Raw genomic sequence first — 185,992 nt, 5'->3', positions numbered from 1 at the left:
TGGCGCAGCTCCGGCAGGGGGCCGCAAGGCCCCGCCGGAGGCGCGCGATGGCGCGCGCAAGGGAAGCGCGCCTACACCGCCTCCCCCGCCGCCAAAGGCGCAGGGGGAGGGCAAAGACCGGCCCGAGGATACCGGGCCGGCACCGGAAGGAGGCTCCTCTATGGATCGCCTCCTGAAAGCCAAAAAACGCGGCACTCGATAAAGTGCCGCCACAACCAAGCTTCGGTCCAGCATGTCGATTACGCTGGACCGAAGCATTTTTTATATCCATGACGTAACTTTTTCCATGGGATCAGCTTGATTTATCTCGTTTAACATTGGCTGAATTCGGTTATAACCGGACTATTAAGGGAAATAATGCTGGGGGGATGTAATTGCCACAGGGTGACTTTTACACAACAATGACAATTACGTTATGGAAATGAAACACGTCTGGTGATACAATAAGAGTCAAAATGATATTCTCAACATTCCTAACTGCTCTGTTTCCTTGATAATTGGGGCTGGAGGAACGGAAGAAGCCTCATTTTTGAAGCTTACTATGGAAAAGATTTGAGGAGGACGAATCATGACAACTGAACATAACCAAACGATCGACAACCTGTCTATCGCAACCATCCGGACACTGGCGATCGACGCGATCGAGAAGGCCAATTCCGGTCATCCGGGCATGCCGATGGGCTCTGCGCCTATGGGATACCAGCTGTTCGCGAAGACGATGAATCATAACCCGGACCAGCCGGCGTGGATTAACCGCGACCGTTTTGTCTTGTCTGCAGGCCATGGCTCCATGCTGCTCTATAGTCTGCTCCACCTGAGCGGTTATGACTTGTCCATTGAAGATCTGAAGCAGTTCCGTCAATGGGGAAGCAAAACTCCGGGACATCCGGAATTTGGCCACACGGCCGGTGTCGATGCAACGACGGGTCCTTTGGGACAAGGCGTGGCGATGGCTGTAGGTATGGCAATGGCTGAGGCCCACTTGGGTGCGACTTACAATAAAGACGATTTCAACGTAGTTGATCATTATACCTATGCGATTTGCGGCGACGGCGACATGATGGAGGGCGTTGCTTCCGAGGCAGCTTCTCTGGCAGGTCATTTGAAGCTTGGCAAATTGATCATGCTGTACGATTCCAACGATATCTCCCTTGATGGCGAGCTGAGCCTGGCATTCTCCGAGAACGTAGCGAAGCGTTTTGATGCTTATGGCTGGCAAGTACTGCGCGTTGAAGACGGCAATGATCTCCCTGCGATCCAAAAAGCGATTGAGGAAGCACAAGCTGATACAAACCGCCCAACGTTGATCGAAGTGAAAACGGTGATCGGTTACGGCAGCCCGAACAAACAAGGCAAAGGCGGTCACGGCGGTACGCACGGTTCCCCGCTTGGAGCAGATGAGGCGAAGCTGACCAAGGAATTTTATGAATGGGTTTATGAAGAGGATTTCTACGTACCTGATGAAGTGCGCGAGCACTTTGGCAAAGTGAAAGAACGCGGCATTGCTGCATATCAAGCTTGGGTTGATCAATTCGCGAAATACAAAGAGGCTTACCCGGAACTGGCAGCGCAATTCGAGCGCGGTGAATCCGGTGAACTGGCTTCAGGATGGGACAAAAACCTTCCGAAATACAGCGCAGACGACAAAGCGGTTTCCACACGTGTAGCTTCCGGTAAAGCGCTGAACGGTTTGACGGCAGGTGTACCGCAGCTGCTTGGCGGATCGGCTGACCTGGAAAGCTCCACCATGACTCACCTGAACGATCTGGCATCTTTCACAGCAAACAGCTATGAAGGCCGTAATGTATACTATGGCGTTCGTGAATTTGCAATGGCTGGCGCTATGAACGGGATTGCGCTTCATGGCGGACTGAAAATTTTCGGAGGTACGTTCTTCGTATTTACCGATTACCTGCGTCCGGCTGTTCGTCTGGCTGCAATTATGAAACTGCCGGTTACGTATGTACTGACTCATGACAGTATCGCTGTTGGTGAAGACGGTCCTACGCATGAACCGATCGAACAATTGGCTTCCCTGCGTATTATCCCGGGTCTGACCGTGATTCGTCCTGCGGATGCCAATGAAACTTCCGCGGCATGGGCTTATGCGGTTGAGAACACAGACCGTCCGGTTGCGCTGGTGCTGACTCGTCAGAACCTGCCGATCCTTGCAGGCGCAGTAGATAATGCACGTGAAGGCATCAAACGCGGGGCTTATGTTGTTGCTGACGCGAAAGATGGCAACGTACAGGCTCAAATCATTGCAACGGGTTCCGAGGTTCAGCTTGCTGTTAAAGCGCAAGCGGCATTGGCTGAAGAAGGCATCGCCGTTCGTGTCATCAGCATGCCAAGCTGGGATCTGTTCGACAGCCAGGATCAGGCATACAAAGATTCCGTGCTGCTTCCTGACGTAAAAGCCCGTCTTGCCATTGAAATGGCTCATCCGTTCGGCTGGGAGCGTTATGTTGGCGATAAAGGCGATATTCTCGGCATCAACACGTTTGGCGCTTCCGCTCCTGGCGACCGCGTCATTGCCGAATACGGCTTTACCGTTGAGAACGTAGTCAGCCGTGTAAAAGCTTTGCTGTAAAACATCCAAAACACCCGTGATGTAACTCCATATTGATTTTCCGGCACCCGTATCATACGGGTGCCGTCCATATATCAAGACATGCCTATCTTGGAGGAGGAGAGTTTGTCGATGTCACAATTTAAGAATGCTACCGTCACGAAAGCAGCCAATGTTTACTATGAGGGGAAGGTAACCAGCCGTACGGTGCTGCTGGAGAATGGCGAGAAGGTAACACTGGGGATCATGCTTCCGGGGAGTTATGAATTCGGCACAGATGGTCCTGAAATTATGGAAATCCTGTCCGGCGATTTGCGTGTCCTGCTGCCTGGAGAGCAGGAGTGGTTAGAGATTCAAGGGTCTGCGACCTTTAACGTGCCGGGCAATTCAAGCTTTAAGCTGGAAATCCGCACCGTCACCGATTATTGCTGCTCTTATCCGACCATGTAGCAGGACAAGCGGCGACGGAGCATTCATATTCGCGAATATGCCAAAAAGGCTCAAGCCGATGGCTCTGAGCCTTTACTGTCAATGCCGGATGTCAACGCAGGCCTTTATCGGCGGTTGATATAATGGACTTATTCCTCCGGGATGGTCACGATCTCGCCTTTATATCCGGGAGCCCGGTTGTCAAGCTCTACGTATCCTTCGCCCCATTCCTGGCCGCGATCCAGCAGGCGATAGCTGGTAACGCCGGAAGGGTAGCGGAATACGAATTTGGCGATCGTCCAATTTTGGGTGTTCGGCTGATTACCGATCTCAGCTTTCAGTGCAGGCAGGAAGAACAGGTTTTGGTTTGCCGATGCTTTAGCGCCATAGTCCAGCTTGCCTTGCCATTTTAAGTATTTGACGCCGCCATGGATATCGAAATAGCTGGCGATATCGTTGTCTACCAGGAAGAATGAATTGGATTTACCTTTAGGAAAATAATAATTCACGCCCTGCATTTCCACGGGGAGCATCTCCAGTTCAGGCTTCTTCAGTTCGGATGAATAGGGAAGCTTGGCTGCAGCATTCCGGGCGGTGGCCAGATCGGTGCTTTTTAAGTCGGCGATGATACCCGGATCTGCCTTATTGATATAAGCTGTTTTTAAAGCGTCATTCCAGTAGACGTTGGCATCAAATGCTTGGGCAACAGCCCTTAAGGGAATCATGGTCTTGCCGTTATGCAGCAGTGGGGCTGAAGGCAGCGCCTTTTTAACTCCATCCACTTCCATGCTGGTATTTCCTGCTGTTAGGATCACCTTTCGGTTATCGCCTTGGATGGTCACCTGCTTTTTGCTGTTGTCGTATCTCAAGATGTAGTTACCCAGAGGTTTGAGATCGGTGAGGGTAACATAGGTGGAGCCCTGCCTGATCAGCACTTCACCGCTGGCGGTTACGTTGTTGATGGCAGCGGCTGGTTTGGCTGCTGCAGAAGCTGGTGAACTGGCTAATGCAGGAGACAGAACAGTGGTTAGTATGGCAGCGGCTGTCATCGCTTTTAATGTTATGGTCCATTTCATGTTGCAATTCCTCCCTTTGCATTGTAAACGGAGGAAATAACAGAAAAGTTTCTTTCGGAGAGGGAAATGGTGGAAAAGCTCAAAAAAAGGCCCCTTCCTCCTGGTCCGGATGACCCGGAACCAGCATGAAGGAGCCAGTAATGACAAGGCATAATCTGTCTGGTTATTGCGGCTGTTCGCCGATTTTTTGGCCGATCCAGGCTTCATAGCATTTCACGACAGCGGATAGATCCTCTTCGCCATAGCCTTCGCTGGCACCGGCTTGAAACAGGCTCTTGGCCAGATTCAGCATAGGGGAAGGCATGCCGATGCCATCGGTTAGTGAGGAGGCCAGCTTCAGGTCTTTGAGCATGAGTGCAAGCGAGAACTGGTTGCTGAAATCGCCGTCGATAATTTTGCGTCCCTTCAGTTCGGCCGCTTTGCTGCCAGCAGATCCGAGCTGTACGAGTTCCAGAAAGTTGTCGGCGGGAATGCCTGATTTTGCAGCGATGGCAAAACCTTCGGCCAGCGCCAGGTTGTTAATGCCCACAATGGTATTGTGCGCAAGCTTGGCGACGGCACCGCTTCCGTTTGGTCCCATGTGAATGACCTTTTTGCCCAGGGTGTCAAACACGTCGGCATGGGCCTCGATCACAGCTGCTTCGCCGCCGACCATGAAGACCAGGGTTCCATCAATGGCCGCAGGCTTGCTGCCGGTTACCGGGGCATCCAGGAAGGATGCGCCAAGCCCAGTTACGACAGATGCGATTTCCTTGACAAGGCTCTCGGAGATCGTGCTGCAGTCGATGACGGTCATCCCGCCGGTCAGGGAGCCGAGCAGACCGTTCTCTCCATAGAACACTTCCCGGATGGAATGGTCGTTGCTCACCATCGTAATGACAAGATCCTGTCCTTCGGCAGCCTCGCGAGGCGTGTCCGCGATGGAAGCTCCCTGTTCGGCCAGCGGACGGCATTTTTCATGGGTGCGGTTATACACGGTCACGTCGTAATCCTGCTTAAGCAGATTGGAGGCCATAGGAGCGCCCATGGTGCCCAGTCCGATAAATCCGATTTTTTTCATAGCTATATCACCTTCGATTATGGATTCCTGATCCACTCTATCTTAGCATGGGTTCTGGAAACGAAGCCAGCGTTTGTGGGGGATTGGAGATTGAAGGGTGTCCAGCATGAAGAATACATGACGGTTAGCCCGTGCAACTTGCGGTCTTTATTAAATTAAAGTATCCTATTTCTAAATTCACAGGAGGTTTAAGGCATGTCTAAAAAAATCAAGTTTGATTACAGTAAAGCACTGACTTTTGTCAATCAGCACGAAGTTGACTATTTTGCAGAGCCGATCCGCACAGCCCATGAACAGCTACATAACGGTACAGGTGCCGGTTCTGATTATCTGGGCTGGATCGACCTGCCAACGCAGTACGATAAAGAAGAATTCTCACGCATCCAGAAAGCGGCTGCCAAAATTCAGAGTGACTCTGACGTTCTGATTGTTATCGGTATCGGAGGTTCCTACCTGGGAGCGCGTGCCGCGATCGAAATGCTGTCGCATTCGTTCTATAACGAGCTGTCGAAGGACCAGCGCAAGACGCCGGAAATTTATTTTGCAGGAAACAACATCAGCTCCACCTATGTAACGCATCTGCTTCAACTGATAGAAGGCAAGGACTTCTCGGTGAATGTCATTTCCAAATCCGGTACAACCACGGAGCCGGCTATCGCATTCCGTATTTTCCGTGCGGAGCTGGAGAAGAAATACGGCAAGGAAGAAGCTCGCAAACGCATTTACGCTACGACCGATCAGGAGAAGGGCGCACTCAAGAAGCTGGCAACCGAAGAAGGCTACGAGTCCTTTATCATTCCTGACGATGTCGGCGGACGTTATTCCGTGCTGACGGCAGTCGGTCTTCTTCCGATTGCAACGGCTGGAATCAACATTGAAGAGATGATGCAAGGCGCCGCTGACGCATCCAAGGAATACAGCAGCCCGAACGTAGCCGAGAACGAAGCATACCAATACGCGGCGGTTCGCAACGCTCTTTACCGTAAAGGCAAGGGCATCGAGATCCTTGTAAACTACGAGCCCTCTCTGCATTTTGTATCGGAATGGTGGAAGCAGCTGTACGGCGAGAGCGAAGGCAAGGATTACAAAGGCATCTATCCTGCTTCCGTAGACTTCTCTACTGATCTGCACTCCATGGGTCAATTTATCCAGGAAGGCAGCCGCAACATCTTCGAAACGGTCATTCAGGTTGAGAATGTATCCGAGCATATTACGATTGAATCGGATCCGGACGATCTGGACGGATTGAACTTCCTGACCGGGAAAACATTGGATTTTGTCAACAAAAAGGCCTTCCAAGGCACGATGCTGGCCCATACCGACGGACAAGTTCCGAATTTGATTGTGACAATTCCAGATTTCACTCCCTATTCGTTCGGATATCTGGTATACTTTTTCGAAAAGGCCTGCGGTATCAGCGGCTATCTGTTGGGTGTCAACCCGTTTGACCAACCGGGCGTAGAGGCGTACAAGAAAAATATGTTCGCGCTGCTCGGCAAACCAGGGTATGAGAAAGAGAAGGCCGAACTGGAAGCTAGACTTTCCGAATAAACCTGACACTTTCATTGGATTAGACGTAAGACGCTGAAGGAAGCAGTCCGCTGGCAGATTATTGCCGTGGACTGCTTTCTTGGCAATATAGGGGTGGTTGTTGTTTCATGCTGGATCGTTACAAAACGGTACGTCAGGCGGGCTCCAAGGAGATTGTCATTAAGAAATCGCGATTCATCGGCCATGTGATGCCGGTCGAATCCGAAGAGGAAGCCGTCGCTTTTATTGAAGAAATCAAGAAGAAGCATTGGAATGCTACGCACAATTGTTCCGCTTATATGATTGGCGAGCGGGATGAGATTCAGAAGCAATCGGATGATGGGGAACCGAGCGGAACGGCCGGCAAGCCGATTCTCGAAGTGATCCGAAATCAGGGGCGGAAGAATGTAGCCATTGTTGTCACACGTTATTTTGGCGGTATCATGCTTGGCGCAGGCGGACTGATCCGGGCTTACACAGACGGAGCCGTGGCTGCTATAGAATCAGGCGAACCGATTACAAGGGTTCTTCACCGGGAGATTTTAGTGGAGCTGGATTATACCTGGCTGGGTAAGGTGGAGAACGAGCTTCGAAATCGGGGCGTACGTATGGGAGAGACCAACTTTGCCGACACGGTGACCTTGACCTGCTTGCCGCTCGATGGTGATGCGGAGAGCTTTATGACTCGGATGGTAGATTTGACACAGGGGCAGTCTTTGATCACGGAGGGAGAGCGGCTTTATTTTATTGAAGGGGAATAAAATAATATGGCAAGAAGAGCAGTAGAACGCGAGTTGTCGAGAGAGCGGATACTGGAAGCAGCGAGGCATTTGTTTATAACCAAAGGATATCGAGCCATTTCGATGCGAAGCATCGGGCAGCATTTGGGTTATAGCCACGGCTCCTTGTATTATCATTTTAAGGAAAAGGCGGAGCTTTTCTACGCCATTGTCATGAAGGACTTTAATGATCTAAATGATTTGCTGTTGGAAGTATCGGGAAAGCCTCCCTGTGACGGGGTATCGAAGCTGGAGCAGCTGATGCTGGAATTTGTTCGTTTCGGACTGGATAATCCTTACCAGTACGAGATCATGTTCATGATTCGGGACGAAGAGCTGCTGTCCTACTGTCGCTCTGAGCAGGGACGCTGTTTTGAAATGTTTGCTATGCTTGTCCGTCAGTATTTGCTTGATGAGAATTACAGTGAGGAAGAGCGGCGAACCGTTCCGCTGACCTTGTTTTTGTCGCTGCATGGATTTATATCCTATTATATTCAGGACCGAATTGGCTTTGATGAGATCAAACCAGCCGCTCTTACCCATGTCAAAGTGTTATGCCGGAGTTTGTACAGCAGGGTCTAACTTCTGATTATTGCCACGACGTGTGACTTGATACTTCAACCCATTACAACGACCTAGCGTTGAAACGTCAATCATCTAATGAAATAAAACAGACAGGTCCACGCCCCCTAGCATGTGCCTGTCTGCTTTTTGTGCTTTTTAACTGTCTTTCCCGTGCCTGTATCCCTTTTTGGCATCAGCCCTCCATGATTTTCACGTGATACTGACGCTGCCTCGGTCCATCGAATTCGCAAAAATAAATGCCCTGCCACCTTCCAAGAAGCAGATGACCGTTCTGAATAATGACGGTCTGCGAAGGACCGCAGGTGATCGATTTAAGGTGGGAAGCGGTATTTCCCTCCGCATGACGATATTTGGGATGATTCCATGGAAATACTTCATCCAAAGACATCAGCACGTCCCGTTTCACATCGGGGTCCGCGTTCTCATTAATGGCAATTCCGGCGGTGGTATGCGGACAATAGATCAGCACGGTGCCTTGCTGAACCCCGCTTTGCTTCACGTGAGCAGCGATCTCCCTCGTGATATCCCTCATCTCGTCACGCCCTTGCGTGTTTAGTTCACCGGTATACAGCATGCAAATAACCTCCTCTATTTTTTCCATTTCTATTATTTTACCCGATAAAGTGCAAAAGATGGATTGACGATCGGATTCAGCATTTGGTAAAGTATGTGTAAAGTAAAACCAAGTATACAAATAGGAAATATAAAGATGGTTTGTGGAGAAGTCGACCGGAATACCATCCGGAGGCAGGAGGGATACGATATGACCACATGGATTCGTCATAAAGGTTGGACTTGGGGATTTCGAAGTACCGTGCTGCTTTATTTTCTTGCCTTGATCGTGCTGCCGATCTTTGGGGTGTACGTGCAGTCATTCTCTGCAGGATGGAGCCATTTTACAGAGAGCATATTGGATCCGATTGCCTGGAAGGCCGTGCTGCTTACAATCAAACTGGGCATAATCTCTACGTTCATCAACGTGCTTGTCGGAACGATGATTGCTTGGGTGCTCGTCAGGTATCGTTTTCCGGGAAGGACGCTGCTGAACAGTTTGGTGGATCTGCCCTTTGCGCTGCCGACGGCGGTAGGGGGACTGATGATATTGCTGCTGCTGGGACCGGGGAGTTTACTTGGCGGCCTGGCGGAGAAGCTTGGTTTCGAAATCGTGTTTCACCAGCCTGCTATCGTTATAGCCATGCTGTTTGTCACGTTTCCGTTCGTGATCCGGGCGGTGCAGCCGCTGCTGGAAGAGCTGGATCCGCTGGAGGAAGAGGCGGCTTATACGATGGGCGCTTCGAGGACGAGAGCTTTCTTCAAGGTCATTCTTCCCTCGATGCTGCCGGGTATCATCAGCGGGGGAATGCTCGCTTTCTCAAGAGCGCTGGCTGAATTTGGTGCCGTTGTGCTGGTTGCGGGCAATATTCCCGGAAGGACGCTGATTGCTTCGGTCTTTATTTTTGGCGAGGTTGAGAGCGACAACCCGGCTGGTGCAGCGGCGGTATCCGTTCTGCTCCTTACCCTCTCCTTCCTCATCCTCTGGGTGATTAATGCCGTACAGCAGAGGGGGAGACGAGCTTGAGACGATTGTGGATCGGACTAACGTATGCCGTATTTATCATTCTGCTAATCATCCCCTTATCCCGGATTGCAATCGGAGCGTTTGATAAAGGGCTGGATGGGTTTGCGGAGGGCCTGCTCAGACCTGAAGCCCTGCATGCTCTTATGATGACGGGTCTTATCGTTGTATTCGTTACGGTGTTAAATGCGCTGTTTGGCATCATGATGGCGTTGTATCTGGTTCGGGCGAATTGGCTTAGCCGGAAGATCAAAGGCATTCTGAACAGCATTGTCGATTTGCCGTACGCGGTTTCGCCGGTCATTGGCGGCCTGATGATTGTACTGCTGCTTGGACCGGACAGCATCATTGGCGGTTTTTTTGAAGGGATCGGGTTTAAGGTCGTATATGCGTTTCCAGGCATGGTGATTGCTACGCTCTTCGTCACGTTTCCGCTGATGGTCCGTGAGGTCATGCCCGTCCTGCAGGAGATCGGGAATGATCAGGAGCAAGCGGCAGCAACGCTGGGAGCTTATGGCTGGACAACGTTCCGAAAAGTAACATGGCCCTCCATTCGGTGGGCTGTGGTGTACGGTCTGGTGCTAACTGTCGCCCGCTCGCTGGGGGAATTCGGCGCCGTACTGGTGGTGTCCGGTAACATCATGAACAAGACGCAGACAGCAACGACGCTTGTGTATCAGGATGTAGAGAATTTTAATGTGGCTGCTGCCAATGGTGTCGCATTGGTGCTGGCAGCCTTCTCCGTTGGTCTCCTGCTGCTGATGGAATGGGCCAAAAAAAGAAAGGATGTGCATTGATATGCATGTGGAAGTTCGCGATCTGAACAAGCACTTCGGTACGTTTCATGCCGTAAAGAATGTCAGCTTTGAGATTGAGAAGGGACATCTGATTGGACTGCTGGGACCCAGCGGCGGTGGTAAAACGTCCATTCTGCGCATGCTGGCCGGGCTTGAGAATCCCGACTCCGGGCAAATTTCCTTTCATGGTCAGGTGGTCAATGATCTGCCGCCCCAAGAGCGTGGAATAGGCTTTGTATTTCAGAACTATGCCTTGTTTAAGCATATGACCGTATTTGACAACATCGCGTTTGGCTTGAAGGTGAAGAAGGCATCCAAGGCCCAAATTAAAGACAGGGTAACGGAATTGGTGGAGCTGACCGGGCTAAAAGGTTTCGAGAGCCGCTATCCGCACCAGTTATCAGGCGGTCAGCGCCAGCGTGTGGCCTTTGCCAGAGCGCTTGCACCGGAGCCGCAGCTGCTATTATTGGACGAACCGTTTGCCGCGATTGATGCAAAAATCCGTCAAGAGCTGCGTTCCTGGCTTCGCGAGCTGATCGAGCGGGTCGGCATTACGTCGATTTTTGTGACCCATGACCAGGATGAGGCGATTGAAGTAGCGGATGAGATTATGATTATTAATCAGGGGAGAGTTGAGCAGAAGGGTACGCCCTGGGATATTTATAAGGAACCGAAAACTCCGTTTGTCGCTTCATTCATTGGCGAATCTACGGTCATATCGAGTGCTGCCGAGCTGAAGGGATTTGAGGCAGCAGCTAATAAGAATGCAACGCGCGCACTTATTCGTCCGGAATATATCGAGATTGGGAGCGAGCATGACTTCAGCGTGCTGTCGGCAACCGAGACGGGCGTTGTCCGTCATCTGCATTTTCGCGGCAGTGAATGGCTGGTGGAGGTGGAGGTTAAAGGACATAAGCTGATCACCTACCGTTCCCTGGAAAAGGAGACGCTGCAGCCGGGCCAGGAGGTTCGTGTCCTCGTTCACCGGGCTTATCTTTTCAATGACGACCACAGCTGGATTGAGGAGAACCGTCTGAAGGTTGATCCGATGCCGATTATGATCTGATTGTTTAATACTCCGAAGGGAAGTGGATTCATGCGGATCTTAAATATAAAACGCACCTCATTCCTGCTGGCTGGCATGGCGCTTCTCTTCAGTCTTCTCGTAGCAGGATGCGCCAGTGACGATCCGGCTGGTGAAGAAGTGACATCACCGTCAGGTGAGAGAACGCTGGTGCTTGGTGCTTACAGCGTCGTTAGAGATGCCATGTCCGAGATCATTCCCGCTTTTCAGGCGGAATGGAAGGAACAGACGGGCGAAATCATTAACTTTCAGGAATCATACGAAGCCTCCGGAACGCAGGCTCGTGCCATCACAGGCGGATTTGAAGCAGACGTTACGCTGCTCGCCATGGAAGGGGATGTAGACAAGCTGGTCAGGTCAGGGCTTGTGGACCCGGAATGGAAGTCTCAGCCTTACAGCGGAATGGTGACACGCTCCATTGTTGTTCTGGGCACCCGTGAGGGGAATCCAAAAGGGATACAGGATTTTGACGACCTGACGAGATCAGACGTGAAGGTGCTGTATCCGAATCCGAAAACCTCCGGCGGCGCACAGTGGGACATTAACGCAATCTATGGCGCAGGCTTGAAGCAATCGGAAGAGAACGGAAAGCGCGATCCTGCTCAAGCGAAGGCTTTTCTTGAAGCGGTGCACCGCAATGTGGAATCGCTGGATAAAAGCGGGCGCGCGTCCATGGCGGCGTTTGAATATGGGGTTGGGGATGTTATCGTTACGTATGAGAACGAGCTGCTTGCCCGAATCGCCCAAGGCGTCCAGTACGACATCGTTGTGCCGGAGCATACGATGCTGATTGAGAATCCCGCTGCAGTTGTGGAGCGATTCGCTGATAAGCACGGCAACCAGGATGTGGCGGCTGCCTTCGTGGATTACCTGCGTACTCCGGAGGCCCAGAACATATTCGTCAAATATGGCTTCCGCCCGGTTGAGGAGTCGGTGCTTGCACAGACCAAGCATCAGTTTGCTAACCCGCCGGGGTTATTCGACATTGAGTACCTGGGCGGATGGGATCAGGTACGAGAGACGCTTTATTCGAGGCGGGGCGTCTGGTATCAGGTGCTGGCGGGATTGTAATGCCAGTTGACATGGAATTCATGGGATACGTTGAATAAACAGATCCGCCATGATCATGTTTGAGTTTGCAGCGCCTATGAACATACCTTTATAAAAAAAACGAGCTGTCCCGGGAGACCCTGGGACAGCTCGTTTCATTTGTATGCTAATCCAAGGTGCGGATAATCGTCTGGCTGTGTCCCTATTCAGCATGTACTCCCGAAGTTTTTGTAGATGGGTCATTCGATGCGGTTACACAAGCTACCTTTTGTGCTTCCCATTCCTCTCGCAGAATGCCCATACGAATGGAATCGTAGTAGACGCCTGCGTAATATCGGCACTTCCGCATGCGGCCTTCAAGCTGCATGCCAACCTTCTCTGCGCAGCGCATCATTCTCGGATTGCCGGACCACGTCGTAATACCGACCCGGGCAATGTTGAGATGCTGGAATAAACATTCAATCCACAGCGACAGTGCCTCCGTACCATATCCGCCGCTCCAATGGCTCGGATCGTAGATCAGGATGCCTGCTTCCAGCCAGCGCGAGGCTTCATGCTCCCAATAGAAGGTGACAATGCCAATCGTTTGTCCATTAGCTTCAATGAGCAGATCACCCGGGAATTGATCTGTCTCGAAATCCGCGTTCCATTGGGTTTCAAAAATCTCGTAGGAAATCTTCTTTAATGGAAAGTAGGGAGCGTCGAATTTTTTCCATTCCGGATTTTCCGTGCCATAGATCAGATTATATAGAACCGGTGTATCATCGGGCTTTCTGGATCGGAGCGTAACTTTATTGCCTTCAAGACGAATTTTTTGCATATGTAGAAGCTCCTTTCGTTCTGGCTGTCTTGGTTAATGATGGAGGATCCCATCTCTTTATTGTATCGGTGATGAAGTGGATTGCAACTAAATTTGGATAAATGAACCTTTATATGAAACATTAGGTGTATGGGTCCCGTCAATAGCAGATAGACAAAGAATATAATATTGAAGGGGGACAAGGATATGCGAAAAAGGCAGGTATTAATAGGTCTATGCTTGCTTCTCGGGCTTACGGCTTGCGCTCAGGATAGTGGGTTACAGCAAGGGGAACCCCAAGGGAGCGCGCCACAGCAGCCCAAAGCGAAGGAATTGTCGGTCAATGAACGCAAAGAGGTATTAGGCAAGGTAGATACCGGCATGATGAACGCGCAAAATGCTTTTGGTTTACGATTGCACCAGGCGTTATCGGATAATCCTGAGTATACGAGTGATAATCTAATTATCTCTCCATACAGCATTACGCAAGCCTTGGCACTTGCCTATAATGGCACAGCCGGTGATACAGCAGCCGAGATGTCTGACATGCTTGGCTGGAAGGGCATGAAGACGGCTGATATCAACGAAGGGAACCGCCAGCTGCGGTCATTGCTGGAGAACGGGGGCGGCGTCGAGCTGAACGTGGCCAACTCCGTCTGGCACCGGCCAGGCCTCAAGTTGAAGGAAGCCTATTTGAAAGCCGTAAAGGACGGTTATGGTGCGGAGGTTGTGGAGACGGATCTGAAAAGCGGTGATGCGCTGAAGGCGATAAACAAGTGGGTATATGATAAAACCGGCGGTATGATTCCTGCCATCTATGAGGATCCACCAGGCGGTGTTGCGGTCTTGATCAATGCTATTTATTTTAACGGTGGATGGATGGATGAATTTGACCCTGCGCATACGGTGGATGAAGCATTCACGCTTGCTGACGGCAGCATTCAAAAAGTTCCGATGATGAAGCGGGAAGGACAGTATAGTTACAAAGAAGGAGAGTCCTGGCAGGCTGTTCGCATTCCTTACGGAGACGGCCGTATGCATATGCTGGTCATCCTTCCGAAGGTGTCCTCCTCCATGGATGAGCTGCATCAGCTGCTGTGGAAGGATACGTCCGTCTGGAAGGACGATTACTCGTTTGAGACCGTTCGACTTGACCTGCCCAAATTCAAGCTGGAACAGAGCTTCGAACTTCCGGATGCACTAAGAGGACTGGGAATGGTCAAGGCATTTGATGCAGGCGAAGCTGATTTTAGCAATATGGCTGAAGAAGGTGATGGATTTTGGATCGATCATGTCCAGCACAAAATCATTGTGGATGTAAGTGAAAAAGGGACAAAGGCCGCAGCGGTTACGGCGGTGGGAATAACGGAAAGTGCCGAGCCGCCTGCCCAGCCGGTCGTGATGAAGATCAACCGCCCTTTTTTCTTTGCCATTGAAGATCGGGACACAGGCACATGGTTATTTATGGGGTCTGTTTTGCGACCTTAGCATATAATGTACCAACATGCGCCTGCCATTATTTTCACCCAAATATAGGCAACTTTGTTATAATGGTCGAATAAGACTAAAATGTATAACAAAGGGAGAATAGGATGTGCCTATGACCATACCGAAGCCGAATTTATTCATAGGTTCTTCCAGAGAGGCCATCAAGTATGCAAGGGCGATCCACGAACAGATCAAGCGATCCGCGCAAGTGACACCTTGGTACGGCGGTACGTTCGGGGCGAATATGTATACGATGGAAGCTTTGGAGAAGCAGCTTGCGTCCAGTGATTTTGGTGTGTTCGTCTTTTCTCCGGATGATGTGGCACTCATTCGAGGCAAACATGTATTTGTGACCCGTGACAACACGTTGTTCGAGATGGGACTGTACTGGGGAAGGCTTGGGCGACGAAGGGTGTACTGCATCATTCCGGATCAGGTGGAGCCAGACAGCATGTCTGTTCAGGATGTTATTGTTAAGGATTATCATCTTCTTTCCGACCTCCAGGGTATTACGCTGCTTGAGTATGAATTGCGAAGCGATGACGATTACAAATCAGCCGTTGACGTTGCATGCGGACATATTCTAAATGCCATAGAAACCGAAGGATTCTACAACAACCCGAGCACCGTGATTGAGCAGAAGGATGCAGAGCTTCGGCGCAAGCAAAGCGTGCTGCATTTTTTCTGGGAATATAATCGAAATGTGCATGTGATCGATGAAGCTGAAAAATATCATGCACTGAGTGAAGCCGTCCGAAACTCCTTACTCCCGCCGGCTGCAGGGGACTTTAGGGTGACCGGTGCCGCTTTTTGGGGACGCAGAGATGAAGGCATTGCCCAAATTGGGGGTAATGTAGGTAGAGGAAGGTATTTCCCGTTCGACGGGAAAGAGGAACGCTCGCCAAGTAACCAGTCTATTTACGTGATTGATGTCTATAATAGTGGAAAATGGGCATTTTATCACGAAGAGGAAGTTGCGCAGGTGTATGTGTTCTGCTATCCTTTAGGAGTAAATCATGTATTGTCCGTTCATTTCACGGGACATGAGATTCTTTCGGATGAAGATCTCGCGGAGGTTGTCGAACAGAATCGTGAGCTGCTTCGTACCATCAGGCATTTAGTTGGAGGGGATTCGTCGTGAGCAGGAATGAGAAGAAGAGAACGTCAGGTCATCCGCAGGGGTCCACCAATGGCAGCTGGGTGGTTCGGGGACCGGTACCGATGATGAGTACGCTGAAATCAAGGAAGCGCTCGGTAAGGCGCCAGAGCAAGAACAGTGTATATGTGGGTCCTTCTGTGGAAGGTGTAGATAAGAAATACGTCAAGGTCATCAGCGGAGCTGTTGACGATAATAAGCCCTCATTTGCTTAATGAATTGCTATTCTTAGCGACATTATAGGATTGGGAATGACAAGTGACCGCTCGGATATGATCCGGGCGGTCTTTGTTTTTTCTCCTTGCACTTATACAATAAGGGGACCGGGTTTCTTAACAAGATGCCTCTAGCTTGTTTAAGGAATCTAACGAGGAATCAGGCTGTAAAATGCAGGTCGAGGAGAATCCTAATGCGGGTTCCTACTGCTAGAATCGGACTGGTCCCCTAGCGCTTGTTCAATCATGCTGATTTCAATCGAACTGGTTCGTCCTGCTGCTTCAGCATGCGTAGTTAATCTAATATGCTGCTTATCGTGATGAACCAGTGCCAGCCAGTCATACTGAAGAATGACCAGGTTTGATACCGATATGGGATTTCAATAAAAGAAAGTGGGGAATGCGTGTGAGCGGGGATACGTTAACTTTTTTGGGAACCGGGGATGCAATGGGCGTTCCACGGGTATATTGCGACTGCGAGGTATGCACGGAAGCACGGAATACGGGTGTGAATCGGCGTCTTCGCTCCTCGGTGATGGTGGAGTGTGGCGAAGCGTCTTTTATGATTGATTGCGGTCCGGACTGGCGCTTTATGATGGAAAGGCTCGGCAAGCGGAAGATGAGGGATATGCTGATTACCCACGCTCACTTTGATCACATCGGCGGTCTGCCGGAATGGAGCGATGCCTGCAGATGGCTGGGGGAGAAAGGTCGGTTATATGCTCCTGCCGACGTGCTTGAACAGATTGTGCGGCAGTATCCATGGCTTCCGCGGCAGATGGAGATGACAGCTGTGGATGACGGCATCACATTGGGCGGTTGGGAGATTTCCTGCTGGAAGGTGAATCATGGCAAGAACGGTTACTCCTACGCATACCGGCTCCAGAAAGGCGAGTATACATGGGTGTACAATTCGGATTCGATTAATCTGAGCCCGGCGGAAAAGGAGCCTTTAAAAGGCCTTGACCTGCTTGTCCTCGGGACAAGTTTTGTTCATGAAACCGCGATATTCGAGTCGCGCTCCGTTTATGATATGAAGGAAGCGGCACAGCTGCTGTCCGAGGTGAACCCGCGCCAAACGATATATACGCATATGTCGCATGATGTGGATGTCCGAAAAGAGCTGCCTCTGCCTGAAAGGGTAAGCGTGGCGATGACGGGGATGACTGTAGACTTGAGTAAATGAAAAAATGCTGATGATGACTCCGGGATGGAGTAAAATATATTCTTTGCTCTTTGGAGACTCTTGAGTTATGTGTACGTTCATCATGATCATCCTCCCGTTGTGTTCGAATAGAGTCAATTCATCTCTGTACCCACCAATATACAACATTGATGCAAGTGAGAAGATGTTAAGCACCAAACCCAAGCGATCCCGAGGAGTTCAATTCATAACCTTTCCGAGGTACTTCAACCTTTTAATTAAAGGTTTGCCAATGGCTTGCGATTCTGGTAAAGTAGGCTCTCAATCCCAATCGAGGAGGGAACGCCATGCATTACCTCAAGCCAAAAGATATTGCGAAGGAGCTGCAAATCAGTACCAGTGCTTTACGGCATTATGAATCTTGGGGAGTGGTGCCCTCTCCTGAACGTAGCGAGAACGGATATCGTTTATATACGCAGACTCATCTGGCCTACTTTCGGTGTCTGCGTGCCATGTTCCCCGGTTTCGGTTTTGCGGTGACTTATGAGGTGCTTCGCCACATCCAGAAACAAGAGATGGATGAAGCCTTCTGGCTTGCAAACGGGGAGCAGGTCAGGCTGCAGCAGGAGAAGAATATTGCCGATGAAACGCTTGCTCTGCTTGAGAATCCCGACCTTAATCTCATCCAGGAGAAAAAGCTCAAAGCCCACATGACGATCGGCGAAGCTGCCGAACTGACCAATGTGGAATCGTCTGCCATACGGCATTGGGAGAGAGAAGGGCTGTTAACCCCGGATCGAAATCCCGAGAATGGCTACCGGCTCTATACTCCATCGCATGTCCGGCAGATTTTGCTGATTCGTTCGCTTCGGAGAACCGTGTACTATCTGGAGCGAATTAAAGAAATTATCCAAGCCGTAGAACATCAGAGTATCGATCAGGCCAGGAAATTGGTGCGTGAAGCGCTGTCCATCATTCATCAGCGGAATCGCCAGCAATTCAACGGAATTCATAAGTTGATGGAGCTGTGTATCGAGGTGGGGCTGTTGAAATACAACGAAGCATCACTCCTGAAGCCGATTCTTACATTTGATACGGACCGAAAATGATACAGCGGAACTTGCTGCAAGCTTGCTATGCTCCAAGCGAATGTAATTGACCGCGTACAAAGGACTAGATATGAACAAGTACAAGCCCCCATGGATCACCATGGAGGCTTGTTACCGTTTGTTTATTTTTTTCGTATGTTAACCGTTATTCAGCACGAATTTATCAATGACATGTTTCACGCCGTCCTCGTTGTTGCCAAGCGTAACGTAATCCGCAATCGCCTTAAGCGGCTCGATGGCATTGCCCATCGCGACGCCAAGTCCGGCTGCTTCCAGCATTTCGTGATCATTCCAGGAATCGCCGACAGCGATGGTTTCCTTCAGATCACAGCCAAAATGATCGGCCAGGAAGGTGAGGGCGTGTCCTTTGGTTCCTTCCTTATGCATGAACTCCAGAAAGTGCGGCTTGGATTTGGTAATATGCATTTCATCGCCAAGCAGCTCGCGGAACACAGGAATCAGCTCATCCAGATAGTCAGGATCGTCGATGATGAGCATTTTTGGAGTCGGCTTCTGAACCATGGTCATAAAATCAGGCTCAATATAATATGGCGTACGATTCAGGGCACAGTAATCAATAAGCTTCTGATTCTCTTCACGGGCATAGAGCTTGTCATCAATGTAGGTTTGCAGATGAAGATTGTGCTCCACACAGTATTCAAACAGCTTCACGGCAGCATCAATGGGAACGAAGCGTTCGTAGAGAACCTTCTCATCGAGCAGATTTTTAATCAAGGCACCTTGGTAGGTGATAATGGGAACGTTGAGTCCGGTCTGACGGGCAATGGCCTGGGCTGACGCATAGGCACGTCCGGTAGCCAGTGTCACAACGACACCGTGGGCGACCGCTTGCTCCAGCGCCTGCTGGACACCGGGGGTTACTTCCTTATCGTCATTGATCAGGGTATCGTCAATGTCGATGGCCATCAATTTGTAAGTTGTCATGGTTATCTCTCCTTTGAATCTATCTCTGTCTTATCTCTATTGTACCTTCTGTGGCGCAGACTTCAATTCCGCAATCATCATTCCTACCAAAATACATAAACAACCGATGCCTCCGATGATTGTAAGCCGCTCCCCGGCAAACAGGATTCCGGTTAGCGCAGCGAATACGGGCTCAGTTGCGTAGATGATGGCTACACGGGAAGGCGTTGTATATTTTTGACAGACGGTTTGAATCCAGAAGGCGAAGGCGCTGGTGGGTCCGATGGATACAGCCAGTGCCCACAGGACGTTCGGCTGGGTCAACTTCTCCACGAGGTCGGACGTATTCCCGACATGTTCAGTCACCACGGAAGCGATCAAGCTGCATATTCCGACAACAGCCATCTGAAGCGCAGCCAGGAGCAAAGAAGGATAACGCCCGGCATAAATGCCCGTGTAGCCGATATGAAGCGCAAAACCAATGGCACATACCAGCACCAGCAAGTCCCCTTGATTCAGACGTATTCCCGATCCGGTGAAGGTCAGCAGATACAGGCCTGCTGCCGCAAGCAAGGCGCTGATCCAAGTGAATTTGGAGATGGCATGCTTTAATAAGGCGTAGGATATGAAGGGTACCAGCACAACGGACAAACCTGTGATAAATCCTGTATTGGATGTGGTCGTGTACAGCAGGCCGGCGGTTTGAAACGCATAGCCTATAAATAAAAAAAGACCCAGCAGACAAGCATGAACAAGCATTTTTCCGGAAATTTGCTTCCACTGGCTCCGATAAAACACCGTAATGATGAATGCCAGAAGCAAGGCCGCTCCCAGAAAACGGACAGAATTAAAAGCCATCGGCGGGAGCACGCGTACCGCATGCTGGACGATGAGAAAGGTAGATCCCCACATCATAGCCACCACGAGCAGGCTGAGATCGGCGATTCGTGAGCGTTTCACTTATGTAGTCATCCTTTCCGAAAATGAGAAACTCCAACTCCTGATGAGAGTCCGTACAGTTGTCCCCGGCAGAAATCCGGGGCAAGTGATCAAATTGTATCCCATATCAGAGGATAGGACAACCATTTTTAACCCTAGCAAAAGTGGAAGGGCTAGACAAAAAGAGGATGATTTTGCTATACTTATGAACCGAACGTATATTCTCATGACCCTGGGCTTATCGGACGAAAGACCGGCATCTATCCCATAGTCAACACAGAGCTTTAGAAAGGAAGATTGTCATCATGATGGGGAGAGCTCATTTGATTATTAGCACAGGGGTTACTTTATCCGTAATGGGCATGAGCGGGGTGCCTGTCACATTGCCTGCTGCGGCTGTGGCCCTGGTTAGCGCGCTGCTTCCCGACATTGACGAACCCAACTCCCTGCTGGTCCGCAAAGCCATTCCTTCAGGCATGCTGAGGATACTTCAGCTCGCCATGATTGGCGCCGCTATATTCGTTGCATTCTATGGCAAGGAGTATGCGCCATGGAACATCGCCCTGGCCGGACTGATCGGGGTCGTGTCATACCTGCCAAGCCGGACGCTGCGTCATATCGTGATGTTTCTGATCGGTCTTGGACTGATATCCTTCGGGCAAAGCTTCAGCCCATGGAACACGATTGCAGGCAGCGTGCTGATTGCAGGTTCATTGGTGACCCATCGCGGGTTAACCCATACCGTCTATGCTGCCGTTGGATGGACAGGTCTGCTCTATTTTGCATCGCAGGGCAAGATCGGCGGGGAAAGTCTATGGTTTGCCGGAGGTCTGTCCTATTCCATTCATTTGCTTGCAGATGCCTTGACCAACCGCGGCATCCGGCCGCTGCCGCCGTTCAAATGGAGAATTAAATTTAAAATTATGAGCACGGGAAGCAAGTGGGGGCGTACAGTAGAGAATGTATGCATACTGTTGACGCTTATCCTGGTGTGGTATGTGTTTATGGCCTCGTGATGAATAGCTGTTATTATCGACGAAAAAAGCCTCGCACCCTTATGTGTTTTTTACCGCACGGGGTGCGAGGCTTATTTAAATTTGGGCCGGAATCCAGTGACAGGATGCCTCAGACCTTCTATTCCTCAAGAAAGATGAGGCTGATCAGATCATCAAACTCCAGGTTGCCAAAATAGTGTTTGACGTTGATGTCTGACAGTGCGGTGCGAACGGCATGCTCTTCGTAACGTTTGCCGCGGAGCAGGTTTTCGATGTCAGCGACATCGCCTACACCGAAGAAGTCGCCGTAAATTTTAATCTCTCCAATATGTCCTTCACGGATATCCATGCGGATATCGATAATGCCCACTGGGAATTTCTTGGCATGCTTCACGTTGCTCTCAGGGGACAGTCCGTAGTTCCAATCCCAGTTCCGGTAACGCTCCTTCGAGATTTGGTTGATGATTTCCCAGTCCTTCTCCTGAAGCACATACTGCGGCACTTGGTCAGGCTCCATGCCAAAAATCGAGCGGAGCAGTTCAGCGCGGAACTGTTCAATGGTCATGTCGGTGCCGAGCAGCTCCTTGATGTTTGCAACGCGGCTGCGGACGGACTTGGTGCTCTTGGATTTGAATTTTTCCGGATTGGCATTCAGCGATGCCTGTACGTCATCCAGGTTCAGATCAAACATGAGTGTGCCGTGGCTGAACATGCGTCCCCGCGTCGAGAACTGGGCGTTCCCTGAAATTTTCTTCTCGCCGACCTGGAGGTCATTTCGGCCGCTGAGCTCAGCGGGCACGCCCATCTTTTGCAGGAAGTCGATGACCGGCTGGGTGAACTTCAGGAAGTTGTGGAAGGACTGCCCGTCATCCTTTGTAATAAAGCTGAAATTCAGGTTTCCGAGATCATGGTATACTGCGCCGCCGCCGGACAGCCGGCGTACAATCTGAATGTTGTTGTCACGAACGTATTCCTGGTTGATCTCTTCAATCGTATTCTGATGCTTTCCGATGATGATGGAAGGCTTATTAATATAAAAGAGAAGGTAGCTCTCGTCCATCGACAAGTGCTTCAAGACATATTCTTCAATCGCTAGGTTAATGGATGGATCATGGATCCCCTGATTATCGATAAATAGCATAGTATCCTCCGTCGTCACAATTCAAAATGTGGTGCCACAAAGACTATTGTAAACCAATTTTAAGGCAGAGACAAAGCATTCCATGTTGACGAGTCAAGGAATGTAGCGACATAATGGTGGCATTACATAACGGCAGGGCTTGCAAGCGCTGTGGAATGGAACTGGAGGAGCCCGTATGAGTGATAAAAGACAACCCTTGATCGAGGTATACGGACATGGCGGGGATGTGGAGACGGCTGCTTCGACGTTTGGACAGCCGATTTCGGCTTTTCTGGATTACAGCGCCAACATTAACCCGCTTGGACCGCCTCAAGGGGTCATAACAGCATTGCAAGAAGGACTGGGCGCAGTTATTCGTTACCCGGATCCCGGGCATCGCAGCTTCAAGGGAATGCTCGCTGAGGAATTGCGCACCGATGCCCAGCGAATTCTTGTCGGCAATGGGGCGGCAGAATGCATGGCATTGCTGCTGATGGGCCTTCAGCCGCGAACGGTTGGAGTGGTCGATCCCTGTTTTTCCGAATATCGGGAGCTGTCTGTCAAGTTCGGATCGGATATCCGATCCGTTTGCGGTCGCCCGGAACGGGACTGGCGTGCGGACAAGGCGGATATTGTGGCGTTGCTTGCCCGCACGGATTTAGTATTCTTGGGGCAGCCCAACAATCCGAACGGGGTTCAATACAGCCTCGAGGATATCCGCGATATGGCGTCTGCTGCAGAGCAAGAAGGGACTTGGCTGGTGCTGGATGAGGCCTTTATTGATTTCATTCCGCTGGAAGACAGGCAGACCTTGATGCCAGAGCTCCATCAATATCCTCGGACGGTAATCGTAAGATCGATGACCAAATTCTATGCGATTCCGGGTCTGCGGCTCGGGTATACTGCTGCGCATCCCGATGTCATACAGGCGATGGCTGGCAAGCAGGTCACATGGAGTGTCAATGGGCTGGCATTGCTTGCAGGAGAAGTGTGTTTAGGGAGCGGAAGGGATTATGAACAGAATACGCTGCAGCTGATTCACGAAGAGCGTGTCAAGCTGATGCAGGGACTGCAAGCGCTGGGGCTCGATGTTACGCCAGGGGAAGCCAATTTTCTGCTGATGGAGCTTCCGCAGCATATGGACGCAGAAAGTTTTCAACGGGAAATGGGCAGACGCGGCGTGCTTGTCCGCAGCTGCGCCATGTACCCGGGTCTGGGTGAGCGCCATATCCGGCTAGCCGTTAAAGATGCCCAGTCCAACGACAGGATGCTTGCCATGGCGGCGGAGGTTCTTTTGAAATCTTCTGGATGACGTGCCTTAGGGATTGTCAGAACGGCAGTTACATGGGCAGCGCACTTGGTGGGGAGTTAACAAGATCATGGAGCAGGGAGAGAGAAACGTGGCCGTACCTTTTCTAACAAGCAAGAGTCACCTTTACCGTTCGGAAGCGTGGCCGGGAACGACAGTGTTCCTGGAAGCGGAGCAGGATTACCCGCATATTCGGATATCGCTGCCGGATCAGGCCGTTTCCTTAAGTAGTGCCATATATGGCGGCGGATTTGGGCGTGTGGATCATCTGGTGAACCGCTATGTGAACAGGCATTACGATTGCAGTGATCCCGTAAACGATATGTTTAGCTTTATCGAGGAACACGGGTATCCGGCTGGCTCTACGGCGGGATTGATGACAGCGGTAAAACTGAAATATGCATCCATATGGGAAGAGCGTGGGGAACAAGCCTCCCTGCTATGCTGCGCCACCGCTGGTGTGGGCAATGCTGCGCGTGCAGGATCAAGCCGTACGACCTTTGCCGCTTATCAGCCGGGCACGATTAATATCATGCTGTTGATCGACGGGATGATGACGCCTGCTTGTATGGTGAATGCCGTCCTGACGGCAACGGAAGCAAAGGCCGCAGCACTTCATGATCTGGGCGTGAAGGATCATGAAACGGGAGCCATGGCGACCGGAACGACAACCGATGCCATCGTCTTGGGGGTTAGCGGAAATCCCGCTTACGGCGTGAATCATCATTATGCCGGAACTGCAACCGATATGGGCGGTATGATTGGCCAACTCGTTTACCGCAGTGTTACGGAGAGCATTGTCTCTGAGAGAGAGGACCGGATATGACAGCCATATGGGTCATCTGGGCAGCCGTGCTGCTGGACTTGCTGATCGGGGATCCGAGATGGCTGCCCCATCCTGTCATCGGCATGGGGAAGGTCATTCGCCGGGTGGAAGGATGGATACGCCATCGTGCGACTACGGCTCAAGGCCTGAAGCGTGCGGGCATTCTGCTGCCGGTGATTGTGGCCGGCGGCTCCTTTGTGCTGACATGGCTTCTGCTGCTGTTATGTGCGGCGATTCATCCTTGGCTTGCCTGGGGAGCGGAGATCGTGCTCATAGCCACTACGATTGCTGTAAAAGGGCTGCGTGATGCCGGACTGGAAGTATACAGCCATCTTTGTTCCGGGAATCTCGCCAAAGCGAGATACTCCCTTAGCATGGTGGTCGGCAGAGACACCGACCATCTGGATGAGCCGGAGGTTGTACGCGGAACGGTGGAGACGGTGGCGGAAAATATCGTGGATGCGGTGATCGCCCCGCTGTTGTTTGCCCTGATCGGCGGAGCGCCGCTTGCAATGGCCTACCGTGCGGTGAATACACTCGATTCCATGGTCGGTTATAAAAACGAGAAATACGAGTCCCTAGGCTGGGCTTCCGCCCGTTTGGACGATATCGCCAATTGGATACCAGCGCGCCTGACCGCAGGCCTGTTAACCGTGGTGGCTGCGATGTTCTCATTGCAGTGGAAGCAAGCGATTGCGATGGTCAAAAGAGATGCGCGGAAGCATCCAAGCCCGAACAGCGGCTTCCCGGAATCCGCGGTTGCCGGTGCCTTGGGCATTCGCCTGGGAGGTGAGAATTCCTATCAAGGCGTGATCTCGTTCCGGGCTTACATGGGCGATCCCGAACGTGCGCTTCATGCAGAGCATATTCGGGTGACAACCCGGCTTCTGCTGGGCGTATCCATTCTGTTCACGGTACTCGGCACAGCGGTGCTGGGGCTGATTACAGCAGCCGGAGGTGCGTTATGGCTGTAAGACTGAACCTGCATCTTGTTCGTCATGGCCGTACGCAGTGGAATGAGGAACGCCGTTACCTGGGTCACGAGGATCAGGGGGCTCTGATGGAAGGGCTGGAACAGCTGCTTCCGCTGCGGGAGGAGTTTCGCTCCAGGCATTTTGCCAAGGTCTATTGCAGTGATCTCCTTCGTTGTAGACAAACACTGAACTGCATCCTGTCGGATTTACATATGCCCGGCATTACAAATGAGGTCGAGCTTGGCAGCGTTATTCCCGGTGTCTGTTATGACAGGAAGCTGCGGGAGCTTGATTTTGGCGATTGGGAAGGAAAAACCTACGAGGATTTGAAGGAAAATGCGGCTTATCGGCGCTGGATCGACAACCCGGGAACGGTTACGCCGCCGAGCGGGGAGAGTTGGCCATCTTTTTGTTCCCGAATTGAGGTTTTTCTGGCCGAAATGTATCAGGATATGAAGGGGTTATTGTCGATGCAGGAAGGCCCGGCTATTCTCTTGGAGTCAGAGTCAGAGTCAGAATCAGCGGGCCACGATACCGAGACTCAGCCGGGGGTGCTCGATATGGACGTGCTTGTAGTCACCCACGGGGGCGTCATCCGGCAGATTGCAGCGGCAACCCTCCCGGATACAGAATTCTGGGCTACGTCGGTATCGCCGGGCGAGGTGCTCCAGCTGCAGTTGGCCTGGGACGGAGCACGCTGGCGAGGCGTACGGGTAAACGAATAAATGAAATCGTACGATTTTGGTGCGGAATGAACAATAACGGGAAAAACCAATATCGTTAAACCCTTGAAACGAGCGAAACTTCCAGTTGTAAGGCGATGGTTTATCGCCTATAATCTTGTGCAGAGAAACCATGCTTGGCCTATTATAAATAAATTCATATTGTTTGCGAGGGTCCCGGACAGAAGAGGTTATTCATGTCTTCTGCCGGGTTAATAGGGAAGCCGGTGCAAGTCCGGCACGGTCCCGCCACTGTGAAGCAGGGACTTCTCCACATGCCACTGAGCGTCAGCGCTTGGGAAGGCGGGGAAGTCGTTACAGCCTGTAAGTCAGGAGACCTGCCCTTAGCGAATGAATGACGGTCCTTCGAGGAGAGGATTACGTTTTGCAGTCCCGTGCGGACGGCAGTTTAAGGCGCTATCTGTGAACGGTTATCCAGGTGTCCTTATGTTAAAACGTAATCCCTGAGTCCTTATTTACGAGGAATCAGGGATTTTTGCTTCTTTGGAGTATGACGATTGACGTTTTTCTTCCTGCTCAGGGGATCGGTTGAAGGAATTTAGACGTACAGCGCCAGGTTCTCAATTATGTTTAGGGGGATTTGAAGAGATGAAAGCAATAAACAAAACATGGTCCGTACTTCTAGTAGCCATACTGATGGCTCTGGCCTTGATCGGCTGTGGCGGGGAAGAAGCGGCACCGAAAGAAACCACGCCGCAAGCTGCACAGGAGCAAGGGCAGACCAACGAAGCGCCAGCCGACTCCGGTGAGGAGCTTAAGACCACGTATCCATTAACGGTTAAGGATTCAACCGGGGTTGAAATGACGTTTGATAAAGCGCCGGCTAAGATTGCATCCTTGACTCCGTCCGAGACGGAAAAGCTGTTTGCTCTGGGTCTGGATGAGGAAATCGTAGGCGTATCGGATAATGACGATTATCCGGAAGCTGCGAAATCCAAGCCCAAATTGGGCGGATTCCAAGTGAATGAAGAGGCTATTATTGCAGCTGATGCCGATGTGGTGTTTGCCGCTTCGATGAATGCACAGAATGCCGAGAAACTGCGTGAGCTTGGCGTAACCCTGTTTGTCAATGATCCGAAAACCATCGATGCCGTGATGGAGAACATTGAGCTGATCGGACAAATTACGGATCGTCAAGCTGATGCCAAAGCGGTCGTAGATCAGATGAAGCAGGAACTGGCATCCGTTACGGAAGCTGTGAAATCCGTGAAGGATGAAGACAAGAAGAAGGTGTACGTCGAGTTCTCCCCGGGATGGACTGTAGGCAAAGGCGAATTTATGGATGAGATCATCACTGCAGCCGGCGGTGTTAATGCAGCTGGCGATACGGAAGGCTGGTTCGAAATCAGCGAAGAAAAGATTATCGCTGCGAACCCGGATGTCATTCTGTACACGGACGATGTGGTTGATGAAGCGACCAAAAAAACACTGGATCAACTCATTAAAGAGCGCGGAGGCTGGGATCAGATCGAAGCCATCAAGAACGATCAGGTCATTGCCGTAGATGCCAACCTGCTGAGCCGTCCGGGTCCCCGCGTTACGCAAGGACTGATTGAAGTGGCGAAGGCCGTTTACCCGGAACTGATGAATCCATGAGTAAAAAACTTGCAGGATTCGGTGCGGCCGGCGTTATCCTATTGCTGCTAACCTTGGTTGTCAGTCTCGGAATCGGATCCGTTCACCTACCTGTGAGAGAGATTGGGGCGATGCTGCTGCACCGGCTGCCGGGGATCGGCGATTCCATCCTCCCGAGCTGGGAAGCTTCATCCGAACAAATTCTGATGAAGGTGAGGTTACCGCGGATTTTGCTGGGGATGCTTGTTGGAGCTTCCCTGGCGGTAGCCGGGGCTGCCTTTCAGGGCGTATTGCGTAATCCGCTGGCGGATCCGTTCACGCTCGGTGTATCCTCGGGTGCTGCGCTTGGCGCAGCATCCCTGATTTTTTTCGGGATGGAATACTCCTTTGCTGGAGGTTACACCCTGCCGCTTGTAGCATTTCTGACCGGAGCAGGTACATTGTGGGTTGTGCTGCTGTTGGCAAGGGATCAAGGAAAGCTGCCGATTCACGGACTGATCCTGTCCGGGGTGGTCATGCAGTCGTTTCTGGGCGCTGTGGTTTCGTTTCTGACGGTGATGTCCAAAGATACGGTAAACCAAATCCTGTACTGGACGATGGGGAGCCTGAGCATGCGCGGATGGTCGTATACGGCCATCCTTTTCCCGTATTTTATCGTGGGATTCGCGTATTTATGGAGCCGGTCGCGAGCGCTTAATATTTTGTCGCTTGGGGAACGGCAGGCCGCTCATATGGGATTGAATGTGGATCGCCTGAAGACAAGCGTACTGATCGTAGCTACCCTCCTTGCCGCCGCTGCCGTATCGGTCTCCGGCGTCATTGGCTTCGTGGGGCTTGTGGTTCCGCATATGATACGCCTTATCACAGGCTCCGATTACCGTACCATTGTCCCTTTGTCGGCTCTGGGCGGTGCGATTTTTATGGTCTGGTGTGATACGGCTGCACGTTCCGTGCTGGCTCCAACGGAAATACCGCTCGGGGTGGTCACTGCATTCATAGGCGCTCCTTTCTTTGCGTACCTGCTGTACCGGAACAAAAAACGGCGTAGGGAGGGGTTAGCATGATTAGAGCCCAGGGTCTTGGCAAGGCATATGGCCAGGTGCCGATACTTGCAGGTGTAGATCTGCACATAACGGAAGGTGAATGGTGGGGAATCATCGGTCCGAATGGAAGCGGCAAATCCACCCTGATGCAGCTGTTATCCGGTGTGGAGAGTCCTACGGCAGGGAGCGTCTCGCTCCGGGGCAGGGAGCTTTCGAGTTATAACAGAAAAGCGCTGGCACGAATCGCAGCCGTCCTTCAGCAGGAAGGTCTCGATCCGACGGATTTTACCGTGCGGGAAGTGCTGGAAATGGGACGCTTCCCGTTTCTGAATTGGCTTGGTCGAGAGGATAAAGATGCGACCCCGCTCATTGATGCCATTATTCGGAAGCTGGATCTTGGCGGTTTCGAGGAACGTCGGCTTACCGAGTTAAGCGGGGGTCAGCGTCAACGAGTTGCCCTTGGTAAGGTGATGGTCCAGGAGCCGTCCTTGCTGATGCTGGACGAACCGACAACCTATCTGGATATTCGCTATCAGCTTCAATTCATGGATATGGTGGCAGAATGGCGGAACTCATCCGGCATTACGGTGATCAGCGTACTGCATGATCTGAACCTGGCGGCTCAATTTTGCGATAAGCTGCTGGTTCTGGATCAGGGAAAGGTCGCAGGGGTCGGGAAGCCGGAGGAAGTGCTGACAGCAGAATATATTCGCCAAATATTCAGGGTAGAGCCCTCCATTGTCACCCATCCCGAGAACGGAGCTCCACAGGTGCTGTTAACGGCGAACAGCACATGGTCCTGACAGCTCTTGCTCCGGCTTCTGCTGGCGATGTAAGATTTAGGAGCAAGAAAGAAGGAGGAAGTTTGAATTGAGTAAATCCTTGACGGATCATTTGAACGATATAACGGCTAACATCAAACCTCTGAATGCCGAAGTGCAGGCCGCGACCGCAGCCTATTTGGACACCTTGACGAAACCTCCGGGGAGCCTTGGCAAGCTCGAGTCGCTTGCAATTCAATTAGCCGGGATCACAGGCGACATCAAGCCGTCGTTTACAAAAAAATCTGTCGTTGTCATGGCCGGGGACCATGGAGTGTGTGAGGAAGGCATCAGCGCATTTCCGGCAGAGGTGACGCCTCAGATGGTTATGAACTTCCTGAATGGAGGCGCAGCTGTTAACGTGCTGGCGCGCCAGGCAGGGGCCGACGTTCATTGTGTTGACATCGGCGTCGGGACAGAGCTGAACCATGAGAAGCTCCTCTCCAGGAACATTGGCAGAGGAACCGCCAATATGGCTAAAGGACCGGCCATGACCAGAGAGGAAGCGCTGCAATCCATCATAACCGGAGCAGAGATAGCGGCAGAGCTGGCTTCCCAGGGGACGCAGATGTTCGTGACCGGTGAGATGGGCATTGGGAATACAACGCCAAGCGCCGCGATCTTCTCGGTTCTGTCAGGCAAACAACCCTCTGAGGTTGTGGGACGAGGAACTGGCGTAACCGATGAGCGGCTGATACATAAGATTAACGTCGTGGAGCAGGCTATACAAGTCAATCAACCGCATGCGCATGATCCTCTGGATGTGCTCTCCAAAGTCGGGGGTTATGAAATCGGCGGATTGACGGGGCTGATTCTCGGTGCAGCTGCACACGGATGCCCTGTTATCATCGACGGTTTTATTTCCAGTGCGGCGGCTTTGATTGCAAAATCGATTTGTCCGGAAGCCCTCGCTTATATGATTGCCTCTCATGCTTCGCATGAGCAGGCGCATGTTCTTCTGCTCGAAGAACTGGGACTCCACCCGATGCTGCAAATGGACATGCGTCTTGGAGAAGGAACCGGCGGCGTGCTGTGCCTGCATCTGGTGGAAGCGGCTTGCAGGATCATGCAGGAGATGGCGACGTTTGAAAGCGCCGGAATCAGCGGGGGATCGGTATGAGCCAACAAGGAAGCGTGCTGGTCACGGGAGGGGCAAGAAGCGGGAAGAGTTCATTCGCGGAGAAGCTGTGCATGAAGCGGGCTGAATCCGGAATGTATGTGGCGACTGCGCAGGCTTATGACGATGAGATGCAAGCACGCATCCGCATCCATCAAGACCGGCGGCATGATTCCGCTTATGGGTGGCAGACGGTGGAGGAGCCAATTGCCTTGCCAGAGCTGCTGGACACGCTTGGCGAAACGGTTTCAGATGCTCCGGCCGTAGTGGTGGACTGCCTTACGCTGTGGCTTACGAATGTACTGCTCCAGGCTGAGCCTGAAGGAACAGCCGTGATGGAAGAGCGTCTGGGCCTTTCGATCTGCAGGCTGGCAAGAGCGGTTCAGGTCTATCCGGGCCTGGTCATTTTGGTGACAAACGAAGTGGGGTCGGGCATTGTGCCCGAATATCCGCTGGGCAGGATATACCGCGACTGGGCCGGGATTATGAATCAGAGTCTGGCCCGGGTCTGTGACGAAGTATTTCTGGTGACCGCGGGAATTCCGGTGGAAATCAAGAGCAAGGAGTACCTCATATGAGCAAGATGATACAGGCGGCTGCGGCCGCTTTTCAATTTTTATCGAGGCTTCCGGTTCGGCGCGAGATTCCCTTTACGCCAGAGGTTCAGCAGCGGAGCGTTGTTTTTTATCCATGGGTAGGCGCTGTTATCGGTCTGATTGTGGTCGGTTTGGGAATCGGCTTGAGCTTTGTGCTGCCTTCATTTCCTGCTGCTGTCATCCTGCTGATCGTATGGGTAGCGCTGACGGGCGGGCTTCATCTGGACGGCTGGATGGATAGTGCGGACGCCCTGCTTAGTCATCGGTCACGCGAACGGATGCTGGAGATTATGAAGGACAGCCGCGTAGGTGCGATGGGGGTCATGGCGTGTATGCTGCTTCTCCTGCTGAAGGCTGCCTTGATTATGTCCGTATGGGATTTATCGGAGGGGGCCTGGAAGCAGGAAGCTTGGCTTCTGGTGCTTGCTCCGGTCTGGAGCCGATGGTTCATGGTTCATGCCATGTATCGCTGGCCGATGGCGCGGGGAAGTGAGGGGCTTGCGGCTTTGTTTCACGGACTGACCGCTGGAAGAAGAAGGATGGCGGGCTCCATGGCTGCGTTGTTAACAGTTGTCATCATAGGTCTCCAATGGGTCATGGCAGATACCGCTGATTATTGGCTGCTGGGCATCGGGGGACTCTTTTTCATACCGTTCATTTCATGGGCAATCGGAACGGTAACGGCGGAAAGGATGAGCCAAAGACTTGGCGGACTGACGGGAGATACTTACGGGGCGCTGAATGAACTGATCGAAGCGGTTGTGTTAATATTTGTGGTTCTGCTCTTGAAACTTACATGATAAGATAGAAGAGGCATAGCAGTGGTAATCCGATCAACATAATCAACATCAGGTGAAAAACAACGATTTCGATAGGAAATCTACGGGAATGGGTAATATTATGTTTAGAGTGGGCCGTGAGATGGAAATGAATACATACTAGCGCACTTATGACATGAGGATGATACAACATATCCTTATACAAGAATGGGAGGAATGATTAGGATGGAAACGCTTTGGGTTATCATCAATGTCCTTGTTCTGATTCTGCTGGTCGGCATTTTGTACTGGATGCAGAAAAAGCATTACTCGTTTACCAAACGAGTGTTTGCAGGACTTGGCTTGGGTGTGTTGTTCGGAGTGGCACTGCAGCTCATCTACACTTCGACTTCCGATGTGGTGGTGAAATCCACCGACTGGTTTAATCTGATTGGATACGGGTATGTTCGGCTGCTGCAAATGATGGTTATTCCGCTTATCATGGTATCGATCATATCGGCTATCATGAAGCTGAAGGGAGGCCGGAATGTTGGCAAAATGAGCGGCCTCATCATCACGGTGCTCCTGCTAACGACGGCGGTTGCTGCAGCAGTTGGAATTACAACCGCTCTGGCATTTGATTTGTCTGCCGTGAATATTCAAGGCGGTGCTGCCGAAGAGCAGCAAGGCGCACTTCTGCAAGAGCGGCTCGGAGATGTTGAGGGCCGGACTCTGCCCCAGCAGATCCTTGATTTCATTCCGAGCAATCCGTTTGCCGACATGACCGGAGCGCGAAGAACCTCGACGATTGCGGTCGTCATTTTCTCCGCATTCATCGGGATAGCGGTTCTCGGTTTGGACAGGAAAAACAAGGAGCAGGCGGAAACCTTCCGCAATATGATCTCGGCAGTCTATGGCGTCGTAATGCGTATCGTGACCCTTGTGCTTCGTCTGACGCCTTACGGGATTCTTGCATTGATGGCCAAAACGATTGCCACAACGGATCTGCAGGTCATCATGAATCTGATCGATTTCGTGCTGGCTTCTTATGTGGCATTGATTGTTATGTTCATTATCCATCTGGTGCTGCTTGCGATATTCGGGTTCAATCCGCTCAAATATGTGAAGAAGGTGTTCCCTACCCTGACCTTCGCCTTTACGTCACGCTCCAGCGCGGCCACCATCCCGCTGAACGTACAGACGCAGAACAAAAAGCTAGGTGTCTCCGAAGGCATTGCGAACCTGTCGGCATCGTTTGGTGCCACGATTGGGCAGAACGGCTGCGCAGGCATTTATCCTGCCATGCTGGCCGTTATGATCGCGCCGACAGCCGGTGTGGACCCAACCTCCTGGTCGTTTATCCTTACCTTGATCGTGGTTGTTATGATCAGTTCCTTCGGCGTGGCGGGTGTTGGAGGCGGAGCAACCTTCGCTTCACTCATCGTGCTGTCGACGATGAACCTCCCGGTAGCCCTGGCGGGTCTGTTAATATCCGTAGAGCCGCTCATTGATATGGGCCGTACAGCTCTGAATGTGAATGATTCCATGACAGCCGGCGTGATTACAGGGAAAGTCATGAATGAAGTGGATAAAGACGTGTTTAATGATGACAACATTGAACTGGACTTGGTTCAGGGATAAGCGAAATAAGCGAATTGAGTTCCTGCATGGAGGGCCATCTTGACGGCAGAGGTTGTGCCGGCAGGATGGCTTTTTCGCCTCGGGTGCGTACAAGGATAGCATGGATCAGAGACAGCAAATAGGCCGTTGTAAACAGAGAAAGCCCGAATACCGTTGCAATAACGGCATTCGGGCTTACTGCTGTGATGAAAACAACGTTAACCGATGATGGTCAGCTCTTTCGGGAAGGAGGTTAGCACTTCTACGCCATTCTCGGTTACGATGACATCATCCTCAATCCGTACGCCGCCTACTCCATGCAGGTAAACGCCAGGCTCGATTGTAAATACTGCACCGGGCCGCAAGAGTTCTTGGTTCATGCCGTGGATCGATGGATATTCGTGAACATCCATGCCAAGCCCGTGTCCTAAACGGTGTACAAAAGCATGGCCGTATCCTGCATCGTCAATCACCATACGAGCCGCCTGGTCAATCGAACCATAGGTTACGCCTGGCTTGACGGCTTTAATACCGGCCAGGTTCGCAGCGAGGACCGTCTCATAGACGTGTACGGCTTCAGGCTTCGGTTCGCCTACGGCAAAGGTACGGGTAATATCCGACGCATAACCTCCGGCATATACGCCCAGATCAAACATGAGCAGATCCCCGGCTTGAATACGGCGTGTTCCAGGGACCCCATGCGGTAGCGCTGTGTTGGGACCTGATAATACCATCGTGGCGAAGGAGGGGGCATCCGCGCCCAGCTTCTTCATCAAGTATTCCAGCTCTGCTACAAGCTCAATCTCGCTGATGCCGATTTTTACCTGGGCCAGTCCTTGAGTAAGAACCTCTTCAACCAGCCGGACTGCATGCTTGATGATCTTCACTTCATCTGCGGACTTCCGGATTCGCAGTTCCCGGAGAACAACACCGACATCATCGATGCGGTCAGCGTTCACATGCTGCTGGAGCTGCTCATAACGGGAGACGGTAAGCTGTTCCTTCTCCACGGCCCATGTCCCCGCTGCCCCATGAATTTGCCGTTTAAGCAAAAGATACGGGTTCTCGGTATCCTGATGAGTGACAATATTCTTAACCGTTGAAGCAGCCCCGGCCGCATCTGCATCCAGAGCCGGCACGATAAGCACCGGTTCATTCGCAGTGGAGAGGAGCAGGCCGAGAAAGCGTTCATGAGGATCGCTCGCAAAGCCGGTCAAATAATAGACATGCTTGGGGTCTGTCACCAGCACATGATCCCAGCCGTGTGTATTCATGGATTGCTGCAAACTTTGCAGTCGTTCGTTCATTTGCATTCATTCCTTTCTTATTCGAGAAACGGTCGTTATGCCTTTAATGTTAGGGTATCGTGTTCCATAGCGTAAGTAAAGTTTTCCTTGGGCCATACATTCGTGAATGATCTCCTCCTAAGAAAATAGAAGCGTTTTTCCGCTGCCTCTTGTACAATAGATCTCATATGGAGCAAGGCATCTTTCACTCATTATGAGACTTTATTACGCATCTATTCGGAGGTAGAACATGATGACGCATCAATACCGTATCGATTACGCCGTCAAAGAGGATTTGCCGGCCATTGTGGACATCTACAATTCAACGATTTCAGGCAGAAAAGTAACCGCCGACCTGGAGCCTGTTACGGTGGAGAGCCGTATTCGCTGGTTCGAAGAGCACAGCAGCGATTTTCGGCCGCTGTGGGTCATGCGGTCTGATGATGGAATGGTTGCATGGATGAGCTTTCAATCCTTTTACGGGCGACCAGCCTATAATGGAACTGCTGAGATCAGCATATATGTAAACGAGAAATATCGCGGTACCGGTGCCGGCAGTATACTGATTGAGAAGGCAATTGAGGAGAGTCCGCGCCTTAAGGTCAGCAATTTGGTAGGGTTTGTATTTGGTCATAACGAACCGAGTCTGAAGCTGCTGAAGAAGTATGGTTTTGACCAGTGGGGGCTGCTCCCCGGGGTTGCGGAGCTTGACGGGATCAAGCGGGATCTGGTCATCGTAGGCCGTTCTGTGTAACCACCGCCGCGAGAAGAATACAATATCTGTCTGGCGTTGCCGACGCATTGCATACCAAATGAACAGAAGGCTGTTCCCTGCTTCAATCTAAGGGGGCAGCCTTTTGTGGTGAAAATATGCAGCATACTTCATTCCGCAATCAGTATGGCCTGCTGCCGACGTCAAAATGCTTTCCTAGATACGCGGGTCACCCAGCCAGCAGTCAGCCAGCAGCTTAATGCCTGCTTCAATCTCATCTTCCCTCAGTCCACCGAAACCGAGAATGAACTCTCGATGCTCCGGTTCCTTGGGATGATCAGGGTTAGCCATTCGTGTATAGGAAGCGGAGTTTACGCGGATTCCCCGATCCTCGGCTATCGTCTGCAGCTCCTCCTCGGACAGGGGATGCCTCAGGCCGAGCATGAGGTGAAACCCGGAGCCGGTACCTGATATATGAGCGCGATCTCCAAAGTGATACCTAATGGCGTTGATCAGGCGATCATGCTTTCTGCGGAGTTTCATTCTCATTTTGCGCAGATGCCGTTCGACATGGCCTTCCCGCATAAAGCGCTCCAGTGTGATCTGATTCAGCTTAGAGGCCGTACAGTCCAGAAATAGTTGGAACTTTAATTGATGGTAATCCGGCAGCAGTGCGTTCGGCAAAATCATATATTGGATGCCTAGCGCGGGGGACAGCACCTGCGAGAACCCTCCCAGGTAGATGACGCGGCTGTCGGGCAGCAGCCCCTGAAGGCTCGGGATCGGTCTTCCCTCATATCTAAACTCACCATCAGAATCATCCTCGATAATGAAACCACCGGTCTCATCTGCCCATTGCAGCAGCGACAGCCTGCGGGAGATGGGCATGATGACCCCCGTCGGGAACTGGTGGGAGGGGGAGACGGATACGAAGGATGCTCTGCTGCTGTGCAGTTCCTGCTGATGGATCCCATCCTGAAGCACGGGGATGGGAATGACATCGTAGCCCTTCTGCCGGAAAACCTCCGGGTGCTGCGGGTAACAGGGGTCTTCTACCGCGATAGTCTGTCCGTAAGGAAGCAGCAATCGGCTGACCAGATCCAGAAGAGGGAACGGGTCCGAGCCGATAATCACCTGCTCAGGTGTACAGGATACCCCGCGAAAACTCCTGGCGTAGTTTGCAATCTGGTAACGGAGCCCTTCCTCGCCTTGAGGGTCACCGTAGAACAGCATGTCAGTGGTGGCATTTTCCTGCAAACAACGGTTATAGGTTTTTCTCCATTCCGTCAGCGGGAAATATTGATATTCATTCTTCGACATGTGGAAGTCGTATGGGAAGTAGCGGTGGCGCTTAAGCATCGGCCCTTTTGGTAAAGACGTTTGTATAGGAGGCGAAAAGGGAGGATCGGCTGCCATCTGAACATAGTATCCGCTGCGGGGTTTGCTGGCAATGAACCCTTCCGCCAGCAGCTGCTGATACGCCATTTCAATCGGCGTGGTGCTGACATTAAGCAGCTCCGCAAGCTTGCGCACGGAAGGAAGACGGGCTGAATGAGGCCACTGACCGCCTGAAATCTCCTGTTTGATATATTGATATAATCCCACATACAGAGGGATAGAGGAATCATCAAGCGCTGATGTAATCTCTGTTTGATTAAGGGGAACCTGTTTCATAGAATCTGTCCTTTATAATTATTGGAATCTGCATATATGGATATGGTCAATGTATTGATATAGTATAAGGGATTTCAAGTTCCAGAGGAAACAGGAGGTTACAACGGCAATGAGTTCAACCATATGGAATCCGAAACCGGTACGGTTTCTGGAAGGCGAGCGGATCTACTTGAGACCCGTCGGACAAGAAGACACAGAAGGATATTTCCAGATGCTGTTCAATCCGGAAATGCGGAGGCTGACGGGGACAAAACAGGCTTTTACGATGGAAGGCGTTCGTCGATATATTGAGGCTAAATCTGTTGGCGGCGATACCGTTCTGCTCCTGATTGCTTTATCGGATAACGATCAGGTCATTGGTGACGTAGCTCTGCAGGACATCGATCATATAAACCGGAATGCTAATATTCGCATTGCTATCGATTCCGCTGAGCATCTAGGTAAGGGATATGGACCGGAAGCGATCAGGCTTTTGTTGGAATATGCCTTTGGACTTCTTAATCTTCACCGGATCGAGCTGCAGGTGTTTGATTATAACGAACGGGCGATTAAGGCCTACGAGAAGGTAGGGTTTAAACGGGAAGGGGTCCAGCGTGATGCGCTGTACTACAATCACCGTTACCATGACTCCATTATGATGAGTATCCTGGAGGATGAATACAGGGCGTTATATCATCAAGCGTAATAGCGGATATCGGGATGGCTAAATAGGGTTATCCATGCAAACAATTCATTGAAATCTGCATTCTAAACACCTGCATGTCCCCAGTACACTAGAATTAACGATGGACAAAAAGGATGTGGGATGTTTGAAGGCGGAGATTTATGTATATCGAGCAGAATTGCAGGATCTGGGCAAGGCAGCCGGTTTATTCAATCAGTATCGGCAATTTTACAAGCGGGATGATGACTTGTCCGGGGCAGAGCAATATATCCGGGAGAGACTCACTCAAGGGGATTCAGTTATTTATTTAGCAGTCTCTAAGACGGCAGATACCCTGGTTCCGGCAGGTTATGTACAGCTATATCCATCCTTATCATCGCTCTCGATGTCCCGCATATGGATTCTGAATGATCTGTTTGTGGATTCGGATTACCGGGGGCATGGCATCGGCAGAAAATTGCTTGATCAAGCGAAAATGCATGCTGTTCAAACCGGTGCCAAGGGGCTGACTTTGTCCACGCAGCTGCATAACCTGAAAGCGCAGCGGTTGTATGAATCCGCGGGGTACGCGAGGGATGATGAGTTTGTGTATTATAACCTGAATGTATAATTATAGAGAGCGGTATCCTCATCTATAAAACAAAGACGATTCTTCCAGCTGAAGAATCGTCTTTGTTTTATAGATATATCGAGCGTATTTTTCGGAACACCTCAACCCGCGCAATTTTAAGCCTCCACATCTGATCCAGCAGCTCGCGCTGCATGTCTTCATCATCCGTTGCCTTCAGATCATTGTACAGGACAAGCATGCGGTCATTGATTTGATCCACGCATTGCCACAGCTCCTGCTCGGTGCACTCGTCCTTTTTCATGTGCGGTTTGGACTGCGGCTCCTGCATTTGCTGGAGCGTGGCCATAATATCTGCCTGCCACTTCGTATCTCCCAAGCGAATGGCCAGATTCAGAAGATCGAGATAATCATCAAGGGACAAAGATGCCGGTTCTTTATCGTGATTCTCCAAGTTGAAGGCCCCCTTAGCAAACTCTTTCTCAGTTTTATACCAAGTATTATACTTGGAATTATAAGTTTTTCAAGAGAAAAAATAATGAGTATATTGTCATAATTGCGATATCGATTGTTGCAACAATGCGCAGGAATCAATATAGTTAAATATGACCGTATTTTTCCAATCCAAGGAGTAATATGAATGAAGGTAATTCTCGTAGATGACGAACCGTTGGCCTTGAAGTATTTAGAACGGCAGCTGTTAAAACTGGATACCATTTCTATAGATGTAATAGGCGCGTACACGAATCCCTTTGAAGGGAGAAAAGAAATTCTATCACGTGATGTGGATATCGTTTTTTTGGATATCAGCTTACCCGAATTAAACGGAATTGAGCTGGCCGAGCAGCTTCTGGAACAAAAGCCCCATCTGTGCATTGTTTTTGTGACGGGTTATCACGAGTATGCCGTTACTGCATTTGAATTGAATGCGGTCGATTACATTGTGAAACCCGTGCAGATCGACAGAGTGGCCAAAACGATGGAGCGCTTGCGAAGCCGCATTGCTGCAAGGCCGGAAGAGGTTATGGAGCCCAACCGCAAAATTCGGATGACAATGTTTCGTCAAGTGATGGTCGAGCAGCCGAATGATCCAGGGCAATTTGCCATGCTCCATTGGCGGACAACCCGGGCCCAGGAGATATTCATCTATATGCTGCAGCATAGGGGGCAGCTTGTTCGAAAGTCGGCATTGATCGATATGCTGTGGCCGGAGTTTGATATGGACAAGGCATATCCGCAGCTGTATACCGCCATTTATCACATCCGAAAGACCCTGGAGCCTTACGACACTAGGTTTCAGATTACCAACACGACGGAAGGCTACGTGCTGAATATAGAGGACGTACAGCTGGACATCGAGGAATGGGAGAACTGGTTCTCGTCAAACCCTTCCGTGTCGGCCGCTTCGATTGATCGGCATATTGAAATGATGAAGCTGTACACAGGCGATTACCTGCAGGAATATGATTATTGGTGGGCAGAGGGGGAACGGCAGCGCTTGAAGGAGTTATGGCTTACTTCTTCTTTATGCATGGCGGACTGGTATGTGGAGCAGGAGCGTATGGATGAGGCCATATTGTGTTACTCCTCGATCCAGAGGCAGCATCCCATGGAGGAGAAGGCCTATTTTTCACTCATGAAATTATATGTGATGCAGGATAATCCGGCACAAGTGCACCGACAATTCGCTCTTCTGTCTCAATTATTAAGGGATGAGATGGGTGAGGAGCCGAGTCCTTACATAAAAAAGTGGTACGACGAATGGAACCACGGAGCTCATACTGAGAGCCTGAACTAGAATAACACTTATATTGCGCGTAATCACCGGATATGCATTCGGTGATTTTTTTTATATTGTTCGAAGAAGGAAGACCTGCATTCTGGTGCCCTGTTCAGAAATTGTAGAGGATGGCCGCCTATACTCTGGAGAGAATCATAAGAATCAGGAGGTACATCATTCGGTTATGAAATTTATTCGGAGATTTAAGGATTCTTCGCTGCATAAGGCTGTGGGGCTGGAGCTTGGATCGTTTCGGGAGCTTGAGCTGGATGCGGGGAAGGATGTCCAGTATTGCAGAGGCTTCTATGTTCATTTCAACACCAAGCTGATCGGCATCGTAGCGACAGACGAGGGGCCTGTATTCATATGTGACCAGGAGAAGTTTTTGCTGGATGAGCAAACACTTCATTTTTTATTGCAAAAAAATGCGGAGGTCAACACGTTTATTTTCATGTGGGAGGGCAAAGTGAAACTCCAAATCCCTTATCTGCGGTCGCTCGTTGAATACAACGGAAAATGGGTGGATGATTCGATATTCGATTTTTTCTCGTGGCTGTATGAGGCGTCGGGAAGGAAAAGATTTTATTCTTATTATAGGTTAAAACATGTTTCTGCCGCAGAATTATTTCCATACCGGCCGCTGCAGCGTGAAGGGAAGGCGGTTGTGTAAGGGGTGTGCCTGACAGTAGGTTAAGCTGAAACTTTGTCGAAATTCAAAGACAGCGGTCCTGTAACGATGTAAAATAATGGACAGATATGAATATAGGGTTCATTATTATAAGGTAAAGGACTGTTATGGTTGTCGACCCATTCCAACACTGAATCCAAACCGATCTCCGGCAGAAGATTGCTGGGGATTACTTTATTATTTATCGTGATATTACTCTTCATACGATTCGTATGGTTTAAGTTCATCATGGTACCCGAACAAGTCTCGTTCCAGCAGGGGGTGTTAGATCTGCGGGGGTGGCAGGCGGATGACCGAAATATGGTTGCTCTTAATGGGGAATGGATCTTTTATCCGAATCAATGGAGGGGCCCTGAACGGCTGCATCATCAAGGAGCACAGACGGCCTCCGATTCATGCTGCCTGCAGGTTCCCGGCCCTTGGAAGAGTTTGAACGAGAACGGAAGCGAGATCGGATACGGAACCTATCGTCTCAAGGTGCTCGTACCGAAACAGAGCGCAATTTATGGCATCTGGATCACGGATATCCGTACGGCCTATCGTTTGTACGTCAATGGCGATTTAGTGCACGAATTAGGCCATCCGTCTGATACGCCAGACACTCATGTCGCCAGGAATGTGCCTCATGTCGCAATCTTTCCACCGGGCATTGGAAATGAGCTGGATATCACCCTGGAAGTGAGCAATTATCAATATCCGGATTCCGGCGGAATCCGGCTGCCCATCAAATTTGGAACGGCTGAAGCGGTCATGAAGGGGAAAGCATTCTCGGAAAACATGCAGCTGCTGGTGTGCATCGTGTTACTGCTTCATGTCTTGTATGTGTTTATTTTGTATCTGATCGGCTATCGGAGCAAAGGCCTATACTATTTTGCCGGTCTCATTCTTGTCACTCTCCTTGCCACGCTGGTTGACGATGATAAGCTGCTTCTTGCCTGGCTTCCTGCCATTAATTTTGAATGGACGGTGAAGCTCAGGGTTATCAGTTATGTGGCGATTTCTCTATGCTTGATTCTGTGCACCAAGCATCTGCTTCAGCCCAGAATCAAGGAGGTCTTTTATCGGGTCTACGTGATTCTGGCAGTTTCCTATGCAGTGGTTTATTTGATTCTGCCGTTTCATCTTATGGTGTATCTCACTAAATTTTTGTCCGTGGTATTAATAGGTGCCGTGTTGTTTCTGCCCTCAATGGCCAGAAAGGCGGTCAATGAGCGGACGGAGGCCGCGATATTCATATTGCTGTCGGCCGTTGCCGTGTCCTGCAATATTATGCTAAGCGGAATTCTTAGATTTTGGTATTTCAAAGAGCTTCCGTATTATCCGGTTGATCTGATCATCGCATTTCTCGGTTTCGCCTCCTTCTGGTTCATCCGCTTTACGAGAAACGCTGTCGTTCTGAAGGAACAGGCTGAGCGGCTGAAGCGTGCAGACAAGATGAAGGATGAATTTCTCGCGAATACGTCTCATGAACTGCGGAACCCGCTGCACGGCATGATTAATATCGCACAAACGCTGCTGGATCGGGATAAGAAACAAGAAGCACCAGCGAAAGAGGATCAAAGACAGCTTGAGCTGATAACCGGAATTGGCCGGCGGATGTCGCTGCTGCTGGATGATTTGCTGGATGTTTCATTGCTGAAGGACAACCGAATGCGGCTTAACATTCAGCCTGTTCATCTTCAGGGTGCAGCCCAGGGTGTGCTGGATATGCTCCGGCCGATGGCGGAAGGCAGACCCATCGAGTTGGTATGTAAGATCGCAGATGACTTTCCTAAGGTACGCGCTGACGAAAGCCGTTTGGTCCAGATTTTGTTTAATTTGATCCATAATGCGTTGAAGTACACCGAGCATGGCCGAATTGAGCTAGCTGCGGATGCGGATCAGGCAACCGCTCGCGTCCATGTTCGTGATACGGGGATCGGCATGGAGAAAGAGACGCTGGGACGTATATTCCACCCATATGAGCAGGGTGATTCCCGTTTGACTGCTGCAAGAGGCGGCTTGGGGCTTGGGCTGAGCATCTGTAAACAGCTGGTCGAGCTGCATGGAGGGAATCTTTCCGTGTCATCTGTTCCCGGACAGGGAACTTCATTTACGTTCACCTTGAAACTGAACGAGATTACGGCACAGGAGAAGCTGCAGACTCAGGAATTGATCGCAGCGGCCGCTTCATCCTCAACTTCATTACAAGAGACGGGGGCCGCATTTGATAAGATGGATGTGTCCGATAAGGAAAGGACCGAAGCGGTGGAGGTTAAGCCGTTTTCGGATCAAGACGTCTTCAGATTGCTCGTCGTAGATGATGATCCGGTTAACCTGAAGGTTATCCGTGGATTGCTCTCTGGCGAAGGGTATTGGATTACTGTCGTGACCCAGGCAGAGGAGGCCCTCCGATTACTGGAGCAGGCCGAGTGGGATCTGATCATTTCGGATGTGATGATGCCCCAGATGTCAGGATATGAGCTGTCCAGACGTATTCGGCAGAGATATATGCTCGCCGAGCTTCCGATCCTGCTGCTGACCGCCCGAAGCCAGCCCGAGGATATCCATATGGGGTTCATGTCCGGAGCCAACGATTATCTGATTAAGCCGGTGGATCATCTGGAACTAAAAACGAGGGTACGCGCACTGCTGGAACTGAAGCGGTCCATTCAGGAACGGCTGCATATGGAAGCGGCTTGGCTCCAGGCACAAATCCAGCCGCATTTTCTGCACAATACATTAAATTCGATCGCTTCATTAGGCGAGCTCGACCCTTCCCGGATGATTATGCTGATTGAGGAATTCAGCCATTATCTGAGAACAAGCTATGATGTCAGCAACTTGCAGCGACTTATACCGCTGGAGCAGGAACTGGGCCTGGTTCGTTCATATCTGTATATCGAGGGTGAACGGTATGGTAACCGGCTCCGCGTCCATTGGAATATTGCGGACGAAATTCCTGTTCAGGAATTGGAGCTGCCTCCATTGGCCATGCAGACGATTGTGGAGAATGCAGTTGTTCATGGAATATTGGTACGGGCTGAGGGGGGAACCGTGAGCATCAGCATTGCAAGTGAAGCGGAAATCGTGAAGATTATTATCGCGGATGATGGTGTCGGGATGGATGAGAAGCACCTCAGCCGCATGCTGGAGCAAGATCAGCGAAACCACAAACACCTCAAGGGAGTCGGCATGATCAACACAGACCGCCGCTTGAAGCAAATATACGGGCAAGGCTTGGAGATCAACAGCTCGCGGGGCAATGGAACCGTCGTTTCCTTTGTGATCAGGAGGCTTACATAATGAATACCTATTAGACCTATAGTCTTTGAATCTTGGACGAATGCTTTAGGGATGGGGTAGGATGTAGAGAACGTGATATTTTAATTTGTTTAAGGGTGAACTCCATGATCTCTTCTTTCTTAGCTACGATTTATAGCGTATTCCTGCCCATATCTCTGCCTGTCATCGGTGGAGCGCTGCTCAAACGCTTTAAGGGAATCGAAACCAAGGCGCTCTCGGCCTTGTCTTTGTATGTGTTAAGCCCGGCCCTCATCTTCGAGACGCTGGAGAAGGCTTCTATAACCTCGAACGAGGTCACGGTCACGGTTGCGTTTTGTCTTCTGAACGTGATGGTCCTGTGGGCACTCAGTGCCTTCGCTGGGAAAATGCTGGGTCTGTCCCAAACGGAAAAATCCGGGCTTGCCTTGACCACCATCTTCACCAACAGCGTGAATTATGGACTTCCGCTCGTGCTGCTGGCTTTCGGGCAGGCAGGGCTGGATAAAGCCTCCGTCTATGTCATTGTACAAATTATCATTATGAATACATTAGGCGTGTATCTGGCAGCAAGATCACATTTTTCGGCAGCCAAAGCGATCCGATCGGTATTCACGCTTCCCTCGGTCTACGCAGCGGCGCTCGCCGTGCTCTTCCGCGTGACGGATTTCCAGCTCCCGCAAGGGTTGGAAACCGGCGTATCCATGCTGTCCGCAGCTTATGCGCCACTGGCCCTTGTGATTCTGGGCGCTCAGATGGTAGGCGTACGGGAAGCTGGAACGTCTTTATCCGTCACAAGGCGCGGATTCTGGTCGGGGATGGCGATGCGAATGCTGATCGGCCCGTTAGTGGCTTGGGGCTTGCTCGCGATACTATCCATTAAGGGAACATTATTCTCGGTTATTCTGATTCTGTCCGCCATGCCTGCGGCGGTAAACGCCGTGATCCTTGCGGAAGAGTATGACGCCGCACCGAAGCTTGTATCCAGGTGCATCCTGTGGACCACACTGGCTTCCTTCATCGTGCTGCCTGCCATGATTGGCTTTCTTTAAATAACAAGGCCTGCTAAGGTACTATCAATTACTCCAGTCTCCCTTGCAGAATGGTTCAATCTCTTGATGAGTGTGTAAAGAGTAGTAAGCTTCAAGAGATTACCATCATCTGCACTACAGAATCGGATGGAGGTGGAGACTATGAGCAGGCAGCGCCAGGACCATGACGTGGAGATTGAGACTCGGAACATCGAGGAGCGCAGCGACTCCAGCAGGGTGGCTTCTACTTTAATCAAGTACGTTGCATATCTGATCATCTTTTTTGGTTTCTTGTATTTCCTTATCAAATACGTATTCCCGATGTTCTAAATCCAGCGGATCCTAAACGTGAAAAGCCTCTCTCAGCCATATGGGACTGACCCATAGCGTGAAAGAGGCTTTTTTTCATGAAGGGATGAGCTTTATTTCGCAGGCGGGATCATCAGATTCTCCAGTGTGGTCTCTTCATCAGACCAGTTGGCGAGCAGCTCCTGAATATATCGGATATCCGAATCGTAAAATTACATATGAGGGACCGTGTTCCTTGGATTGATATAGCGCACTTCGTGCTCTTGGCGGGGCTTGATCGTTGACTTTGCGGTGTAATGTAACTATGATGGTTACATGCTAGTTATTTGAAGATTAGGACCGTCAGGAGGGATCACATGAATATAAGCAGCCGATTTGCAGTGGCTATCCATATTCTTTCCGTGCTGGAGATGAATAAGGCTGGGATCAGCACCTCAGATTATATTGCAGAGAGTGTGAATACGAATCCGGTGGTCATACGGCGTATTGTCGGCATGCTGAGTAAAGCGGGCCTTGTTGAGGTTAAACCTGGAGTTGCAGGCGCGAAGCTGGCGAAGCATCCAGCCGAGATTACGCTTCTGGATATTTATCATGCTGTTCACGTCGTGCAGGAGGATTCCCTGTTCAGCATTCACGAGAATTCGGACGCGAAATGTCCTGTGGGCAAACATATACAAACGGCCATTGTACCGGTCTTCTCTGCCGCTCAGAAGGCGATGGAGAATACGCTGCATGAGGTGAGTTTGGAAGAGATCATCAGGAATATCTACGCTTCAGCTAATGGAACATTAAACGAAAATTAGTGATGATCAACGCTCTGTCCTAGTGTGGGAAGGGCGTTTTCTTTTTGTTAGCGGTAGTAGTGCAAATAGTTGAAATGTTAATTACTGTATTTGACAAAAGTCACGTCCTGTAACTATAATGATTACAAGTTAGATGTAACTGATTTGATTACAAGTTGTCCTTATAGAACAGATGAATATATTTTCTGGAATACAAACAACATTTAAGGAGTGAGAACATGACAGCCATACTACATCCATCCACAAATCTCGGACCGGTTTCTCTGCGCATCAGCAATCTGGCACAATCCGTACGCTTTTATACGGAGGTCGTTGGTTTGAAAATGCTTCGCCAACACGGCAGAGTGGCCGAGCTGACGGCGGACGGCAAGCAGCCGCTGCTGATTGTAGAGGAGGTTCAGGATCTGGTCAGACCCCAGACCCGAACGGCGGGTCTATACCATTTTGCAATTCTCGTTCCGGACCGGGAATCATTGGGGCTCGCACTTGCGAATTTAATTGCTCATAATATTCCGGTTGGTCAAGGCGACCATCTGGTCAGCGAAGCATTGTATATTAATGATCCCGATGGAAATGGCATCGAGATTTATGCCGACCGCCCGCAGGATACCTGGAAGCGGGATGCCAAGGGTGAATACGTGATGACCACCGATCCTGTCGATGTGGAGGGTCTGCTCGCTTTATCCAAGGATAAGGAATGGTATGGACTTCCGGAAGGCACCGTGATCGGGCATGTGCATTTCCATGTGTCCAGCCTGCAGGATGCACGGGCGTTTTATTGCGACGTGCTGGGTTTTGAGGTGACGGCCCATTACGGAGATGCTGCGCTGTTTATATCTGCTGGTGGATATCATCACCATATCGGACTGAATGTATGGGCTGGACGCGGTATTCCGAACACCCCGCGGAGCGCTGCGGGAATCGAGGATTATAGCATTGTGCTTCCAAGCCATGAGGAGCTTGAGGCCGTCACCGGGCGTATCCGTGAGGCCGGCTTGCAGCTGGAGCAGCGGGATGGCGTCTGGGCAGTCCAGGATCCATCGGATATCTGGATCCGATTGGTGGTTGCATAAGAATATAGCAGAAGAGCCCGACCTCTATTTAATGATAGGGTGGGCTCTTTCTTTTTATGAGATAGCTGCCTATGGAGTAACTCAGCATGATGATACCGGCAAGTCCTAGTATAAAATGTGCAATTAGAAAGGTATCGTCTTTCACCAAGCGGATCAACCAAGTTATGCCGAAAATCATCGTTAATCCGATCCCAGCAGACAGAATGAACCGTTTCACTAGAACTCACTCCTCTCTAATTCTTGTACACTATAGAGCCCCTTGCTAGTTACATCCGGTTTAATTCCCCCAGCGTACGAAGCATAAACTCGATCATGTTCTGGATATCCCCCATCTGTTCTTCGTTAATTTTGCGGGGAAAGCGAAGCTCAATGGTGTTGTGTAATTGAGGCGAATCGTTGCCGTAGGTGTAACTTATCGTTTGCACCGGACGAAGCTCGGGCTTCCATATCTCCTCCACGATCTGCGAAATGACCGGACATTCCCTGGAAACATCTGCGATATGTTTATAGAAGCGGAGCTTCAGCTCACAGCCAGGCTGTCCCTCCGAAATTTCCAAAATCTCAGTGGCAAGATCACGCAGTCCCGTCTCCAGAATAATCTCAGCCGAAGTCATGGGCTGCTGAACTAACTCGAATCGAAGGCTGAAGCTTCTGGACATAACGGCCATATCCAGCAGGTCTGCCCTGCCGATTACATGAATAACTTCATCCAGATTGTCAAGGTCATAGACGACATTCTCAATGCCAACCTTTAAATTATCAAATATATTGGGATCAAACATAAGGCACATCCTTCGAAAATCATAATGACATAAATACGATGAGGCTACTATATCACAATTCGGTCATAGAAGGGGAACATGCCGACTATAGGATAACAGGATTGACTGTGGATAGTTGACATGTTAGGATGATACACGACCAACAGTAAAATTAATTTTACCGGTAAAGTATAGAGAGGTGTTAAATTGGAAATTACGGGTGTCTATAAAATTAAAACCCATGAGCAGCTGAAGGCGATTGCCGATCCGCTCCGCACGAAAATACTGATGAAACTCGTAAAGGATGCCCATACGGGACAGCAATTGGCAGAGATGCTGGATATAACGCGAAACAATATTTATTTTCACTTGAAAGAGCTGGAGAAACACGGGGTTATTCAGATCGTCCGCAAGGAAGAGAAGAACGGGATCGTTCAGAAATATTATCGCGCTGTCGCGAGCCGTTTTATTCCGGAAGATCACTTGCTCCCCAGCCTCGATTTGGTGGAAACCTCGCGGCAGGTCTTTATGGAGACGCTGGATATTACCCGGACGAAGATTGAGCATGCACCGGCAGCTTCTTTTGCCTTGAGCAGCGCGAATGAGCATCACCGGAAAAATCTGGCCTCGACCTATCGTTTCCATGCTACACAGGAGAGCTTTCATGCTTTTATAGAGGAGTTCAAATTGCTTATGGACAAGCACTTCAGGATGGAGCCGCCCCCAGCAGGTGGGACATCTCTGACCGCAGAAGAGAAAAGTTATTATATGTCTTTGATTGTATTTCAGGATAATCGTAAGGACATAAACGGCTAAATAAAGCTGAATGAGGGGGACATACATATGGAGCATAAACCATATCAAGTCGTGATCGATGATGTCTGGTTTACCGTATCCAAGCTTGACGACACTACGTTTGTGATCAGTGAATACGGTCATTGGGAGAAGGTGCACTCGTTTTTGTTAATTGGCGACGAGCGGGCGGCATTGATTGATACGGGACTCGGCATCGACAACATGAAGCGGATGACGGATCAGCTGACGGATTTACCCATCATGGTACTGACCACGCATGTTCACGCGGACCATATCGGCAGTCACGGGCAATATGAAGATATTTATGTGCATGAGGCTGAGGAGGACTGGCTTGTCAGCGGTATTAAGAAGCTCTCTGTTGAACAGATTCGCAAGGATATATCACGCGATATCACAAGACCCGTACCGGCCTCCTTTGATCCCGCAGCGTACACCCCTTACCAAGGGCAGCCGACCGGTCTCCTCCGGGATGGAGATATCATCGAGCTTGGCGGGCGAAATCTAGTCATCTACCACACACCGGGTCATTCTCCCGGTCATATCGCATTGTTTGATCCGAGCCGGGGATATTTGTTCACGGGGGATTTGCTGTATGACGAGACGCCGGTCTACGCATTTTACCCTACGACAAGCCCGGAGGATCTGGTGAACTCGCTGGAGCGGATAGCGGATATCGACGGGGTGAAGCGGATTTACGGTGCGCATAATACGATCGGGCTGGACCCGGTCCTGCTGGACGAGGTTCGAGCAGCGGTGCAAGCACTGCGGAAGCAGGACCTGGTCCGATTTGGGACGGGAATTCACCGGTTTGACGGATTTTCGGTTCAATTCTAATACACGGTTTATAGGTTAAAGCCGTTAAAGCCGCCTGCACTGCCAATATAGAAATTGGAGTGGGGCGGCTTTATTAGGGTGTGATACTACTGAGGGATCATGCTACTTCCACAAGCCCATGAGGGCATGGGCTTGGTAAGACAGATTCAACCGTGCTTTATTCGATATCGTTCCCGGTTTCTTCATCTCCTCAAGCTGAGCAATAAATGTATTCATGAATTTGAGCGCTTGCCCCCTGGAGCCTTTGCTCATGTGAAACTTCGCCTGCTTCAGGGAATGGGTGAGCCGGGAGTGCAGCGGATTTGTCAGTTCGCCCGAGAGGGCATATTCGCTCACCCGGTTTTCCAGCAAATCCAGCATGCCCGGTGATTGATAGTAAGGAACGGGAACAGCTGAAAAGTCCGTATCGGATGCAAAATAAAAGCTGGTGTAAGAAGGCTGGTTATACGTTGTATTCTGCCGGGCAACCTCTACCCGGTACTGCGGAACATGCATTAACGTATAGAGTTTTCGGTCGGTGACCTCGGTACTCAGATAGATCCGAAGTGCGGAGCTGTCCGTAGTGCGCACCACCAGCTCTTCTCTCCAGTCTCCGAAGATATCGGCAACGAGCGCCGGATTTCCCTTCGTACCGTTATTGGTGCGTGTGCCTTCTGCGGTGAGCAGTGTTCCATGGCGCCAGCGCTCAATGGAAGGCGTCAGATCTGAATTTCCGTTAATGATCTGGGTTGTCATGTCGGCGGACCATTTGATGTTCATGTTTGTGCCCGGCATGGCGGTGGAAAGCTGCTTCCCGTCTGCAGTCCACGTCCCGACAGCTCAGGTTTCAAGTCCCCGCTGATCGGGATCGATATCCCCAATCATGCCGCGGCCGGTGTCTTTTCCGGTATAACCACCGTACAGCAGCTCGCCTGTTGCAGCGTCACGGAGGGAATAACCGTAAGGGGCATAAGTGCCGCCTTCATGAACCATGAAGATTTCGAGACCCGGTCGATCCGGATCGATATCGGTCACATGCATCGCATCCCCGTGCCCAAGGCGAGCCACCGTACCGGGATCTGCGTTCTGGGGCGGAAGCACGTCCATGGAGCTGTACAGCAGCGTGCCGTCATGGTCAATCGTTGCGGAGCCGTATACGATTTCCTGTTTGCCGTCTCCATCGACGTCGGCCGCACTCAGAGAGTGTGCCCCTTGCGTTGTCAACGTACCGAAGACGGCATCGGTTCCGTCCCGGCCATGCGGGCTGTCGTTGAAAGGATTGGTCATGGGCGTCCAGCCGCTGTCCACGTACCAATGCTCCTTTAAATGCTTCCCGTCCCATTGATAGGAGACCAGCGTGGATCGGGTGTAATATCCCCTAGCGAATACGGCATAGGGCTGTACTCCATCAAGATAAGCGACAGCAGCAAGGAAGCGGTCCACGCGATTCCCTGGCTCAATTCGGGCCATCGCATAATCGCCCCACATCAGACCGTCGTCATGTCTGCCGGGTTTGTAACGGATGGTTTCCAGCTCTTTGCCGGTTGCGCCTTCGAATACACTGAGATATTCCGGACCCTCCACGATAAACCCTTCGAAGGCCCGGAGATTATTGCGGGCGCTTCGCTGCGGCGCATAACGATCCATGAAATCATCGACCAGACTTTCGGCATCGGTGCGGGAGAGCGGATAGCTGTATTTTTTCTCCATCCCGAAGCTTTCTTCCAGTGTAGCCGGCCAATGGCCGCTTGCGACCTCTTCATGCTGATGCCAATTCATGAACAAACTCACCATATGCTCGTAATAGCCGTCTTTACTCAGCCGGTAATCGTCCTGATTGGAGTAACCAGCCTTCACATCCTCGGGCAGCAGCGTAATGTATCTCTGGGAGGTCATGTTGCCCGCAGGGTCATAGCGCAGAATTTTGGTGCCGGGTGCTGTCTTGAGCATCATTTCCGCTTTGCCGTCACCGTCAAAGTCGTAGACCATGAACTGCGTATAGTGTGCGCCTGAACGAATGTTTACACCGAGGTCGATCCGATACAGCAGGGTACCCTCCAGTGTGTAACAGTCAATGTAAGTGTTGCCGGTGTATCCTATCTGGGAAACGTCTTTGGAGTTGGAGGGGTCCCATTTGACAAAAAACTCATACTGCCCGTCGCCGTCGACATCCCCGATGCTGGCGTCATTCGCGGAATACGTATACGGCTCTCCGGCAGGCGTCATGCCAGCCGCCGGTTTCTGGAGCTTCAAGTCGTAGTAAGGGGAGGACCAGGGGGCAGAGTCTGCACTTTGATCCACTTCTTTGCCGTCGATAACGGCGGATACGTAATAGGTCGATGAACTTGTACCTGATGGGTCCAGATAGTTGGTGCTGTTCTCCACAACGGCAATTTTGGCGCCGTCCCGGTATACATGGAAGATCGGACCGGTCAGTCCTTTGCCGCTATAGCCGGTCACTTCATCAGCAAGCAAACGCCAGCTCAGGAAGATACCTTCCGATGTGGGGGCCGATACGATCCCCCTGTCCAAATATTCCAGCTGGATGCGGCTGGCTTTCGCATTTGCTTCCTGCGGACTGCCCTCCAGGTCATGTGATTCCGCCGCAAACAATGGGCTGCTACCGCCAATCATAAGCGGAATGATAAGGGCTGCTGCCAGCAGCTTGCGGTAAAAGCCGATGATTATTCCTTTCTTCATGTTCAGCCACCTTTCCATGGTTGGTGTGGATGCTGATATACAGCCATCCGTATGCGCTTTCATTTACGGGGTGTGGAAATCCTCCTTCCCTTATGGAATGGCAAGTTATTGGAAAATCACTTTCATTGTATGGAACATTGGGGATTGGCAACATACAAAAAACAGGCCATTTGATTTAAAAAACAGAGTTTATTTCCTTGTTGGATATAAAGGGGAATATCAATAAGTCCTGCAGCGAGGGGTGCAGAACTTATTGATCCATGATTTATTTCAAGGCTATCGGGAGGGCGTAGTAGTTAAAAGCCTTGTCCAGCAGCGCACAGGCTTCTTGACGAAGGAGCAGCTGCTTGGAACGAAAGTGGACCGAGCCGTCTTGTTGGACGCGGGTGTCCGGGCCCACGACACCATTTCCGACAAGCGCTTGAACGGCTTCTACCGCCCAGGCATCTGTCGAACCGGATAAGGTAACCTTGGTATCCACGTTCAGCTGTCTTAGATTCTGGATCATGACAGCGGCAACTTGCCTTGTAATAGGCTTCGAGCGATGATAACCGGGAATGCCTTGGATCTGCTGTTGATTGGCTTTGGCCGCGCCAGGGAATATATTCCAGCCGTGGGCCGGGATCAGCAGGTCTGCGAATTGTCCCTGCGTCATCGTTCCTTTGGGATCAAAGCGATTTCCCCCTATGCCCTGGATTAAGCCCAAAGTCTGCAAATGATCGATGTGGGTTCTAAACTTGCTGTTTGACGGCACATCTGCAAAAGGAGGTTTAGACTCCATTTTTTGAGATTCCGCTACGACACCCAGACCGACTGGGCTGGTGTAGTAAAAATATTGGATTTGTCCGGCTGCTCCTTTTTTGAAGCTGACTTTGTTTCCCAGCTCATCCTGGAACAGCAGGGCATTGATTTTCTGAAGCGTATGTTTACCCGTTGTGGAATCTTCCATGGTAAGATGGCCGTTCTCGTAAGTGAATTGAGTCCGAATGCTGAAAGCCCGGGTGTTTTGATAAATTCCGGTATATGGCTTGGCTTCCTCTTTGCTTAATTCTACGAATGCAGGCTGCGGACTTGCTTCCGTTTCCGGGAAGTAGTGATCCATGAACGCCTCGTAGATCTCCAAGCTCATGTTGGTGTCGTTATTATAGGACATGTAAAAGCCCGTATTATGCTCCGGAATCAATACCATTAAGGAGGAATGTCCCGGCATATTGCCGCCTTTCAGGACGACATGGTGTCCATTCATTAGTTCTTTGTAGTAGCCTTCGAAGCCAACGGTGGCGATGGGGATCGAGGCTTCTGCGAAGGTTTGGTAAGTGTGCATCTGCTTCAAGCTTTGCGGGCTTACCAGCTGTTTATCGCCAGCTCTGCCATTTTGCAGCTGCATCAGAAGATATTGCGCCATGTCTTCCCCCGTGGATAAGATGCTTCCCTGAGGTCCATCAGTTGGAGCGTGACCAGACAGCGGCTGGAACTCCCCGGCCGGGCTGTAGTGGGAGGCCAGCCGAGCAAGCAGCTCCGGTGTGAATCGCACACTTGTGGATTTCATTCCCAAAGGCTCGAAAATATTCTTCTTCATATATTGGTCATAACGCATGCCGCTCATATTCTCCACTGCGTAACCGGCGAGCAGAAAGGCAAAGTTGTCGTACGTATAAGCTTCTCCTGGCGGACGGACCACGGTAGGCATATGCTTCTCCAAAAATTCTCTGGTCGGAATGTCCTGCTTCACGTATTCCGGTGAGACGTAGGTGGTAATGTCAGGCTTATCCACGCCGCTGGTGTACGTCAGCAAGTCGAACATGGTGAGCGGCTTCCCTGTCTTGTTCGGAATCTTCAATCCGGCCAAATATTCTTCTATGTTATGGTCCAACTGGATTTTGCCCTGATCCACGAGCTGCATCGCTGCCAAGGCCGTGAACGTCTTGCTAATGGAAGCAATCTGAAATACGGTCTGAGAATCTACGGGAATTTGCTTCTTTTTATCGGCATACCCATAACCCTTGCTGACAAGCACTTTGCCATCTTTGACAACCACAAAATTGGATCCGGCGACATTGAATTTTTTCATTTTGTCGGCAAACAGCGGATCAGCGAATGTTAACAACTCCTGTACATCCTCAGGTCCGTTACGGACCGGGGCGGATAATCCCGCCGGAGAGGTAATCGTATTCGTTGTCGTATTCGAGGCTACGGTTATAAGAGGTCCATTCCCCAATAGTGCAACCGCTGCAAGAGCTCCGGTCGTTACAAGTAAACATGCCTTTTTCAGTTTCGGGTTGTTCCATTTCATTGATATCATACTCCTTCAGTTATGAGATTGGATAAGGCTGGTCCGATGGCTCCGATCCTGCATTTCATCATCTTGGGGCTTGGACGGCTTGATATCCCACAGTATGGTAAACGGGTTGTCATATCGGCCAGTAACAAGCTGTCATCTCTTTGATGCAGCAGTGTCATATGACACTTTGACACTGTCCGATATGACAATGGGTGAAGTAGGATACAGGAAATCGAGGTCGCCAAGACCTGAAGGGAGCTCTGATAAGTATGAAGAAATGGCTGAGGGAATATCTGTTGAACTTTTGTTTTTTGATGTTGACTTTTGGAACCGGGGTATTTTATTTTTGCTATTATCTCGTGGGCCTGGTGTTTGGCTTGAGTATGTGTTTTACCATCGTGGGAATACCGATCCTTACGTATCTTCTGCGAACGACCCGGACCTTCATGAATTATGACCGGATCCAGACGAAGTTCTATACGGATATTACGATTGAGCCTGTTATAAAGAGGAAGGCGCACTCTGGGTCTTCCTGGACTCAGGCCAAGGAAGAGCTTGCGAACGTACGAAATTGGAAAGCGGTGTCGATGTTAATGCTGAAGTTTATCGTTGGCATCATTAGTTTATTCTGTGGCGTTATATTTTGTATTGTCCCTGTCTTGTGGATATTGGCACCATGGACCAGTTCGGTTGTGGATGTGAATTTAGGGAACCTTCGCATTGATACGTTGCCGAAGTCCCTGCTTGTGATGGTGGCTGGCATTCTTTTTGCTTACGTCGGGTCGTGGGCAGCTAAGGGGGCAGCCAGACTGACAGGCCGCTACACGCAATGGATGTTCTCCGTTTGGCAGTAGACACATGCTGGGAGCCATGTCATATTAATGAGGTATCGTGAGAGGGAATACAAGGAGTGGTAGCTTTGTTTGACATCGTGAAGCAATGGAAGTGGTACGACTGGGCGATGCTCCTGCTCCGCATGGGGGCCTGCATCTCTCTGATCTTAACGTTCATTGAGCTTCGAGATCAGTTTACTCTGGCGTTGTGGGTTGTCGTCTTGTGGGAATTGGCGGCTTTCTCTGTACCGTGGCTGTGCCTGCTGTTGAATCATAAAGCATATTGGGTTACGGAAACCGTCATATCGGGCGGTATCTCTATATATTTGACCTCCATATTTCCGGCTGCCTATCTGTCATTTATTGTACCGGCTTTTCTGATGGCTACGAATAGCTCGGGCATTGCGTATCGATGGACGGGGCCTGTTACCATAGTGCTGATACCGCTGCTAATCAAGCTGTATGCGCCATCAACGAATTTGATCCTGATGATGGTTCATGTCGCGCTTGCGTTTGCATTTGGATTTGCTTTTCATCTGTTAATGGTCAATCATCGCCAGAATGAAATCATTCGAACGCAAAATACAGTGTTGGAGCAGTATTTGTCTCAGGTTGAGCGGGTCACGCTGCTCGAAGAGCGCGAACGCTTGTCCAAGGAGCTGCATGATACGATGGGTCATACGTATACCGCTGTCATTATGGGGCTGGAAAGCCTTCGCTCCACGGCAGCTGATGCAGCTGCACAGCATAAGCTGTCTGATCTGCTGGAATTGACACGGACAAGTCTGGATGAGATCAGAGGGTATCTGCATGAGATGGATTCTCCACAGGAGCAGATTCCGTTGGTACAGTCACTCCAAGAGGCAGCAGAGGAGTTTGGGCGGAACGCCGGGGTTAAGGTAGGGCTCAGAGTACTTGGGGATGAGTATCAGATATCGCGGCAGGCGAAAATGACCTTCTACCGCTGTTTGCAAGAATCTTTGACCAACAGCGTGCGTCACGGCCATGCCACGAGGATGGATGTTTTGCTTCAATTTGAGCTGCAGCAGACCCGGCTTGAGATACAAGATAACGGCAGAGGAACTGCCCGGATCCAGGAAGGCTTCGGCTTAAGCGCGATGAGAGAAAGAGCCAGCCGCCTTCAAGGCCAGGTATCGATCCACTCGGATTCCGAAGAAGGCACGGTTGTGACCTGCAGCCTGCCCAGGGCGCTGAAGCCGGCAGACGATGTCATAAAGCTAATGCTGGTGGATAATGAACCCTTTGTCAGGGATAGTCTCGGAATGATTCTGGAATCGGAGAGGGATTTCGAGGTGGTTGGGCGTGCAGAACATGGTCTGGATGCCGTGAACATGTGCGAGGAACTCCAACCTCACCTCATTCTGATGGATCTGGAAATGCCCGTGATGGATGGCATTACAGCGACTCAGAGTATCAAACAGCGCTGGCCCTTCATCAAGGTGCTCATCCTGACCACGTTTGAGCAGAAGGACAAGGCCGTCCAGGCTATGAGAAGCGGGGCTGACGGTTATTTACTGAAGACGATGGAGCCCCGTGAACTTGCCGAACATATCCGAATCGTTATTCGAGGCGGAACGCTGATGGATCCTTCCATTTCCGCGAAGCTGTTCGAAGGGGACGCGAGTGATTTTCTTGAGGAAAAGACGGCCATTGCTCCCCTGGGTATTAGTGCTCCGGAGTCATCTCCGCTCAGGGTTTTATATGATCTGACGCCGAGGGAGATGGAGATTCTGCAGCATCTCTCCAAAGGCATGCGGTACAAATCGATTGCGATGAAATTGTATCTGTCCGATGGCACCGTAAGGAATTACGCTTCAGCCCTGTATGCCAAAATGGGCGTCCGTAACCGGGAAGAAGCCATAGAAGCGGCAAACAAGGCCGGGCTCATATGAGAGCCCAGCCTTGTTTAATATATCCGAATCGTCAATAACTTCGGTCCATGTTCTTACCGTAATAGATCTCATCCATCTCCAGCTTGATACGCTCTGTTATCTCCTGCTGCTCGCCTTCTGCCAGCTTGTCCTTGGTGTAACCGAACAAATAGTTGTCCAGGTCAAACTGCTTCAGCTTGCACTTGGTGTGGAAGATGTTTTCCTTGTAAACATTGACGTCAATCATATCGAACAATTCCTTGGCTTCGTCGGGAATGTAGTTCTGAATGGAACTGATTTCGTGGTCGATGAACAGCTTGTGACCGTGAATATCCCGGGTAAATCCACGGATTCTATAGTCTATTGTCATAATATCCGTATCAAACGAGTGGATCAGGTAGTTCAGGGCTTTGAGCGGCGAGATTTCCCCGCAGGTCGACACATCGATATCTGCACGGAAGGTGCTGATGCCTTCGTCCGGATGGAATTCCGGATACGTGTGGACGGTGATATGGCTCTTGTCGAGCTGCAGCACAACGTTGCCCGGCAGTGGTCCCGGCGACTCGTCATAGGATTCCTCCGGAACCTCAACGACAGGCCCTTCGGATACGAGCACCGTAACGCTGGCTCCTTGAGGGATGTAATCCTGCTTAGCAATATTCAGCACATGGGCTCCGATAATTTCGGCCACGTGGCTTAATATGTTGGTAAGCCGGTCCGCATTGTACTGCTCGTCAATATACTCAAGATAGGCTTCCCGTTCTTCTCGGGTCTTGGTGTAGCAGACATCGTACATATTAAAACTGAGCGATTTCGTCAGGTTGTTGAACCCATGCAGGGTGACACGTTGTTCCGGTGTAATATCCATATGAATTTCTCCTTGTGTAGTTAGTGTATCAGTTCGAGTACCTATTATTTCCGAAACCGGTAATTCCTAATCTATCGATGCTTTTGACTCCAGAGGTTTGCAACAATATGTTCTTACCCGTATCAGGTTAAACCTTAACAGAGGGTTCTAAGGAAAGCACAGGGTCAAGCATCCGCTGCATAAAAAAAGGACACCCTGCTACACGCAGCGTATCCTTTGGGTTTCGTACGTTTACTCCGTAAACTCAAGCAGTTCTATTACGTTGCCAAACGGGTCCCGAATCGCACTGTACAGACCGGGAGGGCAAGGCTGCGGCGTATCAAAGATCACCTCAACGCCCTGCGATTTGTAATTCGATATGGCAGCGCTCACATCAGCGGTTTCGATTCCGATAATCACCTGCGCCTCATGCGGGTAATCCGTTTTTGTAATGCGGTCGCATTTCTGCAGAACAAGAGAGAGGCCCTCGTTTTCCAAACTGATGATCTCTTCACTGTATACCTTGGAAATTTGAAATCCCAGAATGTCGCAATAAAATTGCTTGGCTTGATCCATGTTACTTACATTAATCGACAGAACGCATAGATTGGGCATAGTTATTCACTCCTCTAGTTTAATTGGTTTACTCGCAGCATAGAATGCCATCTCCTGATTCGAAGTTCGATTTCAGGCTGGCTAACATGTCTTCCCAGGCATTCACATCCCATTCTCTGGCTTTCAGCCATTCTTGCGAATCCTTCCAGCCTGTATGCTCCAAGGTAACTCGGGTGCCGCTTCGATCCGGGTTTCTTGAATTATGGTCATGTCTTTTGCCTCCATCATCTAACGATCAAGCGTTCAGATTGCTTATTCTATAAATTCAGTATAGAGGGACAGGCTATTCCAAAATTCTTCTACTTTGCGCTGTTGCCCCGATCCTTCTCGAACAATAGCAGAGGCAGGTTGACCACGATCGGAGGGTCATAGGGCAGCGGCTCCCGCAGGGTAATCTTGACCGACAGATCGGTAGTCTCGTCAATATGAACGGGATTATCGAGCTTGCCGCGCAAGGAGTTGTTCAGCAGATAGTAATCCCGAGGATTCAGGCTCCAGGGGATGCCGGCAGCCAGCACATAGTACGTGCCGGCTGGAATGCGGGTCAATATACAGGACCGGTTTCTAAGATTGACAGCTGTACCGCTTATAGGCTTCTGGTCGGGAACGGACCTCGGGAACAGCCCGACATAGATCATGCCGCGGAAATTCTCCGGAGCTTCAATCTGGCAATGGATCCGGGGTAAGTCATTGAGTTCTTCCTCAGCCCAACTTAACGGTTTGTTCTCATACTGATTCACGTACTGATGCAGGGATTCGGATGTGGACCGGAATCGCTTCGGGGACAGACCGACAAACTGCTTAAAACGGGTATTGAAGGTGCCCGGACTGGATAAACCGATAGTCATCCCGATTTTAACGAGCAGGGAGGGTCTTTTGAGGAGTTCAGTTTTGCCGGATTCGACTCTTAGCGCTGACAGGTATTGCCTGACCGAGATGCCGGTTACGCGCTTGAATACTCTGGAGAAGTGGAAGGAGCTGTATCGTGCGAGATCGGCGAGCTGCTGTGTTGTCATAGGCTCATCGAGATGCTCCTTCATATATTGAATGACCTGCTGTACGGCTCCGGTATGTTCATCATTCACTAGGGATCACCAACTTTGGGTGTTTATTTTTTGACTATAAACGGAAGGCATTTTGTTTCCATGATTATCAAGTTCTCGTTATCAAATGCAATTTCCTTCTTGGATTCGGTTGCCCATTCACGGAAAGGCCGTTAAACTTAAAGGATGAGCGTTTCCAAAACGGAAAACCAAGGTGAAATAAGGAGTTTTTATCCATGAATGTGGAAACAAATGATAGAGAATCAACCAACATGAATACAGCGCGGGATTATCTGCAGAAATATTACGGTTATCCTGATTTTCGGGATGGTCAGAAGAAAATTGTTGCCAGTCTTCTGGAAGGCCAGGACACGCTGGGAATCATGCCGACCGGTGGAGGCAAATCCATCTGTTATCAGATTCCGGCACTGCTGTATCCCGGTCTGACGTTGGTTGTATCCCCCTTGATCTCTTTAATGAAGGATCAGGTGGATGCACTCACGACGGCGGGCGTTGCGGCTGCTTATATCAACAGCACGCTCAGCGGCAAAGAAGTGAACGAGCGCATACGCGCAGCGAAACGGGGAGACCTGAAGCTGTTGTATGTTGCCCCGGAGCGGCTTGAGCTGGATTGGTTCCGGGAGGAGATGGCAGGACTCGATATTTCGATTGTTGCCGTCGATGAAGCTCACTGCGTATCCCAGTGGGGTCATGACTTCCGGACAAGTTATCTCTCGGTGGCGCCTTTCGTTAAAGGATTGCCTAAGCGGCCGATTGTAGCCGCATTTACGGCAACGGCGACACCTGAGGTTATGGAGGACATGCAGCGTCTGCTTCGTCTGGAGCAGCCGCAAGTATTCGTAACGGGACTTGGGCGGGATAATCTGGAGATGTCGGTTCTGCGCGGTGAGAACAAGCGCGAGTTTGTGCTCGACTACGCGGCTTCGCATACCCACCAGCCGGGCATTATCTATGCTGCAACCCGCAAAGAGGTGGATGATCTGTCTCAGAGGCTGCAGGCTCAAGGGCTTCTTGCCGGCCGATATCATGCCGGAATGAGTGATTCGGAGCGAGCAGACAGCCAGGAGGCCTTCCTGTATGACGACATCCGGGTCATTGTGGCAACGAATGCATTTGGGATGGGGATCGATAAATCCAATGTTCGGTATGTCATTCATTACAATATGCCGAAAAACATGGAGTCCTACGTTCAGGAGGCTGGCCGTGCAGGGCGGGACGGCGAGCCGAGCCAGTGCATACTGCTGTTCAGCGCCCAGGACATCATGACGCAGAAATTCTTAATTGAACAGAATCCGCAGGAAGGCGAGCGCAAACAGAATGATTACCGGAAGCTGCAGCAGATGATTGATTACTGTTACACGACCCGCTGTCTGCGAAGCGCGATGCTGGATTATTTCGGGGAAGAGCATGAGGACAAGCCTTGCGGCACGTGCAGCTCCTGCACCGATGACCGTGAGCTTGTGGACATCACGGTGGATGCGCAGAAAATCTTCTCCTGCATTCACCGGATGCGTGAACGTTTTGGTGTGTCCATGATCGCCTCCGTGCTGAAGGGATCACGTGCCAAAAAGGTGCTGGAATACGGTTTTGACCGGCTTCCGACCTATGGTGTGATGTCCAATCGGACGGAGAAGGAGATTTCCGAGACCATCAATGTGCTGATTTCGGAAGGGTTTCTGGCGTTGACCGAAGGCCAGTATCCTGTCGTGAAACTTCAAAGCGAGGCGGCAGACGTGTTAAAAGGGCAGCGCGAAGTCATGCAGCGCGTTCCGCGACCTTCAAAAGCAGCAGGCAGCCAGCGAAGCAGCGGCCGTCGCGATTACTCGCCGTCCGCTGTGAATGAAACGGTATTCGAACAGCTTCGCCTGATTCGGCGTGAGCTGGCAAGCAAAGAGCATGTGCCTTCTTACATCATTTTTAATGATGCAACGCTGCGTGAGATGAGTGTGGCCTGCCCGCAGAGTGAGGATGAGATGCTGAATGTCAAAGGGGTCGGGGAAGTGAAATTCCGCAAATATGGCCGCCCGTTCCTGGATTTTTTCCTGAACGGACCGGGCGCATCGCCTGACAGTGACAACCTGTACGACTATGAATAACGAGCTGCCGCAGGTCAGAAGCACGGAATATATTATTTAGAAGGAAAGTGGACACTACCATGAAAGTCATACTAACAACCCTGAATGCCAAGTACATCCATACCTCTTTGGCGATTCGCTGCCTGAAGGCATATAGCGAGAAGGATTTCGATATTGAATTAACGGAGTATACGATCAAGGACCCGGTGATGAATATTGTCTCCGACCTGTTCCAGCGCAAGCCGGATGTGATCGGATTCTCGTGTTACATATGGAATATCGAAGAGACGATTAAAGTGATCGACATCGTGAAGAAGATTATGCCGGAAGTCACGATCATACTGGGCGGACCCGAGGTTTCCTACGATACGGACTACTGGATGAAACGGCTGCATAATGTCGACTTTATCGTGATGGGGGAAGGCGAGGAAACGTTCCACCATCTGCTGCAAACGATAGAAGGCGACCGGAAATTTCATTTTGTGTATGGCGTGGCCTACCGTAAACAGGGCGAAGTGATCGTGAATCCGGGAAGACCCAAAAGCATTCTGGCAGAGCTGCCTTCGCCGCATCGTTTTCCGGAGGATATACCGCATCTCGGGAAGCGGGTCGTATATTTTGAGACCAGCCGGGGGTGCCCTTTCAGCTGTCAGTTCTGCTTGTCGAGCATTGAGGTGGGTGTTCGCTACTACGACATCGAACGGACCAAGAAGGATATTCTCTATCTGATTGAGAACGGTGCGAAGCTGATCAAATTTGTGGACCGGACATTTAACATTAAGCGGGATTATGCGCTTGACATGTTCGAGTTTTTGATTGAGAATCATGGCGGCTGCGTATTCCAGTTTGAGATAACGGCGGATATCATGCGTCCCGAGGTTCTGGATTACTTGGCGAAAAATGCCCCTCCCGGCATTTTTCGATTTGAGATCGGGGTACAGTCTACCAACGATCCAACGAATGAGCTGGTGAAAAGGCGCCAGAATTTTACCAAGCTGTCCCGCACGGTGACCATGATCAAGGACAGCCGCAAGATCGACCAGCATTTGGATTTGATTGCAGGGCTTCCTGAAGAGGACTACGATACCTTCCGCAAAACGTTCAATGATGTATTTGCCCTCGGACCGGAGGAGCTGCAGTTAGGCTTTCTGAAGATGCTTCGGGGAACCGGACTGCGGATTGATGCGGAGAAGTATAATTACACGTATATGGATCATGCTCCATATGAGATTTTAGGCAGTGACGTGCTTCCATTCTCGGATATCGTTCGATTGAAGAGGCTGGAGGACGTGCTTGAGAAGTATTGGAACGCGCACCGAATGGACCATACCGTGAATTATCTGATGAAGCATGAATTTACATCCCCGTTTGATTTCTTCCAGGAGTTCGGCGACTATTGGGAAGGACAGGGCTGGCAGAAAATCGGCCATCAGCTGGAGGATCTGTTTACGCGCTTGACCGCATTTCTTCAGCATCGAAAAACGCGACATATGGAGGTCATTCTGGGTCTTATGAAATTTGATTATTTCCTGGGCCATAAGTACAAGCCGCGTAAAATTTGGTGGGATCATACACAGGATAAAGCCCAGTGGACCGCCCATGTTCGTCATATTGTTGAGAAGCCTGCGGCACTGTCCGGCGATTTCGCCGATCTGGGAATCACCGAGCGCGATCTGCAGAAACATGCGATGATCGAGATGCTGCCTTTTGACCTGAATGATGTCATTCAGGGAGGAACCGGCCTGCCGGCGAGCGGCGGCGAAGGTGAGGCGGCAACGATGCTGCTGGTATTGTACCAGCAGAATGAAACCGGGCAACCGCAGTACTACACGGTGCCTGTGTAACAAGGGCAGCTCCCGCTCGGAATAAAACTTCCCGGGTATCGGTATTCTAATCGCATCAACCTATATGAGGAGGCGATGTTTGGTGAACGGGAATCAGAAGGAGCGAGCGCCGCATTCGCATGATGAACCGACGATTGCGCCCGGGATGGAAACCAACGATGATTTGCGTATAGAGGCAGCAGAAGACGAAGTGGAGCGCGGGGATTATACCGAGGTCACACAATTGATCATTGACCGCACACCGAGCGACGAAGAATAAGCGGCTTGTTTGTTCAACGCTGACAATTAATGATAAACAGAAAAAGGATGCCCAGGTTTACAACCCTGAGGCATCCTTTTCTATGATTGAGACATTAATAAGCATGTTTACATGATCTGTTCCGGCTTCCGGGTCGTATCACCTGATCCAGTTGTATGCCGCTCCAGCCAATCGAGGACATGGGCTGCTACTTCATCTCGATTGATCTCGTGCAGCATCTCATGACGGCCGCCAGGATACAAACGGTACTCCAGATCTTCAATGCCATACTTCTGGTACAGTTCAATCAACCGCCGCACGCCTTTGCCACGTTGTCCGACGGGATCTTCCTCACCCGAGAAGATATAAATCGGTTTATCCTTGAGCAGGCATTCCATCAATTCCGGCTTATGGATTTCGGACAGCAGCTTGAAGAAATCACGGAAGAACTGTGCACTGCACACCTGACCACAGTAGGGATCGTTCACATATTTATCGACTTCCGCTTCATCCCGGGACAACCAATCAAACGGCGTTCGGATGGTGCCGAAGCCTCTGTTGTATGGGCCGAACACGAGGGCGTTCAGCATCACGCTTCGGTGTGTGTTACCCTGGAAGCGCATCTGCAGTGCGGCCAGCTTGAGGCCAAACAGAAGCATTCCCTGGGGACCGTTTGAGCCGGAAAGGATGAAGCCATCGAATGCTTCCCCGTTCGAACACATGATTTTCTGTGTCAAAAAGGACCCCATGCTGTGTCCCATCAAGTAATGAGGAACAGCGGAATGCCGCTTGCGCAGCTCGGAAGCAAGAAGCAATTGATCCTCGATCATTCCTTCAAACCCGTTCTCCCCGGCATCGCCGAGAAACTCAAGCCCGGCCGTTTGTCCATGACCTCGATGATCATTGCAGTACACGGCATAACCATGTCCTGTAAGCAATTCAGCAAGCTCCTCGTACCGTTTGCCGGTTTCGCACATGCCGTGAGCAATTTGCACGACTGCACGGGTGGGAGTATCCGGGTCAGGAAGCCATTGATATACAAAAACATACATGCCCTGCGTATTCAGTATCGTAAACGTGTCGGTCTGCATTTTTGGGCTTTACACCTCCACAAAAACGAATGGATTACAGCATGTTACATAAGCTTATTAAGGAAGATAAGAACGAAGAACCGTCGACTGCCCATCCAGTGTATAGGCGCCCAGATTAGCGGGCAGCAAGAAGCATTGTCCCGATGTATAGCCGATGGAGCCATTATCCCAGCTTAGCGTTCCTTGACCGTCGCATACTACGATGATGGTGAAGCTCTCCGGGGAAGTGGACTGTGCCCAAGCTCCGTTGACAACACCTTTTTCCACTACAAAATACGGAGACTTGGCAAGCTCCAGCCATTCTCCAGGTGCCGTGCCATCCGTGCTCATGGTAGTAGCGCCTGACCCTTCGTAAGCAGTGACATTCAGGGAATCCTCGATGTGCAGCTCACGCGGCTTGCCGTCAAGGCCCGGGCGATTATAATCGAAAATCCGGTACGTGGTATCGGAGTTCTGCTGGATCTCTGCCACAACAACGCCGGCACAAAGTGCATGAACCGTACCAGCAGGTATGTAGAACGTATCTCCGGCTTTTACGGATACTTCCCGAAGCTGCTCCATAACGGTCCCATTTTCCATGGCTTCCTTCAGGGTTTCACGGCTAACCTGATCTTTCAGACCGTAAATGATCTTGGCGTCAGGCTTCGCATCCAGCACATACCACATTTCAGTCTTGCCCAATTCGCCTTTCGGGAGTCCTTCGTAGTCATCGGTCGGGTGGACCTGAACCGAGAGGTTGTCATTACAGTCAAGCAGCTTGATCAGCAATGGAAAACGTCCGTTAACTTCGGAGAATCCTTTGCTTCCGAACCATTCCCGGCCGAATTGCTCCCGAACCTGATCCAGGCCGCGGCCAGCCAGCTCGCCGTTGACAATGCTGGTAGTGCCGTTCGGATGGTCAGCGATCATCCAGCCTTCTCCGATATGTCCTTCCGGAATATCCAGGCCGAATTGCTCGAGGGCGCGGCCTCCCCATACGCGTTCTTTGAATTCAGGTTGAAATAACAGTGGATATGGTTGTGTCATTGTACATCAACTACCTTTCGTCATGTTTGAAATTCTATGGCTGCTTTAACTTTGGGTTGCTTTAAGAACTTATATCATAAGGGCTTCTTGCGTTCCAGTGCAATGAGATATGGTGCATCTGCACGCTGAAGGCCTCGATATAATATCGTTTGCACCGCGTGCTGCGGAAGCCGCTCCGCCCATGCCTGCACAGCGGCTGCTTCGGCGTCGCCGCCTTTGTGGCCCGGATAGAGCACGACCGTGATAATGCCTCCCGGCCGGAGAAGCTCGATTGCGGCTTCCAGAGCCGTTAGCGTGCTGGCGGTTTCCGTCATGATCCGTTTATCCGACGAATCAGCCGGTAGGTAGCCGAGATTGAACATAACCGCGCCAACTTGGCCGTGATCGCGATCCGAAACGCAGCTCTTCATGAGCGCATGGCTCTGCTGATGAAGGGAGATTGCGGGAAGCGAATCCGGCGGTTCCTTGGCGAGCCTTTCGCGGGTTAGCTGCAGCGCCTGCTCCTGAATATCAAAAGCATACACCTTGCCTCTTGAGCCTATGCATTTGGCTAGATAGAGCGTATCGGCCCCGGTGCCTGCTGTGGCATCCAGCGCGATGTCTCCTTGCCGGAGCCTCTCAGCCACCAGTTTGTGGGCAAAACTCAACACCGAGAGGAAGCCCATCAGGATTCCCTCCACAATTTGCCCTGCCATGTATTCCGGCGTTTGAGTTCGGCATCAATGCCATTGAGGACCTCCCATTTTTTCAAACTCCACATCGGTCCGATCAACAGATCCCGGGGAGCGTCTCCGGTGAGGCGATGGACAATCATTTCCGGGGGCAGCAGCTCCAGACTGTCCACGATCAGCTTGATGTATTCGTCTTGCTCCAGGAAGCGCAGCAGTCCGGCTTCATACTGCTTCACCATAGGCGTCTTCCGCATCAGGTGCAGCAGGTGGATCTTAATGCCCTGCACATCCATCTTGGCTACGGCTCTGCACGTTTCCAGCATCATTTCATGGTCTTCTTGCGGGAGACCGTATATGATGTGGGTGCAGACACGAATGTTATGCTTGCGCAGCTTCTCGACGGCCTCCAGGTAACATTCCGTGTCATGGGCACGATTGATGAGCTCAGAGGTTGAATCGTGGATCGTCTGCAGACCCATTTCCACCCACAGATAGGTTCGTTCATTCAGCTCCGCCAAGTATTCCACGACATCGTCAGGCAGACAGTCGGGGCGCGTAGCGATCGACAGGCCGACAACACCTGGCTGCTGCAGTATTACTTCGTAGTATTCCCGAAGTTCTTCAACAGGAGCGTAGGTATTGGTATAGGCTTGGAAATACCCGATATATTTGGCGTTTGGCCACTTCAGGTGCTGTCTGTCCCGGATGGTATTGAACTGGGTAACGAGATCATCCCGCCTGCGTCCTGCAAAATCACCGGAGCCGCGTGCGCTGCAGAAGGTGCATCCGCCCTTGGCTATCGTGCCGTCACGGTTCGGACAAGTAAACCCGGCGTCCAGCATGACTTTGAACACCTTGTTCTGGAATTGGTTGTGCATTTCGTAATTCCAGGTATGAAATCGTTTCTCGCCCCATAGCTCTGGAGCGGGTATAAGTGGCGTATTCATGTGTTCTCCCTTTGTAGCTGTATAGGTTGAATTGAGATGTGCATCTTGAAGCTTCTAAGCATGCCGTTATTTGGCATTTGTTTATCAAACAGATACGTCTATTGTAACAAAAAATCCGGCTTTACGTCATATGCAGGTCTTCCTGCCTAATTAAGACGTTGTTACTTGAACGGACTACATATAATTGGTATATTTAAAGTAGAAAAATAAATATATGATTCAAGCAATTTTGGCATGGGTATATATCGGATAGGATTCATATTTGTGTGACGTCATGGATACAATAATACCGTGAGGTGATTACGAATGAATTCATCAACAGTAAAGCATGATCGTAGTGACAAAATCGCTGTGGAGCTTACCCCGAATGAAGCTTTAGCCCTTACAGGAGTAGAGTTTAACTCCAACCAAGATGTGAAGGCTTCAGCACGTCGCAAGATTCGGGCCGCCTTTGAGAAGACATTTGATTTTAAGGCAGATGAAAGGTAGACTATTCACAGTTTAACCATCGCGGAACCCCAATTCCAAATATAAGAAAAAGGAACCTAAAACCTTTGCGTTAAGCAGAGAATAGGTTCCTTTTTCTATGGGACTCTTTACATTTGGGGTTAACTTCGTCACAATAATGCAGTATCGGGATATAATTCTAAATCTTACTTGGACAAGTTTCGGAGGTATGACATGCGTTTACGCGGAAGAAAAGGTATACGGGAAAATCTGGAGCAGCAGGAAGACCTGGTCGTTTTGGACCCCGGTCAATATAGAGGGAAATGGGCTTCATTATTTGGCAATGATCTTCCGATTCATGTCGAATTCGGCATGGGCAAGGGTCAATTTATCAGCCAGATGAGTTATAAGCACCAGCAAGTGAATTTTATCGGGGTGGACATGTACGATGAGTTGATTCGCCGCGCCAGTGAGAAGGGGCGCAACGTGTGGGCCCAGGAAGGTGTGGATACTCCGCCGAATTTGAAACTGGCGTTGTTTAACATCGAGAGTGTCGAACAGGTTTTTGAGCCTGGCGAAATTGAACGGTTGTATTTGAACTTCAGCGATCCGTGGCCAAAATCAAAACATGCACGCCGTCGTTTGACGCATCCGCGTTTTCTGGACAAATACTCCCAGATACTGAACGATCGCGGGGAGATACATTTCAAGACCGATTCGGTGACACTGTTTGAATTCTCGCTGAATTCCTTTGCTGATTATGGGCTGCAAATGACCAACATTTCACTTGATCTGCATCGTGAAGGATTGAACGAAGAGCATGTAATGACAGAATACGAGACTAAATTCGTTGGTCAAGGCATGCAGATTCATCGCTGCGAGGCCATTGTGGGCAAGGAAGCGCTTGATGCCTATCGCAAGAACCGTCTTGAAAAATACGGAAAATAGTGTGTATGCACGATAATTTCGTCTATGATAACGTTTACAACTATTATAATAGAAGAAAATCTATCAATCGGTGACATATTCACCGAAAAAACGCATAAAAAAGGTGTGCTCCGCTTTTAAAATGTACCCTATAAGATGACCTTTTCCAAAGTGTCTGTCTTATGGGGTACATTTTATTTTAGGAGTACACCTTTTCATTTTCGAGCATATCGATGATGCTGCGCGCGCTTTGCATCGGATGGAAGCGCTCGATATTTCGCAAGTTTTTCGCTCGCTGCAATTGGATCAGATCATAATGCTGGAGCAGTTTATTCATCCATTTACCAATAACCTCCAGCGAAGTGATGGGTTCTCCCAAGCCCTGGGCTGTAAAGTATTGGCAGTTCTCCTCTTCCTGTCCTGGAAGAGGCTGGTGAAACAGCATCGGGATTCCCTTCGCCAGGCCTTCGGTGCATGTCATGCCCCCGGGCTTCGTGACGAGCAGATCCGATACCTCCATCAGCTTGTCAATCTCGCGTGTAAAGCCCAATATCCGGATGTTGGGATGCTGGAACCGCGGATTGCTCTCCATTTCTTCGCGTCCCTTATCGTTATTGCCAAGACAAAATATGATCTGGACTTCGCCCCGCCATCTTGTCAAGAATTCATGGACAACCTCGTCATTCATGATTCCCCAGCCTCCGCCCATGACAAGCACGGTCGGCATATCGGACAACTGAAATCGTTCCCTGATCTCCTCTTTGCCCGGATGAGTCCAGAAGTCAGGATGAATGGGAATGCCGGTAACCTGAATTTTAGCTTGAGACACCCCGCGGTTGAGCAGCTTTCGCTTAACCTCCGGCGTGGATACGAAATAGCGGTCGACTTCAGGGCTAATCCATGTATCATGAGCATCATAATCGGTTATAACGGTACACAGAGGCACATCGGTGCCGAGCCGTTTCAAACGCGAGATCACAGCACTTGGAATGAAATGGGTGCACACGATGATATCGGGTCTGAGTTGTCTGACCACGTTCTTGGTGCTTGTATAGAACATTCGGTGAAGCGCCAATGCGGTGAACCGATTGAAGGATTTTTGATGACGATACATATACCCGACCAATCTCGGGCGAGTTGTGATCGTCTTCCTGTAGGCCGAAATGATCAGTGGAGCGATTTTCGGGTTCAAGAAGCTTCCAAGCTCAAGAACCTTGGTCTGTACGCTAGGCGACAATTGGCGCAGGCTGCTGGAAAGTGCGTGAGCAGCCTGCGTATGGCCTGCACCGAACCCTTCCGATAACAGCAAGACTCTTTTTTTAGCCACTACTTTTCACCCGTTCTGCAGCGTTATTCTTTAACTTTAACATATCGACTTTGGGAATAGAAATCAACCACTTCCAGCCTGTGCTCACGGGACTTTGGTCCCGGGAGAGCAAGCTTTTCTCGGCGAGGTTCTTGCCGGAGCCTTGTTACTAAAGGAGTTAGTCGCCAGCGCGCATTTTGTAGAAAATCAGGGTCCGTGGACTTTTGACTTGAGTATAAGTTGCCGCTACAATGATTCAAACGGGCGTCAAAAAGTTTATTTAGAGAAAGAGTGTTGAAAAACTAAAACTTTTTGGGTGTCTGTTACGTTTATTTATTGGCGGACAAGATTAAAAAATAAAAAATGGGCAGCCAAAGAAATAAAAAGTAAGAAAACAGATGAAAATAAGAACTAAAGCCGTTTGAAACGAAGCTTGCTGGCAAACTGGATCGCAAGCTGCGCTCTTTTACGAAGTTTTTCCGTAAATTAGAGCATTCCACGGTTTTGACAAAAGATTCAAAAGTGTGGAAAATCGTGTATGACGTGCGAAGTTGCCCCGCGGCACCGAGGCTACTATGAAGAAACAGACACAGGTCACAGGGTCATGCAACAACAAAAAAAAGCAAAAAACTTAGAGAGAAAAAATAACAAAACATTCTCGGGTTATAAAAAGGGGGTAACGGAGAATCATGACAGACGCCATCTTTATCGCGCTCCAACTATTTTTGGCCGCGGTGGGTGTGTACCAGTTCGTATTCTCTTTGTTTGGTCTGATCAAGAGAAAAAAGAAGCAGCATTTTGAACCGAATAAATCATTTGCAGTGTTAGTTGCTGCACACAACGAAGAACAGGTTGTCGGAGCTCTGATGGAGAACCTGAAACAGCTTAACTATCCAAAAGATCTGTACGATGTATTTGTCATATGTGACAACTGTACAGACCGTACTGCTGAGATCGTCCGTGCCCACGGGATGAACGCATGCGTGCGTACGAACCAGAATCTGCGAGGCAAAGGCTATGCCATCGAATGGATGCTCAAAGAGCTCTGGGCAATGCCGCGCCAGTATGATGCGGTCGTCATGTTTGATGCAGATAATCTGGCAGATCCGAATTTCCTGATCGAAATGAATAATGATCTTAGCTCTGGAGCGAGAGTTATCCAGGGATACATCGATACCAAGAACCCTGAGGATTCTTGGATCACCGCCTCTTACGGGGTGTCCTATTGGTACATCAACCGTCTGTGGCAGCTTTCCCGCAGCAATCTGAACATGGCCAACTTCCTTGGCGGTACAGGAATGTGCTTCGAGACGAATCTCTTGAAGGAGATGGGTTGGGGCGCAACCAGTCTGGTTGAGGATTTGGAGTTCACCATGCGCAGCGTTATGCGCGGCGTGTACCCGAAATTCAACTATGATGCCAAGGTATTTGACGAAAAGCCGCTTACGTTCAAGGCTTCTGCCAGACAGCGTCTGCGCTGGATGCAGGGTCACTTTACGGTTGCCCGCCGTTATTTTTTCCCGCTGCTGTGGCGTGCCATTAAAGAACGCAGCCTCGTGAAGCTGGACTTGGCTCTGTACGGAGTTAACGTCTACATCGTGCTGCTGACTTTCTTGTTGACGGCCGTCATTTGGATTGACAACTCGTTCTTCGATGGTCCGAATATCGCAAATCTGTATGGATATCTGCCGCTGTGGCTAAGCTTTACCGCGATTGCGGCTAACGTGTTCACGTTCATGATTGCGATGCTGCTTGAGAAGGTCAAATACAAGAAGGTTTACTTGTATCTGGTGCTGTTCCCGATTTACCTGCTGTCGTGGTATCCTATCACGGTGTATGCGTTCTTCACGCAGAACAACAAGCAGTGGAGTCATACGGAGCATACCCGGGTTGTGCGCCTTGAAGAAGTGCAGAGCAAACAAGGGTAATAAAGTTTATGTTATATCTGTGTTGACACAGGCTGGTGGGACCTGTTATACTATCCTAGTCTGTTAAACAGAATATCTGATTGCAAGCAGAAGCGCCGCTTCTCACCTGACTGACATACGTTGGCTGGTTTGATCACGAAATCAATGAATGGATTCAACTTCATTTGTGAGATGAGTATCAAATAGGGATGTCGGTGATTAACCCGTCATCCCTTTATTTTTTTTGCAAACAGGAACAACAAGTAATTTGGAGGTGGAGGACTATCAGTAAGGAACATATGATCAATGACGAGATTCGGGCCAAGGAAGTACGTTTGGTTGGTGCCGAAGGTGAGCAAATCGGGATCAAGCCGATTCGTGAAGCACTGCAAATGGCAATTGATCTCAATCTGGATCTGGTGAACGTGGCCCCTCAGGCGAAACCGCCGGTATGCCGCATCATGGACTACGGTAAATTCCGCTATGAGCAGCAGAAGAAAGAGAAGGAAGCACGTAAGAACCAGAAAATTGTGGATATTAAAGAAGTATGGTTCCGAGCCAACATTGAGGAGCATGATTATCAAACCAAGCTCCGCAATGTCGTTAAGTTTTTGAAAGAAGGCGACAAAGTGAAATGCTCCGTGCGTTTCCGTGGTCGTGAAATCACCCATGCCAACATCGGGCAGAAAATTTTGGAGCGCGTGAAGGTGGAAGTAGCAGATCTCTGCGTCATTGAGCGTCAACCAAAACTGGAAGGCCGCAGCATGATTATGATTTTGGCACCAAAAGCCTAAGAGAAATTAGAGGAGGAAGTACTACAATGCCCAAAATGAAAACACATAGCAGCCTGAAAGGCCGCTTCAAAATTACAGGTACTGGTAAAGTAAAACGTTATAAAGCTTACAAAAACCACTTGCTTTCCCACAAATCCAAGCGTGCGAAGCGCGTATTGTCCAACAGCCCTGTAATGGCGCCTGGAGATGTTAAACGTTTGAAGCAAGGTCTGGCTAACTTGAAATAGTAAACAACAATTATTGGGAGGTCTTTTGATATGGCACGAGTTAAAGGCGGATTTGTCGTTCGTCGTCGACATAAAAAAGTATTGAAGCTTGCGAAAGGTTATTTCGGTTCCAAACACCGCATTTTTAAAACGGCTAACGAGCAGGTAATGAAATCCCTCGTTTATGCATACCGGGATCGTCGCAATACGAAGCGTAATTTCCGCAAATTGTGGATCGTTCGTATCAACGCGGCTGCTCGTCAAAATGGTCTGTCTTACAGCAAATTGATGCATGGTCTGAAACTTGCTGGCGTTGACATTAACCGTAAAATGCTGGCTGATCTGGCTGTTAATGATCTGAACGCGTTCAATTCCTTGGCTACTGTAGCTAAAGAAAAAGTGAACGCTTAATTATACGTGTATGAAAAAACCGCCGTAATATTACGGCGGTTTTTTCGTTTTTGAGGTCTTGTTGCATCCCCCGGATATATAATGCAGCCGAAGCCATGCTTTTTGCAGAATTATGCCTATCTTTTGCCCGATAAGGGCCATTAAACAAGCAAAGGATATCCTTCCTGAATAGATTGAAATGTATATTACCTGAGGAGGGATCTTATGCACAAGCCTGTCAGTAAGGCAAAAGTGAAATCATATGTGGGCAAAGAGATCGTAGCGTATAAGAAAGACGGGACTGTGGTGACAGGCAAGCTGGTACGTGTCTCCGGCAGCCGCCTTTTTGTGGTACCTGCAACAAAGGGCAAAAAAGTAAAGACCAAGGCGATTGTTCCGCTCGCATTGTTTGATCTTCTTGCCATTGGTACGGCTCCATACGCATTCGGCGGCGGTTTTGGCGGCTATCCGGGAGGATACCCTGGAGGATACGGAGGATTTGGACCTGGTTATGGCGGCTACGGCCCAGGTTTCGGACCTGGCTTTGGCGGGGGCTTTTTCTGGTAATTAAGCATACCAGATCTTCTCCAGTTCATAGCATTGGCTTGGTTCAATGATTCTGGTAACCGTATAACCGAGTTTGCGGTAAAAGTTAAGACCAGTTTGGTTGCCGATGTCTACCATGACCTTGGCGCGTTTGCATCCGCGGGATACAGCGAAACGTTCGGCATGTTCCATCAATCGGATACCCCACCGTTTTCGCTGTGCGGTGGGTGCTACGGCCAGCATGTCGATATAGAGCAGTTCGCCGTGCATCATAAAATGGATAAAGGCAATGACTTTTTCGTGATCTGAATTTGAGGCAACGAGAGTCACGCCGCGTCGCAATCGAGAGGGAATATCCTTGCGGATGGTATCCAACTCTTTTTTTGTCATATGGGAAAGCGGGACGAGTTGGGACTCAATCAGCTGTTGAATCATGGGATCATCCTGCCCAGGTTTTCGATAGCGGATCATCGTGTTATTCCCTCCCTTCACCGCTATTCAGTTAGCTCCATTTATCATATGTAGCAGGGTTTAATAGGGTGTTTTACATCAGAAAAGCGAAGGATTAACTCGAATTGCGAATGAAAACCTTTCATCGGAAGTAAAATAAATGTGTTGACTTCTGGAATGAATGAATCATATAATGTTTCTAAACATTTTAACGAATATATCCAATCGGCAATGATGAGGACGAAGTTTAAAGGGCTCTTTTGTTCAGAGAGTGGATGGATCAGCTGAAACCACCACCAAAACCCCTTTTATACGAGCTCACCTCGGAGCTGTTTTCCTGAAAGATGTTACGCTATGACTTTATCGCATTAAGTCGTAACAGCGTTTATTAGGGAAAATCGTCTTAGTCCACGTTACGGACTGCAGATATTGAAGATCTGTGTTTCATGTTCTTCATACCTGCTGAGGCTTTACACTGCGAAGTGTAGGGCAAACATGGGTGGTACCACGGAAGCTAAACCTTTCGTCCCTCACACGGAGATACTCCGGGTGTGGCGACGGAAGGTTTTTTTGTTGCTTGGATGATTGAATGAATGAGTGCCAATATTTGAGAGGAGGATGACTGATGAGCGCGCAAACTCCAGAAGTGCGGTCTACAGAACAATTACGAGAGAAATGGTTGAAGCCTGAAGTGATTACCGGATCGGAAATCTTGCTTCGGAGTCTTCTGCTCGAAGGTGTCGAGTGCGTCTTCGGATATCCGGGTGGAGCGGTCCTGTATATCTACGATGCAATGTATGGTTTTGAGGATTTCAACCATGTCTTGACCCGTCACGAACAAGGCGCAATTCATGCGGCTGACGGCTATGCCCGCGCAAGCGGCAAGGTCGGTGTATGTATAGCGACTTCGGGACCGGGGGCCACAAACCTTGTGACCGGTATTGCAACAGCCTACATGGACTCCGTTCCGCTTGTTGTCATTACCGGAAACGTAGCAACAACCCTGATTGGTACAGATGCTTTCCAGGAAGCGGACATTACGGGCATCACGATGCCGATTACGAAACACAGCTATTTGGTAAGAGATGTGAAAGACCTGCCGCGGGTGATTCACGAAGCCTTCCACATTGCTTCAACAGGACGCAAAGGTCCGGTATTGATCGATGTGCCTAAGGATGTATCGGCAGCAACCACGCTGTTCCAGCCGGATGATCGAATTCAGCTGAGAGGATACAATCCTCGGACCGTGCCAAACAAACTTCAACTGGATAAATTGGCCCGGGCGATCGAGGAAGCGGAACGTCCGATGATTCTTGCAGGCGGCGGCGTGATCTACTCGGGTGCTCATGAAGGACTTTACGAATTCGTGAATAAATCCGGTATTCCGATCACAACCACGCTTCTCGGCTTGGGCGCCTTCCCAAGCGGTCATGACCTGTGGACGGGAATGCCGGGTATGCACGGTACCTACACATCGAACCATGGCATTCAGCAATCGGACCTGCTGATCAACATCGGGGCAAGGTTTGACGACAGGGTTACAGGAAAGCTTGACGGTTTCGCTCCGCATGCGAAGATCGTCCATATCGACATTGACCCGGCTGAGATCGGCAAGAATGTGCCAACGGATATTCCGATTGTCGGGGACGTGAAGACCGTGCTTGAAATGCTGAATCCGATCGTTCCTTATGCGGCGAAGGCAGACGCTTGGAGAGATCAGATCAGCAAATGGAAAGCCGAGTATCCATTCCGTTATGTTGATTCCGAGACGGTGCTGAAGCCGCAGTGGGTTATTGAAATGCTGAATGATACAACGAAGGGTGAAGCGATTGTAACGACGGATGTTGGTCAGCATCAAATGTGGGCTGCTCAGTATTACAAGTTCAACCAGCCTCGTTCATGGATCACCTCCGGTGGACTTGGAACGATGGGCTTCGGATTCCCGTCAGCGATCGGCGCTCAAATGGCACATCCGGATCGGCTGGTTATTTCGATCAACGGGGATGGCGGCATGCAGATGTGTTCGCAGGAGCTTGCCATCTGTGCCATCAACAACATTCCGGTAAAAATCGTTGTTATCAACAACCAGGTGCTCGGCATGGTTCGCCAATGGCAAGAACTGATCTACGATAACCGGTACAGCCACATCGACCTGGCAGGAAGCCCTGATTTCGTTAAGCTGGCAGAAGCCTATGGAGTCAAGGGACTTCGTGCCACTACGAAAGAAGAAGCACAGCGTGCATGGGCTGAAGCGCTGGAAACACCGGGACCAGTCCTCGTCGAATTCGTTGTTGAGAAAGGCGAGAACGTGTATCCGATGGTGACGCAAGGGTCGACAATCGATCAAATGCTGATGGGGGATGCGTAAGATGAGTACAAAACATACCATTGCCGTACTAGTGAACGACCAGCCGGGTGTTCTGCAGCGTGTATCGGGATTATTCGGACGCAGAGGTTTTAACATCGAGAGCATTACGGTGGGCCAGTCGGAGGAAGCCGGATTATCCCGGATGGTTATCGTAACCACCGGTGATGAAACGACATTGGAGCAGGTTGAGAAGCAGCTTTACAAGCTGATCGATGTCATCAAAGTTATCAACCTGAGCTCGAAACCGATGGTGGCCAGAGAGCTTGCCCTGATTAAGGTGAAGGCAGAGCCTTCAGCCAGACCGGAGATTATGGGCGTTGTTGAGACCTTCCGTGCATCGGTTGTGGATATCGGCACAGCAAACATGATGGTTCAGGTCGTAGGCGACACAGTCAAAATCGATGCCATGATCGAGCTGCTTAAGCCGTACGGCATTCAGGAGCTTTCCCGTACCGGGGTTACTGCGATGATTCGCGGTAACGCGTAATGATTCTATACGATGATCAATTACCCGAGATTACAAAGTTTACAGCTAATATAAAGCGATAGACGCCCGCATCGCATGAGCGGGTGTCTCAGCGGATCGGTGATTGGGAATAAAGTCGGTCTATTGAGATACCCGCTCATCATGAAGGGTCTTTAAAATCAAAGGAGGACTTATACAAATGGCAATTACTACTTATTATGAACAAGATGCAGAACTCAGCGTGTTGAAAGACAAAACAATCGCGGTTATCGGTTATGGCAGCCAAGGTCATGCCCAGGCACAAAACCTGCGTGACAGCGGATTGCAGGTCGTGATCGGTCTTCGCGAAGGTAAATCTTTTGATAAAGCGAAAAACGATGGCTTTGAAGTGCTTCCTGTAGCAGAGGCTGTTAGCCGTGCTGACGTGGTACAAATCCTGATGCCGGACGAAACGCAAGCATCCGTGTACAAAAACGATATCGAGCCAAACCTGAAAAAAGGCGCTGCCTTGATGTTCTCCCACGGATTTAACGTTCACTTCGGTCAAATCGTAGCTCCTAAAGACAACGATGTCCTTCTGGTTGCACCTAAATCCCCGGGCCACATGGTTCGCCGTACGTATGTTGAAGGCTTTGGCGTACCTGGATTGATCGCAATCGAGAAAGATGCGACTGGACAAGCTAAGGCGATCGGCCTTGCTTACGCAAAAGGCATTGGCTGTACTCGTGCAGGCGTTATCGAGACTTCCTTCCGCGAAGAAACCGAAACCGATTTGTTCGGTGAGCAAGCGGTATTATGCGGCGGTGTATCCGCATTGGTCAAAGCCGGTTTCGAAACATTGACGGAAGCTGGATATGCGCCGGAGATGGCATACTTTGAGTGTCTGCATGAATTGAAGCTTATTGTAGATATGATCTATGAAGGCGGCCTTGCAAGCATGCGCGACTCCATCAGCAACACGGCTGAATATGGCGACTATGTAACAGGACCGCGCGTTGTAACTGAAGATACGAAGAAGGCGATGAAAGAAGTGCTGTCCGATATTCAACAAGGTAAATTCGCACGCGACTTTATCCTTGAGAACCAATCCGGACGTGCATTCCTGACAGCTACTCGCCGCAACGAATCCGAGCATCCGATTGAAGTGGTCGGTGCCGAGCTTCGTGAAATGATGCATTGGATCAAAAAATAAGAATATATAGAATTCATAAGGAATTCTTCAGGAATGGGGCAGTCAAGCATCAGTTCAATGGTGCTGCTGCCCGTACCCTGTAAATCAAGCAGCCGGCGGCAGGGTATAGGATGAACCTGCCGCCGGATGTTTAACGTCATGCGATAAAACTTCAAGGAGGTGCCGACATGCGAAAGATTTATGTCTTTGATACAACGCTGAGGGATGGAGAGCAGTCTCCTGGCGTGAACTTGAACACTCGGGAAAAGGTGGAAATTGCCCTTCAACTCGAAAAGTTGAAAATCGACCGCATGGAAGCAGGTTTTCCGGCTGCGTCACCTGGTGATCTTGCAGCTGTGAATGCAGTGGCACGCGCGGTCAAGGACGTTACGGTCATTGGACTGTCACGCTCCAGAGAGAACGACATCGATGCGGTTAGGGAAGCCCTGCAAGGAGCACAGGATCCGTGCATTCACGTGTTCCTGGCTACATCGCCGATTCACCGCAAGTTCAAGCTGCGGATGGAGAAGCAGCAGGTGCTGGAAACGGCACAAGCTTCGATTCGTTATGCCAAGAAGTATTTCTCCAAAGTGGAATTTTCCCTGGAGGATGCTGGCCGGACAGAGCTGGATTTCATGGCGGAAGTGGTCGGCATGGCCGTGCGGGAAGGCGCGAACGTTGTGAATATTCCGGATACGGTAGGTTATTTGAATCCTTCGGAGTATGGAGCCATATTTAAATACCTGAAGGAAAATGTTCCGGATATCGAGAAGGTTCAACTGAGTGCGCACTGTCATAACGATCTGGGAATGGCTACGGCAAACACGCTTGCTGCCATCCTGAACGGGGCTGATCAGATTGAGGGAACAATTAATGGTATCGGCGAACGCGCAGGAAATACGGCAATCGAAGAGATTGCGATGGCGCTGGCGACCCGCGAGGAATTTTTCGAAGCGAAGACCGGACTTGTGCTGACCGAGATTGCCCGCACAAGCCGCCTTGTGAGCAAGCTTACGGGAATGGTAGTGCCAGGAAACAAAGCTATTGTAGGGGCAAATGCATTCGCTCATGAATCCGGCATTCATCAGGACGGGATGCTGAAGGAAAAAACGACATACGAGATCATGACGCCAGAGTCGATCGGCCTTAAAGAAAGCAAACTCGTACTAGGCAAGCATTCCGGTCGTCATGCCTTCCGCGAGAAATTGCTGGATCTGGGTTATGAGTTAAGCGAAGAGCAGGTGAATGACGCCTTCGCTAAATTCAAGGTGCTGGCTGATAAGAAGAAGGAAGTATCCGATGAGGATCTGCTGGCTTTGCTGGAGGAGAAACTGATTGATACGCCGGAAGTATTCAAGCTGGAAACAATCTTTGTTGCTTATGGCAATGAATCCACGCCGACGGCCAGGGTTCGCATTGCAACAGCAGAACAGACTATTGAGGAAGAAGCCGAGGGCAACGGTTCCGTTGATGCAATCTATAATGCGATCGACAAGGTGACCGGGGAAGAGGTAACACTCGCGGACTATTCCATTAAATCGGTTACCCACGGGAAGGATGCTCAAGGCGAAGTGCATGTAGTCCTGTCACAAAATGATGTGGCTGCACAGGGACGCGGCTTGAGTACCGACATTCTTGAAGCTAGCGCAAGAGCTTACGTGGATGCGGTTAACGTTCTGATTGAGAAACGCAAAACCTTTAGCCGGCGCGAGCGGGCTACACTATAAATACTTAATGCGAAGGGTAACTCTGTTTCCCGAGTGGTAGCAGTGGAGATATCCAATGAAAAAGAGGGGCCGCCTGTTGAAGCGGTCCCTCTTTTTTGGTCACTGCGATATATATAGCTTACCTGCTGTTATCCGTACGATGACGCTCGAATTAATCAGGCTTGAAGTAACCGTCGAGACGCTGCAAGTATTTACCAGGCGTAAGCTTGTGGAGCGGCTCCTCCCGGACCCGGGAAGATTTCATCGAGACGCTTCATCACCGACTCATCGAGCTCAACCTCAAGCGAACGAAGAGAACTTTCGAATTGCTCCAAGGTGCGTGGACCGATAATTGGTCCTGTAACAGCCGGATTCTTGAGCACCCAGGCCAGGGCTACATTATCCTGCGGTTCCCCAAGCTCTTGGCAGAGAGCAGCGAACTGTTCCAGCTGTGGGCGATATTTTTCCACACGCTCCGCATTTCCGCCACTGCGTGAGCCCTCCATTTTCTTGAGCGCATTGCGTCCGAGTAATCCGCCATCCAGCGGGCTCCAGGGAATCACACCGAGTCCAAGCTTCTGCGAAGCAGGAAGCACTTCGAGTTCTGGCAGCCTGCAGGTCAGGCTGTATTTATGCTGCTCGGAGACCAGGCCGAGGAAATGCCGATTCTGCGCAGCAGCTTGAGCAACTGCAATCTGCCAGCCAGCAAAGTTGCTGGATCCAACATATCCGATCTTCCCTTGCTGAACCGCAACTTCAAAAGCTCCCCACAGCTCGTCCCATGTAACGGATAAATCAATATGATGCATTTGATACAGCTCGATATGATCGGTTTGTAAACGCTTTAGCGATGCTTCGAGATGACGGCGAAGTTTATAGCTGGACAGTCCGGCTTCATTGTTGGGGCCATCCAGCGGATCACTCATGGAACCGTAGAATTTGGTAGCCAAAACGACTTTCTCACGACGGCCTCCGCCCTGGTTGAACCAGCGTCCAATGATGGTTTCGGTCAGCCCGGAGTTCTCGCCCCAACCGTAGACATTAGCCGTGTCGAAGAAGTTAACGCCTGCATCGAGCGCTGCATCCATAATACGGAAGGCTTCTTTTTCATCCGTAGATGGACCAAAGTTCATAGTTCCGAGACAAAGACGACTTACTTTCATACCCGATTTACCGAGTGTGGTGTACTGCATCATTGTTGATCACTCCTTGGTCGTGTAGGATATAAGACAAATTCATCCCTATTGTAGCGTATTGGAGGAAAATTGTAACTAATGGCATTCAGTAACGTTAATATTAATAAAGACAGAGTTTATGAGGAGGGATAGGATGAATCGAAGAATCCCTATGAAGAATCTTTTCTTACTAGTGTCATTAATTTCCATGCTGCTGATTAGCGCTTGTAACCAAGCGCAATCTGACACGTTTGGCTCCGCTGAGTCCAAGGAATCGATTGATAATCTGCCAAGTCTTCAGTCCGTATCATTGTCGGAGAATAACAAGCAGGTGATTCGAGAAACCTTTGATTCCGTGAAGGAACTTCAAGATAGAATCCGAAGTGGTCCAAATCCGGATTGGGTCGTAAAGGATGAAAAGGTTAATATATCGCTGAGCGATTATGTATTAGCCAAGAAAAACAGGGATTTAATCTATGCCTTGAATCAAGTGGTAGAGATTCCTTCAGACGAAGCACTCCTACAGGATATGGTCACCAAGCAGTTAACCGTGAATTATGCCAAACAGTCAGGTATTGTGGTAACACCCGAAGAAGTCAGCGAGGCAGTCCATTTTCAAAAAGCAGCGCTGGATGAAGCTGATCCGAATGATGAGAACCACCAGTTGATCCGTTATATGATGGAGAACCGCATCCGCATTACCGGTATGACTACAGAAGAGTTTTGGAACAGTGATGAGGTATACGAAGCCTACGAAACCTCGCTATACATCAGTAAATTCCTCCAGAGCATCCTGACAGACGAGAGCATGAAGGGCATGGACAGTTATCAGCAGCTCCAGGAAAAGCTCTTCGACGATTTCCAGAAGGCGCATCCCATTAAGGTGCCGGACTTTGACGTGTTGTTCCAAGAAGTCGACCTGTAATAAAGCAAGAAGTAGTAGCCAAAAGCCAAACTATTATTAACCAAGTATCCCTTCATGACTTCATGAGATTACCTTCAAGCCGCCGTCCGATGCCTTTTGCAAGGGCGGCTTTTTGTCCCCCTTCTAACCCTTGTGATCAGGGGGATTCGCATCCGCTGGGACGCTATTTCGCTCTGCTTCGAAGCAGCGGAGAGGACGAATCGATTCCGGAAAAGCGAAGCGGTCGCCTTTGGAGCCGAATTTTAACCATTAAAACATAATCCAAGAAATTCGGCGACAACAGCGATTGGAGGAACGATACGTACTCGGAGCCCCCCATAAACACTTCGAAGCTCTGGCATAAACTCTTCGGAGCCTCCACATAACCCCTTCGAAGCTCTCGCATAAACTCCCCGAAACACTCGCTTAAACTCCTCGAAGCCCCACGCTCATTCGCACACGCCACCATCTCCCTGATCACATCCCCCTCTACTTATAGGCAAAACGAATTAAGTTCATAGTTTCTATATCTTGGTCAATCGAGGGGGAAGTATGTTACAACAGTAACTAGATGATTAAAACGACCAGTGCATTTATAAATAAGGAGTGACGAAGGATGGCTGAAACGAAGAAAATCGCCGTAATTGCCGGAGACGGTATCGGTCCTGAAGTAGTAGCGGAAGCGGAAAAAATTATTAAACGTACCGAAGAGGTGTTTGGATATTCTTTTACAGCAGAGCATGCGCTGTTTGGCGGCATTGCCATTGACGAGAAAGGAACGCCTTTGCCAGAAGAAACGTTGAGCGTGTGCAAAAGCGCCGATGCGGTGCTGCTTGGTGCGGTAGGCGGACCGAAATGGGATAACAATTCGAAGGAGCTTCGTCCTGAAACCGGTTTGCTTGGCATTCGTAAAGAGCTCGGCTTGTTCTCCAACCTGCGTCCGGCCGTCATTTTTGATTGCTTGAAAGACGCTTCCACATTGAAGCCTGAAGTTCTGGAAGGCACGGACCTGATGGTCGTTCGCGAGCTGACGGGAGGTATTTACTTCGGTGAGAAGTTCAGACGCGAAGGTGCTGGCGGCGAAGAAGCGGTGGATACTTGCGTGTACAACACAGCAGAGATTGAGCGCATTGTGCATCAAGCTTTTGAGATCGCTCAGAAGCGCCGGAAGAAGCTTGCTTCCGTTGATAAAGCAAACGTTCTTGAAACCTCCCGTCTATGGCGCGAAACGGTAAACCGCATCGCTCCTGAATATCCGGATGTGGAGTTGGAGCATGTACTTGTGGACAACTGCGCGATGCAGCTCCTGCGCCGGCCGTCCAGCTTCGATGTTATTGTAACCGAGAATATGTTCGGTGACATTCTGAGCGATGAAGCAGCTATGCTGACAGGTTCCATCGGCATGCTGGCATCAGCATCCATGGGTGAAGGCGCCTTCGGATTGTATGAGCCCGTGCACGGTTCCGCACCTGACATTGCGGGTCAAGGCTTGGCGAATCCAATCGCAACCATTTTATCCGTAGCTCTGATGTACCGTCTTACCTTCGGTTATGAAGATGCCGCGGACGCGATCGAGCGTGCAGTTGCCGAGGTGCTTGATGCCGGACATCGCACAGCGGACATCGCCGTGGATAAGAGCAAGGCGCTCAGCACGACCGAGATGGGCGATCTGATCGCCGCAGCTATCCGTTAATACAGGAAGCAGCTGTTCGAGAAAACTTCTTATTTATAATAATTATAATAAAGTAACCTTTATAATCTTGACTTTGATTAGCCTCGATGATAACATTTCTATTAAATGTTCATAGGAACATAGAATGTAGGAAGTAATCATTTTTCTTACATATGTTAAGGAGGAATTCAATCATGGCAGAACGTTTGGTTGGTAAAGCGGCTCCTGATTTTACAATGGAAACCGTATCAGGAGACGGGAAAGATTTTGGAAAAGTTAGCCTGTCCGACTACCGCGGCAAATGGCTCGTATTCTTCTTCTATCCGCTTGATTTCACTTTTGTATGCCCGACTGAAATCACGGCATTGAGCGATGCTTACGATCAATTCAAAGCATTGGATACTGAAATTCTGGGTGTGAGTGTTGACTCTATCCACAGCCACAAAGCTTGGATCAACACTTCCAAAGAAGCTAATGGTCTGGGAACATTGAATTTCCCACTGGCTTCCGACATCACCAAAAACGTAGCTAAAGACTACGGCGTTCTGATCGAAGAAGAAGGCGTTGCACTTCGCGGCCTCTACATCATCGATCCTGAAGGCGAATTGAAATATCAAGTTGTTAACCATAACGACGTAGGCCGCAGTGTTGAGGAAACCCTTCGTGTTCTCCAGGCACTTCAATCCGGCGGATTGTGCGCTATGAACTGGAAGCCAGGCGACAACAACCTGTAATTCCATTTCGTTAAAGTTAGGACAACCCTCATTATCTGACATTATGTGCAGGTAGTGGGGGTTTTTTCTCACTGATTTTATTGGATGATTTAGGGGAAGACTCTTGTTTAGAGAACCGCGCTTGCGTTGATATATAATTAAAGATATAGGCTGACAGACTTACGGTTAGGGAATATGGCCCAAATTTTTAATCAAGGTTTTTTTCATGAAGGAATTAGCGTGAGTGAAAGCGAATACAATATTTTGAAACGGTGGAGAATCCATGGAGGAGGGTGAACGATATGAGTTTTTGCTGTGGGGCTAGTATGATGGGTACAAAGGGTACACTGAAGCATTATCGCACTCAAGTACATAATGTTCCCCTGCTGTTTTGTCCGGTCTGCCATCGCGTAGAGGTACATCATCGGGTGGAGAATGAGTATGAAATATTAGCCGAATACGCCCATGGTGACGGAGCATCCCAGGTGGATTTTCAGGATTATGTGATGGAAGATGAGGATGCGATATTTGAGAATGTTGTCAACCGCGAGTCGGAGGATCCCCTTACGGTTGTTCAGAGTCAGATTGATATGTCGTTAGATCTCTTGGTGGTTGCCAAATGGATGGAGGATGAGAAGTGGCAGGGCGAACTGAAAAGACGGCTTGCTGTAATGAGTCAGCGCAGGCTCCGGCTCCAGAAGCAACCTTAATTCAGGAATTAATTAAGCCTCGTTAATACCCGGGGCTTTTTTAATGTTTCAATTTCAAACCCATTGGTTAATGATTTATGTTATTTGTTAGGAATGAGGGTCCTATCCTTTACATATACGTAAATGCATAAGCTGAGATTATGGTATTTACAAGTAATTTTCCATTTTTCGACAGGATTTCTGATTGACGTTTCTTTGTCTCGATGACTATCATGGAAGGAAGCAGATTCGGGCTGCTTCTGATTCAAAGACGGACAAGCTGATTTTTCTTGCATGAATTTTTTGTCGGTTTGGTGAGTTCAACTTTTCAAGAAAAGGGGGAGCCATCTTGTTGAGTCAAATCCGTGAATCTGAGCTGCAGGCTATTCGTTCTTTTCATTCCAGCCAGCTTATAAGGAACAAGTATGAAAACATACTGGAGAATCTCGACAGCGGGATCATCCTCTTTGATAGTGACGGAGTCTTGGCATTTGTGAATGTACAGATGGCTAAACTGCTAGGTGTATCCCGTAAATCGCTAACTGGCTGTACATTGACCCAGCTGGTGCGTCATCCCCAGCTCTCCAGATTCAAGAAGAGAAAAGTACTGCGCATTTTTCGGGAGACGGTGTTTCATCGAAAAAGATTCCATGAACTGGTAGACGAATATGGCAGATCGTGGTTGATCACTATGACCTATGGGGATCAGATGGAAGGCGATTTTCTGATCAGTGTAAAGGATGTATCCGACTTCAAGCGAATAGAGCAAAGCGCTTATCAGAATGACAAGCTGGCCATGCTGGGAAAGATCTCAGCATCCATTGCCCATGAAATACGCAATCCGCTGACATCCATCCGTGGCTTCATACAACTGCTTCGTCCGCATCTTGTAAGTTTAGGGAAGGACGAGTACGCCAGAATTATACTAACGGAGATTGATCGCGCGAATGATATTATATATGAATTTCTGAATTCCTCCAAGCCCTCGGCACCAGAGACCAAGATTGTGTCCGTATCCTCCTTATTGAAGGAAGTAGTTCTTCTAACAGAGAGCGAAGCACTCATGAAGGGATGCCAGATCAATCTGCATACCGATGAGACCCCGCCTGCGTACATTTCCGTGGATGTGAAGCAGATCAAACAGGTAATTCTGAATATTATCAAGAATGCGCTGGATGCCATTAATGAACACCATGACGAGAACATTACAGGCATGATCGATATTTCAGCCCGCGATAACGGAAAGCATATCAAAATCTGTATTTCCGATAACGGGGGCGGCATGGATCAGAACACCTTAAATCATCTGTTCAATCCGTTCTTCACAACGAAGGAGAGTGGAACGGGTCTTGGACTATCCGTGAGTTACAGCATTATTAGAAATCATGGTGGTTCGATCGCAGTGGATAGCCAGGTCGGCGCCGGAACGGAGTTTGTGATTACTTTTCCCAAGCTGGAGGTTTCGGAAGTTTAAAGTTAGTTGCACCTAGAACAATCTTAAATGAATACGAGAGCAGCTGTTCCGATGGAATGGCTTTTTCTTTTTGGGAGGATCCATGATGAAATGGACAATAGAGAGTGGCCTAACCCCTGAACATATTCATTGTGATGCCATATTTGTTCCCGTTACAAAAACACAAACAGTGGAGGGCGGTATTTCTGAATTTTGGGATCCGCTGCTGAAGGACTTGGAGGATAGTCGTTTGTTTGACGGTACTCCTCATCGGACATTCGTATGGCCGGAAAGTTTCCGTGGCAGAACGCGACTGCTCCTGTTTATAGGGTGTCCCGAAGGCATCCTGACAGCTGAACAGCTGCGGTTAGTAGCGGCTCAAGCGGCGAAGATCGGCACTAAATCAGGTATACGCAGTGCTGCGATTCAAATTCCGCGAACGATGGTCAGCAGCATGGCTGAACAGACGCCTCGGGATGCTGCGCAGGCATTAACGGAAGGTTTTATCCTCGGAAGCTATCGAAAGTCTCAGTATAAGCGTGATGCTTCTGAACGAACGGAGATTGATGAAATCGTCTATTATATGAAGGAAAAAATGGACGCAGCATTTGAAGCACATTGGGCAGAAGGTGTGTCTCGAGGCGTAGCGGTTGGGGAAGGAACCTGCCTGGCACGTGATTTAACGAATCTGCCTGGCAATATGCTCGTACCGGATGATCTAGCCGGAAAAGCCCTTCAGCTTGCCGAGAGGTACGGTATGGAAGCTCAGATATTGGACGAGCAGGAACTCGAGGAGAAGGGCATGGGCGGGCTACTGGCCGTAGGTAAGGGCAGCATCCATCCCCCGCGCATGATCGTGATTCGTTATCAGGGGCTGAATACGTGGAATGATGTGATCGGCCTGATTGGCAAGGGGGTCACGTTTGATACGGGTGGTGTGTCTCTGAAGCGGGCGTCCGGGATGGAGGATATGATTAGCGATATGGGCGGAGCAGCTACGGTGCTGGGCGTAATGGAAGCGCTGGGACGGATTCGCCCGAAGGCCAATGTGGTGATGGTGATCCCGTCTGCCGAGAATGTGATGAGCGGCAGCGCTTATAAACCCGGAGATATCATTACTACGCTGAGCGGACGTACTATCGAAGTGCTCAATACGGATGCAGAGGGCCGTATTGTTCTTGCGGATGGAGTAACGTATGCCAAGGAGCTTGGTGCGACGCGCTTGATCGATGTTGCCACATTGACCGGGGCGGTTGTTTCGACGCTTGGAGACGTAGCTACAGGGGCAGTTACCAATGATGAGGCCTTTCTGGAGGAGCTGATTGCCTCTTCCCGGAGGGCAGGTGAGAAAATTTGGCCGCTGCCGTCTTATCCCGAATTCTGGGATAAATTGAAGAGCGAGGTAGCGGATATACGAAATCAAGCCGGTCGCGACGCCGGAACGATAACGGGTGGTCTTTTTGTGGGCACATTCGCTGATGGACTGCCATGGGTGCATTTCGATATTGCAGGAACAGCGTACTTGTCCAAGGAGAGGGGAGTCGATCCCAGAGGGGGGACCGGCGTGCTCGTTCGTACCATCACCGACTGGATATGCAGGCAGTCGTGATTTCCTTTACAAAAACGTGCGCCCTGGAGGACAGTTGTGCTTTACTTTTCAACCGGCATTCAAGTATGATGAAGAGAAAATTGCCGAGAGGAGTTTAGCTTAGAATGATTAAGAGCAGCCAGACAAAAATTGTAGACTGTACCATTCGCGACGGCGGACTGGTGAACAATTGGGATTTTAGTGTGGAATTCGTACAAAATTTATATGCAGGCCTGAATGAGGCTGGCGTGGACTATATGGAAATAGGATATAAAAATTCTCCTAAGCTCTTGAAGGGCGCGGATCAAGCCGGTCCTTGGCGTTTTCTGGATGATGAGTTCCTGAGAGAAGTCATTCCTCATAAAGGCAAAACCAAACTGTCTGCCCTTGTGGATATCGGCCGTGTGGACGAAGACGATATTTTGCCGCGCGAGGAAAGTCTGCTGGATCTGATCCGCGTAGCTTGTTACATTAAAGATGTGGATAAAGCGCTGGCGCTGGTTCAGACCTTCCACGATCGGGGTTATGAGACTACGCTTAACATTATGGCGCTTTCCAATGTGATGGAGAATGAGCTGCTGGAAGCTTTTGAGATGATCAGGGAAAGCGTCGTGGATGTGGTATACATCGTTGATTCTTACGGAAGCCTTGATCATAAGGACATGGAATACCTGGTTAATAAATTTAAGACACATCTGCCGAATAAGCGCCTTGGCGTTCATACCCATAACAACATGCAGCTGGCATTCTCCAATACTCTGGTTGCTGCCGACCTTGGGGTTGAGCTGCTGGATGCGTCCGTGTACGGAATGGGACGTGCGGCTGGCAACTGTCCGACCGAGCTGCTGGTTACCCATCTGAAAGGGACCAAGTACGAGCTGCGTCCGGTTTTGGATATTATCGAGCGTTACATGATTCCTCTGCGCGAGAAAGAGGAGTGGGGCTACATTATGCCCTACATGATCACAGGTACGCTGGACGAACACCCACGCTCCGCTATGGCTCTTCGCGCTTCGGATGATAAGGATAAAATCGTGGATTTTTATGATAAATTGACGACGCCGGAAGTAACTTTCGACAAGAACAAATAAGGATGCTCCTGGCATCACGTTATGTTCTCACGATTAAAACAAGGCAGCATCTTTCCCTCGCGGAAGGATGCTGTTTGTTTGCTGTCGTTGTTCATATTAATTTCCATAAAATACATGTTGAAATTATACTTTCAGCGTGGTATATTTATTTTTGTCTTCAAAAGACAACATCATCATCGGGACGTAGCTCAGCTTGGTAGAGCACCTGGTTTGGGACCAGGGGGTCGCATGTTCAAATCGTGTCGTCCCGATTCGCTTACGTTTTAGGACCTCGCAAAAGTAATCAGAATATGCCCCGAAGCATAGCGTCACTTTTGTAGGTTAATATGCGGGTGTAGTTCAATGGTAGAACTCCAGCCTTCCAAGCTGGTAGCGTGGGTTCGATTCCCATCACCCGCTTAGCTTTAAGAAATGCTTGAAACCCTTGTGCCACAAGGGTTTTTTGTTTGCCCTTTTTTCGACATACGACAGACGACTTTCTATATAAGGGGGCAGATTAGGGGGCAAGTTTGATCCATTTTGGATTCAGCTCCTTTAACTGGTCAGCTGCAGACCGACTAATGGCTTCAGATCTATGTATATAAATGTTGGCCCTCGTGTCCATCTTCGTATGCTGCAATCTCTCCTGTATGGTTTTGAGATCCATGCCGCACTCTCGCAGCAGCATCTGTCTTGACGTCACCCTCGATCTTATTTCCTTCTTCGTCCAGCGTGATTTGTTTCACGATCCATATCGCAGACCTCTCATGATCAACGTCAGGCCATTCTACTGCCAACAATTCCCCCGCCTAAAGCCTCCAAGGATTGCCCCGGTAAAAATACAGCCGCCAGTAAGCAGGGAGGGTATAGAGGGCTGTCAGGAGCTTCACTTCCTCTTGTTTTGTATAGGCGTGTTTTCTTGATTGAATCAGTATCCGGATCTAATCTCTGAGATATAGCTCTTTCCTTGAAATTAGGATCAAAAAACTCCAATTGTTTTTTCTTGAGAAATATCAGTAGTAGTAATGTTGGTCTCCGGAGATGAAGTAGAAGGTTGATGAGCTCAGTTAAGAATGGGCTCAAGGAAGTAATTCTGATCGGAAAATTGGATTGGGGCAGTTGTGAGTAGGGGCGCTGATTCTTAGAGTCATTTCTTAGGTATAACGAACTGGGATCCCCCTAATAAACGCCTAATTTTTATCTCGGAATGGTTCCGGTTTGTTTGATACAAGTTATTCGTCCACCCCCAAAATGTGCATTTGACATATAGATATGATCATACACACAGTCATGAAGTCTAAGGGAAGGAGGCGTAAATGAAGGATGGCAGCTAAACGTAAGTACAAATGTTTAAAGGCAAAAAGAAAATACAAATATACCAAAAGAATTAAAAAAATAGTTTTTCGTAAGAAACCCCTTTGTAAGAGGCGGTTATCAATGTGGTGTTTATTAAATAGAAGAAAGCAAAATCTTCAAGCTGCAATTGATCAGCAAGCCTTACAAGCTGCAATACAGGAAGTTAAATCCGAAATGAAGGCTGAGTTAGATAAATGGTGTGAAATGCAGAGATCCCTAAGCCAGCCAGGTATTCAAGGGATTTCAGGTCCGCAAGGGATACAAGGTATTCCGGGAGCTCGAGGAGAACGAGGGATTGATGGATCTGAGGGCCCCCCAGGAATACAAGGAGAGATAGGTCCTCAAGGAATACAAGGAGAGATAGGTCCTCGAGGAATACAAGGAGAGATAGGTCCTCAAGGCCCTCCTGGACCTGTAGTAATTCCTGAAGTTACCGTCTCGCCTGCGACAAACCGTTATTTTTATCAACCGGAAACAGATTTGGATTTAACCATGTCGGTTACAATTCCAGCCAGTTTTTTCACCAACGATTTGGGGGCTCCAGTTGCGGATTTCTCAGCACTCGACCCCAATAGTTTTAACAATCTTTATATAAATGGAATTCTTCAGCCGGGTAATTCGTATGATGTAAACCCTACCAGCTTATTATTTCCGGCACAAAGCACCATAATCTATGCGGGAACCCCTATCGTTTTAGAAGCAGTACAGCTAACGGCGAATGTTACTGTCTAGTAATTTTTAGAAGAATGCCCTCACTTCTCCCGAACCCTCTGCATTTATTGTACAAGAGGATCAGGCATGTTTTCTAAGTTTTTGCTTGAAAATCTGTATGAGTCTCAAGAATGAAGGGAGGCGATGAAAATGCCAATAGTACCACCGTATCAAAACAGTAGAAGATTCACTGCTACAGCGGGTGCTGGAACGGGAACAGGAACAACATTCGCGATTGCAGCAACAGCGTTTATCAATGATGCAGGAACAGCTGCCACGGTATTTCCGAGTACGTTCAACTATTACAACCTTTATGTGAATGGTATAATGCAAACGGCTGACGTTTCTTCTGTTACAACAACGACGATTACCATCCCTGATGGCGACACGTTAGATCCTGGAACTCCACTTATAGTTCAATTCGTTGTCTCTTAATTCATGCTGGTTTTCAAAGAAAGACCTGCTCTGATCCTTTCCGGATGACGTTGTCGGTACTACTAAATCAATGGATAACGAACATCGAACCCTGACCATAAGGCTGTTTGATGAATATGAAAATACGGAGTTAACAGGGATTGTCGTTCTGATCCATACGTTTAGACGAGAGATCAAATTGTCCATGGCTGAAGGTGAATGGCATTGGATTAAGATCGATGAAATTGAAAATAAATTACGAAGGCCCCACCTTCATTTTGAAGTGCCCCCTTTTTGTGGACCGTTTGTCGCCTTTGACAGAAGAACAAGCTTTGAATTATTTGAAAAGCAGCACATAATGAGGTTTGGGCAACCTCTCAAAATGATGCTAAAGATCTTGCAATGAGAGCTGGACAAAGTTTCTTTACTGGACCTGAAAGTCATCGTGCAAACGGATATAATGAGACCTACTACTATTACCATTACCATGGAGGAAAAGATACTAGTCGCCAGATTGGTCATATCTTTTACGGAACAGCAGGTAGCTTGGGGCTTCAAAAAAGAAAACAAGTTAATCTACAAAGGATAAGTTCTTACTCTAGTACCTTCTTAATATTATTCAAAACACGGATTCATTAATTCTAAATAATAAGAGGTTTATAAAATGCAAATAGATATCCAAAAACTTTATGATAAGTATATGACTTTAGACATTCCCAACCCTTTTAATTTAGAACAGATCGATCAGATTCTAAAAGATAAATATTTTGCTGTAGAAACGGATCTTGAAAATTTTTCAGGACTAAGATTTGACCCTTACGAGAATTTTGATGAAGCAGTTAAAGCATATAGTTTTAGAGATAAAAGGGGTATTAAGGAACTTTTTAAACTTAATTCGGAAGAATATGATGAATCTTTAGTCCCTAATGGAATTAACTTAACTGTGAATTCAAAAGATAATATGTATATTTCAGGTGGAACCGAGATAGGTGGCTCTAATTTGTTATCTATTGAAACAGCAATTTTTTTTGGAATTGATAAGGAAGAAATGACACTGGGCAATGAGCGATTCGAGGACTATTTGGTTGCTCTATATTTGGCTGGATATATACAATTCGAAAATGATACAATATTAGAAGATGTTTACAAGCGATATAGGGATAGCTACTTGTTAGAATATTATGGTCCTTCAAGTGGTCGTGGAGGAGAGAAATTGTATTAAAGCAATGTTAACCCATGGATATGTACAAAATTGTAGGATAGCCGATTCAAGTCAATTCAGATAATTGATTCGCGTTCATTCTTTTATTGACATAAATGCCTTTAGGTATTTGTATCTTGGTCTTTGATTACTTCTATTTCTGCTTTCATGCATCGAAGATGTCGTAACTCAGCGTTGGTTATCACACCAATAATTATGGTACCCCCGATAATGATTCCAATAAAGGTAAACATTATGCCCTATGAATAAGATCGAACAACTCGATCATTATTCTTCACCGTCTTTACCTTTTTGCCTAAGTAAGTGTACCCAAATGGAACGAAGTAACCAATTGCCACTAATGTCTTTCGCAGATGCCCCTTTTACATCCTAGGATTATCTGTTATAATGGCGATAATTTCATTCCAAGAATGCGAGGTAACCCAGTCCAATGAAGTAAGACACCCTTTTCTCTAAACAACTGCATGTGGTTTTGCAGGCGTTTCTCTACGGCGGTAGAGGAGAGATTTGGTGTGTCTGAAAAATGTGACCGGGGTACCTCTTTTTGTTGTGTAGAAACGGTGCTCTTATGTAATACAATCACATATACGGAACGAACTTACAGCTTCCGCTAACGGCCCAAGTTATCGAGTTTATCTCCATAACCGTCAAGGCTGGCTTGGAATGAACAGCCGAACGTTAGTGGCTGCTTGCTGTAGATCGTCCCGTCTTCAGCTCCATCAACCTCTTTAAACATCCGCTGCAGGCTATCGCTTGCGGTTTTTTTATGTTTTCCAAGAGAGAGGATGAGGTTATATGACCATGATTTTAAAAGCAAAAGATATAAGTATGGAACTGCAAGGAAGGCCGCTGTTTGAAGGAATTCAGTTTGAGGTTGCGGAAGGCGAACGGATCGCGCTGTACGGACGGAATGGTACTGGTAAAACGACGCTGTTCTCCATCTTGGCAGGCGAGCTCGAACCGACCTCGGGCGTAGTGGAGACGATTCTGCCGAGGGAGCGCTGGGGCTGGCTCAGGCAGCAGGATGAGCCGGATGAGGGAAGCATGAGTGCAATCGATACGGTGCGAAGCCGCAGTCATGCTTCGCTATGGGAGTTAAAGCTTGGGCTTGCCGGTGTAGAGCGGCTGATGAATAGCGGGAACAATGAGAGCATGGAACAACTGCTGGAGCAGTACGGAAATCTGCTGGAGCGCTTCGAGTCCCAGAACGGGTTCCAATGGGAAACCGAGGTGGAGAAAGCTATGACGATGCTGGGAATCGGGCCAGAGGTGTGGCCTGTTCCCTACCGCGAACTCAGCGGAGGACAGAAGACGAAGGTTATGCTGTCGGCCCTGATGGTATCCGCTCCGAAATTTCTCCTGCTCGACGAGCCGACGAACCATTTGGATAATGAAAGCCTGGTCTGGCTGGAGCAGTGGCTGGTATCGTCCTATAAGGGAACCGTGTTATTTGTGTCTCACGACAGGGAGTTTATCGACCGGGTGGCAACCTCCGTATGCGAGTTGACACCAGACGAACTCAGGCGTTACCGGGGAGGTTATACGGATTACCGCCGGGAAAAAGAACGGGAGCTGCGCGAGCAGGAGACGCTTTATCGCAAGCAGGAGCTGGCGCGCAAGGCGCTGGAGGATTCGATCCGCAGGTACGAGGAGTGGTTCCATAAAGCGCATGATGCGGCCGGGGACGTCAGTGACGTCAAGATAACCGCCAGCTTCTACAAAGCGAAGGCGAAGAAAAACATCTCGCGATATCACGCCAAGGAGAAGGCACTGGAACGGCTTGAAGCCGAACGGGTAGATAAGCCGCGCAGCGGTCCCAAGCTGAACATGGAGCTGGAGGGGGAAGCTTTTGGTGGTCGCACGCTTCTCCAGGTGAAGGATATAGGTTTTGGATATGGGGAAACCCGTCTTTTTGATAAGCTGACCTTCTATTTAAACCGAGGCGACCGGTTGGCCGTAAGGGGACCTAACGGAAGCGGCAAAACGACGCTGCTCAAGCTGCTGCTGGGAGAGATCGATCCGCAGGAGGGACGGATCACACAGAATCCTTCAATCCGGATCGGCTATTTCTCACAGGAGCTTGAAGGGCTTGAGTCCGAAACCACACTGCTGGACAGCCTGCTTGTCATACCGGGCATGACGGAAAGCCGTGCACGCACGCTGCTCGGTTCGTTCCTTTTCCGAAGGGACGATGTATTTAAGAAGATGGGGCAGCTGAGCATGGGGGAGAAGTGCAGAACGGCTTTTCTCAAGTTATATTTCAGCGGAGCCCATCTGCTTGTTCTGGATGAACCCTCGAATTACTTGGATGTGGATACCCGCGAGGTAATTGAACAGGTGCTCGTGAACTTTCCGGGTGCGATTGCGCTTGTATCCCATGACCGGTATCTGGTGCGCCAAATCGCCAACCGGCTGCTGACACTGAAGCCTGGTGAAGCTCCGGTATGGTTTGAGGGGAGCGTGGACGAGGAGGAAGAGCAGGCCTCTCGCATTAGTGTCATCAAGGGGGACACAGAGAAAGATAACCGCCGTATGGCGCTTGAATACCGGGTTCAGGAATTGCTGGGCCTATCAACGGACGAGATAGAAGCGAGGGAAGAGGCGAACTGGCTTGCTGAAATCAGAGCACTTCGGGCTGAGCTTGCCAATCTTCAAGCGGATAAATAAGCGTTGTTGACTAAAATCGAGCCGATAGGGTAAAAATGGGGGAAATGAAACTTGCCATATCCCGCAAGGTTGCATATAATAAACCCTATATATTTGTATAAGACAAAATGCGTCGATGGAGAAAAGTAGCTAGTGCCTCTTTACAGGGAAGAGATACCATGGATTGAGAGTGTCTCTCAAAGAATCAGGCTGGCGAAGTTCGCTCCGGAGCAGTTCCTTGAACACGGCATGCTGCCGGTCAGTAGGGGATAACGGGTCCGATTCGTTACGTCGGTCAAGTGAGCATGATAAGCCATATCCAATCCAAGGGTACAATGGTCTTGGCAAGGATAGGATGGCATGTTAACAAGGGTGGTACCACGGTCTCTTCGTCCCTTTTCGGGAGGAGAGGCCTTTTTTGTTTTCAGTACAATGATGGAGTTTACAAAGGGGTGTGCGAATAGCCATGAAGGAAAAATTAGAAGCATTGAAGCAGGAAGCATTGGCGCAATTGCAGGATGTCAACGATCCGCAGCAGTTGAACGATTTACGGGTGAAATACCTTGGCAAAAAAGGTGCCCTGACTGAAATACTGCGCGGAATGGGCGCGCTGAGCGCAGAGGAGCGTCCTGTCATTGGCCAGGTGGCCAACGATGTGCGCGGTGCGATTGAGGAAGTCATCTCCAGCAAGCAGGAGGCCTTCCAGGAGCAGGAAACCGAAGAGCGTCTGCGTGCGGAGAAGGTGGATGTAACCCTTCCGGGACGCAAGCTCACCCAAGGCGCGGTTCATCCGCTCAGCAAGGTCATTCAGGATATCGAAGATATTTTCATCGGCATGGGCTACCGCGTAGCGGAAGGTCCGGAGGTGGAGACGGACTACTTCAACTTCGAGGCATTGAATCTGCCGAAGAATCATCCGGCGCGCGACATGCAGGATTCCTTCTATTTGACGGAGGATTTGCTGATGCGTACGCAGACATCCCCGGTGCAAGCCCGGACGATGCTGTCAATGCAAGGGAAGGCGCCTGTCAAAATCATCTGCCCGGGACGCGTATTCCGCCGGGACGACGATGACGCGACCCATTCATTCCAGTTCCATCAAATCGAGGGACTGGTGATCGGTGAGAACATTCGCATGAGTGACTTGAAAGGAACGCTGCTGCAATTCGTGCAGGAGATGTTCGGCGATAACACGCAGATTCGACTGCGTCCAAGCTTCTTTCCTTTCACCGAGCCGAGCGCGGAAGTGGATGTATCCTGCGTGAAATGCGGGGGCAGCGGCTGTCGCGTATGCAAGCAAACGGGCTGGCTTGAGATTTTAGGCTGCGGAATGGTTCATCCAAAGGTGCTTGAGATGGGCGGCTATGACTCTGAGAAGTACAGCGGATTTGCATTCGGTATGGGCGTTGAGCGGATTGCCATGCTGAAATACGGTGTGGATGATATCCGTCATTTCTTCAACAACGATGCAGCATTCTTGAATCAATTCACGCGGATTTAATTTAAACGATAAAGGGAAGTGAACAGACAATGAGAGTATCAACCGATTGGTTGTCCGATTATATTTCGCTCGAAGGTGTAACCTCGGAGGATTTAGCGAGCCGTATTACATCAGCCGGTATTGAAATCGATGTGATCGAGAAACGGAATCAGGGCATTAACAAAGTTGTCGTAGGCTACGTCAAGAGTAAGGAGAAGCATCCTGATGCAGATAAGCTGAATGTGTGCATCGTGGATGCCGGTCAGGAGGAAGATATCCAGATCGTTTGCGGAGCAAAGAATGTGGATGCCGGCCAGAAAGTGCCCGTAGCGCTTGTAGGCGCGAAGCTTCCCGGCGGCATGGATATCAAGAAAGCCAAGCTGCGCGGTGTTCTTTCCCAAGGTATGATCTGTTCGGCCAAGGAGCTTGGCATGAACGACAAGCTGCTGCCCAAGGAGCTGCAGGAAGGGATTCTCGTTCTTCCGGCTGAAACCGAGATCGGTAAGCCGATAGTGGACGTGCTGGGTCTGAACGATGAGATTCTGGAGCTGGATCTGACGCCGAACCGTTCCGATTGTCTGAGTATGCTGGGCGCAGCATATGAAGTGAGTGCTATTCTGGGACGTGAACTGAGCCTTCCAAACCCTGAGAAAGAAGTGATGGAAGTTCATGATACAGCTGCGGATCATATCTCGGTTACAATCGGTGCAGCTGAGCAGTGCAGCCATTATGCTGCGCGCTATATTACCGGAGTAAGAATCGCGCCTTCCCCACTGTGGATGCAGAACCGATTGATGGCAGCGGGCGTGCGGCCGATTAACAATATCGTGGATATTACAAACTATGTCATGCTTGAATATGGCCAGCCGCTGCATGCTTTTGATGCGGACCACTTGAAGGACGGCGCGGTTCATGTACGAATGGCTGAAGCCGGTGAAACGATGGTAACGCTGGACGGAGCAGAGCGTCGTCTGGAGCCGCATATGCTGGTTATTACAGCCGGTGGAAAACCTGTAGCTCTGGCAGGCGTTATGGGCGGCCTGGACTCCGAAGTAACGGACGGCACGGTGAATATTCTCCTCGAATCGGCTAAATTCGATGGCGGTACCGTTCGCAAAACATCCCGTCAGCTCGGCTTGCGTTCGGAAGCAAGCTCGCGCTTCGAGAAGGAAGTGGATCCAGCGGCAGTCATTCCTGCGCTGAACCGTGCAGCGGCGTTGATGGCGAAATATGCCGACGGTGCCGTACATCAGGGGATTGTCGAGGCAGGCAGCGCTCATGCCGAGCCGACCGTTATCACGTTGTCGCTGGAGAAGCTCAACCGTTATCTGGGCACGGAGCTGTCTCTGCTTGAGGTAAAAACCATTTTCTCGAGATTGCATTTCCCGAGCGGTGATGCAGGCCAAGGATTGGTGGATGTTCAGGTGCCGTCCCGCCGCGGCGATATCGTGCTGGATGTGGACTTGATTGAAGAGGTTGCCCGCTTGTATGGATACGACAACATTCCGACAACGGCGATTGAAGGTCCGACAACACCGGGCTCCTTGACAAAAGCGCAGGCTATTCGCCGCTCGCTTCGCCGGCTGCTGACACATAGCGGCTTCCAGGAGGTTCTGGGGTATTCATTCATTCATCCGCAGCAAGCGGAAATGTTTACTTCTCTTGCGTCAGAAGGTACGGCAGTTAAGCTTGCCATGCCGATGAGTGAGGACCGCAGCGTGCTTCGCACCAGCCTGCTGCCACAGCTGCTGGATATCGCTGTGTATAACCATAACCGCAAACAGCCGGATCTGGCCCTGTTTGAAATAGGGAACTTGTTCCATACGTTAGAGGAGACGTTGACGAAGCAGCCGCTGGAGCGTCCGGTTCTCGGCTTGCTCATGACAGGCCGCAAAGGAAACAAGCAGTGGAACGTGCAGCCTGCCAAAGTGGACTTCTTCGATCTGAAGGGGGCGCTTGAGACGGTGCTTGAATACCTTGGCATACGCGTTGAGGACATCACTTACGTGGCAAACAGCCCGGAAGGATTCCATCCTGGACGTTCCGCTTCCGTATATACGGGTCAAGGCGAGAACCAGCAGCTGCTTGGTGTACTGGGACAAATTCATCCGAAGACGCAGCAAGAGCTGGATTTGGAAGATACCTATGCTGCCGAAATCCTGCTTGAGCCGTTGTATGATATGACCAATGCCCGCGTCGCTTATCGCGATCTGCCTAGATTCCCGGGAATGGAGCGCGATCTTGCCATCGTGGTCGATGAGCAGGTTGAAGCCGGCTCCCTGATTCAAGTCATCAAGGAGAATGCAGGCGAGCTGCTACAGCAAATTCAGGTGTTTGATGTCTTCACCGGCAGCAAGCTTGGGGAAGGCAAGAAGAGTGTTGCCATCTCCTTGACGTATCGTCATCAGGAACGGACGTTGACGGACGAAGAGGTTGCCGAGGTTACCGAAAAAGCAGTCTCAGCGCTTCAGCAAACTTTTGGCGCAGAATTAAGAAAATAGCAGGAATTGTGAACGCCCGCATCGAATCCATTACATCAGAGATTCGATGCGGGCTTTTTTGCTCTAAATGGAACTGGGATTTGCATCAGGATGCCCGCAGGGTACATAATTATAAGCACAAAACTGTGTTATCATATACCAAACTTCGGTCTGTTTTCTTGAGGTTCGTCTCCAGATGTTATCTCATATATAATGAAGAAAGAGGATAGACCATTTCAGACATCATAGAATCTACACATAATAGAAGGAGGGCACAACTGTGACTACACCGGACCGTAAAAGCGTTACCGTAGACATCTACGGAACTTCCTATAAACTTGTTGGCAATAGCAGTGATTACACTAGACAGGTAGCGAACTATGTGGATGACCGCATGCGCACCATATCCAAGGCGCATTCTAGGCTCGATACCCCGCGCATTGCCGTCCTGGCCGCAGTACATATGGCTGAAGAAGCTTTACAGAAGCTGGAGTATCAGAATGAAGCCAAACAGATGACGGCAGAGCGCAATGAACTGCGTACGGAGCTTGCCAAGGTGCAAGGGCTTCAAATCGAGCAGCAGGAGAGACACCGGCAGCAGCTGGAACAGCTGGAGCAAAGGCTGGCGGAGCAGTCTTCCTTAGCTGAGAAGTACAGAATTTCCACTGAGAATTTAACGAGTGAGTCAGAGCGAACCAAGGAGCTGCTCCAGAAGGAATCGAGCCGGGTGGAGGAGCTGCTGAAGGAGAAGCAGCAGCTTGAAGCACGTCTTAAGGAACAGCGGGAGAAGCTGGAGGGCGGTCATAAGCAGGCGATTGAAGATATGAAACGCCGTTATGAAGGGCAAATTTCGCAGTTGACGGGCACCCACAAGCAAGCGCTGGATAAGTTGGAGCAGACTCATCGGGCAGCAGTGAAACAGGCCGAAGAGAAGCAGGCTGAACACTTGAAGAAGCTGGAGAGCTCCCATAAACAAGAGGTGCTCCAGAAGGAGCAGCAGCACTCGAAGACCGTTCAGGATTGGGAACAGAAGTATACGAAGTCTATGCAGGATCTGAAGCAGGAGCACGCGAAAAGTGCGCAGGAGTTAGAGCAGCGGCACGGAGCAACCGTTCAGGATCTGGAGAAGCAGCTCTCGGAACAGCGCAATCGCGGAGGGCAGCTGCAGTCGCGATTGTCGACCACGGAGAAGGAACTGACTGCCGCTAAAGCGGAGTCCGTGAAACTGAAGGAAGAGCTGCAGCTGTCCAAACAGCAAGGGGATGCCTCTCAGCAGGAATTGCGATCCTTCCGGACGAAGGCGGAAGGACTCGCGAAGGAGCTTGAGGGACTGAAGCAGGAATCCGGGAAATCGGAGGAAGAGCGTCGCCGTCTCCAGAAGTTAGTGGTGGATGCGAATCAGACTTCACGCAAGCAGCAGGAAGAGCTGCAGCGTCTTAGCGGTGAGCTTCAATCCTGGCGTACCCTGGCTGATCAGCGTAAAGAGGAAACAGGCGAGCTGGAGATGAGAATTGTTGAGCTGATGGAAGCGAACGAGAGCCTGGAAGAAGGAATGAAGGGGCTTCAGGATGAAATCCACGTCATGAAGGATGAGGCTGACCGGTCTATTTCCGAGCGCAGAACGGCTCAAGAGGAACTGAAGGAGCTGCAGCTTCGCTATGAAGAGCTGGAGAAACTCAGCGAGGAAGCGGGGGTTCGAGAGGAAGAGACAAGCAAACTGTACGCAATGCTGGAAGAAGAATACGATACAGTGTCGAATCAGCTCGAGGAGCTTCGCAAAAAAGCGGCTGCAAGTGAAGAGCATGGACGTGAGCTTGCAGAGCAGTTAAGAGATTCGGAGGAGCGAGCCGCGCACTGGCAGAACCAATACCAGCAATGGATGGAGGAGCGGGAGCAGCTTGCCGCTGACCGTGAGAAGCTGGCTGCAGAGCGGGATGAGTGGAGACGCACGCAGCTCTCTCTTGAAGAAGAGCTCCAGTCCTGGCAGCAGGAAATTGCCTCTGCACGTCAAGCCTGTGAACGTCTGGAAGGCGAGAAGAGTGAAGCCACGCAGCAGTATTCCGATCTTGGTGAGCAGTACGAACTGGTCATGCATCAATACCAGCTGCTGCAGGCAGAACAGGAACTGAAGGCGGAGCAGTCAGCGCTGCTTGAAGAAGAACATCGTAAATTAAAGGAAGAGTATGCTAAGCTCCAAGTTGAATATAACGAGTGGATCGAGTTGATTGAGCAGGATCAGCGTTAGGCCATGGTGAAGATTTGAACCTGAAAAAACCTCCGAATCAGCAGAGGCAACTCTGGCGATCCGGAGGTTTTATTAGGATGCTCTATTCTTCAATGATGATTTTGGAGATCATTTTGCTGTGACCGGCTCCGCACATAATGGAGCAGGAAACTTCAAATTCTCCAGCTTTGTCGGGTGTAACAACTTTGCTGTTATTGTTGCGGTCAAGCTGAAGGCCAAGCGCCGGAATCATGACGCCGTGGTTGCCGTCTTCATTCTCGTAAGAAATTTTCACGGGCACGCCCTTTTTTAGATGATATTCTTCCTGGTCGAATTGGAAGTTGGATCCCTTTATAACGAGCTCTGCTTCAGGCGCCACGCCGGTATCCGAGATTCCAGAATCTCCTTGGGTTGCCTCCTGATCTTGGCCGCAAGCAGCCAATACAAAAAGGAGCATACATGAAACAAGTAGTGCTATGCCTTTTTTCACTATAATCTCTCCTGACTATGAAATAATGGTGAATTTATTTTTTTCCAATCTTTATCATAGCGCAGAAAAAGAGATTATGCACAGCGGTGTTATGAAAAATTAGTGAACGTGAAGCGTTTGCAACGAAGGTTATGGATTACGATATAATGTAGGGGAAGCCTGAGTATAGGGAGATAAGGACTTCTGCGGCCATAATGGACAACCCCCTGTTCATATAAGCAACAGGGGGTTGTTGTGGGAGATGTAGTGGAATGAGCCGCAGGAAACGATTCATTCAGGAATAAGGGACTGAGGAACAGACCTCCAACAGAGTCGGATGACTTTGCCTCTTATTCCTTGTGGCTTTTGCCTGCTTCATACGGTGTGGAAATCGGAATGAACAGATCGATGATCCCGATGACCAGTGCTGCAAGCAGCGCACCCAGTATGGAGACGGTGACGCCCCCGACAATGAACTGAGCGAGGTAAATCACAAGCGCACTCACAAGGAAGCCCACGATTCCGCGTCCAAACGGCGTGACTTTTTTGCCGAAGATGCCCTCGATTGCCCAGCCGAAGAGGGCGATGACGAGTGCAAGCAGCAGGGCACTTCCGAATCCGCCGACGGAGAATTGAGGGACAATCCATCCGACAACCATAAGAACGAGCGCGGCAACGATAAATCGAACGACATGCCCGAGAAATTGCATGGTACCTGCCTCCTTAGAATAAGACTGGAATGTTACGCAGAATTTATTTTGTTCAATAGGGCCGCAGGTTATGTGTGGAAGGTTTTTGGATTCCGTGGCGAATTCCCTCGGCATTCGATATAATATAGGCATTGATTGAGAGGAGTTGTGAACTTCTTGAACGACAAGATTTTGCAAACTTTAGAATACCGGAAAATTTTAAATACATTAACACAATACACGCAAACATCCATGGGGAATTTGAGAGCCGAGGCGTTAAAGCCTGAAACTGAGCTGGAAGCTGTAAAGGATCTGCTGGCGGCAACCGATCAGGCATATACGGTAGACCGGCTCAAGGGCAATCCATCTTTCCGCGGTATAACGGATATTAACGATGCCTTGAAGCGCGCGAGAATTGGAGGCACGTTGAGCCCCCATGAATTGTTAGCCACATCGAACACGATTCACGGGTCACGCCGTATCAAGCGGTTTATCGCGGCCCTTCATGAGGATGAGCAGATTGAAATTCTGTTTAATCTTAGCGATCTTATCTCGGAGCAGAAGCCGCTGGAGGATGCGATTCGGCTCTGCATTGACGATGCGGCTGAGGTTCTGGATTCGGCGAGTGCAGAGCTTTCGCAGATCCGCCGCGAGCTTCGGGGCGGGGAGGTCCGGATTCGGGAGAAGCTCGAATCCATGATTCGTTCGCAATCGGTGGCCAAGATGCTGCAGGACCAGCTGATTACGATTCGCGGGGATCGTTTTGTCATACCCGTTAAAGCGGAATACCGGTCGCATTTCGGAGGAATCGTACATGATCAGTCAGGATCGGGTGCCACGCTGTTTATCGAGCCGGAGTCCATTGTGGCCATGAACAACAAGCTTCGCGAGACCCGGATGCGGGAAGAGCGGGAGATCGAAGTGATTCTGCAGAAGCTGACTGCCCAGGTGGGTGAGCAGGCTGATTTGCTGTCCATGGACTTGGATTTGATCGGACAGCTTGATTTTATATTTGCCAAGGCACGTTTGGCTCATGTGATGAGGGCGTCTCTGCCGCGAATGAATGACAGAGGGTACATTAAGCTGCGCAAGGGCCGACATCCGCTTATTCCGATGGACCAGGTTGTACCGCTTGATGTGGAATTGGGCAATACCTATACGTCCATCATTGTCACGGGTCCGAATACCGGCGGTAAGACGGTCACACTCAAAACAATCGGTTTGCTAAACCTGATGGCGATGTCCGGACTGTTTATTCCTGCCGAGGAAGGCAGCCAGATGTGTGTATTCGATGCGATTTATGCGGATATTGGCGACGAGCAGAGCATTGAGCAGAGCCTTAGTACCTTCTCGAGCCATATGACCAATATTATCCGGATACTGGGTCAGATGACGCAGAAGAGTTTGGTGCTCCTTGATGAAGTAGGAGCAGGTACGGATCCGGCTGAGGGCTCCGCTCTCGCGATTTCCATTCTGGAGCATATCCACCGCATGGGCTGCCGAATGATTGCGACCACGCACTATTCAGAGCTCAAGGCTTATGCCTACGAACGCAAAGGCGTTATTAACGCCAGCATGGAGTTCGATATCAACACCCTAAGTCCGACTTACCGGCTTCTGGTTGGTGTGCCTGGACGCAGTAATGCGTTTGCCATTGCAGAACGTCTCGGTCTGCCAGGATCTATTCTTGAGTTTGCCCGCGGTGAAGTGAAGGAAGAAGATCAACGGGTGGAGCATATGATTGCTTCCCTTGAAGAGAATCGGCACACTGCTGAAATGGAGCGTGAGAAGGCAGAGCAGGTCCGCAAGGAAATGGAGGAACTGCGTGTCCGTCATGAGCACGAGCTTCAGAAGCTGGAAGAGCAGAAGGACAAACTCGTTGATAAAGCTCGCATGGAAGCGAGACAGATCGTGGATAAGGCGCGAAGCGAGGCGGAGGAGATCATCTCGGATCTGCGCAAGATTGCTCTGGAGGAAGGGGCTTCTGTTAAAGAGCATAAGCTGATTGCGGCTAGAAAACGTCTGGATGATGCCGAGCCGCAGCAGGGCAAGAAAACAGGAGGCCAGCGCTCGGCTAAGCAGCAGCGCAGTATCGAACCTGGCGACGAGGTTCGGGTATTCAGCCTGAATCAGAAGGGCCATGTTGTGGAAATGACTGGCTCCAAGGAAGCGGTCGTACAGCTTGGCATTATGAAGATGAAGGTCGCCCTGGATGATCTGGAGTTATTGTCGAATCCGGCGGCGAATGCCAAGCAAGCACCGAAACAGCATGCGACGATCCTGAAGCGGACTCGTGATGCCAACATTCGCAATGAACTGGATCTAAGAGGAGCGAACCTAGAAGAAGCGCTGATCGAGGTTGATCGTTTTATTGATGAGGCTTTTCTCGGTAACCTTGGTCAGATTTCCATCATCCATGGCAAGGGAACCGGTATTTTGCGGACCGGAATCCAGGATTATCTGCGAAAGCATAAACATGTGAAGAGCCATCGTTTGGGCAATTACGGCGAAGGCGGCAATGGCGTAACGATTGCCGAGTTGAAATAAAGGAAGCAAAGAAATCAGGAACCGTTTTCTCCTTCAGTTCGTATAACATATCATCTGGGTTTAGAACAACGGGATGCGAAAGGTGCCGCATCCCGTTTATATCGGGGAGGAACATAGGGTAATGACGGAAGCGATTGATCATTTGCTGACCCATCCGCTGGGTGTGCTAATCGGCTATTTCTCGGTTGCGATACTGGCACTTATCGTTTACTTGTATTGCTTTGAACTGGTTACGAAGTACAATTGCTGGGATGAAATACGCAAGGGAAACGTAGCTGCAGCGATGGTGACCGGCGGTAAAGTCTTTGGTATATGCAACGTGATGCGGTATAGCATCACGGCCAATACGTCCATTTACGGCATGATTAAATGGTCGTTCTTTGGGTTTATCCTGCTGTTATTGGCTTATCTGCTGCTTGAGTTCTTGACGCCGGTTTTCTCGGTTGATGAAGAGATTGGCAAGGATAATCGCGCAGTAGGTTTGATCGTACTTCTTATCACCGTATCTTTATCTTACATTATTGGAGCGAGTATCACTTAAGAGCTTCGGGAGGAAAAGGACGATGAAATATTTACCGCGGATATTGTTTGCGGCCGCTTTGATTTTTTTTGTGTCAGGTATTGTATACTTAATGTCTCAATAAAAACAACTATACAGGGCCTGCAAGGCCGTTTGAATAAGAAAGGAATGAATACCTATGGAACCGACGGTTTGTCCATGGTGCCAAAGTGAGATTGTATGGGATGAGGAGATTGGTCCAGAGGAAACCTGTCCTCACTGTGCTAACGAACTGAAGGGTTACCGTACATTGAATATCGCATTGGAAGGCGAGGATGCAGAAGCCGATCAAGAGGAACTGGATGAGGATTATGAAGCAACCGAGGAGGAAGCTGTTGATCTTCAGCGTATATGGGGGTCGGAGAACGAATCGTTGTCATCGCTGCGAACTGTGGATAAATACGGGGAGGATCATGATTTGTTTGCATTCGAGGAGACCGTGGAAGCGATCCTGGATGAACAAGATGAAGTACCGGAGTGTTTGCATTGCAGAGAATACATGCTCCATGCAGGTACCCAGCACGTGAGCGGGGAAGGCTTCCAGCCGGTTAACGCGGCTTTGATCCGTGGACCTATTCTGCAGCCGCCATATGAATTGAACGTATACGTATGCCCAGGATGCTTCCATGTACAGTACAACCTGGCCGAGAACGACCGACTTCGGATGATTAAGAGCTTTATCCATAAAAAGGAATAGAGTCTGTGAATAGGCGCTGTTTGGCGTCTCACGGCAATTCAAGGGAACTGCATGCTGCAGTTTCCTTTTTTTTGTTCATGAAGTGGAGGAGTGAAGGGTAAAATACCCTGGACTTCAAGTGCGAGAGCAAGGGAGGGAACTGTATATGAAGTTGACAAAGGACCCCCAGGCCATGCTTCTGCTATCGGTTCATGGTTTGTTTATTCTATCGAGCGCATTGTCGGGTACATTCCTCAATGTTTACCTCTGGAAGAGCCGTCAGGATTACACCATGCTCGGATGGTTTACTATTGCCCAGCAGGTCGCATTGGGCCTGACATTCTGGGCAGCAGGCAAGTGGGTGAAGGAACATAACAAAATGAACGCACTTCGTCTGGGGATTGCGGTGTCCGGATTATTTTATCTATGCGTGCTGTGGGCAGGCCGGGATGCGGTCCATTATATCTGGCCTCTTGGCCTGCTGTTCGGCGTATCCCTGGGCTTATTCTGGCTGGCCTTCAATGTGGTTTATTTCGAGATATCGAATGCAGAGAATCGGGATTGGTTTAATGGCTGGATCGGACTTCTTGGCTCTGTGACAGGAATCATAGGACCATGGCTGGCAGGCTGGGTGATCACATGGATGCACGGGGACGAGGGCTATCGACTTATTTTTACCGTGTCGTTGGTCATATTCGCGGCGGCTGTAGTGCTTAGCTTTTTTCTGCGAAAAAGGCCTGTACAGAATGACTATAATTGGCTGGAAGGCCTGAGACGCTTGAAGGAGGGCGGTGTGTGGAAATATGCGGTTTGGGGCTTGGCTGTACAGGGAATGCGGGAAGGCGTATTTTCCTTTCTCATCACATTGCTTGTGTTCGTTGCTACGGATCAGGAATCCAAGCTGGGTCAATTCGCATTGATCACTTCTGCGGTTTCGTTGGTGAGTTATTGGGCCTGCGGCAAATGGTTCAAGCCTCAATTCCGCAAAATCGGTATGCTGGTGGGGGCCGTACTCATGCTGCTGGTTATTCTGCCGTTATTGCTGGCCGTTAATTATACTACGCTGCTGGTCCTTGGAATCGGTACCTCCTTGTTTATTCCGCTGTATATGATGCCGGCCATATCGGTTAGCTTTGATCTGATGGGATTGAATCAAGAAAATGTGGAGAAGCGGGTGGAACTGGTTGTACTGCGGGAGCTCAGTCTGACCCTGGGCAGAATTACGGGGCTGCTGGTATTTATTCTGGTGTTGTCGATCAAGCAGGACACCTTAACCATAACACTACTCTTGCTGTTCCTGGGGGCATCCCCGATCGGATCATGGCTGTTCATGCGGAGGTTATTCCCTTCCAAGGAACAAGTAACCTGATCGCTTGATCAGGGATGAGGGTGTGGGAATCCAGAACGGCACACTTCATGAACCACGCCACCACATTACACATGCGAAGAGGGTATCTCCAGGGCACGCTGGCAGGCCCTAAATGGAGTTACCCTCTTTATTCTAAATTATCTTCAGGTCAATCGGACGTGTTAAGGAGAACCATTTCAATTCCTCGGGCTCACGACCGGCAATCGTCTCAGCCAGTAAATCGGCAGCAATCATGCTGTAAACCGTTCCATTGCCTCCGTACACCTCGATAAAGTAACTGTGCGGATATTTGGGGTGCTTGCCAATCAGGGGAATGCCATCCTTGGTTGAGGCAAACACACCAGCCCAGCTGCAGGCAATTCTCAAGTCAGCCAGATGGGGAAAAAGCTGCTGTATCTCGTCCAATAGCCTCCGGCCTCTGACCTCGGCGTACTCTTCAGGCTTACCTGAAGGAGGCAGCGCTTCATCCAAGCCCCCGGCAATGATCCGCTGATCCGGCGTTGTGCGGAAATAGAGATAGGGGCGATTCGTTTCCCACAAGAAAGATCGTTCATACCATGAGGACAGATCGGCGACAGGTTCCGTGAGAATGGCGTAGGTGTTTAGCAATTCAGCGTTATGATCCGGTTTCCATTCCTGAATAGTATACCCTGTGGCCCAGATTACTTTTTGAGCCAGAACGCTCCCCTGATCTGTAATTACGGTGACGTCGCTGTCCGTGTACCGGGTGTCCGTCACTTCACTGTTTTCGTATATCCGAAGCCCATCCTGACTGGCATCCTGCAGAAGATGATGTCCGAGGCGGTAGGGATCTACCTCGGCGTCACCATGCGTATAGATGGCTGCTTCTTTCGAAAATGGAAAATGAGCCTTTATATCATCGCGGTTCCAATACTCCACGTCAAAGCCTCTTCGTTTCAGAAGATCATATTCATGCCGAAGAATGCCCACGTCTTGGGGAGTACTGGCATAATAGAGGCTGCTCCGGGGAATCAGGCCGGAGTCTCTGGAGAGGCTGTTTGCGATATCGGTAAGCCTGCGAACCGCATGGCTGCACATTTTGTAGAAGGAAGTGCCGCGATGGTCATCAAACTGACGGATCAGATCCGTCAGGGTACAATCGTTGGAAAATTGCAATAGCCCTGTATTGGCAGAGGTGCTGCCTCCACAGACGCGTCTTTTTTCCAGCAGAATGGTGTCCACGCCCTGCTTGTTCAGGACGTAGGCCATCAGTGCACCACTAATGCCTCCGCCAATGACGAGAACTTCACACTTCATCTGCTCGGTAAGCGGAGGGTATTTCTTTACGGGTTCGGTATTTAAAAACTTCCATGGTGTTGTTCCGCCTGTCAGCAACATGACCCTATACCTCCTCATTATCACAACCATTTTAGTTTGGACGTTCATTCTGTATTTCATGACAGTTTACAACATAGATTTCTGTAAAGGTGGCATACTAGTTCCTGTGCAATCTAAATGGAAAGGGGAAATAACCCGTATGACACCAAATCAACAATTACAGCCTCTAACCTCTAAAGAATTGGATTATATTGCGGACTGCATCTCCAACGAGACGATGCTGGCCAAGCATTGCGCCGCAACAGCGGCAGCCAGTCAGAATTCGGCCATACAACAAGCGCTCCTTGGATTCGTAAGCCGGCATGAACAGCATCTGGATACTTTGGTGAACTCTCTGCAGAGCCACATCCAAGTCGCACCGACCCAACCTCAATAAGGGGATGCCTTATCCCTTAGTAGCGAAGAAGTTAAATTGTTAAAGGAGGAACTACCTATGGTAACAACAAACGGATCTTCATTCCTGCCGGAACAAGATATGCTGGACCCTATCCTGGGCGAGCTGAAACGGACCGTTCGAGAGTACACGACAGCAACGACAGAATCCTCTTGTCCTGTTGTCCGTCAGATGTTTACGGATTTAACCGCAGATACGCTGAAGCTTCAGGGTGAGTTTTACACGATGATGAAGCAGCAGAACATGTATACGTCAGGTCCGTACGCGCTAAAATACGATGTGGACAAGCAGCATAAGCAGGCGCAGCAGTCCATACAGAAGGCCCATGATACCATTAATCAGAAGACTGCAGGCATGGGTACTTTCTCACATAGTCCCAATGTTGCCAGCCATGCAACAAACGTACCGCCTACATCTTATATGTAACCCACTATTCCATTGCTAACTCAACTATGAAGCCGATCGCATTCGCAGCACCCGCTGCCAGGCATGCATCGGTTTTTTTCTTTTGCACATCCCGTGTAAGTTATTGTAATATAAGTATTAATCTCTGTTCCGAAGAACCTGAGGATGGATTATGAACGGTTATTTGGAATAAGTGCTGGAGGATACGTATATGGAAGAGCTAAGCGAATTGAAACTGAAGGTGCTTGACCTGCTGAAAGAGGACGCGAGAAGATCGCCAGCTCTACTCTCTACTCTTCTGGGTGTAGATGAGGAAGAAGTAAAGACCTCCATTGCGGAGCTTGAACGAGATCACGTGATCGTTAAGTATGCGACCGTTGTCAATTGGGGCAAGGTTGAGGACGAGAAGGTAACGGCGCTGATCGAGGTTCAAATTACACCTGAGCGCGGCAGAGGCTTTGAAGGAATTGCAGAACGGATTTATTTGTTTCCTCAAGTGAAATCGGTCTATCTTATGTCTGGAGCCTACGATCTGCTGGTCGAGGTAGAAGGCGCGAGTTTGCGTGAAGTGGCTAATTTTGTTTCTGAGAAACTGTCGCCTATTGATTCGGTATTATCGACCAAAACGAATTTCATTTTGAAAAAATATAAACAAGACGGGATTATTTTTGAAGAACGTCAAGAAGACAATCGTCTCCTGATCTCGCCGTAAAGGAAGCGTGTGCTATGATTTTGAACGAACAGCAGCTTGCAGAAAATAACAGGAAATCGATGAGCTCCTATTTGGCGCCAAGTGTCAGGGATATTCAACCATCCGGAATTCGAAAATTTTTCGATCTTGTCAGCGGAAATAAAGATATTATTACGCTTGGAGTTGGCGAGCCTGATTTTGTAACACCATGGCATGTTAGGGAAGCTTGCGTATACTCTCTGGAGAGAGGCTTTACAGGATATACGTCAAATGCCGGTATGCCCGAGCTGCGGGAGGCCATTGCGGAGTATCTGAATGACAGCTTCCAAGTCACTTACAATCCGGCTAGTGAAATCATCGTTACCGTAGGCGGCAGTGAAGCGATCGATCTGGCACTGCGTGCCTTGATTGTTCCCGGAGATGAAATCCTCATTCCCGAGCCTTGCTACATTTCATACTCGCCGATTGCTTCAATCGGCGGCGGGGTGCCGGTTGGCATTGAAACCACGGCCGAACATCAATTTAAGCTGACGGCAGAGGCGCTGGAAGCGCAAATCACACCCAAATCCAAGATCCTGATTCTATGTTATCCGAGCAATCCGACAGGGGCGATCATGACCTATGAGGATTGGCTTCCCATTGCGGAAGTCGTGGAAAAGCACGATTTGATTGTGATCTCCGATGAAATTTATGCTGAGCTTACGTACGAAGGCAAGCATGTCAGCTTTGCTTCTATGCCGGGCATGATGGACCGCACCATATTGGTGAGCGGCTTCTCCAAGGCATTTGCTATGACGGGCTGGCGTATGGGGTATGTGTGCGCTCATACGGATCTCATTGCCGCCATGCTGAAGATTCACCAATATACGGTGATGTGCGCACCAGCCATGGGGCAAGTCGCTGCGCTGGAAGCATTGCGTAATGGCTTGGGGGAGAAGGATCGAATGGTTGAATCGTATAACCAGCGGCGCCGGCTCGTTGTTCAGGGGCTGCGTGAGATTGGTCTCGATTGTCATGAACCCCAAGGAGCATTCTATGCATTCCCAAGCATTAAGGGAACAGGCCTGTCCTCGGATGAGTTCGCTCAGCGATTGTTGACGGATGCAAAAGTGGCTGCTGTGCCCGGTACTGCTTTCGGTCTGGGCGGTGAGGGATTTATTCGCTGTTCCTATGCTACATCCATTGCCCAACTGAATGAAGCCATCGAGAGAATGGGCAATTTTGTGGAAAAAATAAAATAGACAAGGAAATCGTTGAACAATTTCCTTGAATTAACAAAAATTTCACTTTTCATCAGTAGAAAATATGTTATAATTTTATTTTGGGGGCAGAATTTTACTTTCCAAGGAGGGATCACCAGTGTTTTGTGATTATGAATTGTCAAACTACCGTGGTGACTTTACGGCTGAAGACAATAATCACGGTAAATGGTCAATTAAATCAGCCAAATCCACTCCTCAGGAAATTACCTTGGAAGACGAAATTCACATGCTTCGCCGGAAGATGGAACAGATTTTTTTGGAAGAGCAGTCCTTTACCTCGGAGATCGTTATCGAAATCAGCAGTTTGCTGGATTTGAAGATCAATGAATATATGAAAGCCCATCCCAAAAAGAAACTATAAATGGACTATAGTCATCAAATAAAACAAGGCTGTTCCTGAGTGAAGATCCCTCAAGGAGCAGCCTTGTTTGTATATGTTTCTTCTCTAAGTGATATGAGAGTACTCTCCTGAAATGATGGAGGGACTTGTGCAGACGGTTTACAGTGGGAGCGCTATCCGAATTATGCTATAGTGGAGCATAAATAGGGAACCAAGTGTTCGTTGAAGTGATGGAATGCTGAATGGAGGAAGATGTGATGAAGGTTTACACAAGAACGGGAGATGCCGGAGAGACTTCGATTATTGGCGGCCGGGTGCCCAAGGATGATCCACGTATCGAAGCTTACGGCACCATAGATGAATTAAACAGTTTTGTTGGCCAGGCCGTCTTTCTGGCGCAGGAGGTGGAATTTGATGAGCTGTATCTTCAGCTTATGCGAATTCAGCACGAACTGTTTGATTGCGGGTCCGACCTGGCGTATGCGAGACCTCGCGAGGATAAGCTTAAGGTAAGTGCAGAGCTTGTCGATAATCTGGAGACCTGGCTTGATGCATTTGAAGAAAAAAATCCACCGCTCGAACGCTTTATATTACCGGGTGGAAGTGCGCTGTCATCTTCGCTTCATGTATGCCGCACGGTATGCCGCCGTGCTGAGCGGCTGACCGTTACGCTGCAGCGAACCACCGAGATCAACCCGGAGGTCCGCCGCTACCTGAACCGGTTATCCGATTATTTCTTTGTCACTGCACGGGCAGCCAACGCGTTTTCAGGAATCAAGGATGTTGAATATGAGCGCAGCGGGAAGGTGTTCCGTTAATCCATGGATTTGTATTATCCGCCAATCAGCTATGTCGTGTCTGAACGTGAAGATGGCATGCTGCTCAAGACTATTATGCAAAAACGAATGGGGGTATCCCGCAAGCTGATTTCTCGTCTCAAGTTGACGGAGCAGGGCATTATGCTGAACGGAACCCGCGTATATATAAGTGCTAAAGTGCAGACTGGCGATTTAATTGAGATTCGTATGGAGCAGGAGCGATCAGACGACATGCTGCCTCAGCCGATGGAGCTGGATATTCTGTATGAGGACGGGCATTTGCTCGTGCTGAACAAACCTGCTGGGGTCATTGTTCATCCCACAAAGGGACATTACACGGATACATTGGCAAACGGAGTTGTTCACTATTGGCTGGAGCAGGGCTGGAATTATCGGTTCCGGGCTGTTCACAGGCTGGATCAGGAGACTTCAGGCGTGCTGGTTGTTGCCAAGAATCCCTATGTGCACCAGCATGTCTCAGAACAGATGATAGCCGGCACCGTAGACAAGAGGTATATTGCGCTTGTTCATGACACGCCAGCTTCACGGTCCGGTGATATTGAGGGGCCGATTGATCGGGATCCTCTAGAGCCGCATCGCCGAATCGTCACTCCTGGAGGATACCCTTCTCTTACACGGTACAAGGTGTGCGAAACCTTTAAGTCCGCCTCCATGGTTGAGTTGAAGCTGGAGACGGGAAGGACACATCAAATTCGGGTACACATGCTGAGCATAGGATGTCCCTTAATTGGAGACCGGATGTATCGACATCCGGTTTATGACACACGGGTACAGAGAAATGACCAGGTCCAAACGATCGCACCGGAGGCAGCTTTAAATGGGGTCGTCCCCCTCACAGAGCTGGAAGCTGCCTCAATTCAAGAGTTGGACAGCAGCATTGGCAGGCAGGCGCTGCACGCAGCAAGCCTGACGCTGGTTCACCCGATTGAGGGAAGAACCATGGTGTTCAGTGCACCGCTGCCAGAAGATATGAAGTCCCTTAAGGCAGGTCTTGCACAAGAAGAAACCCCGGAGGGCGCTTCAATACATCATAACAACGAAGGAGAACTTAACGTATGAGCCAACTGAAAGTATACCAATACCCGAAATGCGGAACATGTCGTAACGCTGTGAAATGGCTGCAGAATGAGGGGCACGAGCTGGAGCTTCAGAATATTTTTGAACAACCCCCGGAGAATGAAGAATTAGCTGATCTGATCGCGAAGAGCGGCCTGGAGTTGAAGAAATTTTTTAATACGAGCGGGGAAGTGTATAAGGAAATGAACCTGAAGGACAAGCTGCCGGATCTTTCCGATGAGGAGAAGATCGAACTGTTGTCCGCAAATGGAAGGCTGATTAAGCGTCCAATCGTTACTGACGGGAGCAAGGTTACCGTCGGGTTTAAACCGGAGTTATACCAGGAGGCATGGCAGAAGTAGAGTCGCGTCCGATGGACTGCACCCAGTGCCGGATTCGTCGTCAAAAGAGTGAAAAGCGGAGCGTCCATGCGGTCATTGGCCCAGGGGACGCTTTTTCATTTATTTTACAAGAGTGAGGCCATAGCTAATCCGTAGCATGGAGGGGTGACTGGGCGCTGTGAAGCTGTGAATGGTCTGTGACAGGAAATTCAAAGAAATCCCTGTGGCAAGCCCAAGTCCATACATGGATATGGTATAATGGCAGGGTGTATTTTAAGAAATACCAGAGAAGTTAAAGTTAGGAGCGATCATTACCGTGATACCCAATCAACAACCATCCTTACTGCTTGTAGACGGGATGGCTTTATTGTTTCGAGCGTACTATGCAACTGCCTCCAGCGGTTATATCCGCCGTACCAAGGCAGGAATTCCAACCAACGCGATTTATGGCTTCTTGCGGTATATGTGGGATGCTATCGATAAATTTCAGCCAACCCATGTAGCATGCTGCTGGGATATGGGCTCGAAAACGTTCCGTACAGAGCAGTTCGCCTCATACAAAGGGAACCGTCCGGAGGCACCGGATGATCTGATCCCTCAGTTCTCGCTAGTTCGTGATGTGACTGAATGCCTCGGAATTCCGAACCTGGGTGTCGTGGGTTATGAAGCCGATGATTGCATCGGAACGTTGGCCAGACGATACAGTGATCATATGAATGTCATGATCCTGTCGGGTGACCACGATTTGCTGCAGCTCGTAAGCGATTCGACTTCCGTTATTATCATGAAAAAGGGTCATGGCAATTACATGCACTATACACCGGAAACGCTTTATGCTGAAAAAGGTCTTACACCAAGACAGGTCATCGATGTAAAGGGACTTATGGGAGATACCAGCGATAATTATCCTGGTGTACGCGGAATTGGCGAGAAAACAGCCCTCAAGCTGATTCAGGAGTATGAATCTGTTGAAGGGATACTTGAGAATCTGGAATCGCTGGCAAAAGGGGTCCGGACCAAGATTGAAGCCGATTTGGAAATGCTGCATCTGTCCCGGGCTTTGGCCGAAATCCATTGTGAGGTTCCGATGGAATGTGAGCTGGATTTATGCCTTTTGAATGTTGATCACGAACGTGCACTAACCAAGCTGGAAGAGCTTGAGATGAAGAGCCTTGGTCATCTGTTTGGGGTGGCGGTGGTCTCCTAGCCATGAGCGGTAGAACCATAATCGGAGGAAAAGCATGCATAACCTGGGTTCTGCTCGGGGTCATGCTGTTCTTGTCGGCATGCAGCTCGAGTCAGACTCCTTCCAAGGAAGCATCTCCAGAGCCCACAGGGGATGAGAAGAAGGTCGAGGTCATCATCTCTGCAGCAGCAAGTCTCAAAGCAAGCTTGGAAGAGGCAGGACAACGGTTTGAAGCAGAGCATCCGAATGTTACACTGCGTTACAATTTTGGCGGTTCCGGCGCTCTGGGTCAGCAAATGGAGCAGGGGGCGCCTGTCGATTTATTCGTATCCGCAGCGGCAGAGCCCATGGAGCGATTGGTTGAGAAGGGAATTGTGAAATCCGAAGCTGTTCAGTTGATGTTTCGGAATTCGCTTGTACTGGTAGTCCCTGCGGATAATAAAAACATCAAGCAGTTAACGGATCTGCTCAAACCGGACATTCGTGTTCTGGCTATTGGACAGCCGGACACGGTACCAGCCGGCGAATACGCCAAGGAGACTCTCCAGCATGAAGGTTTATGGGAGGATGTTGAGTCCAAGGCCGTATATGCCAAGGACGTTACAGCGGTGCTGGCTTATGTGGAGTCGGGGAATGCGGATGCCGGTTTTGTATACAAAACCGATCTGAAGAATTCCGCCAAGGCCGTGCTGGCGCTTGAGGTGGATCCGGACAAGCACCAACCAATCGAGTATCCGGGGGCGGTTCTAACAGATGCTAAGCATCCGAAGGAGGCCAAAGAGCTCCTAGAATTTATGAAAACTCCCGAGGTTAGGGAGATCTTCACAACGGCTGGATTCGAGGTTGTGGGGGAGTCGCCGTGACCGAGGCGGAAGTGTTCTGGATGCCGGTATGGCTGTCGATAAAAACCTCACTGCTATCCAGCATCATTGCATTTATACTGGGATCAACGGCAGCACGCTGGATGGCCCGGCGCTCGTTTGTTGGCAAGACAGCGGTGGAAACGGTGCTGATGCTTCCGCTTGTGCTCCCACCCACGGTGGTTGGCTTTCTTTTGCTGGTCTTATTGGGGAGAAATAGTTGGATCGGTGCCGCCGCAGAGTGGCTTTTTGCCAAGCCCATTATTTTTAGCTGGGGGGCTGCGGTGATTGCGGCCATTGTGGTTTCATTTCCGCTTGTATATCAGAGTATGCGGGTTGGCTTCGAATCCGTGGATCCGGAGCTTGAGGATTCTGCGCGCTCGGCTGGAGCCGGGGAATGGCAGGTACTTCGCTGGATTACGCTGCCGCTCGTCCGCAGGGCGGCGATTTCGGCGTTCATTCTTGCTTTTGCCAGGGGATTAGGCGAATTTGGCGCAACCTGGATGGTTGCTGGCAATATTCCGGGCGTTACGCAAACGCTGCCCACGGCGATCTACGTGGCGGTAAGCAATGGCGAGAGTCAGCTTGCCTGGGCGTGGACGGCCGTCATCATTTTGTTCTCCTGGCTCTTGCTCGCGGCTTCGGGAACAGGCAGAAGCCGCGAAGGAAGCGGGCGGACTTGACGGGAGCACAATGTTTACATATGCTTCGAATAGAGCTAGTCAACAACTAAACAGAGACAAGGCACAGCACATCGTGGAGAGGATGGAAGAATGCATGAGTTTACTTGGAGCAATTGAAGCAGGAGGAACCAAGTTCGTTTGCGGCGTGGGCACGGAGGATGGAACGGTAGTAGAGCGTGTGAGCTTTCCGACAACAACCCCTGAAGAAACCATGGCAAACGTCTTTAACTTTTTTGCTGACAAGGATATAGAGGCGATTGGAGTCGGTTCATTCGGACCGATTGACCCGGTGAAGGGCAGCCCGACCTATGGCTGCATTACGACAACACCGAAGCCGCATTGGAGCAATTACAATATCGTGAAGGCGTTGAAGGAACGCTTTGATGTTCCTATAGGATTCGATACAGATGTAAACGGTGCAGCTCTCGGAGAGTATACCTGGGGAGCGGCTCAGGGACTGGACAGCTGTCTTTATATTACGATTGGTACTGGAGTAGGGGCAGGCGCAGTGGTTTCAGGCGAACTGATCCATGGTCTGTCACATCCGGAGATGGGACATATTTATGTGCGACGTCACCCGGAAGACCAGTATGAAGGAACTTGCCCTTACCATGCAGACTGTTTGGAGGGTCTTGCAGCTGGTCCATCGCTCAGCAAACGCTGGGGAGTTCCAGGGGTAGAATTGACACCGGATCATCCAGCCTGGGAGATGGAAGCCCATTATCTGGCTCAAGCGCTGATGAATTATGTGCTGATCTTGTCCCCGCAGCGAATCGTGATGGGCGGAGGCGTCATGAAGCAGGAGCAGCTGTTCCCGCTGATACGTACGAAGCTCCAGGAGCTGCTGGCGGGATATGTCCAGCATCCAAGCCTTCATGATGCCATTGATCAATTCATCGTACCGCCAATGCTGGGAGATAACGCAGGTCTTTGCGGTGCCTTGGCACTGGCCAAGCTGGCGGTGGATGAAGCGTAGAGCGTTCAAGCGTAACGCTTTATTTCTTGTAAACCATGAGTGAAAAAACCTGTTGGATTACGTTACAAAATATGGTATTATAGTTTCAACAGTATAATCGTATGGAACGGGAAGCACCTTTCTTGACGCTGCGGCGGAGGAGAGGTGCTTTTTTTGCGTTGTCCTATCGTTGTGCTGAATGAGTAACGGGAGGCAGTGAGGGATGTTAATTGTGTTCATGAATCAAATGAGCGGAGCGGATGAGTCGGGTCATCTCCGTTCTGCTCAAGTATGGATCGGCGAGGATGAAGGAGTATGGCGGCTCGGTTGGCGGAATATAGAGCCGGACGGTGAGGTACTCGATGACGAATGGTATGAAGGGAACTCATGGAATGAGCTGTTATGTGTGTACCGACACCGATTGGCGATGAAGCTCGGGGAAGGATTTCGGCCGCTGATCGAGGGGATATTCCATGAACCGGGAGAGAGTGCCGGCAAGAATCTGGGCGTGCAGAAGCTGCAGTGTTACAGTGAGCTGTACGGCTCGGAGGAGCTGTATACAGAACTGTGCGCCTGGCGCAGAAGGAAGGCGGCATCCGGGAGAAAAGCACCTTACTTTATTGCCAGCAATCGGGTTTTGAGACTAATCAGTGCTTTTGTTCCCCAAACGGAGGAGGAGCTGCTGCAGCTTCCTGGAATCGGGGTTAGTAAGGCCTCGGAGCACGGAGTAGAATGGTTGGAAATGACGGCAAGAATCCAGCGCACAACAACGTTTCCGCTGAATTGGGTAGACGCGCAGCTGCAGGAAGAGGTGTTCTTATCCTGGCTGTACAAGCAGAAGGAACAGAAATATAAACAGGAGCTGGATCGCTTTCGCATTCGTCGTACCGTGCTGCTTGGCATAGCCGAGGGAGTGTCGCTAACCCAGCTGGAGGAGCGTACATCGTTATCAAGGCGGGATTTGGTCGAGGAATTGGAAGGGCTCGAGAAGGAGGGCTATGACACCGAGCAGCTGCTGCAAGTAGAATTGGATGAGATTACGGATTTGGAGCAGGAGACGGTATGGAAGGCGTTCGAGGAGCTGGGCGATACGTTTCTTAAGCCGGTATTGCAGCGCGTATATGGACAATCTCCGAATGGTGATGAGGCTGGCGGAACGGAGCGGCTGTATGAGCGGCTTCGCCTGATGCGGATTCGCTTTCGCCGGGAAGAGCCCGGGAAGGCAAAAGTCGGTTAATAGGCATTAACGAAATCAGGACGGAATCTCCTATGAGCAAGGAGGTCCGTCCTGATTATATGAATCCTATATATCATATCCAGTCTTTTTTGCGGAACAAATAGAACATGAGAGCGCCGGCAAATACCATGATGCCGATAACAACATAATACGAATATTTCCAATGAAGTTCAGGCATATAGTCAAAGTTCATACCATAAATGCCCGTAATCAGCGTTAGTGGAATGAAGATGGTTGTAATGGCCGTGAACACGCGCATAATTTCATTCGCCCGATTGGCGATACTGGATTGGTAAGCCTCGCGAAGGTTACCCATGAGATCCCGATAGGTCTCAAACGTTTCTGAAATTTTAACGGCATTTTCATAGATGTCACTGAAATATTTCTGCAGCTGGTCATCGATTAGCCGGAGATCCTTTTTGTTCAAGGTGTTGATAACTTCCTTCTGAGGTCCAAGGACTTTTTTCAGCCACAGGATTTCACTGCGCAGGCCGATGATTTCACTGAGATGAGATTTCTTGGTATGCATGAGGATGTCTTCCTCCAGCTTCTCGATCCGTGCTTCAATGCGGTCCCCGACAGAGAAATAATTGTCTGTGACGAGGTCGATCAACAGATAGAGGAAACGGTCAGGCGTGCTAACCTCATCCTCCCAAAGAAGCGGCTTCACCGAACGGAGTTCATGAATCTTCTGCTTGGTTACCGTAATAATAAAATGTCTGCCCAGGAAAACGTTTAATGCCCGAAGAAAAATTTCCTCGTCGTCAAACCGGATGCTGTTCACGACGATAAAATAATGGTTCTCATATATTTCGATTTTGGGACGCTGTTCCTCTTCACTGAGACAGTCCTCAACTGCAAGATCATGCAGGGAGAAGAGGGGCTGCAGCTCGGCTAAATCATCCACGTCTGCATCCAGCCAGTAGAAGCCGCTGGCCGGAGCTGTCAGCGTCATTTCGATGTCTTCAACAGGGGTAAATACACCCGAATCGACCAACCGGATTTTCATCTGATATCACTCCTTTGTCAATTACAAGCTGCTTGGTTAAGCAGTAAAGGCACAGGATATCAGCTAACCGGCGTACGGGCATAATCTAAGGAAGGGATGAATACGATAAAAGCGCATGAAAAATAACGCTGCCCTCTGCCGGTAAGCTGATCTTAATCCTATGCGGTTGTGCGTCTTGTGCATCCACTTTCTGGCTCGGGTCACCGTCCATCTTCCATGTCACCTCTTTCATACTCGGTTTCAAACAGCACTTGTCTAGTATAACGCCGGGTGTGGGACCTTTCAAGTTGAAATCCGGCGTATGCAAGACCCTAGTACAGGGTATGGGAGCCCACGGTGAAGTGTGACGGATTAAAATGAAAAGGTTCTTGACGAACAATTGCGGATGATTTAAAGTAAATATCAATTACGAACCATGTTTGAAGACAATTGAATAAAGCGAAATCTTATCAAGAGCAGGTGGAGGGACTAGCCCTATGAAACCCGGCAACCGGCGGCAACATCGCACGGTGCTAATTCTTGCAGGAGATACGACGATTCTTATGAGCCGCGTATAGCCTGACAGATGAGAGAGGCGCATTGTGATACGTATATGATGACCTTTCTCTACTTGAGAAAGGTCATTCTTGCGTTTATACAGTCTAACGCTCTTTCTCACAGCTTAAATGGATGTATCATTTCACAATTTGAAGGAGTGAGCCCTTATGCCAATTAAAATTCCGGATGCCTTGCCGGCAAAGGAAGTTCTGGCTGGAGAAAACATTTTTGTAATGGATGAAAGCCATGCCTTTCACCAGGATATCCGCCCATTGCGGATAGCTATTCTGAATTTGATGCCTACCAAGGAAACCACGGAGACGCAATTGCTGCGATTGATCGGTAACTCCCCTCTCCAGGTGGACGTTGTGCTTCTTCATCCCAGCTCCCACGTTTCGAAGAACACGTCGGCAGAGCATCTTGAATCCTTTTACAAAACCTTTGAGGAAGTGAAGAACCGCCGTTTTGACGGCATGATCATTACAGGAGCCCCGGTGGAGCAGTTGGAATTTGAAGAAGTAAATTACTGGAATGAGCTCACCGAGATTTTTGAATGGAGCAAGACGCATGTGACTTCCACGCTGCACATCTGCTGGGCGTCTCAGGCAGGGCTTTATTATCATTACGGTGTGCCCAAGTACAGCCTGGAGGAAAAATGCTTTGGCGTATTCCCTCATACGATTAATGAGGCGTGTACCAAGCTTCTTCGCGGCTTTGACGAATTGTTCTTTGTTCCGCACTCCCGTCATACGGAATTTCGGCGCGAGGACATTACAGGGATTGACGATCTGGTCATCCTGTCCGAGTCGGAGGAAGCAGGAATCTACTTGGTTTCAAGCCGGGACGGAAAACAGATTTTTGCCACAGGACATTCCGAGTATGATGCAGACTCTCTGAAGTGGGAATATGACCGCGATGCTGCCAAAGGATTGGACATTGCCCTGCCGCGCAACTATTACCCGAATGATGATCCAACCAGAACGCCTCCATCCATATGGCGTGCGCATGCAAATTTATTATTTACTAATTGGCTCAATTACTATGTATATCAAGAAACGCCATACGATATTGGTCCGCAAATATAGCAGCGTACAGGAGGAGAGTAAGTGATGGAGAAGAAACCATTAAGTATAGAGAGCCGGCTGGCACAGATCGGATCGGTGCAGGAGCCGGTGACAGGTGCAGTTACATTTCCGATATATCAAGCGACGGCCTACCGTCATCCGAAATTAGGGCAGAGCACGGGTTTTGATTATGCCCGCACGAAAAATCCCACCCGATCGGTATTGGAGGATGCCTGCGCAGAGCTGGAATCCGGTGATGCCGGATTTGCATGCAGCTCAGGCATGGCTGCGCTGCAGACGATATTTTCCCTTTTCGGTCAGGGGGATCATCTGATTGTATCGCTGGATCTGTATGGAGGAACGTACCGGCTGTTAGAGCGGATTATGTCCAAGTTCGGCGTAACGGCGACCTATGTGGATACGAATGACATGGATGCACTGGAGCGGTCCAGGCAGTCAAACACGAAGGCCGTGTTTATCGAGACACCGACCAATCCGCTTATGATGATTACGGATATCGAAGCTGTCTGTACATGGGCAAGACATCATCAGCTCATCAGCATCGTGGATAATACACTGTTAACTCCATACTTCCAAAGACCGATTGAGCTTGGGGCAGATATCGTCATACATAGTGCCACCAAGTATTTGGGAGGACATAATGATGTGCTGGCCGGCATTATCGTAACGAAAGGCAAAGAGTTATCTGAGGAGATGGCTTTCCTGCACAATTCCATTGGTGCGGTATTAAGCCCGTCTGATTCTTACCAGCTGATGAGGGGAATGAAGACACTTGCGCTTCGGATGGAGCGGCATGAAAGTAATGCAACTGCGCTTGCTACATTCTTGACCACACACCCTGCGATTGGCGAAGTGTTTTATCCTGCACTGCCGGATCATCCGGGGCATGACATACAGAATCGTCAATCCAGCGGCAACACGGGCATCTTCTCGTTTAAGGTGAAAGACGCCCGCTATGTAGAGCCTGTGCTAAGACATATTACACTGATTGCGTTTGCCGAAAGTCTGGGCGGTGTGGAATCGTTGATGACGTACCCGGCCGTCCAGACTCATGCGGATATCCCGATTGAGATTCGCGAGGCTATCGGTGTAGATGACCGTTTGCTGAGGTTCTCGGTTGGCATTGAGCATGCGGAGGATTTGATCGCTGATCTGGATGCTGCCCTGAACGCAGCCATGGCTGAAGTGGAAGGGAGCACCGGAGAATGAGTATCAATAAAGGTCCATCAGGATTGGAGTCACAAGTCAACGGCAACAGCTTGCCGGGAAAAAAAGGTCGCGAAGGCGATGAGCTCCGATTTGAAACCAAATTGCTTCATTTCGGCGGAGAGATCGACCGGGCAACCGGTGCATCGAGTGTTCCGATATATCAAGCCTCCACGTTTCACCATGAGGATATTTTCAACCCGCCGCTGCATGATTACAGCCGTTCCGGCAATCCGACGAGACAGGCTTTGGAGGATTATATCGCCCTCCTGGAGGGAGGCGCGCGCGGCTTTGCCTACGCTTCCGGCATGGCGGCAATTTCCAGCTCATTCATGCTGCTATCTGCCGGCGATCATATGATTGTAACGGAGGATGTCTATGGCGGAACCTACCGCCTGCTGACCAGCATTCTGAGCCGTATGGGCATCGAGAGCACTTTTGTTGACATGACGGATTTGGATCAGGTGAAGGCGGCGCTCAAACCGAACACAAAAGCTGTGTATATGGAAACACCTTCGAACCCGACGCTGAAGATTACCAACATCGGTGCAGTGACGGATTGGGCGAAGGAGCATGGCCTGCTCACCCTGCTGGATAATACGTTCATGACTCCGTTTTACCAGCGTCCGATCGAGTTTGGCGTGGATATTGTCATCCACAGTGCCACCAAATTCCTTGGCGGGCACAGTGATGTGCTGGCAGGTCTCGCTGTTGCGAGAACACAGGAATTGGGAGACCAATTGAAGCAGCTGCAAAATGGTCTGGGCACCGTGCTTGGCGTTCAGGATTCCTGGCTGCTGATGCGAGGAATGAAAACCCTCAGCACGCGCATGGCTCATTCGGAGCAAAGTGCAGCCAAGCTGGCAGCCTGGCTGCAAGGCAGAAGCGACATTAAGCAAGTGTATTATCCCGGCCTGCTGAGCCATCCTGGTCGGGAAGTGCACGAGAAGCAGTCCAGCGGTTATGGCGCGGTGATCTCCTTCGATGTCGGCTCGGGCGAGCGGGCGAAGGAGGTGCTGAACCATGTGAAGCTGCCGCTTGTAGCGGTGAGTCTGGGTGCTGTGGAGAGCATCCTGTCGTACCCGACGATGATGTCCCATGCGGCCATGGGCGAGAAGGTTCGGCATGAACGCGGCATTACGGATGGTCTGCTTCGCTTCTCGGTCGGACTTGAGGATGTGGATGACCTGATCGCTGATCTGGATCGTGCTTTTGCCGCCAGTCATGAAGTTCCAAGATGAAGTGATGAACTGAATATACGCTCTGCCAAATCATAGAATTCGGCATCCTGTCACGGACGGGATGTCGTTTTTGCTGGCGGAATGTGGTAGGATGGGATAGATGAAGTTTTACTGGTGCTTTGTAATTTTGTTCTAATAGGGAGGCTGCAAGAATGAGTGCGGTAAACCGTATTTTGGATAAAGCTTTACGCGGTGATCGTTTAGATCTGGAAGATACTGTTACGCTGTTTGAGAGTGATGAGATTGAGAAGATTGGACATGCGGCGAATGTTATGACAAAGCGTCTGCATCCCGATCCCATCACAACATTTGTTATTGGCCGGAATATTAACTACACGAATATTTGTGATGTATTCTGCCGTTTTTGTGCTTTTTACCGCAGACCCGGCTCTTCAGAGGGGTATGTTCTGCCTGATGAGACCATCTTCCAGAAGATTCAGGAAACCGAGGACGTGAACGGTACTGAAATTCTGATGCAAGGCGGAGTTAACCCGGATTTGCCTTTCACTTATTATACGGATCTGCTCCGCAACATTAAGAAGCGGTTTCCTAACATTACGATGCATTCCTTCTCGCCTGCAGAAATCATGAAGATGGTTGAGATCTCCGGGCTGACGCTGGAAGAGGTTATGCGTGAGCTTCATGCGGCTGGTCTCGACTCCTTGCCTGGCGGTGGTGCAGAAATTCTGGATGATCGTATCCGCAAAAAAGTCAGCCGTCTGAAAGGCACATGGCGCCAATGGATGGATGTTATGCAAACGGCTCATAAAGTCGGCATGAATACAACGGCTACGATGGTTATCGGTCTTGGCGAAACGATGGAAGAGCGTGCGCTGCATATGCTTCGTGTACGTGATGCGCAGGATGAATGCATTCAGAACGGTTACGATTCCAAGGGCTTCCTGGCCTTCATTCCGTTTACCTTCCAACCGGACAATACGAACCTTAAGCGTGAACGTGAAACACCGGAAGCGTATTTGAAGACAGTAGCGATCGGTCGCCTGGCCATCGACAACGTACCGAATTTGCAATCGTCCTGGGTAACGATGGGTCCTGAGGTTGGTAAGCTGTCCCTTACTTATGGCTGTAATGACTTTGGCAGCACGATGATGGAGGAGAACGTCGTATCTTCCGCAGGTGCCGTATACAAGGTCAATATTGAATCCATTATTCAATTGATCCGCGAGACCGGAAATATCCCGGCTCAGCGCAATACCCGCTATGATATTCTTCGTGTTTTTGAAGATAACAGCACCGTTGAGCGCGACTTTGTTATGCAGAACTAATCTCATACTTTCTGATTTGTTTAGGGTGGGCCGATGGATTTCGGCTCGCCTTTTTATTATGCAGACCATTTATTAGATATTCTCCGGACTTGCTTGTTTTTCCAAGCGAGAGTTCCGTATATCCCCGAGCGGGTCCCCATATACTGAAAAGGGAACTCGAAAGGAGTGATTCCATGGAACTGTTCAGCATTTCTGTCGGTACAAGGACGGAAGACGAGAAAAAGACGTTTCACCGTATATTGTCAGACAAGCAGAAAGAGCTACATAAACAATGCAAGCAGCTGAAATTCGCATTCAGCGCTTCGGATGACCGCGTTATTTGGACGTGCTCCGGCAAACTTCCGCTATCCTCATGGACCGTATCTGCCGACACGCTGCGGCGGCTCACTTCCGAAGCAGTCACTGCTTATATTATGGAAGAGAAGGAGCAGGAGATTGCTGCACGGTTGATGTTCTCGGAATTCGAGTTTGATGACGAGGAAGAAGCAGGGCGGATTCTGCAGTGGTTTCTCATGCTGCTGCAGAAGGAAGAGGGCCCGTCGGGGGACTTCTGGCAGAGCCGCAGGCGCAGGCTGTCTGAGGGCATCTATCAATGCCTTAACGAGTCACCGGAGCTTAATCTGGATGGGTTCATGACCTTCCGTCTTCAGTCCTATGAACAGGAGCTCCGCGAGATGGCGGAGTATGCAGTGGATGAATTTATGCTGGATCAGCAGTACGAGGAATTTGTGAGCCTGCTGAAATATTTTGTCTATTTCCAAGAGCCGAAAATGCCGCTGGTCCATGTGATTCATAAAGGGGATGAAGATTTTCTGCTGCTGGACGGCAATCTTCGGCCGATTGAGCGTCCTCGCGATGACGGACTTGTGATGGAGAGGCTTGATCAAGAGATGGAGATTGAGGATATGGTCGTCAGTACATTGATAGCCGTGTCACCGGCTCGAATGATTATCCACACGAGACAGCCGGAGCTTCCTGTCATTGTGACACTGGCCCATATTTTTGATAACCGTGCCGAAGTATGCTGCAGCTGTCCGGAATGCAGTGCACTTCTTGGAAGTGGTCGAATGATGACTTGACGTTTCGAAGCAGTCAGGATTATAATTACTGATAAATTCACGTAAAAGCTCTGACAAAGACATGAATCAATTCGGATTAGACCGCTCAGAGAGAGGAAACCTCGGCTGCAAATTTCCTCCGGTTCACCATTGGTTTACCCCTTTGTAGCTGTGTCGTCGAACCCGCACATCAAGATCAATGCGGATGAGTAGGCTTCACCGGTTCATGACCGTTACTTCATGCTGATGAAGGATCTTCTTGATGATGTACCAGGTACATCCATTGATGGAGAGATCGAATTAGGGTGGAACCACGGGTATAACACTCGTCCCTTCGCGGGACGGGTGTTTTTTGCATGTTCCGGTGTCTGACGGAGAGTGCACGGGTTTGTGAATCCGAGCGCTTGCTTGCGGAGGGAACTGGACTAACGCGTCCTTCATATATGGAAGAAACGTGAAAACCTTTTTTGGGAGGAATACAAGGTGGCTATTAACATTAAATTGCCTGACGGCTCTGTACGCGAGTATGAGGCAGGCAGCAGTATCGAAGATGTGGCTGCATCGATCAGCAGCGGGTTAAGAAAGAATGCAGTTGCGGGCAAAATGGACGGGATTGTCGTTGATTTATCAACGCCGCTGCAAGACGGAGCCTTGATTGAGATCGTTACGCAAGATACGCCCGAAGGGCTTGAAGTGATGCGTCACAGTACAGCGCACTTGCTGGCGCAAGCAACCAAGCGGTTGTATGGAGCAAAAGAAGTCAAGCTGGGCGTGGGTCCCGTCATTGAGGACGGCTTCTATTATGACATGGATCTGGAGGAGCCGTTGAATCCGGAGGATCTGCAGAAGATTGAGAAGGAAATGGAACGCATCATCGGCGAGAATCTTCCGATTGTCCGCAAGGAAGTAAGCCGTGCAGAAGCCCTGCGCGTATTCGGTGAGCTCGGGGATCCATACAAGCTGGAGCTTATTAATGCCTTGCCTGAGGATAGTGTCATTACGATTTATGAACAGGGCGAATTCTTTGACCTTTGCCGTGGACCGCATGTTCCTTCAACCGGCAAGATCAAAGTATTTAAATTGATGAATGTGGCGGGCGCATACTGGCGCGGTGACAGCAAGAATAAAATGCTCCAGCGCGTATACGGCACAGCGTTTGTAAAAAAAGCACAGCTGGATGAGCATCTTCATCTGCTCGAGGAAGCCAAGAAGCGGGATCACAGAAAGCTTGGCAAGGAACTGCAAATGTTTACGTTCTCGCAGCTTGTTGGACAAGGCCTGCCGATCTGGCTGCCAAACGGTGCGAAATTGCGCCGTACCCTGGAGCGTTATATCGTTGACATGGAGGAGCGTCTTGGTTACCAGCACGTATACACGCCTGTTCTCGGAAACGTGGAACTGTACAAAACCTCGGGTCACTGGGAGCACTATCAGGAGGACATGTTCCCGAAAATGGAGATGGACAACGAAGAACTGGTCCTTCGCCCTATGAACTGTCCTCACCATATGATGGTGTATAAGAGCGATATGCACAGCTACCGGGATCTGCCGATCCGCATTGCCGAGCTTGGCATGCAGCATCGTTACGAGATGTCCGGGGCACTGACCGGCCTGCACCGCGTACGTGCGATGACGTTGAACGACTCGCATATCTTCTGTCGTCCGGATCAGATCAAGGAAGAATTTGCGAGAGTCATTCAACTGATCATGACGGTTTATAAAGACTTCGGCATTCATGATTACCGTTTCCGCTTGTCGTATCGGGATCCTCAGGATACCGAGAAGTATTTCCAAAACGATGAGATGTGGGAAATGTCCCAGCGCATGCTGCGTGAAGTTGTGGAAAGCCTCGACATGCCGTTCTATGAAGCGGAAGGTGAAGCGGCCTTCTATGGTCCGAAGCTGGACGTGCAGATTCGTACGGCACTCGGCAAGGAAGAGACGCTGTCCACCGTTCAACTCGACTTCCTGCTTCCGGAGCGCTTTGAACTGGAATACGTTGGGGACGATGGTCAAAAGCACCGTCCGGTTGTTATCCACCGCGGTATTCTGGGCACCATGGAACGCTTTACGGCATTTTTGCTCGAAAATTTTGCAGGCGCACTGCCGCTGTGGCTCTCGCCTGTACAGGTTAAAGTGATTCCGGTCTCCAACGCCTTTGAAGACTACGCCAAGGAAGTGGCGGAGAAGCTTCAATTCGCAGGCATCTCGGTAGAGCCGGATCTTCGCAATGAGAAGCTGGGCTACAAGATTCGCGAAGCACAGCTTGAGAAGATTCCTTACATGTTCATCGTAGGTGAGAATGAGAAAAACGCGGGTGCCGTTTCCGTTCGCAAACGCGGCGAAGGGGATATCGGCGCGCAGTCGCTGGACGATATCATCCTCAAGCTTCGTGAAGAAATCAACACCCATGTGGTTTAAGTTGAAGTAAGAAGAGCAGTATGCAAACCTCTGCCAAGATGTATATTCTATTTGAGAAGTGGGAACCCTCGCTAGTAAGGGGGAGGTACTCACATGATCCAATGGAAAACATGGCAGAGGTTTTTTGCTGGTTTTATTTTATCAGCAGTCTTGTTCAGTGCAGGTTCTTCAACAGTAGATGCCTACAACTTGATTCTAAGCGAATCCTTCGAATCAACAGATACCAGGAATGTTTATGAACCTTACGGGGAAATTCAAGGCTCCGATTACATCGAAATGTCTCGGTTCTATGCGCTCCGAGTAGCAGGATTCAGTGATATCAATAGATACTTGGAAATTCCCGATACAGCCAAGAGAAGTGAGCCTGACAAGAAGCGTGGATCCGTTCCCGTGCTTGCACCGAAGGATGATCAGGTGCTGCACACCGTGAAGGTAACCGCTACCGGGTACACGGCCGGTTATGAATCCACCGGGAAGAAGCCGGGACATCCGCAGTATGGAATTACCTATTCCGGTGTGAAGGTTAAGCGGGATCGAAATACGCTGTCAACGATTGCCGCAGACCCGGATGTGTTTCCAATCGGGAGCATTCTCTATGTCCCAGGCTATGGGTATGGCATTGTAGCGGATATCGGGTCTGCCATCAAAGGCCAGAAAATCGACCTTTACTTCTCCACAACCAAGCAGGTGTTTAAGGAGTGGGGTAAAAAGGACGTCGAGGTGCAGGTCATTAAGACCGGCAGCGGCAAATGTACGGAAGAAATGCTGAAGACGCTAGATAATGCAATTGAGACCTATCACTTCCTGCCTTCATCGGTGCTTGAAGAAGCAATTTAAGGCTCTTTAAGCACGCGTTCAAGGAATAAAGATTTCGGAATAATGACTGCTTGTTCTTCGCATACTACTTTTCGGGGGCAAAACCCCTGAAGAGGATGATGGTATTGCATAAGAACAGGGAGGTGAATACTGTGGCTAAGAAGAACAAGGTGCAAGAGAACTTTAAAACACCGAATGAAAAGTTTAACGCTGAGTTTGCTGAAGATACCAGCATAGCCAGCAACCCTAAAGGGAATTCCAAAGTTCAAGAGAACTTCAAAACACCGAATGAAAAGTTTAATGCTGAGTTTGCTGAAGATACCAGCATCGCCAGCAACCCAAAAGGAAATTCCAAAGTTCAAGAGAACTTCAAAAAACCGAACGAGAAGTTTGATGCTGAGTTTGGCGAACTGAACACACCAGGGGACCATTCTGCAAACCGTTAAGGTTTAGATGCCAGCGTCCGTTCGTGAAAAATAAGACCTCCGCTTTAGCGGGGGTCTTTTATTATGGTTAAATACCCATTTTTATCCACTCACTCGGTCTCAAGACGGAGATCACTTTCATTCCACCGCCGCTAACCGGTTCATTCCAATATGTTGTACACTGTAGTTAAATAAAAAAATGAATTGGAAGGCAAGGGGATGACCATGAGTAGAAAAGGATGGAGCCAGCTTAGCAGCGGATTGCTGCTCATTGGTATCGGCGTTCTGTTTCTTCTAAATCAGCTTGATCTTATAAATGTGGACCTTGGTTATATATTCTCGACCTTTTGGCCGGTGTTCCTTATCTGGTTCGGGCTGCAGAGTTTGATTTATGCCCGTGGAGGAGCCCTGTGGGGTGCTGTTGTACCCATCATTATCGGGACGTATTTTCTCGGAAGAAACCTGGATTTGGTTGATTTCTCATTTGGCGATCTTATCAAGTATGCGATTCCGATCATTTTGATTGGTTTTGGATTGCAGGTGATCTTTAAACCGAGACATCATACACCGCCACCTTCACCGCCAAGTCCGGATGATTTCAGTTCGCATCGCCGGGAGGACTATGATCTGCCTGAGCCGCCGGAAGCCCGGCCGCTCGATTCTTCCCTCGATGAAGAGTTCGAACGGAGATTCGGCAAGCCAGACAAGGCTGACAAGACCCATTCGGATCCAGAGCCAGCCTCTATGCACGATCGTGAACCAGGTAAAGGATATCGATGGGATGGACAGCAGCATGAACGCCCGCGCCAAGAGCGTGAGGATCGCAGTCGCTTTAGGGTTCATGTTGATTTTGATAATGACGGCAGAAGCTACGGTGATGGCTCCGACAATACAGATCACCATCATGACCAATCCTGGAATGGTCATGATACGGTGAACAAGTCCTCTTTTATCGGGGATGTCCATATGGGTAAGGATTATTTTCAGCTGAAGCCAACGAATATTTCGCAGTTCATTGGAGATACGGTGCTTGATCTGACGAAGGCTCAGATTCCTTATGGGGAAACGAAGATTAACATCTCGGCTTTTATCGGGGATGTCAAAGTGTTTGTTCCGAATGATTCAGATATCGGCATCCATGTCACGACCAACTCTTTCATTGGCGATATGAAGGTGCTGGAGGAAAGCCGGAGCGGGTTTATGAGCAATGCCGGATTGGAAAGCCCGCATTACAGGGAAGCGGGTAAGAAGATTCGAATTATTGTTAGCGTGTTTATCGGTGATGTCAAAGTGAATAGGGTAGGATAACTGTTATGATGGGAATTTTGAAAAATACCAAATGGGTGATTTTGTTTTACTTTTTGCTGATTGGAGCCGGGGTTGCTGTTTTCCTGTATACAGCGAACCAATCCGGCTACATACATATTGAAGATAACCGGCTGTGGGTTTATTACACGGTCGGTGTCCTTCTGTTTACGGGGATTGCGGGATACATTGCAGGACAGCGCATTCAGCGCCCGCTGGATTTGCTTCATCTGAACATGCTGCAGGTTGCCAAGGGAAATCTGAATGTGCGGCTGCCGGCCATGGAAGACGGTTCTTTTGCCAGAGTGTATGATGAATTCAATGGAATGACGGAAGCGCTGGAGAAAAAAATGAAGCTCCTGCAGCGCCTGGGCGAGCAGGATGTCATTGAGAAGGAAATCGCTGCGGAAGCGGCGGTCCTTGAAGAACGGCGCCGAATGGCAAGGGATTTGCATGATACGGTTAGCCAGCAGCTGTTCGCGATTCATATGTCGGCCTCATCGCTCCCGGCGGTTCTCAAGCGAAATCCGGAACAGGGCGATAAGGTGCTCGGACAGTTAATCGAGATGTCTCATGTTGCACAGAAACAGATGCGGGCACTGATTGCACAGCTTCGTCCCGTGGAACTGGAAGGCAGAACCCTGGAGGAGGCACTCGAACGGTGGTTCCCGGATTACTGCCGCCAAAATGGCCTGAAGGGCATGAAGGATGTTGAAATTTACGGCGGGGTATCGGATGCGATTGAGCATCAGCTGTTCCTGATCATTCAGGAAGCGGTTGCCAACATCGTGAAGCATGCGGGTGCAAGTCTTGTCAGCATGTCCCTCCGGGAGGACCAGAAACGTGTCATTTTAAGCATCAGCGACGACGGTGTTGGATTTGACGAGGTTGCAGGCAAGCAGGGCTCATACGGGCTGTCTACCATGCGTGAGCGCGCCGAGAAGCTCGGCGGGCAGGTGGATATCATAAGCAAGAAGGGTGCAGGCACGACGGTTCGCGTGAATATTCCGCTTTTTGAAGCAGAGGGGAAACAGGGATCGACCACGGAAGAGAGCAAGGATCAGGAAGATCGAGAAGATCTGGAAGAACTGGCTGAGCCAGTGGAATAGAGAGGGGACAACATCATTATGGGTACGATTCGGATACTGCTGGCTGATGATCATGATATGGTTCGCATGGGGTTGAAAACGTATTTGTCGCTGGACCCGGGATTTGAAGTCATCGGTGAGGCAGCGAATGGGCAAGAGGTTGTCGATATGTTGCGGAATGGAGATGAGGCATCGAGGCCTGATCTCATTCTTATGGATTTAATGATGCCGGTCATGAACGGGGCCGAGACTACACGTGCCGTCATGTCCGAATTCCCTGATCAGAAGATTGTCATTCTGACAAGCTTCCTTGAGGACGAACTTGTGGTGGAGTGCATTGAAGCGGGTGCTGTCAGTTATGTGCTGAAGACCGTATCGGCCGATGAGCTTATATATGCTCTCCAGGGGGCATTCAGAGGCATGCCGGTGATGACTAAAGACGTATCGGAAGCGCTGACTCGGGGGATTCGCCGACATATGGTGAACGGGGATGAATCCGGACTCACCGAGCGTGAGAAAGAGGTTCTGCTGCTGATTGCCGAGGGGAGAAGCAACAAGGAGATCGGGGAAGAGCTGCATATCAGCATTAAGACCGTGAAGACGCATGTCAGCAATCTGTTGATGAAGTGTGAGCTGGATGACCGCACGCAATTGGCGATTTATGCCCACCGGAAGGGCTGGGTCAAAATGTAGCGAACAACTCATATTCCGGGATGTAGCCCAGCTTTCTTTTTATCTGCCTTTTAATTGTTTTTAAGGTACTATTAAGGTTTATAGTACACAATAAGAACAGTTAATCAATTAAACCACTTGGAAGCAAGTGATTTTAAATAGGAGGTAGACCTATGGACGATCAAAGAAAGCGTTACGGGTACCCGGATGATGAGGCAAACAACAACGAGTCGAATAACAATGAATTACCGAGACGTGAGAATGAATCTTCTTCTGAGAATTCTTCTTCTTACTACTATTCTTACGGACCGTTTCAGTCCATACCCAGTGAGCGTGATGACGAGCAGACAGATCACCCATACCGCAGCAGAGAATCGCAGGAAGTGGAGGTTACCGCTCCACAGCCTGTTAAACCGATACCATCTTCGAGCTTCTCGCATTCCTCCGGAAGCCAGGGCGGAGGAGGTGGCGGACCTGTGGATTCCATGACAAGAAATAAAGACTGGAACTATAACCAGAAGCCTAAAACTTCAGTGAAGACCGTGCTCCTGTCCTTCCTGGCAGGCGTCCTCGTCATCTCAAGTTTGATGTTCGCCGCGGATCGTACGAATTTATTTACTCCGGATGCAGCGTTCTCATCTGAGCCATCCCAAGAAACTTCGGCTAACGTGAGTGATAACGGCGGAGCAACAACGGCATCGGCGATAATTCCTTCGGGTCAGGGTGATGTATCCGCGGTTGTGGATCAGGCAAGTCCGGCTGTCGTGCTGATTGAGACACTGGTTAACAGCAATAATAGACAAAGCACGAATCCGAACATGAATGATCCGTTCTGGTACTTCTTTGGTGGCGGCCAATCGAGCCAGGAAGGAAACGGCGGGAATAGCGGTAATGGTGGAAACAGTGGAAATGGCAGCAACGGAGGTCAGGAATCCCAGCTTCAGCCTTCAGGGATTGGCTCGGGTTTCATCTTTGACAAGTCCGGATATATTTTGACCAATGAGCATGTTATCCATGGTGCCGATGTGATACAGGTCACGGTACAAGGCACTAAAAAGCCTTATGAAGCGAAACTGCTCGGTTCCAGTTATGAGCTGGATTTGGCCGTTCTGAAAATCGAAGGGGCCGATTTTCCGTCGGTGGAGCTAGGTGACTCCAATTCGCTGAAGGTTGGTGAATGGCTTGTGGCCATCGGGAACCCGCATGGTTTTGAGCATACGGTAACCGCAGGCGTACTTAGCTCGAAGGAACGCGAGATCGATATTCAAGGCACGAACGGCGAGGATGATCGTAATTACGAGCATCTTCTGCAAACCGATGCTTCGATTAACCCGGGTAACTCAGGCGGACCGCTTCTCAATCTGAAGGGTGAAGTCATCGGGATGAACGTAGCGGTCAGCGCGGAAGCGCAAGGGATCGGGTTTGCGATTCCGTCCAATACGATTAAGGAAGTTGTGGAATACCTGAAGAATAATGAGGAAGTTCCGAAAGATCCGGTTCCGTTTATCGGGGCAAACCTGGGAACGGTCACTCCGCAAATTTCTCAGTCCCTGGGTACCGACGTGACGGAAGGCTCTTATGTTGACAGCGTTGTATTCCGTTCACCGGCATATGAAGCAGATTTGCGTCAATATGATATCATTGTTGGCGTGGACGGAACGAAATATCCGACTTCGTCAGATCTGGTTGACTTCATTAAAACGAAGAAGGTTGGAGACAAAATTACGCTGAACGTAGTTCGAAACGGCAATAATATGGATCTGCCGCTGACGATCGGTGATAAGAACGAGTTCGATCTTTCCCAGCAGCAACAGCAGCAACAACCGTAACCTGGGATAGGTGTAAACAACAAGCGGAAGGGATCGTTCCCTTCCGCTTGTCTTGTCCTTGAGACGACCGATATAATGGGATTGTAACGTCGTACTAAATATAACGCTAGAAGATAGAGGAGATGCCGCTATGCGATCCCGGATATTAATTGTAGATGACGATGAGAAGATTATTTCCATGCTGCGCAGAGGACTTGCGTTTGAGGGCTACGATGTCCTGACCGCATCCAACGGAGCAGAAGGATTGAAAGTGATATTGAGTGAGGAGCCGGACGTTGTTGTCCTGGATGTCATGATGCCTCAAGTGGATGGATTTGAAGCGTTGCGAAGACTCCGGGAAGGCGGAAGCACGATACCGGTGCTGATGCTGACGGCGAAGGACGAAGTGGAGAACCGGGTGAAGGGACTCGATACCGGAGCCGATGATTATCTCGTTAAGCCGTTTGCGCTGGAAGAGCTTCTTGCCCGCGTAAGGGCGCTGCTGCGTCGTAAAACCGGCGACGATTCGTCTAACCACCGGCTGACCTACGAGGATCTCACAATGGATACGGATGCGAGGGAAGTCATTCGCAGCGGTCAGAGACTGGAGCTGACGGCGAAGGAGTTTGAGCTGCTGCATCTGTTTATGCAAAATCCGAAGCGGGTACTGTCCCGCGATTTGATTATGGATAAAATATGGGGCTATGACTACAGCGGAGAGTCCAATGTGCTGGAGGTTTATATCGCCATGCTCCGGCAGAAGACCGAGGAACATGGAGGTAAACGGCTGATCCAGACGATCCGCGGAGCCGGCTATATTCTAAGAGGAGATAACTAGCATGTCCATTCGGTTAAGACTGACAGCGTGGTATACCGGCATCTTATTTGTGACACTGCTGATTTTCAGCTCGGCGGTGTATGGCTTTGTCCATTTGTATACGTATGAGGAGTTAAAGCAGCGGATTGTGCAGCAGGCAAACAAAGTAGATTTTGGGACTGATGGATTTGATGTTCTTCCCAATCGATCTTCTGCAAATAGACTGGAAGATGCGGATCTATATATTCAGACCTATAACGTTTTAAATAATCGAATATGGCGTTCAGACAATATGAAAATCAGCGGGCTTCAGTTCGAGACTCCTTCTGTTCAGAAGGTAAATAAAATTAACAACGGGTTTAAGCGTGTGACTCTCAATGGTAATCCATTTATTGTGTATCAGCTTGCATTTACTGAGAGTAACACAAACCAATTAGTTCTTTGGCTTCAAGTCGGAGCTAACACGCGTACCATCGAACAAACCCTGGATCGGCTCCAATCCATCCTGATCATGGGTTCCGCAGCCACGCTTGTGATTGCATCAACCTTGGGACTATTTCTGGCTCGCAAATCCATGAAACCGATCGGCAAGGTCACCGAGGCGGCGGAGCAGATCCAGAAGGGCACCGACCTTAGCGTTCGAATCGAATACGACGGGCCGCAGGACGAGATCGGGCAGCTGATTGGTACCTTTAACGGGATGCTTGAGAGGACGGAGGGTTTCTACAAAGAGCTTGAGGATGCCTACGCCGCACAGCGCCGTTTTGTATCGGATGCTTCCCATGAGCTTAGAACTCCATTGACAACCATTCGGGGGAATGTGGATCTGCTGCAGAAAATGTGGGAGGTAGCACCCGGCGAAAGAGCGGATATGGACGAAGCCACGATCAAGCAGATCTCATTCGAAGCGGTGGGAGATATATCGGATGAAGCCAAGCGGATGAGCCGGCTGGTGAACGATATGCTGTCTCTGGCAAGAGCCGATACCGGCCAGACCTTCGAGCTGGATCCCGTACCACTCCAGCCGTTGGTTGAAGAGGTCGCAAGGCGGGCTCATTTCCTAGAGAAAACGGCAGAGTGGCATGTGGGCGAACTGTCAGTTCTGAATGGCGTTTACGTGGAAGGCAACAAGGATTATTTACAGCAGATGCTGTTCATATTCATTGAGAATGCATTCAAGTACACGCCGGAGGGCGAGGTGAGCCTGGATGTTGTCCTGTACAAGGGACAGGTCGGGCTTCGAATTTCGGATACGGGGATCGGTATGGATAAGGACGAGGTTCCGTTCATATTCGAACGCTTCTACCGTGCGGATCAATCCAGAGGCATCACGAGCGGGACCGGCCTTGGACTCTCCATTGCCAAGTGGATCATTGATGAGCATAAGGGGTCTGTGGAGGTTGTAACCCGAAGAGGGGAAGGCAGTACCTTTATCGTCTGGCTGCCCGTCGTATTTGCTCCTCCTCTGGAATAGGTTATAATAGACTAGATCGTTTACGTATTACAAGGGAAAGCAGGTGAGGATCATCGAAGTCATGAGAATATCACCGAGAGGTTATTGTTATGGAGTCGTTGATGCCATGGTATTGGCACGTCAGGCGGCCCAGAATTTGGATCTTCCTCGGCCTATTTATATATTGGGCATGATTGTTCACAACAGTCATGTAACGCAATCCTTTGAGGATGAAGGCATCATTACCCTGGACGGTCCGAATCGGATGGAAATCCTGAGTCAGGTGGAGAGCGGCACCGTTATTTTTACCGCGCACGGGGTCTCTCCGGAAGTACGCAAGCTTGCACGGGACAAAGGGTTAACGACACTGGACGCCACTTGTCCGGATGTTACCAAAACCCATGATTTAATTCGGGAAAAGGTAGCCGACGGATATGAAATCATTTATATCGGCAAGAAGGGTCATCCGGAGCCGGAAGGTGCCATTGGCATCGCGCCGGATCATGTGCATCTTATCGAGAACGAGGAAGAGATCGAGCAGCTGCAGGTGAAGTCATCCCGAATTACCATTACGAATCAGACTACGATGAGCCAGTGGGATATCAAGCATATCATGAAGAGTCTGCTGGATAAATTTCCGGGAGCAGAGATTCATAACGAGATCTGTCTTGCCACGCAAGTGCGGCAGGAAGCTGTAGCCGAGCAAGCGGGACAGTCGGATTTGGTCATTGTGGTTGGAGATCCGCGGAGCAATAACTCGAACCGGCTTGCCCAGGTGTCTGAAGAGATTGCAGGCGTTCCCGCTTACCGTATCGGGGATGTGACGGAACTGAAACGCGAATGGCTTGAAGGAGTAGGCAAAGTGGCAGTTACATCAGGGGCATCAACACCGACTCCAATTACCAAGGAAGTCATCGCTTATTTGGAACAGTATGAACACGATAAGCCGGATACTTGGGAAATCAAACGCACGGTGAATATGAGCAAGCTGCTTCCCCCTGTTCGGGTGAAGAGTAAGTCATAAGAATTGCCATTTATATGCTCGATTAAGACCCATCGCAGGTAATGTTTGCGATGGGTCTTTTCATGTTTAATTTCAGAAATGTTTTTTTACAAATCATAGAATTAAAAGGTGGAAACTGTAATTTTTCTAAAAGCCATATCTCTCACTTTACATAAGAAAGCAATATTCCATGTCGTGTAAGCGTTTCACTTTTCGATTGAATAATATCATTTTTCGTTGAATAGGCAAATGTTTATATTTGATAGTTTAAACTACAATGTTAGACATCAGATAAACTTCATGGCATAGAACACACGGGGGGTTGGATATGGCGCAAATATCCGTAGAACAGGAACCTGTTCCAAAACGGAAGAAGGACAGCTTGTTAATTCGCTTTGCTAAACAATGGGATATTCAGTTAATGGTGCTTCCTGCACTCGCACTCATTTTTGTGTTTAGCTATATACCGATGTACGGTATTTTGATGGCTTTTCAGGATTTTAACATTTTTAAAGGCATGGGTGACAGCCCCTGGGCAGGATTCAAACATTTCGAAATGTTCTTTGAATCACCAGAGTTTATGACGGTCATGAGAAATACGATCGTAATCAGTTTGCTTAAGTTTCTCATTGGATTCCCTGCACCGATTCTGCTTGCACTTATGCTGAACGAAGTCCGGCATATGTTCTTCAAAAGACTCGTGCAAACGGTCAGTTATCTCCCGCACTTCCTGTCTTGGGTTATCGTTTCAGGCTTTGCGATTTCTCTCTTGTCAACGGATAACGGCAGCGTAAATATTTTGCTTCAGAAGCTGAATTTGATTGAGGAACCGCTCAACTTCCTGTCCATTCCGGAATACTTCTGGACAATTCTCGTAACGACAGGGGTTTGGAAAGAAATCGGGTTCTCCTCCATCGTATACTTGGCAGCTGTGGCCGGGGTTGACCCGCATATGTACGAAGCTGCTGACATGGATGGTGCAAGCAAGTTCAGACAGATCTTTACGATTACGCTTCCATCGATTATGCCGGTTGTAAGTATTTTCATGATTCTTGCCATTGGTAACTTGCTTACTGCAGGTTTCGAAGACATCTTGCTCTTGGCTAAGAACCCGGTATTGCGAGAGGTTTCCGACGTTATCGACACGTATGTTTATCGAATAGGTATTGAAAATTCCCGATTCTCATATGCAACGGCTGTAGGCTTGTTTAAAGCGGTAATCAGCGTCATGCTTCTGACGATTGCCAACTTGATCGCACGTAAATCAGGTAACAGCTTATGGTAAGAGAACATTGTGATGAAGGGAGTCGGTAGTTTTGGTACGGTTAGCATTCGGTGACAAAGTGATGATGGTTATCATATATATCTTTCTGGCATTATTGGCCTTTGTAACTTTTTATCCGTTTTGGAACGGACTTGTCATTTCATTTAACTCAGGTTCAGATACAGCAATGGGTGGCGTTACCTTTTGGCCCCGGGACTTTACATTAGAGAATTACGGGATCGTGTTTCAGGATACCAGGCTGCTGAATGGTTTTAAAATTTCGGTGCTTCGTACCGTGATCGGAACCATCTCCTCCATACTCGTAACATCCATCTTTGCTTACGGGATGACCAAGAGCGAATTGATTGGCCGCAAGTACTACATGATTATGTGTATCATTACGATGTATTTTGGCGGCGGCTTGATCCCAACCTTTATGCTCGTTCGTGGTTTGGGTCTGATGGACTCCTTCTGGGTGTTCATTATTCCGGGCTTGGTAAGCGTGTGGAACATGATCATCTTCCGGACTTTCTTCAACGGTCTTCCGAATGGTCTTGAGGAATCCGCCAAGATTGATGGTTGCGGCAACTGGGGTATTTTCTTCAAAATCATTCTCCCGCTGTCCGGTCCGGTTATCGCAACATTATCGTTATTTACGGCAGTTTCCCATTGGAATGAATGGTTCTTGCCAAGTATTTATATCAATAACGAGAACCTGCTGCCCATTCAGACCATGCTTCGCCAAATATTGAATTCTAATATTATGTCTGAACAGATGAGCAACCTGGATTCGGCTTCTCAAGCCGTTCTCTCGCGGATGCAGAGTGTAACTTCTAAATCGCTGTCCATGGCAACTATGATGGTGGCAACGCTTCCGATTATTATGGTGTATCCATTTGTCCAGAAGCACTTCGTTAAGGGTGTTCTGGTAGGTTCCCTGAAAGAGTAGGAAGAGATAACGCGTGTTGTTTGAAGCATGAGCTTTGGACATAAATATCAAGTGTAAAGACGAAAGGGGAAATTAGAGAATGAGGTTGAGAAAGAAATCGCTGACCACATCGATGACGGCCTTGCTGACTGCAGCGCTCATGCTTTCAGCATGCGGCGGCGGAGCGAAAACTGCTGACCCAGCTCCTGCAGGAGAAGGTGGAACTAGCACGCCTCCAACAGAAGAAGCAGGCAAGTTTGTACTTGGCGAAACTCCACTGGAGTTCAGTTTCTACGGTCATTATAACGAGTATACCATGCCTCCATGGGGGCAAGACGAATCTTCGAAATGGATTAAAGAGAATAAGAAAGTAACCGTAAACGCAATTCATTCGCAAGGTAACGCGCAGCAAAAATTCAACACCATGATTGCTTCCACTCAGCTTCCGGATGTCATGTGGATGGACCGTGGACCGGATGTAGAGAAGCTGCGTCAAGCTGACATGCTTGTGCCTTATGATGAATATCTTGATAAATACCCTAACCTGAAAGAATGGATGGGTGAAGAAGGTCTGAACATGCTTCGTTCCCCTGACGGCAAACTGTATCAGTTCCCGAACTGGTATACAAACCAGCCGAATGGTAATGCAGGGTATGTTGTTAATAAACAAATTTACACAGAGCTGGGTTCTCCTAAACTGGAAACCACAGATGATTTGTATGAATACCTGAAAGCAGTAAAAGCCAAGTATGGCGATAAAGTTGTTCCGTTTGAACCACACGTTCAAGGTCAAGGCATTGAAGTTCTGTATTCCGCTTTTGCTGAAAATGCTCTAACTCGCTGGATCAGCATCCGCGGCGTACCTAACGGCGATAAGCTGACTTCTATCTTTACGGATCCAATCTTCCGTGAGTCGATGCAGTATTCTGCGAAGCTGTTCCGTGAGAAATTGATTTCTCAGGATGCTATGACTCAAACGGTTGACCAGGTTAAAGAGAAAGTGAACACTGGACGCGTTGCAGTATACGCTGCATCAAGCCCGACTGAAAATGCAATGAACGCTCATGCAGAGTTGGCAGCAAAAGATCCAAACGGAGGATACTTCATGATCTGGCCGATTCACAAAGAAGGCCTCGACAAGAACAAAATCTTCCCTGGTACTTATACTCAATTGGGTTGGAACGTAAGCGTAATTACGAAGTCCGCTAAAGATCCAGAAGCTATCTTTGCTTTCCTGGATTGGTACACAGGTCCTGAAGGACAAAGCGTTCTGATGTGGGGCCCTCCAGGAGGATATTGGGATGGCTTTGAAGAAGACGGCGTGACACCTAAATTCACGGAGAAATATGTATCTGATGCAGCCGGTCTTAACAAACTTCAAGCAATCACAACGAACCTGCACTGGAATGGTAACACGGTCTTTATTGATACAGCAAAAGCAAAATACGAGAGTACATTGCCAGAAGAGCAGCGCAACTGGTCCACTCGCTGGCAGTATGAAATCACTTGGAAAACCCAAGCGAATGCTACGGAATACATCAACCTCGATCCGGCTCCGGACAGCGAGGAAGGAATTATCCGTCAGCGTGTAGAAGATATCTTTACAGAATCCAGAGCGAAAGCCCTGTATGCGAAGGATGATGCAGAAGTATTGGCTATCCTCGACAAGGCTGAAGCGGATGCACAATCTGCTGGATACGATAAACTTCTTGCATTCAAAACAACGAAATGGCAAGAAAACGTTACAAAAATGAAAGGCCAATAATAATCTTTACTTAAACCAAGAAGGGTATGCTGCTGATGCAGTATACCCTTATCGGAATTTATAGGGGAGATGGTAACCTGTGTATAAAGTGCTGCTGGCAGACGATGAAATACTGGACCTAGAGGGCATGAAGAGCTTTATTCCATGGGAGAATCTCGGAATGAAAGTGATAGACTCGGTCAATAATGGCTTCGCCGCCTATGAGGTTCTCGAGAGGGAGAAGATCGACATCCTCGTTACCGATGTCCGCATGCCCAATATGACTGGGCTGGAGCTTGCACAGCGGGCGCTGAAATTGCAGGAGGAACTTCGGATTATCTTCGTAAGCGGTTACCAGGACTTTGGTTACGTGAAGCAGGCTATCGCTTTGAACGCATGCAGTTATGTTTTGAAGCCGATGGAAGATCAGGAACTGATCGATGCCCTGACAAAAGTGAAACTTGAGCTCGATCGCCTTCATGAACGCAAGGAGACGGAGCAGGCCTATCAGCAGATGATCCCTATCCTCAAAAATCAATACTTGCTGCAAATTCTTCAGAAGCCTTACGATGGCGCGATACTGGATATCATCAAGCGGGAGTACCGTTTTACAGAGCTTCATTGGCCGGTGTGCGTCATTTTGCTGGAACTTGATAATGTGAGTACATGGCGCAACAGCTCGCTCGATTCCGAGGAAAAGCTTAGTGTTGTGGAGAACTACTTTGCAAGATTACATAAACTTCTCGACGCGAACGGCTTTGAGCATATATGCAAGGTGAACGATCAGCGGACAGCCGTGCTGCTTAGCGGTGGCCGAGGCAAAGCGGAGATTCAGTCCCTTCTGGAAGAATTGAAGCAAGAATGCGCCTATACCATGACTGTAGGGGAAGGTAAGGCCGTCCACAAGCTGGAGGATCTCCATACATCCTATCAGGAGGCTTTAGCTGCCCTGGACTATAAGATGTTTCGGGGCAAAGGCAGATGGATTCTGTACAGCGAGGTGCCTACCGAAGATCGTGAAGATGTAAAAAGTCTCGATATCCGCTTCGATGCATTGTTTACAGCCATGACAGAGTATGATATTGTTCGTATCTATGATGAATTGGAAGCGATTCAATTACTTGCTTCCAATATACGTTCCAAGTTCACGATACGCAATTTAGCTGTGTATATCATGGTAAAGCTGGAAGGTCATCTTCAGACGATTAATGAAGAATTGTACCGAATGGCAGGCTTGGAGCTCAAGAATTTTGATATTTTGCTGCACTTTGAAACGATGGATGATATTTTCTCATGGCTGCGAATGAAGGCAATGGAAATATCGGAAATGCTCAAAAACCGAAAATCAACCAAGAATGGACGCTTGGTCGAAGAGATTATTGAGAATATTCAGGCGCGCATGCATGAGAACATTACACTGCGAGATATGGCAAACCGTTTTTCTTTCTCACCGAATTATCTCGGGGTACTCTTCAAAGAAGAAACCGGGCATAACTTCAGCGATTATGTGATTAAACTCCGCATGGAGCGTGCGAGAGACCTGCTCAAGACAACCAAGCTGAAAATATACGAAATTGCGTCACAGACCGGGTATCAATATTTACCTTATTTCAGTCGGCAGTTTAAGGAAATGTACGGAATGACACCCTTGGAATACCGGCGCAAGCACTCTTAACTTGCAAAATACAGATTAGATGTGGGGTCATGCATGTTATGGCGGGGAAATTCGAACGAATACGGGTCAAGATACCATTCGGTTACAAGTTGATGATTTCGTACTGTGTGTTCATCATTATACCGGTATTGCTTGTGGGTCAAATCGCGAATCAAGTCTTCGTTAAGTCAACTCGTGAGCAGACGTACAACAACATCCAGGGAACACTTCATCAAATGAGCGAGAATATTTCTTACAAGATGGAGGATATGATTCGAATATCGGACATGCTGTATTTCGATACGACCTTTAACAGCCGGCTGCGATATACAGAAAGCGCCTGGGTAAGCTACGATACAACGATCAATGTGCTCATTCCGAAGCTGGAGACAGCGGTGAGCACAGCGAATCGGAGGATTTGGCTGTCGATCTATCTGCGCAATGACGATCTTAGGGAGATCTATGACAGTTACGCGTATTCGGATCCACTCGACTCTAACAAACGTCTATTCGATATTTATCAATATGAGCGGCTTGAGGACAGGACCTGGTATAAATTATATCCCAAGGAAGAGAATTACGGAGTGACACTCCAGTGGAAACAGATTGAGGATGATGCGAGCAACGGCCGTATCTCATTGCTGCGGAGACTGGTCGATATCAGTACGACCATTAAACCGCAGGAGATCGGATTCATGCGGATTAATGTCAGCATGACAGATTTGTTCGAAAGCATGGATTACAACAAGATTGGCGATGGCACAGCGTTGTATTTATCGGATTCCCAAGGACGCGTGGTCCTGTCATCGGGCGGCAAGCAGACCAACGTCTTTAGAGAGAAGGAGCTCCGTAAGAACGGGGATTTGCTTATCCGCAAGCCGATTCCTCAGCTGGGCTGGGATCTCATTGCCGTGGTTCCTGCCCAAATTGTGGAGAAAGATACCGTAAAGATACGTAATCTAACCTATCTGATCTGTCTCATTTGCATTGGTATCTTTTTTGTTGTCAGCATCGTGGTCTCAAGATATTTCAGTCGAAGGGTATCCAAAATCGTATCGGTGCTTGATTCATTTCAGGAAGGTGAATTCCATAAACGGGTGTCTTTTAAAGGAAATGATGAGTTCACCCACATCTCCTCTGCTCTGAACGATATGGGCAGCAATATCGGTAAACTGATCAATGAGGTGTATCTTGCCGATCTGCAGAAAAAAGAAGCGGAGCTGGAGTCGCTTCATGCGCAGATTAATCCGCATTTCCTATACAATACGCTATCTTCCATCAGCCGCTTGGCACGGTTCGGGATGCTGGATAAACTTCAGCGCATGGTGATGGATTTGGCGAAGTTTTACCGTCTGTCGCTGAATGATGGCCGTAATATCATCTCGGTGAAGAATGAATTGGAACAGGCTCAGGCGTATGTTGATATTCAAAAGATCAAATACGATGAGCGGATGCAGGTTACCTATGATTATGCGCCTGAGGTGGTACGGTATGAAACGGTGAAATTGATAATGCAGCCGTTTATCGAGAATGTGCTGGAGCATGCATGGACCGGGGAGTATATTCATATCCGAATTACGGCCACAGTGCTGGAAGCGGAAGATGTGCTGGAATTCAAAATCATTGATAACGGCGTGGGCTTCCCTCCCGGCAGAGTTCTTGATAATACAGCTGGTCAGGATCTGACCAATGCCGGATACGGCATTCGGAATGTAGACCAACGGATCAAGCTTCACTACGGTAATGAATATGGGGTCACTTTGTTCAGCCGTGCTGGCATCGGGACAACCGTAAGAATTGTCATACCGCTGGTTAAGCGAAAAGTGGCAGAAGGACGAAATAAAACGTTATTGTAAACGGAAAGAGCAGATCTCCCGATCATGAAGGCTTGAAGAATGGGCTTGACGACGGGAGATTTTTTTTGTATATTTACTTTATCAGTTAAAAGCATAAAAGCTTAAAAGCGAACAAGCGCGAAAGTGAGCATCAACTCATTCACAAACAGGAATATATTCAGAAAGAAGGTTATATAATGATCGTTATCACTTCAAATCAAATATTAGAGGAACAAGTACAGCATATCGTAGGGGAAATTGAGAAGGAAGGACTGCAGGCTCATGTATCCCGAGGGGCGGATCGGACGGTAATCGGTCTTATCGGCAGCGTGAATCCGAAACTTGCGGAGCATCTCCGTCAAATGAAAGGTGTAGAGAACGTAGTCAAGATCTCCAAGTCCTACAAGCTGGCGAGCCGTGATTTCCATCCGGATGATACCGTTATCGATATTAAGGGCACCAGGATTGGCGGCGGCAACCTGGTTGTCATGGGGGGACCGTGCGCAGTGGAATCTGCGCAGCAGATTGACGAGATTGCACAGCTGGTCAAGGCAGCAGGTGGGCAAGTGCTCCGAGGAGGCGCATTTAAGCCTCGTACGGGTCCATACAGCTTCCAGGGTGTTGGCGTCGAGGGTTTGATCATGATGGCTGAAGCGGGCCAAAAACATGGCCTGCTGACGATAACAGAGGTTATGACCCCCGAATACGTTGATATTTGCGCCGAGTATGCCGATATTCTTCAAGTAGGTACCCGAAATATGCAGAATTTCGATCTGCTTCGCAAACTGGGCACCTGCGGCAAGCCGGTTTTGCTCAAGAGAGGCTTTAGCGCCACCTATGATGAGTTACTGAATGCAGCGGAATATATTCTTGCCGGCGGCAATCCGAATGTTATGCTCTGTGAACGCGGAATCCGAACATTCGAAACGTATACCCGAAATACATTGGATTTATCTGCCATCCCGGTTCTGCAAGGGTTGAGCCATCTTCCGGTGATCTCGGACCCAAGTCACGGAACGGGCCGGCGCGAGCTCGTAGAACCGATGTCCAAGGCTTCTGTAGCGGCTGGAGCAGACGGTCTTATCATTGAGATGCATACGGATCCTGACAATTCCATGACGGGAGATGGCGTTCAATCGCTGTTCCCGGATCAATTCGCCGCGCTGCTGAAAGACTTGGAGCAACTGGCTCCATTGGTAGGTAAAAGCTTTGCCACTTCAAAAGCACCTGCCTCTGAATTTGTGCGCGTATAACAATCGATATAGGTGAATATGATAGACTTAAGTATATCGTTCGCTATATGAGGATAGCTGGGCCAGTCCCTTATTTATAGTAGTAGACACTTGCAGCAAGCTCGCAGGTGTCTTTTTACTGCGTTTACATTAACTGGTTTTCAATGTCAGTATATATAACATCATTTTTAAAAATACCTTACATAGGTATTGACGTCAGGTTATCTCCCGGCATATAATGACGAAAAGAAATCGAAAGATTATGAACATTGTTAAGCTGTTTTAGTCTTAATGTTCGGAAATTGGGAGGAAGAGACATGTCGGTAGAGAAAGTATTGCAAACCATTAAAGAGAACAATATTGAGTGGGTCGATTTTCGTTTTGTGGACTTGTCGGGACGGGCGCATCACATTACCTTGCCGGCTTCAGAGGTAGATGAAGAAACATTCGTGAACGGGGTAGCGTTTGATGGATCTTCTATTCCAGGATTCCGCGGCATTGAAGAATCAGATATGGTTATGATGCCAGATCCGGAATCTTGCTATATCGATCCATTTACAGCACATCCTACACTTAACATTATGAGCAACATCTTTACACCGGAGGGCGATGCTTACGAGCGTGATCCACGCGGTATCGCAGCTCGCGCTGAGCAATATCTTCAAGAGGCGGGAATCGGTACAGCAGCATTCTTCGCACCTGAATCCGAGTTTTTCCTGTTCGATGATGTTCGCTACGAAAGCTCCATGAACAGCTCCAGCTACTTTGTAGACTCCGAGGAAGCAAACTGGAATACCAACCGCAAGGAAGAAGGCGGCAACCTTGGTTTCAAAGTTGGCGTTAAGGGCGGATACGTTCCAGTGGCACCTGTTGATACACAGCAGGACATTCGCAGCGAAATGTGCCGTTTGCTTGAGGAGGCAGGACTGCGGGTTGAGCGTCATCACCATGAGGTAGCAACGGCAGGGCAGGCTGAAATCAACTTCCGTTTTGACACATTAAAGAAAACAGCTGACAATTTGTTGATCTATAAATACATCGTGCATAACACGGCTCGCCAATATGGCAAAACGGCTACATTCATGCCGAAGCCACTGTTCGGAGATAACGGAAGCGGCATGCACGTTCACCAATCCATTTTCGATGGCGATACCCCTTTGTTCTACGAAAAAGGAGCTTATGCTAACCTGAGCGAAACGGCTATCCACTACATTGGCGGTATTCTGTACCATGCACCGGCATTGATTGCTTTGACAAATCCGAGCACAAACTCCTTCAAACGTCTGGTTCCAGGCTATGAAGCACCTGTTAACCTCGTGTACTCCAAAGGCAATCGTTCCGCAGCAGTTCGGATTCCGGTTGCAGCTGTAACACCTAAAGGCTGCCGCATTGAGTTCCGTACACCGGACTCCACGGCGAATCCTTATCTTGCATTCTCGGCCATGCTAATGGCTGGCCTGGATGGCATCAAGCGCAAAATCGATCCGACGGCACTGGGCTACGGACCATTCGATAAGAACATCTACGAACTGTCTGATGCTGAGAAAAGAGAAATCCGCAGCGTACCAGGTTCCCTGGATGAGGCTTTGGATGCTCTTCAAGCAGACAGCGAATTCTTGACTGAGGGCGGCGTGTTTACGCAGGAATTCCTCGATAACTTCATTGAGCTCAAGCGCTCTGAAGCTAAAGCGGTTAACATCCGTGTTCATCCGCATGAGTACTCCCTGTACTACGACCTCTAATACTCATACTAAAAAAAGCTTAGGGCCTGTGGCTCTAAGCTTTTTTTAGTATGTAGATGGATGGAAAGTAGATAGTGCTGTCCAAGCGAGCAGAAGGACGGCCTTCCGGGTGAGGAAGGTGAGGAAGACCATCGGTCCAATTGGACAAGCAATCAGAAGTAACCGTAGTGATGTGTCTTGCTCCCGCAAGATTCGCGTACGATAAGCTCAGGCTCAACAACAAACGAGCTGACCGGTGATTGCTTATTGATCAGGTCGTAGAGCATAAGTGCGGCCAATCGGCCGATCTTGTCTTTGTTTTGACGAATGGTCGTTAACTTGGGTGTAGTATATTTACATGCTTCAATATCGTCACAGCCAATGATCGAAACATTGTCTGGCACATTCAGGCCTTGCTCCTGAAGCGCCTGGATGGCCCCAATGGCAATCTGATCGGAGGCTGCAAAGATGGCACGGGGCAGCGATCCTGCCTGGATCAACCGTGTCATGGCCTTATATCCGCTTGCTTCGTAAAAGTCATCCCCGTTCAGAAACCACTCCGTACGGGCAGGAAGCCCGAAGCTCTCCATAGCGTTGCGATAACCGGCCTCACGCATGTTGGAGATTTCAGATTCCTTGCTGCCCCCAATGAATCCTAAGTCTCTGAAGCCTTGGAGGTAGAAATGTTCAACGACCTTCGAGGACATTTTATAGTTGTCCGACATAATGTGCCCCGACATTTCGCCGATCAGCTCAATGTCGACCCCTATACACGGAATGTCGCTCTCATCAAGCTCCTTAATGGAGGGCTCGATTTCTTCCCCGGATATAATGACACAGCCGTCCACCTGATAATGACGACATCTTCCGAGATAGTCGGCATCATCACCCTGGAATTTTTCATTCGAAAAAAACAGAAGGTCGTAACCGAGGACACCCATTTGTTTCTTGAACGAATTCAGAACCTCAACGAAAAAAGGATGGGTAAAATCCACATTCAATTTCCCGGCAAAAATAACGCCTATTAAATTGGATTTTTTCGTGGCTAATGTTTTCGCGGAGTTGGAGGGGGTATATCCGGTTTCTTTCATGATTTCCAGCACACGAGCTTTGGTCTCCTCGGATACATCACTATAGTTGTTAATAATCTTGGAGACGGTGGAAACGGATACCCCCGCCATTTTAGCGATTGTTTTAATATTCAACCCCATACTAAACGCCCCTTATTTGTTTATCAAGTCACCCCGAAATTTTCGTGGATTTTCGTTATAATTGTTAAAAAACACTTAATATTAGCATGAAAAATGCCGCTTTTTACTTGTTTTTACGTTTAAGATGATTCGTTCGAAACTTTTTATAATTCTCTATTCGAAACTGTTTCGTAAAAATAGTGTATCCGCTTTAGTACTTTAAGTCAATGGAAGGAAGCGGCTATATACTTGGAGTATCAAGGGGAAATAAAGGAATGATAACGAGACGAAAAATTGTATTGAATGAGGTTAAAAAAAGCTTTGACAAACAAAATGTTATGAGTAATAATAGGCCTTACGAAACCGCTTTCGGTATAATTCGCTGAATTACGAAATGGATTACTGAAATTTTCGTAGCATCAAGACTATACTGGACGAAAAGAAGCGGAATAATGAATCCGGTTTCATAAATGAATTGCAAATTAATTTCAGGGGGTAAAGAAATGATTAAGAAATTATCAGCAGTACTTCTGGCGGGTGCTTTGACTTTCTCGCTAACGGCTTGCGGAGGAAGCAGTGATTCGGTCGATAAAGAAACACCGGCTAAAGGCGATAAGAAGGTCATCAAAATTTTACACTGGAAACAGGATAACATCAATAAAGCAGTTGAAGAGATCAACAAGAAATTTGAAGAGAAGTACCCTGAGTATAAGGTGGAATATACCACTACAGGACCGGATGATGAATTTAAGCAGGCGCAGAGAGCGAGAATCACGGCAAACGACGTGGACGTTCTGGCTGATTTGTCCGGGATGAGACTTTCTCCGCAGGAATGGACGCCAGGTGCTAAGGTGCCCGATTGGCAGCAGTGGATTGATACGGGACTGATCGCAGATTTATCGGGCCAAGCCTTCATTAAGAATTATAATGCAAACGATATCGAGAAAGCCGGAACTTATAACGATAAAGTCTATGCAGTTCCAACAGGTAAGGTAGCCATGTCCGGCCTTTTCTATAATAAAGAAATTTTCGAGCAAAATGGTCTGAGCGTTCCAAAAACATGGTCGGAGTTCATCAAACTGAACGATGCTTTGAAAGCAAAAGGCATTACGCCGATTGTTGTTGCGGGTAAAGACGTATGGCCTTTGAAACTTCCTGTGTTCGCTCTGCAAGCTAAAATTCTGGGCGGCGGGGACCAGCAGAAATGGATCGAGGGTGTTTGGAAAGGCGAAACGGCTTATAACGATGATGAGGCAGTCGAAGTGTTGGATAAAATGAAGACAATCCAGGACAATTACATGATTGACGGATTCATGGGAATTGATTATGCAACAGCGCCTTCTTATTTTGCAACAGGCAAAGCGGCGATGCTGGCTGATGGATCCTGGGATGCTCCAACCGTTGCAGCTGCAAACCCAGAGCTGAAGTTCGGATACTTCCCGCTTCCTGCAACAGAAGATGCAGCGAAGAATGCATCCTTCGTCGGCAAGTATGATGTAACCTGGTATGCTGCCGAGAAAGGACCGAACAAAGAGGGAGCATTGAAATGGCTTGAGTTCTTCTCCGAACCGGAGAACTACACGACATTTGTAAAGGCTGCCGGTTTCATTCCAACACAGGATAACATTCAAACCGAAAGCGATTTTATCGACAACGAACTTACTCCGTATCTGGGGGACTTTGAATTGGCGTACGAAATCATGATGATCAACCGTCAGAATATCGGCGAGCATCTGGCTGCTGAGGGTGTTCATACTGAATTCCTGGCTCCGGGCGGTCTATACAAAACAGCGAAGGAATTGGCTGACATTCAGCAAAAAGAATGGGAAGCCGCAGCTCCTAAATAAAGATTTCTTCTACTATAAAGAGACCTATATAGAATGAACCATACTGTAATCGGGGTCTGTGCAACAGGCCCCGACATTTATTGAATCGGGATTTGCGAGGTGAGAGAGATGTATCCATTTGGAAAAGGGTTTAATCGCTTCATACCATTATTGCTGCTGCTGATACCCATGGCATTATACATTGTTTTTTATTTTGGACCTTCGATATTGACGGTCATTTACTCCTTTACCGACGTTAAAAACCTCCCCGGCAGCACCTATCAATTTGTCGGGCTTGATAATTACAAGGATTTATTCTTCTCAGGAAATTCAGGCGAACGCTGGCGCTCCATTATAAATACCCTGATCTTCATGTTCGTTGTTACGATTGTACAAAATGGAGTTGCTCTATTTATTGCCGTGATCATTAATCAACGCCTTAAAGGAGATTATTTCTATCGCGCGGTGTTTTTCTTGCCGGTTGTACTAGGCGTAGCTGTGGTTGCACTAATCTGGGGGATGATGTTTGATCCGTTAAACGGACCGGTCAACCGCCTCTACGATGTTCTTTTCGGATATCAGGATATGTTCTTCGGAAGTTTCACCCATGCGTTCGGCTATATTATATTCGTACAGATTTGGATGTACATGGGATACTCCATGTTGATCTTTCTGGCAGGACTGCAGTCGGTTCCAAAAGATTTATATGAGGCAGGTCATATTGACGGCACTAGCAAATGGCAATCCTTCCGTCATATTACCTTCCCTCTCATCGCACCGTCTTTCACGGTGAATATGCTGCTGTCTATTATTGGGGCTATGTCGACGTTTGATATCATTTTGGCAACAACAGACGGTCGATTTAATACCAGAACGATGGCATATGACGTGTACAAGGAAACATTCCGCGGCAGCTTGGAAATGGGTCTTCCTTCTGCGCTTTCCGTGATACAGTTCTTGATTATTCTCCTCTTTGTTGTTGTTGCCGTCAGACAAACGCGTAAGAGAGAGGTGGAATATTGATGCAGAATTCCAAAACAACTCAAATTCTTTCTTACGGCGTCGTATTTCTGCTTCTGATTCTGTATGTCGTGCCGCTTCTGCTGGTGTTCAACGTATCGCTTAAATCCTTTAATGAATATTTGCTCAATCCCATTGGTATCGTCCAGAACATTGAATGGGGCAACTACACGCAAGCATGGTCTGAGGGCAATTTTGCCGGTTATTTCACCAACAGTCTGATTTACACGGTGGCGGCAACGGGGCTTACCATCATTGTTTCGTTGTTTGCCGCTTTTCCGGTTGCGCGCGGATATGTCATGTGGAGCGGATTCATTTATATGTTCTTCTTGCTCTCCCAGTTTCTTCCGAACCCGATGGTAGCCCAATATAAATTAATGCTGTCCTTTAAAGAGAGTGTTTCGTTTTTCGGTTACGATACCAAGCTCGGTTATATTTTACTGAAAACGACGGGCACAGGCGTTGTATTCATGATGTTTGTGGGCTACATCAAATCGATCAGCAGAGATCTGGATGAAGCCGCAGGGATGGACGGTTCCGGATATATTCGTTACTTGTTCCAAATTATTCTGCCCCTTATGAAACCTGTGATAGCAACAGGTGTCATTCTGACCGCGATTGGGGTGTGGAATGACTTTGTAGGTCCGATCATGTATCTTCCAAGTCCGGCTAATTATCCGATCACGTTTGGCCTAAAAGAGTTCAGAGGGCAGTACGGGAATAACTGGCCGCTGCTAGCATGCGGAATAACGATCGTGGCTGCACCATTGATCATTCTGTACACGTTCATACAGAAATACCTTGTGGATGGCGCTCTTGCAGGAGCGGTTAAATCCTAATGGCATAAAGGGGAAGAGAACGATATGAAATCGACAGGATGGAAGTTTCAGGGGAATCAGGGCGTGTTTTCATTGAACATGCCTGAACATAACAGCTATTTATATTTTCCGTTAGTTAATGAAGCCGGCATGATGTCAGCCATAACGCCGAATCTTCATGGAGAAATCACAAGCAGTCATAATACTTTTTTGATGTCACCCGTATCGGTAGAGGATCTGCATAATTCTAAATCTGCACGTAATTTCTGGGTGTATATCGATGGATACGGGGCATGGTCCGCAAGTGGCAATTCCGCCAGGCAGAATGCAAACCGATTCATGCAGCAGGAGGAAGAGAGCGAATTAGAAGCTGGGTTTCTATGGCATAAGCTGAAGCGGATTAACCGGGAAACGGGACTGCAAGCGGAAGTGACGAGTTTCGTTCCTGTAACGGATGACAAAATTGAATTGATGAAAGTGAAACTGACAAACACAAGCGATCAGCCGCTGAAGCTGACGCCTACCGCAGCCATCCCGCTGTACGGACGCTCGGCAGATGATCTGCGGGATCATCGTCATGTGACTTCACTGCTGCATCGGATCTTTGTTCATCGTAAGGGGATCGAGGTGCAGCCTGTTCTGTCGTTTGACGAGCGCGGTCACCGTATCAATCAGGTGTGCTACAGCGTGCTGGGTGCAGAGGCAGATGGTGCGGAACCAGCCGGTTATGATCCGGTACTCGAGGAATTTATCGGGGAAGGCGGCGCACTGGATTGGCCCGAGGCTGTAGTTGCCAACAAGAAGGCGGGTGCAGCGGCTGGTGATACGCTGGAGGGCTACGAAGCGATTGGGGCTCTCCGGTTTCATGAGCTTCAATTGCTGCCAGGCCAATCCAGAGCTTATGTGATCGCAATGGTCATTTCAGAGGATCGCATAGAATCCGGCAGGCTGGACGAAACGTATTTATCGGAGAAGAGTTTTGATGATCTGCTTAAGCAGAACGAAAACTATTGGAATGACAAGCTGGCAACCGTGTCCTTTCATACTGGAGATCAACAGCAGGATATGTGGATGAAATGGGTAACGCTGCAGCCGATATTGCGCCGTTTATACGGGAACTCCTTCCTCCCCTATCATGACTATGGCCGTGGAGGCCGCGGATGGCGTGACCTGTGGCAGGATTGCCTTGCACTGATGATTATGGAGCCATCTGAGGTTCGATACCTTCTGCTCAATAATTACGCAGGTGTGCGAATGGACGGAAGCAATGCAACAATTATCGGAACCAAGCCGGGTGAGTTTATCGCGGACCGGAACAATATTCCTCGCGTATGGATGGATCATGGTGCCTGGCCGTTAATGACCACCCTGCTTTATATCAATCAGAGCGGGGATTTGGATTTCCTGAAGCAGCCTCAAACGTATTTCCGTGATGTGTTTGTGAAACGGTGTCAGGAGAAGGACAGCCACTGGTTGCCGGAGAATGGGAATAAGCTCTTAACCGTGAATGGCAGGGTATATGAGGGAACGATACTTGAGCATATTTTGCTGCAGAATCTGGTTCCGTTCTTTAATGTAGGCGAGCACAATAACATCAAGCTGGAGGGAGCAGACTGGAATGATGGTCTGGACCTAGCGCCAGGCAGAGGCGAGAGTGTAGCATTTACTGCGTTTTATGCGAGCAACTTGATGCAGCTTGCTGATGTATTGCTGGCATGGCAGGAGAACCACGGTGTCGAATTCATTGAAATTGCAGAGGAAATGGCTGTTTTGCTCGATTCGTTAACGACTCCCGCTTCCTATGAGGATGTTAAAGGGAAACTCGAACTGCTGGATAGGTATTACGAATCAGTAAAAGTCTCTGTGACCGGAAACAAACTGAAATTAAGTTTAGCGGATGTTGTACAGGATTTGAAACTGAAAGCGGAATGGATCATCCAGCATTTGCGCCGCAACGAATGGATCACAAACGAAGAAGGGTATGCGTGGTTCAACGGATATTACAATAATGATGGAGAACGCGTGGAAGGCGATTTTCCCCATGGTGTGCGCATCACGCTTACAGGTCAGGTCTTTGCTGTCATGGGCGGAATTGCTGACGATGATCAGGTAAGCCGGATTACGAAGGCTGTGGATCGTTATCTGAAAGACCCTAACATCGGTTACCGTCTCAACTCGAATTTTGGCGAGATTCAACAGAATCTTGGACGTGCGTTCGGATTTGCGTTCGGGCATAAAGAGAATGGCGCCATGTTTAGCCATATGAGTGTCATGTATGCGAATGCTCTGTATAAAAGAGGTTTTGTCCAAGAAGGATATGAGGTGCTGCAGTCGATTTATGATCTGAGCAATGACTTTGATCGCAGTCGCATGTATCCTGGTATTCCTGAATACATCAATGAGAAGGGAAGAGGCATGTATCCCTATCTCACCGGATCAGCAAGCTGGCTTCTGCTTACGATGCTGACCGAGGTGTTTGGCGTGAAAGGTAATCTGGGACATCTTCGCTTGGAACCGAAATTACGTTCCTCTCAATTTGGAGCTGATGGCAACGCAGTTGTAGATACAAGGTTTGCTGATCAACAGCTTCAGATTGTATACAGCAATCCAAGCGGATTGGATTATGGAAGTTATGGGATTCAATCGATTACACTGAACGGCGAGAAGGTTCAGCTGCGCAGTATCACTCGAGGGGCAGCAGAAGTGGATCGTTATACGTTGTCTGCGTTATCCATGAATGAATCTCATATCATTCTTGTCGAGCTCGCCTAACATAAGAACATGCAAATTTACGGAAGCCCTGGCAGACAAGTGACCGGGGCTTCTTCATCATGAATGGAGAGGGAGCGATTAGCATGAGCCATCTATTAACGAACGGACAACTAGCCGTAGATATAGCGGATATTGATAGTTACCAAGGCACACGTTTTGATCGGACTGGATTCATTACACAGGTCAGGCTCGTGGGGAGCGGTCATACGTTCTGTGTTCATGAGTATGCAGGGGGATTTAACCCTGCCGGCGGATCAGGATTATGCAATGAATTTGGTCTTCACGACGGAATGGGGTACTCGGAAACCAGGGTAGGCGAGTGGTTTCCTAAACTAGGGGTGGGCCTTCTTAAGCGGGTTAATGAAGACGGTTATAACTTTCAGTATACGTATCCGCTGGAACCTTTCGATGTGGATATCACGGCGGACGATTTAAACATCACGTATGTGGTTCATGCAAGGAACACAAAGGGATATGCTGCCAGGCTGGTTAAGAAGATCTCCATCCAAGGTACCTCGTTGACCATGGATTATGAGCTCTGCAACGAAGGTAGCCGAAGGATTGATACGGAGGAATATATCCATAATTTCATAGGTATAAACGATCAGGACGCAGGACCAGAATACAAGCTGCGGCTGTCTGTACCTGTCCGATTTACGGAGGTTGAATCTGACTATACCTCCGGCTTGCTGTCTGTCCAGGGTTGCGAGGTGAACTGGAACGCCAAGCCGAGCAAGCCCTTTTATGGAAAGCTGGAAGGTTTCAACGGCAGTGACCATTCTTATTCATGGGAGCTCACGCATAAAGCCAGCAGGGCGGGAGTAAGGGAGAGCAGTAATTTTCCAGTCGCTTACATGGCGCTATGGGGTACTGGCCACGTGATTTCTCCCGAGGTGTTTATTCGCCTGAGTCTGGCTCCGGGAGAACAGAAATGCTGGAGAAGGCAGTTCCAATTCTTCAGTTGGTAAACAAAAGGGTGTCCCTTTTGGGTCTTCGCAGGTTGGAACTGTAGGATTTATCCGTTTTTGATGGAGAATAAAAAATTGTATAAAATGCACTTGATGGACCTTCGCTTTGTTGCTATGATTAGCTTTAAATCTATAAAGCGATAAAGGGAACAAGGAGAAAGGGTGGAGAGTCTTTTGAGCAAGAGAGCATACAATTTTAATGCAGGGCCTGCTGCGCTGCCGCTTGAAGTGTTGGAGCGCGCTCAGGCTGAATTCGTCAATTACGGGGATACGGGCATGTCGATCATGGAAATGTCGCATCGCGGTGCCGTCTATGAAGCAGTTCATAATGAAGCGCAGGAACGCCTGCTGTCCCTGCTGGGAAATCCGTCCGGGTACAAGGTGTTATTCATTCAGGGTGGTGCCAGCACGCAATTTGCGATGATTCCGATGAACTTTTTGGGACAAGGCCAGGTTGCAAATTATGTGATGACAGGCAGCTGGGCCGAGAAGGCGATTAAGGAAGCCAGGCTGATTGGCGAAACCCATGTTGCCGCCTCATCGGAAGCGAGCAAATACATGGCTTTGCCTGAGCTTCAAGATATCAAGCTATCCGATCATGCAGCTTATCTTCATCTGACTTCCAATGAAACCATTGAAGGCACACAGTTTAAGGAATTCCCGGATACCGGATCCGTACCGCTGATCTGCGATATGTCGAGTGATATCCTGAGCCGTCCTTTTGATCTAAGCCAATTTGCCATGGTATATGCCGGTGCGCAGAAGAACCTTGGACCATCCGGCGTGGCCGTTGTGATTGTCAGAGAGGATATGATTACAGATTCTCCTAAACATCTCCCAAGTATGCTCCGTTATGATACTTATTTGAAAAACAATTCGCTCTACAATACGCCGCCGTCCTTTGGCATATATATGATTAATGAGGTTCTCAAATGGATTCAGGAGAAGGGGGGGCTTGAAGGCGTTCAGGAGCTGAACCGCAAGAAAGCCGCACTCATCTATGATGCCATCGATAGCAGCGGCGGTTTCTATCGCGGCTGCGTGAACGCAGAAGTGCGTTCGGATATGAATATTACGTTCCGTCTGGGCACGGAAGAGCTGGAGAAGGAATTTGTGAAGGCTTCGGAGCAAGAAGGCTTTGTCGGTCTAAAAGGCCATCGCAGCGTCGGCGGTTTGCGCGCTTCGGTGTATAATGCCCTTCCGTACGAGAGCGCTCAGGCGCTTGTACAATTTATGCAGCAGTTCCAGAACAGCCGCAGCTAATACATCATCGAAGATGAACAGAAATAACCTTCCGCCCATCAGCGGAAGGTTATTTCTGGATACCCCGGGAATTCGGGATGGAATCGGTTATAATAGAAGAAAACAGAAGAAAAGGTGGACTTTATCAACATGGCATTACACATCGTACTAGTCGAACCGGAAATCCCCGCCAATACGGGCAATATCGCCAGAACCTGCGCCGCAACAGGCACTCATCTGCATCTGGTCCGTCCGCTCGGCTTTAATACAGATGATAAAACATTGAAGCGGGCAGGGCTGGATTACTGGTATGCCGTACATATTGAATACCACGATTCCTTTGAGGAATTAAAGGCACTGTATCCGGACGGACGTTATTTCTATGCCACGACGAAGGCAACCAAGCGTTACATGGATATCGAGTATCAGGATGGCGATTTTCTGGTTTTTGGCAAAGAGACCAAGGGTCTGCCTCCAGAGCTGCTTGCTGCAAATAGCGAGCATTGCATACGGATGCCGATGACAGATAAGGTCCGCTCGCTGAATTTGTCCAATTCGGCTGCGATTATGGTATACGAGGCATTACGCCAGCTGGATTTCCCGGGTATGGATTAAAAGCTGCAAAACTTCGAGTTTTTAGGGAAAAATCATCCAGTATACCTATTTGATATTGAAAAAAACTAAGAAATTCTTAATATCCAGCAGGATTCGACAACTTTTTATCGAACTATTATACTAGGCCCTTATTATCAGTTCTGTAATTGTGGTGTCAGAAATCACTTGTTGAAAATGAAAGAGGTGTACAATCGTTATGAAACCTGCTGGTGTTGTTCGTAAGGTCGATCAGCTGGGAAGAATCGTTCTGCCTAAGTCTCTGCGGAAGAGATATCAAATGAACGAGGGGGATCCCGTAGAAATTCTTGTACAGGGGGACCATATTATATTAGAGCGCTATCGTCCGAAGTGTGTCTTCTGTGGTTCTATGGATGGTGTAAGCGAGTTTAAAGAGCGCTACATCTGCTCGCAATGCATGTCCGAAATGCAACAGCTTCCGAAACATGCCTAGTTGCCTAATATGAATTACCTTTTGAGCATCGCTAAAGAGCGGTGCCTTTTTTGTTTCGCAATAAAATAAAAACTCCCCCGTATTTCGGGGGAGTTTATGCCTTACAGGCCTTTGGTTTTATCATCATTGTATGACGAGGTCCAAATGCCGACCATGTAAAGGGCAAACACGAGCATGACGATCCAAAAGGTTAATGAGAAAGACATCCTTGCCACCTCCTGCTAAGCTATTCTTATTATAACCACCTTGGGCGAAAAAATAAATGAGAATATGAAGCCGATTCCATTACTCGAAAAATAGGAAGTGTGTTGGCACGGGCCGCAGACTTCCGTCTGATGGCTTGTTCACGACACGACCGTTCAGGACAAGGGAGGCCGAGCCGCCGCCATCCAGATTATAAGCGTCGATGACGCCCAATTTTTTCAGCTTGTTTTGCAGTTCCTGCAGTGTAGCGCCGGATTTACCCTTCTCATCGTATCCTTCGGTTACGAGAATGAGCAGCTGATCATCCTTGTAATTGCCGATGACCGTGCGAGGTGCCCGTCCAGGGGCCGTTCGCCACTTCTCGGGAATGGTGGTTTTGTAGCCGTTTTGGAGCAGCACGGGCACAAAGGTAGCACCGAATACCGGATCCAGGCGATCAAGATCGCTCTGATTGTAGAATTTTCCACCGATCAGCTTGCCGGATTTGCTCATGCCGACAAAGGAAAGATCCTTAAAGCTCGGTTGAAATCCTGAAACGTACTTGCCCTTATAAAAGGTTGTGCTTAGCGGATGCCTGCCCCCGTTGCCATCCGCGTATCCGCCGGCATTAATGCCGGCAACCGCGCCATGCCGACTTACCGCACGCATGGTCGTTTCGACGGACCCGGGTCTGCCGCTTTCACTGCCCAGTGACATACTCATGGCGGAAGGGTCCTTCAGCTTGACCTTCATCGCGTAACCGTGATAGGTACCCGGATTGATCTTATATAACTCGATTCGAATCCGGTCGCTGTTAACCGTCTCGATCGGGACCCCCAGTTTGCTTGTGATCCGGCGGTTATAGATTTGCTCCGGGCGTGCAGCCTGGGATTCCGCGGTTCGCAGAATCGTTCCTACCGAGGCTGTCGTCTGCTGATAGAGCTTGGCTGTTTTTTCAATAGAAGATATCGTTTGCTCCGCAGTGACGGACGCTTGATCCAATTCTTGCATGATGACGGCGGACTGTTCCGATATGCTGCTGGAAGGTATGTACTCAGCGGTTTCGTGTGATAGGTGCGGCGGCTTGGTTATCAACCACATACACAGCAGCAATCCGATAAAAGGAGCGATGGCTAGCATAAACGTTCGGTTGAGCTGCTTGGGACGAATATATCTCAGCCTGGTCACTTGAGCAGCTCCATCTTGCGTTCCAGCTCCTTCAGCTGTTTCTCTACCTGGCTTAACTGACTATACAGCTTATTGCTGTTGTCCGTCTTGCCGCTAGCCTGATCCTTGGTAAAGGTCAGCAGTTCATTAAAGGACTGAACCTTGCTCTGCATCTCATCCATTTCCTGAACCAGCTCATTAAACCTTTGGTCATACTCCGCTTTGAACGATGCCATCTCCTTGCGCGTATCCTGCTGCAACTGCACAACGACCTGCTCTTTTAAATGATTGCTATATAGGTAGGCTGCGGTCGTCCCCAGCCCGATCAGAACAATCCAAAATACCCAGAACCATTTGGTAGAAGGCCCTTTTTGATGCACTTCCTCACGGGATTTATAGGGGGCATTGTTTTCCGGCTCTAACATTGGCATATCATCACCCCTCAAAAACTATCATTTTTTCCAGATATCATTCTATCATGTCAGGATTACTTTCGCAAAGACGAACAAAAAGCGCGCGTTTTTTATGAAAAATAGATTGCCTAGAAAGTTAGAGTGGGATACAATCTGTATAGATTTGATTATCAAATAGGATACATATAAGACATTCGCCATACATATCGTCAAAGGCCCTGCGTCTATAGGATTAATTAACCTTTTTTCTATACGGATAACAGGATGGAATTGTATCAATCCATAGCCGCAAACAACGAGAAATCGCATGCCGGGTATGTAAGGAAATGACGGCGCTTACTTAATAGAGATGATAGAGATTCAAGTTCGTTGAAACAGGAGGTCTATTAGAAAATGAATCAGGTTTGGCGGGTAGTTATAGTTGGCAGTCAACCTACAAGCATGCTGGGAACAAAATTGATTTTGGAAGAGCAGCAGGATCTGCTCGTTGAGGGAATGACATCCTCAGATTCAGAAGGGCTTCGATTGGTCGGGGATTTGCTTCCTGACTTGGTTCTATTGGATTATCACCTGCAGGAGCACACGTCTGAAGCCGTGCTGGAGCAGATGAAGCAGCTGTCTCCGAGGACCCATGTTGTCATCATGACCGATAACGATGGTCTTCCCTTGCTGCAATCCTTGATCAGCCGCGGCGCAAGCGGGCTGTTATCCAAACAGGCATCCACCTTTCAGCTTATACATATGATTACCGGCCTGCGGGAAGGTGTTGCATCACTGCCGCTCGAGTGGGTAAGGCAAGGAATATGGCCCCTAACGGCATCTGCCATGAATGAAGGTGGACTTCAGCTCTCCGAGACGGAGGCCTTTATTATGGAACGGATTGTCCAAGGCATAACCTACGATAAAATTGCCATGGAAATTCAAGTAAGCCGCCGCTCCATTGATAATTACCTCCGCAAAATATACGTGAAGCTTGGGGTCTCCACCCGTGCGCAAGCGATCGAAAAGTACGCACTGTATACCCGCCAAGGCAGGCAAATATATGCGTGATGTGGTTCATAAGGTATAATATATAAACATCAGGAATACCTTTTAGAGGTTGTTAAGAGGCTCCTGAATACAAAACCGAGGTTTTGATAACGGTTAGAGGAGGGACTTCCATGCAGTATTCCTTTGCTTCCCGTGCACAGACCCTTTTGTCATCCCCGCTGCGCGATATCAGGGAACTTGCGAAGCGGGATTCTTTTATTTCCTTGGCAGAAGAGCTTCCGGCCGAAGAGTTATTCCCTCTGCATTCTCTGGCAGAGGCAGCGACATCGGTCCTGTCTGAGGATCCGCTAGCGCTGCAGTATGGTGAGGCGGAAGGATACGGGCCGCTCCGCGAATGGCTGAGCCAGGATTTTTCCCGGCGAAAGGGGCTTAGCGTTCAGCCCCAGCATATTTTACTGACAACCGGTACGCAGCAGGCCATTGACTTGCTGGTCAGGGTGTATGTGGACCCGGGTGACCCGGTGCTGGTCGAGAATCCAACCTCGCCTGGACTGCTTCAGGTGCTGCGTCTACAGGGCGCCCTCATTGTGCCTGTTGAGGGAGATCAGAACGGGATGCTGCCAGAGCATCTCGAAGCGATGATCCGGCAGCACAAGCCGAAGCTGCTGATGGCTGCGCCCAATTTTACCAATCCGACAGGCGTGATGTGGAGTTTGGAGCGGCGCAAGCAGGTGCTGGAGCTGTGTGTTCAGCATGGGCTTCTCATTGTGGAGGATGATTCTTACGGCGATCTTTATTTTGCGGATGCCAAGAATCAGGGGACAAGAATTCCTTCAATATTCTCACTGGAGGAACCCCAGGGTAAGCATGTTCTATATGTTGGCTCCTTCAGCAAAACGGTTGCACCGGCGCTTCGTACAGGATGGGCCGCAGGAAATCGGCGCGTCATTGAGATGATGACGGCGGTGAAGCAAATGGCCGATTGGCAATCCAGTATGCTGAATCAGCGGATGCTGCACAATCTGCTGGAATCCAAGCATTTTCAGCTGGAGGATCACATCGGCATGCTGAACCGGGAGTACGCAACGAGGCTTAAACTGATGGTAGAGCTGCTGAAGCGCAGCGCATGGAAGGATTCGACGTATGCGGTACCTTCCGGCGGGATGTTTCTCTGGGTGCAGCTGCCACCTGGCTTGAATGGCGATGCGCTGCTGAGAGCTTCTTTACTCAAAGGTGCGGCTTTCCTGCCAGGCTCGATGTGTTCCGCCGAAGATCATACCCGTGAATGCATCCGGCTGAATTTTACGCATCCGGGCCGGGATGAGCTGCTGCTGGGCATGAATCTGATCAGCGAAGCGGTGCTGGAATTTACTGCCCGTAATTAGACATGGAAGGCTGCTTCTTTAAGTATCGTTAATAACATAGGGTAGGCTGCTGATTGGACCTGTTATCAGGTCTGGAGTAGAATCAGCAGCCTTTTTTTGCATCACGGGATTTGCCGGTTTTCGGGCTGATGAATGTACATTTTATGATTTTAACACGGTGGCGTAGTCTGCCAGGGCTTGGATACCGGCAGGCGTCAGCACGTAGCGTCCGCGGCTCACCCGGCGGAACCAGCCATAATAATTGCGCTGCAGGATATCAGCAGCCGATCCTACGCCGCTTCGATCCCGCACAGCCGCGGGGGAAATGCCGGGCAGCGCAGCGGCTGCACGCCCTGCTTGAAGCCCGTGCTCCTGCTCCTGCAGTTCATGCAAGCTGCGCTGCTCCGCTTCCGCGGAATTCATGGCTGCAGCTACACGCAGCGTTTTCTCGCGATATGCGGTAACCAGCTTGGCTCTTGTTATGCCGCCCGTGTTGTAATCACCGCTGCGCTCCCGAAACTCATACAACAGGCGCTCCTTCCGTCTGATGGCCGTTCGGCCCGTCTGTACGGCCATCTCCGGCTCACAGAGCACTTCCACAAAAGGAGCTTTGGTTTTGTAGAAGGTTACCGTGATAAGTCCCAGACCAAGGCGCCCGCATAACCCTGACAGCTCGTTCCAGCGCTGATTGACCGCTCCTTTTTTCGCACGGCTCTTCTCGACCGCCAGATAAACGTACGGAGTCAGCTTCAGTCTCTCGATGCCCTGGAGCAGCAGCGCAAGATTAAATGTTTTTTTTAACTCCACAATAAGCGGCTCCTCGAGGCCTTCCTTCATACCGACAAGATCACAATGGCGAACCTCACCTTTTACTTCATATCCATTCATTTCAAAAAAGGCTTTTAAGGGAGCGTACAGCTCGGCTTCATGCTTTATCGCCATGGTTACTCTCCTTTTGATCCGAAACATGTTTGATGTCACGTTAATGTAATTTCAGTATAGCATGGGGACTGCTTTCATGCGTATCCGGGTGTAGACTGCTCGGAGAGTTCATCAAAAAAGCACTTGCTTGACTTCGAAAATAAGGTCAACTATTCCAAGTAAGCCGCATAGGTATGTAATACACTTTTTTCGAAAATGGAATGTTTTCTAATGACGCTGTGGAATGGAAGCCAATCCCCATAAACAGACTCATAGGAGGTAGCGATATGGATATTTTCGAACGCATAGCATCGTATCGGGCTGAAGGCGACCGTTTGGCGTGGAGCGGCACATTCAGGGAATACATCGAATTGCTGAAGAAGGACCCCTCTCCAGCCATGACGGCACATGCCCGTGTATATGACATGATCGAATCCTACGGTTTTGAGGAGATCGGGGGCCAGAAAAAATATAAGTTTTTTGAACAGGAAATTTTCGGTCTCGACCGTGCGGTTGAGAAACTCGTAGAGGAATATTTCCATTCCGCGGCCCGCAGGCTCGATGTACGCAAACGCATACTGCTGCTTATGGGGCCGGTCAGCGGCGGTAAATCGACCTTGGTTACGCTGCTGAAGAGGGGCCTGGAGAAGCATTCCCGTACCGACCGGGGAGCGGTGTATGCGATCTCCGGCTGCCCGATGCAGGAGGAACCGCTGCATTTGATTCCTCTTGAGCTCAGACCGGAAATCGAGAAGGAGCTTGGCGTTCGAATTGAGGGGAATTTGTGCCCGGCCTGCCAGTTGAGACTCAAAACCGAATACGGCGGAGATATCGAGCAGGTTGAAGTCCAGCGGGTGCTCATCTCCGAGGAGAGCAGAGTCGGCATCGGGACATTCAGCCCTTCCGACCCTAAATCCCAGGACATTGCGGACTTAACCGGCAGCATCGATTTTTCCACCATTACGGAATATGGCTCAGAATCCGATCCTCGCGCGTACCGTTTTGACGGCGAGTTGAACAAGGCAAACCGCGGTCTGATGGAATTTCAGGAGATGCTGAAATGCGATGAGAAGTTTCTGTGGAATTTATTGTCCCTGACCCAGGAAGGAAACTTTAAAGCAGGCCGGTTTGCGCTGATCAGCGCGGATGAGCTGATTGTGGCCCATACCAACGAATCCGAGTACAAAGCGTTTATAGCAAACAAGAAAAATGAGGCGCTGCAGTCCCGGATGATTGTGATGCCGATTCCCTATAATCTGAGAGTCAGTGATGAGGAGAAAATCTACTCAAAGCTGATTGGCCAAAGTGATATGAAGCATATCCATGTGGCGCCGCATGCCCTTCGTTCAGCCGCCATATTCTCCGTATTGACGCGCCTGAAGGAAACGAAGAAGCAGGGCATGGACTTGATCAAAAAAATGCGCATGTACGACGGTGTGGAAGTAGAGGGCTATAAAGAAGCGGATTTAAAAGAGATGCAGAATGAATACCTGGAAGAGGGGATGTCCGGTATTGACCCGCGTTATGTCATCAACCGGATATCAAGTGCTCTTATTAAGCAAGATCTTCAGTGCATTAACGCGCTGGATATGCTGCGGGCGATCAAGGACGGTCTGGATCAGCATGCTTCCATCACGAAGGACGAACGGGAGCGTTATCTGAACTTCATCGCCGCCGCACGTAAGGAATATGATGACTTGGCCAAGAAGGAGGTGCAGAAGGCTTTTGTGTATTCCTTCGAAGAGTCCGCCAAGACGCTGTTTGAGAATTATCTGGATAATATCGAGGCGTTCTGCAACTGGACGAAAATCCGCGATCCGCTGACCGATGAGGAGATGGATCCGGATGAAAGACTGATGCGCTCGATCGAGGAGCAGATCGGAGTCTCGGAAAATGCGAAGAAGGCTTTCCGGGAAGAGATTATGATTCGCATCTCAGCCTACTCGCGCAAGGGCAAAAAATTCGAGTACCACAATCATGAGCGCCTGCGCGAAGCGATTGAGAAGAAGCTGTTCACCGATCTCAAGGATATCGTCAAGATTACAACCTCGACCAAAACACCGGATGCCGTGCAGTTGAAACGGATCAACGAGGTCAGCTCCAGATTGATTGAGGAGCATGGATATTGCCCGGTATGTGCCAACGAGCTGCTGCGCTATGTGGGCAGTCTGTTGAACCGGTAATGTCGAAGCTGTATGTTGAAGTTGTAATCTAGAACAAAGTGATTAACGTGAGAGACTACTCTATGGATTCGGGGTGGTTTCTCACGGTTTATAAAGGAGTTATCCTGGTTATGATTGGTGCAAACCTGCGTGTAATTAGGACTTTAGGATTATGTCCAGGTGGTAAATATAGGCTATAATGGACCCTAAGTACTTGAACCTGTGATATGGATCACGCTATTTAGGAGTGGATTTTTCGAAATGATTGATGTTTCCCCAAAAAGACGTCAACAGCTGGAGTTTATCGGATTGGATGAGCACGGGTTGGCGCTGTTAGCCAACCATCGTGATGTGTTTGAGAAGGTCGTGGAAGAGGTCGTTAACCGGTTTTACGCGCAGATCGGCACACAGCCGCAGCTGATGCAGATTATTGATCGTACCTCGACCATGGAGCGGCTGAAGGAGACCCAGCGGGTGTATTGGTTGTCACTCGCAGCTGGCAGAGTGGATGAGTCTTACATTTCCGACCGAATCAAGATCGGACAGGTTCATTCCAGAATTGGCCTGACAACGGACTATTATCTCGGAAGCTACATGGTGTATCTTGATATTGCAGCCGATTTGCTGAAACAAATCGTGCCGGATCAGTGGACTCAAGTGGTGCATGCGCTTAGCAAAATGTTTAATTTGGATTCCCAGCTCGTACTGGAAGCTTACGAAATGAAAGAGAAAGAGAAGATTAACCGATTGGTCACGGATCAGCAAAAAATGTTGGAAGCGATTACAGAAGCAGTCCAGGAATTGACCGCCATGATTGTGGAGCTGGATCAAAGTGCAGCGCTTATGGCCGACAATGCCATGAAGACAGCAGAAGCGCAGGATAAAGCGCATACACTAACTTCGGAGCTTGGCAATGAAATCCTGCACATCGAACAGATGGGGAGTTTGATCCGGGAAATTTCGGATCAGAGCCACTTGCTCGGCCTGAATGCCGCGATTGAAGCAGCTCATGCTGGCGAGTTAGGCCGAGGTTTCGAAGTTGTTGCTGGCGAAGTGCGAAAGCTTGCCACCCATTCCAAGAAGGCGATGGACGAAATTCAGGACAAGGTCAGCGGCATCATCCGCAAGCTGGGGCTCGTTGAACAGGAATCGGAGAAAACGTCAATTAATGCCCGCAATCAGGCGGCAAGCTCGCAGGAACTGGCTGCCTTCGTGAAGATGATGGAGAAGCTGGCTGATGATTTGGAATCGCTTCAACATGAGTATGATGTTCAGAAGCATGATACCCATGTCGAAACCTTGAAGCAAGCTGAGAAGGTGACCGTCTAGGTCAAGCAGCCTACGCATGGATCGTTGAATATCGGTAAACAAAGCACCCGCGATGAGGGATTCACTCACTCGCGGGTGCTGTTGTTGTAAGCAGATATATCCATGCATCAAGCACTGTTAAATAAATCGCCGATGAAGTTTCTTGCCGTCATAGGAGAACAGAATCGGTTTGCCTTCGATCATGCTGTGCAGATGCACAGGTTTGCCCCAGAGCCGGTAAACATAAGGGATGGTGCGTTCCATGTATTTAAGGTCAAGCTCAATCCCTTCGTATAAATGCTTGATCATCATCTCACCGGAACGGAGATGATCGCCATCGGTAATGACGAGAAACGGGGAACCTCCGTTCACACGGGAAACGACCAGCTGGTCGCGGATATTCTCCCATGCTTTGTCGGTGATTTTCCACTCCGGCCCCTTTTTCTCAAACACGTAGAGATCCAGATCCTCCACTAATTCCTTTGTCAAATAATTGCGCAGGAATGAGATGTCCGAATCATATTCGCGTACATCAAACATCTTCTCCCGGTCCCAGCGGCGTTCGATATCCTCGAAAATCTTAAGCCCGAGGTAATAAGGGTTCAGGCTGTGGCGTGACGGCTGTACGACCGAGGCGTTAAGCTTGGCGAATTCCACGGTTTCCTCGCTGGTCAGATCCATTTCCCGCAGGATGCGCTGATGCCAGTACGAAGCCCAGCCTTCGTTCATGATCTTCGTTTCCATCTGCGGCCAGAAGTACAGCATCTCCTCTCGCAGCATGCTCATGATATCCCGCTGCCAATCCTCCAGAATATCGGAGTGTTCCTGAATAAACCACATGATGTCTTTCTCCGGTTCCGGCGGGAAGCGCTTTGGTGTCGGGGTTGAATTCTCGGCTTTCTCTTGCTTTTCTTCATCGATGTCCCACAAATCGTCGTACCGGCCAGGGGGCTTATGCCGTTTGGCTTCCTCCTTGCGCTCCAGTACCCGGCGAGCATTGTAACGCTGCTTGTCGAGTTTATCCGGTCTAATAATATGAGGATCTACATGCTCCTGAATCGCAAGCACAGCATCGATAAACTGCTCAACCGCTTCGGTCCCGTGCTCAATCTCATAGCGGGAGATACGCTCGGCCGTTGCCGACATGCTCTCGACCATATTGCGGTTGGAGACGGAGAAGCGGGCGTTGTTCTTGAAGAAATCACAGTGTGCCAGCACATGGGCCACAATGAGTTTGTTCTGGATCAGGGAATTGCCGTCCAGGAGAAACGCGTAGCACGGATTGGAGTTGATGACGAGTTCGTATATTTTGCTAAGGCCGAAGTCGTATTGCAACTTCATTTTATTAAAGGTTTTTCCAAAGCTCCAATGGCTGAACCGGGTGGGCATGCCGTAGGCGCCGAAGGTGTATATGATGTCTGCCGGGCAGATCTCATATCGCATAGGGTAAAAATCAAGGCCAAAGCCTGTAGCGATTTCGGTAATCTCCGCAATAGAACGTTCCAGTTCCGCGATCTCGTCTTGGTGCACGAGGATCCCCCCTTCGTCATGAAAAACATGGTTCTTATCATTTATATGGCAACTCGCTGCAGATATGCGGGCTGAAGAGGGGAGGGCGTGAATATGTACAGGCCGCTTCTAGAAACTGGGCTTTCAGCCCAGTCTGAAGATGTAGGAAGCGTCCGGTCTATGTAATGATGTTCTGTATGAAACTTTGCGTTATAATGGGAGTAATCCAGCGGATTGGAAGACTTGCCCATTTATTAACCGATGGACAATAATATGAAGTAGGGAGGCATATGGATGATTGAATTTCCCAAACCCGATGTAGAACAGTTTTTTCAAACGTACAGTATTCGTACTTTTGGAATCAGTGCAGACGAGTCACGGCTTGTGTTCAGCAGCAGTCTGAACGGAAAGTTTAATTTATGGGCGATGGATTTAGCAGGGGATACAGCTTACCCTTACCCGCTTACATACAATGATCAGATCAGCAGCTTTATCAAGCTCGACCCGGAAGGACGACATATTTTAACAGCCTTTGACCGTGATGGGAATGAGAACTATCAATTCCACGCGCTGCGCTGGAACGGCGGGGAGCCGATTCCTCTGTTTGAAGGAGCGTCAGGGGATGACAAGCATTATTTTGTACATCTGTCAGAGGACGGCAGACGCTTATACTATGTAACTTCGAAAGACAATCCATCCTTCCTGAACTCGCGCGTGTATCATCTGGACACCAAAGAGGATCAACTCCTGCTTGAGGGCAAGGATACGTCAACCGAAATGTGTGCAGTAAGTCCCGATGAGAAGACCATCGCATACACCAAAATGTATGCCAACACCTACTATGTGAGTTATGTGCAGCGTGAAGGCGAAGAGCCGTTGTGCCTGACCCCTTCTCCTGAGCAGGTGCATATTTCGGGCGATGCGCTGTTTGTTGACAACGATCAAGTCATTTTTGCTACGGATTATGAATCGGAATTTTCCTACGTTGCCCGCTACGATATTCCTCAGCAGAAGTTTGAGCCCTTGTGCCGTATCGATCGGGAAAGCATCCAGCTCCTGCGCTATCATAAGGATTCGCAGACGCTGTACATCGTTACGGAGAAAGGGGTGGAGGATCGGCTGTATGCCTATTCGCTCGATAGCGGCGAGTTAACGCCCATACCGCTTCCTTCCGACATTGTGGAGCAGCTGAATGTGACAAAGTCGGGCCATCTGTACCTGCTCGCCCGTGGTGCCGTGAAGCCGCTTAACATTTACCGCTATGCGGACGGCAAGTGGAGCATGATAACCAAGAACGTTCTGACAGGATTAACCGATGAGGATTTGGTGGCGCCGGATGTCGTGACCTATAACTCTTTTGACGGCATGGAGATCGAGGCGCTCTTGTTCCGTGCCCAATCCCATGTTGCGAACGGTTATACGGTATTTTGGCCGCATGGAGGTCCGCAAGCCTCGGAGCGCAAGCAGTTCCGCTCCATGTTCCAGTATATTTTAGCCAAGGGATACAACATCTTCTGTCCAAACTTCCGCGGCAGTACGGGTTATGGCAGCTCCTTCGTGAAATTGGTGGAACAGGATTGGGGCGAGGGACCGCGCAAGGACTGTCTGGCAGGGATGGATTGGCTGTTTGAGCAAGGTATTTCAAGCCGGGAGAAACTCTTTGTCATGGGTGGAAGTTATGGCGGTTATATGACATTACTGCTGGCAGGGCGCAATCCGGAGTATTTCAAGGCTGCTATCGATATCGTCGGGGTCAGCAATCTGTTTACCTTCTACAACTCGGTACCGGAGCATTGGAAACCGATTATGGAGCGCTGGATTGGCGATCCGGAGCGGGATAAGGAAAGATTCATTAAGGATTCGCCGATTACGTATCTGGATGACATGGTGAATCCGATGCTGATCATTCAAGGGGCTAACGATCCGCGTGTCGTTAAGGAGGAATCCGACCAAATCGTCGAGGCGCTCCGGGCTAAAGGCCGGGATGTGGAATACCTTGTGTTTGACGATGAAGGCCATGGCATCACCAAAAAGGCCAATGAAAAAATCGCTTATGCGCGCATGGATGAGTTTCTTAAACGCAATCATTAATCATTAGGGCAAAAAAAGAAGAGGCATCCCTCGGGTCCATCAGACCTTGAAGGTTGCCTCTTTCCGTTTATTGATCCAGATCCTCGCGAGGATTCCACAGCTTGATTCCGTCGTCTTCCAGGATACCCAGAGTTACATCCGAGATATTCGGATCCTGTGTCAGTATGGCGTTGATTCTCATTTTGGTATGGCTGGCTTCGGCAAGCGACATCCCTTTTTTCAGTTCGATATACGCCTCCACGTGATAGTTGCGGCCCTCTTGCAGAATACGCAGACGGTTGATATCCCGCACGTCCGGGTCGTTAAGAATGAGATTGGAGATTTTCTCCTCGACATCCTTAGGCGCGGCAACTCCGATCAAGCCCACCATGTTGTCATATCCAACTTTAAAGGCAACGCCGACCATCAGGCAGCCGATCAGAATCGTAGCAATTCCGTCCAGGATGAGGAAATCCATGAAATGCGCAAACACGATGGCAATGAGAGCGAAGAGGGCGCCAAGCGTGGCAACAATGTCTTCATAGAACACCAGCCTTGTTGGCGGAGCAGCGCGACCGGCATTTTTGAATGCGGCAGGCAGCAAGGCAAAACCGGTTGCTTGAACGCGGGTTTCCTTCATAATCTCTTTCATGGCTTTCATCAGAATGGAGCCGTCTATAATGACAGCGATGACCAGTACGATAAAATTGAGCCAGAAATTCGTAGCTTCTTCAGGGTGCTTTAATAACTTGAACCCTTTGAGTATCGTTTCATACGCCATGATGGTCACCACGATAACAGCAACCATGCAGACCAGATTAATAACCCTGCCGAATCCGGTCGGGAACTTCTTGGTTGGCTTTCGCTCTGCCAGTACGCTGCCCACAAATACAAATCCCTGGTTCACGGCGTCAGCCACCGAGTGCATGGCGGATGCAAACATCGTTCCGCTGCCGCTGATGGAGGCGGCAATTGCCTTAATAATAGACAATCCGGTGTTGCCCAAAGCCGCAATCGCTGAAGAGGTGTTTCCTTTCTTAATGAGCTGCCAAGTGTTCTTCAATCCAAACCCTCCGTCTAAAATGTCAATTTCTATTTAATCTGAAGTATATATTATCATACCATTCCAAAATAAGGGTATCCTCATTCTCGGCAAGAATGGTAATTATCACGAAATTTACTTACCATGTTTTTTAATACATTAAACATGATTGACTCATATCTTCATTTCTTACCCAATACATTAAGAATATAGTGGAAAATAAAGGGATGAGTAAGCAGAGGAGAATTGAATTCGGCCCCTTAACGAGCAAGCAACTGCCTTGCAGCAAAGTCAATAAACATAAGGAGGAAATGTTATGAAAGCGTTAACAAGTCCGGAGGCAGTAAAGGGCAATGGGAACGAGGAATGGGGGCTTATTATTTGCTCCAGATGCGATGAAATGGTGGACACGATTCCTACCGACGGCGTAAAGATCATCTACGGATATTGCGGCAAAGGAGAATGCAAAGGCACCGGGCCCAAGGATGGATCATCATAACGATTAGCCAAAATGAAAACGAAAGCATGCTTAAGGGACGTCTGTTCCGAGGGCATGCTTTTTTATTGAATTATAAGCTTTTTTGATGGGAACTAAAAAAAATATTGATACCCAATAAAGCAAATTTAGACGAAAATATGTTGCATATATAATATATATGACGTATTATATCGGCAAGTAGAGGAAATGCATGCAGGAGGGATCACTATCGAACTGACGACAAGGCAGCAGGATATCGTCGATATCGTAAAAAAACACGCACCCATTACAGGAGATCAGATTGCGGAGATGCTGAATGTCAGCCGAGCTACGCTTCGCACCGATTTATCCAAGCTTGTGGTGTTGGATTATATCGATGCCAAACCCAAGGTAGGGTATTTTCTGGGGAAGCGGGGAACTCCTGACCGGGAGGAGAAGTTCCGCCTTCTCAAAATGAAGGTTGGCGACCTGCACGGCGTTCCGGTAATTGTACGCGAGACAACGACGATTCACGAGGCCGTTGTATCCTTGTTTCTGGAGAATGTAGGGAATCTGATCGTTACCGACGCCGATGGTCATCTCGCGGGCATTGTGTCCCGCAAGGATCTGCTCAAGGTGACGCTTGGAAATCCGACGGCGTCCTCCATGCCGGTAAGCCTGATTATGACCCGCCAGGCGAATGTGACAACTGTTCAGCCGGAAGATACGGTACTGGACGCCGCACGTAAAATCATCAATCATCAAATCGACAGCTTGCCGGTTGTTGTGCCATCCACCACGGGGAATCCGGGGGAGCACTGGAAGGTCGTGGGCCGGATCACGAAAACAAATATCATCAAAATGCTGCTCGACATGGTAGCCGAGGAATAGTGGGAGGAATCGGATGAATCAGGCAATAACTCATTTCATAGCAATCTGTTCAGACTCCATCGGGGAGACGGCCGAAGCGGTTGTCCAAGCTACATTGCGCCAGTTCGAGCTCCCGAATACAGAGATTAAGCGATATATGAATGTACGGGAAGAAGATGAATTGACCGAGCTGATGGAGGAGGTGGCACGGCGCGGAGGTTTTGTGGCTTACACGCTCGTGCAGCCGGAGCTTCGCGAGGTCATTCGAGAGGAAGCCGTGCGGCTCAATATTCGTACAGTGGATATTATGGGTCCGATGATGCAGGCGTTCGCCGATACGTTTAACGACTATCCCAAACGGCTGCCGGGGCTGCTGCACCGGCTCGACGACAGCTACTTCCGGCGTGTGGAAGCGATGGAATTTGCTGTTCAGTATGACGATGGCAAAGATGTGAGTGCCATCTTGAAGGCGGATATCATCCTGCTGGGCGTATCCAGAATCTCGAAGACGCCGCTATCGATGTTTCTCGCTCATAAAGGCTACAAGACGGTGAATTTTCCGATTGTGCCGGAGATGTCACCCCCATCCCAGCTTAGAGAAGTAACGAATGGGAACATCATTGGACTTACGATAGAGCCGGAGCATCTTCTCAAAATCCGCAGCGAGCGCTTAAAAGTAATGGGGCTCCCGCATCAGGTACAGTACGCATCCCTTGAAAGGATACAAGAGGAGCTGGATTATGCCTTGTCGCTGTATACAGAACTGGGATGCCCTGTCATCGATGTCACCGACAAGGCCATAGAGGAATCCGCAGGTCTGATTATGAATTTCTTGAAGTAAGCAGGCAGGAATGGGTATGGAAAAAAGCAGAAGGAGGGGATTCATAATGGAGAGTTCATTAGCATTGGAGCTTGTAAGAGTGACGGAGGAAGCGGCATTGCAATCCGCCCGGTGGACAGGAAGAGGAGACAAGAACAGTGCTGATGAAGCCGCTACGGTCGCCATGCGCAAGCATTTTGATTCCGCAGCGATGGATGGGGTTGTTGTCATTGGGGAAGGCGAGATGGATGAAGCGCCCATGCTGTATATTGGAGAGCGCGTAGGGAACGGCAAAGGTCCGAAGATGGATGTGGCCGTCGATCCTCTCGAAGGAACCGAAACGGTAGCAAACGGGCTGAATAACGCCCTGTCTGTGATTGCAGCCGCTCCTCAGGGAACCCTTCTGCATGCACCTGATATCTATATGCATAAGCTTGCGGTAGGACCTGAGCTTGCAGGCAAGCTGAGTTTGGACGATCCCATTGCGGTTACGCTTCAAAAGGCATCTGAGCTGTTATCAAAACCGCTGTCGGAGATGACGGTCTCCATTCTGGATCGTGAGCGTCACAGCTCCATGATTCGAGACTTGAGGGAGTCCGGGGTAAGAATCAAGCTGCTGAGTCATGGCGATGTCATGGGTGCGATCGAGACCTGCACCGACAGCGAGGTGGATCTCTATGTGGGTTCCGGAGGAGCACCGGAAGGTGTGCTTGCCGCTGCTGCCCTGAAATGTCTGGGCGGAGAAATCCAGGGGCGGCTTATACCGGAGACACCGGAGGATTATGTAAGATGTCAGGCTATGGGCTTGAAACATCCGGAGCAGCTGCTGTCGATGGAGGATATGGTAGGGCGGGAAGGCGTACTGTTTGTAGCTACCGGCGTTACGGCCGGGGATTTCCTGCGCGGCGTTAAATATATGGGTCAGCGTGCCGAAACGCATTCGGTCATGATGTATTCCGGCACAAGAACCGTTCGTTATATCCGCAGTGTTCATCATCTGTTTCAGAGTAATGAAACCTTAGCAGCGGCAGCGTCTTCATAATCACTCAAGGCTGAATAGACCAAGGGCACTCGAAGGGATTTAACCTTTCGACGTGCCCTTTTCTGTTTGTTTATGAGTGGTACATGCAGATCCGACTCGATTTATCCGTGTCTCTTCCGTCCGAGAATCAGCCAAGCTCCGCCCAGCACAAGCAGCACGGCAATGACAGGCTGAACGAATGATAAGTAATTCAAGATCGGCCCGATGGAGAATACAACGAAGAACAGCAGCGACAAGACAGTGAGAATGTTGATGGGGATTAGCAGCCACTTGTTGCGCGACCCGAACCAGTAGAACTCGAACAGCCCGGCGGCTACGGCGAGGATGAACCCGGGCCACATGGTTTGCCATGAGTCGAACAAGGAAGCGATCTGGCTGACAATGCCGGCTGTGAGGAGGATGCCGCCCGGGATCAGCAGCCCGATGCCCTGTCTTCCTACCAGAGAGAAGTACATCCAGTGAAAAAACAGTCCTAATGGTATGACAAACATGGTGGGCCAGAATGTGGCGAAGATGGAACCGGCGCCTACCGAACCGCCTTGGTTCAAGAGTAAGTAGGCGCCGAGCAGAATTAGCAGCGGTGCCAAGATTGTACGTTTCGTCATACAAACTTCGTTCCTTTCCTATGTAAAATGATTAATCCAAGAATACCATGCGAAGGATCAAGATGTCCTCGGTCCGGGGGGAATGTTTCACCTAGACTTTAGTCTAGGATGTAGGGTTTGGCCGGAGGACATGCCATTTAATAAGGACATAAGCTGCCGTTAGCCATGGAAAACAAGAAAAGACAGTCCCGCAGCTAAAGCAACACAGCAGAACTGTCTTATGATGAACAAAATGTTATTTAAGAAGGCTTCTTCGTATACATGAGTCCGACGGTTTGAGGACCGCAGTGGCTGCAAATGACACAACCGGCTGTAGAAATGCTGACTTGCCTAGCTCCGGTTTTCTCCTGCAGTTTTTTCTGAATGAAGCGGGCTTCCTCTTCAGCCATGGTATGTACAATAACAATCAGATCGTTGTCCATGTTATCCACTTGAGCGAGGGCATTCTGGATCATCTGGTCCAGCGCCTTCTCTTTCTTGCCGCGAACCTTGTAAGCAGGCGTCATGCTGCCGTCCACGACTTTGATAACCGGACGGATTTTCAGCAGACTGCCAATGATATTTTGCATGCCGGAGCAGCGTCCGCCTTTGTGCAAATATTCCAGTGTATCAACAACGAATTCGCATTCAACTTCGTTCACGGTGCGGTTTAACAGCGCAACGATTTCTGGAATGGACAAGCCTTCACTCGCTGCATGTACAGCTTTCATGACAAGCAGTCCAATGCCGGATGACAGATTGCGTGAATCGAAGACCGTTACCCGGCCTTCCGGCAATTCGTCTGCGGCTATCAACGCATTTTGGTAAGTGGAAGAAAGCTCGGATGAAATGCTAAGGAACAGGATATCTTCGCCTTGCTCTATGGAAGGTGTGAAGGCAGCAATGAAATCGGATGGAGAGGGCGCCGCAGTTTTGGGCAGGCTGCCAATCTGATCTACCCTGGCATATAATTGTTCAGGAGTAATGTCCACTCCGTCGCGCAGGGATTCTTCTCCAAACACAACATAGAGCGGGATAATGCCGATATTATATTCTTTTATCCACGAGGGTGGTAAGTCGCAGGTACTGTCAGCAAAAATTCTAATTTTTCCAGGCATGAACATCTCCCTTTATCAACTATTTGAATCTGTACTACTAGAATAACCTGTTTAATGAGAAAAGGGAATGCTCTTGCCATATTGGGCGGGAATTGGACGCGTAAAGACCAATTGTGAATCGATAAAGCCGCAAAAAAAGCTCCCGCTGTTTGGCTCGCAAGGCCAAGCAGCGGGAGCTTCCCTAGTTTATACATCAGGAATGGGCCAAACCCGATGGTTATTTGGACGACTCCAGATATTGCTTAATGAAGAGCTGGGCGTTTGCATCGCGTTCCGTGCCTTCACGAATCCCGGCAAACATGTCTTTCTTCAGAACAGGGAGCTCCTCGCTCATGGTGCTGCCTAAAATATCGACGGCATACACATGCTCCGAGCCGTCTTCCTCATTCGTACCCTTCACGAGTTGTTCCGGGGTCAACAGATCCTTCCATACGCCTTCCACCTCGGCTTCAAGCGGTCGCACCATTCCTTGATTACCCACCCAATCATAGGCGGTTTGATCCATGATGTACAGGTCCGGCCGCTCGGTGGACAACACAAGCAGAGCCTTCTGCAGCATGGCTGCATCCTGTGGGTTGTTGGAATCCAGAGGAGGGACGTAATTCATGGTAACGGTTACGCGTTTCCATTCGGGAAATTGTGCCAGAATCGCATCTTCAATCGGTGTGAGATCCTGTCCGCCATCCTTGTTCATATAAGAACCGAGGAACATAACTTCCAGGTCAACCGGCGGCAGGCTGGCCAGCCGTTCTTTCTCGGCCTGATGGTTGAAAATACTAATGACGATATAAATGAGTACTCCGATCAGAGCAATGCCGCCGAGTACATGAAATTTATAATAACGGAAGAAATGATCGGTTTTCTCCGCTGTCCCGGCAAATTTCTTATATTTACCATATCGTTTCTGGTTCATCTCTTCCAAAGATTTGCGGGTCTCTTCTTCAAGGATGAACTTGTAGGCTTTGGTGATTTCCGAAAATTCGGCTTCGATCTCCTCCGCTCGGTCGGGCTCCCGCCTTTGATGTGAACGGGTTTGGCGCATGAGCAGGGTATACCGGTCGTCGAGCTGCTCCTTGGTAGCATCCTCAGGCAAACCCATTCGCTCATAGGCTTCTTTCATTTGGTCCATTCATGTCACCTCTTCTATACTGTGAGAGTTTCCTAGTTACCAGTATATAGTGTAAAGGCTATCGGTTACAAACGTTTACGTGATGTTCAAATGATTGCCGGCTAACGATTAAGAACATAATCACCAATAACAAAATAAACGGCCAGGATCTACCATCAGGCAAGGTGAACGATTGAAACTTTTGATGAATGATTTTGAATGATTTTGAAATGTTGTGATTGTTTTTTGTGCTGATTATGTTACTATAGGTTCTAAAGGGGTGGATTCATTATGCTGACGGAAGAAAGATACCGGATCATATTAGAACGCTTACAAGAGCGCGGTGTTGTGAAACTGCAGGAATTGGTGGAACTTCTTGAAGCTTCTGAATCAACGGTAAGACGGGATCTGATCGATCTGGAAGAACGACAATTATTAAAGCGCATTCATGGGGGAGCTGCTCTGCCAAGTCCCAAAATGCAAGAACCCGGCATCGAGGAGAAAACCTTCAGAAACATTCAACAGAAAAATGCCGTTGCCCGGTTGGCGGCAGCCCAAGTGGTGGATGGAGAAAGCATATATATCGATGCGGGAACGACCACGCTGGCGATGATACCGTTCATTGAAGCGAAGGACGTAACCGTGGTTACGAATGGCTTATCCCATATCGAAGGATTGGTAAGCAAGCGAATCAAGAGCTATCTTCTGGGCGGAATGATGAAAATTCATACCAAAGCCGTCATCGGAAGCATCGCTCTTCAAAACATGGACAACTTTCGCTTTGACCGGTGCTTTCTGGGCACGAACGGCGTGGATGTTGAGATGGGTTATACCACGCCTGATCCGGAGGAAGCCTTGATTAAGCGTCGAGCGCATCAGCTGTCCGCGTCAAGTTATGTCCTGGCGGATTCCAGCAAATTAGGCGAGGTCTCCTTCGCCAAATTGTTGGACCTGAACGAAGCGACGTTGATTACGGAATCCTTGACTCCATCTTGGCGGAAGTCCATTTCACAGAAAACCAACATAATTGAGGGATCATAATGATATATACGGTAACGCTGAATCCTTCCATCGACTACATCGTGGAAGTTGAGTTTATAGAGCTGGGCGGTTTGAACAGAATGACTCGGGATATGAAGTTTCCGGGCGGCAAAGGAATTAATGTATCGCGGGTGCTCAACCAGCTTGGAGCTGAAAATACTGCCATCGGCTTCCTGGGTGGCTTCACCGGACGATATATCGACGAGACGCTGGGTAGGGAAGGGATCCGCACTGATTTTGTAGATATCGCGGATGATACCCGGATCAACGTGAAACTTAAGAACGGTGACGAGACGGAGATCAACGGCCTTGGACCCGTCATCCGTCCAGAAGAAACGGACGCGCTGCTTCATAAACTGTCACAGCTTCAGGCGGGAGATATCGTTGTGTTGTCCGGCAGTGTTCCACCATCGCTGGGACCTGGCTTCTATGAGCGTCTGATCGGAGCGTGCCGCAAGAGCAGTGCCGAATTCGTAATGGATACAACGGGGGAGGCCCTGATGAAGGCGTTGGTCCACAGGCCGCTTCTTGTTAAACCGAATCATCACGAACTTGCGGAATTGTTCGGCGTGGTTATCGACTCGAACGAGTTGCTTGTGACCTACGGCCGGAAGCTGCTTGAGGAAGGCGCCCAGCATGTGCTGATCTCCATGGCCGGAGAAGGTGCACTGTTGATTACAGCTGATCAGGTTTATCACGCCAATGTACCGTCAGGCACAGTCCGAAACTCGGTCGGAGCTGGCGATTCGATGATTGCGGGTTTTGTCGGCACGCTTGCTCTTGGCAAGGATTTATTGGAGGCGTTCCGAACCGGGGTTGCATCCGGCAGCGCAACCGCGTTCTCTGACGACCTGGCTGTTAAGGAAGCCATTGATCGGCTTATTCCGCAAGTTAACATCACGAAGTGGTGAGCCGCTGTATATCTGAAGAAGGCAGCCTGCGGAAACTTGTGCCCCAGCAATAGTCACGATTGAAATCAAGGGAGTGATCCAATATGAGAATTACAGATTTGATGATCCAGGATACGATGATCATGGATCTGAAGGCAGTCACGAAGGAGGCGGCCATCGACGAACTGATCGCCAGTTTGGCCGCTAGCGGGCGAATCAATGACCCGGTCCTGTTCAAAGAGATGATTCTGAAGCGTGAAGCTGAATCGAGTACCGGCATCGGAGGCGGCATTGCGATGCCCCACGCAAAAACGAAAGCGGTTAATCAACCGACCGTTGTGTTTGCCAAGAGCAGCAAGGGCGTGGAGTTCGAAGCGCTGGATGGTGAGGCAGCTTATGTATTCTTCATGATCGCTGCGCCTGAGGGAGCCGGGAATACGCATCTCCGTACGCTTGCCGCGCTTTCACGGCTGCTGATTGATGCCGAATTTATCGGGAAATTGATGGACACGAAGACGCCCGAAGAGGTAACGGAGTTATTTGATACCAAACAGGCTGAAGAGGAAGCGGTTAAGGCAGAGAAGGAAGCAGCCCGGATCCGGGAAGAGGCTAAAAAGGAAACGGAAAAGCACGAGGAATCCGGTAGCCATTCCGAGGCAGCCATTTCGACAGGTGCTGACGGAAACGAGAATGCTTTTGTTGTGGCTGTAACAGCGTGTCCTACCGGTATTGCTCATACCTTTATGGCTGAAGATGCGCTTAAGAAGAAGGCCCAGGAAATGGGCGTTGAAATCCGGGTGGAGACCAATGGCTCGGAAGGTGCGCAAAACGTGTTGACGGAGGAAGAAATCCGAAGAGCGACCGGTGTCATCATTGCCGCAGACAAAAATGTGGAGATGGCCCGTTTCAACGGAAAGCCTGTGCTGCAGCGGCCTGTAAGCGATGGCATCCGCAAATCGGAGGAGTTGATCCGCAAGGCGGTAAGCGGTGATGCGCCGATCTACCGAAGCGAAGGCGGAGCTGCTGCAACTCAACCGAAGGACGCAGAAAAAGGCGGCATCGGCAAAAAAGTATACAAAGATCTGATGAATGGTATTTCTCACATGCTGCCTTTTGTTGTGGGTGGCGGGATTCTTCTGGCTATCTCCTTCCTCATCGAGCAGCTTGCCGGAGAGGACCATCCGCTATTCCAGCTGCTGCAGACGATTGGCGGCGGAGACGGTGCTTTCCACTTCCTGATACCGGTCCTTGCGGGATTTATTGCGCTCAGCATAGGCGACCGTCCGGCTTTAATGCCCGGCATGGTCGGAGGTCTCATGGCATTGAATTCAAATTCGGGGTTCCTTGGTGGTCTGGCGGCAGGATTCTTGGCGGGTTATGTTGTCATCCTGCTGAGGAAAGCGTTTGCCGGTCTTCCGCGAACGCTGGACGGCTTAAAGCCCATTCTGCTGTATCCGGTTGTGGGCCTTCTTATCACCGGTACGGTCATGTTCTACCTGTTCGATCCGTTCTTCAGCTGGATCAATCTCGGTCTGGTTGATATTCTTAACAATTTGGGTACCGGAAATGCGGTAATTCTAGGTCTTATCTTAGGCGGGATGATGTCCATTGATATGGGCGGTCCCTTCAATAAAGCAGCCTATGCATTTGCGATCGGCGTATTTACGTCCAGCGGCAATACGAACGGAGCCATGATGGCTGCGGTCATGGCCGGAGGAATGGTTCCTCCACTCGCTATTGCACTGGCCACAACATTGTTCAAGCACAAATTCACGGAGCAGGAACGAAAGTCCGGTCTGACCAACTATGTGATGGGTCTTTCCTTCATAACGGAGGGCGCGATTCCGTTTGCTGCCGCTGATCCACTGCGCGTGCTGACTTCCTGTATTCTCGGTTCGGCGGTTGCCGGTGGATTGACGCAGCTGTGGAGCATTAACGTTCCTGCACCTCACGGAGGGATATTTGTTGCCGCGCTTGCCAATCATGCGCTTCTGTTCCTGCTGGCAGTTGTAATCGGTGCTGTGCTGTCAGGCATGCTGCTGGGAATGTGGAAGAAGCCCCTTGAGCGTAAATAGATTTCAAGTTAAACATGACTATACGGGTTGGGACAGGCATCTTTAGATGCTCGATTCCAGCCCGTTTTGTCCTCGTGGGCTTCCACAGCGGCTGCCGTCGGGATAAACAGTGACACATTCTCAGCTCTGCAGCATGTTATAATCGAATGAAATACGGATAACGGAAGGAGAGATCGAGGGATGAAGGAGCTTGGACAAGGCAAGGATAGGAGCCCGGAACAAATCATAGAGGAAATCAATCAGACTTCCACCTCTTACGGGATGGCGGCGGTTTGGTTTCTGGGACAAGAGAGCGTTGTCATCAAGGGTGGCGAGGTCGTCATTTACATTGATCCTTATATGTCGGATGAACTTGAGCGCAGGGGCGGATTCCAGCGAGCATTTCCCGCGCCGCTGCAGCCGGAGCATATTCGGAACGCGAATATCGTGCTGATTACCCATGAGCATGATGATCATATGGATCTTGCCACCATCTCGGTGATAGCCAGGCAGAACCCGGACACATGGTTTGTTGCACCGGCTCGATGTCATGAAGCGATGCAGGGGGCTGGCGTAGCGCCTGAAAGGCTGGTTGCAGCGGTATGCGATGAGTGGCAGCAGCTCGACGGTGTACGCCTGATGGCGATTCCCGCTGCCCATGAAACCTTGGATGAAGACGAAGTGTACGGACATCGTTTTGTCGGATATTTGATGGATATCCAGGGCGTTCTCATCTACCATGCGGGAGATACCGTAGTATATCCAGGCTTGGTCGAGAGGCTGCAGGCACATTCGATTGATATCGGTATGGTGCCGATCAACGGGGGAGATGCGTTCCGCCGGAAGGACGGAATTGTAGGGAATATGGGCTTCCGGGAGGCAGCCGAGCTTGCAGCAGCGTCGGATTTCGAGCTGACCATTCCGATGCACTACGATATTTTCCCTTGGAATGGGGAGAAACCGGGTTACTTTGTTGATTACTGCTATGAGAATTATCCCTATATGAAAACCAAGGTAATGGCAAGAACAGAACGCATGTTTTATGTAAAAGGTTAGGCATCTTCCAAGCATCAGAAATGTTGGAGTGGAATTTTTTTTCAAATGTGGGACAACGAGTTCGCAATTTTTCGGAATGACAAGCATATGAATTAGACATGCCCTTATAGATGGAGATGTCGGAAATGGTGTCATTTCGAAAACATGTCATAATCGTGATCGGCAGCTTTCTGATTGCGATGGGGACGAACTTTTTTCTTGTCCCGCATAAAGTTCTGGACGGTGGAGTCATCGGCATTGCGTTAATTGCCAACTATGTGTTTGATCTACATATTGGATTTGTCATCATTCTGTGCAGTATCCCCATGTTTATTGCAGCCTGGATACTAAATCGTGAAATATTTTACAATAGTTTGTCAGGCATGCTGATCTCTTCTTTTGTCATTGACCTGCTATCACCACTGCGAGCTGATTTTTTGCAATTATTTGCCCCGAATGTGATCTTTAGTGCAGCCATTGGCGGGGCGCTAATTGGGACTGGCCTTGGATTGATGCTGAGAAACAATGCAAGCACAGGGGGAACGGATCTGCTGGCACATTTCTTGGCAAGGTACCTGCCGCTTAATGTAGGGGTCATTATTCTGCTAATGGATGCCATCATCATTGGGGTGGGCGGACTCCTGCTGTCTGGAAGTACATTCGTTTATTCCGTGCTGACGATTATCTCGGGCGGCTTTACCACAGGGATGTGTACGCAGCGGCGGTGGGCGAGGAGAAAACGAAATAAATAACAGGCCTAACAAGAA

General features: G+C 49.4%; 170 protein-coding genes, 2 tRNA genes, 1 pseudogene and 2 riboswitches. Of the genes and pseudogenes, 133 read left to right on the top strand and 40 right to left on the bottom strand.

The genetic code is table 11. The annotated features are described in order from the left end of the window. The coding region (locus PGL02S_RS28250; RefSeq protein ID WP_218029249.1) for a hypothetical protein at positions 1 to 258 on the bottom strand (258 nt) is incomplete at its 3' end. Between the two features lie 310 nt (positions 259 to 568). On the opposite strand from PGL02S_RS28250, the gene tkt reads away from it, so the two are divergent. Together tkt and ppnP are read left to right on the top strand one after the other, a co-directional pair. After that, positions 569 to 2,590, top strand: a complete 2,022-nt coding sequence (tkt, locus tag PGL02S_RS18135) for a transketolase (protein ID WP_036639803.1) — start codon at positions 569 to 571, stop codon at positions 2,588 to 2,590. 111 nt (positions 2,591 to 2,701) lie between these two features. Next, a complete protein-coding gene (gene ppnP / locus PGL02S_RS18130) occupies positions 2,702 to 3,019 on the top strand; it encodes a pyrimidine/purine nucleoside phosphorylase (RefSeq protein ID WP_006212330.1) in 318 nt (105 codons plus the stop codon). 128 nt (positions 3,020 to 3,147) lie between these two features. Here the strand turns inward: ppnP and PGL02S_RS18125 are convergent, their stop codons facing one another. Together PGL02S_RS18125 and PGL02S_RS18120 are read right to left on the bottom strand one after the other, a co-directional pair. Next, positions 3,148 to 4,074 (bottom strand): copper amine oxidase N-terminal domain-containing protein, encoded by a 927-nt coding sequence (locus tag PGL02S_RS18125; protein WP_036639802.1) that lies wholly within the window; start codon positions 4,072 to 4,074, stop codon positions 3,148 to 3,150. A gap of 163 nt (positions 4,075 to 4,237) precedes the next feature. Continuing rightward, the gene (locus PGL02S_RS18120) at positions 4,238 to 5,134 is read right to left on the bottom strand and encodes an NAD(P)-dependent oxidoreductase (protein WP_036639801.1); all 897 of its coding nucleotides are present in this window, start codon (positions 5,132 to 5,134) and stop codon (positions 4,238 to 4,240) included. A gap of 195 nt (positions 5,135 to 5,329) precedes the next feature. Here PGL02S_RS18120 and PGL02S_RS18115 point away from each other — a divergent pair, with 195 nt between their 5' ends. The 3 genes from PGL02S_RS18115 to PGL02S_RS18105 all read left to right on the top strand — a co-directional run bounded on the left by PGL02S_RS18115 (position 5,330) and on the right by PGL02S_RS18105 (position 8,025). After that, positions 5,330 to 6,685 carry a glucose-6-phosphate isomerase gene (locus PGL02S_RS18115; RefSeq protein ID WP_006212326.1) on the top strand — a complete coding sequence of 452 codons (1,356 nt, stop codon included), beginning with the start codon at positions 5,330 to 5,332 and terminating at the stop codon, positions 6,683 to 6,685. A gap of 107 nt (positions 6,686 to 6,792) precedes the next feature. Then, the gene (locus PGL02S_RS18110; RefSeq protein ID WP_036639799.1) at positions 6,793 to 7,425 is read left to right on the top strand and encodes a YigZ family protein; all 633 of its coding nucleotides are present in this window, start codon (positions 6,793 to 6,795) and stop codon (positions 7,423 to 7,425) included. Positions 7,426 to 7,431: 6 nt separating this feature from the next. After that, positions 7,432 to 8,025 carry a TetR/AcrR family transcriptional regulator gene (locus tag PGL02S_RS18105; protein ID WP_006212324.1) on the top strand — a complete coding sequence of 198 codons (594 nt, stop codon included), beginning with the start codon at positions 7,432 to 7,434 and terminating at the stop codon, positions 8,023 to 8,025. 175 nt (positions 8,026 to 8,200) lie between these two features. Here the strand turns inward: PGL02S_RS18105 and PGL02S_RS18100 are convergent, their stop codons facing one another. Beyond that, positions 8,201 to 8,602 carry a secondary thiamine-phosphate synthase enzyme YjbQ gene (locus PGL02S_RS18100; RefSeq protein ID WP_006212323.1) on the bottom strand — a complete coding sequence of 134 codons (402 nt, stop codon included), beginning with the start codon at positions 8,600 to 8,602 and terminating at the stop codon, positions 8,201 to 8,203. A gap of 189 nt (positions 8,603 to 8,791) precedes the next feature. Here PGL02S_RS18100 and cysT point away from each other — a divergent pair, with 189 nt between their 5' ends. From cysT to PGL02S_RS18080, 4 genes are read left to right on the top strand one after another with little or no spacing between them, the layout of a single operon-like run. Continuing rightward, on the top strand, positions 8,792 to 9,607 hold the full coding sequence (gene cysT / locus PGL02S_RS18095; RefSeq protein WP_036639796.1) for a sulfate ABC transporter permease subunit CysT: 816 nt from the start codon (positions 8,792 to 8,794) through the stop codon (positions 9,605 to 9,607). Continuing rightward, positions 9,604 to 10,401: a sulfate ABC transporter permease subunit gene (locus PGL02S_RS18090; protein ID WP_006212321.1), complete on the top strand. Its 798-nt coding sequence runs from the start codon at positions 9,604 to 9,606 to the stop codon at positions 10,399 to 10,401. The genes cysT and PGL02S_RS18090 overlap by 4 nt, the downstream gene beginning before the upstream one ends. 1 nt (position 10,402) lies before the next feature. Continuing rightward, complete coding sequence (locus PGL02S_RS18085; RefSeq protein ID WP_036639794.1) at positions 10,403 to 11,467, top strand: sulfate/molybdate ABC transporter ATP-binding protein; 1,065 nt, start codon at positions 10,403 to 10,405, stop codon at positions 11,465 to 11,467. 30 nt (positions 11,468 to 11,497) lie between these two features. Further along, on the top strand, positions 11,498 to 12,556 hold the full coding sequence (locus tag PGL02S_RS18080) for a sulfate ABC transporter substrate-binding protein (RefSeq protein ID WP_036639792.1): 1,059 nt from the start codon (positions 11,498 to 11,500) through the stop codon (positions 12,554 to 12,556). 181 nt (positions 12,557 to 12,737) lie between these two features. On the opposite strand, the gene PGL02S_RS18075 is transcribed toward PGL02S_RS18080, so the two are convergent. Then, the gene (locus PGL02S_RS18075; RefSeq protein ID WP_036639790.1) at positions 12,738 to 13,355 is read right to left on the bottom strand and encodes a GNAT family N-acetyltransferase; all 618 of its coding nucleotides are present in this window, start codon (positions 13,353 to 13,355) and stop codon (positions 12,738 to 12,740) included. Positions 13,356 to 13,541: 186 nt separating this feature from the next. On the opposite strand from PGL02S_RS18075, the gene PGL02S_RS18070 reads away from it, so the two are divergent. From PGL02S_RS18070 to PGL02S_RS18050, 5 genes are all read left to right on the top strand, one after another. Next, positions 13,542 to 14,822: a serpin family protein gene (locus PGL02S_RS18070; RefSeq protein ID WP_036639789.1), complete on the top strand. Its 1,281-nt coding sequence runs from the start codon at positions 13,542 to 13,544 to the stop codon at positions 14,820 to 14,822. A 112-nt stretch (positions 14,823 to 14,934) separates the two neighbouring features. Next, complete coding sequence (locus PGL02S_RS18065) at positions 14,935 to 15,963, top strand: TIR domain-containing protein (RefSeq protein ID WP_006212317.1); 1,029 nt, start codon at positions 14,935 to 14,937, stop codon at positions 15,961 to 15,963. After that, positions 15,960 to 16,193: a hypothetical protein gene (locus PGL02S_RS18060; protein WP_006212316.1), complete on the top strand. Its 234-nt coding sequence runs from the start codon at positions 15,960 to 15,962 to the stop codon at positions 16,191 to 16,193. Before PGL02S_RS18065 ends, PGL02S_RS18060 begins: the two co-directional genes overlap by 4 nt. Positions 16,194 to 16,593: 400 nt before the next feature. Further along, positions 16,594 to 17,379 carry an MBL fold metallo-hydrolase gene (locus PGL02S_RS18055; RefSeq protein WP_173937160.1) on the top strand — a complete coding sequence of 262 codons (786 nt, stop codon included), beginning with the start codon at positions 16,594 to 16,596 and terminating at the stop codon, positions 17,377 to 17,379. Between the two features lie 305 nt (positions 17,380 to 17,684). Further along, positions 17,685 to 18,446: a TioE family transcriptional regulator gene (locus PGL02S_RS18050; protein ID WP_006212314.1), complete on the top strand. Its 762-nt coding sequence runs from the start codon at positions 17,685 to 17,687 to the stop codon at positions 18,444 to 18,446. Positions 18,447 to 18,584: 138 nt separating this feature from the next. On the opposite strand, the gene PGL02S_RS18045 is transcribed toward PGL02S_RS18050, so the two are convergent. After that, on the bottom strand, positions 18,585 to 19,391 hold the full coding sequence (locus tag PGL02S_RS18045; RefSeq protein WP_006212313.1) for a Cof-type HAD-IIB family hydrolase: 807 nt from the start codon (positions 19,389 to 19,391) through the stop codon (positions 18,585 to 18,587). Positions 19,392 to 19,427: 36 nt separating this feature from the next. Continuing rightward, entirely contained in the window at positions 19,428 to 20,330 is a 903-nt protein-coding gene (locus tag PGL02S_RS18040) for a DMT family transporter (protein WP_036639787.1), read from the bottom strand. Positions 20,331 to 20,614: 284 nt separating this feature from the next. On the opposite strand from PGL02S_RS18040, the gene PGL02S_RS18035 reads away from it, so the two are divergent. Beyond that, positions 20,615 to 21,325 (top strand): metal-dependent hydrolase, encoded by a 711-nt coding sequence (locus PGL02S_RS18035; protein ID WP_006212311.1) that lies wholly within the window; start codon positions 20,615 to 20,617, stop codon positions 21,323 to 21,325. A gap of 118 nt (positions 21,326 to 21,443) precedes the next feature. Here PGL02S_RS18035 and PGL02S_RS18030 read toward each other — a convergent pair whose 3' ends face one another. Then, a complete protein-coding gene (locus PGL02S_RS18030) occupies positions 21,444 to 22,445 on the bottom strand; it encodes a lipoate--protein ligase (protein ID WP_036639785.1) in 1,002 nt (333 codons plus the stop codon). Positions 22,446 to 22,620: 175 nt separating this feature from the next. Between PGL02S_RS18030 and cobD the strand changes: the two genes are divergently transcribed. The 11 genes from cobD to PGL02S_RS17975 all read left to right on the top strand — a co-directional run bounded on the left by cobD (position 22,621) and on the right by PGL02S_RS17975 (position 33,827). Continuing rightward, on the top strand, positions 22,621 to 23,736 hold the full coding sequence (cobD, locus tag PGL02S_RS18025) for a threonine-phosphate decarboxylase CobD (RefSeq protein ID WP_006212309.1): 1,116 nt from the start codon (positions 22,621 to 22,623) through the stop codon (positions 23,734 to 23,736). Between the two features lie 67 nt (positions 23,737 to 23,803). Continuing rightward, positions 23,804 to 24,559 carry an adenosylcobinamide amidohydrolase gene (locus PGL02S_RS18020; protein ID WP_036639783.1) on the top strand — a complete coding sequence of 252 codons (756 nt, stop codon included), beginning with the start codon at positions 23,804 to 23,806 and terminating at the stop codon, positions 24,557 to 24,559. Continuing rightward, entirely contained in the window at positions 24,556 to 25,533 is a 978-nt protein-coding gene (cbiB, locus tag PGL02S_RS18015; protein WP_036639780.1) for an adenosylcobinamide-phosphate synthase CbiB, read from the top strand. Before PGL02S_RS18020 ends, cbiB begins: the two co-directional genes overlap by 4 nt. Further along, positions 25,524 to 26,258, top strand: a complete 735-nt coding sequence (locus tag PGL02S_RS18010) for a histidine phosphatase family protein (protein WP_036639778.1) — start codon at positions 25,524 to 25,526, stop codon at positions 26,256 to 26,258. Before cbiB ends, PGL02S_RS18010 begins: the two co-directional genes overlap by 10 nt. Positions 26,259 to 26,410: 152 nt before the next feature. Beyond that, a riboswitch (cobalamin riboswitch) is annotated at positions 26,411 to 26,615 on the top strand. 249 nt (positions 26,616 to 26,864) lie between these two features. Continuing rightward, positions 26,865 to 27,872, top strand: a complete 1,008-nt coding sequence (locus PGL02S_RS18005) for an ABC transporter substrate-binding protein (protein WP_036639776.1) — start codon at positions 26,865 to 26,867, stop codon at positions 27,870 to 27,872. Next, on the top strand, positions 27,869 to 28,915 hold the full coding sequence (locus PGL02S_RS18000) for a FecCD family ABC transporter permease (protein ID WP_036639774.1): 1,047 nt from the start codon (positions 27,869 to 27,871) through the stop codon (positions 28,913 to 28,915). Before PGL02S_RS18005 ends, PGL02S_RS18000 begins: the two co-directional genes overlap by 4 nt. Then, positions 28,912 to 29,697, top strand: coding sequence for an ABC transporter ATP-binding protein (locus tag PGL02S_RS17995; protein WP_036639771.1), 786 nt, complete (start codon positions 28,912 to 28,914; stop codon positions 29,695 to 29,697). The genes PGL02S_RS18000 and PGL02S_RS17995 overlap by 4 nt, the downstream gene beginning before the upstream one ends. Positions 29,698 to 29,764: 67 nt before the next feature. Continuing rightward, positions 29,765 to 30,835 (top strand): nicotinate-nucleotide--dimethylbenzimidazole phosphoribosyltransferase, encoded by a 1,071-nt coding sequence (cobT, locus tag PGL02S_RS17990; RefSeq protein WP_036639769.1) that lies wholly within the window; start codon positions 29,765 to 29,767, stop codon positions 30,833 to 30,835. Further along, complete coding sequence (gene cobU, locus PGL02S_RS17985; RefSeq protein ID WP_036639766.1) at positions 30,832 to 31,410, top strand: bifunctional adenosylcobinamide kinase/adenosylcobinamide-phosphate guanylyltransferase; 579 nt, start codon at positions 30,832 to 30,834, stop codon at positions 31,408 to 31,410. Before cobT ends, cobU begins: the two co-directional genes overlap by 4 nt. Next, positions 31,407 to 32,228 carry an adenosylcobinamide-GDP ribazoletransferase gene (cobS, locus tag PGL02S_RS17980; protein WP_036639764.1) on the top strand — a complete coding sequence of 274 codons (822 nt, stop codon included), beginning with the start codon at positions 31,407 to 31,409 and terminating at the stop codon, positions 32,226 to 32,228. Before cobU ends, cobS begins: the two co-directional genes overlap by 4 nt. A 204-nt stretch (positions 32,229 to 32,432) precedes the next feature. Beyond that, entirely contained in the window at positions 32,433 to 33,827 is a 1,395-nt protein-coding gene (locus PGL02S_RS17975) for an L-cystine transporter (RefSeq protein ID WP_006212297.1), read from the top strand. Positions 33,828 to 34,024: 197 nt separating this feature from the next. On the opposite strand, the gene PGL02S_RS17970 is transcribed toward PGL02S_RS17975, so the two are convergent. Further along, positions 34,025 to 35,113, bottom strand: coding sequence for a M24 family metallopeptidase (locus tag PGL02S_RS17970; protein WP_036639762.1), 1,089 nt, complete (start codon positions 35,111 to 35,113; stop codon positions 34,025 to 34,027). A 232-nt stretch (positions 35,114 to 35,345) separates the two neighbouring features. Here PGL02S_RS17970 and PGL02S_RS17965 point away from each other — a divergent pair, with 232 nt between their 5' ends. Further along, entirely contained in the window at positions 35,346 to 35,846 is a 501-nt protein-coding gene (locus tag PGL02S_RS17965; protein ID WP_036639760.1) for a GNAT family N-acetyltransferase, read from the top strand. A 174-nt stretch (positions 35,847 to 36,020) separates the two neighbouring features. On the opposite strand, the gene pdxR is transcribed toward PGL02S_RS17965, so the two are convergent. Then, the gene (gene pdxR, locus PGL02S_RS17960) at positions 36,021 to 37,478 is read right to left on the bottom strand and encodes a MocR-like pyridoxine biosynthesis transcription factor PdxR (protein ID WP_051449189.1); all 1,458 of its coding nucleotides are present in this window, start codon (positions 37,476 to 37,478) and stop codon (positions 36,021 to 36,023) included. Positions 37,479 to 37,587: 109 nt separating this feature from the next. Between pdxR and PGL02S_RS17955 the strand changes: the two genes are divergently transcribed. Next, the gene (locus PGL02S_RS17955; RefSeq protein ID WP_036639757.1) at positions 37,588 to 38,163 is read left to right on the top strand and encodes a GNAT family N-acetyltransferase; all 576 of its coding nucleotides are present in this window, start codon (positions 37,588 to 37,590) and stop codon (positions 38,161 to 38,163) included. Between the two features lie 100 nt (positions 38,164 to 38,263). Continuing rightward, on the top strand, positions 38,264 to 38,752 hold the full coding sequence (locus tag PGL02S_RS17950) for a GNAT family N-acetyltransferase (protein WP_051449188.1): 489 nt from the start codon (positions 38,264 to 38,266) through the stop codon (positions 38,750 to 38,752). A gap of 67 nt (positions 38,753 to 38,819) precedes the next feature. Here the strand turns inward: PGL02S_RS17950 and PGL02S_RS17945 are convergent, their stop codons facing one another. Beyond that, a complete protein-coding gene (locus PGL02S_RS17945) occupies positions 38,820 to 39,164 on the bottom strand; it encodes a hypothetical protein (protein WP_036639754.1) in 345 nt (114 codons plus the stop codon). A 186-nt stretch (positions 39,165 to 39,350) separates the two neighbouring features. On the opposite strand from PGL02S_RS17945, the gene PGL02S_RS17940 reads away from it, so the two are divergent. From PGL02S_RS17940 to PGL02S_RS17915, 7 genes are all read left to right on the top strand, one after another. Continuing rightward, positions 39,351 to 40,508, top strand: coding sequence for a response regulator (locus PGL02S_RS17940; RefSeq protein WP_006212290.1), 1,158 nt, complete (start codon positions 39,351 to 39,353; stop codon positions 40,506 to 40,508). A 166-nt stretch (positions 40,509 to 40,674) separates the two neighbouring features. Beyond that, positions 40,675 to 41,160 (top strand): hypothetical protein, encoded by a 486-nt coding sequence (locus tag PGL02S_RS17935; RefSeq protein ID WP_006212289.1) that lies wholly within the window; start codon positions 40,675 to 40,677, stop codon positions 41,158 to 41,160. A gap of 129 nt (positions 41,161 to 41,289) precedes the next feature. Beyond that, positions 41,290 to 44,463, top strand: coding sequence for an ATP-binding protein (locus PGL02S_RS17930; protein WP_051449187.1), 3,174 nt, complete (start codon positions 41,290 to 41,292; stop codon positions 44,461 to 44,463). A gap of 104 nt (positions 44,464 to 44,567) precedes the next feature. Beyond that, entirely contained in the window at positions 44,568 to 45,491 is a 924-nt protein-coding gene (locus tag PGL02S_RS17925) for an AEC family transporter (RefSeq protein WP_036639751.1), read from the top strand. 141 nt (positions 45,492 to 45,632) lie between these two features. Further along, entirely contained in the window at positions 45,633 to 45,800 is a 168-nt protein-coding gene (locus tag PGL02S_RS28245; protein ID WP_006212284.1) for a hypothetical protein, read from the top strand. A 335-nt stretch (positions 45,801 to 46,135) separates the two neighbouring features. Beyond that, complete coding sequence (locus PGL02S_RS17920; RefSeq protein WP_036639749.1) at positions 46,136 to 46,582, top strand: Rrf2 family transcriptional regulator; 447 nt, start codon at positions 46,136 to 46,138, stop codon at positions 46,580 to 46,582. A gap of 218 nt (positions 46,583 to 46,800) precedes the next feature. After that, positions 46,801 to 47,655, top strand: coding sequence for a VOC family protein (locus tag PGL02S_RS17915; RefSeq protein WP_006212282.1), 855 nt, complete (start codon positions 46,801 to 46,803; stop codon positions 47,653 to 47,655). Positions 47,656 to 47,683: 28 nt separating this feature from the next. Here PGL02S_RS17915 and PGL02S_RS17910 read toward each other — a convergent pair whose 3' ends face one another. Further along, positions 47,684 to 47,872 carry a hypothetical protein gene (locus PGL02S_RS17910; RefSeq protein WP_006212281.1) on the bottom strand — a complete coding sequence of 63 codons (189 nt, stop codon included), beginning with the start codon at positions 47,870 to 47,872 and terminating at the stop codon, positions 47,684 to 47,686. Positions 47,873 to 47,921: 49 nt separating this feature from the next. Next, complete coding sequence (locus PGL02S_RS17905; RefSeq protein WP_006212280.1) at positions 47,922 to 48,437, bottom strand: hypothetical protein; 516 nt, start codon at positions 48,435 to 48,437, stop codon at positions 47,922 to 47,924. A gap of 186 nt (positions 48,438 to 48,623) precedes the next feature. On the opposite strand from PGL02S_RS17905, the gene PGL02S_RS17900 reads away from it, so the two are divergent. Then, a complete protein-coding gene (locus PGL02S_RS17900) occupies positions 48,624 to 49,232 on the top strand; it encodes a winged helix-turn-helix domain-containing protein (RefSeq protein ID WP_173937136.1) in 609 nt (202 codons plus the stop codon). Between the two features lie 27 nt (positions 49,233 to 49,259). Then, a complete protein-coding gene (locus PGL02S_RS17895; RefSeq protein WP_006212278.1) occupies positions 49,260 to 50,066 on the top strand; it encodes an MBL fold metallo-hydrolase in 807 nt (268 codons plus the stop codon). A gap of 102 nt (positions 50,067 to 50,168) precedes the next feature. Here the strand turns inward: PGL02S_RS17895 and PGL02S_RS17890 are convergent. Then, positions 50,169 to 52,745 (bottom strand): annotated as a pseudogene (locus tag PGL02S_RS17890) (rhamnogalacturonan lyase). Here PGL02S_RS17890 and PGL02S_RS28535 point away from each other — a divergent pair. Further along, a complete protein-coding gene (locus PGL02S_RS28535) occupies positions 52,726 to 52,971 on the top strand; it encodes a hypothetical protein (protein WP_160164033.1) in 246 nt (81 codons plus the stop codon). The pseudogene PGL02S_RS17890 and the gene PGL02S_RS28535 overlap by 20 nt on opposite strands. A 39-nt stretch (positions 52,972 to 53,010) precedes the next feature. Here PGL02S_RS28535 and PGL02S_RS17885 read toward each other — a convergent pair whose 3' ends face one another. Next, positions 53,011 to 55,038: a serine hydrolase gene (locus tag PGL02S_RS17885; protein WP_173937137.1), complete on the bottom strand. Its 2,028-nt coding sequence runs from the start codon at positions 55,036 to 55,038 to the stop codon at positions 53,011 to 53,013. A 302-nt stretch (positions 55,039 to 55,340) separates the two neighbouring features. Here PGL02S_RS17885 and PGL02S_RS17880 point away from each other — a divergent pair, with 302 nt between their 5' ends. Then, positions 55,341 to 55,880 carry a sensor domain-containing protein gene (locus PGL02S_RS17880; RefSeq protein WP_255308648.1) on the top strand — a complete coding sequence of 180 codons (540 nt, stop codon included), beginning with the start codon at positions 55,341 to 55,343 and terminating at the stop codon, positions 55,878 to 55,880. A 65-nt stretch (positions 55,881 to 55,945) separates the two neighbouring features. Further along, positions 55,946 to 57,772, top strand: coding sequence for a helix-turn-helix transcriptional regulator (locus PGL02S_RS17875; RefSeq protein ID WP_036639741.1), 1,827 nt, complete (start codon positions 55,946 to 55,948; stop codon positions 57,770 to 57,772). Between the two features lie 31 nt (positions 57,773 to 57,803). Here PGL02S_RS17875 and speD read toward each other — a convergent pair whose 3' ends face one another. The 3 genes from speD to PGL02S_RS17860 form a co-directional block, all read right to left on the bottom strand. Next, the gene (gene speD, locus PGL02S_RS17870) at positions 57,804 to 58,619 is read right to left on the bottom strand and encodes an adenosylmethionine decarboxylase (protein ID WP_036639738.1); all 816 of its coding nucleotides are present in this window, start codon (positions 58,617 to 58,619) and stop codon (positions 57,804 to 57,806) included. Between the two features lie 231 nt (positions 58,620 to 58,850). Beyond that, complete coding sequence (locus tag PGL02S_RS17865) at positions 58,851 to 59,213, bottom strand: VOC family protein (RefSeq protein WP_036639737.1); 363 nt, start codon at positions 59,211 to 59,213, stop codon at positions 58,851 to 58,853. 299 nt (positions 59,214 to 59,512) lie between these two features. Further along, positions 59,513 to 60,298, bottom strand: a complete 786-nt coding sequence (locus tag PGL02S_RS17860; protein WP_036639735.1) for an AraC family transcriptional regulator — start codon at positions 60,296 to 60,298, stop codon at positions 59,513 to 59,515. Between the two features lie 194 nt (positions 60,299 to 60,492). Here PGL02S_RS17860 and recQ point away from each other — a divergent pair, with 194 nt between their 5' ends. From recQ to PGL02S_RS17845, 3 genes are all read left to right on the top strand, one after another. Continuing rightward, on the top strand, positions 60,493 to 62,373 hold the full coding sequence (gene recQ / locus PGL02S_RS17855; RefSeq protein WP_036639733.1) for a DNA helicase RecQ: 1,881 nt from the start codon (positions 60,493 to 60,495) through the stop codon (positions 62,371 to 62,373). Between the two features lie 59 nt (positions 62,374 to 62,432). Next, positions 62,433 to 64,196 carry a B12-binding domain-containing radical SAM protein gene (locus PGL02S_RS17850; protein ID WP_006212270.1) on the top strand — a complete coding sequence of 588 codons (1,764 nt, stop codon included), beginning with the start codon at positions 62,433 to 62,435 and terminating at the stop codon, positions 64,194 to 64,196. 82 nt (positions 64,197 to 64,278) lie between these two features. Then, positions 64,279 to 64,455, top strand: coding sequence for a hypothetical protein (locus PGL02S_RS17845; protein WP_006212269.1), 177 nt, complete (start codon positions 64,279 to 64,281; stop codon positions 64,453 to 64,455). Positions 64,456 to 64,562: 107 nt separating this feature from the next. Here PGL02S_RS17845 and PGL02S_RS17840 read toward each other — a convergent pair whose 3' ends face one another. The 4 genes from PGL02S_RS17840 to PGL02S_RS17825 all read right to left on the bottom strand — a co-directional run bounded on the left by PGL02S_RS17840 (position 64,563) and on the right by PGL02S_RS17825 (position 68,169). After that, the gene (locus tag PGL02S_RS17840) at positions 64,563 to 65,525 is read right to left on the bottom strand and encodes an alpha/beta fold hydrolase (protein ID WP_036639730.1); all 963 of its coding nucleotides are present in this window, start codon (positions 65,523 to 65,525) and stop codon (positions 64,563 to 64,565) included. Between the two features lie 57 nt (positions 65,526 to 65,582). Further along, on the bottom strand, positions 65,583 to 66,551 hold the full coding sequence (locus PGL02S_RS17835; protein ID WP_006212265.1) for a type I phosphomannose isomerase catalytic subunit: 969 nt from the start codon (positions 66,549 to 66,551) through the stop codon (positions 65,583 to 65,585). Positions 66,552 to 66,625: 74 nt separating this feature from the next. Next, a complete protein-coding gene (locus PGL02S_RS17830) occupies positions 66,626 to 67,216 on the bottom strand; it encodes a class I SAM-dependent methyltransferase (RefSeq protein WP_036639727.1) in 591 nt (196 codons plus the stop codon). Continuing rightward, positions 67,216 to 68,169, bottom strand: a complete 954-nt coding sequence (locus tag PGL02S_RS17825; protein WP_036639725.1) for a TIGR01212 family radical SAM protein — start codon at positions 68,167 to 68,169, stop codon at positions 67,216 to 67,218. The genes PGL02S_RS17830 and PGL02S_RS17825 overlap by 1 nt, the downstream gene beginning before the upstream one ends. 306 nt (positions 68,170 to 68,475) lie before the next feature. On the opposite strand from PGL02S_RS17825, the gene PGL02S_RS17820 reads away from it, so the two are divergent. Next, the gene (locus tag PGL02S_RS17820; protein WP_006212263.1) at positions 68,476 to 68,658 is read left to right on the top strand and encodes a hypothetical protein; all 183 of its coding nucleotides are present in this window, start codon (positions 68,476 to 68,478) and stop codon (positions 68,656 to 68,658) included. 192 nt (positions 68,659 to 68,850) lie between these two features. Beyond that, complete coding sequence (gene trmB, locus PGL02S_RS17815) at positions 68,851 to 69,564, top strand: tRNA (guanosine(46)-N7)-methyltransferase TrmB (protein ID WP_006212261.1); 714 nt, start codon at positions 68,851 to 68,853, stop codon at positions 69,562 to 69,564. A 178-nt stretch (positions 69,565 to 69,742) separates the two neighbouring features. Here the strand turns inward: trmB and PGL02S_RS17810 are convergent, their stop codons facing one another. Beyond that, positions 69,743 to 70,870 carry a UDP-N-acetylglucosamine--LPS N-acetylglucosamine transferase gene (locus PGL02S_RS17810; RefSeq protein WP_036639723.1) on the bottom strand — a complete coding sequence of 376 codons (1,128 nt, stop codon included), beginning with the start codon at positions 70,868 to 70,870 and terminating at the stop codon, positions 69,743 to 69,745. A gap of 668 nt (positions 70,871 to 71,538) precedes the next feature. On the opposite strand from PGL02S_RS17810, the gene PGL02S_RS17805 reads away from it, so the two are divergent. From PGL02S_RS17805 to PGL02S_RS17785, 5 genes are all read left to right on the top strand, one after another. Next, entirely contained in the window at positions 71,539 to 72,777 is a 1,239-nt protein-coding gene (locus PGL02S_RS17805) for a glycosyltransferase family 2 protein (protein ID WP_006212259.1), read from the top strand. A gap of 278 nt (positions 72,778 to 73,055) precedes the next feature. Beyond that, positions 73,056 to 73,550 carry a translation initiation factor IF-3 gene (infC, locus tag PGL02S_RS17800; protein WP_006212258.1) on the top strand — a complete coding sequence of 165 codons (495 nt, stop codon included), beginning with the start codon at positions 73,056 to 73,058 and terminating at the stop codon, positions 73,548 to 73,550. A gap of 26 nt (positions 73,551 to 73,576) precedes the next feature. Further along, complete coding sequence (gene rpmI / locus PGL02S_RS17795) at positions 73,577 to 73,777, top strand: 50S ribosomal protein L35 (RefSeq protein ID WP_007127239.1); 201 nt, start codon at positions 73,577 to 73,579, stop codon at positions 73,775 to 73,777. A gap of 30 nt (positions 73,778 to 73,807) precedes the next feature. After that, positions 73,808 to 74,167, top strand: a complete 360-nt coding sequence (gene rplT / locus PGL02S_RS17790; RefSeq protein ID WP_006212255.1) for a 50S ribosomal protein L20 — start codon at positions 73,808 to 73,810, stop codon at positions 74,165 to 74,167. Positions 74,168 to 74,371: 204 nt separating this feature from the next. After that, positions 74,372 to 74,713, top strand: a complete 342-nt coding sequence (locus PGL02S_RS17785; RefSeq protein WP_036639720.1) for a hypothetical protein — start codon at positions 74,372 to 74,374, stop codon at positions 74,711 to 74,713. On the opposite strand, the gene PGL02S_RS17780 is transcribed toward PGL02S_RS17785, so the two are convergent. Further along, the gene (locus PGL02S_RS17780) at positions 74,714 to 75,163 is read right to left on the bottom strand and encodes a GNAT family N-acetyltransferase (protein ID WP_006212253.1); all 450 of its coding nucleotides are present in this window, start codon (positions 75,161 to 75,163) and stop codon (positions 74,714 to 74,716) included. Between the two features lie 604 nt (positions 75,164 to 75,767). On the opposite strand from PGL02S_RS17780, the gene ilvB reads away from it, so the two are divergent. From ilvB to PGL02S_RS17760, 4 genes are all read left to right on the top strand, one after another. Next, positions 75,768 to 77,510, top strand: a complete 1,743-nt coding sequence (gene ilvB, locus PGL02S_RS17775) for a biosynthetic-type acetolactate synthase large subunit (RefSeq protein WP_036639718.1) — start codon at positions 75,768 to 75,770, stop codon at positions 77,508 to 77,510. Between the two features lies 1 nt (position 77,511). After that, positions 77,512 to 77,997, top strand: coding sequence for an acetolactate synthase small subunit (gene ilvN, locus PGL02S_RS17770; protein ID WP_006212251.1), 486 nt, complete (start codon positions 77,512 to 77,514; stop codon positions 77,995 to 77,997). A gap of 178 nt (positions 77,998 to 78,175) precedes the next feature. Beyond that, positions 78,176 to 79,168 (top strand): ketol-acid reductoisomerase, encoded by a 993-nt coding sequence (gene ilvC / locus PGL02S_RS17765; RefSeq protein WP_036639716.1) that lies wholly within the window; start codon positions 78,176 to 78,178, stop codon positions 79,166 to 79,168. A 167-nt stretch (positions 79,169 to 79,335) separates the two neighbouring features. Next, complete coding sequence (locus tag PGL02S_RS17760; RefSeq protein ID WP_036639713.1) at positions 79,336 to 80,874, top strand: 2-isopropylmalate synthase; 1,539 nt, start codon at positions 79,336 to 79,338, stop codon at positions 80,872 to 80,874. 191 nt (positions 80,875 to 81,065) lie between these two features. On the opposite strand, the gene PGL02S_RS17755 is transcribed toward PGL02S_RS17760, so the two are convergent. After that, on the bottom strand, positions 81,066 to 82,046 hold the full coding sequence (locus tag PGL02S_RS17755; protein ID WP_036639819.1) for an aldo/keto reductase: 981 nt from the start codon (positions 82,044 to 82,046) through the stop codon (positions 81,066 to 81,068). Positions 82,047 to 82,221: 175 nt separating this feature from the next. Between PGL02S_RS17755 and PGL02S_RS17750 the strand changes: the two genes are divergently transcribed. The 9 genes from PGL02S_RS17750 to PGL02S_RS17710 all read left to right on the top strand — a co-directional run bounded on the left by PGL02S_RS17750 (position 82,222) and on the right by PGL02S_RS17710 (position 90,537). Then, on the top strand, positions 82,222 to 82,953 hold the full coding sequence (locus tag PGL02S_RS17750; protein ID WP_255308647.1) for a hypothetical protein: 732 nt from the start codon (positions 82,222 to 82,224) through the stop codon (positions 82,951 to 82,953). Positions 82,954 to 83,548: 595 nt separating this feature from the next. Further along, on the top strand, positions 83,549 to 84,625 hold the full coding sequence (gene leuB, locus PGL02S_RS17745) for a 3-isopropylmalate dehydrogenase (RefSeq protein WP_036639709.1): 1,077 nt from the start codon (positions 83,549 to 83,551) through the stop codon (positions 84,623 to 84,625). A 173-nt stretch (positions 84,626 to 84,798) separates the two neighbouring features. Continuing rightward, entirely contained in the window at positions 84,799 to 85,338 is a 540-nt protein-coding gene (locus PGL02S_RS17740) for a peroxiredoxin (protein WP_006212244.1), read from the top strand. Positions 85,339 to 85,619: 281 nt separating this feature from the next. After that, positions 85,620 to 86,027: a hypothetical protein gene (locus PGL02S_RS17735; protein ID WP_006212243.1), complete on the top strand. Its 408-nt coding sequence runs from the start codon at positions 85,620 to 85,622 to the stop codon at positions 86,025 to 86,027. 328 nt (positions 86,028 to 86,355) lie between these two features. Next, positions 86,356 to 87,480, top strand: a complete 1,125-nt coding sequence (locus PGL02S_RS17730; RefSeq protein WP_036639707.1) for an ATP-binding protein — start codon at positions 86,356 to 86,358, stop codon at positions 87,478 to 87,480. 85 nt (positions 87,481 to 87,565) lie between these two features. Then, complete coding sequence (locus tag PGL02S_RS17725; RefSeq protein ID WP_036639705.1) at positions 87,566 to 89,068, top strand: leucyl aminopeptidase; 1,503 nt, start codon at positions 87,566 to 87,568, stop codon at positions 89,066 to 89,068. 104 nt (positions 89,069 to 89,172) lie between these two features. After that, positions 89,173 to 90,138, top strand: a complete 966-nt coding sequence (locus tag PGL02S_RS17720; RefSeq protein WP_006212240.1) for an aldolase catalytic domain-containing protein — start codon at positions 89,173 to 89,175, stop codon at positions 90,136 to 90,138. A gap of 177 nt (positions 90,139 to 90,315) precedes the next feature. Next, positions 90,316 to 90,389: transfer RNA gene (locus PGL02S_RS17715), tRNA-Pro, on the top strand. Positions 90,390 to 90,466: 77 nt separating this feature from the next. Beyond that, positions 90,467 to 90,537 (top strand) — tRNA-Gly (locus PGL02S_RS17710). Positions 90,538 to 90,710: 173 nt separating this feature from the next. Here the strand turns inward: PGL02S_RS17710 and PGL02S_RS17705 are convergent. Beyond that, positions 90,711 to 90,914 carry a hypothetical protein gene (locus tag PGL02S_RS17705; protein ID WP_036639703.1) on the bottom strand — a complete coding sequence of 68 codons (204 nt, stop codon included), beginning with the start codon at positions 90,912 to 90,914 and terminating at the stop codon, positions 90,711 to 90,713. 526 nt (positions 90,915 to 91,440) lie between these two features. Between PGL02S_RS17705 and PGL02S_RS29015 the strand changes: the two genes are divergently transcribed. The 4 genes from PGL02S_RS29015 to PGL02S_RS17685 all read left to right on the top strand — a co-directional run bounded on the left by PGL02S_RS29015 (position 91,441) and on the right by PGL02S_RS17685 (position 93,820). Then, the gene (locus PGL02S_RS29015) at positions 91,441 to 92,205 is read left to right on the top strand and encodes a DUF4183 domain-containing protein (protein WP_051449186.1); all 765 of its coding nucleotides are present in this window, start codon (positions 91,441 to 91,443) and stop codon (positions 92,203 to 92,205) included. A 129-nt stretch (positions 92,206 to 92,334) separates the two neighbouring features. Beyond that, entirely contained in the window at positions 92,335 to 92,619 is a 285-nt protein-coding gene (locus tag PGL02S_RS17695; protein WP_006212237.1) for a DUF4183 domain-containing protein, read from the top strand. 70 nt (positions 92,620 to 92,689) lie between these two features. Next, on the top strand, positions 92,690 to 93,004 hold the full coding sequence (locus PGL02S_RS17690) for a YolD-like family protein (protein ID WP_036639701.1): 315 nt from the start codon (positions 92,690 to 92,692) through the stop codon (positions 93,002 to 93,004). A 258-nt stretch (positions 93,005 to 93,262) separates the two neighbouring features. Beyond that, positions 93,263 to 93,820: a hypothetical protein gene (locus tag PGL02S_RS17685; RefSeq protein ID WP_006212235.1), complete on the top strand. Its 558-nt coding sequence runs from the start codon at positions 93,263 to 93,265 to the stop codon at positions 93,818 to 93,820. Between the two features lie 610 nt (positions 93,821 to 94,430). On the opposite strand, the gene PGL02S_RS28850 is transcribed toward PGL02S_RS17685, so the two are convergent. After that, positions 94,431 to 94,556: a hypothetical protein gene (locus PGL02S_RS28850; protein ID WP_255308646.1), complete on the bottom strand. Its 126-nt coding sequence runs from the start codon at positions 94,554 to 94,556 to the stop codon at positions 94,431 to 94,433. 59 nt (positions 94,557 to 94,615) lie between these two features. On the opposite strand from PGL02S_RS28850, the gene abc-f reads away from it, so the two are divergent. From abc-f to PGL02S_RS17665, 4 genes are all read left to right on the top strand, one after another. Then, entirely contained in the window at positions 94,616 to 96,487 is a 1,872-nt protein-coding gene (gene abc-f / locus PGL02S_RS17680; protein WP_036639698.1) for a ribosomal protection-like ABC-F family protein, read from the top strand. 445 nt (positions 96,488 to 96,932) lie between these two features. After that, positions 96,933 to 97,967 (top strand): phenylalanine--tRNA ligase subunit alpha, encoded by a 1,035-nt coding sequence (gene pheS, locus PGL02S_RS17675; protein WP_036639696.1) that lies wholly within the window; start codon positions 96,933 to 96,935, stop codon positions 97,965 to 97,967. Positions 97,968 to 97,996: 29 nt separating this feature from the next. Further along, a complete protein-coding gene (gene pheT / locus PGL02S_RS17670; protein ID WP_036639694.1) occupies positions 97,997 to 100,447 on the top strand; it encodes a phenylalanine--tRNA ligase subunit beta in 2,451 nt (816 codons plus the stop codon). A 259-nt stretch (positions 100,448 to 100,706) separates the two neighbouring features. Then, on the top strand, positions 100,707 to 102,671 hold the full coding sequence (locus tag PGL02S_RS17665; RefSeq protein WP_036639692.1) for a cell division protein ZapA: 1,965 nt from the start codon (positions 100,707 to 100,709) through the stop codon (positions 102,669 to 102,671). An 82-nt stretch (positions 102,672 to 102,753) separates the two neighbouring features. Here PGL02S_RS17665 and PGL02S_RS17660 read toward each other — a convergent pair whose 3' ends face one another. After that, positions 102,754 to 103,140 (bottom strand): cytochrome c oxidase subunit II, encoded by a 387-nt coding sequence (locus tag PGL02S_RS17660; protein WP_036639690.1) that lies wholly within the window; start codon positions 103,138 to 103,140, stop codon positions 102,754 to 102,756. 329 nt (positions 103,141 to 103,469) lie between these two features. Beyond that, the gene (locus PGL02S_RS17655; RefSeq protein WP_006212227.1) at positions 103,470 to 103,829 is read right to left on the bottom strand and encodes a phage holin family protein; all 360 of its coding nucleotides are present in this window, start codon (positions 103,827 to 103,829) and stop codon (positions 103,470 to 103,472) included. A 156-nt stretch (positions 103,830 to 103,985) separates the two neighbouring features. Here PGL02S_RS17655 and PGL02S_RS17650 point away from each other — a divergent pair, with 156 nt between their 5' ends. The 4 genes from PGL02S_RS17650 to PGL02S_RS17635 all read left to right on the top strand — a co-directional run bounded on the left by PGL02S_RS17650 (position 103,986) and on the right by PGL02S_RS17635 (position 108,959). Beyond that, positions 103,986 to 106,355 carry an endonuclease MutS2 gene (locus PGL02S_RS17650; RefSeq protein WP_006212226.1) on the top strand — a complete coding sequence of 790 codons (2,370 nt, stop codon included), beginning with the start codon at positions 103,986 to 103,988 and terminating at the stop codon, positions 106,353 to 106,355. Between the two features lie 121 nt (positions 106,356 to 106,476). Next, positions 106,477 to 106,896: a DUF350 domain-containing protein gene (locus PGL02S_RS17645; protein ID WP_006212224.1), complete on the top strand. Its 420-nt coding sequence runs from the start codon at positions 106,477 to 106,479 to the stop codon at positions 106,894 to 106,896. A gap of 157 nt (positions 106,897 to 107,053) precedes the next feature. After that, positions 107,054 to 107,611, top strand: coding sequence for a hypothetical protein (locus PGL02S_RS17640; RefSeq protein ID WP_006212223.1), 558 nt, complete (start codon positions 107,054 to 107,056; stop codon positions 107,609 to 107,611). Positions 107,612 to 107,750: 139 nt separating this feature from the next. Continuing rightward, positions 107,751 to 108,959: an MFS transporter gene (locus PGL02S_RS17635; protein ID WP_327196587.1), complete on the top strand. Its 1,209-nt coding sequence runs from the start codon at positions 107,751 to 107,753 to the stop codon at positions 108,957 to 108,959. Positions 108,960 to 109,091: 132 nt separating this feature from the next. Here PGL02S_RS17635 and PGL02S_RS17630 read toward each other — a convergent pair whose 3' ends face one another. Beyond that, positions 109,092 to 110,318, bottom strand: coding sequence for an NAD(P)/FAD-dependent oxidoreductase (locus PGL02S_RS17630; RefSeq protein ID WP_036639687.1), 1,227 nt, complete (start codon positions 110,316 to 110,318; stop codon positions 109,092 to 109,094). Between the two features lie 139 nt (positions 110,319 to 110,457). Here PGL02S_RS17630 and PGL02S_RS17625 point away from each other — a divergent pair, with 139 nt between their 5' ends. From PGL02S_RS17625 to PGL02S_RS17565, 13 genes are all read left to right on the top strand, one after another. Then, a complete protein-coding gene (locus PGL02S_RS17625) occupies positions 110,458 to 110,694 on the top strand; it encodes a hypothetical protein (RefSeq protein WP_036639815.1) in 237 nt (78 codons plus the stop codon). Between the two features lie 57 nt (positions 110,695 to 110,751). Then, complete coding sequence (locus PGL02S_RS17620; RefSeq protein ID WP_036639685.1) at positions 110,752 to 111,138, top strand: spore coat protein; 387 nt, start codon at positions 110,752 to 110,754, stop codon at positions 111,136 to 111,138. A 190-nt stretch (positions 111,139 to 111,328) separates the two neighbouring features. Beyond that, the gene (locus PGL02S_RS17615; RefSeq protein ID WP_006212218.1) at positions 111,329 to 111,829 is read left to right on the top strand and encodes an Lrp/AsnC family transcriptional regulator; all 501 of its coding nucleotides are present in this window, start codon (positions 111,329 to 111,331) and stop codon (positions 111,827 to 111,829) included. A gap of 14 nt (positions 111,830 to 111,843) precedes the next feature. Continuing rightward, positions 111,844 to 113,049: an aminotransferase class I/II-fold pyridoxal phosphate-dependent enzyme gene (locus tag PGL02S_RS17610; protein ID WP_063455953.1), complete on the top strand. Its 1,206-nt coding sequence runs from the start codon at positions 111,844 to 111,846 to the stop codon at positions 113,047 to 113,049. Positions 113,050 to 113,167: 118 nt separating this feature from the next. Continuing rightward, positions 113,168 to 113,431 (top strand): aspartyl-phosphate phosphatase Spo0E family protein, encoded by a 264-nt coding sequence (locus PGL02S_RS17605; protein WP_006212217.1) that lies wholly within the window; start codon positions 113,168 to 113,170, stop codon positions 113,429 to 113,431. A 236-nt stretch (positions 113,432 to 113,667) separates the two neighbouring features. Beyond that, the gene (locus tag PGL02S_RS17600; RefSeq protein ID WP_036639681.1) at positions 113,668 to 114,228 is read left to right on the top strand and encodes a cob(I)yrinic acid a,c-diamide adenosyltransferase; all 561 of its coding nucleotides are present in this window, start codon (positions 113,668 to 113,670) and stop codon (positions 114,226 to 114,228) included. A gap of 3 nt (positions 114,229 to 114,231) precedes the next feature. Then, complete coding sequence (locus tag PGL02S_RS17595) at positions 114,232 to 115,308, top strand: RluA family pseudouridine synthase (RefSeq protein WP_036639679.1); 1,077 nt, start codon at positions 114,232 to 114,234, stop codon at positions 115,306 to 115,308. Then, positions 115,305 to 115,667 carry an arsenate reductase family protein gene (locus PGL02S_RS17590; RefSeq protein ID WP_036639677.1) on the top strand — a complete coding sequence of 121 codons (363 nt, stop codon included), beginning with the start codon at positions 115,305 to 115,307 and terminating at the stop codon, positions 115,665 to 115,667. The genes PGL02S_RS17595 and PGL02S_RS17590 overlap by 4 nt, the downstream gene beginning before the upstream one ends. 337 nt (positions 115,668 to 116,004) lie before the next feature. Further along, positions 116,005 to 116,853 carry a 5'-3' exonuclease gene (locus tag PGL02S_RS17585; protein ID WP_152826688.1) on the top strand — a complete coding sequence of 283 codons (849 nt, stop codon included), beginning with the start codon at positions 116,005 to 116,007 and terminating at the stop codon, positions 116,851 to 116,853. 2 nt (positions 116,854 to 116,855) lie between these two features. Further along, positions 116,856 to 117,695, top strand: a complete 840-nt coding sequence (modA, locus tag PGL02S_RS17580) for a molybdate ABC transporter substrate-binding protein (protein WP_051449185.1) — start codon at positions 116,856 to 116,858, stop codon at positions 117,693 to 117,695. Beyond that, positions 117,692 to 118,375 (top strand): molybdate ABC transporter permease subunit, encoded by a 684-nt coding sequence (gene modB / locus PGL02S_RS17575; protein WP_235187351.1) that lies wholly within the window; start codon positions 117,692 to 117,694, stop codon positions 118,373 to 118,375. Before modA ends, modB begins: the two co-directional genes overlap by 4 nt. A gap of 94 nt (positions 118,376 to 118,469) precedes the next feature. Beyond that, positions 118,470 to 119,351, top strand: coding sequence for an ROK family protein (locus tag PGL02S_RS17570; RefSeq protein ID WP_051449184.1), 882 nt, complete (start codon positions 118,470 to 118,472; stop codon positions 119,349 to 119,351). Positions 119,352 to 119,553: 202 nt separating this feature from the next. Further along, the gene (locus PGL02S_RS17565; protein WP_006212211.1) at positions 119,554 to 120,567 is read left to right on the top strand and encodes an HRDC domain-containing protein; all 1,014 of its coding nucleotides are present in this window, start codon (positions 119,554 to 119,556) and stop codon (positions 120,565 to 120,567) included. Between the two features lie 73 nt (positions 120,568 to 120,640). On the opposite strand, the gene corA is transcribed toward PGL02S_RS17565, so the two are convergent. Then, complete coding sequence (corA, locus tag PGL02S_RS17560; RefSeq protein WP_006212209.1) at positions 120,641 to 121,576, bottom strand: magnesium/cobalt transporter CorA; 936 nt, start codon at positions 121,574 to 121,576, stop codon at positions 120,641 to 120,643. Between the two features lie 443 nt (positions 121,577 to 122,019). Next, positions 122,020 to 122,148, top strand: a riboswitch (SAM riboswitch). 132 nt (positions 122,149 to 122,280) lie between these two features. On the opposite strand from corA, the gene metA reads away from it, so the two are divergent. The 22 genes from metA to glnA all read left to right on the top strand — a co-directional run bounded on the left by metA (position 122,281) and on the right by glnA (position 150,196). Further along, the gene (gene metA / locus PGL02S_RS17555; protein WP_006212207.1) at positions 122,281 to 123,198 is read left to right on the top strand and encodes a homoserine O-acetyltransferase MetA; all 918 of its coding nucleotides are present in this window, start codon (positions 122,281 to 122,283) and stop codon (positions 123,196 to 123,198) included. Between the two features lie 24 nt (positions 123,199 to 123,222). After that, the gene (locus PGL02S_RS17550) at positions 123,223 to 124,407 is read left to right on the top strand and encodes a PLP-dependent transferase (RefSeq protein ID WP_036639671.1); all 1,185 of its coding nucleotides are present in this window, start codon (positions 123,223 to 123,225) and stop codon (positions 124,405 to 124,407) included. Beyond that, a complete protein-coding gene (locus PGL02S_RS17545) occupies positions 124,404 to 125,645 on the top strand; it encodes an aminotransferase class I/II-fold pyridoxal phosphate-dependent enzyme (RefSeq protein WP_244892301.1) in 1,242 nt (413 codons plus the stop codon). Before PGL02S_RS17550 ends, PGL02S_RS17545 begins: the two co-directional genes overlap by 4 nt. Before the next feature lie 152 nt (positions 125,646 to 125,797). Continuing rightward, on the top strand, positions 125,798 to 126,931 hold the full coding sequence (gene mqnC / locus PGL02S_RS17540) for a cyclic dehypoxanthinyl futalosine synthase (RefSeq protein ID WP_006212204.1): 1,134 nt from the start codon (positions 125,798 to 125,800) through the stop codon (positions 126,929 to 126,931). Positions 126,932 to 127,104: 173 nt separating this feature from the next. After that, a complete protein-coding gene (locus PGL02S_RS17535) occupies positions 127,105 to 128,010 on the top strand; it encodes a putative sporulation protein YtxC (protein ID WP_006212203.1) in 906 nt (301 codons plus the stop codon). Positions 128,011 to 128,472: 462 nt separating this feature from the next. Further along, on the top strand, positions 128,473 to 130,410 hold the full coding sequence (gene thrS, locus PGL02S_RS17530) for a threonine--tRNA ligase (RefSeq protein ID WP_036639657.1): 1,938 nt from the start codon (positions 128,473 to 128,475) through the stop codon (positions 130,408 to 130,410). Positions 130,411 to 130,503: 93 nt separating this feature from the next. Next, positions 130,504 to 131,247, top strand: a complete 744-nt coding sequence (locus PGL02S_RS17525) for a 3D domain-containing protein (RefSeq protein ID WP_006212201.1) — start codon at positions 130,504 to 130,506, stop codon at positions 131,245 to 131,247. A gap of 131 nt (positions 131,248 to 131,378) precedes the next feature. Beyond that, the gene (locus PGL02S_RS17520; RefSeq protein WP_006212200.1) at positions 131,379 to 131,672 is read left to right on the top strand and encodes a hypothetical protein; all 294 of its coding nucleotides are present in this window, start codon (positions 131,379 to 131,381) and stop codon (positions 131,670 to 131,672) included. A gap of 198 nt (positions 131,673 to 131,870) precedes the next feature. Next, positions 131,871 to 132,959, top strand: a complete 1,089-nt coding sequence (liaF, locus tag PGL02S_RS17515) for a cell wall-active antibiotics response protein LiaF (RefSeq protein WP_036639654.1) — start codon at positions 131,871 to 131,873, stop codon at positions 132,957 to 132,959. Positions 132,960 to 132,964: 5 nt separating this feature from the next. After that, positions 132,965 to 134,065, top strand: coding sequence for a sensor histidine kinase (locus PGL02S_RS17510; RefSeq protein WP_036639652.1), 1,101 nt, complete (start codon positions 132,965 to 132,967; stop codon positions 134,063 to 134,065). A gap of 18 nt (positions 134,066 to 134,083) precedes the next feature. Continuing rightward, positions 134,084 to 134,737 carry a response regulator gene (locus tag PGL02S_RS17505; RefSeq protein ID WP_006212197.1) on the top strand — a complete coding sequence of 218 codons (654 nt, stop codon included), beginning with the start codon at positions 134,084 to 134,086 and terminating at the stop codon, positions 134,735 to 134,737. Positions 134,738 to 134,889: 152 nt separating this feature from the next. Then, entirely contained in the window at positions 134,890 to 136,545 is a 1,656-nt protein-coding gene (locus PGL02S_RS17500; protein ID WP_036639650.1) for a S1C family serine protease, read from the top strand. A 130-nt stretch (positions 136,546 to 136,675) separates the two neighbouring features. After that, a complete protein-coding gene (locus tag PGL02S_RS17495) occupies positions 136,676 to 137,362 on the top strand; it encodes a response regulator transcription factor (RefSeq protein WP_036639649.1) in 687 nt (228 codons plus the stop codon). A gap of 1 nt (position 137,363) precedes the next feature. Beyond that, the gene (locus PGL02S_RS17490; protein ID WP_036639647.1) at positions 137,364 to 138,815 is read left to right on the top strand and encodes a sensor histidine kinase; all 1,452 of its coding nucleotides are present in this window, start codon (positions 137,364 to 137,366) and stop codon (positions 138,813 to 138,815) included. A 52-nt stretch (positions 138,816 to 138,867) separates the two neighbouring features. Continuing rightward, positions 138,868 to 139,818, top strand: a complete 951-nt coding sequence (locus tag PGL02S_RS17485; RefSeq protein WP_036639664.1) for a 4-hydroxy-3-methylbut-2-enyl diphosphate reductase — start codon at positions 138,868 to 138,870, stop codon at positions 139,816 to 139,818. A 307-nt stretch (positions 139,819 to 140,125) separates the two neighbouring features. Next, on the top strand, positions 140,126 to 141,082 hold the full coding sequence (locus tag PGL02S_RS17480) for an ABC transporter permease (RefSeq protein WP_006212192.1): 957 nt from the start codon (positions 140,126 to 140,128) through the stop codon (positions 141,080 to 141,082). Between the two features lie 31 nt (positions 141,083 to 141,113). Beyond that, the gene (locus tag PGL02S_RS17475) at positions 141,114 to 142,010 is read left to right on the top strand and encodes a carbohydrate ABC transporter permease (RefSeq protein ID WP_006212191.1); all 897 of its coding nucleotides are present in this window, start codon (positions 141,114 to 141,116) and stop codon (positions 142,008 to 142,010) included. A gap of 79 nt (positions 142,011 to 142,089) precedes the next feature. After that, the gene (locus PGL02S_RS17470) at positions 142,090 to 143,754 is read left to right on the top strand and encodes an extracellular solute-binding protein (RefSeq protein ID WP_036639646.1); all 1,665 of its coding nucleotides are present in this window, start codon (positions 142,090 to 142,092) and stop codon (positions 143,752 to 143,754) included. 79 nt (positions 143,755 to 143,833) lie between these two features. Then, positions 143,834 to 145,408, top strand: a complete 1,575-nt coding sequence (locus tag PGL02S_RS17465; protein ID WP_006212189.1) for a helix-turn-helix domain-containing protein — start codon at positions 143,834 to 143,836, stop codon at positions 145,406 to 145,408. A 38-nt stretch (positions 145,409 to 145,446) separates the two neighbouring features. Further along, positions 145,447 to 147,243, top strand: a complete 1,797-nt coding sequence (locus PGL02S_RS17460; protein ID WP_036639644.1) for a sensor histidine kinase — start codon at positions 145,447 to 145,449, stop codon at positions 147,241 to 147,243. 176 nt (positions 147,244 to 147,419) lie between these two features. After that, positions 147,420 to 148,475 (top strand): 3-deoxy-7-phosphoheptulonate synthase, encoded by a 1,056-nt coding sequence (gene aroF, locus PGL02S_RS17455; protein ID WP_036639642.1) that lies wholly within the window; start codon positions 147,420 to 147,422, stop codon positions 148,473 to 148,475. Positions 148,476 to 148,771: 296 nt separating this feature from the next. Beyond that, a complete protein-coding gene (gene glnA / locus PGL02S_RS17450; RefSeq protein ID WP_036639641.1) occupies positions 148,772 to 150,196 on the top strand; it encodes a type I glutamate--ammonia ligase in 1,425 nt (474 codons plus the stop codon). Between the two features lie 152 nt (positions 150,197 to 150,348). On the opposite strand, the gene PGL02S_RS17445 is transcribed toward glnA, so the two are convergent. Beyond that, positions 150,349 to 151,386, bottom strand: a complete 1,038-nt coding sequence (locus tag PGL02S_RS17445; RefSeq protein ID WP_173937138.1) for a LacI family DNA-binding transcriptional regulator — start codon at positions 151,384 to 151,386, stop codon at positions 150,349 to 150,351. 482 nt (positions 151,387 to 151,868) lie between these two features. Between PGL02S_RS17445 and PGL02S_RS17440 the strand changes: the two genes are divergently transcribed. The 8 genes from PGL02S_RS17440 to PGL02S_RS17405 all read left to right on the top strand — a co-directional run bounded on the left by PGL02S_RS17440 (position 151,869) and on the right by PGL02S_RS17405 (position 161,077). Beyond that, positions 151,869 to 153,212, top strand: a complete 1,344-nt coding sequence (locus PGL02S_RS17440; RefSeq protein ID WP_036639639.1) for an ABC transporter substrate-binding protein — start codon at positions 151,869 to 151,871, stop codon at positions 153,210 to 153,212. A 108-nt stretch (positions 153,213 to 153,320) separates the two neighbouring features. Continuing rightward, on the top strand, positions 153,321 to 154,214 hold the full coding sequence (locus PGL02S_RS17435; RefSeq protein ID WP_006212185.1) for a carbohydrate ABC transporter permease: 894 nt from the start codon (positions 153,321 to 153,323) through the stop codon (positions 154,212 to 154,214). Next, entirely contained in the window at positions 154,214 to 155,050 is an 837-nt protein-coding gene (locus tag PGL02S_RS17430) for a carbohydrate ABC transporter permease (protein WP_036639636.1), read from the top strand. The genes PGL02S_RS17435 and PGL02S_RS17430 overlap by 1 nt, the downstream gene beginning before the upstream one ends. A 24-nt stretch (positions 155,051 to 155,074) precedes the next feature. Further along, a complete protein-coding gene (locus tag PGL02S_RS17425; RefSeq protein WP_036639634.1) occupies positions 155,075 to 157,801 on the top strand; it encodes a GH36-type glycosyl hydrolase domain-containing protein in 2,727 nt (908 codons plus the stop codon). An 83-nt stretch (positions 157,802 to 157,884) separates the two neighbouring features. Further along, positions 157,885 to 158,769, top strand: a complete 885-nt coding sequence (locus PGL02S_RS17420; protein WP_063455952.1) for a hypothetical protein — start codon at positions 157,885 to 157,887, stop codon at positions 158,767 to 158,769. 174 nt (positions 158,770 to 158,943) lie between these two features. Continuing rightward, a complete protein-coding gene (serC, locus tag PGL02S_RS17415; protein ID WP_036639632.1) occupies positions 158,944 to 160,032 on the top strand; it encodes a 3-phosphoserine/phosphohydroxythreonine transaminase in 1,089 nt (362 codons plus the stop codon). Positions 160,033 to 160,161: 129 nt separating this feature from the next. Further along, positions 160,162 to 160,626, top strand: a complete 465-nt coding sequence (gene trmL / locus PGL02S_RS17410; RefSeq protein ID WP_036639629.1) for a tRNA (uridine(34)/cytosine(34)/5-carboxymethylaminomethyluridine(34)-2'-O)-methyltransferase TrmL — start codon at positions 160,162 to 160,164, stop codon at positions 160,624 to 160,626. A gap of 196 nt (positions 160,627 to 160,822) precedes the next feature. Next, positions 160,823 to 161,077, top strand: coding sequence for an AbrB/MazE/SpoVT family DNA-binding domain-containing protein (locus PGL02S_RS17405; RefSeq protein WP_009595823.1), 255 nt, complete (start codon positions 160,823 to 160,825; stop codon positions 161,075 to 161,077). Positions 161,078 to 161,362: 285 nt separating this feature from the next. Here the strand turns inward: PGL02S_RS17405 and PGL02S_RS17400 are convergent, their stop codons facing one another. Continuing rightward, a complete protein-coding gene (locus PGL02S_RS17400) occupies positions 161,363 to 162,448 on the bottom strand; it encodes a phosphodiester glycosidase family protein (RefSeq protein ID WP_036639624.1) in 1,086 nt (361 codons plus the stop codon). Next, positions 162,445 to 162,852: a hypothetical protein gene (locus PGL02S_RS17395; RefSeq protein ID WP_036639662.1), complete on the bottom strand. Its 408-nt coding sequence runs from the start codon at positions 162,850 to 162,852 to the stop codon at positions 162,445 to 162,447. Before PGL02S_RS17395 ends, PGL02S_RS17400 begins: the two co-directional genes overlap by 4 nt. Before the next feature lie 381 nt (positions 162,853 to 163,233). On the opposite strand from PGL02S_RS17395, the gene PGL02S_RS17390 reads away from it, so the two are divergent. Further along, on the top strand, positions 163,234 to 163,890 hold the full coding sequence (locus PGL02S_RS17390; RefSeq protein ID WP_006212175.1) for a helix-turn-helix transcriptional regulator: 657 nt from the start codon (positions 163,234 to 163,236) through the stop codon (positions 163,888 to 163,890). Positions 163,891 to 164,000: 110 nt separating this feature from the next. Continuing rightward, the gene (locus PGL02S_RS17385) at positions 164,001 to 165,215 is read left to right on the top strand and encodes an aminotransferase-like domain-containing protein (RefSeq protein WP_036639622.1); all 1,215 of its coding nucleotides are present in this window, start codon (positions 164,001 to 164,003) and stop codon (positions 165,213 to 165,215) included. 141 nt (positions 165,216 to 165,356) lie between these two features. Here the strand turns inward: PGL02S_RS17385 and PGL02S_RS17380 are convergent, their stop codons facing one another. Beyond that, positions 165,357 to 166,136 (bottom strand): DUF2161 family putative PD-(D/E)XK-type phosphodiesterase, encoded by a 780-nt coding sequence (locus PGL02S_RS17380; protein ID WP_036639619.1) that lies wholly within the window; start codon positions 166,134 to 166,136, stop codon positions 165,357 to 165,359. Positions 166,137 to 166,402: 266 nt separating this feature from the next. Between PGL02S_RS17380 and PGL02S_RS17375 the strand changes: the two genes are divergently transcribed. After that, complete coding sequence (locus PGL02S_RS17375; RefSeq protein WP_036639617.1) at positions 166,403 to 168,298, top strand: PrkA family serine protein kinase; 1,896 nt, start codon at positions 166,403 to 166,405, stop codon at positions 168,296 to 168,298. A gap of 240 nt (positions 168,299 to 168,538) precedes the next feature. Further along, on the top strand, positions 168,539 to 169,606 hold the full coding sequence (locus PGL02S_RS17370) for a globin-coupled sensor protein (protein ID WP_036639614.1): 1,068 nt from the start codon (positions 168,539 to 168,541) through the stop codon (positions 169,604 to 169,606). A gap of 117 nt (positions 169,607 to 169,723) precedes the next feature. Here PGL02S_RS17370 and PGL02S_RS17365 read toward each other — a convergent pair whose 3' ends face one another. Continuing rightward, the gene (locus tag PGL02S_RS17365; protein ID WP_006212170.1) at positions 169,724 to 171,115 is read right to left on the bottom strand and encodes a SpoVR family protein; all 1,392 of its coding nucleotides are present in this window, start codon (positions 171,113 to 171,115) and stop codon (positions 169,724 to 169,726) included. Positions 171,116 to 171,388: 273 nt separating this feature from the next. On the opposite strand from PGL02S_RS17365, the gene PGL02S_RS17360 reads away from it, so the two are divergent. Next, positions 171,389 to 173,185: a S9 family peptidase gene (locus tag PGL02S_RS17360; RefSeq protein ID WP_036639612.1), complete on the top strand. Its 1,797-nt coding sequence runs from the start codon at positions 171,389 to 171,391 to the stop codon at positions 173,183 to 173,185. A 67-nt stretch (positions 173,186 to 173,252) separates the two neighbouring features. Here PGL02S_RS17360 and PGL02S_RS17355 read toward each other — a convergent pair whose 3' ends face one another. After that, the gene (locus PGL02S_RS17355; protein ID WP_006212168.1) at positions 173,253 to 174,227 is read right to left on the bottom strand and encodes a cation diffusion facilitator family transporter; all 975 of its coding nucleotides are present in this window, start codon (positions 174,225 to 174,227) and stop codon (positions 173,253 to 173,255) included. Positions 174,228 to 174,522: 295 nt separating this feature from the next. Between PGL02S_RS17355 and PGL02S_RS17350 the strand changes: the two genes are divergently transcribed. The 4 genes from PGL02S_RS17350 (at position 174,523) to glpX (ending at position 177,395) form a co-directional block, all read left to right on the top strand. Beyond that, positions 174,523 to 174,705, top strand: a complete 183-nt coding sequence (locus PGL02S_RS17350) for a GapA-binding peptide SR1P (protein ID WP_006212167.1) — start codon at positions 174,523 to 174,525, stop codon at positions 174,703 to 174,705. Positions 174,706 to 174,891: 186 nt separating this feature from the next. Next, positions 174,892 to 175,554 carry a helix-turn-helix transcriptional regulator gene (locus PGL02S_RS17345; protein ID WP_006212166.1) on the top strand — a complete coding sequence of 221 codons (663 nt, stop codon included), beginning with the start codon at positions 174,892 to 174,894 and terminating at the stop codon, positions 175,552 to 175,554. 13 nt (positions 175,555 to 175,567) lie between these two features. Beyond that, positions 175,568 to 176,374 carry a pyruvate, water dikinase regulatory protein gene (locus PGL02S_RS17340; protein ID WP_006212165.1) on the top strand — a complete coding sequence of 269 codons (807 nt, stop codon included), beginning with the start codon at positions 175,568 to 175,570 and terminating at the stop codon, positions 176,372 to 176,374. A 46-nt stretch (positions 176,375 to 176,420) separates the two neighbouring features. After that, positions 176,421 to 177,395 carry a class II fructose-bisphosphatase gene (gene glpX / locus PGL02S_RS17335; protein WP_006212164.1) on the top strand — a complete coding sequence of 325 codons (975 nt, stop codon included), beginning with the start codon at positions 176,421 to 176,423 and terminating at the stop codon, positions 177,393 to 177,395. A gap of 101 nt (positions 177,396 to 177,496) precedes the next feature. On the opposite strand, the gene PGL02S_RS17330 is transcribed toward glpX, so the two are convergent. From PGL02S_RS17330 to PGL02S_RS17320, 3 genes are all read right to left on the bottom strand, one after another. Next, positions 177,497 to 178,000, bottom strand: a complete 504-nt coding sequence (locus PGL02S_RS17330) for a hypothetical protein (RefSeq protein ID WP_036639609.1) — start codon at positions 177,998 to 178,000, stop codon at positions 177,497 to 177,499. 239 nt (positions 178,001 to 178,239) lie between these two features. After that, positions 178,240 to 179,097 (bottom strand): DegV family protein, encoded by an 858-nt coding sequence (locus PGL02S_RS17325; protein WP_036639606.1) that lies wholly within the window; start codon positions 179,095 to 179,097, stop codon positions 178,240 to 178,242. A gap of 217 nt (positions 179,098 to 179,314) precedes the next feature. Further along, the gene (locus PGL02S_RS17320) at positions 179,315 to 180,226 is read right to left on the bottom strand and encodes a J domain-containing protein (protein WP_006212161.1); all 912 of its coding nucleotides are present in this window, start codon (positions 180,224 to 180,226) and stop codon (positions 179,315 to 179,317) included. A gap of 270 nt (positions 180,227 to 180,496) precedes the next feature. On the opposite strand from PGL02S_RS17320, the gene PGL02S_RS17315 reads away from it, so the two are divergent. The 5 genes from PGL02S_RS17315 (at position 180,497) to PGL02S_RS17295 (ending at position 185,977) form a co-directional block, all read left to right on the top strand. Then, positions 180,497 to 181,246, top strand: coding sequence for a DeoR/GlpR family DNA-binding transcription regulator (locus tag PGL02S_RS17315; protein WP_036639604.1), 750 nt, complete (start codon positions 180,497 to 180,499; stop codon positions 181,244 to 181,246). Beyond that, positions 181,246 to 182,157 carry a 1-phosphofructokinase gene (gene pfkB / locus PGL02S_RS17310; RefSeq protein WP_036639603.1) on the top strand — a complete coding sequence of 304 codons (912 nt, stop codon included), beginning with the start codon at positions 181,246 to 181,248 and terminating at the stop codon, positions 182,155 to 182,157. Before PGL02S_RS17315 ends, pfkB begins: the two co-directional genes overlap by 1 nt. Positions 182,158 to 182,240: 83 nt before the next feature. Beyond that, positions 182,241 to 184,211, top strand: a complete 1,971-nt coding sequence (locus tag PGL02S_RS17305; protein WP_036639601.1) for a PTS fructose transporter subunit IIABC — start codon at positions 182,241 to 182,243, stop codon at positions 184,209 to 184,211. A 180-nt stretch (positions 184,212 to 184,391) separates the two neighbouring features. Continuing rightward, positions 184,392 to 185,246, top strand: coding sequence for an MBL fold metallo-hydrolase (locus PGL02S_RS17300; RefSeq protein WP_006212156.1), 855 nt, complete (start codon positions 184,392 to 184,394; stop codon positions 185,244 to 185,246). 125 nt (positions 185,247 to 185,371) lie between these two features. Then, positions 185,372 to 185,977, top strand: coding sequence for a YitT family protein (locus PGL02S_RS17295; protein WP_006212155.1), 606 nt, complete (start codon positions 185,372 to 185,374; stop codon positions 185,975 to 185,977). Positions 185,978 to 185,992 lie beyond the last annotated feature (15 nt).

The organism is Paenibacillus glucanolyticus NBRC 15330 (assembly GCF_004000885.1).
GTDB lineage: Bacteria > Bacillota > Bacilli > Paenibacillales > Paenibacillaceae > Paenibacillus_AQ > Paenibacillus_AQ glucanolyticus.
Note: the sequence above shows the minus strand (reverse complement) of the source record. Positions and strands in the feature narration are given on the sequence as shown.

Excerpts from the sequence above, each read along its gene's own strand:
- tkt (WP_036639803.1), top strand. The coding sequence starts at position 569 with ATGACAACTGAACATAACCAAACGATCGACAACCTGTCTATCGCAACC.
- ppnP (WP_006212330.1), top strand. The coding sequence starts at position 2,702 with ATGTCACAATTTAAGAATGCTACCGTCACGAAAGCAGCCAATGTTTAC.
- PGL02S_RS18125 (WP_036639802.1), bottom strand. The coding sequence starts at position 4,074 with ATGAAATGGACCATAACATTAAAAGCGATGACAGCCGCTGCCATACTA.
- PGL02S_RS18120 (WP_036639801.1), bottom strand. The coding sequence starts at position 5,134 with ATGAAAAAAATCGGATTTATCGGACTGGGCACCATGGGCGCTCCTATG.
- PGL02S_RS18115 (WP_006212326.1), top strand. The coding sequence starts at position 5,330 with ATGTCTAAAAAAATCAAGTTTGATTACAGTAAAGCACTGACTTTTGTC.
- PGL02S_RS18110 (WP_036639799.1), top strand. The coding sequence starts at position 6,793 with ATGCTGGATCGTTACAAAACGGTACGTCAGGCGGGCTCCAAGGAGATT.
- PGL02S_RS18105 (WP_006212324.1), top strand. The coding sequence starts at position 7,432 with ATGGCAAGAAGAGCAGTAGAACGCGAGTTGTCGAGAGAGCGGATACTG.
- PGL02S_RS18100 (WP_006212323.1), bottom strand. The coding sequence starts at position 8,602 with ATGCTGTATACCGGTGAACTAAACACGCAAGGGCGTGACGAGATGAGG.
- cysT (WP_036639796.1), top strand. The coding sequence starts at position 8,792 with ATGACCACATGGATTCGTCATAAAGGTTGGACTTGGGGATTTCGAAGT.
- PGL02S_RS18085 (WP_036639794.1), top strand. The coding sequence starts at position 10,403 with ATGCATGTGGAAGTTCGCGATCTGAACAAGCACTTCGGTACGTTTCAT.
- PGL02S_RS18080 (WP_036639792.1), top strand. The coding sequence starts at position 11,498 with ATGCGGATCTTAAATATAAAACGCACCTCATTCCTGCTGGCTGGCATG.
- PGL02S_RS18075 (WP_036639790.1), bottom strand. The coding sequence starts at position 13,355 with ATGCAAAAAATTCGTCTTGAAGGCAATAAAGTTACGCTCCGATCCAGA.
- PGL02S_RS18070 (WP_036639789.1), top strand. The coding sequence starts at position 13,542 with ATGCGAAAAAGGCAGGTATTAATAGGTCTATGCTTGCTTCTCGGGCTT.
- PGL02S_RS18065 (WP_006212317.1), top strand. The coding sequence starts at position 14,935 with ATGACCATACCGAAGCCGAATTTATTCATAGGTTCTTCCAGAGAGGCC.
- PGL02S_RS18055 (WP_173937160.1), top strand. The coding sequence starts at position 16,594 with ATGCGTGTGAGCGGGGATACGTTAACTTTTTTGGGAACCGGGGATGCA.
- PGL02S_RS18050 (WP_006212314.1), top strand. The coding sequence starts at position 17,685 with ATGCATTACCTCAAGCCAAAAGATATTGCGAAGGAGCTGCAAATCAGT.
- PGL02S_RS18045 (WP_006212313.1), bottom strand. The coding sequence starts at position 19,391 with ATGACAACTTACAAATTGATGGCCATCGACATTGACGATACCCTGATC.
- PGL02S_RS18035 (WP_006212311.1), top strand. The coding sequence starts at position 20,615 with ATGATGGGGAGAGCTCATTTGATTATTAGCACAGGGGTTACTTTATCC.
- PGL02S_RS18030 (WP_036639785.1), bottom strand. The coding sequence starts at position 22,445 with ATGCTATTTATCGATAATCAGGGGATCCATGATCCATCCATTAACCTA.
- cobD (WP_006212309.1), top strand. The coding sequence starts at position 22,621 with ATGAGTGATAAAAGACAACCCTTGATCGAGGTATACGGACATGGCGGG.
- PGL02S_RS18020 (WP_036639783.1), top strand. The coding sequence starts at position 23,804 with ATGGAGCAGGGAGAGAGAAACGTGGCCGTACCTTTTCTAACAAGCAAG.
- cbiB (WP_036639780.1), top strand. The coding sequence starts at position 24,556 with ATGACAGCCATATGGGTCATCTGGGCAGCCGTGCTGCTGGACTTGCTG.
- PGL02S_RS18010 (WP_036639778.1), top strand. The coding sequence starts at position 25,524 with ATGGCTGTAAGACTGAACCTGCATCTTGTTCGTCATGGCCGTACGCAG.
- PGL02S_RS18005 (WP_036639776.1), top strand. The coding sequence starts at position 26,865 with ATGAAAGCAATAAACAAAACATGGTCCGTACTTCTAGTAGCCATACTG.
- PGL02S_RS18000 (WP_036639774.1), top strand. The coding sequence starts at position 27,869 with ATGAGTAAAAAACTTGCAGGATTCGGTGCGGCCGGCGTTATCCTATTG.
- PGL02S_RS17995 (WP_036639771.1), top strand. The coding sequence starts at position 28,912 with ATGATTAGAGCCCAGGGTCTTGGCAAGGCATATGGCCAGGTGCCGATA.
- cobU (WP_036639766.1), top strand. The coding sequence starts at position 30,832 with ATGAGCCAACAAGGAAGCGTGCTGGTCACGGGAGGGGCAAGAAGCGGG.
- cobS (WP_036639764.1), top strand. The coding sequence starts at position 31,407 with ATGAGCAAGATGATACAGGCGGCTGCGGCCGCTTTTCAATTTTTATCG.
- PGL02S_RS17975 (WP_006212297.1), top strand. The coding sequence starts at position 32,433 with ATGGAAACGCTTTGGGTTATCATCAATGTCCTTGTTCTGATTCTGCTG.
- PGL02S_RS17970 (WP_036639762.1), bottom strand. The coding sequence starts at position 35,113 with ATGAACGAACGACTGCAAAGTTTGCAGCAATCCATGAATACACACGGC.
- PGL02S_RS17965 (WP_036639760.1), top strand. The coding sequence starts at position 35,346 with ATGACGCATCAATACCGTATCGATTACGCCGTCAAAGAGGATTTGCCG.
- pdxR (WP_051449189.1), bottom strand. The coding sequence starts at position 37,478 with ATGAAACAGGTTCCCCTTAATCAAACAGAGATTACATCAGCGCTTGAT.
- PGL02S_RS17955 (WP_036639757.1), top strand. The coding sequence starts at position 37,588 with ATGAGTTCAACCATATGGAATCCGAAACCGGTACGGTTTCTGGAAGGC.
- PGL02S_RS17950 (WP_051449188.1), top strand. The coding sequence starts at position 38,264 with ATGGACAAAAAGGATGTGGGATGTTTGAAGGCGGAGATTTATGTATAT.
- PGL02S_RS17940 (WP_006212290.1), top strand. The coding sequence starts at position 39,351 with ATGAAGGTAATTCTCGTAGATGACGAACCGTTGGCCTTGAAGTATTTA.
- PGL02S_RS17935 (WP_006212289.1), top strand. The coding sequence starts at position 40,675 with ATGAAATTTATTCGGAGATTTAAGGATTCTTCGCTGCATAAGGCTGTG.
- PGL02S_RS17925 (WP_036639751.1), top strand. The coding sequence starts at position 44,568 with ATGATCTCTTCTTTCTTAGCTACGATTTATAGCGTATTCCTGCCCATA.
- PGL02S_RS28245 (WP_006212284.1), top strand. The coding sequence starts at position 45,633 with ATGAGCAGGCAGCGCCAGGACCATGACGTGGAGATTGAGACTCGGAAC.
- PGL02S_RS17920 (WP_036639749.1), top strand. The coding sequence starts at position 46,136 with ATGAATATAAGCAGCCGATTTGCAGTGGCTATCCATATTCTTTCCGTG.
- PGL02S_RS17915 (WP_006212282.1), top strand. The coding sequence starts at position 46,801 with ATGACAGCCATACTACATCCATCCACAAATCTCGGACCGGTTTCTCTG.
- PGL02S_RS17905 (WP_006212280.1), bottom strand. The coding sequence starts at position 48,437 with ATGTTTGATCCCAATATATTTGATAATTTAAAGGTTGGCATTGAGAAT.
- PGL02S_RS17895 (WP_006212278.1), top strand. The coding sequence starts at position 49,260 with ATGGAGCATAAACCATATCAAGTCGTGATCGATGATGTCTGGTTTACC.
- PGL02S_RS28535 (WP_160164033.1), top strand. The coding sequence starts at position 52,726 with ATGATTATTCCTTTCTTCATGTTCAGCCACCTTTCCATGGTTGGTGTG.
- PGL02S_RS17885 (WP_173937137.1), bottom strand. The coding sequence starts at position 55,038 with ATGAAATGGAACAACCCGAAACTGAAAAAGGCATGTTTACTTGTAACG.
- PGL02S_RS17880 (WP_255308648.1), top strand. The coding sequence starts at position 55,341 with ATGTTGACTTTTGGAACCGGGGTATTTTATTTTTGCTATTATCTCGTG.
- speD (WP_036639738.1), bottom strand. The coding sequence starts at position 58,619 with ATGGATATTACACCGGAACAACGTGTCACCCTGCATGGGTTCAACAAC.
- PGL02S_RS17865 (WP_036639737.1), bottom strand. The coding sequence starts at position 59,213 with ATGCCCAATCTATGCGTTCTGTCGATTAATGTAAGTAACATGGATCAA.
- recQ (WP_036639733.1), top strand. The coding sequence starts at position 60,493 with ATGAATGTGGAAACAAATGATAGAGAATCAACCAACATGAATACAGCG.
- PGL02S_RS17850 (WP_006212270.1), top strand. The coding sequence starts at position 62,433 with ATGAAAGTCATACTAACAACCCTGAATGCCAAGTACATCCATACCTCT.
- PGL02S_RS17840 (WP_036639730.1), bottom strand. The coding sequence starts at position 65,525 with ATGCAGACCGACACGTTTACGATACTGAATACGCAGGGCATGTATGTT.
- PGL02S_RS17835 (WP_006212265.1), bottom strand. The coding sequence starts at position 66,551 with ATGACACAACCATATCCACTGTTATTTCAACCTGAATTCAAAGAACGC.
- PGL02S_RS17830 (WP_036639727.1), bottom strand. The coding sequence starts at position 67,216 with ATGGGCTTCCTCTCGGTGTTGAGTTTTGCCCACAAACTGGTGGCTGAG.
- PGL02S_RS17825 (WP_036639725.1), bottom strand. The coding sequence starts at position 68,169 with ATGAATACGCCACTTATACCCGCTCCAGAGCTATGGGGCGAGAAACGA.
- PGL02S_RS17820 (WP_006212263.1), top strand. The coding sequence starts at position 68,476 with ATGAATTCATCAACAGTAAAGCATGATCGTAGTGACAAAATCGCTGTG.
- trmB (WP_006212261.1), top strand. The coding sequence starts at position 68,851 with ATGCGTTTACGCGGAAGAAAAGGTATACGGGAAAATCTGGAGCAGCAG.
- PGL02S_RS17805 (WP_006212259.1), top strand. The coding sequence starts at position 71,539 with ATGACAGACGCCATCTTTATCGCGCTCCAACTATTTTTGGCCGCGGTG.
- infC (WP_006212258.1), top strand. The coding sequence starts at position 73,056 with ATGATCAATGACGAGATTCGGGCCAAGGAAGTACGTTTGGTTGGTGCC.
- rpmI (WP_007127239.1), top strand. The coding sequence starts at position 73,577 with ATGCCCAAAATGAAAACACATAGCAGCCTGAAAGGCCGCTTCAAAATT.
- rplT (WP_006212255.1), top strand. The coding sequence starts at position 73,808 with ATGGCACGAGTTAAAGGCGGATTTGTCGTTCGTCGTCGACATAAAAAA.
- PGL02S_RS17785 (WP_036639720.1), top strand. The coding sequence starts at position 74,372 with ATGCACAAGCCTGTCAGTAAGGCAAAAGTGAAATCATATGTGGGCAAA.
- PGL02S_RS17780 (WP_006212253.1), bottom strand. The coding sequence starts at position 75,163 with ATGATCCGCTATCGAAAACCTGGGCAGGATGATCCCATGATTCAACAG.
- ilvB (WP_036639718.1), top strand. The coding sequence starts at position 75,768 with ATGAGCGCGCAAACTCCAGAAGTGCGGTCTACAGAACAATTACGAGAG.
- ilvN (WP_006212251.1), top strand. The coding sequence starts at position 77,512 with ATGAGTACAAAACATACCATTGCCGTACTAGTGAACGACCAGCCGGGT.
- ilvC (WP_036639716.1), top strand. The coding sequence starts at position 78,176 with ATGGCAATTACTACTTATTATGAACAAGATGCAGAACTCAGCGTGTTG.
- PGL02S_RS17760 (WP_036639713.1), top strand. The coding sequence starts at position 79,336 with ATGCGAAAGATTTATGTCTTTGATACAACGCTGAGGGATGGAGAGCAG.
- PGL02S_RS17755 (WP_036639819.1), bottom strand. The coding sequence starts at position 82,046 with ATGCAGTACACCACACTCGGTAAATCGGGTATGAAAGTAAGTCGTCTT.
- leuB (WP_036639709.1), top strand. The coding sequence starts at position 83,549 with ATGGCTGAAACGAAGAAAATCGCCGTAATTGCCGGAGACGGTATCGGT.
- PGL02S_RS17740 (WP_006212244.1), top strand. The coding sequence starts at position 84,799 with ATGGCAGAACGTTTGGTTGGTAAAGCGGCTCCTGATTTTACAATGGAA.
- PGL02S_RS17735 (WP_006212243.1), top strand. The coding sequence starts at position 85,620 with ATGAGTTTTTGCTGTGGGGCTAGTATGATGGGTACAAAGGGTACACTG.
- PGL02S_RS17725 (WP_036639705.1), top strand. The coding sequence starts at position 87,566 with ATGAAATGGACAATAGAGAGTGGCCTAACCCCTGAACATATTCATTGT.
- PGL02S_RS17720 (WP_006212240.1), top strand. The coding sequence starts at position 89,173 with ATGATTAAGAGCAGCCAGACAAAAATTGTAGACTGTACCATTCGCGAC.
- PGL02S_RS29015 (WP_051449186.1), top strand. The coding sequence starts at position 91,441 with ATGGCAGCTAAACGTAAGTACAAATGTTTAAAGGCAAAAAGAAAATAC.
- PGL02S_RS17695 (WP_006212237.1), top strand. The coding sequence starts at position 92,335 with ATGCCAATAGTACCACCGTATCAAAACAGTAGAAGATTCACTGCTACA.
- PGL02S_RS17690 (WP_036639701.1), top strand. The coding sequence starts at position 92,690 with ATGGATAACGAACATCGAACCCTGACCATAAGGCTGTTTGATGAATAT.
- PGL02S_RS17685 (WP_006212235.1), top strand. The coding sequence starts at position 93,263 with ATGCAAATAGATATCCAAAAACTTTATGATAAGTATATGACTTTAGAC.
- PGL02S_RS28850 (WP_255308646.1), bottom strand. The coding sequence starts at position 94,556 with ATGTTTAAAGAGGTTGATGGAGCTGAAGACGGGACGATCTACAGCAAG.
- abc-f (WP_036639698.1), top strand. The coding sequence starts at position 94,616 with ATGACCATGATTTTAAAAGCAAAAGATATAAGTATGGAACTGCAAGGA.
- pheS (WP_036639696.1), top strand. The coding sequence starts at position 96,933 with ATGAAGGAAAAATTAGAAGCATTGAAGCAGGAAGCATTGGCGCAATTG.
- pheT (WP_036639694.1), top strand. The coding sequence starts at position 97,997 with ATGAGAGTATCAACCGATTGGTTGTCCGATTATATTTCGCTCGAAGGT.
- PGL02S_RS17655 (WP_006212227.1), bottom strand. The coding sequence starts at position 103,829 with ATGCAATTTCTCGGGCATGTCGTTCGATTTATCGTTGCCGCGCTCGTT.
- PGL02S_RS17645 (WP_006212224.1), top strand. The coding sequence starts at position 106,477 with ATGACGGAAGCGATTGATCATTTGCTGACCCATCCGCTGGGTGTGCTA.
- PGL02S_RS17640 (WP_006212223.1), top strand. The coding sequence starts at position 107,054 with ATGGAACCGACGGTTTGTCCATGGTGCCAAAGTGAGATTGTATGGGAT.
- PGL02S_RS17630 (WP_036639687.1), bottom strand. The coding sequence starts at position 110,318 with ATGTTGCTGACAGGCGGAACAACACCATGGAAGTTTTTAAATACCGAA.
- PGL02S_RS17625 (WP_036639815.1), top strand. The coding sequence starts at position 110,458 with ATGACACCAAATCAACAATTACAGCCTCTAACCTCTAAAGAATTGGAT.
- PGL02S_RS17620 (WP_036639685.1), top strand. The coding sequence starts at position 110,752 with ATGGTAACAACAAACGGATCTTCATTCCTGCCGGAACAAGATATGCTG.
- PGL02S_RS17615 (WP_006212218.1), top strand. The coding sequence starts at position 111,329 with ATGGAAGAGCTAAGCGAATTGAAACTGAAGGTGCTTGACCTGCTGAAA.
- PGL02S_RS17610 (WP_063455953.1), top strand. The coding sequence starts at position 111,844 with ATGATTTTGAACGAACAGCAGCTTGCAGAAAATAACAGGAAATCGATG.
- PGL02S_RS17600 (WP_036639681.1), top strand. The coding sequence starts at position 113,668 with ATGAAGGTTTACACAAGAACGGGAGATGCCGGAGAGACTTCGATTATT.
- PGL02S_RS17595 (WP_036639679.1), top strand. The coding sequence starts at position 114,232 with ATGGATTTGTATTATCCGCCAATCAGCTATGTCGTGTCTGAACGTGAA.
- PGL02S_RS17590 (WP_036639677.1), top strand. The coding sequence starts at position 115,305 with ATGAGCCAACTGAAAGTATACCAATACCCGAAATGCGGAACATGTCGT.
- PGL02S_RS17585 (WP_152826688.1), top strand. The coding sequence starts at position 116,005 with ATGGCTTTATTGTTTCGAGCGTACTATGCAACTGCCTCCAGCGGTTAT.
- modA (WP_051449185.1), top strand. The coding sequence starts at position 116,856 with ATGAGCGGTAGAACCATAATCGGAGGAAAAGCATGCATAACCTGGGTT.
- PGL02S_RS17570 (WP_051449184.1), top strand. The coding sequence starts at position 118,470 with ATGAGTTTACTTGGAGCAATTGAAGCAGGAGGAACCAAGTTCGTTTGC.
- PGL02S_RS17565 (WP_006212211.1), top strand. The coding sequence starts at position 119,554 with ATGTTAATTGTGTTCATGAATCAAATGAGCGGAGCGGATGAGTCGGGT.
- corA (WP_006212209.1), bottom strand. The coding sequence starts at position 121,576 with ATGAAAATCCGGTTGGTCGATTCGGGTGTATTTACCCCTGTTGAAGAC.
- metA (WP_006212207.1), top strand. The coding sequence starts at position 122,281 with ATGCCAATTAAAATTCCGGATGCCTTGCCGGCAAAGGAAGTTCTGGCT.
- PGL02S_RS17550 (WP_036639671.1), top strand. The coding sequence starts at position 123,223 with ATGGAGAAGAAACCATTAAGTATAGAGAGCCGGCTGGCACAGATCGGA.
- PGL02S_RS17545 (WP_244892301.1), top strand. The coding sequence starts at position 124,404 with ATGAGTATCAATAAAGGTCCATCAGGATTGGAGTCACAAGTCAACGGC.
- mqnC (WP_006212204.1), top strand. The coding sequence starts at position 125,798 with ATGAGTGCGGTAAACCGTATTTTGGATAAAGCTTTACGCGGTGATCGT.
- PGL02S_RS17535 (WP_006212203.1), top strand. The coding sequence starts at position 127,105 with ATGGAACTGTTCAGCATTTCTGTCGGTACAAGGACGGAAGACGAGAAA.
- PGL02S_RS17525 (WP_006212201.1), top strand. The coding sequence starts at position 130,504 with ATGATCCAATGGAAAACATGGCAGAGGTTTTTTGCTGGTTTTATTTTA.
- liaF (WP_036639654.1), top strand. The coding sequence starts at position 131,871 with ATGACCATGAGTAGAAAAGGATGGAGCCAGCTTAGCAGCGGATTGCTG.
- PGL02S_RS17510 (WP_036639652.1), top strand. The coding sequence starts at position 132,965 with ATGATGGGAATTTTGAAAAATACCAAATGGGTGATTTTGTTTTACTTT.
- PGL02S_RS17505 (WP_006212197.1), top strand. The coding sequence starts at position 134,084 with ATGGGTACGATTCGGATACTGCTGGCTGATGATCATGATATGGTTCGC.
- PGL02S_RS17500 (WP_036639650.1), top strand. The coding sequence starts at position 134,890 with ATGGACGATCAAAGAAAGCGTTACGGGTACCCGGATGATGAGGCAAAC.
- PGL02S_RS17495 (WP_036639649.1), top strand. The coding sequence starts at position 136,676 with ATGCGATCCCGGATATTAATTGTAGATGACGATGAGAAGATTATTTCC.
- PGL02S_RS17490 (WP_036639647.1), top strand. The coding sequence starts at position 137,364 with ATGTCCATTCGGTTAAGACTGACAGCGTGGTATACCGGCATCTTATTT.
- PGL02S_RS17480 (WP_006212192.1), top strand. The coding sequence starts at position 140,126 with ATGGCGCAAATATCCGTAGAACAGGAACCTGTTCCAAAACGGAAGAAG.
- PGL02S_RS17470 (WP_036639646.1), top strand. The coding sequence starts at position 142,090 with ATGAGGTTGAGAAAGAAATCGCTGACCACATCGATGACGGCCTTGCTG.
- PGL02S_RS17460 (WP_036639644.1), top strand. The coding sequence starts at position 145,447 with ATGGCGGGGAAATTCGAACGAATACGGGTCAAGATACCATTCGGTTAC.
- aroF (WP_036639642.1), top strand. The coding sequence starts at position 147,420 with ATGATCGTTATCACTTCAAATCAAATATTAGAGGAACAAGTACAGCAT.
- glnA (WP_036639641.1), top strand. The coding sequence starts at position 148,772 with ATGTCGGTAGAGAAAGTATTGCAAACCATTAAAGAGAACAATATTGAG.
- PGL02S_RS17445 (WP_173937138.1), bottom strand. The coding sequence starts at position 151,386 with ATGGGGTTGAATATTAAAACAATCGCTAAAATGGCGGGGGTATCCGTT.
- PGL02S_RS17440 (WP_036639639.1), top strand. The coding sequence starts at position 151,869 with ATGATTAAGAAATTATCAGCAGTACTTCTGGCGGGTGCTTTGACTTTC.
- PGL02S_RS17435 (WP_006212185.1), top strand. The coding sequence starts at position 153,321 with ATGTATCCATTTGGAAAAGGGTTTAATCGCTTCATACCATTATTGCTG.
- PGL02S_RS17430 (WP_036639636.1), top strand. The coding sequence starts at position 154,214 with ATGCAGAATTCCAAAACAACTCAAATTCTTTCTTACGGCGTCGTATTT.
- PGL02S_RS17425 (WP_036639634.1), top strand. The coding sequence starts at position 155,075 with ATGAAATCGACAGGATGGAAGTTTCAGGGGAATCAGGGCGTGTTTTCA.
- PGL02S_RS17420 (WP_063455952.1), top strand. The coding sequence starts at position 157,885 with ATGAGCCATCTATTAACGAACGGACAACTAGCCGTAGATATAGCGGAT.
- trmL (WP_036639629.1), top strand. The coding sequence starts at position 160,162 with ATGGCATTACACATCGTACTAGTCGAACCGGAAATCCCCGCCAATACG.
- PGL02S_RS17405 (WP_009595823.1), top strand. The coding sequence starts at position 160,823 with ATGAAACCTGCTGGTGTTGTTCGTAAGGTCGATCAGCTGGGAAGAATC.
- PGL02S_RS17395 (WP_036639662.1), bottom strand. The coding sequence starts at position 162,852 with ATGTTAGAGCCGGAAAACAATGCCCCCTATAAATCCCGTGAGGAAGTG.
- PGL02S_RS17390 (WP_006212175.1), top strand. The coding sequence starts at position 163,234 with ATGAATCAGGTTTGGCGGGTAGTTATAGTTGGCAGTCAACCTACAAGC.
- PGL02S_RS17385 (WP_036639622.1), top strand. The coding sequence starts at position 164,001 with ATGCAGTATTCCTTTGCTTCCCGTGCACAGACCCTTTTGTCATCCCCG.
- PGL02S_RS17380 (WP_036639619.1), bottom strand. The coding sequence starts at position 166,136 with ATGGCGATAAAGCATGAAGCCGAGCTGTACGCTCCCTTAAAAGCCTTT.
- PGL02S_RS17375 (WP_036639617.1), top strand. The coding sequence starts at position 166,403 with ATGGATATTTTCGAACGCATAGCATCGTATCGGGCTGAAGGCGACCGT.
- PGL02S_RS17370 (WP_036639614.1), top strand. The coding sequence starts at position 168,539 with ATGATTGATGTTTCCCCAAAAAGACGTCAACAGCTGGAGTTTATCGGA.
- PGL02S_RS17360 (WP_036639612.1), top strand. The coding sequence starts at position 171,389 with ATGATTGAATTTCCCAAACCCGATGTAGAACAGTTTTTTCAAACGTAC.
- PGL02S_RS17350 (WP_006212167.1), top strand. The coding sequence starts at position 174,523 with ATGAAAGCGTTAACAAGTCCGGAGGCAGTAAAGGGCAATGGGAACGAG.
- PGL02S_RS17345 (WP_006212166.1), top strand. The coding sequence starts at position 174,892 with ATGCATGCAGGAGGGATCACTATCGAACTGACGACAAGGCAGCAGGAT.
- PGL02S_RS17340 (WP_006212165.1), top strand. The coding sequence starts at position 175,568 with ATGAATCAGGCAATAACTCATTTCATAGCAATCTGTTCAGACTCCATC.
- glpX (WP_006212164.1), top strand. The coding sequence starts at position 176,421 with ATGGAGAGTTCATTAGCATTGGAGCTTGTAAGAGTGACGGAGGAAGCG.
- PGL02S_RS17330 (WP_036639609.1), bottom strand. The coding sequence starts at position 178,000 with ATGACGAAACGTACAATCTTGGCACCGCTGCTAATTCTGCTCGGCGCC.
- PGL02S_RS17325 (WP_036639606.1), bottom strand. The coding sequence starts at position 179,097 with ATGCCTGGAAAAATTAGAATTTTTGCTGACAGTACCTGCGACTTACCA.
- PGL02S_RS17320 (WP_006212161.1), bottom strand. The coding sequence starts at position 180,226 with ATGGACCAAATGAAAGAAGCCTATGAGCGAATGGGTTTGCCTGAGGAT.
- PGL02S_RS17315 (WP_036639604.1), top strand. The coding sequence starts at position 180,497 with ATGCTGACGGAAGAAAGATACCGGATCATATTAGAACGCTTACAAGAG.
- pfkB (WP_036639603.1), top strand. The coding sequence starts at position 181,246 with ATGATATATACGGTAACGCTGAATCCTTCCATCGACTACATCGTGGAA.
- PGL02S_RS17305 (WP_036639601.1), top strand. The coding sequence starts at position 182,241 with ATGAGAATTACAGATTTGATGATCCAGGATACGATGATCATGGATCTG.
- PGL02S_RS17300 (WP_006212156.1), top strand. The coding sequence starts at position 184,392 with ATGAAGGAGCTTGGACAAGGCAAGGATAGGAGCCCGGAACAAATCATA.
- PGL02S_RS17295 (WP_006212155.1), top strand. The coding sequence starts at position 185,372 with ATGGTGTCATTTCGAAAACATGTCATAATCGTGATCGGCAGCTTTCTG.